This is a genomic window from Janthinobacterium sp. JC611 (genome assembly GCF_018682595.1).
Taxonomy (GTDB): Bacteria; Pseudomonadota; Gammaproteobacteria; order Burkholderiales; family Burkholderiaceae_D; genus Janthinobacterium.
Genome location: NZ_JAFLJN010000003.1, coordinates 1 through 227,185 on the forward strand (window position 1 = coordinate 1; position 227,185 = coordinate 227,185).

Here is a 227,185-nt window from a genome sequence, read left to right on the forward strand (position 1 = left end):
CCCACCCTGCCCGCCGCGCCCGACGGCGCCGGCGCGGCGTCGCTGCCGCTGCCGCTGCGCATTCTGCTGGTGGAAGACAACGCGATCAACCAGGAAATCGCGCTGGCCATGCTGGAAGACAGCGGCTGCGCGGCCACGCCGGCCGACAACGGGCGGCGCGCGCTGGCCCTGTGGGAACGCCAGCCGTTCGACGTAATCCTGATGGATTGCCAGATGCCGGAAATGGACGGCTTCGAAGCGACCCGGCGCCTGCGCCGCATGGAAGCCCAGCAAGGCCGTGCCCGCACGCCCATCATCGCCCTGACGGCCAACGCCATCCTGGGCGACCGCGAACTGTGCCTGGACGCGGGCATGGACGATTACCTCGCCAAGCCGTACACGCGCTCCGCCCTGCTGGCCGCGCTGGCCCGCTGGCGCGCGACGCCCGCCGTAGCGGCGGGCGCGCAGACGCCGGTGACGGCGGCGCAACCGCTACCGGCGGTGGCTGGCGGCGACATCCTCGACGCCGCCGCCCTGCAAAACCTGCGCGCCATGCGCCGTCCCGGCCGTCCCGACGTGCTGGGACGCATCATCGACCTGTTCTACAAAGACGCCCCGCGCCTGGTGGGCCTGCTGGAAGTGGCCGCCGAGGCCAGCGACGCCGCGGCCCTGCAACTGGCGGCGCACACGTTCAAGTCCAGCTGCGCCAACGTGGGCGCGCTGGGCTTGTCGGCCACCTGCCGTGAAATCGAACACTACGCGCGCGGCAACGACGTCGGCGGCGCCCTGCGCCATATCCGCGACATCCAGCAAGAACTCGACCGTGTCCTCGCCGCCCTGGCTATTGAGAAGGAAGCCATATGAATACCGCACTACCCCCGCAAGCACTGGTCCTCGTGGTCGATGACGACGCCATGACGCGCTTTCTGGTGACGGAAGCGCTGGAACCGGAAGGTTTCCGCATCGAGGAAGCGGCCAGCGGCCTGGAAGCGCTGGCCGCCTTCCAGCGCCGCGTGCCCGACCTGATCCTGCTCGACGTCGCCATGCCCGGCATGAGCGGCTTCGAATGCTGCGCCCTGCTGCGCCGGCTGCCACGCGGCGCGCACGTGCCCATCGTCGTACTCACCGGCAACGATGACGACGACTCCATCAAGCAGGCGCTGGACGCGGGCGCCAGCGACTTTATTTCCAAGCCGATGCAATGGCGCTTGCTGGCGCACCGGCTGCGTTACCTGCTGCGGGCCAGCAGCGCGCTCACCGAGTTGAGCCGCATCCAGGAAAGCCTCAGCCACGCGCAGGCGCTGGCCCGCCTCGGCAACTGGGAATACCGGGTCGGCGCCGGCGAGGGCTACTGGTCGCCGGAACTGTCGCGCATCCTGGGCCTGGAAGCCGATGCCGGCCCCGCCAGCTTCGAGCGCCTGCTGCAATGCCTGCCGGAGGACCAGCGGCCCCTGCTGCTCGAAGCCTTCATGGAACTGCATGCCAGCGGTACCGGCTTCGGCCTGGAACACAAGGTGTTGCGGCCGGACGGCGGCGAGTGCATCGTCTTCCACCAGGCCGTCGCCGTGCGCGAAGGCCAGCAAGTGCTGCTGATGCGCGGTACCGTGCAAGACATCACGGAGCGCAAGCTGCAGCAACGGCGCATCGAGTACCTGGCCAACCACGATGCGCTGACGGACTTGCCCAACCGCCAGTTGCTGAACGACCGCATCGGGCAAGCCATCGCCCATGCCCGCCGCACCCGTTTGCACCTGGCCACCCTGATGCTGGACCTCGACCGTTTCAAGTTCGTCAACGACAGTTACGGCCACCCGGTGGGCGATGCGCTGCTGCAGGAGGTGGCCCGCCGGCTGAAGGTGGCGGTGCGCGAGGGCGATACCGTGGCCCGCCAGGGCGGCGACGAGTTCGTCATCCTGCTGACCGACCTGCCCGACCTCGCAACGACCGAACAGATCGTGCAAAAAGTGCTGGCGGCCTTCATCGGCCCCTTCGTGCTGGGGGAGCATACCTTGCACGTCAGCACCAGCATCGGCGCCAGCGTGTTTCCCTCCGACGGCGACAGCGGCGACATGCTGCTCAAGACGGCCGATGCGGCCCTCTACAGCGCCAAGGACAAGGGCCGCAACGGCTACCAGTTCTACAACCACAAGATGGGCGTGCTGGTGGAAGAGCGGGCCGAAATCGAACATGCGCTGCACCAGGCGCTGGCGCTGGGCGAACTGGAATTGCATTACCAGCCCAAGGTAGACCTCACCAGCGGCAAAATCTACGGCCTGGAAGCGCTGCTGCGCTGGCGCCGCGACGGCATCGGGATGGTGCCGCCGGAGCGCTTCATCCCGCTGGCCGAGGAAACGGGCATGATCGTGGCCATCGGCGAATGGGTGCTGCGCACGGCCTGCGCGCAACTGGGCGTCTGGCACGCCTACGGCTTTACGCACCTGACGATGGCGGTCAACGTGTCGGCGCGCCAGTTCCGCCAGGTCGACATGCCGCAGCTGGTGCGCGAAGTGCTGGCCGACAGCGGCGTGCCGGCCGATTGCCTGGAACTGGAGCTGACGGAAAGCGTGCTGATGCAAAACCGCGAGCACGTGGTGGGGGCGCTGGAACAGTTGAAGGAAATCGGCGTCACCTTGTCGCTGGACGACTTCGGCACCGGCTATTCCAGCCTGTCCTACCTCAAGCAGTTCCCCATCGACGTCGTGAAGATCGATCAATCGTTCATCCGCGACGTGACCGACAGCGTCGATGGCGCGTCGCTGACGCGCTCCATCATCGCCATGGCCAAGTCCTTGCACCTGACCACGGTGGCCGAGGGGGTGGAAACGGAGGGGCAATTGGCATTTCTCAATACCAACTGCTGCGACGCCATGCAAGGCTATTACTTCAGCCGCCCCCTGCCCGGCGCCGAGATGGATCTGATGCTGCATGCCGGCACGCATTTGCCGCCCGAAAGCTGCCACGCCGAGGCGCCGCAGCGCGTGCTGCTGCTGGTCGATGACGAGGAGCATATCCTGTCGGCCCTGCGCCGCTCGCTGCGCAAGGAGGGTTACCAGATACTCAGCACCAGCAAGCCGCAGGAAGCGCTGGAACTGGTGGCCGCCCATGCGGTGGGCGTGATTCTCACGGATGCCCGCATGCCGGGCATGTCCGGCAACGAGCTCTTGCGCCGCATCAAGGGCATCTATCCGGAAATCGTGCGCGTGATGCTGTCCGGCTATCCTGAATTGCATTCGGTCACGGCGGCCATCAACGAAGGCTCCGTCTACAAATTCATCACCAAGCCCTGGGACGAGACCTTGCTGAAAGACCATTTGCGCGAAGCCTTCCAGCGCTTCGAATCGGGCGTGCAACGGCCACCGCTCGGTCCCCATAGCGTCGAGATCGGCAACCGCGCCGCGTAGGCGCCCATGCCCGCTCGCCGGAATGCAGGCACGGCTCAAGGACTTGCTGACGCTGGCGCGCCAGTTGTAGCGCCTTACCAGTAGCCAAGCACCTTCCACCAGAGCGTGCCGACGACGGCAAAGGTCAGCAGTTCCAGCACGCACATGATGAAGCCGACCCGCCACCAATTGCCCATCGTCACGAAGCCGCTGCCGAAGATGATGGGCGAGGTGCCCGTCGCATAGTGGGTCAGGGTCATCATGATGGCCGAGCCGGCCGTCATCATCAGCATGAACGGCACGTGGTATGCGGCCGGGATCAGGTGCAAGCCCACCGTCAGGAAGGCCAGCAGCATGGCGCTGATGTGGGCCGTCGTGCTGGCGAAGAAGTAATGCGAGAAGACGAACACCAGCACCAGGACGGCGGCGATCGGCAGCCAGTCCATGCCGCTGGCGACGATGGCCGCCTTCATGCCGGCCGAGAACCAGGCGATCACGCCCGTCTTGTTCAACTGCTCGGCCATCATGACGAGCGCGCCGAACCACACGAGGGTGTCCCAGGCGCTCTTTTCCGACAGCACGTCGTCCCAGTCGATGGTGCCTGTAATGATCAGCACGAACAAGCCGACAAAGGCGACGACCGTCGCATCGAGCGAAAACGCGGGCCCGAACAGCATGGCCGGCACGTTCGCCCACAACAATAACAGCAAGGCGAAGGTGCCCAGCATGACTTTTTCCGACGGCGACAGCGGGCCCATGCTTTTCAGCTCCGCCTTGGCGTAGGTGACGGCGTCCGGCGTGGCCTTCAGTTCCGGCGGCGACAGCCAGTAGATCATCAAGGGCATCAGCAGCAGGCAAACCAGGCCCGGCAGCAGCATGCACAGGGCCCAGGTGGTCCACGTCAGGTGGAAACTCTGGCCGCTGGCCTTGGCCACGAAGTCGACCACCAGCGGATTGGGCGCCGTGGCCGTCAGGAACATGGCCGAGGTGATCGGGTTGGCGTGGTAATTGACGAGGGCCAGGTAGGTGCCCACCTTCTTTTCCGTGCCCTTGGCCGGGTCCGAATCGAAGGCGTTGGCGATCGATTTCATGACGGGATGGACGATGCCGCCGCCGCGTGCCGTGTTACTAGGCGTAAATGGCGCCAGCACCAGTTCGCAAATCGCCAGGCCATAGCCGATGCCCATGGTGCGCTTGCCCAGCAGCGAGATGAACAGCAGGCCGATGCGGCTGCCCAGCCCCGTCTTCTTCAGGCCGCGCGAAATCAGGATCGCCACGACGATCAGCCAGATCAATGGATTCGAGAAACTGCTGAGCGCATCCGTGATGGCGCCCTTGGACGAGGTCGACGTCACTTGCGACAAGGACACGATGACGATGGCCATCATCGCCATCACGCCGATCGGCATGACTTTCAAAATGATCGCCAGGATGGTGGTGAGGAAAATCGCCACCAGGCCCCAGGCCTTGGGCGTCAAGCCGTCCGGCGCCGGCAGCAATAGCATGCTCACCAGCAAGGCCGTGCAGATCAGGGCGGGGACGAGGCGGAATGGGACGGCTTCCTTGAAATGCAGGAACAGGTCGCGCACGGTTTTATACATCATGATTTCCTTCTCGGATGGGATAGTTCTTTTTAGCAACATCATACAAGCTCATGCGCAAGTACCCTGCTCCATTACGCCTGCGCGCGCCGGCAAATTTCTGAATCGTTGACTTGCGCGATATCAGAGCGGCGGAAAATATTGACGGCGAGTGACAATAGGTGACTTTTTTATTAATTTTTCTCTGTATCTTTTCCGCTAGCCGCCGCCAGATATGCCACCAGGATTGCCAACCTTTGAGGGGACACTTGATGAATCGCACGGAACAGTACTCCATCCACCCATCCATCGGCATTGCCCGCGTGGGCAACAGCCATGATTCGTTCTACCTGGCGCCGGAAACGATAGGCGGGCTGCCCATCGAAGCGGATGGCAACAACGATCCGCTGCTGGTCGATGGCAAGCCGGTCCGCGTTGCCCAATTCAAGGATGCGGCCGGTCGCGTGCGGCGCCAGGCAGCCAGTTTCAAGATTTACAAGTCCGACCCGGCCCGCCCCGGCGCAAAGACCCTGGTCGACATGCAAGACCCGAGCATTGCCCGCATCGAGTGGACAGTGCACGTGGCAAACAAGAAGGCGGCCTGGTGGAACTTCATCCCCCTGCTGGGCGACTTGATGTTTGGCCCCTACAACAGCTATGAAACCTGGGAAAATACGCCGCCGGCCTGGAAGCTGACGCCCACGTCCTGGACCAATCTGCGCAACGGCGACGTCACGGGCGCGGCGGCACGGCAAGCACTGATCGTCGATCCGGGCCCGCGCACGCTGGACGCGCCGCTGGGCATAGCCCATTTCGACAAGAATGGCGCCGGTGCTTATAAGCATGTTTCCTTCCCCGACCCGCAAGCCATCACGCAAGGTTATCCGGTGCGCACCCTGGGCGAGATGCGCACGGATACCCGCGGCAACCTGCTGGTGATCGGCGCCTATGGCCGCGCCGGCGGCTCCGAGAGCATCACGGGCTTTGGCGGCGGCGATACGTGGAATGACGATGTGGGCGACGGCCCCGTCAGCGCGACCATCCACTTCAAGGATGGCAGCGCGCCCGTGGTACTGAAAGCATGGGTGGTCATCGGCTCGCCGAAGTTCGCGCCCGAGCTGGTGAATATTTCCACCTGGGATGATGTCGTGGCCGACATGGCCATCAAATACAAGAACGCGCTGCCCGAAGCCTACGACACGGCCCGCTGGAGCGGCAGCGATGGCTGGAACCCCGACTATGTCGTCAATTACGCGCAGGACATTCAGCCATTCCTTGCCAGGATAGGCGATTACCAGTGGGTGGCGACGGTGCCGTCGATGACGGCCTTCATCCGCCCTGCCTTCGACGTGGCCGATGCGTCGGAAGCGAACCGGCCGCAGCGCGAAAAATTCCTCAGCTACTTCAGGAAGCCGTCGGCCATCCGGCCCGGCACGCCGGAACAGGTGCCGGGATTCACGGGCGGCCAGGGCGGACAATTGTTCAGCGCGGCCACCACGGACAACCCCGGCGCGGGCATTCCCCTGGTGCCCTTGAATTCGGGCAGCAATTCCGTGCGCAACAACGTCATCAGCAAGTTTTCGGTACTGACGGATACGCAATACTTTGCCTTACAGCAATGGGCAGCCGGCAAATTCTCCCCCACCGCGCCAGGCCTCGCGCTGCCGGGCATCGACCCGCTCGATCACGCCACCATCGGCAATTGCGTCGGCGAACCGATGTGCCCCGGCATCGAGGTGACGTGGAGCGTGCGCAATCCCGTCATCTATGAAAAACCGTACGCCATCCTGCACCGCGTGGATGCCGACTACGAGAAGAACGGCCTGTCGGCCGGCCGCGACGAGTGCGAACCGCTGGACTGGAACGATCCGACCGTCGGCAGCGGCTGCGAGCCGGGCGACCTGACCAAGCGCATGGCCATCCCGTGGCAGGCGGACTTCTACGACTGCTCCGTGCAGATGATCAACTTCGACAATCCGGACCTGGTCAAGAATCCCGATACGCTCATTCCCGTGCCGCCCACCTACTACGCCTACTGGTGGCCGCCGCAAAGCCCGTGGAACGTGATCAACGGCGCCACCACCAAGGAAGAACAGGCGCTCGCCGGCGTGCCGGCCGGCATGCAGGTGATGTACAGCCGCGGCATGAACAGTTTTTCGCAGATGATCAGCTCCTGGCATTACCTGGGTTTCATCGTGAACCAGAACCAGGATGCCGAGTCGGGCCGCCAGTACCCGTACTTTGTCGAGAAGGAGCGCAATCACGCCAGGTTCGTCGCTGCCAGCGTCGGGGTCGGCAATGTCAGCAGCTTCGTCACGGGCGACGACGCCAACTACCTGCCCGCGTGGTTCCTCAAGGATGAGGACCCGCAGACGGCGCCCGAAAAGGCATCGCAGCTGTTTGCCAGCGGCGGCGCGCAAGTGGCCCTGCACGACACGCCGAAGAAAATCATGCCGGCCAACCGGCGCAGGTTTTCCCATTGAGCATGTCTTCATCGCGCGACTACGACGTCGTCATTGTCGGCGGCGGCGCCGCCGGCACTGCCGCCGCCCTGACCCTGGCGCGGTACACGGGCTTGCGCGTCGCCTTGCTGGAAAAGCAGCTGTTCGACGATTACCGGGCCGGTGAAACGGTATCGTCGTCCATCTTTTCCATGCTGGACTTTCTCGGCGTGGGCCGCGACTTGCTGGACGGCGCCCAGCTGCCCGCGTTTTCCCACGCGGCCGCCTGGGGCAGCGCCGAGCTGATGTCGCGCGACGCCGTGTTCAGCAGCCACGGCCACGGCTTGCACCTGGACCGCAGGCAATATGACGCCATCCTGCTGGAGCAGGCGCGGCAGGCGGGCGTGGCATTGTGGCGCCCGGCGCAACTCGTGCAGCTTGCGCAGCCCGGACACGGCGAGCCGTGGCGCTTGCGCGTGGCGGCCGACGGCCAGGACGTGGCGCTGACGGCCCGCTACCTGATCGATTGCAGCGGCAAGCAGGCGGCCATCGTGCGCCAGCGCAAGCGCCCCATTCACACGGAAGACTCGCTGGTGGCGCTGTACACCTATTATCAGCTGCAAGAGCCGCAATTCCTGCCGCACCGCACCCTGGTGGAAACGACGCAACATGGCTGGTATTACGCCGCGCCCCTGCCCGGCGACCGCGTGGCGCTGGCCTTCATCACGGATGCCGACATCCTCAAGCGCCTGCGGCTGAAGGAAGCGGCGCCGTGGCGCGAGGCCGGCATGGGCACCTTGCACGTGCGCGATATCGTGGCGCGCCTGAGCGCGCCGGACGCCGTGCGCCACTACGCCATCCACAGCCGGGTGGCGTCGCTGCCCGCCGACGAGAACTGGACGGCGGCGGGCGATGCGGCCGCCTGCTTCGACCCGATCTCCTCGCTGGGCATCGGCCAGGCCATGGCGTCGGGCATCCATGCGGCGCGGGTGGCGGAAGCCTTCCTGGCGGGCGAGCACGGCATGGCGTCGGGCTACCGGCGCAGCGTCTTCGCCGCGTTCGAAACCTATCTGCAGATGCGGCGCGGCTTCTACGGCGCCGAACAGCGCTGGCCGGAGGCGCCATTCTGGCAGCGCCGGGCCGGCCGGCAAGGCGCCGCCGGCGACGTCCGGGCCTAGCGCCGTCGCCGCCGCAAACCCGGGGCGCGCATGCCCCGGGCCCCATCCCGCCGCCCCCGGCGGAAAACTGAGCCAGGTCAAGAGACCGCATGCCCACAGCCTGTTTCCGGGCAAATTCCAGCCCGAAATTGTCAACCGCACTATAATGTCGGCACCGCGTGCGGCAGCATTGGCGGCGATAGACGGTAACAATTTCATGTGCGGGCCGGTACAATAGCGTCTGGGCCTACACAGGGTTTCACTTTTGCCAGCAGTTGCCAGCAACTAACCATTTTTTTGACCAGCCAACAAACACTATGAGTTCGATGAATGAAGAGCGCGTATTAAGCGTGCACCACTGGACGGATACCCTGTTCTCCTTTACCACCACGCGCGACCCGTCGCTGCGTTTTTCGAATGGCCATTTCACCATGATCGGCCTGCGCGTCGATGGCAAGCCCTTGCTGCGTGCCTACAGTATCGCCAGCGCCAATTATGAAGACCACCTGGAATTTTTCAGCATCAAGGTGCCGGGCGGCCCCCTGACGTCGCGTTTGCAACACTTGCAAGTGGGCGACACCGTCATCGTCGGCCGCAAGCCGACGGGCACCCTGGTATCCGACTACCTGCTGCCGGGCAAGCGCCTGTACATGCTGTCGACGGGCACCGGCCTGGCGCCTTTCCTCAGCATCGTGCGCGATCCCGACATCTACGAGCGCTTCGACCAGCTGATCCTCGTGCACGGCGTGCGCCAGGTCGATGAGCTGGCCTACCGCGAGCTGCTGGAAGAGCACCTGCCGCAGCACGAATTCCTCGGTGAAATGGTCAGCGACAAGCTGCGCTACTACCCGACCGTGACGCGCGAAGACTTCCGCAACATGGGCCGCATCACGGCACTGATCGAGAACGGCAAGCTGGCCGAGGACCTGGGCTTGCCAGAACTGAATCCGGCCGAAGACCGCGTCATGATCTGCGGCAGCTCGGACATGCTGCGTGACCTGAAGGACATGCTGGAAGCGCGTGGCTTCAAGGAAGGCAATACCTCGACGCCTGGCGACTTCGTGGTCGAGCGCGCGTTCGCCGAGAAGTAATCCCCGCGTTATCCGCGGCACCCCAGGGGCCCTGCCCCGCCGCGCTCCGCGGCGGCGCCGGGCCTTTTTCATGGGCGCGACGGATTCAGCGGGCCAGCGCCGCGCCGCGCTGGTACTGCAAGCCATTCATGAAGCGCCGCACGGGCGTGAAGGCGCTGCTGAGAATATCGTCCTGCGCCGCGTAATAAGGCGTTTCGATCTTCAGCAAGCCCAGCACGGTCGCATCGAGCTTGTCCGTCTGGTACGGCCGGCTTTCCAGCGCGGCGCGCGCGGCCGCCGATTGCGCTGTTTCCCGGTTACTCCAGATCAGCATGGGAATTTCATAACCGCTCTTGTCCGAGGCGGAATGGCCCGCGTGATTGCGGCTGTAGCCCACTTCCTGCCCATGGTCGGAGACGAACAGCAAGGAGGCGGCGCGGTCCGTCTTGGCCTGCTCCGCCATGCCGATCAGGGTGCCCAGCACGTAATCGCCATAGCGGATGGCGTTGTCATACTCGTCGCGCTGGTTGCGTATCCAGCTGGAGCGGCCCTGACTGGCCATCTGCGCGCTGACGGCATCGTGCGCACGGTCGAAATGCGCAAAGCGGCTGGGATAGCGCATGTCATAGCTGGGATGGGCGCCCAGCAAGTGCACGACGATGAGTTTTTTCGGCGCAGAGTCACGCAACGCGTGGGCGAACGGCTGGAACAGGTTGCCGTCAAAATTGTTTTCCCCGCGCCCGGTGCCGTAGTTGATGAAGTCGCTTTCATCGGCCTCGCCCGCCAGCAGGCCGATCCAGCCATCGTTGCGCGTCTGATTCGACACCCAGAACGTCTTGTAGCCGGCCGCCTCGGCCAGCATCAGCAGATTCGGCTTGCCCATCCACGCATCGGGGTTGCCGATGTCGGCGGGCGTGAGCATCGTCATCATCGACTCGACCGTGCTGGCGGCGGGAGAAATCACGTCATTGAACACCAGCAGCTTGGCCCGCATGGCGTCGAGCTGGGGTGTGGTGGCGCGCGGATAGCCGTACAGCGACATCGAGGCGCGGTTGGTGCTCTCGCCGATCACCAGGATGACGGTGCGGGCATCCTCGCCCGCGTAGCGCACGTTCCAGTCGCGCGGCGCGGCCATGGCCGCCGTCAGCGCATGCTGCATCGATTGCATCGCCTCCAGTTGCGCGCTGTACTGCTGGTAGCGCAGCGGCCAGAACAGGGCCGGATTTTCGCGCCGCATGGTGGTGTTGACGTGCAGCAGCACAAGAAACACGGCCATGCCGGCGGCAAAGCACTTTTGCGGCAGGCCCGGCGCCGCAACGTGGCGCGCCGCCTGCCAGCGCAGCAGCTGGCGGTCGGCCAGCAGCACCGCCGCCGTCACGAGCACGAACCAGCCGGCCGCTTGCGCCAGGGCGGCGCTGTTGTGCAGGAAAAACTCGCCCGTTTCGGCTTGATCCGTCGCAAACATGGCCTGCAAAACCGCATTCGGATTCGGCCGCATGCCAAAATAGCCACGCAAAAACCCTTTGATGGCGGCGTCCAGATAAAACACGGGCACGACGACTCGCAGCAGTACGGTGACCGCGCCGGCCCGGCAACGCCACGCATGCAGCATGCCGCCCACGCCCAGCAGGAAGGCCGCCAGCAAGACACTCAATTTCAGGCATTCGTTCGCGCTGAGTTGATCGAAGAGGAAGAACAGCAGCAAGCCAGCAACGCTGAGCAGGACACGGCAAAACAGAATCAGCATGGAGGCGATGGCTAGTAAACGTTGAACGGGCACAAGTCCGCGCGGACGGGCCAGCGATTGTAGCGCAGCCTGTTGCATCTTGTGCCATCATTTCTCGTGCACTCCTGACAGAAATTGTCAGTGCTTCTTGTTATGCTTTCGGCACCAGCAGGCCAGCCAGCCTGTACTCTTATTCATATCTCCACTTGCGACAGGACTTTTCATGACACGTGCCATCACCATTCTGACCGAGAACTTTGCCGATTGGGAAACCGCCCTGATCAATTCCACGGCGCGCCTGTACTACGGCTTTTACACGCAGTTCGCCACGCCGGGCGGCTTGCCCGTCACCTCGTCCGGCGGCATGCAGGTCACGCCGCAACTGGCGCTGGAAGAGATTGTGCTCGATGACCTCGATTTGTTGATGGTGTGCGGCGGCAGCCACTGGCAAAGCGGCAAGGCGCCCGAGCTGGGCCCGCTGCTGCGCGCCGCGCGCGACAAGGGCGTGGTGCTGGCCGGCATTTGCGACGGCACGCGCGTGCTGGCGCAGTCCGGCGTGCTCGACACCGTGCGCCACACGTCCAATGGCGCCGACAACCTGCTCGACACCGGCTATGCGGGCGCCGCCCTGTACCAGGACGTGCCCTGGGCCGTGGCCGACCAGCGCGTCATCACGGCGCCCGGCACGGCGCCCGTCTCATTTACGGCAGAAGTCTTGCGCGCCCTGGGCATAGACGACGAGAACCTGGCCGCCTACCTGGCCATGCACGGCGCCGAGCACGGCAAGGCCGTGCTGGCGGCCTGATTGGCGCCCAGCGCGCGCAGCCGCTCGGTGGCGTGCGTGTTGCCCGGGTCCAGTTCCAGCGAACGGCGGTAATGCGTGAGGGCGTACGCCTTCGCGCCGTCCTCGTCGTACGCTTCGTACGCTTCGGCCAGGCTGTCATGGCCATTCGCCCCTTGCGGATACAGTTGCACGCCCAGCTGGAAGACGGCGATCGCCTGTTTCGGTTGCTGCCGGCCCAGCAGGCGGTAGCCCCAGGCATTCAAGTCGTCTTCCGTGGGCGCGGACAAGCCATGCTGGCGCCGGATGGCCGCCAGCTTCTGCTCCAGCCCGTCGAAACCGCTGCTGGCCGCCTGCTTGCGCAGCAGGTGCGCGGCATACGCGCCGCCGCGCTGCTGGCGCAAGGCGGGAAGGTAGAAGCCGGCGACGCTGTCGATCAGCTGTTCCGGCTGGCCACCGGCCAGGTTGCTGAGGATAATGACGGCCAGATCGTCGTTCGGATACACATAAAAGGCCGAGCGGCCGCCGCCGATACCGGCCACGGCGCGGTGCGCATCGCGGCCGATGGCGGGCCAGCCCAGCGCCCACGCCCCCGGCTTGCCGTCATTCAAGCTGGTCGGCTGCCACAGCCGTTCCACGCTGGCGGGCGCCAGCAGGCGGCCCGACTGCAGCGCGATGAGCCAGCTGGCCAGTTCGCCCGCATTGCTGTTGATGCCGGCCCCGGCGCGCATGAACACGGGGAAATCCTCGATCACGTTGCGGTAACCGTTGCCGCCCCGGTTCAGCACGTAAGAACTGGCCTTGTCGGCGACCACGTCCTTCGCATCGCCAAAGCCGCTGTGCGGCATGCGGGCCACGTCGAACTGCCGGCGCTGCACGAAGGAGACGAAAGCCTGGCCGCCTTGACGCTCGATCAATTGCGCCAGCAACACGTAATTGGTCTGGTTATAGCGGTAGCGCTCGCCTGGCGCCGCTTCCACGGGCAGCGCCTGCACGGCTTGCCACGCCGCGTCGGCGTCGTCCGGTTGTGGCCCCACCAGCTTGCCGCTGCGCTGCTCCAGCACGTCGGGCAAGCCCGAGGTATGGTTGAGCAACTGCGTCACCGTCACGGCTTGCCAGGCGACAGGCAAGCCCTTCAGATACTGGCCGATGGGCGCACCCAGGTCGATCTTGCCCTCTTGCACCAGTTGCATCACTGCCACGCCCGCAAACGCCTTCGTTGCCGAATTGATGGAAAACAGGCTGGCATCCGTCACCGGCACCTGGTATTGCAGGCTGGCCAGGCCGAAGTTGCGCTTCAACACGACCTTACCACCCTGAATCACCGCCAGTTGCAGCCCGGGAATCTGGCGCTCCTGCATTTCGCTGCGCACGAAGGCGGCAATGTCGCTCTGGACCTGGCTTTGCTGCTGAGCGGCAGGCAAGGCGCTGGCGCCCATGGCGGCTGCCGGAAACGCCGCGGCAAGCGCCAGGGCCAGGGCGGCGGATGAAAAATGAACACGCATCGTACGGCTCTCTCTCGTAATCTGGGTCATGCTGGGCAAACGGGCCTGCCGTGCTGGCGGGGCCCGGACGACAAAGCGCCGCATGTCCGGCCATGCCGGACATGCGGCGCATGGTGGCCCTGATGGGGCCACTATTGCAACATAGCACTATTGCAAATAAATGTATATACGCGCAGCCAGCCGCTTGCCTACGTCAGGGCGCCCTCCCCCTGCGGCCTGGGCGCCGGTTCGGGATCCAGCGCGCCCAGCAGCGGTGGCAGCACGCAGCGCTGCAGCATGGCGCGGTGCGCCAGCGCGCGTTCCAGCAGCGCATGCGTTTCCTGGCGCAGCCGGTCGACCAGGGGATCGCGCCCGACGTCATCCTCCTCGCGCCCGGCACGCGCCGCCAGCGTGGCGCGCAAGCGTGCGCGCGCCGCATCGGCGCTGGCCTGGCCCGCTTGCAGCATGGCGGCTACTGGCGGACTGAACTGATTACCTTGCGCACCGCTCGCCAGGCTGGCCTGGCTGGCCAGATAGGCGGACAGGCGGCCCGACGTCCAGATCAGACTCAGCGTTTCAGACATGGCCGTCTCGGCCAGGCCCGCCAGCGCCATGAACTGGATCAGACGCGCCACGCTGCCATCGAGCGCCGCCAGTTCCGCTTTCGCATCGGCCGCGATGCGGCCGTTGTACTGCGCGATCCAGCGCTGCTGCACGGGCTGCATGGCACGCTGTATCTGCACCAGCAAGCTATTGCCGATGATCAACAACTGGCTGTCGACCACCTGCCCCGCCACCAGGCGCAGCTGGGCTACCGGCTGGCGCGCGCCGCGGAAGGACACCCACAGCGTGACTTGACCCGCGTCGCTGGTCAGCGACAGGTCGGCCACGCGCAAGGCGTGGGCCACGGCCAGCACGCGCTGCAGCTTGACGGCGCGCCAGCCCAGGCTCGGGCTGGTCAGGAAGCGCGACAGGCTCCCCAGGTGGCTGGCGCGCTCGGCCAACTGCGTTGCCGCAATACTCTCCACTTCCAGCTCCGTCAGATCGAGCACGGGAACGGCGTCGAACATCAAGCCATGCAGCAAGACGGCGTCGCCCAGCCGGCCCGGCGGCAGCCGCCATTCCTGGCTGCCCTGCACGGGAATGATGGCGCGGCAGCGGGCCGCGAGGCTGGCCAGCGCCTGCACGTAGTCATCGATCAAGGCATCGAGAAACGGTTGATTGTCGGCAAAGTCGCTGAGAAATCCGTGCAGCGTTTCCGAAGGCGCCACGATCAGTTCATCCAGGTCGGCAATCATGCCCTGCGGATGATCGGAAAACTGCATCAGCCGTTCGGACACCCAGAGCAAGCGGTTGGCCACCGTCTTGCCATAGGCGGCGGAAAAGTACACGCGCTGGCTGGCCTCCTCCGCCCCCGTACTGCGGCGCACATAAAAGTCATGGCAATCGCCGATGCGGTTGATGCTCGCCTGTCCCGCCTGGCGCGTCGCCACGCCGGCCGGCAGCGGCCAGGTTTGCAGCCAGCTGCTGTCGAGCGTGTCTTCGAGCCTGCGGCGCGACAAGCCCATCAGCTTGTTGCGCACGCCATTCACCAGGCGGTTGCGGTAGTCGGCCAGGCGCACGGGGTCGTCTGCCAGACGCGGGCCGTCGTCCGCCGCCGTCGGCGCATGCAGGCTTTCCGTCTCGGCATTGGCGATGGCGATGTCCATCGTCGCATAGTCATCCATCAGGCTGACGGTCATCATTTCTTGCAGGTAATGCAAGTCGCTGCCCAGCCTATCCTCGATCAGGTCGAAACGGCGCTCGACGCTGTCGAAGCCCCGCTGCATGGCCAGCAGCAGCTGGCCCGTGGCTTGCCGCGTCTCGGCGCGGCCGGCCGCGAAACCTTCGTCCATCTGCGCCGACAGTTCCGCCATCTGGCGCCCCAGTTCGCGGCCCAGGCCGTCGATCTTGTCTTCGATGCCGTCCAGGCGGTTGTAGATACCGGCCTGCATCGACGCCAGTTGCTGCGACATGGCGGCCAGGCTTTCCTGCAAGGCCTTGCCCACCTCTTCGATCTGCTTGCTCAAGGCCTTGTACATTTCTTCCATCGGGTCGGGCGGCGGACCGAAGATGGCGCACTGCACGATATTGAACGCGGCCATGCCGATGGAAAACATCATCGAGATGCTGCCACCCGTGCCGATCGACCCGAGTCCCTGCATGGCGCGCATCTGTTTCCAGCCATAGGCGATGGTGGCCACGGCGATGCCGATCTGCACGACGCGGTTGGCCCACGTCAATATGGTCTTGGCCACTTCGGCAAACTTGCCCGAAATCACGCCCTTGTCTTGCAGCCAGTCGAGTGCCGAGGCGCCGTAGTGGGCGATGCTGTCGGCCAGCAGCGCATAATCCTGCATCTTGCTGATCTTGCGCTGGGCCGCCTCCAGCTGTCCCTTGAGCTTGGCCTGCTGCTCCAGCTGGCGCAGGCGCTGCGGGTCCATGTCGCGCTTGCGACGCAGGCTGTCGACTTCGCCGATCGCCTTGCTGCGCGCGGCCACCGCCTCCTTTTCCACGCCGTCGAGCCGCGCATGCTCGTGTTCGAGCGCGTCGTCATACAGGTCGTCGGGCAAGCGCTGGTCTTCGCTCATGCCTGCGGGCAACTTGACGTCGATACCGGCCTTGCGCAGCTCGGCTGCCGACATGCTGAACGGCTTGTTCTCCAGGTCCCTGACCAGCTCGCGGCGCGCCCGCGTATTGCTCAGAGTCGCATCGGCCTGCGCCGCGTGGCGGGTCAGTTCGTCGATGCGCGCCGTGTACGGGCTTTTCAGCAGGCGCTCATCCTCCTGCGCCTGCAGCTTGCTGTCGACCAGCATATTGTTTTGCCACGTCTGCACCATGAATTTCATCTGCGTGGCGCGCACGCTCTGTTCCAGGCGCCGCCGCCGGCTTGCTTCCTCGTCGATGTCGGGCACGGCCGACGTGTCGGCCGCATCGAGCACGCGGCGCACGGGGGCATTGCTGCTGCGCGCGGGTAGCGGCGTGACGGCCTCCGTCTGTTCCGGCAGCGCCGTGGGGTCCTGCGCCAGATATGGCGGATCTTCCGCCCAGCTGAACCACTGTTGCGCATAGGCGTTCACGTCGCCTTGCGGTATCCACGGCGCGGGCGCGCGCAGGGCCAGCAATGCAGCTGCGGCGGGCACGGCCAGGGCGGCGCCCTGCTGCGTCGTGCAAGACCACAGCAGCAATTGCTGCATGGCCAGGCCGGCCATGGCCGGGCCGCCGGAAAATTCACCCAGGGCCGTGTACGGGTCCTGCACCGCCGCCAGGTCGGACGCGACCAGCCGGCCCGCGTCCAGTTCCTGCTGGTGATACGCGCGCACGGCCGCCCCCATGCCGCCGATCAGCGCATCGGCAGCCGCGCCCATGGGCGCGGCCATCCACGGCGCCATGTCCAGCAAGGCCGTCACCGCGTTCGGCAAGGCCCGTTCGGCAAGATCGGTGCGCAGCACTGGATCGTCCCAGCCGTTCGGCGTCAGGGCGTCGCGCCCGGCCTGCATCAGCATGCGATAGTGGGCCGGCGCGCGCTGGGCCAGGGTCGCCTGCGGTTCACCGGCGGGCGCCGGCCAGCCCAGCTCCACCAGCGCGGCGTAATGCAGCAGCGCCTGCTCGTAGACGGCCGGTTCGCTGACGACGCGGTAGGCGTCCGGGCGCTTGGGCCGCGCGGCGGCGGCCACCAGCTGGCGGCATTCCTGGCGGCGCCACGGCCGCACCTTGTCCGCCGCCGTCCAGATGGCGTCGATGGCGGCGATGAAGGCGTCGGGGTCGGCATGGCGCTGGCCCAGCAACTGCGCCAGCACCTGCCGTAAATCCTCGCCCACGCCCTCGGCCTGCTTGCAATCGTCGGCCCGGGCGCCGTCGGGCACCAGTAAATGCATCAGGCAGGTGTCGCCCTCCCCGCGCGCCGCCGCCAGCAAGGCCTCGTCGATGGCGTAATCCTGCACCAGGTGCTGCACTTGCCGCGCCGTTTCCGGCAGCACGGGCGCCAGCGCCGTGGCGATCAGGGTGGCGATGCGCGGATTGTCGCTCAGGAAGGCCGCCGTCGCGGGCGCGATCGGTGCGCCCGCCAGCGGCAGGTTGGGCAACAGGTAGGGCGTGCTGGCCAGCAGTTCCGGCGGCAGCAAGGCGGCCAGCACGGGTTCGTTCAGCAAGGCGCTCGTGCGCTCGGCGTTGCCGCCGCTCCACAAGGGCGCGCCGGCCGCGGTCAACTGGGGCAAAATGGCGCAGTGCTGCGCGCGCAAGGCCGTTTCGACGAGGCTCTCCTGCGCGCCGCTGGCCGCATCGGCGGCCTGCAGCTCGGGCGGCGCGCCTTCCGCCAGCGCTTGCGCCATGCCGGCCTGGTTGCCGGCGGCGGCCAGATGATGCAGCCAGGAACGGCCATCGTCCGCATCGCGCCAATTCCAGCTGGGCTGGAGGACGGCCTGCGCGCGGGGCCAGCCGCGCGCCGCCAGGTAGCGCAGTTCGCGGCCCTTGGCGATCACCACGTCGCCATTGTCCAGCACGGCGGCCGCGTCGGCCGAGCGGCTTGAACTGAGGCGCTGCAGCATCACGTAGCCGGTGCCGCGCCGGCCCCAGAACATGTAGGCGCCGTCGCTAATGCTGAGAAAGCCGCCCTGCGGCAGCGGCAGCAGCGCGCGTCCGGCTTGCTCGCCGTCGCTGAGCGCGGCCCAGGTGGCCGCCTGCGGCCGTTCCGGCTGCAGCGCCGCCGGGCCATAGGCCTGATAATTGCCATTTGCCGTCAGGGCCGCCACGGCGCCGTCGGACAAGGCGCTCAAGAAGGCGATGGCGCCCCAGTCTTCCTTGCCGGAACGGGGCACGGCCGCCTGCAAGGCCAGCTTGCCGCCATCGATCTTCCACAAGGCCACCGATGGCAGCTCGGCGCTGCGCGCGCCGCCGCTCAGCAGCAAGCCGCCTGGCAGCGCGACGAGCGCGCTGGCCGCCAGCGCCATGGGCGGCGACACCTGCCATGCCTGCTCGCGCAGGGCCGGTGCGGTGACGGTGCGCAGCGCCGCGCCATCGAAGTACAGCGCCTGTTCGCCCCAGCCGGCCAGCAAGCTGCCCGCCTGCGGCGCCAGCCCGGCGGCGATGCGCTGCACCGGCGCCGGGTCGTCTTGCGCATCGATGCGCGCCAGGTCGCCATTTTGCTGCAATGCAAGCAGGCGGCCCGAAGGTAGCGCCAGCAGCGCAACCGCGGGCGCGGCCAGATGCCAGACGGCACGGGCTTCCCACTCCCACGGCGCAACGCCGCGGTTGGGCGCCATGATCTGCACCGCGCCGTCCGCCAGGGCCAGCGCCAGACGGCCGCCCGGCAGGGCCGCCATGGCCAGCACCGCGGCGCTCACCGCCATGTCGCGGCTTTCCAGCGGCGCGCCATAGTCGCGTCCCACGTTCCACAGGGGACGGGCGGGCAGCGCCGCGCCTTCCCTGGCCGCGCGCCGGTACAGGCTGGAATCGGGCAAGGCCAGCAGTTCAGGCTGCGCGGGCGGGCGTTCCTGGCGCAATTCGTCGCCGATGGCGCGCAGCACGGAGCGCGGATCGCTGGCCGGCAAGTCGCCCGACAAGTCCCAGGCCATGACGCCGCCCAGCGATTCCGTCTTGGCATAGCGGATCTTCTCGCGTATCGACGCGGGATCGTCATACGTCACGGAAATGGCTGGCATGCCATCGCGCGCCGGCACGTACAGGTAAGGCGCGCGCGCCTTCGGATGCAGGCCGGGCGCCACGAAATTGGGAAACTTGTCGGAACGGCTGCCCAGCTTCATCTGGCTGGCGATATGGCTGTACAGATAGGTGCCGGGCTGATCGGCGAACTGTCCCTCGGCGGGGCCGTCCGTGCGGCAATTGATGCCCAGGCGCGCGCCGGGATCGCGCTGGCCGCCCGCCTCCGGCACCACGTTCACGCCGCGCCCATAGATGGGCAGGCCCAGCGACAGCTGCTGGCGCGTAAAGCACAGGCGGTCGGCATAGCCGAGCATGGTGGCGAGCGTCTCGCGCACGCCACTCGGCTGTTCTCCCGCGCCCGCGTCGGACGCGGGCAGCATGGGCGCGTTGAAATCCGAATAGGCGAGCCAGGGACCGCCGTAGTCGTAGGTCATCATGTGGATGGTGTCGACCAGGCGTCCGATGGGGCGCCAGTAGCTGTCTGTGCCGGACGGCAATTCCCCGCTATCGATCACGCGGATCTTGGCCGCCGCGGCCGGCGAGGCGATGCCCAGGTAAATCTTGCGCCGCTCCGGATTCAAGCTGGCATTGGCCTCGGCGGCGCGCAGCGCCTCGAGGATGCGCACGTAGGCGGGCCCGTCGTCCTTGCCCGGATACTCCCAGTCGATCTCGATACCGTCAAAGCCCATCAGCACCACGGTGTGCACCATAGCGTTGGCAAAGCGCCGGGCTTTGTCCTGATCCCCGCCTATCATGGCGAACAGTTCCGCGGCAGGCTGAATCTTCTGCTGCAGCGCAGCGGCCAGCGCCAACTGGATGCGCACGCTGTCTGCCGGCGCATAGGCGGCGCGCGCGCCGGTGCCGTACGTCTCACTGCCGACCGCGCGCATGACATTTTCCCAGCGGCCATCGATGAAGGCGGGCAGGAAGCCCATCATCCAGGCAAAGCGGGTGGGCGTCGCGCAGGCCGGCATCACGCTGTCATTCACCTTCAGCGGCGCCCACAGGCGATAGTACATCTCGGCCCCTGCCAGCCCGTTCTTGACGCGGTACACGCTGAGCACGGCATCCTGGTTGAACGGCCCGGCGCGCGACGCCAATTCCTGCATCTCGGACAGGGTGGCGCAGTCGCACACCTCAAATTCCATCACTTTGGGCCAGCCGCCGACGATCAGGTGCACTTTCAGGTCGGGATTGAGCTGTTTCATGAATTGCAGCGACGACAGCTGCCAGTCGTCGCCCCATTGGTCGGAACTGGCGGGCGTGCCGTCCGGGTTGATGGTGAACATGCCATACGACAACTCGTTGATGTTCTGGAACGGCACGTCGCGGATGAAGACGTCGCGCTGGTAGCCGAAATAGTTCGCGTAATAGCCTAGCGAGCGGCGCGAGAAGGCGGCAGCCGTCACGAGGCTGCGGCAGGACTGGTCGATCACGCGGCTGCGCTTGTCGCCCATGCTGGCCTGCAGCAGATCGAGCGGCACGTCCAGCCAGTCGCTGCCGCCGTCTAACTGGACGCGGATCGATGGCAGGCGCGTCAGGCCATGCAGCGAGGAACGGCAGACCAGGTATTTGAAACTGCTGACGTACGACAAGTCGCGGCCCAGGTTGGCCGGGATGACGGCCGGCTTGCGCGGGTACTTGACCTGATACACATATTCCGGCTTGCAGCCAAGTGCAAGCTCGACCTGCTCGTACTGGCCGACGCTGACGACCGCCATCATGCCGCTCTCGCCGCCGCAGATGGCGCGCGAGTACTGTGCCGCGTGCGCCTCCGACGCCGCGAGCGCCCCCCAAGGCGCGAAGTAGACATCCGTGGCGGCCAGCGCCTGATCGGCGAACGAGCCCTCATGCTTTTGCATCTCCTCCAGGAAAATCTCTTCCTTTCGTTGTTGCCGGTCCTTCTCTTCCACCTTTTCCTCGTCGACAATGGCATCGAGGCCCTTGTGGCCCACAGCCGTGCCGATGGCAATATTCAGGGTGATTTCCAGGCTGGAAATGTAGATATCCTGCTCGCTGGCGTTCAGCAACACGATGGTATCGACCCCGTTGCGCTTGTGGAACTGCCATTTCAATCCGTATTCCGCAGTAGACTTTTTCATCTCGGCTCCGTGTCCAGGGAGATTAAGGAAATGAGAGTCTAGTCCAGAAGAAATATTTATAACTGAGCAAAACTTACATGGACAGCCTAGCCCTCCTCCGTCCAGACATCCTCATAGCCTTCCCGGTCGAGGATGAACCTGGCGCCGCTGGGCAAGGCCAGGTAATCTAGCACTTGCGGCAACATCTCGTGCAGGTGTTCGGCATGCAGGGGCTGGTAAAAGTCCGGGGCGTCGTCGTGCTCGCCGCAATGGATGAACCAGCTGATGGTGCCGTTGTCCGGCAGCACGATGCGCGTGCCGTAGATCGGTGACTGCGCCAGGCTGCCGATGGCCAGGGCCACCATGGGCTCGGGCGCCTGGGCGGGCAAGCCGAATTTGTCGCAGATGCGCCGCTGTGTTTCGCTGATGCGTTCAGTCATGGTGTTTTCAGGATCCGATGTAGTGGTAATGCAGGCGCGGCGCGCCGTCGTGGCCGGATATTTCCAGGTGCAGGATCGCCTCGCCAGGCTTGCCATCGGCCAGCAGCAGGCATTCCAGGCCCAGCGCTCCGGCGTCGGTGGCATACACGTCGACGGCCGGTCGGCCGCCCTTGCCCGGCACAAAGGCCTGCGCCAGCGGCGCCAGGGACAATACCTGGTGCGCCGCAAAATAGCTGTCGAGCATTTCGATGGCCTCCCCGGCCACGGCCGGCGACAAGGCCCAGTCGCGTTGCAGCGCAACAGGATCGCGCCGGTCCAGCGTTTGCACGAAGGCCGCGGCCAGCGCATGCGCCTGTTGCCGCAAGCTGTCGGTGACTGCCAATTCCATACGGTGACTCCTGCCTTGTCGATTCAACAGGCGCCATTATAGTGCGTGGCCGCGGGCAATGGCGATCCGCTTGCCACCAATAATCAAGCAAGGTGCCATCATTTAAATCGGCAATCTTCATTTATCGCACTGCAATAATAGGAGCGACCTGCGTGATATTTGGTGAGTATTGTGTTCAGATAATCGAGAATGCCATTCAATTCAAGTTGACGCCTATTTATTCCAGCGCTAATATCGAATGGCCATATACCATGGCATACAGCGCAAGCAGTACTTAACCATCACAAGAGGATAGTACAATGCAAAATCAAACCAAATTGTTCGCATTCAAACTGGCTGAAAAAAAGGTACAAAAACAGGAGGCGCCCGCCACCGCATGGAAAGTGCGCGACGGCGTCGCCGTTGCCGGCTGCACCGCGGTCGGCAGCGACGACCAGTATCGCGACTCTTCGCGCCTCAAGCCGAACGACAGCGGCCAGTATTGCTAATCTTCGCCGCATCATAAAGCCCCGCCCGCGGGGCTGCCATTTACTCCCTGATATTCACACTGGCGCCAATGGCGGCGCGGCTTTTCTGCGCGCAATGAATAACTTCATTTCATCAACGTCAATTGGCGATTCCATTTTTAAATAAGAAATTATTCAAGCAAATCGGAATACAACCATTAACCGAGGATATTTTCATGTGCGAGAAAGAGGAAACCAAGCTGTTCGCATTCAAACTGGCGGAAAAGAAAGTACAGGAAAAGCCAGCGCGTCCTGCGCCCTGGAAGGTGCGCGACGGCGTCGCTGTGGCCGGCTGCACGGCTGTCGACAGCGAAGAGCAATACCGCTATTCGCGTATCGGTTCGAGTGACGGTGGAGCGTTCTGCTGATACGTTCGTCAACTGAAAGCCTTGCCATGGCAAGGCTTTTTCATCAGTCTTTTCATCTTCCCTTGCCGCAGGCCCCATCCATGCACAAAAAGGTTTTGATTATCAGCCATAGCGGCGACCTGCACGCCGACCTGGTCGAATCCATCCTCGCCGCCCGCGGCCATGCCCCCTTCCGCATCGATCTCGACGCCTTTCCTCGCGATTACCAGCTGTCCCAGCAACTGCAGGACGGCCGCGCCAGCGCCCGCCTGCGCCACTTGCCAGATGGAGACTGGCTTGACTTGCAGCAAGTGGGCGCCGTCTGGCTGCGCAAGCCGGCCGACTATGCCTACGCCAGCGCCGAGCTGTCCCCACAGGAGCGCGCCTATGCCCAGCTGGAAACGGAGCAAGCCATCTTCAGCGTGCTGTACGGACTCGATTGCTACTGGCTCAGCCATCCGCTGGCCTTGCGTGGCGCCCAATGGAAAGGCGAACAGCTTGCACGGGCCGCGCGCATGGGCTTTCGCGTGCCCGCCACCGTGATTACGAACGTGCCCGGCGACGTGCGCGCCTTCCGCGCCGCCATCAAAGGACCCATCATTTTCAAGAGCATGTCCACGCCCAGCCTGGCCGCCGAAGCGGTCGAGGATGCCGACAGGATCAGCGCCGGCATCGGCACCACCATCGTCGACGAGGCCATGCTGGACAGCCTGGACGCCGTCGCCGAACTGAGCTGCCAGTTCCAGGAATATATCGCCAAGCAATACGAACTGCGGATCACCGTGATCGGCAAGCGCCTGTTCGCCGCGCGCCTGTATTCCCAGGACGATGCCCGCACGGCCGTCGATTCGCGCGACATGTCAGCCCCCATCCGCTATGAAGCAGCCACCTTGCCGGCAGACGTACACCAGCGCTGCCTCGCTTTCGTGCACAGCTATGGCCTCGAATATGGCGCGCTGGACCTGATCGTCACGCCCGAGGGCGAATATGTTTTCCTGGAAAACAATCCTGTGGGTCAATTCTTGTACGTACAACAACTGGTGCCCGCCCTGCCCCTGCTGGAAAGCGTGGCCGATACCCTGATTGAAGGAGCGCTATGCCGCAACCAGACCTGAGCGTGATTTCCCTCCATCTGCGCGAACTGGAGCAGGCGCGCGACAGCCGAGCCATCGTCCTGGCCGCCTCACACCTGGACATGGAGCTGCTGCCCGCCTTGTACGAGCTGTGCCAGGGCCTCGGCCCCGTGGCGCGTCTCGACGTGGTGCTGCACGGACGCGGCGGCATCGTCAATGCGGCGCGCCGCATCGCCCTTCTGCTGCGCCAGCATGCGCGCCACCTGAGTTTTATCGTGCCCTTCCACTGCGAATCGGCCGCCACCCTGCTGGCCCTGGGCGCGGATGAGATCGTCGCCGGCGACCTTGCTCTGTTCTCGCCCATCGACCCGCAGCTCGACGGCGTTGATGGCGGCGCCATTTCCAGCCTCGACATCAAGGTGTTCGGCGACATGGCGCAGCAGTGGTTCGGCGTGGATGCGGCCGAAGCGCGCCAGCAATCGCTGTCCCTGTTGTGCGGCAGCATCTTTCCCCCTTCCCTGACGGCCTTTTACCGCACCACCCTGGAACTGGAGCAGATCGGCGAGGAGTTGCTGGCCTGGCAATTGCCAGACGCGACACCCGAGGCGCGGCGCGCCATCGTCACCCGACTGGTGACTGGCTATCACTCGCATAACTATGCCTTGACGCGCGAAGAGCTGGCGCAGCTGGGCTTGAACATGGCGCGCGACGCCCACGCCGAACGGCTGGGTTGGGTCATTTCGACGCAATTGCAGGCCAGCATAGGCGGCGCCCTGCGCAACGCGCCGGACGAGCCGTGGAACGATGCCCTGCTGGCCACGCGCGACGGTGTGCAACTGCGGCGCCAGCGTCCGGGCGGCTACGCGCCCGTGTGGGGCACACAATGCTGACCCCGCTTTTGGGCCCGTCCTTGGCCGCCTTACTGGCCGATACCGCGCGCTACTGCATCGCCTTGCTGCTGCTGGCGGCCAGCGTGGGCAAGCTGCGCGGCTACAGCGACTTTCGCGGCAACCTGGCCACCTCGTTCGGCGTGCCGCCCGCCGCCGCCAGCCTGGCCGCGCCGGCCCTGGTGATGGCTGAATTACTGCTTTCCGGCTGGCTGCTGGCGGGCGGTATCCACATACCCATGCTGCTGTCGCTCTTGCTGTTGACTACCCTCACCGCCATCCTGGCCTGGCGGTATTTCACGCACAGCGTGGTGCGCTGCAGCTGCTTCGGCGAAGCGGCGCGGCCCGTGTCGCGGTACGACTTGCTGCGCAACATGCTGGTGGTCGGCATCAACGGCGCTTACTTTGCGCTGGAGCAAGAAACGACCTTGCCCGTCGCCGGCACGGCATTGGCAGCCGGACTGGCGGCCATCGTCTGCGTGGCCACGATTTCCCTGCACGACATCGCCACCCTGGCCAAGGCCTACTGATGGATGCCACCACCTTGCAATGGGTACTGGCGGCCCTGGCGTTTGCCCTCGCCGGCAATATCTGGCTCAGCCTGGCCGTGCTGCGCGCCAGCCGCCGCGAACGCATCGCGCCCACGGCACTGGAGCCGGGCCAGCCCCTGCCGGCCGTGTACGCCCGTCCGCTGGCTGGCGGCGCTCGTTTCCAGCCGGGCGCCAGCGGCCAGGCGGCCGTGCTGCTGTTCCTGGCCAGCCGCTGCCCGAAATGCGAGGAAAAGCTGGCAGGCATCGAACGGCTGCTGCCGCTGGCGCGCGACGCTGGCCTGGCCCTGTGGCTGCTCAGCGAAGAGCCGGCCCGCCGGCTGCTCGCCTTCTTGCCAGGCAAGCAGTTGCGGGCGGCCACAGCGCGACTTGCGCTGCGCGACTACCGGCGCGTGAATCCTCTGATGAGCTCGCCATCTTATGTCTTTGTCAATTACCAGGGGCAAGTTGAAGCAGCCGGCCTGATCGGCGACGACGACTGGCTGGCCCTCGTGGGACAATTGCACGCCGAACCGTCGCAGGAGCGCGCCGCATGAGCCATCTGAACGTCGGCCCCCACCTGGAACGGCTGCGCCTGCTGTATCCCGTGCGCTGGCGCATCGCCGCCGGCTTGCTGTGCATGGCACTCACTGTGGGCGCGCAGCTGGCCTTTCCGCAAGCCATCGCGTATTTCATCGACAACGTGGCGGCACTGACGCGGCGCGGCGTCACGCCGGGCATGGCCGCCGCCATGCTGGGCTTCAGCCTGCTGTATGCGCTGGCCTCGGCCGCGCGCTTCTACCTGCTGCAATCGGGCGGCCACATCATCGTCATGGGGGTGCGCCGGCGCCTGTTCGACGTGGTGATCAACCAGCCCATCGCTTTTTTCGACAAGCACCATGGCGGCGAGCTGAACAGCAGGCTCACCTCGGACGTGTCGGCCCTGCATGAAAGCCTGACCATCGGCGCGGCCAATGCCCTGCGCTCGCTGTGCGTCTTTTTGGGCGGCATCGCCATGCTGTTGCAGCTGTCGCCCATGCTGAGCCTGCCGCTGGCCCTGTTCATACCCGTCAGCCTGTATCTCGGTAAATTATCAGGCAGCAATTACCGGCTGCGCGCGCGGGCCATTTCGACCACCCTGGCCGCCAGCGGCAAGGTGGCGCAGGAATACTTTGCCCATGCGCGCCTGGTGCAGGCGTTCAACCAGCAAGGCGGCGCCATGACCCGCTACGCGCAAGCCATGCGGCAACTGCTGGGCGTATCGCTGGCCGGCACGCGGCTGCTGGCCGTGTTCCAGGGCGCGCAGGGCTTGCTGGCCTTCGTGGCCCTGCTGACCACGCTGTGCTTCGGCGCCCACCTGATCGGCCAGGGCCGCCTGAGCGTGGGCGAGCTGACGGCCTTCGTCATCTATGCCAGCATGGTGACGGACACCGCCGGCTCCATCAGCGAATTCTGGAACACGTGGATGCGCACCATGGGCTCGACCGATCGCATCTTCGAGATCCTGCGCAGCCACCGTCCCGTGTCCGAGGCGGCGCCGCAGCCGCCGCTGGCTGGCCATATCGCGCTGCGCGACGTGCGTTTTTCGTATCCCGAGCGCACGCAGGTCACGGCCCTCGACGGCGTCAGCCTTTCCATACGCGCGGGCGAAAAAATCGCCCTCGTCGGCGCCTCGGGCGCGGGCAAGTCCACCATCGCCAGCCTGGTGCTCGGCCACTATCAGATTGACGCGGGCAGTCTGCAATTCGACGGCGTCGATGCGCACGTGCTGGGCGTGACCCAGCTGCGCCGCCAGATGGCCGTGGTGGAACAGGAACCGGCCCTGTTTTCAGGCAGCATCGCCGACAATATCGCCTTTGCCGTGCCGGACCGCCAGGTGACGCGCGACGAGATGCTGGCGGCGGCGTGCCTGGCGCACGCCCACGATTTCATCACGGCCTTTCCGGACGGCTACGAGACCCTGGTGGGCGAACGGGGCGTGCAATTGTCCGGTGGGCAAAAGCAGCGCATCGCGATTGCCCGCGCCATCCTGCGCGCGCCGAAAATCCTCATCCTGGATGAAGCCACCAGCGCGCTCGACGCCGCCAGCGAACAGCAGGTGCAGCAAGCCCTCGATACCCTGATGCAAGGACGCACCACCATCATCATCGCCCACCGTTTTTCCACCATCGTCAAAGCGGACCGCATCATCGTCATGGACAAAGGCAGGATATGCCAGCAAGGCACGCACGCCGAACTGCTGCGCGCGGGCGGCCAGTATGCGCGGTTGATGCAGCAGCAACTGTCGCAATTCCAGCAGTTGCATGCTAGCGCGGCAACGCTGTAAAGTAAGACACGATGAAAAAAACCTACCATGGCAGTTGCCACTGCGGCGCCGTGCGCTTCGCGGCCGAGATCGATCTGGCGGCGCCCAGCCTGCGCTGCAACTGTTCCTACTGCCTGAAGATTCGCTGCTGGGCCAGCCTGGTGCCGCCCTCGGCCTTCCGCCTGCTGGCCGGCGAGGCGGACTTGAGCGAGTACCGTTTCGGCGCCGGCCGCGAGCGCCACTATTTTTGCCGTCATTGCGGCGTGCGGCCGTTCGGCCACGGCGATTCCGCCCGCAGCGGTCCGTTTGTCGGCATCGGCGTCAGCTGTCTCGACGATGCCTCGATCGCCGAACTGGCCCAGGCGCCCATCACCTTTGTCGACGGCAGGCATGACGAGTGGGACACGCCGCCGCAGGAAACGCGGCATCTGTAACTCATGCAATGTGGAAATGGTTGTCATCCGCCGCGGAGTTTTCCTACGTGGCGACAGGTGGTGCCCCGATGGTTACAGCCGACGCAGGCAGGGAGAATGGTTGCAACGGTGCTGCATGGCGCCGGAGCTCGGGCAGGAACATCCGTGATGCCAATTGTGGCCGGATGACGACGCAGACTAACCATAGGGGGGTGACCATGACTTCCAACAGCAACGACAAGACCGGCCGCCAATCGGGCAGCCAGCAGGCGGACAAACAGTCCGGCAGCCGCCAATCGTCGGGCGGCACCCAGGGTGGCACGCACGAGCAGCATGTCGAGGCAGGCCGCCAGAGCCACAAGAATGACGGCGACAGGCAATCGGGCTCGCAGCAGTCTGGCCAACAATCGGGGCAGCAATCGGGTTCCGGCTCCGGCATGCGGGGCGGCACGCATGAGCAGCACGTGGAAGCGGGACGTCAAAGCCACAAGAATGATGACAAGTCCTGATTACCGGCCGTGTGATTCCCGGTAACCCAGCCGGTAATCCACGGCAGCATGGACCCGTCATTGCGCGCCCCGCATGACCAGGGCGCGCGAAAGGCCGTTGTCTGGATCGGCATTCTGGGCGATAATGTGGGCCATGAACGATACCACTACCTTACCCCCATTGCCCGATCGCCTGTCGATCGACCCGAGCAGCCCTTACCACGTCGCAGCCGTGTTCGAGAACGACGTCGGCATCCGCTTCAACGACAAGGAACGCCTTGACGTGGAAGAATATTGCATCAGCGAACGCTGGATCAAGGTCGCTTCGACCAAGTCCCTGGACCGCCGCGGCCGTCCGCTGCAGATCAAGCTGAAGGGCAAAGTCGAAGCGTTTTACCGCTAAGCAACACCTGCAGTGCTCATCGAGGCCGATCTTCATCGGCCTTTTTTACGTCTGCAGGCACGAGTCCGTCTTCATTGCCGCTCAAGCCGGCGGCTGGAAGGCGCAGAAACCCGGCCACTGCTCGCGGCTGTCGCACACTTTCAGGCACCCTTTATCATCCTTGAAGGTGGCGACGACCTTGATGGGGAAGCCGTATTTCGGCGTGGTGGCCAGGAAGGCGGACGGGCAGCTTTGCTCGTTGCTGAAGCGGAAGGTGATTTCTTCGCGGCGGCCCTTGCGTTCAAAGCTCAGCATGAAGGTTTCATTGCTGTTCCACTGCGCCTTGCCCGGCACGCGGAAGCGGTAGCGCGGGCTGCCCGGCTGCTGGCCATCGAGTTTCTGGCCAAACACGCGGCTGCTGGCCGTGGCCGTTTCCACCTTGGCGATCGGATACGGCACGGCAAACATGTAGGTGCCCGCGAAGCCCTGGTCGAAGCCCAGGCCCTTCTGGTAAAACGGCACGACGATATGCGGCGCGCCCGCGTATTGCACGCTGTTGCGGGCCGTCACGCGCGACGTCAGCTGGTCATCGGGTTCTTTGCCAAAGACCACGTCCAGTTCCAGCAACGCTTGTTGCCTGTCGATCTCTTGCGCCAGATAATCCTGGGCGAATATTTCCCCGTGCACGCAGCCGGCCAGCAAGGAGGCGGCCAGGCAGCCGGCGATCAGTTTAGGGGGTGTCATGGCTGTTTTCCTTCCGGCGGCGTGGAACTGAGACCCAGGCCCGTCACTTGCCAGCCATTCTTGCCTTGTTTCCATTGAAATTGCTGGCCGAACCAGGCCAGTTCCAGTTCGCGCCGGATGCGGTGCGAATCCGTGCGGCCCTGGCGCGCCTTGATGGCGATACCGGCCTGCGTCCTGGCGGCATCCTCGAGTGGCTTGAACCAGCGCTGATACGTGTCGGGCGGCAAGGTCACGGCGCCGGCGATGCCATCGTCGCGCGTGGCGACGACAATCCCCACCTTCGTCAGCGCATTCGTCAGATAAGCGGCGCGGCGGTTGTCGGGCGAGATGGAGACCAGCATGGCTTGCGGATAGTCGCCGCTGACGCTGCCCGGCACGTCATACCACAGCAGTTCGCCCGTGTCCGTATCGAGCGCGCGGCCGTCGCGGGCAAACAGCAGTATTTCGCTGCGGCCCGGCTGCGGCACGCCCCATTCGGGGTCGCGTTCCGTGCGCACCATGTCGTCGCGCCGCAAAGGACTGACGGGGCGCATCAGCGGTTCGCCGTTCTGCACGCCGATCAATATCGTGCCCTGGCCCGTATAGCCCTTGGTGAACGCCAGCAGCATGGGCTGGCCTTCGCGCCTGGCCTTCAGGGGCCGCACTTCCACCACTTCGCGCGCGCCGCCGGGCCAATAGCCGTGCTGGCGGAAAGACAAGGTGACGAGCGGGTCGTGGCGGTCGCGCGTGACGACGAAGTCGCCGTATTGCCGCATCACCGGCACGTATGGCGATTGCGCCCGCGCGGCGGGCAAGATGGCGGCAAGCAAGCCGGCGGCGGTCGCCAGGCGGCATAAAGTGAGGGACAGCATGGCATCCTGAGGGAGTCGCACCAGGCGAAGGATGAGCATGATAGCCGATTCCCCCTCAGCAACACTGTCCGTTAGGAAACATCAACGGCGCTGGATTTCGATCAGCTCGATCTCGAACAGCTTCGGCCACAGTTTGCCCGTGACAAACAAGCGCTTGCCGCGCGCATCCCAGGCGATGCCGTTGAGCACGGCGTCGGGATTGGCCGTGCCCCGCTGGGCGGGCGGCAACAAGCCCGTCAGGTCGATCCAGCCGACAACCTTGCCGCTGGCCGGGTCGATGCGGGCGATCACGTCCGCGCCCCACACATTGGCAAACAATTCCCCGTCCACCATTTCCAGCTCGTTCAGGCGCTCGATGGGGCGGCCTTCCGCCTTCACCTCGACACGGCGCACTTCCATCAGGGTTTTCGGATTGAGCACGCGAATGGCGGCACTACCGTCGCTCATGTAGACGAATTGGCCGTCGCTGGCCAGGCCCCAGCCTTCGCCCGGGTAGCTGAATTTGCGCTTGAGCTTGAAGGTTTTCTGGTCAAACACATAGCCGGTCTGCGACATCCACGTCAAACCCAGGATGTCATCGCCCACGTCCGTGATGCCTTCGCCGAACACGCTCTTGTCCAGCATGGTTTTCTGTAAGACTTTACCGGTCGCCAGTTCCACCTTGCGCAAGGAAGACTGGCCATTCTGGCCCGTGCTTTCATACAAATGGCCGTCCTTGAACAGCAGTCCCTGGGTGAAGGCCTGGGGGTCGTGCGGATAGGTATTCTTGACAAAGTATCCATACACGGGAATGGCGGCCTGGGCGTAACCCATTTCGCTCATCAGGCCCATGGTGCATAGCAATCCCAGCAGCAGCGAGCCTGCCGCGCGCTTGAGTCTGACTTTTCCGGTGTTCTTCATATGCTTGACGGTGGTTGGCGAGCGCCTATTGTAATCGCCCGGGCTGCGCCATGCGCGCCCTGACGAGCTCCAGCCACGCGCGCGCGGCGAACGACAGCCGTCCTCCGCGCCGCCAGGCCAGCATCAAATTCCACTCCACGGGCGGGCCGGTCAGGGGAATGACGGCAAACTGCGACGGTTCCAGGGTGTCGCAATACATCTTCGGCAGCAGGCAAATGCCCACGCCCAGCCGCACCAGCGACGCGATGAAATCCCACTGGCCGCTGCGGCCCGTGATGCGCGGCGCGAAACCGGCCCGCTGGCAGGCGTCGAGCACGATATCGTTCAGGGCGAAGGTGGCGCCATAGAAGATGAAGGGACTGTCGGCCAGCTCGGCCAGGGCCACGGCAGCGCGTCCCTGCCACGGCGAGCCGGGCGCCGCCAGCAAGCACAGGGGCGAGCGCACGAGCGGCAGCGCCTCGAAATCCTGCCAGGTGGCCGCATTGCCCGGATAGTCGAGCATGGTGCCCAGTTCCACCGTGCCCGTGCGCAAGTCGCGCTCGATCGCTTGCGTGCCGCTCTCGTACATCTTCAGCTCGATGCCCGGATAGCGCTGGTGGTACTCGGCCAGCCATGGCGCCAGCGTGGAATGCGTTTGCGGCGACACGCCGACGCGCAGCTCGCCCCGTTCCAGCTGCTGGAGGTCGCGCAATTCCACCTTCAGTTCCGCGTGCAAGGCCAGCAGTTCATGCGCGCGCGACAGCACCACCTTGCCCGCGTCCGTCAGGGTAAAGCGCTTGCCCGCGCGGTCCAGCAAGGCCAGGTCCAGCGACTGTTCCAGTTGCTGGATCATCTTGCTGACGGTGGGCTGCGTCACATGCAGCCTGGCGGCCGCGCGCGTAAAACTGTTCTGCTCGACCACTTCGACGAAGTAGCGCAGGGAGCGGATATCCATGATGCATTCCAATATCGAATGATAATCATGAGTTTAAGTCATTTTATCTTTCGATGTGGGCTCACTACAATGAAAACCTCCCCCTGCCGTTTGAAAGCCCGCCGTGAAAGCCTTGCACTGTTCCACCGCCGCCCCGCCCTCCATCCCTGCCTGGCGCCAGCCCGCGCAGACCGTGTGGCAAGTGGGCGTGCTGATCGCCGCCTGGTGGCTGGCCGATGAAGCCGCTTCCGCCCTGCACCTGCCGTTTTCCGGCGGCGTCGTCGGCCTGTTCGTGCTGGTGGCCCTGCTGCTGGCGGGCTGGGTGCGTCCCGCCGCCATCGAACTGGGCGCGAACTGGCTGCTGGCCAACATGCTGCTGTTTTTTATCCCGCTCGTCGTCTCCGTGGTGCAATTTACGCAGCTGCTGAAGTCGCAAGGGCTGATGCTGTTCGTGAATATCGGCCTGGGCTTTGCCAGCGTGATGCTGGCCACGGCCTTCACCGTGGAATGGGTGTGCCGCCATGAGCGCAAGCTGCGCCTGCAAACACTGCGGCGCCAGCGCGCAGCCAGGGAGCAGGCATGAGCACCCTGCTCCTGTCCCTGCTGTTCTTGCTGCTGACCCTGGTCCTGTTCTACGCCAACCAGGCCGTGCACCGCCGCCATCCGCACTTCCTGCTCACGCCCGCCATCTGCACCTCGGCGATATTGATCGTCATCGTGCAGGCCACCTCGACGCCGTTCGCCACGTATTTCGGCGAGACGCGCTGGCTGCCATGGCTGCTGGGCCCGGCCACCATTGCGTTTGCGCTGCCCATCTTCCAGGAGCGCAAGCTGATCCGCAAGCACTGGCTGGCCCTGTCGCTGGGCAGCTGCGCCGGCATCGTGGCTTCGGTGGCCGCCACCCTGCTGCTGGACAGCGTGCTTGGCGTGCATGGCGACATGGCGCGCAGCCTGCTGGCCCGTTCCGTATCGACGCCGTTCGCGCTGGAAGCGTCGCGCCACATGGGCGGCTCGGCCCAGCTGACGGGCATCTTCGTCGTCATGACTGGCTTGTTCGGTCTGATGCTGGGCAAGCCGCTCTTGAAACTGCTGCCCTTGCGCATGCGCATCGCCCGCGGCGCCCCGTATGGCGCGGCCGCGCACGGCTTCGGCCTGTCCGTGGCGCGCCGCGTGGGCACGGAAGAAGGCGCCGTGGCCAGCCTGACGATGATATTCTCGGGCGTCGTGACGGTGCTGCTGGCGCCGCTGCTGGGCAGATTGTTGGGCTAACGGTCCACGGGGAAGGCCTTTATCGGGGATAATACGCCTTTCCCTATTCCAAGCAGCCGCGCCACGATGAAATACCCCGCAGTCCTTCCCTTCAGCGACATCCTGCCGCGCCTGCATGAATTCGATGCCATCATCGACGTGCGCAGCCCGTCCGAGTTCGCGGAAGACCATTTGCCGGGCGCCGTCAACCTGCCCGTGCTGGACGACGAGCAGCGCGTACGCGTCGGCACCCTATATAAACAGACCAGCGCCTTCGAGGCAAAGAAGCTGGGCGCGGCGCTGGTGGCCAAGAACATCGCGCGACATATCGAAGACGGTTTCCTCGGCCACCCGCAACACTGGAAACCGCTCGTCTACTGCTGGCGCGGCGGCAACCGCAGCGGCGCCATGGCGCACATCCTGGCGCGCATCGGCTGGCCCGTCACCCAGCTCGAAGGCGGCTACAAGGATTACCGGCGCCACGTGAACGCCGAACTGGCCACCCTGCCCCAGCGCTTCGACTTCATCAACGTGCTGTGCGGTCCCACGGGCAGCGGCAAGAGCCGTTTGCTGCAGGTGCTGGACCGCCAGGGCGCGCAAGTGATCGACCTGGAAGACCTGGCGGCCCACCGCGGCTCCGTGCTGGGCGGCTTGCCGGACGCGGACCAGCCGTCGCAAAAAGCGTTTGAAAGCGCGCTGTGGCAGCAACTGCGCACCTTCGACCCGGCGCTGCCCGTCTTCATCGAATCCGAAAGCAAGAAAGTGGGCCGGCTGCGCGTGCCCGACGCCCTGATGGAAAAGATGCGCGCGGCCACTTGCACCGACGTGCGTCTGGACCTCGGGGAGCGCGTGCAATTGCTGATGCAGGACTATGCGCATTTCGTCGGCGATCCGGCACGCCTGAATACGCAGCTGGCCCTGTTGACGCAGCTGCATGGCAAGGAGAAAATCGCCCACTGGCAGCAACTGGCCACGTCTGGCCGCATGGCCGAGCTGGTGGAACAGTTGCTGGTGCAGCATTACGATCCCGTCTACCGGCAATCGATCGCCCGCAACTTCAGCCGCTATGCCCAGGCGACGCCGCTGGTGCTGCCCGACATTTCAGAACATGCCTTTGAGCAAGCCGCGCGCGCATTATGTGCTATCGTCGGCGAACCCCGTGCCGCCAGCGCCGCGTAAGCGCCGGCGCAGCTTTTAATGACCTTTTTGAGCAGGATGACGACCATGTCCGATAGCGCAGCAACACCCAATACACCCATCCGCTTGACCGAATTTGCCCATGGCGGCGGCTGCGGCTGCAAGATCGCGCCCGGCGTGCTGGCCGACATCTTGAAGGGCAGCGGCGGCTTTCCCCTGCCGAAGGAATTGCTGGTTGGCATAGAAACCTCGGATGACGCGGCCGTCTACCAGCTCAACGATGAGCAGGCGCTGATCGCCACGACGGATTTCTTCATGCCCATCGTCGACGACCCGTTCGACTTCGGCCGCATCGCCGCCACCAACGCCATTTCCGACGTGTACGCCATGGGCGGCACGCCCATCATGGCGCTGGCCCTGGTCGGCATGCCGATCAACAAGCTGCCCGTGGAAACCATCGGCCTCATCTTGAAAGGCGGCGAAACCATCTGCGCCCAGGCCGGTATCCCCATCGCGGGCGGCCACACCATCGATTCCGTCGAACCGATCTATGGCCTGGTCGTGCTGGGCCTGGTGCACCCGTCGCAAGTGAAACGCAACGCGGGTGCGCGCGCCGGCGATAAACTGGTGTTGGGCAAGCCGATCGGCGTGGGCATCCTGTCGGCCGCGCTGAAAAAGAATGCGCTGGACGCGGATGGCTATGCCTCGCTGATCGCCAACACCACCAAATTGAATACCCCGGGCAAGAAACTGGCCCTGCTGGAAGGCGTGCACGCGCTGACGGACGTGACGGGCTTCGGCTTGCTCGGTCACACCCTGGAACTGGCGCGCGGCGCCAGGTTGCAGGCGCGCATCGCCATGGACGATGTGCCGCTGCTGCCGCAAGTGCAGCAACTGGCGCAGAATGGCAACATCACGGGTGCTTCCGGTCGCAACTGGCAGGGTTACGGCGCGCAAGTGGCGCTGTCCGACAGCCTGAGCGCCATCGACAAGGCGATCCTGACGGACCCGCAAACGGCCGGCCCCCTGCTGGTGGCCTGTGCGCCGGAAGCCGTCGAGCAAGTGCTGGCGATTTTCCGCGCCGAAGGCTTTGGCGACGCCGTCGTCATCGGCGAGATGCAGGATGGCAGTACCGGGATTTCCGTCATTTAATTCGTAACATTCAGAAAAGGTAAAAACATGAGCAACTTCTCCAAGTTCCCCGCCATCCTGGCCACCGTCGCCGCCACCCTGGCCATCCACAGCGGCCTGGCGCAGGCGCAGCAAGTATTGCGCGTGTCGGCCATCCCCGACGAAGCGCCGACGGAATTGCAGCGCAAGTTCAAGCCGCTGGGCAGCTACCTGGAGAAAAAGCTGGGCATGAAGGTGGAATTTACGCCCGTCACCGATTATGCGGCGTCCGTGGAAGGCTTGATCAATCACAAGCTCGACATGGTCTGGTTCGGCGGCTTTACCTTCGTGCAAGCGAACGTGCGCAGCGGCGGCAAGATCGTGCCGCTGGTGCAGCGCGAGGAAGACACGAAGTTCCGCTCGGTTTTTGTGACCACCAGCAAGGACATCAATCAATTGTCCGACCTGAAAGGCAAGAATTTCACGTTCGGCTCGGAATCGTCGACCTCCGGCCACTTGATGCCGCGTTACTACTTGCTGGCCGCCAAGATCAATCCGGACACGGACATGAAGCGCATCGCGTTTTCCGGTGCGCATGACGCCACCGTGGCGGCCGTGGCCGGCGGCAAGGTCGATGCGGGCACCTTGAACATTTCCGTGTGGGAAAAACTGGTGGAAGCGAAAAAAGTCGATCCCGCCAAGGTGCGCGTGTTCTACACGACGCCCGGCTACTACGATTACAACTGGAGCGTGCGCGCCGACATGAACCCCGTCGTGCGCAAGAAGCTGACGGACGCCTTCCTGGCGCTCGACGCATCCACGCCGGAAGGCAAGGAAATCCTCGAGTTGCAGCGCGCCACGAAGTTCATCCCCACCAAGGCCGAGAACTACAAGGATATCGAAGCGGCTGCGCGCGATGCCAAGTTGTTGAAGTAACTGCTGAAACTTGCCGGATGGCGTACTGCGGACGCATCCGGCACACTCCCCCACACCGAAACATCGCATGACATTCCAACTTCACAAGGTCAGCGTCCACCACGCGGGCGCCGCCGGCAATGCGCTGGCCCTGCGCGAGCTGGACCTGGACGTGGCCCAGGGCGAGCAGATCGCCCTGATCGGCCCTTCCGGCGCCGGCAAGACCAGCCTGCTGCACACCTTGGCCTGCGCGCTGCGCCCCGAGTCCGGCAGCTTGACCATCCTCGGCACGTCCCCCTGGCAACTAGCCAGCCGTGAACGCCACGCCTTGCGCGCGCGCCTGTTTCTCGCACCCCAGACGCCGCCCCTGCCGCCGCGCCAGCGCGTCGTCAACGCCGTGTTGGCGGGCCGGCTGCCGCAATGGAGCTTGTGGACGGCCCTCCGTTCGCTGCTGGCGCCCGTCGATCCGCGCGCCGCGTGGGAAGCCTTGGGCAAATTCAACCTGCAGGATAAACTGTATGCGCGGGTCGACCGCCTGTCCGGCGGCGAACGCCAGCGCTGCGGCATGGCCCGCGCACTGGTGTCGAATGCGCAAGTATTTCTCGTCGACGAGCCGCTCTCCGCACTCGACCCCACGCTCGCCTTGCAGACGATCCACGTGCTGCAGGCCGAAGCGACGGCGCGCAACGCCACCCTGATCTGCAGCCTGCACCAGGTGGAAATCGCGCGCGCCAGCTTTACGCGCATCGTCGCCCTGCGCGACGGCCAGGTCGTCTTCGACTTGCCTGCTAGCAAGGTCAGCGACGCCATGATAGAGCAGCTGTACCGCAACAAGGCCGATACGGCGCCGCAGTTCGAGGCCGTGGAGACGCAGCTGGACGCCGCGAGGCCCCTTTGCTGACGAGCACCACCATGCCGCGCGATCCCGCCTGGCGCGGCCGCCTGACCATCACGGCCGTGGTGCTGCTCGTGCTGTGGCCGATGCTGGTGCAGGCCGAGTTCAAGCCGTGGATCTTATGGGATGCGCAAAGCCTGGCGGCCACCTGGCAATTCCTGGCCAGCTTCGTGCCGCCCGCCCATTCGCTGGAATTCCTGCAACTGGTGGCCATTTCCAGCTGGGAAACCATTGCCATGGCCACGGCCGGCATGGCGCTGGCCATGCTGGGCGCCATCCCCTTGACCCTGCTGGTGACGGAGCGCCTGTCGATCTCGCGCATCGGCTCCGGCAAAGTGTCGCCCCTGGCCGCCAGCGTGCGCCATGCCGTGCGCGCCTTGCTGGTGCTGCTGCGCAGCGTGCCGGAACTGGTCTGGGCCTTGTTATTGGTGCGCATCGTCGGGCTGGGACCGACGGCGGGCGTGATCGCCATCGCCCTCACCTATTGCGGCATGCTGGGCAAGGTGTATGCGGAAATCCTCGAATCGTCGGACGCGTCGGCCTGCAACGCCCTGCTGCACAACGGCAGCGGCCGCCTGAAAGCCCTGCTGTACGGCGCCTTGCCCGAATCGGCCGCCGAACTCGTGTCGTACACGATCTACCGCTGGGAATGCGCGATCCGCGGCTCCGTCGTCATGGGCTTTGTCGGCGCGGGCGGCCTGGGCCAGCGCATGGATGAATCGATGAAGATGATGGCGGGCAATGAACTGGCCACCATGCTGATGGTCTTCGTGCTGCTGGTGGCGGGCGCCGACGCCGTCTCCGCCATGCTGCGCCGGAGGCTGGCATGAAGGGCGACACGGCCATGCTGCCCGTTTCCCCTCGCGTGCGCTGGTCCACCTGGGCCCTGCTGGCCGGGCTGTTGCTGCTGGTCGTCGCCAGCTTCGTCACGCTGCCCCTGAAATGGGGCGAGTTCTTCAGCGCCGACGCCGTGCGCACCACCGCCGACTTCCTGCACGGCTTCGCCCCGCCGGAGCTGTCCAGCCCCTTCCTCATGAAAGTGGGCGTGGCCACCTTCGAGACCTTGGCCATGTCGGCCATCGGCACGGTCATCGCGGCCGTCCTGGGCGCGCTGCTGGCCCTGCCCGCCAGCGGGCGCTTCGGCAACGTGGCGCGCAATACGACGCGCGGCGTCTTGAACGTGTTGCGCTCCATTCCCGAACTGGTGTGGGCCTCGATTTTGCTGATCGCCGCCGGCCTGGGCCCGTTCGCGGGCACCCTGGCGCTGGCCTTGCACACGGTGGGCGTGCTGGGCCGCTTGTTTGCCGATGCCTTCGAGAATTGCCCGCCCTTGCCGGCGGCGACCTTGCGCATCAACGGCGCGCGCCCCGCCGTGGCCTTCCTGTACGCGACCATGCCGCAATGCAGCCCGCAAATGATGTCCTACACGCTGTACCGCTGGGAAAACAATATCCGCGCCGCCGCCATCCTCGGCGTCGTCGGCGCGGGTGGCCTGGGGCAGATGCTGAAATACCATCTGTCGCTGTTCCAGATGCAGAACGCCGCCACCGTCATCGTCGCCATGTTGCTGATGGTGGCCGCCGTGGACGGCCTCAGCTACCTGCTGCGCCGCGCCATGACCCGTTAATTGTCACTTTTCACAAGGATTGCCCATGTCAGGCTGGTGGACCATTATCTCGACAGAAACGCAGGCAGCATCACCGTGCATCCGCAGCGCATCGCCGCGTGCGCGCCGGAACAACCATTGACCATCGAAGTGTGGGACCAGTCATGACGCAAGCGTTGATCATTCGCAAGGAAACCGCAGCCGACATCGATGCCATCGACCGGGTCACGCGCGACGCCTTTCTGCATGCGGAACACACGGAACATACGGAACAGTTCATCGTCAAGGCCTTGCGCGACGCGGGCGCCCTGAGCGTGTCGCTGGTGGCCGAACTGGAAGGCGCCATCATCGGCCATGTGGCCGCCTCGCCCGTCAGCATCAGCGACGGCACGCCGCGCTGGTATGGGCTGGGTCCCGTTTCCGTTGCCCCTGGTCATCAGCAACAGGGCGTGGGCAGGCAGCTCATCGGGCGATTGCTGGACGACTTGCGCCAGCTGGGCGCGGCTGGCTGCGTGGTGCTGGGCAACCCTGCGTATTACGGGCGTTTCGGCTTCCGCGCGGACGCTGCCTTGGTCCTGCCCGGCGTGCCGGCCGAGTATTTCCAGGCGCTGCGCCTGGCGGGGCCATCAGCAACTGGCACCGTGCACTACCACCGCGCATTTGAAGCCAAAAACTAGGCAAAGTTTTACCCGCATACAACACTGCGGCAGATACGGTACCGGCCAGGCAGCGATGCTGTTAATATTGCCAAATACTTAAATGACTGGCGCCATCCCATGGACAAGCGCCACGCCATTCAAGCATGAAGGACGTATTTCCCGCTTATGCGGCCACCCTTGCATGGAATTGCCGGCACCATGAAAAAATTGTTTTTTGGTATCACCACCGCCTGCTGCGGGCTGTTCAGCAACGCCAGCGCCGCCCCCGTCGAAGACTTTATCGGCACCTGGAAACTGGCACGCACCACCGTGCCGAACTATATCGTCATCAAGCACGATGGCGAGCGGCTCGTGGCCCTGCGCTACTCGCGCAATGTCCTCACCAGCAAGATCGTCGAACGGCGCTTTCCCGCCAGCTATGCGAACGGCGACGTGACCATCGCCGCGGGCGAGACCGTCATCGAAGCGCGCAGCGTGAACGACGTGGCGACCGTCACGATGCTGGCGGAAGCGTACAAGAAGATTTCCTCGTCCACGGACGCGCCCACCAGTTAAGGAATGTCGCAGATTTGAAGAATATTACTGTCCGCAGCACCGACGACGCCGACTGGCCGGCCCTGAAAGCCACGCGCCTGGCCGCCCTGCTCGACGCCCCCACGGCCTTCGGCGCCAGCCATGCCAGCGCGGCCGCTTTTTCCGACACCGACTGGCAGCAGCGCGCCATCAGCACGCCGCAGCGCACGTTTTTCCTTGCCTTCGATGGAGAGCAGCCGATCGGCCTGGCCGCGCAAGTGGTGGCCGCCGATGGTGTATGCCACCTGATCGCCATGTGGGTACATCCCGAATATCGGGGCCTGGATGTGGCGCGCAAGCTCGTCGGTGCCGTGAAACAATGCGCCGTCGACAACGGCCATCCTCGGCTGGTGCTCGACGTGGCGCCGGAGAACACCCGCGCGGCCGCGTTTTACCAGAAACAGGGCTTTGTCTTTTTACCGGAATGGGAAGCGCTGGAAAGCCATCCGCATATCCAGGTGCAGAAGATGGAATGGCGGGCGGCGGCATTGAGGTAAATACAGAGGCGCATAGTGTAGAAAAACAGCGGTTTCAAGCATTCCATTTATCCCGATGGACATCCTGTCCAAAAAACCTGCCCGCATCTGTGTTTTTTTCTACACTCACGTTTTCACTGATGAGTAGAAAGATAGCATATGCGTGCAATCCAAAAAGCTGGTCTTCTGCTGTGTTTATACGGCGCCGCGGTACAAGCTTACGCGGATACCGATCAAGCCGTGGAACCATCCAGGCAGGATGCGGCGGCGTCCGTCAATGTCAAAGGCATCCGCGATCCGGATTGGAAGCCCTACAGCGCCATGCTCAAGGGCGTCAAACGCTTCGAGGAAAAGCACGGCCTGGCGCCCGGCGCCGAATTACGCTTCATCCTGGAGCCGCGCCGTGCCGATGTCGACATGCACGCCATCGCGCTCAGGCTGGAAAGCGACGAGGCGGGTATGGCGATACCGCTGGGAGAGCGCAATATCTTCACCCTGCCCGTCGAACAGGGTCCGCTGTATGACAAGGCCGAGCTGACCGTGAACCGCAAGGCGGGGTCGGTCAGGTGGATACCCTACGTCAGGAGCACGGCCACCAGCGACACGCTGCGCCGCCTGGGCGACCTGCGGCTGGCGTGCGAGGTCCATTGGGCCATCGACAAGGAAACCCTGCCTTTCGCCATGCGCACGGCGATGAGCGCCATGGGCGGGCCGTGCAATTTCGTGTCGCACAAGGGCACCTACAGCTTTGCCGAAGCGCGGCGCATCACGGCCGCGACGATCAGTTTTAATGGCAAAAGCGCGCCCGTGCCCTTCAGCGGCGCATCGTTCACGCCGCCGCTGCGGGAGCAGGACTGGAGCGACGACAGCGTGGTCGAACTGACGTTCGACAATGATTAGCCTGGCCGCCACGAAAAGATACGGGCATCATATTGAAAATGAGAAGCATCATATTCTTTGCAATCGTGATCGGCATCATGTCGCCTTCATTCGCCCGGACTGGCAAGACGGCCAATTGCGGTATCGACGATATCGAACAATGCATGGCATCGGACGGCGCATCGTTGGTTCGCGCCATCCAAAAAGAGTTGCCTGATGTATTACAAATGCCATCCGACGGCAAAGTTCCGGCATTCACGACAGTTGAAGTCAATTCAGCGGCATCCGAAACAGCGCTGTCCATGGCATTGGCGCGCGCGTGGAAACGAAGCTTTATAGAAAAAGGGGTGGATAACGCAAAGGGCGCGCTACTGGCCTGCCAGCGCGAGACTTCGCTGCTGCTGACCGTGCCATTTATGCGCAGCGAAGGCCAGCAGGCACACTGCTTCAGATTTTAAGGCCGTGCACCTTGCATCCACTGTCCTGACATAGCGCGGCGACGACGCTTTCCCATTCGTTCGCCACCAGCCAGGTCAACAATTTCAGCAGTTATTTCACCCGCTGCTTTTCCAGCTTGCGCGCCAGCGTGCGCCGGTGCATGCCCAGGCGACGTGCCGTTTCCGAGATATTGAAATCCGTCTCGGCCAGCATTTCGTGGATGCGTTCCCATTCCAGGGTCTTGATGTTGGTGGCGCGGTTCGTCAGTTCGATGTCCGCGTTGCCGGCCACGTGGCCGAAGGCCGCTTCGATGTCGTCCGTGTTCGACGGCTTGGCCAGGTACTGGCAGGCGCCCAGCTTGATCGCTTCGACGGCCGTGCCGATGCTGGCGTAGCCCGTCAGCACGACGATCAGCATCTCCGGGTCGTGCTGGTGCAGCATCTGCACGCAGGCCAGGCCCGACGTGTTGCCGTTGAGCTTTAAGTCGACGACGGCATAGTCGGGGCAATGCTGTTCCAGCAAGGCGCTCGCCTCGTCGAAATTGGTGGCCAGGATGACCTGGTAGCCGCGCCGCTCGAACGAGCGGCCCAGGGTGCGGGCAAACGCGGCGTCGTCTTCCACGATCAGTAACAGACGTTCATCCTGCATGGTGGTCGCTTTCTCTTTCCAGTTTGATGGCCGCCAGCGGCAAGGCCAGGTGCACCACCGCCCCGCCCTGCACCCTGTTGCGCGCCGTCACCGTACCGCCCAGGGTACGCGCGACATTCACCACCAGGAACAGTCCAAGTCCGCCGCCGGGTTTGCCCTTGCTGCTTTGATACGGCTTGCCCAGGTGCGTCAGCATCGACGGCTCGAAGCCGGGGCCCGCATCGGTGATGACCAGGTGCAAGGCGTCCGCTTCGCGCGTCGCTTCGAAGCGCAGCCAGTCGGGCGACGCTTCCAGCGCATTGTCGAGCACATTGCAAATCGTTTGTTTCAGGGTCGAATCGAAGACGACGGGAACGTCGTGCTCGATGCGGTTATCGTACTCGAAACCCTGGATCGGGCGGCTGACGCGCCACTCGTCGACAAGGTCGTTGAGGAAGGTATTGATCGTCGTTTTCACCGACGATTCGCCGCGCGCCTCGCCCGCCGACAGCAGGATGCCGCTGACGATGCTCTTGCAGCGCTGCAACTGCGCCTGCATTTCCGTGATTTCTTCCAGTAATTCGCTGTTCTTGCTCAGTTCCGGCATGCGGCGCCAGTCGCCGAGGATGACGGAGAGCGTGGCCAGCGGCGTGCCCAGCTCGTGCGCGGCGCCCGAGGCAAGCAAGCCCATGCGGACGATGTGCTCCTCTTCCGCCGCGCGCTGGCGCAAGTCGGCCACCTTGGCGTCGCCGGCGCGCTGGTTGCGGTTGATGCGCGTAATAAAGACCACCAGCAAGGCGGCGTTCAGGATGAAACAGATCAGCAAGCCTTGCACGTACAGGCTGGAAAAGCCCCGCTCGGGGTCGATCGGCAGGATCAAGGGGCCGGGCAGCACGGCCAGGCCGGCCAGGCACAGGCTGGTGATGGCCACCATGATCCACGTCGACCACACTTCCAGCAGCACGGCGCTGAGAATGACTTGCAGCAGATACAGGAAGGCGAACGGGTTGCTGATGCCGCCGCTCAGGTACAGCTGGGCCGTCAGTACGGTGACGTCGACCAGCAGGGCGAGGAACAGCGCCGTGTTGGAGACGGGCTGGCGCTCGTGCCAGCGCAGCAGGCTGGCCAAATTAAAAGCGATGAGGCAGGACAGCACTTCGAGCATGTAGGGCACGGGCAAGGCGATGCCCAGTCCCACGCCGACGCCGAAGATGGTGCTGATCTGGCCGATGACGGCCAGCCAGCGCAACTGGATCAGCAGCTTCATGTTCTGGTGGCCGGCCGGGTGTTCCATCTCGGCCGCCACCGCACCGCGCTCCAGCACTTCGCGGTTGGGCAGGATCTCAATCCTGCCCGGCATGGTCGCTTTCTTGCGTATTGTTGGCCGCGGCGCGGCGCGCGCGGCGCTTGTGGTCCTGGCGCACGATCCACCAACTGATGCCGGCCACCATCAAGGCCAGCGCGAACCACGTCAAGGCGTACACGAGGTGGTTGTTGTGGAAGGAAATCACGGTCAGGCCGCCGACGGGGGCGTCGCTGGCCGTTTCCGACTTTGCCTTCGCATCGACGAAGTATGGCGCCACGTTGGTGAGCATGTGCGAGGCGCCGATGGCGGCCACGTCGCGCGAATACCAGTGCTGCGTGGCGGGACTGTTTTCGCGCAGGAAACCGCCGCCCGTCTCGCTGATGCGCAGCAAGCCGTCGACCTCGACGATGCCGGCCGGCGTGCCGGCGGCGATGCCTGCGCGTTTCGGCACGAAGCCGCGGTTGACCAGCACCGTGCTGCCATCGGCCAGGCGCAATGGCGTCACCAGCCAATAACCGCTGCCCAGTGCCGTCGTTGCTTGCACCAGGGTATTGAAAATGGGGAGATACGTACCGGAGAGTCGCACGTGGCGGTATTCATCCGTTTGAGGCGTCATGCTGGCCCAGGCTGCGGGTCCAGGTGCGTCCGTTGCGGGCGCATGTACGCGTTGTTCGACGCGCTCGATCAGGTCAAGCTTCCAGAACAGGCGCTTGACTTGCCAGGTGCCCAGGGCACAGAAACCGGCAAACAAGATCCCCGCCAGCAAGGCCAGTGCAATTTTTGAATAATGCACAGCCATGCCGCGTGGGCCTGGCGCGGCATCTTGCGATGCGGCGCCAGGGGCGCGCCCGGTGTTGCTTGGGCGCGTATTACTCATCATGGAGCCGTTTTCACATGCATGTACTCAGGCATCAGGTCCGGCATCATGTTGTGGTTCATGTGGTACATGACCCACAGGGAACCGGCCATGGCGATGCCCACGATCATGATCGTGAAGATCAGCGCCATCATGTTCCAGCCGCCCTCGGACTTGGTGTTCATGTGCAGGAAGTACACCATGTGTACCACCACTTGAACCGCCGCGAACGCCAGCAGGACCAGGCCCATGGTGCCCGAGTTGGTGATGGCTTTCGTCATCACCAGCCAGAAAGGAATGGCCGTCAGGATCACCGACAGGATGAAGCCGATGGCGTAGCTTTTCAGGCTGCCATGGTCGTGATGGTCATGGTGGTGGCTATCGCCGTGTGTGTGGTGGTCGCTCATGGCAGCACTCCCATCAGGTAGACAAAGGTGAAGACGCCGATCCAGATGACGTCCAGGAAGTGCCAGAACAGCGACAGGCACATCATGCGACGGCCGTTTTCCGGGGTCAGGCCATGCTTGTTCAACTGGAACATCAAGGTCACGAGCCAGATCACGCCGAACGTCACGTGCAAGCCGTGGGTGCCGACCAGGGCGAAGAACGACGACAGGAACGCGCTGCGCTGCGGACCGGCGCCTTCGTGGATCAGATGAATGAATTCATACATTTCCAGCGACAGGAAGGCCAGGCCGAACAGGCCCGTGATGCCCAGCCAGACCAGGGTGCTGCGCAATTGCTTGCGCTGCATGGCCAGCATGGCGAAGCCGTAGGTGATCGACGACAGCAGCAGCATGGCCGTGTTGACGGCCACCAGCGGCAGGTCGAACAGCGCGGCGCCCGTCGGGCCGTCCGCGTAGCTGCGGCCGACCACGGCGTACGTGGCGAACAGACAGGCGAAGATCAGGCAATCGCTCATCAGGTAGAGCCAGAAACCCAGCAAGCTGCCGTTTTCCGGGTGGTGCTCGCGCACAAAGTAGCTGCGCGTGCTTGGTGCGGCGCCAGCGGCGCCGGTGTTATGGGCGATGGTATCAGACATGGCTGCTCAGCAATTTAGTATAAGCGTCTTCGGTACGGACCACTTCTTCCGCAGGAATGTAGTAATCGCGCTTGTAGTTAAAGGTATGGACGATGATGGTAATCATCATGATCACGAAGCCAACGCTGGCGACGAGCCACATTTGCCAGATCAGGCCAAAACCGACCAGTGCGGACAGTGCGGCGATCACGAAACCGGCCCAGGTGTTCTTCGGCATGTGGATCTTCGTGAAACCGGACGTCGGACGCTGGTAACCGTGTTTCTTCATGTCGGTCCATGCATCGAGTTCGTGCACTTGCGGCGTGAAGGCGAAATTATAGTCTGGCGGTGGCGACGACGTTGCCCACTCCAGCGTACGGCCGCCCCATGGGTCGCCGGTCACGTCGCGCAGGGCGTGACGGTTGCGGAAACTCACGTAGAACTGCATCAGCAGCGAGCCGATGCCCAGCGCGATCGAGACGGCGCCAAACCAGGCGATGATGGTCCAGATTTGCAGGGATGGATCTTCAAAGTGGTTGACACGACGGGTCACGCCCATCAGGCCCAGCACGTACAGCGGCATGAAGGCCAGGTAGAAGCCGACGAACCAGAACCAGAACGAGCACTTGCCCCAGAACGTGTCGAGCTTGTAACCGAAGGCTTTCGGGAACCAGTAGTTGATTGCAGCAAACACACCAAAGACCACGCCGCCGATAATCACGTTATGGAAGTGGGCGATCAGGAACAGGCTGTTGTGCAGCACGAAGTCCGCCGGTGGCACGGCCAGCAATACGCCGGTCATGCCGCCGATGGTGAAGGTGACCATGAAACCGATCGTCCACAGCATCGGCAACTCAAAACGGATACGGCCGCGGTACATGGTAAACAGCCAGTTGAAGATCTTCGCGCCCGTTGGGATCGAAATGATCATCGTCGTGATGCCGAAGAAGGAGTTGACGCTGGCGCCCGAACCCATGGTGAAGAAGTGATGCAGCCATACCAGGTACGACAGGATCATGATGACGCAGGTGGCGTACACCATCGAGGCGTAGCCGAACAGGCGCTTGCTGCTGAAGGTGGCGACGACTTCCGAGAACACGCCGAACAGCGGCAGGATCAGGATGTAGACCTCAGGGTGGCCCCAGATCCAGATCAGGTTGACGTACATCATGGCGTTGCCGCCCAGTTCCGTCGTGAAGAAGTTAAAGCCGGCGACGCGGTCCAGCGACAGCATGGCCAATACAGCCGTCAGCACCGGGAAGGCGGCGACGATCAGAATGTTGGTGCACAGTGCGGTCCAGGTGAAGACCGGCATTTTCATCCAGGTCATGCCAGGCGCGCGCATCTTGACGATGGTGGCGATCAGGTTGACACCAGACAATAGCGTCCCGACCCCGGCAATCTGCAGGGACCAGATGTAATAGTCTACCCCCACATCCGGACTGCCGACGATGCCCGACAGCGGTGGATACGCCAGCCAGCCCGTGCGGGCGAATTCGCCGACGAACAGCGAAGCCATGACCAGGACGGCGCCCATGGTCGTCATCCAGAAGCTGAAGTTGTTGAGGAAAGGGAAAGCCACGTCGCGCGCGCCGATTTGCAGCGGCACCACGTAGTTCATCAGACCCGTCACGAAAGGCATCGCGACGAAGAAGATCATGATCACGCCGTGGGCGGTGAAGATCTGGTCGTAGTGATGCGGTGGCAGGAAGCCGGCATTGTCGCCAAAGGCGATCGCCTGCTGGGTACGCATCATGAGCGCGTCGGCAAAGCCGCGCAACAGCATGACGAGGCCCAGGATCATGTACATGATACCGATTTTTTTATGGTCGATACTGGTGATCCAGTCGCGCCACAGGGTACCCCAGACGCGGAAATATGTCAGTGCCGCAACGAGTGCGATACCGCCCAGGGCAACCATGGCAAAGGTCACCAGCAGGATAGGTTCGTGAAATGGAATTGCATCCCAAGTCAGACGGCCGAATATAAGCTTCGTCAGATCAATATGGTCTAGCATTGTTACTCTCAGAGAAAAAAGGGAGGCGCCAGGCAAACGGCGCCAGTATCTGCAGCGCAATGCGCTGCGGGATTCATGCAGTCGTTACTTGGCTTGAACGCCCTTTTCAACTACTGCATCGCTAGCGACTACTGGCGTGACAAGCGCTACCGGGTTATTTGCCGTCGTCAATTTGTATGGCTGGACCGGCGTCACGCACAGGGCGTCGGACACGATGGTGCGATTCAGAATTGCCTTGTACAGATCGTTAGGTACGGCGCTGTAGCGGCGCACCGGGTCGCGTTCGCTAGGCTGCGCCAGCGACAGGTAGTCGTCGCGGTTCAGCGCGCCGCCACCGGCACGTGCCGATTCCACCCATTTGTCGAAGTCCGCATCATCGACGCCGTGGAACTTGAAGCGCATGCCCGAGAAACCGGCACCGCTGTAGTTGGCGGAGAAGCCATTGTAGACACCAGGCTTGTTGATGACGGCATTCAACTGTGTTTCCATGCCCGGCATGGCATAGATCTGACCTGCCAGTGCGGGGATGAAGAACGAGTTCATGACGGACGACGCGGTGATCTTGAAGCGGATCGGACGATCGACGGGCGCATACAGTTCATTCACGGAAGCGATGCCTTGCTCCGGGTAGATGAACAGCCACTTCCAGTCCAGCGCCACGACTTCGACGACCATCGGTTTGTGGCTGGCAGGAATCGGGCGGTTGGCGTCGATACGGCTCAATGGGCGGTACGGATCGAGGGTGTGGGTGCTGATCCAGGTCAGCAGGCCCAGCACGATGATGATCAACAGGGGCGCGCCCCAGATGATCAGCTCGAGGCGAGTCGAGTGGTCCCAGTCCGGCTCGTATTTGGCCGCGGTGTTGTTTTTTCTATAGCGCCATGCGAAAAGCAGGGTCAGGGCGATTACCGGAACGATAATCAACAGCATCAGCAATGTCGAGATGACAATCAGATTGCCTTGCTGAACTGCGATGTCACCGGACGGATTCAGTACCACCGTATTGCAACCAGCCAACAATGCGAGAGGTAAAAGAAGCAGTCCGCGACGAACTTTTAATGAAAACATACAGGAAAGTCCAGTACAGGGGATGAAGATATGGTACTGTATTCTCACTGGAGCGCGTTGGCAATTGGACGTTTTGTCCTACCCCTTGCTCGGACTTTCACTCGGTGGTTGCGGAGTTTTCCTACAGCTATCTATTGAATAGTCCTACTCCGGGCGTGAGACACCCGGGGTAAGTTACGCGTTGGCCGAACTCGAAACTATATTGGAGACGATCATCATGTCCAGCACGCGCATACACAGCGGGGACGTACCCGCCGACTTTTCCCCCCATTCCCTGCGCGACGCACGCGGGGCCGGCACGGTCGAATCGCATATCGACCCCGGTGAGATCGCCATCGGCGTGATCATCGGCCGCGCTTCCGAATATTTTGACTTCTTTGTGTACGCCATCGCCTCGGTGCTGGTGTTTCCGCGCGTCTTCTTCCCGTTTGAAGAACGCCTGGAGGGCACATTATATGCGTTCCTGATCTTTTCATTCGCCTTCATCGCCCGTCCGTTCGGCACCGTGCTCTTCATGGAGATCCAGCGCCGCATGGGACGCAGCGCCAAGCTGACCTTCGCCCTCTTCCTGCTGGGCGTGTCGACGGCCGGCATCGCCTTCCTGCCGACCTACGCGCACCTGGGCTTTGCCGCCATCATCTGGCTGTCCGTGCTGCGCATCGGCCAGGGCGTGGCCCTGGGCGGTTCATGGGATGGCTTGCCATCGCTGCTGGCCCTGAACGCACCGGAAAACAAGCGCGGCTGGTATGCCATGCTGGGCCAGCTGGGCGCGCCCACCGGTTTCCTGATCGCCGCCGGCCTGTTCTGGTTCATGCTGACCACCCTGACGGATGAAGACTTCCTCGACTGGGGCTGGCGCTATCCTTTCTATGTGGCCTTCGCCATCAACGTGGTGGCCCTGTTCGCCCGTTTGCGCCTGGTGTCGACGAATGAATATGCGCGCCTGCTCGACGAACGCGAACTGCAGCCCGTGAGCGTGTTCGAGATGAGCCGCGGCCAGGGCCGCAACGTGCTGATCGGCGCGCTGGCCGCGCTGGCCAGCTACGCGCTGTTCCACCTGGTCACCGTGTTCCCGCTGTCGTGGATTTCCGTCTACCAGACGCGTTCCGCGCCGGACTTCCTGCAAATCCAGATGCTGGGCGCCGTGCTGGCCGCCGTCGGCGTGGTGATTTCCGGCGTGCTGGCCGATAAAGTGGGCCGCCGCACCACCCTGGGCGTGCTGGCCGTGCTGATCGCCATCTTCAGCGCCTTCGTGCCAACCCTGATGGGCGGCGGCAACTTTGGCCAGGACGTCTTCATCCTCGTCGGCTTCAGCCTGCTGGGCCTGTCCTATGGCCAGGCAGCCGGCGCCGTGACGGCCAACTTCCCTGCCCGCTTCCGCTACACGGGCGCGGCGTTGACGTCCGACCTGGCCTGGCTGGTGGGCGCCGGCTTCGCGCCGCTGGTGGCGCTGGGCCTGTCAGCCAACTTCGGCCTCGCCTATGTCAGCTTCTACCTGCTGTCGGGCGCCGTCGCCTCGCTGGCCGCCCTGAGCCTGAACCGGGCGCTGGAAATCCGCGACTGACATATATGTATACAGCGTAGCGCGCAGCACTGAAAAAACGCCGGCACCGTCCGGCGTTTTTTCATGTCAGGGCTTTGCTACCGGCCCGGTTCACTGTATCGCCAGTTGCCGCCCGCCCGTGCCCTCCTTCTTCGGCAAGTCCAGCAGCAGCACGCCGTTTTCATAACGCGCATGCGCGCCGGCCTCGTCCACATCGTGCGGCAGCACGAAGCTGCGGTATTGCTGGCCGTACTCGCGCTCGCTGCGCACGACCTTGCCGCCGCCGTCGCGCGTCACTCTCTCATCCTTGAGTTCGGCACTGATGGAGACGCGGTTGCCATCGATGGACACCTTGATATCGTCTTTATTGACGCCTGGAATGTCCGCCTGGACCTGATAGGCTTGCTCGGTCTCGGCAATGTCGAGGCGCATGCGTGACGCGCTGCCCTCGCGCAGACGCACGGCGGGCAAGAAGAAGTCGCGCATCATGTCTTCCATGTCGCTGAAGGGGTCGAACCGCCCCAAGGGGTTGAGCGCATCGCGCTGTATCAAATGATTGGCCATGATGTCCTCCTGCATGGGTTGATTTGTACAGGGTAAGCATCGCCAAGGATGCCACCACCTCTTACATTTTAGGATGGCAACAACCAAACTTTTTGACCTGTCTCAATTGTGGTCGGCTTGACTTTTTTCTTTACTGTCATCTGTGCGCTACCGCGCTTTACACGGGCTGATGCGTCGGCAATTGAGCACAAGGCTGTTATGCTAGCGCACGCCATGCTTAAGCAACAGCAAACTTGCATTTCAACTAAAATTGATTTTTTCGCGACAGCCTCACACGGACATAATGAATACCAAGACCCCGATCGACTCCTTCAGCTTTCGCCGCATCCTCGCCCGTAATGTGACTTTGCCGCTGGTCATCGGGGTCGTCACGGCTCTCGTGTTCGTCGCCCTGATCGCCTATCTGCTCTCGGCCCTGCGCTCGGTCGAGCATTCCGAACGGGTGATCGGCAATGCGAACGAGGTCATGAAGTTGTCGGTGGACCTGGAAACGGGCATGCGCGGTTACTTGCTGACGGGCGACGAAACGTTCCTGGCGCCGTATAAATCGGGCAAGGCGAAGATCGCCGTCGAAATGAATACGCTGCTCGAACTGGTGTCGGACAGCCCCATCCAGGTGGACCGGCTGCGCCGCATCCGCGCCCTGCAAAACCAGTGGCTGGAATACGCGGAAAGCGTGATCGGCCAGCGCCGCAGCAACCAGGAATTCCTCGCGCGCGTGCGCCAGGGCGAAGGCAAGCTGGAATTTGACGAAATCCGCCGTGAATTCCTCGCTTTCCTGTCCATGGAACAGCGGTTGCGCCAGGAACGGGCCGACACGGCCGAAAGCCGCACCATGCTGGCCGTGGTGGTATTCCTCATCCTCAGCCTGGGATCGTCGGGCCTGCTCGCCTACCTGGGACGGCGTGAACTGCTGCGCCTGTCCGACATCTACAACGATGCGCTCGAACAGCGCGGCAAGGATAACGACGTGCTGCAGGAGCAAGCCTGGCTGCGCACGGGACAGACGGAACTGGCGGCCCACACGAGCGGCCAGCTGGGCCTGCCGCAACTGGGACGCCACGTGCTGGACTTCCTGGCGCACCGCCTCGACGTGGCCGTCGCCACCCTGTACGTCGTCGACGAGGATGGCAGCCTGCGCCGCACCGCCGTGTATGGTTTCAGCGAGCAGGGCGTGAAGGACAAGCAAGTGTTCAAGCTGGGCGAAGGCCTGGTGGGCGAGACGGCGCGCGAAAAGCGGCTCAAGCATGTGCAGCAAGTGCCCGAGCATTACCTGACCGTGACGTCGAGCCTGGGCCGCGGCGCGCCGCTGGAACTGGTCTTGACACCCGTCCACAACGAAGGCGTCGTCAACGGCGTCATCGAACTGGGCTTTACGCATCCCGTCAGCGCCCGCGCCAAGGAATGGCTGAACCTGATTGCGGCGAATGTCGGCACCTCGCTGGAAGCGGCCCTGTACCGCCAGCGCCTGCAAAACGTGCTGGAGGAAACCCAGCAATTGAATGAAGAGCTGGAAGTGCAGCAGGAAGAGCTGCGCACGGCCAATGAAGAGCTGGGCGAGCAGTCGCGCGTGCTGGAACAGTCGCAAGCCCACCTGGAAGAGCAAAAGGCGGCGCTGGAGCAGTCGAACGAACAGCTGGCCGTGCAAGCGCTGTCGCTGGACCAGAAGAACATGGCCATCGTCCAGGCGCACGCCCAGCTGGAAGCCCGCGCCGAAGAGCTGCAGCGGGCCAGCCGTTATAAATCCGAATTCCTCGCGAACATGTCGCATGAACTGCGCACGCCGCTGAACAGCTCGCTCATCCTGTCGAAGCTGCTGTCGGACAACACCAGCGGCAATCTGACGCCGGAGCAGGTGACGTTTGCGCAAACGATTTATTCGGCCGGCAACGATTTACTGACCCTCATTAACGATATCCTCGACATTTCCAAGGTCGAGGCGGGCAAGCTGGAATTGACGCCGGACGCCGTGCCCTTCGACGAACTGCTCAGCAGCATGAAGATGCTGTTCGGCGCCCAGGCGCAGCAAAAGAAACTCGTCTTTGACGTCAAGGTGGCGCCGGACGCCCCGCCATCCTTCGTCAGCGACCGCCAGCGCCTGGAACAAATCCTGAAAAACCTGCTGTCGAACGCCATCAAATTCACCGACACGGGCACGGTGTCACTGCACGTGAGCACGGATGCGGCCGGCCAGGTGCGCTTCCAGGTGCAGGATACGGGCATCGGCGTCTCCGCCGACCAGCAGCACAAGATTTTCGACGCCTTCCACCAGGCCGACGGCACCACCAGCCGCCGCTATGGCGGCACGGGCCTGGGCCTGTCGATTTCGCGCGACCTGGCCGCCTTGCTGGGCGGCAGCATCGAGCTGGCCAGCACGCCGGGCCAGGGCAGCACGTTCACCCTGGTGCTGCCGCCCGTCATGCCGGAACGCGCGGTGGAAGCGGCGCCGGCGCCGGCTGCCGCGCCGCAAGCGCCTGCCGCCGCCGCGTCCAAGGCGGCGCCCGCCGCCAAGCCCGTGCCGCTGCCCACCTTCCAGGATGACAGGAATAACGTGCCGGCCGTCAAGACCGGCCAGCGTTCCGTGCTGGTGATCGAAGATGAACCGTCGTTTGCCGGCATCCTGTTCGACCTCGCGCATGAAATGCAATACCGCTGCCTGGTGGCGCATGGCGCCGACGAAGGCTTGCGCCTGGCGCAAGAATTCCTGCCCGACGCCATCCTGCTCGACATGGGCTTGCCGGACCGCCCGGGCTTGCTGGTCTTGCAACAGCTCAAGGAAAACCCGCTGACGCGCCACATTCCCGTGCACATCGTGTCCGGCAATGACCAGATCCAGGAAGCCATGCAGCTGGGCGCCGTCGGCTACGCCACCAAGCCGCGCACGCGCGAGCAGCTGAAGGAAGTGTTCCGCAAGCTCGAATCGAAATTCACGCAGCAGATGAAGCGCATCCTGCTGGTCGAGGACGACGAACGCCAGCGCGAAAGCGTGGTCCACCTGATCAGCGATGAAGACGTGGAAATCACGGCCGTGGCGCTGGGCGAACAGGCGCTGGAATTGCTCAAGACGCAGATTTTCGACTGCATGATCATCGACTTGAAGCTGCCCGATATCCAGGGCAACGAATTGCTCGAACGCATGGAACATGAGGAGCTGTGCTCGTTCCCGCCCGTCATCGTCTACACGGGCCGCAACCTGAGCCGCGAGGAAGAAGCGGACCTGATGAAGTATTCGCGCTCGATCATCATCAAGGGCGCCCGCTCGCCCGAACGCCTGCTCGACGAAGTGACCCTGTTCCTGCACAAGGTGGAGTCGGAACTGTCGAGCGAGCGCCAGGGCATGCTGCAGCAGGTGCGCAGCCGCGAGCGCGTGTTTGAAGGGCGCAAGATTTTGCTGGTGGACGACGACGTGCGCAATATCTTTGCGCTGACGAATGCGCTGGAACAGAAAGGCGTGGTGGTGGAAATCGGCCGCAACGGTTTCGAAGCCATCAGCAAGCTCAACAGCGTGGACGATATCGACCTGGTGTTGATGGATGTGATGATGCCGGGCATGGATGGCCTGGAAGCGACGCGGTTGATCCGCGCCGATGGCCGCTACAACAAGCTGCCCATCATCGCCATCACGGCCAAGGCCATGAAGAATGACCAGGAAGAATGCCTGCAGGCGGGCGCGTCCGATTACCTGGCCAAGCCGATCGAACTCGACCGTTTGTATTCGCTGCTGCGCGTGTGGATGCCGAAGATGGAACGCATGTGATGACACGCCATGCCCGGGAGCGGCACTGATGTCTCAGCGCACCACGGACGCGCAACTGCATGCGCTGATGGAGGCGATCTGTCAGCGCTACAGCTATGATTTTCGCGACTATTCCCTACCCTCGCAGCGGCGCCGCCTGCATCAGGCGCTGGAGCGCCTGCATTGCGCCGACCTGCCCGCCTTGCAGCAACTGGTGCTGGACGACCCGGTGGCGTTTGGCAAGCTGCTGCAGATTTTGACCGTGCCGGTAACGCAAATGTTCCGCGATCCGGCGTTTTTCCGCACCTTGCGCGAACAGGTGGTGCCCGTGCTGAAAACCTATCCGTCGCCGACGATCTGGGTGGCCGGCTGCTGCACGGGAGAAGAGGCGCTGTCGCTGGCCATCGTGCTGCACGAGGAAGGCTTGCTCGAACGCAGCACGATTTACTCCACCGACATCAATCCGCAAGCGCTGGCCACGGCCGCGCGCGGCGTGTATCCGCTGCACCGCATGGCCGACTATGGCGCCAATTACCTGGCCGCGGGCGGCCTGGGCCAGCTGGCCGACTATTACACGGTCGAGCATGCCACGGCGCGCTTCCAGCAACGCTTGCTCGACAGGATCAACTTTGCCGACCACAGCCTGTCCACGGACAGCGTCTTTATCGAAACGCAATTGATTTGTTGCCGTAACGTATTGATTTACTTCAATAAAACCTTGCAGGAGCGGGCCCTGGGCCTGTTCCACGACTCGCTGTGCCACCGGGGTTTCCTGGGCCTGGGCAGCAAGGAAAGCACGCATTTCACGCGCTTTGCCGCCGACTTCGAACCCTTGCCGGGTCCCGAAAAGCTCTACCGCAAGCGTGCGCCGTCGCACGCCGCTTCCCATTACGCTGGACGGCACATGCCAGGAATGAAACATGATGAATGAAACAAGCACCAAACTCTTGATCGTCGACGACTTGCCCGAGAACTTGCGCGCGCTCAATGCGCTGATCCGCGAGAGCGACCGCAGCGTCTACCAGGCCTCCTCGGGCGAAGAAGCGCTGGCCCTGCTGCTGGAACACGATTTCGCGCTGGCCATCCTCGACGTGCAAATGCCGGAAATGGATGGCTTTGAACTGGCGCAATTGATGCGCGGCACGGAAAAGACGCGCCACATCCCCATCGTCTTCGTCACGGCGGCCGGCAAGGAAATGAATTTCGCCTTCCAGGGCTATGAAAGCGGCGCCGTCGACTTCCTGCACAAGCCGCTCGACATCAATGCCGTGCAAAGCAAGGTCAATGTCTTTGTCGCCCTGCACCAGCAGCGCAGCGAAACGCGGCGCCAGGTGCAGGCGCTCGAACACAGCCGCCAGCAGCAGGAAGCGTTATTGAAAGAATTGCGCGCCACCCAGGCCGAATTGCAGCGCTCGCTGCGCCTGCGCGACGAATTCATGTCCATGGTGGCGCACGAGCTGCGCACGCCCTTGAACACGCTGTTCCTGGAAACGCAGATGCGCACCGTCAACCTGGAGCGAGGCAACCTGGCCGCCTTCGAGCCTGAGAAACTGGGCAAGATGGTGGCGCGCGACGGGCGGCAAATCCGCAGCATGGTGCGCCTGATCGACGACATGCTCGACGTCTCGCGCATCACCAGCGGCAAGCTGTCGATCCGCCGCGAAGCCGTCGACCTGACCAGCCTGGTACGCCGCGTGGCAGACGATCTGGGCCCGTATGCGGCCACCACGGGCAGCGTGCTGGAAGTGATGGCCTTCGAGCCCATCCAGGGTTACTGGGATGCCTTCCGCGTCGAGCAGATCGTCGTCAACCTGATCAGCAATGCCGTGCGCTACGGCCAGGGCCAGCCCGTGGAAATCAGCCTGGCGCACACGCAGAACAGCGCCGTCATCGAAGTGCGCGACCATGGCATCGGTATCAATGCGCGCGACCAGGAACGCATCTTCGACGCCTTCGAGCGCGTCATGCACCAGGACCGCACGGGCGGCCTGGGCCTTGGCCTGTTCATCACCAAGCAGCTGGTGGACGCGCACGGCGGCGCCATCACCCTGCAAAGCCAGCCCGGCAGCGGCGCCCTGTTCAGCGTCACCCTGCCGTTGGCCGGCAGCTGAGGCTCCCATGACCAGCACAGCCGCCCCCCGCAGCCAGGCCGGCGCCAGCGGCGTGGCCTTCCTGCTGCAACTGGAACGCCGGCTGCGCCTGCTGCAAGACACGGGCGAGATTCTCGCCTTGTCGGCGCAATTGCTGGGACAGCGCCTGGGCGCCCAGCAAGTGGCCTGCTTTGATATCGACCAGGCCCTGCAATGCCCCACCCTGCAGCATGCGTGGAGCGATGGCCTGGCGCCCGGCGCGGCCGGCGAATATTTCCTCGGCGATTATGCCGCCCGCCTGGCCGATGCGCTGGCCGCCGGCCAGGCGCTCGCTGTCAGCGACGTGGCGAGCGACCCGCGCACGGCCATGCCGGCCGCGCTGGCCACGTTTGCGCGCCTGGGCATCCGTGCCTTCCTGAACATTCCCATCGCCAAGGAGGGCCGGCTGGCGGCCCTGTTCGTCGTGCACAGCAGCGCGGCGCGCCTGTGGCATGCGGACGAGATCGAACTGGCCGTGCAAGTGTCGGAGCGGGTCTGGTCGACCATCTTGCGGGCCCAGGCGGAATCGCGCTTGCGCGCCCTCAGTGCCAGCATGGAGACGCAAGTGGCCGAGCGCACGCGCGAGTTCGGCCGCACGTGGAACGTCAGCCCCGATTTGCTGGGCGTGCTCAACCTCGACGGCTATTTCGAGCACTCGAACCCCGCCTGGCAAGCCACCCTGGGCTGGTCGGAGGAGGAAATCCGCACGACGAAATTTTTTGAACTGATCCACCCGGACGACTTGCCGCGCACCCATGCGGCCTGGGAAGCGGCCAACCAGGGCCAGCCGGCGCTGCGCTTCGAGAACCGCTATCGCCACAAGCTGGGCGGCTGGCACTGGCTGTCGTGGGTGGCCGTGCCCGAGGGCGAGAAGGTGTATTGCAGCGCGCGCGACATCACGGTGGAAAAGAAGCTGGAAGCCGAGCTGGCCGCGCGCAACAGCGAACGCGAGCGGCTGTGGCGCAGCGCGCAAGACTTGATGGTGGCCATCGATGCCGAAGGCTGCTTTGCCGCCGTCAACCCGGCCTCGGCAGCCATCCTCGGCTGGCTGCCCGAGGAAATGCTGGGCCGCAGCCTGTTCGACTTCGTGCTGCCCGAGGATGCCGCCGCCACGCGCCTGGCCCTGGCAAAGGTGACGCAGGAAGCCATGCCCAGCTTTGAAAACCGCTACCGGCACCGCGAAGGCGGCCACCGCTGGCTGTCGTGGGTGGCAGCGATCGAAGGTGACCTGATTTTCGCCACCGGACGCCACGTCACTGTGGAAAAAGAGGCGCAACACACCTTGCGCAACATGCAGGAATCCTTGCGCCATAGCGAAATGGCGCTGCTGCAATCGCAAAAACTCGAAGCGCTGGGCAAGCTGACGGGCGGCGTGGCCCACGATTTCAATAACGTGCTGCAAATTATCTCCGGCAACCTGCAGTTGCTGCAGCTGGGCCTGGACGGCGACCCGCAGGCCGCCAAGCGCATCGCCAGCGCCTCGGCCGCCGTGGAACGGGGCGCCAAGCTGTCGGCCCAGCTGTTGGCCTTTGCACGGCGCCAGCCGTTGAAACCGCTGGTGACGGACCTGGCGCAACTGCTGCGTTCGACGGAAGAGCTGCTGCGGCGCGCCACCGGCGAAACCATCGAAACGCGTCTGCTGCTGGCCGACGATTGCTGGCGCGCCCTGGTCGACCCGCACCAGCTGGAAAACGTCATCCTCAACCTGGCCATCAACGCGCGCGACGCCATGGATGGCCAGGGCCAGCTGACCATCGAATTGAGCAACAGCGTGCTGGACAGCGACTATGCGGCGCGCCATGCGGACGTGGCGCCCGGCGATTACGTGCAACTGGCCGTGTCGGACACGGGCACGGGCATTCCCGCCGACTTGCTGGACAAGATTTTCGAACCGTTCTTCACGACGAAAGGCGAAGGCACGGGCCTGGGCCTGTCCATGGCGTACGGCTTCCTGCGCCAGAGCGGCGGCCACCTGACCGTGGACAGTCTGCCGGGCCATGGCAGCACCTTCCGCATCTACCTGCCGCGCTCGCTCGAAGCGGAAACGGAACTGCCGCTGCAGCTGAGCGGCCCCGTGCTGGGCGGCAAGGAAACCATCCTCGTGGTGGAAGACGACGTGCAGGTGCAGACGACGGTGGTGGACATGTTGCGCGGCCTCGGCTATGGCGTGCTGCGCGCCGGCGAGGGCGAAAGCGCGCTGGCCATCATCGGCAGCGGCGTGCCCATCGACCTGCTGTTTACGGATGTGGTCATGCCGGGCAAGGTGGCCAGCACGGAACTGGCGCGCCGGGCCCGCGTGCTGTTGCCGCAGCTGGCAGTGTTGTTTACCTCGGGCTACACGCAGGACGCCATCATGCGGGGCGGCCGCCTGGAGCCGGGCGTGGAATTATTGAGCAAACCGTACCGACGCGAAGACCTGGCGCGGCGCATCCGCCACCTGCTGGCCAATCGCCGTCACGTGACGGCCCTGCACCAGTACCGCGCGCAACTGGCGCCGCAGCCGCCCGCGCCGCCGGGGGCGCGATCCATCCTGCTGGTGGAAGACCATGCCGACGCGCGCGCCATGACGAGCGAACTGCTGGCCATGCTGGGACACACGGTGCTATCCGTGGGCACGGCCGAGGAAGCCTTGTCCCTGCTGGGCACGCCGGGACTGGAACTGTTGCTGACCGATATCAGCCTGCCGCGCATGTCGGGCGCCGAGCTGGCCGAACTGGCGGCGCGCGACCATCCGCGGCTGGAAGTGGTGTTTACCACCGGCCACGCGCCCGCCAATTCCGGCGTGCTGGACCCGCAGGCGCGCTTCCTGGTGAAACCATTTACCGTCGAGCAACTGCAGCAAGCCTTGCTGGCGCCAGGCTAGCAAGCTAGTAAACGTCGAGCTGGCGCGCCTTCAGTGCGCTGGCCAGCTCTTCCAGGCCAAACGGCTTGCGCAGGAAGCGCGCGCTGGCGTCCTGCATCAGGCTGGCGCCCCAGTCGTGCCCGGAAGCAAACACCACGTCCAGCCGCGGCCAGTGCGCGCGCGCATGGCGCGCCAGTTCCAGGCCGGACATGGTGGGCAGGCTGATGTCCGTCACCAGCACGTCCAGGCCCGGCATGGCCAGCAGCGGCATGGCCGCTTCCGCGCTGGCCACGCCGTGCACGGTGTGCCCCAGCATATTGAGCATTTCGGTCGTCATTTCGCGCGCATCGTCATTGTCTTCCACCAGCAAGATGCGCCGCCCGGAAGGGTCGGGCGCGCCCACCAGGCGGCGGTCGGCCAGCACGTGGCGGATGCGCCGCGCCAGGTCTTCGCGCTGGTAGGGTTTGCTGAGCAACTCCACGCCCGGGTCCAGCCGCCCGCCCTGCATGATGGCGTTGTGCGTGTAGCCCGAGGTAAACAACACGGCCAGCTCCGGCAGCAGCAGCCGGGCCTGCCGCGCCAGCTCCTTGCTGCTGACGGGCCCCGGCATGACGACGTCCGTAAACAGCAGGTCGATGGCCACGCCCGTGCCCAGCAGGGCCAGCGCCGCGGCGCCGTCGTCCGCATGCAGCACGTCGTAACCGAGGCCGCGCAGCATGTCGACCACCGTATGCTGCACGGGCGCATCGTCTTCCACCACGAGGATGGTCTCGCTGCCGCCCAGCACGGGGCCCGTCAGGCCCGGTGGCGGCTCGGCCAGTTTTTCCAGCGAACGGGGCAAATAAATCTTGAAAGTCGTGCCGGCGCCCGGCGCGCTGTGCACCTTGATGTGGCCCGCGCTCTGGCGGATGAAGCCGTAGGCCATGGACAGGCCCAGGCCCGTGCCCTCGCCTTCGCGCTTGGTGGTGAAGAAGGGCTCGAAGATCTGGTCGATCACGTCGCGCTCCATGCCGTGGCCCGTGTCGGTGATGGTCAGCAGCACGTATTGCCCCTCCAGCACGTCGGCATGCAGGCTGGCGTAGTCGGCGTCGAGCGTGACGTTGCTCAAGGTAAAAGTGAGGCGCCCGCCCTTCTCCATCGCATCGCGCGCATTGATGGCCATGTTCAGCAGTACGTTTTCCATCTGGTTCGGGTCGACCAGCGTATGCCACAAGCCTTCGCTGATGAAGGTTTCCTCGGCAATCGCCTCGCCCAGGGCGCGGCGGATCAGGTCGTGCATGCGGCGCAACAAGCGCCCCAGGTCCGTCACGAGCGGTTTCAACGGCTGGCGCCGCGCAAAGGCCAGCAGTTGCGACGACAGCTTGGCGCCCCGTTCGACGGCCGAGGCGGCAGAATCGAGGCGCCTGGCCGCCTGCGGATTGTCGGCCACCGTCAGCTTCAGCAACTGCAAATTGCCCGAGATAATTTGCAGCACGTTATTGAAGTCGTGGGCCACGCCGCCCGTCAGCTTGCCGATCGATTCCAGCTTCTGCGCCTGCAATAAAGCCTGCTCGCTGCGCACCAGCGCCAGGCGCGCCTCCTTTTCATCGGTGACGTCGCGGCCGATGGCGTGGATCAGCTTTTGCGCCGGCACGGCCGTCCAGGAAATCCAGCGGTAGCCGCCATCGCGGCGCCGGTAGCGGTTTTCCATGCGCAAGGTGGGCGCGCCATGGGCCAGGCGCGACAAGTCCTTCAAGGCGGCCATGCGGTCGTCGGGATGCACGAGGCTGATGAAATCCATGCCCAGCGACTCGATTTCCGGGCGCTCGAGGATCTTGCTCCAGGCGGGATTGACGGCGATGATCATGCCGGCCAGGTCAGCCACCAGCATGATGTCGGTCGACAGCCGCCACATGCGGTCGCGGTCGGCCGTGCGGTTGGCCATTTCCACTTCCAGCGAGGAATTCAGGTAAGCCATCTTTTCCAGCACGTTCTTCTGTTCCTGCACGTCCGTATTCGTGCCCACCCAGCGCAGCACCGTGCCCGCTTCGTCGAACAGGGGCAAGGCGCGCGCCAGGAACCAGCGGTAGGCGCCGTCGCTGGCGCGGCGCATGCGGAACTCGTGCTCGTAGGCGCTGGCGGTGGCGACGGCCCGTTCCCAGCTTTTTTGCGTGGCCTGCACGTCGTCCGGATGCACGCAGTGGCGAAAGCCGCTGGCCACCAGCGACTTCAGCGATTGTCCCGTGTATTCGCAGACCTGCTCGTTGACCCAGTAAGTGGCGCCGCTGCCATGCGCCAGCCAGGCCTGGTTCGGCATGGTGGAAGCGAGCGAACGGAACTGCGCTTCGCTGTCGAGCAAGGCGTTGCGCGCCTGCCAGTGTTCATCGATATCCTCGCACGAGCCGTACCATTTCGCGGGTTGGCCGCGCTCGTCTTGCCGGCAATACGCGCGCGAACGCATCCAGCGGTACTGACCGTCTTGCCGGCGCACGCGCATTTCTTGGTCGAAAGGCTGGCCGCTGCCCACCGCTTCGCTCCAGGCCGCCAAGGACTGGGGGATATCCTCGGGGTGGATGGCGTCCAGCCAGCTGGTGCCCAGGCCGCTGCCCCCCGTCCATTCGCGCCAGCGCTGCGCCACGTAATCGAGCTTGCCGTCGACGTCGGCCGTCCACAGCACTTGCGTATTGAGTTCGATGGCGTAATGAAAATGTTCGCGGCTGTCGTGCAGCGCCCGTTCCAGCTGGCCCCGCTCGATGACGTGCGCGGCCACGCGCGCGGCCAGCGCCAGCAGTTCGATCTCCGGTTGCGTGGGATGGCATGTCGCCTGGAAAAACAGGCCCAGCACGCCCAGGATATGCCCCTTGGCGCCGAAGACGGGGGCGACCCAGCAGGCACGGTAGCCGTGCAGCATGGCTTCCTTGCGTCCCGCGCTCCAGTGCACGTCGCGCGTGATGTCGCCGCAATACACGGGCGCGCCGGAAAAGGCGGCCGTGCCGAACGGGGACGGCTGTTCGCCGCCGTGCCGCAGGGCCAGGCACAGGTCTTGCGGCAGGCTGGGCGCGGACAAGCCGCAAAAGCGGTCGGCTTCGTCGATGAGCACGAGGCAGGCATGCGCGCCGCCCTCGGCCAGGTCTTGCAGCGCCAGCAACAGGTGTTCCAGTGCATGGGCCAGGTCGGCGCCTGCCGCGATGCTGCCCAGCGCACCATGCTCGGCGTCCAGCAAGGAAAGGATGTTGTTTGCGTGCACCGTGTCGATATGGGGAAAACTGATGCCCGAAATATACCATGGGGCAACCCTCTTGCAGGAGGAAAACAGTCCACGACTTGATCTCCGCGGCCGCGCTGCCCTATGCTAAAGTGTTGCTCTATTCTCAAGCGAAAGCAACGATGCCCACGTCCCTGCCATCTTCCCTGATCGCCACCGCCCTGCTCGCCTCCGTGCAAGGCGCCGTCGCCGCCCCCATGAGCCTGGAAGACTACCTGGCCCTGAACGGCCCGCCGCCCACGGCGCAGATCGCATACGGCCCCGCGCCATCGCAATACGCGCAGCTGTTCCGGCCCGAAGGCAGCGGACCGTTCCCCGTCGTCGTGCTCGTGCATGGCGGCTGCTGGACGGTGGCCTTCGGCGGCATCAGGCAAATGCGCAACGTGGCCGGCGCCCTGGTGGCGCAAGGCATCGCCGTGTGGAATGTGGAATACCGGCGCGTGGACGAGCCGCGCGGCGGCTATCCGGGCACGTATGAGGACATGCACGCGGCGCTGGACAGCCTGCGGCAGCACGCGCCCCAGTACCAGATCGACACGCGTCGCATCGTCGCCATGGGCCACTCGGCCGGCGGCCAGCTGGCGCAATGGATCGCCGGCAGGGAAAAGCTGCCGAAGACCAGCCCCCTGTACCGCGACCAGTTCCTGCCAGTCAAAAACATCATCAGCCTGGGCGGCCTGGCCGACCTGCGCCATGAAAAGGAGTTGATCAAGACCAGCTGCGAGCGCGACATCGCCCAACTGGCAGGCAGCGCCAGCACCGAGCGCCCCGACATCTACAGCGACACCAACGCCGCCGACCTCATCCCCAACGGCAGCCGCACCGTCCTGATCACAGGCGAGCTCGATACCATCTCCCCACCCAGAGTCGCGCACGACTATGCGGCCAAGGCAATCAAAGCCGGCGACCATGCGGAAGTGCTGATTTTGCCTGGCGCCAGTCATTATGACGAGATTGCGGCGACGTCGAATGCTTGGGGGATGATTTTGCCGGTGGTGCGGGGGATGCTGGGGATGGAGGCGGAATGAAGCGCGCCATCGCCGGCAATCCTTTCCGGCCAGTCGCATAGCGCTTGAACAGTCACCAAATTTTTTTGTTTGAATGTATTGGAAAATGCCTTACAATTATTTAAATGGAAACAATATGTATATATCTTTCCCTCCAGCAAAAATAGAATAGAATATGCTATCGGGCGGCCTCAGAATCGAGGATCATTTTCCATTTATCCTCAGGCATTAAGTCACCTCGATTTAACAGCTGATACATAGGAGTTGACCACACCTTGATATGACGGTTTGTAACAGCCCATTTTCCGCCATGCTCACTGAAATAATATAAAAATATGGCAACTACCAAACGTTCACAAAACAAATGCAAAAAATGCGGGTATACATGGTACCCACGAGGGAAAAGTATTTCACTGAAATGTCCGTCATGCGGTAGTTCCGAGGTGGGATTTACTGGCGGCGGAATAGGTATAATCGCGTTAATCGTTGTTGGGGCTGCAATTTTCAGCGGAAACAAAAAAGAAACAACCACACAAGAGCCTCCAACGCCGCCAGCCTCTATGGAAGTGCTGGCGCCGCTTGAGCGCCAAAATGTCCAGTTAGAGCCGGCTTCAGAACAGGCGGTGGTATCAGAAAGCGCTAGTAACGTTCCTGTCTATTCTGATTCCGAGAAAGCTGATGAAAAGACAGAAACGCCACCTGCCGCCAGCGAATGCGCAACCGACAATAACAATATGCCTGTTGATTGCTCAACTGCTGAATGTGCCAATAGCGCGTCGACGCAGCTCAAGTGCCAATCACAACGTGCACCTAAAAACGAACTGTACTAATTGTCTGGAGATGGGTGAATACGTTGCATAACCCAGTCGCATCTGCTCTGCGCTCTTCCCTTCGCTACGCTGCGGACCGATAGCTGTCATACCTAAACGTAAAGCACCCGCTCACAAGATTAGGCCCGCCCCCTCAAACCAGGCTCCCCGGGCCCAGCGGGCCTGAAAAATGGCCAGGGCAAGGCGCGCGGGCGAAGACAGTACGATGAGTACGGCGAGCCCAAGCAACGCAGCCATGGGCATTTTCTCAGGCCCGCGACTCCGGCCCGCTGTTCTTAAATATTACTGAACACGCGCCAGGTACTGCGCCAGCTGGGCGAAGGTAGCCTTGAATCCCTCCTTCATCGACTCATGCCCTTCCACAAAAGTCCGATGCTGCTCATCCGTCGCCTTGTGCGGCGTCGAGCGCAAGGTCATCGTCGTCTTGCCGTTTTCCTCGGTAAGGGTCATCGTATTGAACGATTCCAGCGGCCAAGTGGCGCTGACCGGGTGCTGCACGGCATTGCCCTGTTTGTCCGCAAACGACAGGATGGACACGATGCGTTCCGGCGCTTCGATCGCCTGATAGGTGAACTTGCCCCACATCTCATAGCCATTGTCGGCGCGCATGCCGTAGTGGAAAACGCCGCCCGGCTGCAAATCCAGCGCCAGCACGCTCAATTCGAAACCAACCGGGCCCCACCACTGGGCCAGGCGCTCCGGTTCCACCCACGATTGAAATACCAGCTCGCGCGGCGCGTCGAAAGTTTGCGTGATGACAAAGTCGCTGCTGTCGCGGTGCTGGCCGTCCTGCTTCTGTTCTGCGGTGCTCATGCGCTCTCCCTGTGTTGGTGGACTGGCCCTTAATGTACCAGCGGCGCCGATAAACGGGAAGGCCTGTACGCCTGTCAAAGGGGCATGCTAGAATATTCGTTCGAGACCTAACTATTAGACGACTTACCTTATGACTTCTATCGAAGAGCGCTTTTCCGCCGCGCTCCACAAGACGGCGCGCGGCTGGCGCCATGCCATCGACCGCCGCCTGAAAGACCTGGACCTGGGGCAAGCAAGCTGGATGTGCATCGCCATGATCGCCAAATCGCCGCAGCCGCCCTCGCAAAGCGAGCTGGCGCACCAGCTGGGCGTGGAAAACCCCACCATGGTGTCGATGCTGGACCGGCTCGTGAAATCGGGCTTCGTGCAGCGCCAGCCGTCGGAGACCGACCGCAGGGTCAAGCTGGTGGTGCTGACCGAGGCGGGCATGCGCGTGTATGACACCGTGCGCAAGGAAGCGGATGGCTACCGCAAGGAGCTACTGCAAGGCATCGACCCGGCGCAACTGCTGGCCGCCACCGAGTTGCTGGAAACGCTGCAGCGCACGACGGAAATCGGCGGCACGGACCAGGGTGGATGCGCCTGATGCGTTCCGCCTCCGCCAGTGCTGCAGCGGCCCTGCCCGCTTCCGAGGACCCCAGCCTGAACCGGCGCATGATCACGATCTCGATCATGCTCGCCACCATCATCCAGGCCCTCGACGGCACCATCGCCAACGTCGCCCTGCCCCACATGCAGGGCAGCCTGTCCGCCTCGCAAGACCAGATCACCTGGGTGCTGACCTCCTTCATCGTCGCCGCCGCCATCGCCACGCCCCTGACGGGCTGGCTGTGCGACCGCTACGGCCAGAAGAACACCTTTCTCGTCTCCGTGGCCGGCTTTACCATCGCTTCCGTGCTGTGCGGCCTGTCCGGCACCCTGTCCGAGATCGTCGCCGCCCGTCTGCTGCAGGGCGTGTTCGGCGCGGCCCTCGTGCCGCTGTCGCAGGCCGTGCTGCTCGACATCAATCCGCGCGAAAAGCACGGCTCGGCCATGGCCATCTGGGGCATGGGCGTGATGATCGGCCCCATCCTGGGACCGACCCTGGGCGGCTGGCTGACGGACAGCTATAGCTGGCGCTGGGTCTTCTTCATCAACATCCCCATCGGCGCCATGGCTTTCTATGGTATCTGGCGCTACATCCGCAAGGACCCGCCCAACCGCCGCATGACCTTCGACATGTTCGGCTTTGCCACCCTGAGCCTGTCGATCGGCGCGCTGCAGATGCTGCTGGACCGGGGCGAACAGAACGATTGGTTTTCTTCCACGGAAACGTGGATCGAAGCCATCGTGCTGACCATGAGCTTGTGTTACTTCATCGCCCACACGGCCTTGCGCCCGGCCGGCAAGTCCTTCCTCGACTACCGGCTGCTGAAAAACTCGAACTATGTGAGCGGCTTGTTGTTCATCTTCATCGTCGGCATGGTGCTGTTCGCCACCCGCGCGCTGACGCCATCGATGCTGCAAGGCTTGATGAACTATCCGGCGGCCATCGCCGGCCTGGTGACGGCGCCCAGCGGGCTGGGCACGATGCTGGCCATGCTGATCGTCGGCAAGCTGACGGGCAAGATCGATACGCGCATCCTGCTGGGCGTGGGCTTTTCCATTACCGCGTTCTCGCTGTGGCAAATGGCCAATTTCACGCTGGACCTGGTGCCGAAGACGGTCGTGTGGAACGGCATCATCCAGGGCATCGGCCTGGGCCTCGTCTTCGTGCCCCTGAGCGCGGCCACGTTTGCCACCCTGTCGCCGCAGATGCGGGCGGAAGGCACGGCCATTTACAGCCTGGTGCGCAATATCGGCAGCAGCATCGGCATCGCCCTCGTGCAGACCTTGTTGGTGCGCAATACGCAGATCGCCCATGCCTCCCTGACGGAACACATCCATATCGCCAACCCGGCCTTGCATGACCCTGCCATCGCCAGTGTCTACAACCTGGGCACCGGCACGGGCATGGCGGCGCTGAATGGCGAAATCACGCGGCAGGCGTCGATGATCGCCTACCTCGACGACTTCTGGCTGATGATGTGGCTGACCATCCTCGTCTTGCCGCTTTTGCTCCTGATCAAACCACCGAAAAAGAATGCGCCCGTCGTCGTCGACCACGCGGCCATGGAATAACCCTCATGCACACACCGATAAAACTCTCCCTGCGCGTATTGGCGCTCAGTTTGTCCCTGGCCGGCTGCGCCAGCATCCCGCCCGACACGCAACGGCTGCCGCAGCAAGACCTGGCCACCGTGCAACTGGCGGCCGACATCCACCTGGCCAGCGAAGGCTGGCCCGCCGCCCAGTGGTGGCGCCAGTTCCAGGACGCCCAGCTGGACCAGCTGATCGGGCAGGCGCTGGCCGCCAGCCCGAACCTGGACGTGGCGAATGCCCGCATCGGCTCGGCCCTGTCCGCGTTCGATGCGCAGCACGCGCAGCGCGGCGCCACGCTGGACCTGGGCGCGAATGCCAACCGCCAGCGCTATTCGGGCAATGGCCTGATGCCCGCCCCCATCGGCGGCAATTATTACAATGAGGTCACCGTGGGCGTGCAAGCCCATTACGACCTGGACTGGTGGGGCAGGCACAAGGCGCAGATCGCCGCCAGCCTGGGCGAAGTCAACGCGCGCCGCGCCGAGTATGCGATGGCGGAACAGATGCTGGCCGCCGAGATCGCCCGCCATTACTTCAGCATGCAAAATGGCTGGGCCCGCATGGACAACCTGCATGCGCTGGTCAAACTGCAGCAGCTGCTGGTGCTGGACAAGGAAAAGCGCATCGCCAACGGCCTGGGCGTCAGCGACGACCATCTGTCCGCGCAAACGCGCTTGAGCCTGCTGCAGCAACAAATTGCCCTGCTGGAAACGCAGATCGTCACGGAACGCGAAGCCTTGCGCGCCCTGCTCGGGGCGGATGGCGCTGCCTTGGCCGGCCTGCAGCCGAGGCAAGCCCAGCCGCTGCCGCACGCCCTGCCCGGCAAGCTGGGCCTGGAATTGCTGGCGCGCCGGCCCGATTTGCAGGCGGCGCGCTGGCGGGTCGAGGCGGCCATGAGCAAGATCGAGGCGGCGCAGGCATCGTTCTATCCCGATATCGACCTGGGGGCCTCGTTCGGCCTCGATGCGATCAAGCTGGGCCGGCTGCTGCAGTCCGGCAGCCGCACCCTGTTCATCGGCCCGGCCCTGTCGCTGCCCCTGTTCGACAGCGGCCGCCTGCAGGCGCAGCTTGGCGGCGCGCGCAGCGAACGCAACGAATTGATCGCCGACTACAACCAGCACGTCTTCCATGTCGTGCGCGACGTGGCGCAGGCCGGCGCGACAGTGCAAGGCGTGGAAAACCAGCTGCGCCTGCAAGAGGAAAACCTGCACGCCAGCCAGGCGCAGCTGCGCAACGCGAATGCGCGGCTCAAGCAAGGCCTGGCCGACCGCGCCACGCAACTGAACGCGGAAATGACCGTGCGCGGCCAGGTCGACCTGGGCTTGCAGTTGCAACACCAGCGCCAGGACGCGGAAATCAGCCTGAGCGTGGCGCTGGGCGGCGGCTACCGGGGCAGCAGCGATTTCGCCGCCGCGACGACACAACAATAACCATCGATTACGGAATACATCATGAGCAACGACACCACCACAACCAGCAATGACACCCCCGGCAAGCGCAAGGCCGTCCTGATCGCCATCACGGCCGCCTTTGTCGTGGCCAGCGGCGCCTGGGCCGCCTATTATCAACTGGTGCTGTCCAGGGAAGAGGTGACGGACAACGCCTATGTGGGCGGCAACCTGGTCACCCTGTCGGCGCAAGTGACGGGCAATGTCGACGCCATCCGCGCCGACGAGACGCAGATGGTGAAAGCGGGCGCGCCGCTGATCACCCTGAACGCCATCGATGCGGACCTGGCCTTGAGCCAGGCGCAGGCGCGGCTGGGCAACGTCGTGCGCCAGGAGCGCGAACGCTATGCCAGCGTGGCGCAGTACGACGCCGTCATCGAGCAGCGCCGCCTGGCCCTGGCCACGGCGCAGGGCAACCTGGCGCGCCGCGCGCCGCTGGCGGCGGATCAGACGATCTCGGGCGAAGACCTGGTCCATGCGAAACAGGCCGTCAATGACGCGAAAGCGGCCTTGACGGTGGCGCAGCGCCAGGCCGAGTCGGCCAAATCGGGCGTGGCCGGCGTGCACCTGGCCGGCCATCCGGCCGTGCTGTCGGCCCGGGGCGACGTGTTGCAGGCGTGGCTGGCCGTGCGCCGCAACGCCGTGGTGGCGCCCGTTTCCGGCTATGTGGCCAAGCGCAGCGTGCAGCTGGGCACGCACGTGACGCCGGGCACGCCCTTGATGTCCATCGTGCCGCTGGACCAGCTATGGGTCGATGCGAACTTCAAGGAATCCGAATTGCGCAATATCCGCGTAGGCCAGGCGGCCACCATCGAAACGGATTTGTATGGCAACAAGGTGGTGTACCACGGCAAGGTGCTGGGCATGTCGGCCGGCACGGGCAGCGCGTTTTCCCTGCTGCCGGCGCAAAACGCCACGGGCAACTGGATCAAGGTGGTGCAGCGCGTGCCCGTGCGCATCACGCTGGACCCAAAGGAGCTGGCCGCCCACCCGCTGCGCATCGGCCTGTCGACCACGGTGACGGTGGACACCAGCCATGGCGAAGGGGCAACCCTGGACCAGCCGCTGGTGGCCAGCACGGTCTACACGACGCAGGCGCTGAACCAGCCCGTGGATGAGGCGGAAAAGATGGCGGACGCCATCATTGCGCAGAATTTACTCCACTGACGCCTACTTCACCTTCCCCGCCGCCACCTGGTCCAGGATATGCTTGGGCACGGCCGCATAGTGCTTGAATTCCATCGTGTAGGTGGCGCGGCCCTGGGTCAGCGAACGCAAGGTCGTCGAGTAACCGAACATTTCCGCCAGCGGCACCAGGGCCTTGACGATGCGGCCCGCGCCGCCGGGGATGTCGTCGACGCCCTGCACCATGCCGCGGCGGGCCGTCAGGTCGCCCATGACGTTGCCCATGAACTCTTCCGGTGTTTCCGCCTCCACCTGCATCATCGGTTCCAGCAGCACGGCATGGGCCTTGCGCATGCCCTCCTTGAAGGCGATGGAGCCGGCCATGCGAAACGCGTTTTCGTTCGAATCGACGTCGTGGTAGGAGCCAAAGGTCAGCGTCGCTCTGACGTCGACGACCGGATAGCCGGCCAGCACGCCCGACTTCAAGGTTTCGGCGATGCCCTTGTCGACGGCGGGGATGAATTCGCGCGGCACCACGCCGCCCTTGATGGCGTCGACGAACTGGTAACCGGTGCCTGGCGGCAAGGGTTCCAGCTTGAGCACCACGTGGCCGTACTGGCCCCGTCCGCCCGACTGCTTGACGAACTTGCCCTCGACGTCTTCCACTGCGCGCGTGATGGTTTCGCGGTAGGCCACCTGCGGCTTGCCGACATTGGCTTCCACGCCGAATTCGCGCCGCATGCGGTCGACCAGAATTTCCAGGTGCAATTCCCCCATGCCCGACATGATGGTCTGGCCCGATTCCTCGTCCGTATGCACCTTGAACGACGGGTCTTCCTGCGCCAGGCGGTTTAGGGCGATGCCCATCTTTTCCTGGTCCTGCTTGGTCTTCGGTTCCACGGCCTGGGAAATCACGGGTTCCGGGAAGATCATCTTTTCCAGCACGATGACGTGATCGATGGCGCACAGGGTGTCGCCCGTGGTGACGGCTTTCAGGCCCACGGCGGCGGCGATGTCGCCCGCATACACTTCCTTGATTTCCTTGCGCTCGTTCGCATGCATCTGCAGGATGCGCCCCAGCCGCTCGCGCGCGCTCTTGGTGGGGTTGTAGACCATGTCGCCTGAATTGACCACGCCCGAATACACGCGGAAGAAGGTCAGCTGCCCCACGAACGGGTCCGTCATGATCTTGAAAGCGAGGGCCGAAAAATGCTCGTCGTCCGCCGGGTGGCGCTCCACCTCGTTGTCGTGCTCGTCATGTCCCATGATGGGCGGCACTTCCATCGGCGACGGCAGGTATTCGATGACGGCGTCCAGCATGGCCTGCACGCCCTTGTTCTTGAAGGCGCTGCCGCACAGCATGGGCACGATTTCATTGCGGATGGTGCGCGCGCGCAAGGCCTGTTTCAGCTCCGCTTCCGTGAACGTGTCGCCATTCAGGTAGCGTTCCGTCATCTCGGCCGTGGCCTCGGCCGCATGCTCGACCAGGTGCTCGTGCCATTCCTGCGCCTGCGCCAGCAAGCTGGCGGGAATCTCGCCATAGCTGAACTGCACGCCCTGGCTGGCGTCGTCCCAGGTGATGGCGCGCATTTTCAGCAGGTCGATGACGCCCGTGAAATGCTCTTCGGCGCCGATCGGCAGCTGGATGGGCACGGCCACGCCTTTCAGGCGCTCGGCGATCTGCTGGCGCACGCGCAGGAAGTCCGCCCCCACGCGGTCCATCTTGTTGATGAAGGCGATGCGCGGCACATGGTATTTGTTGGCTTGCCGCCAGACGGTCTCGGACTGTGGCTGCACGCCGCCGACGGCGTCGTAGACCATCACGGCGCCGTCGAGCACGCGCATCGAACGCTCGACTTCAATCGTGAAATCCACGTGACCGGGCGTATCGATGATGTTGATGCGGTGTTCGGGGAAGTTGCCTGCCATGCCTTTCCAGAAGGCCGTGGTGGCGGCCGAGGTGATGGTGATGCCCCGTTCCTGCTCCTGCTCCATCCAGTCCATGGTGGCGGCGCCATTGTGCACTTCGCCGATCTTGTGATTGACCCCCGTATAAAACAGGATGCGCTCGGTGGTGGTGGTCTTGCCGGCGTCGATATGGGCGCTGATGCCGATGTTGCGGTAGCGCTCGATAGGTGTTTTGCGGGTCATCACAATCTCCATGGCTAGCCCGGCGCGCCACTGTCTGCACCGGTTTTCCAGTGTAGCAGACATCGATTTGAGCGGCACGGGCGACCGGTTTTTACCATGCATACAACACCGACCTTCGCGCGCACGGTAGGCGCACAGGGTAAATGGCGGATTCAGCTATACTTTCTTATCAATTAATTCAACAAAGATTAATCAAAATCAAGACGCCCCCGGGATCTCCGGGGTACGCACCGGACGATATCCCCTCACATTTTATGACGACCCCACTAAAAAAAATAATCCTCTCTTCCTTGCTGGCATCGCCGGCGCTGGCCATGGCCGGTGAACTGGAACAGCAGATGCAGCGTTGCGCCGTGCTCGGTGACGCCAGCGCCCGCCTGGGCTGCTTCGACACCCTGGCCAAGGCGGCGGAAAAGGCCACCATCGCGGCCGGCGGCGATCCCGCCACGGCGGCCGTGGCCCTGGCGGCGGCCGCCGAGGTCGCCCCACTCACGTTTGTCGGCCCGCCCGGCGTGGCCACGCCGGAGGCCGTCAACGCCGCCATTCCCGCCATAGCGCAGGCGGGCGCGGCGCCGCCGGAAGCGCCGATTTCGCGCACGCAGCAGTCGTGGGAACTCAACGATGCCTCGAAGCGGGGCCTGTTCAACTTCCGCCCGCACCGCGACACCTATCTGTTGCTGGCCAATTACAGCGACGCATCGAACGACGAACCGTTCCAGGATTTCACGCCGGCCGGCATCAAGAGCCAGCACGTGGAATTGACGTTCCAGCTGAGCTTCAAGATGAAGCTGCTGGAAGACATCGCCGGCACGCCCATCGACATGTGGTTCGGCTACACGCAGCAAAGTTTCTGGCAGGCGTATAACCGCAAGGCATCGAGCCCGTTCCGCGAAACCAATTACCAGCCGGAACTGATGCTGATCTTGCCGATCAACAAAAATTTCGCGGGCGTGGAGTTCAATTACCTGAACCTGGGCCTGGTGCACCAGTCGAATGGCCAGACCTCGACCCTGTCGCGCAGCTGGAACCGCGTGTATGCGGAACTGGGCATGGAAAAGGACAACCTGGCCGTCACGGCCCGCGTGTGGCATCGTCTCGACAACAGCGCGGTCGATAATGACAATATCGACATCGTCGATTACCTGGGGCATGGCGACTTGCGCGTGAGCTACCGCAACAAGGGTCACGAGTATGCCGTGACGGCCCGCCGTAATTTCAGCAAGAAGCATGGCTCCATGCAGGCAAGCTGGGCTTTCCCCTTGAAGGCCAACCTGAAAGGCTATCTGCAACTGTTCTCCGGCTATGGCCAGAGCTTGATCGACTACAATTATTCGCAGAAATCGATCGGCGCCGGTTTCATGGTCGACCTGTAAGCGGCACGGTCCGACAAACAAAAATGGCGCCGAGGGCGCCATTTTTATGGGAAAACCAGTTTAGCGCCGCCCGCCGCCCAGCACGCGGGCCGGCAGCATGACGATGGCGCGCAGTAATTCAAACACACCTTCCACGCCGATGCCGATCAGGCGGAATGGCAGCAACAGCAGCCAGGCCAGCGGATACAGCACGAGGGCCAGCAGGGCCAGGGGCCAGCACACCAGCAAGAGCAGCAACCACAGCACGAATCCCAGCATCGCGTCCCCCTCGAATGAAATGTGCGGAGCAAGCCGCGCTTGCCCCGCTACCGTGACGGCACTATAGTAAAGCGCAGCGGCGGCGGCAACGGCCATGCGATGAACTGCATGCTGCGCGGATGAACGGTGCAAAAACGGGAATGAACGGGGGCTTATTGACCGACGCAAATCACTTTCGTGATGTATTCATGCGCGTTCGGCTTCTTGTTGGCGGCCCATTTGATGGCCTGGTTGGCATCTTCGATGGTCATGACGGTGGCCTTGTCCTTCGACTTGATGAAGGACACGCCTTCAAACACGCCCTCCTTGCTGCGCATTACCTTGGCAAACACGGGCGGCCTGGTCTCGCCATCGCTGATTTTGTTCTGTTGCACGAGGTAACGCTGATCGATCTGTTCCATGATAGTAAAGCTGTCCAATGGGTAAAGGACGAAATATACCCTGAATGGACAAACGCCGCAGGAGGAAATGGCTGCGGCGTTGCCTTTACATTAATGATGCTTACGCATACACGGCGTTCTGCGTCACCGGCTGCAGATTGACATCATAGATGACTTGCGCGCGGATCGACGCTTCCAGCGAGGGAATCGAGCCGCCGGCGCGGTACTGGAAGCTCACTTGCAGCACGTCGCCCGCCTTCACGGCCAGCGGCGTGGCCAGCGGCAAACACATGTAGTGGTTCAGCCAGTCGATCGTGGTCGAACGCTCGGGCACGACGGCCAGGATGTTCTTGGTGACGAAACGCAAGGCGTTCAGGGTGCCGCTGCGCTCGACGACGAACTTGCCGTCGAAGCCGAAGACGGTGTCCGTCGGCTGGCTGAAGTCGATGATGCTGTAGACGGATGGCGGCGCCAGTTCCTGCACGCCCGGATGAATGGCCGTGGTTTCCTGGAATTGCACGATGGGCGCATAAAAGCCCTCGAAATCGTATTCCTGCTGCATCGGCTGCACGGCCATGATGACGGCCTCGGGCAGGAAGATGGGCAGCGGGCCGCCAAAACGGGCCAGGTAGCGGCGCTTGAACGATTCGATCACTTCCACCTGCTTTTCGCGCAGCATGCCCACATGAATCATTTCGCAAATGACCACATCGACGGGCTCGGGCGGCAGGTATTCGAAGGCGTCCGCGTGGACGACCTCGACTTTTTCACCGTTGGGATTGAGCGCCAGCATCTTGCGCGCTTCCTTGACCATGTCCGGGTTGAACTCCACGCACCAGACCTTGTCGGCGCGCGCGGCCGCAAACCACGACAGCACGCCCGTGCCGCCGCCCAGCTCCAGCACCTTCATGCCGGGTTTTACCGCGTAATCGATCGCCGACTTGAACCCGTGCATGCGGTTCTGGTCCATCAACATATTGTGGTGGTAATGGACGGGGATAAATTGCCCCAGGTAACAACTCTCGATTTCTCGTTCATTCAGCATGTCTGTCCTCTTGGAGTCTGGCTCCGATGGCCGATCGGTTTTGTCATTCCAGAAAGCAGTGATATCGCACGGGCTGCGCGAGGGGCGGCGACAATACAGCCGGCGCCTGACGGTGGTGGGAAGGCCCATGCGAGGTATCTCCTGATTAATGCGACACAATCATTATCGTTAATCGGCAGGGAGAACAAAGGGCTGAGGTGAGAGGCAATTCCATGCCAGTTTCAGCGCTGGCATGGAAAGTATTGCAATTAAAGAATTATTTTCGGGCTGCGCGCGCCTTTTGCGCCGCCTCGATGATCGCGACCACGCCGGGCTTGTCGCCCGCCTGGGCAAATTGCACGGCCGTCCAGCCATGGTCGCTCTTCAGGCTGGCGTCCGCGCCCCAGGACAGCAGCAGCTTGACGGCGCCTTCCTGCCCTTCGCGGGCGGCAAACATCAGCGGCGTGATGTTGGCGGGCGCGCGCGCATCGACCATGGCGTCGCGGTCGAGCAGAATTTTCATGATGGGCAAGTCGCCAGCCGAGGCCGCATAGTGCAGCGCCGTCCAGCCGCTCTGGTTGACCTTCGCGCCCTTGGCCAGCAAGGCGTTCACGGCGTCCTGCTTGTGCTTGTAGGCGGCCATCATCAGCGCCGTGTTGCCATTGGCCGAACGGGCTTCGATGTCGATGCCGGGCGTATCGAGCAGCACCTGGAACACCCGGTCCGCATCGTCGCGCAGGGCCAGCACGAGGGGAATGTCGCCGCGCTGCGCATCGGGCTGGTTCGGATTCATGCCTTCCGCCAGCATGCTGCGCACGCCGCTGGCGTTGTTGACGGACACGGCGCGGAAGAAGGCGTCCGGTTCCGGCGCCGCCTGGCTGGCCGTGGCGCAGCACAGCAGCATCGCCAGCGCGAGTTTTTTCATCATGTATGACCTCAAGAAGTTATGGCAACTGATTGAATAACTTGAAGAAATTATCCGTCGTCTGCTGCGCCACCTGGGCCAGGGGGATGCCTTTCAGGGTCGACAGGTATTCCGCCACGTGGGCCACGTAGCCGGGCTCGTTCATGCGGCCGCGGAACGGCACCGGCGCCAGATACGGCGAATCCGTCTCGATCAGGATGCGCTCGAGCGGCACTTCCAGGGCCACGGCTTGCAAGTCTTTCGCGCTCTTGAACGTGACGATGCCGGAAAAGGAAATATAGAAACCCATGTCGATGGCGGCGCGCGCCACTTCCAGCGATTCCGTAAAGCAATGCATGACGCCGGCCACGCCGCCATCGGACACGCCCGCGCCCTCTTCGCGCATGATGCGTATGGTGTCTGCACTGGCCGCTCTTGTGTGAATAATCAAGGGCTTGCGCGTGATTCTTGAAGCTTTGATGTGAGTGCGGAAACGCTCGCGCTGCCACTCGAGGTCGCCCGTCAGACGGAAATAGTCGAGGCCCGTCTCGCCGATGGCGATGATCTTCGGATGGTCGGCCAGACGGACCAGGTCGTCCACGGACGGTTCAGGCGTGTCCTCGTAATCGGGATGCACGCCGACGGACGCGAAAATATGCGGATACTGCTCGGCCAGGGCCAGCACTTGTGGAAAGTCCGGCAAGTCGACGGACACGCACAAGGCATGGGTCACCTTGTTCTCGGCCATCTTGGCGAGGATCTCGGGCATGCGAGCAGCCAGCTCGGGGAAATTGATATGGCAATGGGAATCGATATACATAAGGCGGATTGTACCGGAGGGAGCGGAATCTGGCAGGGGGAAGAAGGAAATGGAGCATTGGCACGAGTGCCGGCTGAGAGGCAATATCTATTCGTCCCACCTGACCTGATGGACTGCCCCCTTTGCTGCGCCAAACAACAGCCCCTGTCATCGGAACAAGACATTCGTCGAAAAAATTTCCCATAAAAAATGTTTTCCAATTTAGAACTATTTATGGCAACATCGACTCGCTATCTCCCATAAATCCACATACTCCGACATACCGAAATCAATTGACCGGCATCGCAACACCATGCCGTGCCGGTACTCATAAAAAGGGAATACGTATGCGTCATACTTTTTTTTTGGTCGCGATCTTGGCCAGTGGTGCAGCACATGCCGATTGGGTTCCCGTCTTAAGAGGGAATAACAACGTCGTGACTGTCAGTTACAACGGCGGCTCGGCATCGTATCAGGAAAGTGCCGCCAACTATGATGGCCGGCTGTCGCCATTCATCGGCGAGATGCGCAGTATCCGCACAGGGCTGGAAAACAAGCTCAACAGCGTGGTTGGCGCCACCGTTGCAGAAAAAGGCATCACATTCCGAGGCGGCAGCCTCAGCGGCAACCTGCATGCAAACATCCAGCCTGCGGCGCCTAACACCCTATTAATGAGCATTGATGGCATCAGTTACGAAGCGCGCAGCACCTATTCCGGGAAAAGATGGGGTATTCTCACCTTCGATTGCACCAATACATTTTCTGCCAAAAACATTTCGCTGACAGGGCAATACGGTGCGAACGACGGCGTGCTACTGCCGTCTGTGGGCCTCAATTCGAATGTAAACTCCTCTACCGATTGCGATTCCAACCTGGGCTGGATACTTCCTATCGTGGGAGATTTGCTGGTCAACAAGGTGACCGGCATACTCGATAGCCGCCTAGAGGACGGCGTGCGCAGTGCCATGAACGAAGTCAAGGACAAGCTGCTGTATATGCCGGATCCGGCATGGGGCATAGGCATGCTGCGCCTGGTACCTAATACAATGCAGATAACGGCGCCCGATGGCAGGACCTTCAATATCGGCCAGATCGTCGCCAACAATCTGCCCTATTTGCTGGGCAATAGCCAGATCGACCTGCAATTCGGACTTGGCATGAATCCCAAAACGGTTCCTGGCACCAGTGCGCCGCAAATCACGAAGTTTGATGAAAACGTCGTGACGCTTTCCGTTACCTCACCTTCGATCAGCTTCTCCGTCAGATTGAGCCAACAGGCATACGTCGACTGGAAATGGAAATGCCCTGTCAATTCGCCACCTGGCGGCTGCCGCGAACCTTAAATCTATCCGGCAAGCGCCTGACGGTAGTGCGCTGTTTCCTTGGCATGGCCTGCGGCTGACTACTGCCCCTGCGGCGGCTGCCACAGCTCGACCTTGTTGCCCTCGGGATCGATGACCCAGCCGAACTGGCCATATTCGGAGTCCGGTGCCTTCTCCAGCACGGTGCAGCCTTCGTCGCGCAAGGCTTGCAGCAGCGCGTCGAGGTCGTCGACGCGGTAGTTGATCATGAAGGAGGCCTTGCCGGGCGCGAATTGCTCGCTGTCCTTGGCCGCGACGGACCAGATGGTGGTGCCGCCAGCGGGCTTGCCGTCGGCGTCCGTCCAGGCGAAGGCGGCGCCGCCCCACGGCTGCACGTCCAGGCCCAGGTGGCGCTGATACCAGGCGCGCAGCGCGGCCGGGTCTTGCGCGTGGAAAAAGATGCCGCCGATGCCAGTGACCCGTTTCATGCACGCCTCCGTTGCCGTCGAGTGCCTTGACTGTAACACCGGGGGCTGGGCGTGGCAAATGGACATGGCGCGCCAGGAAAAAAACCAGCAAGCGGGCGCAGTGCCATACCGCAGCTGCACGCGCGCTTGCGGCCAAGTCATTCCAGGCGGGCCAAGAACCGCACAATCCGGATTAACTTGATATCGCAAATCATTGATTTTATTGGCAACTTGAAGCGTAGTCGAGCAGCATGTCCTCGAGGAACAGCTTGGGCGACAAGGGGTGTTCGGCTATCGCGCGGCGTTCGTTGGCGGCCTTGATGGCGGCCATCAGACGGCTCACGTTGATGCGTCCTGCCAAGGCTTCCAGTTCGCGCCGGTGGCGCGGGTAATAGCGGATGGTGCCGGACAATTTGACGGAAAACACGTCGTATAGCCAGCGCTGCAAGGAAGCGACCAGCGGCGCCAGCGGCGCCTTCTGCAATTTATCCGCCGCTTTCAGGGCCGCTTCCACGCCCGGGTTGGCCAGCACCTGCAGCAACTGTTCCGTTTCCTCGCGGCCACCCGATTCGGACTGGGCCAGCGCGGCCAGCGGCGCGCCGCCCTGCTCGCGCAGCCAGCTGTCCGCATCGTTCAAGCCTTGTTGCTTGAGCCACGTCAAGGCTTGCTCATGGCTGGGCATGGGCAAGGCAAATTTCCTGCAGCGCGACAATATCGTCGGCAGCAGGCGGTCCAGGCTGTTCGATGCCAGCAGGAACAAAGTGCCAGGCGGCGGCTCTTCCAGGGTTTTCAGCAAGGCATTTGACGCGGGCGTGTTCAACGCCTCGGCCGGGTACAGCACCACCACGCGCAAGCCTTGACGGTGCGTGGAAATGTTCATGAAGTCGGCCAGGTTGCGGATCTGCTCGATCTTGATGTCTTTCGACGGCGTCTTGGTCTTGGCGCTTTTCTTCGCGCCTTCGCCCTCTTCGCCGTCATCGGCCACCTCGTCTTCCAGCGCTTCCGGACGGACCCGGCGGTAATCGGGATGGTTGCCCTGGCTAAACCAGCCGCACGAGGCGCACGTGCCACAGGCATGGCCGTCGGCGCGCACGTTTTCGCACAGCAAGGCTTGCGCGAAATGCTCGATGAAGTCGGCCTTGCCGATGCCTTGCGCGCCATGGAACAGGATGGCGTGCGGCATGCGCGGGCGCAAGGCTTGCAATTGCTGCCAGGCGTCCTGTTGCCACGGATAGAGAGAACTTGTCATGTCTTCTTCTTTTAAATCAGCACGTTATAACGCTTTTCTCAAGTAAAATATCAAGTAGCTGCGCGAGCTGTACTTGAATATCGGCAATGCTTTGCGTGGAATCGATGATGCGGAAACGGCCCGGGAACTGCGCCGCGCGGCGCAGGTACTCGTTGCGCGTGGCGGCAAAGAAATCCGATCGCTCCTGCTCGAACTTGTCGAGCGCACGCGTGGCGTCCAGGCGGGCCCGGGCGACGTCCAGCGGCACGTCGAACAGGAATGTCAGGTCCGGCTGCAAGTGCGGATGCACCCACGCTTCCAGCGCTTCCATCTTGCGCAAGTCCATGCCGCGCCCGCCGCCCTGGTAGGCGAAGCTGGCATCGGTGAAACGGTCGGAAATGACCCACTCGCCACGCTCGAGCGCGGGCGCGATGACTTGCGCGATGTGTTCGCGGCGGCTGGCGAACATCAGCAAGGCTTCCGTTTCCAGGTGCATTTTTTCATGCAGCAGCAGTTCGCGCAGTTTTTCGCCCAGGCTGGTGCCGCCCGGTTCGCGCGACGAGACGAGGGTCACGCCGCGCTGCCGCAGGTAGTCGGTGACAAAGCCGATATGCGTCGACTTGCCCGCGCCATCGATGCCTTCGAAGGTGATGAAGCGGGGTTGATGGTGTTGTGTCATGAAACTTCTTACTTAAGTAGGTGAAATTAGCAGGTGAAATTAGCAGGAGAAATTACCGCTGGTACTGGTTCACGGCGCGGTTATGGTCGGGCAAGTTGGCCGAGAACTGGCTGGTGCCGTCGCCGCGCGCGACGAAATACAGCGCCTGCGTGCGCGCCGGCGCCAGCGCCGCCGTCAGCGATTGCGCGCCAGCCAAGGCGATCGGCGTGGGCGGCAAGCCGCCGCGCGTGTAGGTATTGTACGGGGTGTCCGCTTCCAGGTCGCGTTTGCGGATCTTGCCCTGGTAGCTGTCGCCCATGCCATAGATCACGGTCGGGTCCGTCTGCAGCAGCATGCCCGTCTTCAGGCGGTTGACGAACACGCCGGCGATCATGGCGCGCTCGGACTTTTGCCCCGTTTCCTTTTCCACGATGGAGGCCATGATCAGCGCCTCGTACGGGTTTTTATACGGCAAGGCCGGATCGCGCTTATCCCACGCTTCGGACAGGCGGCCGATCATGGCCGCGTGCGCCTGCTTGAAAATCTGCATTTCGCTGGCGCCCTTGGCGAACAGATAGGTGTCCGGGAAGAACAAGCCTTCCGGCAACACATATTCCGGGCTGATCTTCGCCATCAGTTCCTTGTCGGACAGGCCCACGGTGTCGTGCTTGAGGCCGGGATGGCTAGCCATGGCCATGCGCATCTGCCTGAAGGTCCAGCCTTCGATGATGGTCAGCGACTCTTGCGCGAACTCGCCGCGTGCCAGCTGCGTGATCAGGCGCTGCGGCGTGGTGCCCGGCTTCAACTCGTAGGAACCGGCCTTGATCTTCGAGGTCTTGCCTTCGATGCGCGCCAGCATGTTGAACAGGATGGGCACGATGGGCACGCCCGCGTCCGCGATCTGCTGGCCGGCCGCATGCGCGCCGCTGCCCGGCGCGATCGTAAACGGAATCGCTTCTCCGTCCGTAGTGATGGGCTGCTGCGCCCAGTACACAAAAGTACCGCCGACGCCGATGGCGGCGATGACCGAGCTGACTACAAGTTTTTTAAAGAAAGCCATTGTTCCGATTCTTGTGATGCGGGCGCTGATGGCCAACGTCCGCTTGTTATGATCGTTCATTTGTGAAGCAAGTGCGCGCAAAGCGGCGCCAACACTGGCAATCTTGCCGCAGCCGACGCGATCTGCGCGACATCACTATAATGAACCCGTAATGATAATGCTTAATCGCTGATCTAATGGAAATTATGAATAACTGGAATCAATTTTTAACCGCACAAGGCGCCCGCCCCGTCGCCACCGATGGCGCGCCTGACAGCACCGCCCCCATCGCCGCCGCCCCTATCGCCGACTTCGGCCAGTCCCTGACAGTGTCCCAACTGCAAGAAGGTTTTGTCGCGGCCATCACGGACCAGGGCTTGATCGGCCTGGACGGCGACGAGGCAGCCAGTTTCCTGCACGGCCAGCTGACCAACGACGTGGAACACCTGAACCAGGAGCAAGTGCGCCTGGCCGGCTACTGCACGCCGAAAGGCCGGCTGCTGGCCAGTTTCCTGATGTGGCGCAACGCCACCACCATTTATCTGCAATTGCCGCGCGCCATACAGCCGGCCATCCAGAAGCGCTTGCAGATGTTCGTGCTGCGCGCCAAGGCCAAGCTGCACGATGCATCGCTTGATGAAGCCAAGCAGGTCATCCTGGGCCTGGGCGGCAAGCACGCCAGCGCGGCCCTGTGCGCCTGGTTCCCCGCCCTGCCCGCCACGCCCTTCAGCAAGGTCGAGCACGCTTCCGGCACCCTGCTGCGCGTGGCCGATGCGTTCGGCAGCGCCCGCTATGAATGGCTGACCTCGGCCGCCACGGCGCGCGACGCGTGGCAGCGATTGACCGAGCAGCTGGCCAAGGGCGGCAACGACGCCTGGCAATTGTCGGAGATCCACGCGGGCATCCCGCAGATCACGGCCGCCACGCAAGAGCAATTCGTGCCGCAAATGGTCAATTTTGAATTGCTGGGCGGCGTCAATTTCAAGAAAGGCTGCTATCCGGGCCAGGAAATCGTCGCGCGCAGCCAGTATTTGGGCAAGCTCAAGCGCCGCACCACCCTGGTCAGCATCGCTGACGCCAGCGTCGCCGCCGGTGGCGAACTGTACACCGTCAGCGATCCGGACCAGCCTTGCGGCATGGTCGTCAACGCGGCGCCCAACGGCAGCGGCGGCGTCGACGCGCTCGCTGAAATGAAGCTGGGGGCGATCGAAGAAGGTTCAAGCGCCGCCGGCGCCGTGCGCTACGGTTCGGCGCAGGGCGCTCACGTGCAGTTCCTGCCCATGCCTTACGTGCTCGACGCACTCGACTTGTGAGAATGCCATGAAAGATTTGTACATTTATTATCAGGTCAAGCAAGAGCACGCCCAGGCACTGGAAGCCAGGGTCCGTGCCATGCAGGCGAAACTGGCGGCCGCCTCCGGCGTGGCGCCGCAACTGAAGCGCCGCCCTGACGCCAAGGATGGCTTGCAGACGTGGATGGAAATCTATCCCGTCGTCGGCGAAGGTTTTGCCGAACTGCTGGCCGGTACCGCCGACGAGGCGGGCTTGCTGGCCATGACGGCCGGCGCGCGCCATACGGAAGTGTTCATGGATTTGCCTCCATGTGCCTGATCGTTTTTGCCTGGAAAGTCAATCCGCACATCCCGCTGATTGCCGCCGCCAACCGCGACGAATTCTATGAACGCGCCAGCGCCCCCGCCGGGACTTGGCCCGAGCACCCGCAAGTGTATGCGGGCCGCGACCTGCAGGCGGGCGGCAGCTGGATGGGCATCACGCAAGCCGGCAGCGGCAGCTCGCGCTTTGCCGCCATCACGAATATCCGCAGCCCGCAAGACCGCAAGCCGGACGCCCCCTCGCGCGGCGCCCTGGTGGCCGACTACCTGGCCGGCAATATGTCGCCGCAAGACTACATCGCGCAAATCCGCCCCGGCTGCAAGGCCTACAACGGTTTTAACCTGGTGCTGGGCGACGCCGACACGCTGATCTGGTTTTCCAACCGCGGCGATGGCGATGCGCGCAATGGCCAGCCATTGGAACCGGGCATCTACGGCCTGTCGAACGCCCTGCTGGACGCGCCGTGGCCGAAGGTCTTGAAGACCAAGGCCCAGTTCGCCAGCCTGCTGTGCCAGGGCGCGCCCGATGAAGCGTATTTCGACATGCTGGCCGACACCACGCGCGCGCCCGACTTCCGCTTGCCGGACACGGGCGTGCCACTCGACCTCGAGCGCGTGCTGTCCGCCGTCTGCATCGAAACGCCGGGCTACGGCACGCGCACCTCCACCGTCGTGAAACTGTTCCCGGACTCGCCCGGCGAACTGCATGAGCTGGTGATACAGTAGGTCGGGATAACGGAGCGCCGAGGCGCGCGGTGCGCAACTTGACAATACCGTAATACGCTAACGACACCTCCAATCGGTTTAGCGCGCTTTTGGCCCGCTAATCCGACTTGGGGCGAATAGGAAAAATGGGGAAATCAGACGCTAAGAGGCTCGAAACTCAATCGTCGACTTGGCCGAGACTCCTTCAATTGCCGCAGTCAGTGGTGTGGCATGGCCAGGACAAGTCCAGCGATATCATCGTTCCTCCCTCGTATGCCACACGCGCAAAACGAAGATCCTTGATCCCACAATCTCGTAGCGCATTTCGTAGTGGCCAATGAGGATGCGCCGGACCTCGCCCGGCTCGAACTCTTCAAGCTTCTGGCCAATTCGAGGATTCGCCACCAGGCCGGCTGCGGCGGTCGTCAACGCTTTGATGACCCGCGCCGCCGCCGCTTTGTTCACGGCAGCCAGGAACTCGTGCAGGCGAACCAGGTCGGACAACGCTTTGCTGCTCCACTGCAACTGCATTAGGGCAGCGCCGGCGCCGGCAGCGGGTTATCGGTGCCGAGGCTGTCAGCCCACGCCTGCACCGCTTGGTGGCCGATGACGTGGCCCGCCTTGACGTCGGCCATTGCCTCTCGCGTCAGGCGGCTGCGCTCCTCTTCCTGCTCAACCCAGGCGCTGAGCGCCTGCTTGACGACCCAACCCCGCGAGCGCTCCAGGCGCGCAGCCAACATGTCGACCTTGTCGGCCAGCGGCAGCGGTACGTGTGCAGTGAGCACTTTAGTTTCGCTCTGTGCCATCTCGGGTGTCCTCGTAGTCTTTTATCTCAACTTCATCATCCCATAGCAAAAAATATGTGTCAATCGCGTTAAATCATCAGTAATCAGAGTGATTTAATGGACAGACCCATTGAAATAATGCGATTTTAATAATTAAAATCACTCAAATAGAGCTTCGCTATACCGCTGCGCTACCCAGGCTATGCGCTGGCCAGCGACACCGTGCTACCGGAATCCGTGTTGCACTGGATTGCCAAACAAATGCGTAGCGCCGCTGCTGCCTGAGCAGAACAAGCCGCACCAAAAACCTCATTCCATCCATGCGCACAAAAAAGAAAGCGCTTGCGCAAGCGCTTTCTTTTGTTTACGATGGATGCAAACGCGGCAACAAAGCCGTGCATCAAACACATAAAAACAAAAAAATACCATCAGGAGACACCATGGCCACCATGGAAGATGTAGCGCGCGCGGCGGATGTATCGCTGTCGACCGTTTCTCACGTACTCAACGGCACCCGCAAGGTCAGCCCGAAAACCGTCGCCGCCGTCAACGCGGCCATGCAGCAGATCGGCTATGTGCCGAACATGCTGGCCCGCGCGCTGGCCGGCTCGTCGTCGGGCACCATCGGCGTGGCCATTTCCGCCTTCACCAATCATTACTTCAGCGAAACCGTGCGCGCCATCGAGGCGGCCTGCACGCGCCATGGCTTAATGATGCTGTTTTCCGATACGCATGACGACCCGGAGCAGGAATTGAAAGTGGTGCAGAACCTGCACCAGCGCAGGGTCGACGGCATCGTGCTGGCGCCGTCCGGCGATCCGCACAACCGCGCGCTCGACTATTTAAGCAGCAACAAGATCGCTTCCGTGCTGGTCGACCGCATGTCGCCGCAGCCGTTCGACCAGGTGGGCGTGGAAAACAGCGAGGCGACGGCGCAGCTGGTCAGCCATCTGATCACGGTCCACGGCCACCGCCGCATCGGCTTCATCGCGGGCGCACCGGGCCTGTCCACGACGGACGAGCGTATCGCAGGCTATCGCCTGGCCTTGCAGCGCGCCGGCATCGCCTTCGATGCGGACTTGCAGCGCTCGGGCGACTCCAACCTGGAACGCAGCGGCGCGGCCACGCGCGAACTGCTGGCCCTGCCCGCCGCACGGCGTCCCACGGCCATCGTCGCCGGCAATAACCTGATGACCATCGGCACCATGCACGCCTTGCGCGATGCGCACATTGCGGTACCTCAAGACGTCGCCCTGGCCGGCTTCGATGATTTCGACTGGGCCGATTATTTCAGCCCCCGCCTGACCGTGATGGCGCAGCCGCTTGAAGAGCTGGGCGCCATGGCCGTCGACCTCTTGATCGACCGCATCGCCAATCCGGGCCGCGCCCAGCATGTGCAGCGCCTGTCGCCGACCCTGCGCGTGCGCAACTCCTGCGGCTGCCCCTGACTTTTTACTCTAAATAATATGCATCCAGCGATTTCCCTCGGTATCGACCTCGGTACCTCCGAACTGAAAACCGTGCTGATGGACAGCGCAGGCGCCGTGCGCGGCCAGGCGTCCGTGCGCATCGCAACCAGCCGCCCGCAAGCGGGCTGGTCCGAACAGTCGCCGCAGGACTGGTGGGCCGCCTGCGTCACCGCCCTGGCGCAGCTGCGCGCCGGCTGGCCGCAAGACTATGCGCGCATCGTTTGCATCGGCCTGTCCGGCCAGATGCATGGCGCCGTGCTGCTCGACGCCAACGATCAGCTCATCCGTCCCGCCATCCTGTGGAACGATGCGCGCGCCGAGGCCGAAGCGGCCGCCCTGGCGCGCGACTATCCCGCGTATGCGGACGTGACGGGCAGCCTGCCCATGGCGGGCCTGACGGCGCCGAAACTGCTGTGGCTGCAAACGCACGAGCCCGACGCCTTCGCCGCCATCGCCTGCCTGCTGTCGCCCAAGGATTATCTGCGCCTGCGCTTGACGGGGATCAAACTGACGGACATGTCCGACGCGGCCGGCACCCTGTGGCTGGACGAAGCCCGGCGCGCCTGGTTCGCGCCCATGGTCACGGCCTGCGGCTTGCGCCTCGATCAATTGCCGGCGCTGGCCGAAGGCGATGCCGCCACGGGCACCGTGCCGGACGCCATCGCCGACCAGCTGGGATTGCCCGAGAACGTGGTGGTGGCGGGCGGCGGTGGCGACAATCCCGTCTCGGCCGTGGGCATCGGCGCCGTCAACGGCGGCGACAGTTTTATTTCGCTGGGCACCAGCGCCGCCATCGTCAGCGTGACCGAAGCGCCGCTGGGCAACCCGGCCGGCGGCGTGCACAGCTTTTGCCACGCCCTGCCCGGCCGCTGGTACGCGATGGGCGCGATCCTGTCGGGCGCCAGCTGCGTGCGCTGGGCGACTAGCGTGCTGGGCTTGCCCGACGAGGCGGCCCTGCTGGCGCTGGTGGAAAACGCCGTGCCGCTCGATTCCCCCATCGCGCCATCCGCGCCGCTGTTCCTGCCCTACCTGTCGGGCGAGCGCACGCCGCACAACGACCCGCAAGTGCGCGGCGCCTTTTTGCAACTGGGCCACGACAGCACGCCGGCCCAGCTTGGCTATGCCGTGCTCGAAGGCGTGGCCTTCGCCTTGCGCGACGCCATGGCGGCCGTCACCTCGACGGGTGCCGTCGTTCCGCACTGCATGCTGGTGGGCGGCGGCGCGCGCAGCCAGTACTGGGCGCAGCTGCTGGCCAATGTGCTGGGACGCGAGATGCGCACCCTGCACAACAGCGAACTGTCGGCCAGCCTGGGCGCGGCCAAGCTGGGCTTTGCCGCCATCGGCCAGCGCCAGCTGCTGTCCACCGGCTTGCCCATCAAAAACACTTTCCTGCCCGATGCCGCGCACAGCGCAGCCTTGAGCCTGCGTTACGGTCGCTACCGTAGCCTGTTTCCCGCCGTGCAAGCCTTGCACCAACTCAGCAAAGGATAAGCAGCAATGACGCAACTGAATCAACTGCAACAATTGAAGCAAACCAGCACCGTCGTCGCCGACACGGGCGACTTCTTGCAACTGGCCCGCTTCGCTCCACAAGACGCCACCACCAACCCGTCGCTGATTTTAAAGGCCGTGCTGCAGCCCGAATACGAGCCCTTGCTGGAAAGCACGGTCGCCGCGCACAAGACCGCCAGCCTGGACGATATCGTCGACCAGGTGCTGGTGCGCTTCGGCCTGGAAATCCTGAAGGTTGTGCCGGGCCGCGTGTCGACGGAAGTCGATGCCCGCCTGAGCTTTGACCGCGCCGCCACCGTCGCCCGCGGGCGCCGTTTGATCGCCCTGTACGAGCAAGCCGGCGTGGCCCGCGAGCGCGTGCTGATCAAGGTCGCCGCCACCTGGGAAGGCATCCAGGCGGCGCGCGAACTGGAAGCGGAAGGCATCTTTTGCAACCTGACCCTGCTGTTCGCGTTTTGCCAGGCCGTCGCCTGCGCGGACGCGAAGGTGCGCCTGATTTCGCCGTTCGTGGGCCGCATCTACGACTGGCACAAGAAGTCGCAGGGCGCGGCATGGGACGAAGCGGCGCGCAGCCTGTCCAACGATCCAGGTGTGCAGTCGGTCACGCGCATCTTCAATTACTACAAACAACATGGCATCGCCACCCAAGTGATGGGCGCCAGCTTCCGCAACGTGGGCCAGATCACGGCCCTGTCCGGCTGCGACTTGCTGACCATCAGCCCGGACCTGCTGGCCAGGCTGGAAGCGGCGGATGCGTCTTTCGAGCGCGCGCTGGGCGGCGACCTGGGCGCGGCGCAGCCGGCCGTCACGTATGACGAGGCGGCTTTCCGCTATGCGCTGAACGACGATGCGATGGCGACCGAAAAGCTGGCCGAAGGCATCCGCGGCTTCGCCGTCGATGCAGGCAAGCTGGACGCCATGATCGAGAAATTGCGTACTAACTAAGTTTTCACCCGTAGCACTGTTCGTTTTTACAATAAAAACCCTTGGAGATCCTCATGAAAAAAGTCATTACCGCCTCCCTGCTGCTGTCCGCCGCCTGCGGCGCCTTCGCCGCCGACAAACCGCTCAAATCGATCGGCGTGAGCGTGGGCGACCTGGCCAACCCGTTTTTCGTCGCCATTGGCCGCGGCGCGGAAGAAAGCGCGAAAAAGCTGGGCGGCCCTGGCGTGAAGGTCACGACGGTGTCCAGCAAGTATGACCTGAACACCCAGGTCGACCAGATCGAGAACTTTATCGCCAACAAGACTGACATCATCATCCTGAATGCCGTCGATTCCAAGGGCATCGCACCGGCCATCAAGAAAGCGCGCAATGCGGGCGTCGTCGTGATCGCCGTCGACGTGGGCGCCGTGGGTGCTTCGGCCACCGTGATGTCCGACAACACCATGGCCGGCGACGTCTCGTGCGCCTACCTGGCCAAGCAGATCGGCGGCAAGGGCAATGTCGTGATCCTGAACGGCCCACCCGTAACGTCCGTGATCGACCGCGTCAACGGCTGCAAGAAGACCCTGGCCGCGTTCAAGGATATCAAGATCCTGTCCGACAACCAGAACGCGGGCGGCAGCCGCGACGGCGGCATGACCGTGATGTCGAACTTGCTGACGGCCCATCCGAAGATCGACGGCGTGTTCGCCATCAACGATCCGACCGGCATCGGCGCCGAACTGGCCATCAAGCAATCGAAGCGTACGGACGTAAAACTGATCACGGCCGTCGATGGCGCGCCCGATGGCCAGAACGCCCTGAAAAACAAGGCTGGCCTGTTTGCCGCCACCTCGGCGCAAAATCCGTACCGCATGGCCACGGACGCCGTGCAGATGGGCTACGACATCATGAACGGCCGCACGCCGAAACAGACCATGGTGCTGTTGCCGACCCCGGCCATCACCAAGGAAAACGTGGCCACCTACACGGGCTGGGTACGGAACTGATCTGCCTGACCTGAACCACGTGGCGCCGCCGGCCAGTTGGCAGGCGGCGCCAGTTTCACCAGCAAGGAAGGACAGTCATGAGCGACGAAATTATTTTTGAAATGCGCGGCATCGAGAAGCGCTTTGGCGCCACGCGCGCGCTGCGCGGCGTGCACCTGACGGTGCGCAGCGGCGAAATCCATGCCGTGATGGGCGAAAATGGCGCCGGCAAGAGCACCCTGATGAAAATCCTCTCCGGTGTGTACACGCCGGACGCGGGCGAGATCATCCTCGACGGCAAGCCGATCAAGATACGCAACCCGGGCGAGGCACGCGCGCTGGGCATCAACCTGATCTATCAGGAATTGAGCGTGGCCAAGAACATGACGGTGGCGCAGAACGTCTTCATGGGCAGCGAGCCGCAAGGACCGTTCTGGACCGTCAAGGCCGGCGAAATGCGCGCGCGCACCAACGCCATCCTGGCCGACCTCGGTTCCCGCTTCGACGCCGACACCATGGTGTCCACGCTGTCGATCGCCGAGCAGCAACAGGTGGAAATCGCCCGCGCCCTCGTGCATGAAAGCCGCATCCTGATCATGGACGAGCCCACCGCTGCCCTGTCCGACCGGGAAACCGAACAATTGTTCCGCATCATCGAAGAACAGCGCGACAAGGGCCTGGCCGTGCTGTACATCAGCCACCGCATGGCCGAGGTGGAGCGCCTGGCGCGCCGCATCACGGTGCTGCGCGACGGCGCCTATGTGGGCGAACTGGGCAAGGATGAGCTGGATCAAAAGAAAGTCGTGCAAATGATGGTGGGCCGTCCCGCCGACGATTTTTATGCGCACCAGCGGCGCAGCACGCGGGGCGCCGAGCGCTTGCGCGTGGAAAACGTGGGCGGCGGCAAGGTCAAGCCCGCCTCGTTCAGCCTGCATGCGGGCGAAGTCACGGGCCTGGCCGGCCTCGTCGGCGCGGGCCGCACGGAACTGGCGCGGCTGATCTTTGGCGCCGACAAGAAAGCATCGGGGCAAGTGTGGCTCGACGGCCAGGAAGTGCATATCCACCGCCCGCTGGCGGCGATCCGCCACGGCATCGGCTACCTGCCCGAGGACCGCAAGAGCCTGGGCTTGTTCATGCAACTGTCGGCCATGGAAAACATGTCGATGAACATACTATCCAAGCATGCGACGGCGGGCGTCGTCAACCGCGGCGCCCTGACGCAGCTCACGCGCGAGGCGATCAGCAACCTCAACGTGAAAGTGTCGGGGCCGGACGGCATCGTCGGCGGACTCTCCGGCGGCAACCAGCAGAAGGTCTTGCTGGCGCGCTGGCTGGCCATCGCGCCCAAGGTCCTCATCCTCGACGAACCGACGCGGGGCGTGGACGTGGGCGCGAAGAGCGAAATCTACAAAATCATCCACCAGCTGGCGGACGCCGGCACGGCCGTGCTGTGCATTTCCAGCGAACTGGCCGAGCTGGTCGGCATCTGCGACCGCGTGATGGTGATGTGCGAGGGACGGATGACGGGCGAAGTGACGGGCGACGACATCACGCAGGAAAACATCCTCGCCTATGCGACCCAGCTGGAAGCGGCATAAAAACACCTGCCAAAACCTACTGCGCGTCGCGGGTTGCGGTTTCCGATGCTCACTGTGCATTCGCACAGTTCCGCGTCTCAACCACAACCCACATCCGCTCGCTACGGTTTTGTCAGGCGTTTTAAGAATACGTCTTAAATAATCATTCAGGAGACTCATGATGACAACTAGCACCACCCGCGGCGCCGCGCGCGCCGGCGAACCCTTCAATGCCTCGAACCTGATGCGCCGCCTGGGCATGCTGCCCGTGCTGGTCGTGCTGTACCTGGCCATGTACGGCCTGACCGTGTATTTCTCGGCCGACGGCACGTCGACCTTCATGAGCAGCAATAACACCATGAACATCTTCCGCCAGGTGTCGATCAATATCGTGCTGGCGTCCGGCATGACCTTCGTCATTCTCACCAGCGGCATCGATCTGTCCGTCGGTTCCGTGCTGGCCGTCTCGGCCGTTGCGGGCATGCTGATGTCGCTCTCGGCGCAGTTCGCCGGCTTTTCGATCCCCGCCTTCCTCATCGTCGGCCTGCTGCTGGGCGCACTGAACGGCGTGCTGGTCGCCCTCGTCGGCCTGAACCCCTTCGTCGTGACCCTGGGCACCATGACGGCGTTGCGCGGCGCCGCCTACCTGCTGGCCGACGGCACCAGCGTGCTGAACACGGAAATCCCCAGCTTCGAATGGATGGGCAACGGCAGCTTCCTGGCCGTGCCCTGGCTGATCTGGCTGGCGGCGGCCGTCGTGCTGCTGACCTGGTTCATCCTGCGCAAGACGACCCTGGGCCTGCACATCTACGCCGTCGGCGGCAATATCCAGGCGGCCCGCTTGACGGGGATCAAGGTCGGCCTCGTGCTGATGTTTGTCTACACGATCAGCGGCCTGTTCGCGGGTTTGGGCGGCGCCATGTCGGCCAGCCGCCTGTACGCGGCCAACGGCAACTGGGGCACGGGCTACGAACTGGACGCCATCGCGGCCGTCGTGCTCGGCGGCACCAGCCTGATGGGCGGCGTGGGCTCCGTCTGGGGCACCGTCATCGGCGCCCTGATCATCGGCGTGATGAACAATGGCTTGACGATTCTGGGCCTGTCGTCGTTCTGGCAATATGTGGCCAAGGGCGTCGTGATCGTGCTAGCCGTGATCCTGGATAAATGGCGCCAGTCGCACGCGCAGAATTAAAATCCGGGGTCAGACCCTCAACACCGCTAACGCAAAGCTCTGCGCCAACGTTATCGGGGGTCTGCCCCCAGCAGTTAAAACTGCAAGCGCATCTCCACATGCGCAATCCCCGCCTCTTCAAATTGTTCCCCCTGCTGCACGAAACCGTGGCGTGCATAGAATGGCGCGGCCACGGTTTGCGCGTTCAAGACCACGGCGGCATCGCCCCGTGCGCGGGCTTTCTCCATCAACAATTGCAGGATGGCGCCGCCCACACCCGTGCCGCGGCCCGGCTGGCGTACGGCCATGCGGCCGATGTGGCCGTCTGGCAAGAGCCGGCCCGTGCCGATGGCGTTGCCGGCATCGTCATAGGCGACGGCGTGCAGGCAGACGGCGTCCATGTCGTCGAGTTCGATCTCGGCCGGCACTTTCTGTTCATCGACGAAGACTTCAAAACGGATGGCGGTGGCGTCCTGGCCCAGGGTGGCCCAGTCGCCGAGGCGGATGGTGTGCTTGGTCATGGTAGACAGTAATAAAAGACAGGCCGTTATTGTCGCACGACCTGCCTTTGCACAGAGAGATCAGCTGAGCTTGACCAGCTGCTTGCCGAGGTTACGGCCTTTCAACAGGCCAATAAACGCTTCCGGCGCGCTGGCCAGGCCCTCCGCCACGGATTCGCGGAATGTCAGCTTGCCCGTTGCCACCAGGCTACCCAGTTCCGCCAGCCCTTGCGGCCAGAAGTCCGGCTGTTCCGAGACGATGAAGCCGCGCACGGTGAGGCGGTTGGTGAGGATGAAGCGGGCATTCTCGAGCGGCGTCGGTTCGCCGTTGTAGCCGGCGATCCAGCCGCACACGGCCACGCGTCCGAACGCGTTGGTGCGCGCCAGCGCCGCGTCGAACACGGCGCCGCCCACGTTTTCAAAGATGGCGTCGATGCCGTCCGGCGTGGCCGCTTCCAGGTCGGACGCCAGCTTGCCCGCCTTGTAATCGACGCAGGCGTCGAAACCCAGTTCCTTGACGACGTACGCGCATTTCTCCGCGCCGCCGGCGATGCCGACGACCCGGCAGCCTTTCAATTTCGCCAACTGCCCCACGACGCTGCCCACGGCGCCGCTGGCGGCCGACACGACGACCGTTTCGCCCGCTTTCGGCGCCATGATCTGGTTCAAGCCATACCACGCCGTCATGCCCGGCATGCCGACGGCGCCCAGGTAAGCGGACGCAGGGATATGCGTCGTATCGACCTTGCGCAGCATGCTGCCGTCGGACACGGCCACTTCCGTCCAGCCCAACGTTCCCACCACCGTGTCGCCCACGGCGAACTTCGGATGCTTCGATTCGAGCACCACGCCCACCGTGCCGCCGATCATGGTTTCATCGAGCGCCTGTGGCGCCGCATAGCTCTTGTTCGTGCTCATGCGCCCGCGCATGTAGGGGTCGAGCGACAGGTACTGATTACGCACCAGCAATTGACCATCCTGGATGGCGGGAATCTCAGCCGTTTCCAAACGGAAGTGTTCCGGCTGCACTTCAGCCGTGGGGCGCGAGGCGAGGACGATGCGTTGGTAGGTGGTCATGAATGCTCCTGTCAATAAAGTTAATAGCTAACATTGATATTCACGACACCGAACAAAACCGTAGCGAGCGGAAGGGAGAGGTGGCCGAGAAGCGCAACCGTACTGTAGTACGGTGAGCATCGCAGGCCACCTATACCGACGCGCAGTAGGTTTGGTTCGGTGTCACTACACTTCATAATCCATGCATTGCCGCGCTTCCCGCACGGCGCCGAAGAACGGCTTGATTTTCACGTGCTCGGGATGGTTCTGGTAGGCGTCGAGCGCTTCCCTGCTGGCGAATTCGCTGTACAGGACGATGTCGTAGGTCGCTTCCAGGCCCGGCTGGGCCACGGCCGCCTCGAATGCCAGGATGCCGGGCACGAGGTCGGCACAGGCATCGAGCAGGGCCTTCAGTTTCAAGGCATTGGTGGCGCGGTCGGCACCTTCGGCGTGGTCCTTGAGTTTCCAGAAAACGATGTGCTTGATCATGGCGGCAGGCTGGTTGTTTATCAATGAAGCATTACTGTAACCGCTATCGCTCCGCTCTGCAGGAACAGCGGACGGAAGGCAAGCGGGCGGCCCTGGAAGCCGCCCGCTGACTGGCTTTGATCCAGATTACAGCACCTCGAACAGGCCGGCCGCACCCTGCCCGCCGCCGATGCACATGGTGACGACCACGTATTTGACGCCACGGCGCTTGCCTTCGATCAAGGCGTGGCCCGTCAGGCGCGCGCCCGAGACGCCATAAGGGTGGCCGACGGCGATGGCGCCGCCGTTGACGTTCAGGCGGTCCATGGGGATGCCCAGGGTGTCGGCGCAGTACAGCACTTGCACGGCGAACGCTTCATTGAGTTCCCACAGGCCGATGTCGGCCACCGTCAGGCCCGCCTTTTTCAGCAGTTTCGGGATGGCAAATACGGGGCCGATGCCCATTTCATCGGGTTCGCAGCCGGCCACGGCAAAGCCGCGGAAGATGCCCAGCGGCTGCAAGCCTTTCGCTTCGGCCACTTTGGCATTCATGACGATGGCCATCGAAGCGCCGTCGGAAAACTGGCTGGCATTGCCGGCGCTGATGACGCCGCCAGGAATGGCCGGGCGGATCTTCGCCACGCCGTCATACGTCGTGTCGGCGCGAATGCCCTCGTCGGCGGCTATCGTCACTTCGCGCGAGACCAGCATGCCGCTGGCCTTGTCGGCCACGCCCATGATGGTGGTCATCGGCACGATTTCCGCGTCGAACAGGCCGGCCGCCTGGGCCGCGGCGGCGCGCTGCTGGCTTTGCGCGCCATAGGCATCCTGGCGCTCGCGCGAAATCCGGTAGCGCTTGGCCACGGTCTCGGCCGTCTGCAGCATGGGCCAGTACACTTCCGGCTTGTGCTGCTGCAGCCAGACGTCGCGATACATATGCGTATTCATTTCATTCTGCACGCAGGAAATCGATTCCACGCCGCCCGCCGCATAGATGTCGCCTTCGCCCGCGATGATGCGCTGCGCCGCCAGGGCGATCGCTTGCAGACCCGACGAGCAGAAGCGGTTGACGGTCATGCCAGCCGTGGTGACGGGGCAGCCCCCGCGCAAGGCCACCTGGCGCGCGATATTGCCGCCCGTGGCGCCCTCGGGAAAGGCGCAGCCGACCAGCACGTCTTCCACTTCTTCCGCCTCGATGCGCGCGCGCTCGACGGCGGCCGCCAGCACATGGCCGCCCAGGGTGGCGCCATGCGTCATGTTGAACGCGCCCTTCCAGGACTTGGCCAGGCCCGTGCGGGCGGTCGATACGATGACGGCTTCATTCATGCTGTGTCTCCTTGTGGGAATGTTATATGGTCAATGATGGGGTCAATGATGGTATCTGCGGAATCAGAATAGCACATTTAAGTACGGTCGTTCGCAAAGTTGCGATGACCGTCATTTTTGTAAGCTTGGTGTAAGTTTCAAGCAAGCATGACGTAAGGTTCGGAGAACACACTCGCCCCAAGCTGTTGCAAGAATGGTCAAAAAGACCTCGGCAGCAGTTCACTATAAAACATAGGGAGACTCACCATGGCATCAACATCCGGCTCGGCCGACGTGCGGAAAGTATCCACCAAGGGAACGCCGATTACGCCCGAGGAACGCAAGGTCATCTTTGCGTCATCCTTGGGCACGGTCTTTGAATGGTACGATTTTTATCTGTACGGCTCGCTCGCTTCCATCATCGCCAAGCAATTCTTCATCGGCGACCCCACCACCACCTTCATTTTCGCGCTGCTGGCCTTTGCCGCCGGCTTCATCGTGCGTCCATTCGGCGCGCTGGTCTTCGGCCGCCTGGGCGACATGATCGGCCGCAAATACACCTTCCTGATCACCATCCTGATCATGGGCGGCTCCACCTTCATCGTCGGCTTGCTGCCGGGCCACGCCTCCATCGGCATCGCCGCACCGATCATCCTCGTCATCCTGCGCATCCTGCAAGGCCTGGCGCTGGGCGGCGAGTACGGCGGCGCCGCCACCTATGTGGCCGAGCACGCGCCTGAAGGCAAGCGCGGCGCATTCACGGCGTGGATACAGACGACGGCCACCCTGGGCTTCTTCCTGTCGCTGATGGTCATCCTGGGCACCCGCCTGGCGACCGGCGAGAAGGATTTCGAGGCATGGGGCTGGCGCATTCCCTTCCTCGTCTCCGTCATCCTGCTGGGTATTTCCGTGTGGATCCGCCTGGCCATGAATGAATCGCCGGCATTCGCCAAGATGAAGGCTGAGGGCAAGACCTCGAAAGCCCCGCTGACGGAAGCGTTTGGCAAATGGAAAAACCTGAAGATCGTCATCCTGGCCCTGATCGGCCTGACCGCCGGCCAGGCCGTCGTGTGGTACACGGGCCAGTTCTACGCCCTGTTCTTCATGATCCAGACCCTGAAGGTGGACCTGGCGACGGCCAACGTGCTCGTCGCCATCGCCCTGCTGCTGGCCACGCCGTTCTTCCTCTTCTTCGGCGGCCTGTCCGACCGCATCGGCCGCAAGTACATCATCCTCGGCGGCTGCCTGATCGCCGCGGCCACCTACTTCCCGATCTTCAACGGCCTGACCCACTTCGCCAACCCGCAGCTGGAAGCAGCACTGAAGAACTCGCCGGTGGTGGTGGTGGCCGATCCCGCTTCCTGCCACTTCCAGTTCAACATGACGGGTACCAAGAAGTTCCCATCGTCGTGCGACATCGCCACCGGCTTCCTGTCGAACAGCTCGGTGAACTACACGAAGGAAGACGCGCCGGCCGGCTCAATCGCCAAGGTGCGCATCGGCACGAAGGAATTTAGCTCGTTCAACGCCGTCATGACGGCCGATGGCCTGAACTTCGACGCGGACAGCAAGGCTCACGAAGCGGCGCTGAAGAAAGAACTGGGCGCCGGCATCAAGGAAGCCGGCTATCCTGCGAAAGCCGATCCGGAGCAGATCAACAAACCGATGGTCGTCTTGCTGCTGTTCATCCTGGTGCTGTATGTAACCATGGTGTATGGCCCGATCGCCGCCATGCTGGTGGAAATGTTCCCGACGCGCATACGCTACACCTCGATGTCCCTGCCCTACCATATCGGTAACGGCTGGTTCGGTGGCTTGCTGCCGACCACGGCCTTCGCGCTGGTGGCCTTCAAGGGCGACATTTATTATGGCCTGTGGTATCCGATCGTCGTCGCCCTGGCGACTGTCGTGATCGGCACCCTGTTCGTCAAGGAAACGAAGGATAACAATATCTACGCCGACGATTAATCTGCGGCACACCCCGGTCGCAAGGCCGGGGCTGCAAAGCAAAACGCCGCTGACTCGTCAGCGGCGTTTTTTTATGCGGCGCAGGCGACGGACTTACTTCTCGCTCTTGCCCTTTTTGAGCTGGTCGCGCTGCTGCACGTACTCCTGGTAGCTGGTCTGGTTGCGCTTGCGGCAGGCATTGCGGTCGTCAAAATTATTGAGGCTGTTGCAATATTCGCCGATCTTGTCCCGGTTCGCGTCATACAGTACTTCGCAGCCAGTGATGGCCAGCAAGAAGGGAACGATCAGATATTTCATTGCTACTCTCATGGATAAGGACGGATTGCGCGAAAAAAACACCAGATTACCCGCTGGATAAGCGGGCGGCTTTATCTTAACGCGATCTTGCCGGAAAGTACAAGCGCTCGGTATTACTTAATGGAAAGGATACCCGGCACAACGACCTGATCTGCGCCCGCCCCCTCGTTCAACAGCGGATTGCCGGCCGCAAACGCCGCCAGGTGTTCGAGCAAGACGCGCACGCGGGCCGGCAGGTAGCGCCGCTGCGTCCACACGGCATACACGTGGCGCGGCTGCGGCATCCACTCGGGCAGCACGCGCACGAGACTGCCCCGGGCCACTTCGTCGCGGCACTGCAGCAGCGGACACAGCAAAATACCGATGCCCGCGTCGGCCATTTCCACGGCCAGGCGCATCTCATTGACGCGCAGGCGCGCCTGCGGTTCGATCGCCATGTCGGCGCCGTCGCCGGGCCGCCGCAAGCGCCACGAGCGCAGCGGTTCGGCGACGATCAGCTCGTGCTTTTCCAGTTCCTGCAAGTCGCGCGGCACGCCGGCGCGCGCCAGGTAGGCGGGCGCGGCCACCATCACCAGCGACGCGCTGCCCAGGCGCCGCTGCATCAGCGAGGAATCGTCGAGCGCGCCCACGCGGATGGCCAGGTCGGCGCCGCTGCCGACCAGGTCTTGCAGCAGGTTCGACAGTTCCAGCTCCAGGCGGATGTCCGGGTACTTCTGCATGAAACTGACCCAGGCCGGCGTCAGCAAGCCGCTGGCGAAGTTCACGGGCGCCAGCACGCGGATGCTGCCCGAGACGGCCGACAGGCTGGCGTCGAGCTGCTGCGTCGCTTGCCGCAGCGCGTGCACGAGGGGCCGGCACTGCTCGTAGTATTGCCAGCCTTCCGCCGTCGGCTGCAGGCGGCGCGCGCTGCGGTTGAGCAAGCGGTAGCCAAGCTGGCTTTCCAGCTTTTGCAGCCGGCGCGTGACGGTGGCGGCGGGCAAATCCTCCTTGACGGCAGCCGCATGCAGGCTGCCCGCCTCGACAATGGAGACAAACAAGGCTAAATCATCGAGCATGATTGCATTTTCGGAATTTGAAATTAAAAATATGGCTCTAGTATAGATTGCCGCAAGTCGTTACGCTGTCTATTCTTACCATTTTGAAAGTGCCCCATGTCCGAAGCCCTGCGCTTGCGCTGCGTATTTGCCTTCCTGATGTCGCTGGTCATGACCTTGCTGATGAGCGCCTGGGTCACCTGGCTCAATATCGGCCTGCAGGCCGACTTCCTGCCCCGCTGGCGCCATGCCTTCTTCGCCGCCTGGCCCGTGGCCTTCTGCGCCGTGATGCTGTTCGCACCCCGCGTGCAGCTGCTCAGCCGCGGCATCGTGGCCCGACTCGCCGGCCGTCCTTGACCGCCAGTTGGCCGCCGGCAGTGTCACTCGGTCACTCCCGCCCACGACCGCCGTGATCCGGGCTATGCTATGGCCTTCCTTGTTTTCACGGCAAAATGCCCATGCTCGATCATGTCTCCCTCACCGTCAGCGACCTGGCACGCGCCGAACGCTTCTATGACGCCATCTTCGCCGCGCTGGACGTGCCCAAGGTGGGCAGCGACCATGCCAACGCGTGGATAGGCTATGGCGAGCGCAGCGATGCGGAACATCCCGAACGCAGCTATTTCTCCGTGCGCCTGGGCCCGCAACCCGACGACGCGCCGCGCCGCCATTGCTGCTTCAAGGCCCCCTCGCGCGCGGCCGTGGAAGCGTTCTGGCGCGCGGGGCTGGCGCATGGCGGCATCGACCTGGGCGCGCCCGGCCTGCGCCACTATCACGCCAGCTATTACGCGGCCTTTCTGTTCGATCCGGACGGCAACCGCATCGAAGCCGTCTGCCATCGCGCAGACGCCGGCTGACAGGACGGGAAATCTTGCTCTGTTCGGCATTTCCACTTCGTGACGATTTGCCTATAATGGCTGCCAAGCCATACCGGTCCCCGGTCCGTGCACCAAGAAGGAGTTTCATGCATCATCTATTCGACGCACGCCCCGCGCGCACCATGCTCCTCTCCAGCGCCGGCTTGCTGCTGGCCGGCTGTTTTTCCGGCTGCTCCCTGTTGCCGTCCTCGCCAGCCACGCCAGGCGTACCGGCCACGGCCGCCCTGCCCGACGCCAGCATCGCCTACACCGTGAGCGGCCAGGGCGGCTTGCCCGTGGTCTTCCAGTCGGCCATGGGCGACGGCAAGGATGTGTGGGCCAAGGTGGTGCCCGAAGTGGCCAGGCAGCACCGCGTGCTCGTCTACGACCGTCCCGGCTACGGCGACAGCAAAAAAACCACCACGCCGCGCGACCCCTGCACCATCGCCGCCCAGCAACGCGCCCTGCTGGCGCAAGCGGGCTTGACGCCGCCGTACGTGCTGGTCGGCCACGGCTTGGGCGGGCTGTACCAGTATGTGTATGCGAGGCTGTACCCGCAGGACGTGGCCGGCCTGGTCTTGCTCGATCCCACGCACCCGCAGCAATGGAACCGCCTGCAGACGGACGCGTCCACCTACGCCATGCTCGTCAAGACGCGGCGTAAACTCATGTTCAACAGCGCGGAATCGGCCGAATTCGATGCCCAGACACAATGCCTGCAGCATGTGGACATGGCCAGCCCGCTGCGCGTGCCCGCCATGCTGCTGGTGCGCGACAAGTTCGGCATCGAGGAAATGGGCTCGTTTGAAAACGTGGTGCGGGCCCAGGAAAAGGATTGGCAACGCCTGTCCGGCGCGCCAGCCATCGAGCGCATCACGGGCGCCGGCTACTACATCCAGAAGGACAACCCCGTCATCGTCAACGAGGCGGTCAAGATGGTGGCGAAGAAGAAATAAAAAAAGGGCAGAGAAATCTGCCCTTTGTCATTCAACAGCCCAACATCAACTATTGAAACCCTTGCCCTCGCCCGCCAGTTTCACCAGCAACGGCGCCGGCGTCCACGCTTCGCCGTGGCGGCCCTTGGCGTAGCCGTTGATGCTGTCGAGCACGTTCGGCAAGCCGACCGTGTCCGCGTAGAACATGGGGCCGCCACGGAACAGGGGGAAGCCGTAGCCCGTCAGGTACACCATGTCGATGTCCGATGCGCGCAGGGCGATGCCTTCTTCGAGGATGCGCGCGCCTTCGTTGACCAGCGCATACACGAGGCGTTCGACGATTTCCTGGTCGCCGATCTTGCGCCGAGCCACGCCGATGTCGGCGGAGTGCTGGACTATCATGGCGTTGACCTGTTCCGACGGATACGCCTTGCGGTCGCCCGGCTTGTAGTCATACCAGCCGGCGCCCGTCTTCTGGCCGTAACGCCCCAGTTCGCACAGCAGATCCGCCGTCTTCGAATACGTCACTTCCGGCTTTTCCACATGGCGGCGCTTGCGGATGGCCCAGCCGATGTCGTTGCCGGCCAGGTCGCCCATGCGGAACGGGCCCATGGCGAAACCGAATTTTTCGACCGCCTTGTCTACCTGTTCCGGCAGGCAACCTTCTTCCAGCAGGAAGCCGGCCTGGCGGCTGTACTGCTCGATCATGCGGTTGCCGATGAAACCGTCGCACACGCCCGAGACGACGCCCGTCTTCTTCAGCTTTTTCGACAGCGCCAGCGCGGTGGCCAGCACGTCCTTGCCCGTCTGCTTGCCACGGACGATTTCCAGCAGTTTCATGACGTTCGCCGGGCTGAAGAAATGCGTGCCGATCACGTCTTGCGGGCGCCGGGTGAACGCGGCGATCTTGTCCAGGTCCAGTGTCGACGTGTTCGAGGCGAGGATGGCGCCCGGCTTCATGACGGCGTCGAGCTGTTTGAACACGGCTTCCTTGACGCCCAGTTCCTCGAAGACGGCTTCGATGACGATATCGGCCTGGGCGATGTCCGCATACGCCAAGGTGCCGGAAACAAGCGCGATGCGCTGCTCGGCCTTCTCTTGCGTCAACTTGCCCTTTTTGACCGTGTTTTCATAATTCTTGCGGATCGTGGCCAGGCCCTTGTCCAGCGCTTCCTGCCGCGTTTCCAGCAGGGTCACGGGAATGCCCGCGTTGGCGAAGTTCATGGCGATGCCGCCGCCCATGGTGCCGGCGCCGACGATGGCCGCGCTGGCGATGCCGCGCACGGGCGTGTCGGACGGCACGTCGGGCACCTTGCTGGCGACCCGTTCGGCGAAGAAGGCATGGCGCAGGGCTTTCGATTCCGGCGACTGCACCAGCTGCATGAACAGTTCACGCTCGTACTTCAAGCCATCGTCGAATTGCATCGTCACGGCGGCCGCCACGGCATCGACGCATTTCAGCGGTGCGGGGAACGGGCCGGACATGGCTTTGACCGTATTGCGCGAAAACTGCAAAAACGCTTCGTGGTTCGGGTAGTCGACCTTGCGCTCGCGCACCTTCGGCAGCGGGCGCACGTCGGCCACTTTCGTGGCGAAAGCGACGGCGGCGGCCAGCAAGTCGGCGCCGGGTGCGATGACTTCATCGAACAGGGCCGTGCCGGCCAGTTTTTCGGACGCCACGGGCGTGCCGGAGACAATCATGTTGAGGGCCATTTCCAGGCCCAGCACACGCGGCAGGCGCTGCGTGCCGCCCGCGCCCGGCAAGATGCCGAGCTTGACTTCAGGCAAGGCCATCTGCGCGCCCGGCGCGGCCACGCGGTAGTTGCAGCCCAGCGCCAGCTCCAGGCCGCCGCCCATGCAGACGCTGTGGATGGCCGCCACCACGGGCTTGGTCGATTGCTCGACGACATTGATCAGGGTGTGCAGGGTCGGTTCCGTGAGCGCCTTGGGCGAATTGAATTCCTTGATGTCGGCGCCGCCCGAAAAGGCCTTGCCGGCGCCCGTGATGACGATGGCTTTCACGGCTGGGTCCGCCAGCGCCTGACGGATGCCGGCCACGGCGGCAGTGCGCGTCGCCAGGCCCAGGCCATTGACGGGCGGATTACTCAGGGTAATGACGGCGACGGCGCCGTTCACTTGATATTCAGCACTCATGTCTCTTCCTTATTGGTGTATAGGTTTTTGCTTGGCGATGAGGTGGTTGCAAGGGATGAGGCTGCACTATACCGCATAAAAGAACGCTCGTATTATTTTTGTCGGGTATACCCGGGCGCCAGCATGGTACGCCATGGTACAACATCGTTTAGGAAAAGATTCTGCTGCAAGCTGCCCGCACCAGTAGAAGCTATCACTTGCATATTCATTTAAATAATAAAACAACAATAATAATAACGGCGTTTTCTGATGCGAAGGCATGCGTTTGTTATATGCCGGCACGGGCCAATTGCGACAGTTCCTACATTATTTATTCCCGCCCCTTGTTTTTCGCCAGATGCTGAGGAATAATAAAATTGTTGATTCAAATCAATATTCTACAATTTATCCACTATAAGGCACACCGCAGGGCAAGCAATCGCGGCCGTTCATCGCGCATATTCTCACCGATTATCACCCGATGGCGACCGAGGCAATAACATCGCTGCCTTATATGGATAGCAGAAAAAATAATAACAGCAGCCTTATCGCTCCCCTTCCTCTTCTCACACCGAAGGAAATATGATGGACGCAGCCAGCCATGTCAGCCACTCCCAGGATCTGGACTTACAAGCGATAAATACTGCACTGAACCGTGTCCAGGCCGTCATCGAGTTTGAACTCGACGGCACCATCCTGCATGCGAATGACAATTTCCTGCGCGTCCTCGGGTATAGCCTGGCCGAGGTACAAGGCAAGCACCATGCCATCTTCTGCGACCCCGAATATGTGAAAACGGCCGACTACGCCGACTTCTGGGCCAGGCTGGGCCGTGGCGAGTTCGACCAGGGCGAATACAAGCGCCGCGCCAGGGATGGTCGCGAAGTGTGGATCAACGCTTCCTACAACCCCATCCTCGACGCGGATGGCAAGCCGTATAAAGTCATCAAGTTTGCCACCGACATCACCGCCAGCAAGCGCCGCAATGCCGATTACGAAGGCAAGATCGACGCCATCAGCAAGGCCCAGGCCGTGATCGAGTTCCGCCTCGACGGCACCATCCTCGACGCCAACGACAATTTCCTCAAGTCCGTCGGCTATACGCTCGACGAGATCAAGGGCAAGCACCACCGCATGTTTTGCCTGCCCGACTACGCCAACAGCGACGAGTACGCGCAGTTCTGGCACAAGCTGGGGCAAGGCCAGTTCGACGCGGGCGAATACAAGCGCGTGACCAAGGATGGCCGCGAAATCTGGCTCAACGCCACCTATAATCCCATCTTCGACGCGGAAGGCCGGCCCTTCAAGGTGGTCAAGTTCGCCAGCGACATCACGGCCCTGAAAAAGCGCAATGCCGAGTACGAAGGCAAGGTCAGCGCCATCGGCAAGGCGCAGGCGGTGATCGAATTCGACATGCAGGGCAATGTGCTCGATGCGAACGACAATTTCCTCGCCGTCATGGACTATGACTTGAGCGACATCCAGGGCGAGCACCACCGCATGTTCTGCGAGCCCGAATATGCGGGCAGCGCCGAGTACAAGAAATTCTGGCAAAAGCTCAACCGGGGCGAATTCGACGCTGGCCGCTACAAGCGCCTGGGCAACCATGGCAAGGTGGTGTGGATACAAGCCACCTACAACCCCATCCTGGACCTGAACGGCAAGCCGTACAAGGTGGTCAAGTTCGCCATCGACATCACGGACCAGGTGAACCTGGAAAACAGCATCCAGTCCAAGGCCGCCAACGACAGCCGCAAGGTCAATGCCCTGCTCGACTCGGTGGCGCGCACGGCGCAAGGCGACCTGACCTGCAAGATCGTGCCCGAGGGCGACGAGCCGATCGACCTGTTGGCGGGCGGCATCAGCAAGATGATCGGCGACTTGCGCGGCGTGATCGGCAACGTGGTGTCGGCCGCCAACGGCTTTGCCGACGCCTCGCACGCGATCGCCGAACGGGCCACGGGCGTAGCCGTGGGCACGCAGGCGCTGGGCGCCACGGTGGAAGAAATGAACGCGTCCATCGACGGCTTGACGTTCTCCATCAATTCCATCGCGGAAAATACCTCGAATGCCGATTCCCTGGCGAAAGCCACGCAGCAGGAAGCGGAAGCGGGCGCGCGCGCCGTCGCCAAGTCGATCGAGGCGATGGACTTGATCAATCGCTCGTCGGAAGACATCGGCGAAATCGTCAAGGTCATCAGCGAAATCGCCAACCAGACGAATATGCTGGCCTTCAATGCGGCCATCGAGGCGGCGCGCGCGGGCGAGCACGGCCTGGGCTTTTCCGTCGTCGCCGACGAGGTGCGCAAGCTGGCCGAGCGCTCCTCGCAAGCGACCAAGGAAATCTCCAAGCTGATCAACGAGTCCGTCAAGCGCGTCTCGACGGGCAGCGAAATCTCTCGCCAGGCCAGCGACGCCTTCGACAAGATCGTCTCGGGGGTGGCGAAGACCACCTTGGCGATCTCCGATATCTCGAAGGCGGCCAACGAGCAGCTGCTGACAGCGCGCGAAGTATCGACGGCCATCCAGTACATCGCCGAGGAAACGGAAAAGTCGGCCGCCAACTGCGACAGCATCGCCCGCTCGACGGATGGCTTGAACGAGCGCGCCGGCAGCCTGAACCAGACTGTCTCCGGCTTCGTGGTGTAGGCCATGAGCCATGCGGCCGCCTTGACGCCCGAGGTGCTGACGACCCTGATCGCGCTGGTGCGCGAGCATACGGGCATCGCCATGACGGCGCGCAAGAGCGTGCTGCTGGAACGGCGCTTGCAGCCACGGCTGCGGGCGCTGTCCCTGCACAGCTACCAGGCCTACCTGGAGCGCGTGGCCAGCGACCGCGACGAGGTGGCCCATTTCATCGACCTGGTGACCACCAACGACACCCTGTTCTTCCGCACGCCGTCCATCTGGGACTACTTCCGCGACCGCTACCTGCCCGCCTGGGCCCGCGCCCATCCTGACGGCTGCCTGTCCATCTGGTCGGCGGCCGCCGCCAGCGGCGAGGAACTGTATTCGATCGCCATGCTGTGCGAGCAATTCAAGCTGCAAGCGCCCGCGTTCCGCTACCAGATCCTGGCCAGCGACATTTCGCAGCAGATCCTGGGCGCCGCGCGGGCCGGCCAGTACAGCGGACGCTCCGTCGAGCGCATCCGCCTGTCGCACCCGGACTTGCTGCGCAAATATTTCACGCCGTCGCCGTATGGCGTCAAGGTCAACGACGAACTGCGCCAGCACGTCAGCTTTGCCCGGCACAACCTGCTCGACGCGCTGCGCCCGGCGCGGCAATTCGACCTGGTCTTCCTGCGCAACGTGCTCATTTATTTCGACGCCGAGCACCAGGAAACCGTGCTGCGCCAGGCGCGCCTGAGCCTCAAGGATGAAGGCAGGCTGATCCTGGGCGAATCGGAAAGCATCGCGCGCCTCGGTACCGGCTACCAATTCGAGTTTCCCATGATTTATAAGGCGGGACTGGCATGATCCACACGCACACTGCGGCCGATGCGCCGCCGCTGCACCTGGTTGGCATGGGCCAACTTAGCGTGGGCACGCATGGCGAGCAGCTGCAAGCCTTGCTTGGCTCCTGCATCGGCATCGGCTTTCTCTGGAAGAACGGTCCCTGCTGCGGCCTGGCCCACTGCCTGCTGCCGGAAGCGCCCGGCGCCGACCACGCCCCCGGCATCCCGAATGCACGCTATGTCAGCCAGGCCGTGCCCTCGCTGCTGCGCCTGATGGGCGTGCGCCAGGCCGATTACGCCGACATCGAAGTGGTGCTGGCGGGCGGCGCCAGCATGTTTGGCCCCGCAAATGGCCATGGGCGCCTGCAAGTGGGCCGGCAAAACGCGGCAGCGGCGCAAAAATACCTGGACCAGTGCGGCTTGCACGTCAGCTTTTGCGCGCTGGGCGGCCGCCACGGGCGCCAGTTGCTGATCGATTGCGCCAGGCACAGCTATGCCGTCACCGATGTGGTGGCGCCACCCGAATTGATTCCACGCAAGGAAGGCCTCTATGGATATGCATGAAGAAGGCGCCAGGGACACGGCCACCGAACTGTTCGGCTCCTTCCACCTGGGCGACGATGAATTCGCCCTGCCCGCCAGTTGCATCCGCGAAGTGGTCAACTATCCCGCCAAAGTCACCGCCCTGCCCCTGTCGCCCGCGTATCTGGAAGGCATGTTCACCTTGCGCGGCAGCGTCATTCCTGTGGTCAACCTGGGACGCTTGTTCCGCACCGATGCGCCGCGCGCCGTGGCCACGGACAAGATCGCCATCCTCGACTTCCAGCAAGTACTGATCGGCATCGTCTTCCAGGACACGGGCGAAATCCTGCGCGTGCCCGCCAGCGCCCGCAGCGCCCTGCACTATGCGGCCGGCGCCAGCCACGCCGTCATCGCCGGCACGGTCTTGCTCGATGGCGGCGCGCGCCTGCTGCAGGTGCTCGACCCGCAGGCCCTGCTGCGCATCGAAAATGTGCCCCACGTGCTGGCCCTGCAGGCGACTGGCGCCAGGCTGAACACGGCCCGTTACCATGCGCAAAGCGAACGCCGGCAGTGCGTCAGCTTCCATGCCGCCGGCGCCACGTTTGCCTTCGAAATGCTGGCCATCCAGGAAATCATCCGGGTGCCGGAACTGCACAGTTCCCTGCTGAACAGCGAACTGTGCCTGGGACGCATGCATTTCCGCGGCAGCCAGGTGGCCGTCGTCGACTTCGGCGCCCTGCTGCAGGCGGCCGGGTCCGGCAAGCAGGCCACCGGCGAGCAGCGCGTCATCGTCGTGCGCCTCGATGACACGAGCGTGGGCTTCCTCGTCGACTCCGTCGACAGCATCGTGCATTTCTTTGGCGACGAGGTATTGCCGATTCCGCTGCTGAGCAAGGCGCGCGCCTCCATGTTTGCCGGCTGCATCACGAAAGAAGGCCTGGGCGACATCATTTTCCTCGACCACAAGGGCATCCTGTCGCAGGCGGAGATCGTCGAGATGCGCGACGGCCACCAGCGCCTGTATCCCAGCGATACGGAAACGGCCGGCGCCGCCACGCACAAGGCGCAGCGCCGCGTCTACATCACGTTTACGGTGGAAACCCGCTTCGCCGTGGAAATCGGACAAGTGCGCGAAATCATCGATTTCAGCGGCGCCATCACCACGCCGCCGGGCATGCCGGCCTGCATGCGCGGCATGCTGAATTTACGCCAGCAAATGATCAGCATCATCGACTTGCGCCAGCTGTACGCCATGCCGCCCTTGCCGGACGCCAGCGCGGGCAAGATCCTGATCGTGGAACGGGGTGACGAGCGCTACGGCTTCCTCGTCGACCACGTCGATAACATCATGACGATTTCCGACAGCCAGCGCTTTGCGGCGCCGCAAATCATCCGCACGGGCACGCACGACGACTTGCGCAGCGAAATGGATGAAATGATCGATATCGGCACGGAGGCGCAGCGCCAGACCCTGTCCGTCTTCCAGTGCGACCATCTGCTGGAAAAGCTGGGCTCGGCGCTGCCGCAGGCGGCCTAGCCTTATTTACATCCCAGGCAGCTGGTGGCCCTTGAACTGCTCGCGCAGCTTGTTCTTCTGGATCTTGCCCGTCGCGCCCATGGGCAAGGCGTCGATGAACAGCACGTCGTCCGGCGTCCACCACTTGGCGATCTTGCCCTCGAAGAACTGCAGCAAGGCGTCGCGCGTGACCGCCATGCCGGGACGCAGCACCACGACCAGCACGGGGCGCTCGTCCCATTTCGGGTGGAATACGCCGATGCAGGCCGCCTGCAGCACGGCCGGGTGGGCCATTGCCAGGTTTTCCAGGTCGATGGTGCCGATCCACTCGCCGCCCGACTTGATCACGTCCTTGCTGCGGTCCGTGATCTGCATGTAGCCATCGGCATCGATGGTGGCCACGTCGCCCGTGGGGAACCAGCCATCCTGCAGCGCTTCGCCGCCCTCGTTCTTGTAATACGAGGAAATGATCCACGGCCCTTTCACCAGCAGATGGCCGTAGGCGACGCCATCCCACGGCAACTCCTTGCCCTCGTCGTCGACGATCTTCATGTCCACGCCGTAGATGGCATGGCCCTGCTTTTGCAGGATCTTGCGCTGCTCGTCCTTCGGCAAGTCCAGGTGCTTGGTCTGCAAGCCGCCGGCCGTGCCCAGCGGCGACATTTCCGTCATGCCCCAGGCGTGGATGACCTCGATGTCGAACTGGTCGATCAGGGTATCCATCATGGCCGGCGGGCACGCGGCGCCGCCGATCACCGTGCGGCGGAAGGTGGAAAACCGCAAGTTGTTCTGCAAGGCGTGGTTCAGCAGGCCCAGCCAGACGGTGGGCACGCCGGCCGAGAACGTCACTTTTTCCGCCTCGAACAAGTCGTACAGCGACTTGCCGTCCAGCGCCGCGCCAGGGAACACCATGCGCGCGCCGGACAGGGGCACGGAGTACGGCAAACCCCAGGCGTTCACGTGGAACATGGGCACGACGGGCAGCACGGTGTCCGAAGCGCGCACGTTCAAGGCGCTGGGCATGGCCGACGCATACGCGTGCAGCACGGTCGAGCGGTGCGAATACAGGGCGCCCTTGGGGTTGCCCGTCGTGCCCGACGTGTAGCACAGGGTGGCGGCCGCATTTTCATCGAACAGGGGCCAGGCGTAATCGTCGGAATGCGTGGCGATCAAGTCTTCATAGCACAGCAGGTCGGGGATGCCGCTGCTGGCGGGCATGCGCTCGCGCTCGCACATCAGGACGAAATGGCGCACGAAGGTGCAGTCGGTGGCGATTTTCTCCACCACGGGCAGGAAGGTCAGATCGAACAGCAAGACCTGATCTTCCGCATGATTCGAGATGTAGGCGATCTGGTCGGGAAACAGGCGCGGATTGATGGTGTGCAGCACGGCCCCCGAGCCGGACACGGCATAGTAGGCTTCCAGGTGGCGGTAGCCATTCCAGGCCAGGGTGGCGACCCGGTCGCCCATGCCCACCCCCAGGCCATGCAAGGCGTTCGCCAGGCGCCGCGCGCGCTGGTGGCAATCGCGGTAGGTGTAGCGGTGCATATCGCCTTCCACGCGCCGCGAAATGATTTCGCTGCCCCCATAATGCCGCGCTGCAAACTCAATAATGCTGGAAATCAGCAGGGGCTGATTCATCATCTGGCCCATCACTGGGCTCAAGGGGAATGCCGACATCGTGTCTCCTGGTTGGGATGCTCGGTGATTGTTGGAATTGACAGACTTTCCTTAGTCTCGTACGGTCGTGCGGAAATCGTCAACGCATTTCGATATTGCATTGCAGCATGGAATTTTTGATTCCGTTTTTTAAGCTCCCGGCCCTGCGCCACGCGCCTGGTCGCCGTGCGGTAAAATCGCATTCCAGGCTGGCGCACCTTGCCGGTCCATTTTTTGAATGGAATTGCCATCACCGCTCATACCTTACCACTGGATAACGCCTTCGCGGCCTTGCCGCCCGCGTTCTATACGCGCTTGATGCCCACGCCCCTGCCCGCCCCGTATTTCGTGGCCGCCAGCGCGCCGGCAGCGAGCCTGGTCGGCCTCGATGCCGCGCGCCTGGCGCAAGCCGATTACGTGGCGCTGCTGAGCGGCAATACGGTCGCCGAGCGTTCGCAACCGCTGTCGGCCGTGTATTCGGGCCACCAGTTCGGCGTCTGGGCCGGCCAGCTTGGCGATGGCCGCGCCATCTTGCTGGGCGATATCGCCACCGAACACGGCCCGATGGAGCTGCAGCTGAAAGGCGCCGGCGCCACGCCGTATTCGCGCATGGGCGACGGGCGCGCCGTGCTGCGCTCATCCATCCGCGAATTCCTCTGCTCGGAAGCCATGGCGGCGCTGGGCATTCCCACCTCGCGCGCGCTGTCCATCATGGGTTCGCAACAAGGCATCATGCGCGAAACGGTGGAGACGGCCGCCGTGGTGACGCGCATGGCGCCCACTTTCGTGCGCTTCGGCTCGTTCGAACACTGGTTTTACCGCAAGAAGCCGGATGAGCTGAAAATCCTGGCCGATTACGTCATCGACGGCTTTTATCCCCAATTGCGCGCCGCATCCAATCCCTATCAAGCCTTGCTGGCCGAAGTGTGCGTGCGCACGGCGCACATGATCGCGCAGTGGCAAGCCGTGGGCTTCATGCATGGCGTGATGAACACGGACAATATGTCCATCCTGGGCCTGACGCTCGATTACGGCCCCTTCGGCTTCATGGAAGCGTTCGACGCCGAGCACATCTGCAACCATACGGACCAGCAAGGCCGCTATTCCTATGCCAACCAGCCCCAGGTGGGCCACTGGAACTGCTATGCGCTGGGCCAGGCCCTGCTGCCGCTGATCGGCGAAGTGGAGCAGGCGCAGGCGGCGCTGGACGGCTACCAGAGCGCGTTTGCGGAAAGGATGAATGCCTTGCTGCGCGCCAAGCTGGGCTTGCAAACGAACGAGGACGACGACACGGCCCTGTTCGACGGCATGTTTGCGCTGATGCAAGCCAATCACGTGGATTTCACCAATTTCTTCCGCGCCCTGTCTACACTGCAAGTGGCCGCGCCGGAACGCGACACGGCGCTGCGCGACATGTTCATCGACCGCCCCGCCTTCGATGCGTGGGCGGCACAATACCGCGCGCGCCTGCTGCTGGAAAACAGCATCGATGCCGAGCGCCAGGCGGCGATGAACCGGGTCAACCCGAAATACGTGCTGCGCAACTATCTGGCGCAAGTGGCCATCGAAAAAGCCCGGCAGCAGGACTACACGGAAGTGGCGACATTGCTGGATGTTTTGCAAAAGCCATTTGACGAACAGCCCGAACACCAGCACTATGCGGCCCTGCCGCCCGACTGGGCCAGCCACCTTGAAGTCAGCTGCTCATCCTAAGGAGTCATTATGACCACCAATAAAGTCAAGAAAACCGACGCCGAATGGCGCGCCATGCTCGACTCGATGCAATACGAAGTGACGCGCCACGCGGCCACGGAACGGGCCTTCACGGGCAAGTTCTGGGACCACCATGAACACGGCATCTACACTTGCGTCTGCTGCAACACGCCCTTGTTCGCCTCGGACACGAAGTTCGATTCGGGCTGCGGCTGGCCCAGCTATTTCCAGGCGCTCGACCCGGCGAATGTCACGGAAATCGTCGACCGCAGCCACGGCATGCTGCGCACGGAAATCGTCTGCGCCGTCTGCGACGCCCACCTGGGCCACGTCTTCCCGGACGGCCCGCCGCCGACCGGCTTGCGCTATTGCATCAATTCGGCCTCGCTGCGCTTCGACCCGCAGCCTTGATGCTGGCAATGGCTTGGGCCTTGCTCCTAAGCCATTCCTAAGATGATTTTAATAAGACCAGTGTAAAGTCTCGCCATGAAATTTCTATTCGACCTCTTCCCCCTGATCGCCTTCTTCGCCGCCTTTAAACTGGGCGGCATGTATGAAGCGGCCACGCACGATTTCGTGCAGCAATATTTGTCCGGCTTCGTCTCAGGCGGCCTGATCAAGGCCGACCAGGCGCCGTGGATACTCGCCACCCTCGTCGGCATCGTCGCCACGGCTTGCCAGGTCAGCTATCTGCTGCTGCGCGGGCGCAAGGTGGACGGCATGCTGTGGTTGTCGCTGTTCATCTTTGTCGTGTTCGGCGGCGCCAGCATCTACCTGCATGACGATTTCTTCCTGAAGTGGAAGCCGACCCTGATCTACTGGCTGTCCGGCCTGGCCCTCTTGATCGCCCATGTGGGCTTCAAGAAAAACCTGATCCGCAAGACCATGGAAGCGCAAGTACAATTGCCGGACGCCGTCTGGAACCAGCTGCTTGCCGCATGGATCATCTTCTTTGGCGCCATCGGCGCGCTGAACCTGTTCGTCGCCTTCGTGCTGTACAAGGGCGACATGGCCGCCTGGGTCAGCTTCAAGGCGTTTGGCGCGACGGGCATTTTCTTTGCCTTCATCGTGGCGCAAACCCTGTTCCTCGCCAAACATATCAAGGAAGACGCATGATGAGCACCACCACCGAAAACACCGCGCCGGAAACGCGCATGCAGCGCATTCGTACCCGCCTGGAAACAGCCCTTTCCCCTCTGGAATGCGTGCTGGAAGACGACTCGGCGCGCCACCGGGGCCATGCGGGCGCCGCCTCGGGCGGAGGCCATTACAATCTGCGCATTATTTCTAGCCAATTTGAGGGGCTCAGGCTCGTCATGCGCCATCGACTGGTGTATGATTCCGTGCACGATATGATGCATAATGAGATACATGCATTGGCGATTGTGGCATTGGCGCCGTCCGAGGCAGCATAAGGATGGCGTTTTTGGCGTACCCGAGCCATGTTATAGATTTCTTTCCATGCGTTTTTTACGAAACTTTCCCTAACAGGATTTAATAATGACTTTTAAGCCAGCCCGCTTGCTGATCGCACTACTCGCCGTTGTCGCGGTACCTGTTTTTGCGCAAAATGTTGCCGTTGTTAATGGCAAGCCTATCCCATCGTCGCGCGTTGATGCAGTCGTCAAGCAAGTCGTCGCCCAAGGCCAGCAACCGGATTCGCCGCAACTGCGCGAAATGATCAAGAAAGACTTGATCGGCCGTGAAGTGCTGATGCAAGAAGCGGAAAACAAAGGTTTCGGTAAAGATGCAGCCGTCAAGCAGCAAATCGAGAACGCACGCCAGGCCATCGTCATCAACGCCCTGGTCGGCGACTACCTGAAAAAGAATCCCGTCAACGACGCGGAAATCAAGGCGGAATACGACCGCTTCGTGGCCCAGACCGGCGACAAGGAATACCACGTGCGCCACATCCTGGTGGCCACCGAAGCGGAAGCGAAAGACATCATCGCCAAGCTGAAAGGCGGCGCCAAGTTCGAAGACCTGGCCAAGCAATCGAAAGATGCCGGTTCGGCCGACAACGGCGGCGACCTGGACTGGGCAGCGCCATCGTCCTTCCCGAAAGTGTTCTCCGACGCCTTCGTGAAACTGCAAAAAGGCCAGGTCACCGACACCCCGGTGCAAACGCCTAACGGTTTCCACGTGATCAAGCTGGACGACACCCGCGCGGCAAAACTGCCGACCCTGGAAGAAGTCAAGCCACAGATCGCCGAAGCGCTGCAGCAAAAGAAACTGCAAGCGTATCAGGAAGAAATGATCAAAAAAGCGAAAGTTCAGTAAGAACCGACCTCCCCGGCGCCCTTTTCGGCGCCGGTCGTGTATTCTGCGCCTGAATGCGCACTGCACGGCAGACGCAAACTTTTTGTATATCTATTAGGAATGAACATGATTTTGAAGCCAGCCCGCCTGATCTTAGCCCTGGTCGCCGTCGTCGCGATCCCTGCGTTCGCGCAAAACGTGGCCACCGTGAATGGCAAGGCCATCCCATCGTCGCGCGTCGACCAGGTCGTCAAGCAAGTCGTCGCCCAGGGCAAGCAAGCCGATTCGCCGCAACTGCGCGAAGCCATCAAGAAAGACCTGATCGGCCGCGAAGTGCTGATCCAGGAAGCCGACAAGCAAGGCTACGGCACGCGTCCGGAAGTCAAGTCGCAGATCGACAATGCCCGTCAAAGCATCATCATCAACGCCCTGCTGGCCGACTACGTCAAGAAAAACCCTGTCAAGGACGCTGAAATCAAGGCCGAGTACGACAAGTTCAAGGCGCAGGCGGGCGACAAGGAATACCATGCACGCCACATCCTGGTGGCCACCGAAGCGGAAGCGAAAGACATCATCGCCAAGCTGAAAGGCGGCGCCAAGTTCGAAGAACTGGCGAAAGTATCGAAAGACGGTTCGGCAGCCAATGGCGGCGACCTGGACTGGGCTAGCCCAGCTTCGTACGTGAAGCCATTCTCCGACGCCATGGTGGCCCTGAAACCAGGCCAGGTCACGCAAACGCCAGTGCAATCGCAATTCGGCTTCCACGTGATCAAGCTGGAAGAAACCCGTCCGACGAAGTTGCCGGCACTGGAAGAAGTCAAGGGCCAGGTGGCCGAGTCGCTGCAACAGAAGAAACTCGCCGCCTACCGCGATGAACTGATGAAGAAAGCCAAAATCCAGTAAAAACGCCTGATATAAGCTACTGCGCGTCGCGCTTTGCGGCCTGCGATGCTCACCGTACTATCCGTACGGTTGCGCGTCTCGGCCACAAATCGCTGCCGCTCGCTACGCTTCTATCAGCCGTTTGGATGGCTGGACAAGAGCGCTCTTCGGGGCGCTTTTTTTACGCCTGAAAAAAGCGAGTTGCGATGGATTTACATGCAGAACTGAAAGCCGCCCTGGAAGCCGTTGCCGACCCCAGCCGCGCGGCGCCCATGCAAGCCTATATGCGCGACCAGTTCGTGTTCCTGGGCGTGGCGGCGCCGCAGCGGCGCCTGGCCGCCAAGGCCTTGCTGGCCGGCCTGAAGGGCATCGGCGCCGACGCCTTGCTGGAACACGCGCAACGGCTGTGGCAACAGCCGCAGCGCGAATACCAGCACGTGGCGCTCGACATGCTGGCCCTGCACCGGCGCCAGCTGGGTATCGTACACATTCCCGCCCTGCTGGCACTGGCGCGCCAGCGGTCCTGGTGGGACAGCGTGGACGGCATGGCGGGCATCGTCGGCGAGGTGCTGCAGGCGGAACACCAGCGCGGCGGCGACGGCCATGCGCACATGGATGGGGCCCTGCGCCATGCGGACTTCTGGCTGCGCCGCATCGCCATGCTGCATCAGCTGGGCTGGCGCGCCGACACGGATGCCGCCTGGCTATTCGAGGCGGCCCTGGCGCTGGCCCACGAAGACGCGTTTTTCATCCGCAAGGCCATCGGCTGGGCCTTGCGCGATTATGCGCGCCACGCGCCCGAGGCCGTGACGGCGTTTGCCGAAGCGCACCGCCAGCAGCTTTCTCCCCTCACCCGCCGCGAAGCGCTGAAGCACCAGCCACGCTGAAGGCCGAGCCGCCCAGCAGGCGCAGCGCCGCATCGATGCGCGGCGCGGCATCCCAGGCCGGCACGGGCGACAGCAAGCCCAGCGCCATCTGCCGCAGCGGCTCGGCGATCACCATGGACAGCAGCAGGCCGGCCACCTCCCGCCCATCCTGCAGCAGCAGATGGCCGCGCGCCGCCTGGCGAGCCAGCCATTCGGCCAGCAGGGCCGTGCCCCGCTCGATGCCGTTGCGCTGATACACGGCCAGCAAGTCCGCGCGCGCGGGAAACTCCGTGCACAGCAGGCGGAACAAGCCGACGGCGTCGGCCGTCAGCACGCGCGCCGCCATCGTCTGCAAGATCTCTTTCAACAAGGGCAGTACTTCGCCAGGCGCGGCCGCATCGTGCGCCATGGCCGGCAGGAAAGCATCCGTCCAGCCGCGCACCACCAGGGCAACCAGTTCCTCGCGGTTGGCCGCGTACTGATACAGCGACTTCTTGGCCATGCCCGCATGGCGCGCCACCGCTTCCATGGTCGTGGCCGCATAACCTTCGTGCAGCAACAGCCAGGTGGCCGCCTGCACGGCCGCGTCGCGCGCTTCCTCGGGCGCGCGCGCCGGACGGCCCCGCCCGCGCAAGGCCTTGCTCTCTTCTTCCTGCATGCCATCTCCAAGCTTCATCGATGGTCAATTCTACACCGAAACACATTTAGGAAACGCGACACGTTTCTTTAATATATAATTGGCTCACCTCAACACAGGAGAACGACATGACGAGCTACACGCATACTGAATTCCCATGGAGCATCACCGGTACGGGCGACTTGCTCGACCCGTTTCCCCTGCACCTGGAAACGGGCATCACGCGACTGGAAAATGGCTGCCTGCTGGTAGCGGCGCGCACGGAACTGCACGGCTGCAGCGGGCGCATGCTGGACTGGTGGTTTACATTCTTCGAGACGACGCAGCACATCAAGTGGTGGCACCCGCACGATCACGTGGCCCATCACGGCTGGAACAGCGCGTGGAAAAAGGGAGAGCGCTACTACGGCGCCTCGATCGAGGCGGTGGAGTCCCTGGGCGACATTCCGCCCGTGAAAGCCAAGCTGAAGTTCCATGATCCGAAAGACGTGTTTGATGCGGCGCAACTGCGCCACGCACAGGACAGCGGCGCCTTGTCGGCCGCCGTCTGCGCGCGCATCGGTTTTGGCGATTACGTCGTGCTCGACCCGCAGGGCGATCCGCTCGATGGCGAAATGCTGCACCTGGCGCGCGACACGCCCACGGGCTGCGTGCTGCGCAGCCGCTTCCTGCTGGGGCGCAACAGCCTCAACCCCGTGCGCGACGTGCCCGACGTGCTGGGCCTGAATTTGCTGCGCCATTGCTACAGCGAATTTACCTATCTGTCGCGTTTCCTGCCCTCGCTGTACTACGGCGAGCACGCCAACGGAGAGCAAGCGCCGCTGCCGTGGTAAAGCGCCGCATCACAGCCGCTTGTGCATGCGCGCCAGCGGCAGCTTGATGTCATCAGGCAAGTCCAGATGAAACTCTTCGGTCACGGCAAAGCCGCTGGCCAGGTACAGCGGCACGCCGGGCAAGGTGGCGGCCAGTTCCAGCGCACTGAAACCGGCGGCCAGCGCCTGGCGCTCGCAATGGCGCATCAGCATGCTGCCCAGTCCCTGGCGCGCGGCGCCGGGCTCCACAAAGAAGGCGCGGATGCGGCCCGGCTGGCTGGCCGCATCGAGCAGCGGGTCCGCTCCGCTCTTGGCGCGGTCGGCGCCATACAGCGTGGCGCGCCGGCTCCAGCCGCCGCAGGCCAGCATGGCGCCATCGCGTTCGATGACGAAATACGTCCGGTCGGCAACCAGTTGCGTATCGACGCCGAACACGTGGCGCGTCACGGCCTGCGCCTGCTGCGGCGTGTAAAAGCCCGCGCTGAGCTGCACGCCGGAGCGGGCGATCAGCGCATTCATGGCCGGCACGTCGGCCTCCAGCGCCACGCGCAAGCGCGTCAGCGGGCCAAAGCTGAACCAGGCACGGCTGATGCGTCCCTGGGCCACTTCATACGTCGCCACCAGTTCCTGTGCCGACACGCCGTCGTCCGTGTCGCCATGCACGATTTCATGGTCGATCACCAGCTGGCCGCAGGCGATGCGGTTGAGCAACTGCGCCCGCGGTGTGCTGGCGGCGAAGCGGGCCGTGAAACGGGCGCCGATCTGCGCGCCACCCGTGGCCAGCAAGGTATCGGGATGCTGGAATTGCTGTGCGTCATCGGCATAGATGGCCACTAGGGCGGGCACGTCGTGGGCATTGTAGGCGTCCAGCTGGGCCTGCACCACCGCCGTGGGCGAAATGCGTGTATCGTTGACAAGCGCCATGCGTGCACCTGTTGTGATGTGGTTGGAAAGTTGCAAAGGGTAACATTGTCGCCCCTGTCGCGGTACAGTTTGCTGCGATAATATCAAGATTCGTCAGAAGATTGCGTGCCGGTCTATCTGGAGACCTCATCTATCAATCGCACAATCGCAGCAGGAGTAAAGATCATGAAATGGGAAGGCAATCGCGAAAGCGACAATGTGGAAGACCGCCGTGGCGAAGACGGTGGCGGCGGCAGCTTTGGTTTTGGCGGGCGCTCGATCGGCATCGGCACCATCGTCATCGCCCTGGTCGGCTCGTATGTGCTGGGCGTCAATCCCCTGACCTTGCTCAATCTGCTCAGCGGCGGTGGCGGCCAGATCAGCACCCAGCAAAGCCAGTCGCCCGCGCGCCAGCCGCCCGAATCGGACGACATGGCCCGCTTCGTGAAAACCGTGCTGGCCGATACGGAAGACACGTGGGGCGCCCTGTTCAAGGCCGAAGGCGGCAGCTATGTGAAACCCAAGCTGGTGCTGTTCTCCGGCAGCACGCCGACGGCCTGCGGCACGGGCCAGAGCGCCAGCGGGCCCTTCTATTGCCCCGGCGACCAGAAGGTCTACCTGGATCTCGATTTCTTCAATCTGATGCAGCAGCGCTTCAAGGTCTCGGGCGAATTTGCCGAAGCCTATGTGATCGCGCATGAGGTGGGCCACCACGTGCAGAACTTGCTGGGCTTGTCCGAGAAGGTCGACCAGGCGCGCCGCACGCAATCGGAACGCCAGGCCAACGCCATGTCCGTGCGCCTGGAATTGCAGGCCGACTGCTTTGCCGGCGTGTGGGCGTATCACGCCAATCAGGATCGCAAGATCCTCGAACAAGGCGACGTGGAAGCGGCCCTGAAGGCGGCCACGGCCATCGGCGACGATGCGCTGCAACGCCAGTCGCAAGGCCATGTCGTGCCCGATTCGTTCACGCATGGCACCTCGGAACAGCGCGTGCGCTGGTTCAGCAAAGGCATCGAGAGCGGCCAGATTTCCCAGTGCAACACCTTCGAGGCGCGCCAGCTGTAGGCCCATGCAGTCCCGCGGCGGCACAGTGCGGGCCGTCCAGGCGCCTTACTCCAAGTCGATGCGCCCGTACTGCCCGTGCGCCTCGTCATCCGGTCCCGCCGCATAGAACAGGGTATTGACGGGTTGCTTATTGAGGCCATTGCCGAAGGCAATGCCCCACAAGCCATCGATCACCAGCGGCGCGCCATCGGCCTTGCGCAGTGCGCCCCACGCCTCGCCCGTATCGGGGTCATAGGCATGGATCTTGCCATCGCCAAAATTCCCTATCAATAGCATATTGCTGGCCGTGCCGAAATCGGCCGGCGCCAGCGCCATACCCCAGGGCGCATTCAGCGCGCCGCCGCTCACCAGTCGCTTGATCAGCTTGCCGCCGCTGCCATACACATTGACGATGCCCAGGCCCGCGCCCGCCTGTTCATCGTCGCCGCTGGCCTCGCGCATGGCATACGCCACATAGATACGCTGGCCGATGGCCTGGATGCCGAAAGGCGCATAACCGGCCGGCAAGCCGGGGTCGCTGAACGCGCCAGACCAGCTGACCCTGGCGAAGCTGGCGTCGAAGACGTCGACGCGCCCATTGTGGAAATCGGCCGCATACAGGTAATTGGCGCCGCCATAAGTGCCGATCGCCAGGCCCTTGTAGACGCTGCCGCCGGCGCCGCCATCGAACACGACCAGGGCCGTCGTCGGGTTCACCGTCGGCGACCAGGCCGCAATGCTGCCGCTTTCGCTGGCGAAGATGAAGGGGCTGGCCGCCGTCACGCCGTTCTGGCTCAGCTTGAAGTCCTGCGTGCCGTTAAAGACGATGCCGGTCGGCCCCGCCGGCGTGCTGACCACCAGCGATTGCGGCACGCCGTTGCCATCGTACAAGGTGGACTTCGCCGTGCCATTCGCCACCACCCAGGCGAAGCCGCGCGGATTGAAGGCCACGCCCCAGGCGTTGACGAGGTTGGGATCGGTGTGCGCGGCCGGCAGCGCCGCCGTATCGGACACGAGGCTGGTCGCCACATATGTGCTCAGCATCGGCGGCTTGTGGTGGTGATGGCCGCCGCAGGCAAACAGGATGATGGCCAGCACCGCCGCGAGGCAGGCGCAAACAATCCGGTTGGTGGCATGGGTTTTCATGGCGTTCCCCTTCTGCGTGATGGGCACAGTTGCACTGCCTGTCATCAGGGTATAGCCGGGCCGGGCCGGACGCTTGCGGCGCGTCAAACGCCGGCAAGATAGGCAGCCTCAGGGCACGCCGACGTCGTAGCGCCGGCCCAGCCGTTTCAGTTCGCCCGTCTCGACCAGGCCATTCAACTCCTGGTCGAACTGCAGGCGCAGCTTGTCGAAGGCGGGCGAGCGGGGAAAGGCGAAATAGCCGTTTTGTATGTCGATGACTTTGGGTAAAGGTTTCACCTGGCGGGCATAACCGAGACGGGCGATCACGGGGTCGGTATTGCGGCGGTTGCTGACGAACACGTCGACGTGATTGTGCACCAGCATCTTCAAGCCATTTTCCACATTGTTGGCCACGCTGACCTGCAAGCCGGGCCGCACGCGCTCCCACTCCGCGCCATAGGCCCAGCCATTGAGCAGCACCACCCTGCGGTTCTTCAACACCGCGTAGTCGCCATCCCAGCCGAAACTGGCGTCCTGGCGCGTATAAAACACCATTTGGTCCTGGTAGAACGGCTTATCGGAAAACGCCATGCTGGCGATACGCTCGGGCGTCTTGTAGGGGCCGATCAAGATATCGGCCTGGCCCTGCACCAGCATGGCTTGCGCGCGCGCCCACGGCACCATGCGAAAACGCACGGTATGCCCCGTGCGCGCCGCCATCAGGCGCAGCAGTTCCGCGCCCAGGCCGGCATATTCACCGCTGTCCTGGTATTCGAACACGCGCTCGAACTGCGCACCCACGGCCAGCAGCTCGCGCGCCTGCAGTGGCGCGGCAAATGCCGGCCACAGCAGCGCCAAGGCCAGCAAGCGCCGCCCTGCTCCCCGCATCAGCCGACGATGCGCAAGGAGTAATCGGTGGCCCGCACATCCTTGGTCAGGCTGCCGATCGAGATGCGGTCCACGCCCGTTTCGGCAATCGCCCGCACGGTATCGACATTGATGCCGCCGGATGCTTCGAGCAAGGCGCGGCCGTTGGTGAGGGCCACTGCTTCGCGCAGCATGTCGTTGCTGAAGTTATCGAGCAAGACGGAGACGGCGCCCGCGTCCAGCGCTTCCTGCAATTGCGCCAGGGTTTCCACCTCGATCTGCACGGGCACGCCCGCGTCGAGGTTGCGCGCGTTTTCCAGGGCCTGGCTGACGCCGCCCGCGGCCGCGATATGGTTTTCCTTGATCAGGATGCCATCGTACAGGGCCAGGCGCTGGTTCTTGCCGCCGCCCACGCGCACCGCATACTTTTGCGCCAGGCGCAGGCCAGGCAAGGTCTTGCGCGTATCTAAAATGGACGCCTTGGTGCCGGCGACCACATCGACATAACGGCGCGTGGCCGTGGCGACCGCCGACAGCAGTTGCAGGAAATTGAGGGCGCTGCGCTCGGCCGTGAGCAAGGCCCGCGCCGGCGCTTCGATCGTGCAGACGACGCTGTCGGCCATCATCATGTCGCCTTCGGCGTAATGCCAAACGATGTCGATGCCGCGGTCCAGGCTTTTCATGATGCCTTCGAACCATGGCGCACCGCACAGCACGGCCGCTTCGCGCACGATGACTCTGGCCGTGACGATGTGGTCGGGCGGCACCAGCTCGCCCGTCAGGTCGCACTGGCCCACGTCTTCCAGCAAGGCGGCCAGCAAATTGCCTTCAAAGGCGCGCGCCAGGGCCGGATCGAAAGGAGCGAAAGAATTAACGAGGGTACTCATGCTGGACCGATTCCTTGGAACAATGTGGTTTCTTTTGCCAGGTCCGCGCCCGGCTTGAGGCCCGCCTTCTTGGCGGCGGCGAAGTCGAGCATGCGATTGATCGAGCGCACGGCCAGCTGGCCGACGGCGGGATCGACGTGGATTTCGTTGTGCATGTTTTCCAGCGTCTGCGCCAGGTTCAGCAAGCCATTCATGGCCATCCACGGGCAGTGCGCGCAGCTCTTGCAGGTGGCGCTGTTGCCGGCCGTGGGCGCTTCGATGAAGCGCTTGCCCGGCGCGGCCGCGCGCATCTTGTGCAGGATGCCGTTGTCGGTGGCGACAATAAACGTGTCCGTGTCCATGGTTTGCGCTGCCGCAATCATTTGCGACGTGGAACCGACCATGTCGGCCAGCGCCACCACGTTGGCGGGCGACTCCGGATGCACGAGCACCTTGGCTTGCGGATACTCTTCCTTGAGCAAATCGAGTTCGATGCCCTTGAACTCGTCGTGCACGAGGCAGCTGCCCTGCCACAGCAGCATGTCGGCGCCCGTTTCCTTCTGGATATACGAACCCAGGTGTTTATCGGGCGCCCAGAGGATTTTCTTGCCCTGCGCATGCAGGTGGGCAACGATGTCGAGACCGATGGACGACGTCACCATCCAGTCCGCGCGCGCCTTGACGGCCGCGCTGGTGTTGGCGTAGACGACGACGGTGCGGTCCGGATGGGCGTCGCAAAAGGCCGTGAATTCGTCCACCGGGCAGCCCAGGTCGAGCGAGCAAGTCGCGTCGAGGTCCGGCATCAGCACGGTTTTCTCGGGACTGAGGATCTTCGCCGTTTCACCCATGAAGCGCACGCCGGCCACGACCAGGGTCTTGGCCGGATGGTCGCGCCCGAAGCGGGCCATTTCCAGGGAATCGGAGACGCAGCCGCCCGTGGCTTCCGCCAGGTCTTGCAGGTCGGCATCAACGTAATAGTGGGCAACGAGCACGGCTTCGCGCTCGATCAGCAGGCGCTTGATGCGCGTGATCAGTTCGGCTTTCTCGGCCGGGGAAGGCGTCGCTGGCGTGCGTGCCCAGGCGTGGGCAGTGCAGCTGGCTCCGTCTTGTGGGTGTTCGTACTCGACGGATTTGATGGCTAAAGTTTGCATGGCTGTGTCAAACAAAAACGGGATAGACCGGCACGATTGCAATGAAGCAGGTGCGCCGGAACGAAAGGACCGCGGCGCGTCGGTGTGGTGCTGCCGGATGGGCGGCTGGCGCGCCCTCCGGCATCTTGCCTCAGAGTTTAGTCAATACCCTGGCTCTTCAGGTAGTCTTCGTAGTTGCCGCGGTAATCGACCACTTCATTTTCCTTGATCTCGATGATGCGGTTGGCCAGCGAGGAGACGAATTCGCGGTCATGCGACACAAAGATCAGGGTGCCCGCGTATTTTTCCAGCGCGATGTTCAACGATTCGATCGATTCCATGTCCATGTGGTTGGTCGGCTCATCGAGCATCAGCACGTTGTGGCGGCCCAGCATCAGCTTGCCGTACATCATGCGGCCCTTCTCGCCGCCGGACAGCACCTTGACGGCCTTCTTGACGTCGTCGCCGCCGAACAGCAGGCGGCCCAGGATGGAACGCACGGCCTGGTCGTCGTCGCCCTCTTTCGTCCACTGGCCGATCCAGTCGGTCAGGTTCGTGTCCTTGGCGAAATCTTCCGTCGGGTCTTGCGGCATGTAGCCCACGTTGGCGTTTTCCGCCCACTTCACGCGGCCCTGGTCCGGCTGCAGGCCGGCAATGTCGCCCGCGATGCAGCGCAGCATGGTGGTCTTGCCGGCGCCGTTGGCGCCGATGATGGCGATGCGCTCGCCTGCCTCGACCATGATGCTGAAGTTCTTGAACAGCTGGCGGTCGAAGCCTTTCGAGATGTTCTCGACTTCCACGGCCAGGCGGTGCAACTTCTTTTCGCCGTCGAAACGCACGAACGGATAGGCGCGCGACGATGGCTTGATGTCGTCGACCTTGATCTTTTCGATCTGCTTGGCGCGCGACGTCGCCTGGCGCGCCTTGGATTTGTTGGCGGCGAAGCGGCGCACGAATTCCTGCAGCTCGGCAACCTTGTCTTTCGCTTTCGCGTTGTTGGCCAGCTGCTGGTTGCGCGCCTGGGTCGAGGCGAACATGTATTCGTCGTAGTTGCCTGGATAAATCTTCAGGGTGCCGTAGTCCATGTCGGCCACGTGGGTGCACACCTGGTTCAGGAAGTGGCGATCATGGGAAATGATGATCATGGTGGAGTTGCGCTCGTTGAGCACGTCTTCCAGCCAGCGGATCGTGTTGATGTCCAGGTTATTCGTCGGTTCGTCGAGCAGCAGGATGTCCGGGTTCGAGAACAGCGCCTGCGCCAGCAGCACGCGCAACTTCCAGCCTGGCGAGACATTGCTCATCGGGCCTTGATGCAGGTCGATGGCGACACCGGCGCCCAGCAGCAGTTCGCCGGCGCGCGATTCGGCCGTGTAGCCGTCGTATTCGGACACTTTGCCTTCCAGCTCGGCGGCCTTCATGTAGTCTTCGTCCGTCGCTTCCAGGTTCGCGTAGATCGCGTCGCGTTCCTGCATCGCGGCCCACATTTCCGTGTGGCCCATCATGACCACGTCGAGCACGCGCATGTCTTCAAACGCGAATTGGTCCTGGCGCAGCTTGCCCAGGCGCTCGTTGGTATCGAGCATGACGTTGCCGCCCGACGGGTCCAGATCGCCGCCCAGGATCTTCATGAACGTCGACTTGCCGCAGCCGTTCGCGCCGATCAAGCCATAGCGGTTGCCGTCGCCGAACTTGACGGAGATATTCTCAAACAATGGCTTGGCGCCAAACTGCATCGTAATGTTAGCGGTAGAGAGCATTAGTATTTAGGTCTTTATCCAGTGAAAACAGGTAGTTAGGTACTTTTCTCCCATTATACAGCACCCACCCCCATCGCTCTATAGCGACCAGGCTAAACAGCCGCTGAGCGCAGGCAGGAAGCAACATGGTGCGTCGCGCCGATGTCTGGCATTTCCATCAAACAACACCACTAGCCGCTGGCGCAACATTGCCCGAAAAAAAACATAGTAAATAATCTATGTTTCGTTACAATCAACTCGTCCCATTTAACGAGTGTGTATCATCACGAAAGGTAATAAGCATGAAATTGTTTTCTGGCTACCCTTATTTATTGATCAGCATTTCCGCATTATCGCTGGCTGGCTGCGCGGCTCCCGAACCCGCTGCGGCCGACGGCGCGCCCAAACTTGCCGCCGTCAAATGCAAATCCGGCTCCACCGCCTCGCTCGGCACATGGATCGCCAAGAATTGCGGCAGCGGCTCGGATGCAAAAAACATTGATACCAAGGAATTCCTCGAGTCCCTGCAGACACCGGGGTCAATTCCAGGCAAGCCATAATCCCGGGCTCGCTCCCCTCAGGCTGGCGCACAGGCGCACCGCCGTCGCCAGGCCGGATATGGCAAGCGCATCACTTGCGACCCGATAGCGCCGTGCAACACGACCGGGTCTGCAAGACACGCCATCAGGCACCGCGCCGCCAGGCGCGCGGTAAAATAGTGCGACACGCACGTCCAGTACTACTCACCTCACAGGCATCACTTGAAAAAAATCACCATCGCCGCCACTGCGGCCGTCATCGCCGTCGCTGTCACCGCCTACGCGTCGCCGTACTATGCCTTGCATCAGATCAAGATCGCGCTGGCCGAGCGCAATGCCGAGGCCTTGGCCGCGCACGTGGACTTCCCCGCCCTGCGCGCCAGCGTCAAGACGCAACTGGAAACGAGCATGGCGCGCAGCATCGAGGCGACCGCCGGCAGCGGCAATCCGCTGGCCGCGCTGGGCCAGTCGATCGCCAGCGCCATGCTGGGCAAGATGGTCGACACCATGGTCTCGCCCGCCGGCGTGGTGGCGCTGGTCAACAAGAGCGCCGTCGGCCCGCAGGCGGATGCCGACGCGAGTGCGGATGCGCCCGCCGAGGGAGCGCGCAAGAAGGCCGACTATTCCGCAAGCTATGCCGGCCTGAACACCTTCGTCGTGCGGGCCAAGGACGGCAATGCGCAGGAAGGCGCGCTGGTCCTGCTGCGCCATGGCGTGTGGGGCTGGAAACTGAGTTCGATCGAGATCGCGTCGGCGATGGCAGCACGCTGATAGTAGCGCGCATGCGCAAGCAATCTGATACACAATGCGCGTCATTCGCTAACAGATTGCAGGAGACTTCATGCCGACATACACAGCCTCAGCGGTGGCCATGACACTCGCCCTGGCCTGCGCCGCGCCATCCGCGCAGGCCTCCGGCGGGACCGCCGCCGAGCGCAGCCACTCCGTTGCCGCGCGCATGCAGGCGGAAACGTCCAGCGCCGCCGATCCCGACGCCCCCGCGCCGCTGCCCGTGCCCAGCGACATCTCGCTGGCCGAACTGGAACGCCGCCTGGCGCTGGGCCAGGCGCAGGCCGCCGACAAACACCATACCAGCGCGCTCGATCCGGCCACGCTGACGGCCCTGGCGCGGCAGATGGGTTGCCGCGATATTGTCGGCGTGCAGCCGTTCGGCTACCCACTGGATCGGGCGCAGCCCACCGTCCTGAGCGGCGCCCACCTGCTGGCCCGCTGCCCAGAGCGTGCCTACGTGACGATCACGGCCATGTCGATGGCGGGCAAGACGGGCAAACGCGCCAGCGTGTCGCCGCAAGCGTTCAGCCAGACGGTCGATGGCAGGCCCGCGCGGCGCCTGTATTACAAGGCGCCCAGCGGGCGCCAGAAGGAAAGCCTGACCCTCATCGACGGCAGTTATGCCTATGCGTTTGAATACTGGTCGCTCGATGACAGCCAGCAGAGCGGCATGGTCGGCATGCGCAGGATGGAAACATTGACATTGCCGCCATGAAACGGGCGCGGACAGGAAAAATACTGTATATTTATACAGTCAATCACTCTCACCCTGTCAGCATGCCAGCATATCCGCACAACGACTCGCCCTACACCATCCGCGTCAGCGCCACGATTGACGCGGAAGTCGAGCAAACCATCCTCGAGGGCTTGAATGCCTACAACGATGCCATTACCGGCTATAGCGACAGGCAGGTATTGAGCGTGGTCGTGCGCGACCGCGACAGCCAGCGCGTGCTGGGCGGCGCCATGGGCCGGACCTCGCTGGGCCTGCTGTTTCTCGATTTGTTTTATTTGCCTGCGGCCATGCGCGGCTTGGGCCTGGGCAGCCAGATACTGGCGCAGTTCGAGGCAGAGGGACGCCGGCGCGGCTGCGCCTCGGCAGTGCTGTACACCCTCAGTTTCCAGGCGCCCGAATTTTACGAGCGGCGCGGCTGGCGCCGCTTCGGCGACATCGCCTGCAGTCCCGAAGGGACGAGCCGCATATTCATGAGCAAGACCCTGTAGGCTGCAGGCGACAACTGTTTACATGCCCAGCGACTTGAGCAGGTCGGCGTTGTCGTCGTCTTCCGCTTCCGCCGCGGGCGCCGGGGCGGCGTCCCGTTCGCGGTTCGCATATGCCGTATCCATCAGCGAGTCGGCATCGACTTCGCGCGAATCGAAATCATGCAACTTGATGAACTCGGTACGGTCGATCGCCAATTCCAGGTAGAAAATATTGTTCTTTTCCGTATAGAAAGTGACGCGGCGCATTTCCGGACGATCCAGCGGCGTGTCGACGCTGAGCATCACCTGCTTGTTCAGCACCAGCATCTTCGGCTGGCTCTGGGTGATATTCGTTTGCAATTCGCGCCGCACCTTGCCCGTGAAGTCGCCCACGATCTGGTTCATCAGCTCGCCCATGATGTTCGACACTTCGTCCGACGTGTAGAAGCTGGCCAGCTCCGACTTCGGCATACCCATATGCAACATGTAGCGCTCGTAGATTTCCATCGCCGTATCGGCGGCAAAATTGAGCACGACCAGGCCCGTGAAACCGCCATCGAACATCACGAAGCAACCGATGTCCGGCTTCAGGCCGGTCTTGGTGATGCGCTGCACCATGCCCGAATAATTGACCTTGCTTTGCGTTGCCACGTTGAGCACCCGAACCACCGAGTTGCACAAACTCATCAACAAATCTTCTGTACCGTACACAACATCCTTTTCTGCATCCATGAGCAACCTCTCCTACTATTTTAAAGATGACAGCACTGTTCCCTGCCCGCCGCGAGCCGAAACACAACGTTTCGCTCAGCTGGCGGACGACTTCACCTTTGCATGCCTGACCTTGCGTGGCAGCGCGCGCGGCGTTCCCGCCGGCACGCACCGCCCTCTTACCTTTTTCTGTATAGAAATAAGTATCATGCGCAGAATACCCAGATGTAACATTTCCGTCCAGCCATACCTGCATTTACTTGACGATCTGTGCGGAAATACAAAAGCGGCGCCGTTGCGTGCGGCGTGCCGCGGCCGCATGTTTTATACTGCGGCGCGCAATTAGCGCAAGGACAATATGAATGGAGAGGCAAAAAACGATGGACACACTGCAAGAACAGGCGACGGCGGAAATGATGGCGGCAGTGCAAGCATGGTTTGCCGAGCGCCTGCGGCGCACCGACCTGGAAGAAGCCGCCAACCGGACCACCTTGCAGATGGGTATCTTCAATGATTTCTTGCTCGACTATAAACCCGGACGCACTACGGCCGATGACTTCCAGCTGACTGATACCGATGAGTTCACACCGAGGACGCCATCACGCCTCGATGCAGCCGTTGTGCGCGACACCATCGCGCCCCAGCTCGCTGCCATGGTGCAGGCGAAGCTGGAGGAACTGGCCGACACGCCCCTGATCGACTACCGCTTCAGCTTTCGCGGCAAGTTCCAGACGGCACAGGGCAAGCTGCACCTGACCCTGATCGACCATGTCAACGAAGGCAAGCGCCAGGCCTTGCTCGCGCGCATACACACCTACATCACGCAAAAACTCGAGCGCGGCAGCAGGCCGACAAAAAAGCTGGAAACCTTCTTCCTGACGCGCCACCTGCTCGATCCCTATCTGTTCCCGCAGCCTGATATCGCCTGGACGATCGCGCAATTCGAGCGCATCGAACAACTGAACAAGTCGCGGCCGCAAGCGCTGGCCGAACACCGCGGCGACATCATCCGGGCCGTGTCGGCCTGGGCGGAAAAACAGTTCCTGCCGCAGTTCTACGACGTGCAAACATCAAGCTACCGCGGCACGGAGTACAGCTTGAAAGCGGGCGCGGCGCCCGATGCGCAAGCGCTGGCGCCTATCGACCTGCTGCTGTACGGCGCCGTCATGATATTGCGCCACGAACCGAGCTACGCCAAGTCGACAGGCCTGAAATTCCTGGAAATCGCGCGCGAACTGGGCAGCGAACGGGCCGTGCGCATGCTCAAGGAAGGCAGCGGCACCTTCCCCGATGCCGATATCCACGTGAAAAATGCGCTGCTGGAATGCCGCGCCAACGACGTGTTTGCCACCATCAGCATCACGATTGCCCGGGAAGAAGCCGACGCGTATGCGCAGGCGCTGGCCTTCATCACGCATTTGCTGAACAATGGTTTTCCGAAAAGCTACCAGATCAAGCTCAAATCCAAGGTGAAGACCTATTTGCCGGTCAAGGGACTGGCGAAATCCGACACGCACCGCTTCTTTGCCAACGCCCTCGCCTGGCCTGCCCTGCAGCCGCAGCTGGAAGCGTATGCGCGCGCCGCCATCGAAGAGTTCGAATTCTATGCCGACACGGAAGGCGAAAAGAATTGCATGCCGGGCAGCTATGCCGTGTTTGGCCTGGGCTTGCTCGATGCACGCTATTTCCCCCTGGTACAGCATTACATGGCCAACGTCGACGAGGAACACCAGTGCGTGCAAGACCAGTTCACGGCCGCGTTTGCCGAACGACATGGCGTGACCACGGCGTCCATTCCCGTGCTGGCAACCTGCCTGCGCGCGTGCACGGATAACGCCAAAGTGAAAATCCAGGCGGAACTGGAGGACGTTGAGAAACTGGAGCTGTTCCATCAGCAACTGCAGGGCCTGGAAGGCTATCTGGTCGAGCACATGCTGTATCCGATCTGGGGCAAGCTGGAAAAGCTGGCGGCCCTGGCGCGCAAGGCGCAAGGCCGGCGCAGGGAGCTGCTGCTGGCCCTGCTGGCAGCGGCCAGCAAGGCCGACGCCTAATGTGCGCAACGTTATGACTTTCACCATATATAATGCGCGGCGCCAGAGTTGCCTTGAGGCATCTTTTGGCGCCTGACATTGAATCGTGGAGAAAATACATGCATCAAGCACAACAAACATCGCGCACCGCCCTGCTGGCAGCAAGCTTTGCCGCCACCTTGGCGCTGGCCCAGCCCGCCATCGCCGCAGAGACCGCCGCCGTGGAACTGGCGCCGCTGGACGTGGCCAACCTGTACATCAAGACCATCATCAACCAGGATGAAGCCAGCGTCGCCAAACTCAACGCCTACCTGCGCCCCACCCGCCTGGCGGGCCACCAGAGCGCCGAATACGCGTCGTACAGCGACTTGAAGGAGGCGAACGCCCAGTTTCCAGCGGAAACCGGCAAGCTGATCGCCGACATGTTCCCGGCTGCCATGCGCGCGGCCGTGACGCCGGCCGCCGAACTGCTGGCGGCGAACGTCATCGCCGCCAAGAACGGCGCCGCATGCCAGGCCACCAAGGCGGACCCGGTGACGGTGGAAAACGGCATGCAGACGGCCGCCGTCAGCTTCGAATGCCAGGTCGTCAAGGTACCGGTGGCGTGGGCGCCTGCCGCCCAGCAACTGGCGAAGAGCGGCTGCAAGGTCGAGCAATGCAAGGCCGGCCTGCAAAAGATCGCCGCAACCTACACGAGCTCGCCGAAACAGACATGGCGCGCCGTGTTTGCCGTCAGCCGCGAAAAGAATTCGGAAGCCTGGCGCAACGATTTCGCGCGCGAAACCTTCGATGAAATCTGGGAATACCTGTAATCCTCGCCTCGTTTAGAATGGCTGGATGAACAAAGTCACTCCGGTACCGCAGCCCGCAGGCCTGGCCTTGCTGCGCCTGCTCGCCCCCGACCATATGGAGGTCACGTTGGGCGCGCAAGTGCTGGCTCAGGACTTGCCTGCCCTGCACGGCAAGCAATTGCTAGCGCTGCTGCGCCGGCTGCGCGCCGCCCAGTCCAACCAGCAGCACTATGCGGGCGCCAGCCCAGCGCAGGCCGAACAGCTGTTCGGCGCCGCCATCGCCGCCGTCAAGGCGGAGCTGGCCACGCGCCCGCACATCCCCAACAAGCAGGAAGCGAAGGCCCTGCGCCAGGCGGCGGCCAAGAAGCGCTGAACGGGCCTGCGGTGCGCGGGCGGGCACGGCCCACCTTCTATAATCGGTGACGATACATTGTTTCCCGCACTGAAAGGATTCCCCATGCTCACGTCACTCTCCCGCCATGTCGTCGGCAGCGCCCTGCTGGCCTTGTCCAGCCTGGCGACCGCGCAGGCCGTCCATGCCCAAGCGACAGGCCCCATCGACGCGCGCGCCGTGTGGCAGGAACGCTCGCTGTCGGCCTGCCGCAGCGAAGAGTCGTCCACCGCGCCCGACGTCTGCCTGCTGCGCACCATGCAGCGCAGCGGCGCCCGCCCGCAAGCCATCGCCGCCGCCACCATGCTCGTCAAGGCGAACAAGGCCGGTTTCATTTCCGCCTGGCGCCCGCTGGGCAAGGCGGCCCTGGCCACCGTCACCTATCCGTTTCGCGCCAACACGAATGAAGGCAGCTTGCTGATCGGCAGCGATGGCGCCGCCATCGACGTCGACGAGGACGCCGTGCGCGAGGAAGACCGCGCCACGCCCGCCTGGCGCGCGTTTACGGCAGCCCATCCGGACGCCGTGCCGTTCGCGCCCGCCGACTTCATCGGCAGCACGGCCACCGGCGATGGCGGCCAGAGTGTGCTGTTTTCCACGCCCCTGAAAAGCTGCCATGCCTGCGCCGACGATGGCGCCCTGCTGGTCGCCTACACGATCGACAAGGCCGGTATCGTGCGCGGGCGAAAACTCTTGACGATCAAGTAAGGCTGCATCAAAGACAAGAAAGATGAGATAGAATTGCTCGATGGCATGTCTATACGAGTACATGCCATCGATCCAACTTACTTATCACAGGAAACCATGCGCCGCTCTTGCCTTGCTCTGCACCTCACCGCCGCCCTGCTGCTGTCCAGCCCCCTCCATCTCGCCACTGCCGCGCCCTCCAGCGCGGCAACGCCGCTCGTCATCGGCGAAAGCTTCATCATCGATTCGCGGGCGCTGCAGGAAAAGCGCCACATCAACGTGTACATGGCGCGCGCCTGGGATACCCCGCCCGACGCAGCGCTGCCCGTGCTGTACATGCCCGACGGCGGCGTGGCCGAAGACTTTTTACACGTGGCCGGCTTGCTGCAAGTGTCGGTGGCGAATGGCACGATGCGTCCCTTCATGCTGGTCGGCATGCAAAACACGCAGCGCCGGCGCGATTTGACGGGGCCGACCGAAAATGCGCAAGACCGCAAGATCGCCCCCGTGGTGGGCGGCTCGCAAGCCTACCGGGGCTTCATCCGCGATGAGCTGATGCCGGAAGTCAAACGCCGCTACCGCACGACGGGCGAGACGGCCATCGTCGGCGAATCGCTGGCCGGCCTGTTCGTGGTGGAAACCTATCTGCTGGAACCGCAGCTGTTCGACCATTACCTGGCGTTCGACCCCAGCCTGTGGTGGAACCATGGCGCCCTGCCGCGCGAGGCGGCGGCCCTGCTGACCAAGGGCAAGCCAGGCAAGCGCGACCTGTACCTGGCGTCCAGCAGCGAAGCGGGCATCGCCGTGGAAGTGCAGCGCCTGGCCGACGTGCTGGAAAAACAGGCGCCGCCCGGCTTGCAATGGCATGTGGAAAAAATGCCGGCCGAAACCCATGGCACGATCTATCATCCGGCCGCATTGAAGGCTTTCCGCGCCGTCTTCAAGCCGGCCACGCCGCCGCAATAAGCGGGACGGTTACGGCGCCGGCAGCGCCTGCGCCATCTGTTCGCGCAGCCAGTGCAGCAAGGTGGTGCGGCGCGCGTCGCCGTCGAAGGGCAGCGGCGACAGCAGGAAATAGCCGCTGCCGTCGCGCCGGAAGCCGAAGGGCGCGACCAGGCGCCCGCTGTCGAGGTCTTCCCGCGCCATGAAAACGGAGCCGATGGCCACGCCGAGGCCGGCGCAGGCGGCTTGCAGGCTCAGATAGAAGTGCTCGTAGGTCTGGCTGTCGCCCTGGCCGCCGCCAGCGTGCGCGCCGGCCGCGCGCCAGTGCTCCCAGGCGGCCGGGCGCGACGCCGTGTGCAGCAGGCGCTGCGCGGACAGGTCCAGCCGGCCTCGCCGCAGCAGGGCCGGCGCGCACACGGGCGCGATCCATTCATCGCACACCTGTTCCGCATGCAAGCCCGCATCCCACAGAAAGTCGTTGCGGCGCAACGCCACGTCCACGGCGTCGCGCTGGAACGCCACCGGCCCGCCCGAGGCGAACAGGTGCAGCTGCACCTCGGGATGGCGCCGGTAAAAGTCGCCCAGGCGCGGAATCAGCCATTTCATGGCGATGGTCGGCTCGCACGACACCACCAGCGGCCCCTGGCGCACCGGCTGGCGCACGGCCTCGAGGGCGGCGTCGAGCCGCTCGAACGCCAGCTGCACGGCATCGCGCAGCTGCGCGCCCGCGAGCGTGAGGAACACGCCACGGTTGCGGCGTTCGAACAGGGCCGTGCCCAGCGACGTTTCCAGCAGGCGGATTTGCCGGCTGACCGCCCCGTGCGTGACGTGCAGCTCGTCAGCGGCCTGGACGAAACTGCCCAGCCTGGCCGCAGCCTCGAAGAAGCGCAAGGTGCCGAGCGCCGCCTGCCTAGTCATGATCTGTCATTTTTTCTCACACATATCCGCAAGATATCATCGTTATTCATCCCCCGCCATTATAGGGATAATTTGTCTTCCGGCAGCCCGCATGCGCGCCGTACCCTTGCCGCACAGGCGAGAAATCGTCACCGATTGCCATGCGGGCGCCACCACCGTCCAAGGAAGACACATGATTGCATTGCTTGCCGTTGCCCTGATTACCCTGCTGGCCTCCATCGTCCCCGGCCCCGATTTCGCGATGGTCACGCGCGCCAGCTATCTGCATGGCCGCCGCGCCGGCCTGCTGGCCGCGCTCGGCATCGCGCTGGGCGTGCAGGTGCACGTGTGCTATACGATGTTTGGCGTCGCGCTGCTCATCGCCGGTTCGCCTGCCATATTTACGGCGATCAAGCTGGCCGGCGCCCTCTACCTGGCCGTGATCGGCTGGAAAACCTGGGCCAACCGCGCCGGACTCGTCATCGACCTGCATGGCGGCGCCCCCGTGCCCCAGCGGCAAATTTTGCTCAACGGCTTTCTGACCAACGCCCTGAACCCAAAAACGACCCTGTTTGTCATCAGCACCTATACCCAGGTGGTGCAGCCCGGCACGCTTTTGACCATCCAGTTCGGCTACGGGCTGTGCATGTCCGCCATCCACCTGCTCTGGTTTGCCCTGGTCGCCCTCTTTTTCTCCCAAGCACGCTTTCGCTCCCGCCTGCTCAGGCAGCAGCGCACCATCGACCGGCTGATCGGCGCGATCCTGATGGCGCTGGGCGTCGTGCTCGCCAGCGCCAACATGGACAAACTGTAATCTGGCGCGGGGCGTGCCCGCCGCAGCTGGCGGGTAAAATCGGCCACCTTCTTCCCCCGCCGAGTACCGATATCCATGAGTTTTTTGCAACTACTTATTCTTTCCATCGTCCAGGGCTTCGCCGAACTGCTGCCCGTCTCCAGCTCCGCCCACGTCATCATGGCGGAAAAACTGATGGGCCTCGATCCCACCTCGCCGGAGCTGACCATGCTGCTGGTGATGCTGCACACGGGCACCATGTTCGCCGTCATCGTGTATTTCTGGAAATCCTGGCGCGCCACGTATTTCAGTTCGGCCAGCGCCTTCCGCAGCAATGTCCTGCTGCTCGCGGCCGCCACGGCCCTGACGGGCCTCGTCGGCTTCGGCTTGCTGAAGGGCATTACGCACGTCATGAGCAAGGATGCCCCCGGCTTTGAAATCGAACACCTGTTCGGTAACGCAAAACTGATGGCGGCCGCCCTGGCCGCCGCCGGCGTGCTGATCATCGCCTCGTCGCGGCTGCAGGCGCGCCAGCATGGCACCTTGTCCATCGGCAAGGCGATGGTGATCGGCGCCGTACAGGGCCTGTGCCTGCCCTTCCGCGGCTTTTCCCGCTCGGGCGCCACCATTTCAACGGGCATCGCCATGGGCGTGCCGCAGCGCCGCGCCGAGGAATTCAGCTTCGCCCTGGCCGTCGTGCTGACGCCCGCCGTGCTGGTCAAGGAAGGCTGGCGCTTCTATCAGGCCGCGGCAAATGGCAGCCTCGACCATCTGGAGCACGGCAGCAGCCTGCTGCACCTGCTGGGACCCAGCCTGCTGGGCATGCTGCTGTCCTTCCTGGCCGGCTTGCTGGCCCTGCGCTGGCTGTCGCGCTGGCTGGAACAGGGGCGCTGGCATTTCTTTGGCGCGTATTGCCTGGCCGCTTCCTTGGTGGTGCTGTACCTGGGGTAAAATCGCCGGGTTTATAGTTTGTAACTATCCATCCCAGCCAGGTTCCCCAGAAAGCCAACGATGAATTTCGCCGCCACCGCCGCCCTCTCGCTTGCCATGTCCACCGATGCCTTCGCGGCCGCCGTGGGCAAGGGCGCCGCCCTGCACAAGCCGCAATGGCGCGAGGCGCTGCGCACGGGCCTGATCTTTGGCGTCATCGAAGCCATCACGCCCATCATCGGCTGGGCCCTGGGCAGCGTGGCAGCGCCCTACGTGGAAGCGTGGGATCACTGGATCGCGTTCAGCCTGCTGGGCATCATCGGCTTGCTGATGATACGCAACGCCCTGGGCGACGCCGACGAGGACGAAGCGCCGGCGCAATCGCACTCGTTCTGGGTGCTGGCCGTGACCGGCCTGGCCACCAGCATCGACGCCATGGTGGTCGGCGCGGGCCTGGCCTTGCTGGGCGCTAATATTGTCGTGACGGCGGCCGCCATCGGCTTTTCCACCTTCGTCATGGTGACCTTGGGCGTGATGCTGGGCCGCGTGCTGGGCACGGTGGCGGGCCGGCGCGCCGAGCTGGTCGGTGGTCTGGTACTGATCGTCATCGGCTGCGTGATCCTGTACGAACATCTCGGCCACCCGGCCTGAAGACGGGGCCGCCAGGAGGCGCGCACGGCTCAGGCAGCGGCATGGCTGGCGGCGCGCTTTGTGCTACATTCAATGCTCTGCATTCCTGTCTCGCAAGGTGACCATCATGGAAACTCTGGAGCTGCTTTTTGCCTCGCTGGTGCGCGAAACGGCTGAATCGATACGAGACCGCCACATTCCCTTCGCCATCAAGCACGACGAGCGCGCCTATTATGAATGGATGGATGCGCATCCGATCCATGGCTATATCCAGGAGGCGTACCGCGAGATCGAGGAAACGGCCCAGCAAATCCGCGCCATTCGCGCTGGGTGATGGCGCTTGCCGCAAGCTACTGCGCGGGGCGCTTTGCGGCTGGCGATGCTCACCGTACTAGAGTACGGTTGCGCTTCTCAGCCACAAATCACCGCCGCTCGCTACGCTTGCGCCAAGCGTCGATACGCTAGGTGAACGCTTTCAGCGAACGTATTGATCCATATCAAACACTCTGCTGTTCCTATCGAATTGATGGCCCGATGCCGTGACAATGGAATGGGAGGCGGGAGACATGGAACAGGATCAAAAACACCAGATCAGGGGTTACGAATTTCATGTGACGGGGGCGCTGGAGAAGGATGGGCGCTACCGGGGCATGATCTTGATCAGCAGGCGCGGCGATACCTTGCAGGTGTACGCCAAGCCCGTGCTGATTGAAACGCCGAGCAGTTTCAAATCCGTGCATGCGGCCTTGATCGAGGCGTCGGCGTATGCCCAGGAACTCATCTATAACGGCGCCATCAAGGCGCTGCTGCCGGCCGACGCGCCACTGGCGGGCACGCAGGCGCCACGGCCTCCGGATTTCGTCGGCAATTGATGTTGACAAGCCCAGGCAGCCACCCGGGGTGGCGCGTATAATGACGCGCTTTCCCGGATGAACATTCAGAACCATGGAATTTGTGAATTTACCGCTGCTCTTCCTGGTCGGCTGCGCGCTGATCGCCCTGCTGGCCAAGAAAAATGGCTACTCGTGGTACCTGTTCTTCTTCGCGATTGCCGTGCCCGCTCCCCTGTTGCTGCTGGCCTTGCCCCATGTGCTGGGCGTGGAGATCGCTTCCCTGACCTCCGTACGCCTCGGCGCCGCCCTGCTGCTGCCGTTCGCAGGCTTGCTGCTGGCCCTGCGGCGCAAGCGCTGACACCGTCGCGCCAAGGCCGTCAGCGTAGCGGCATGCCATCGGCCAAACGCCAGCCGACGGACAGCGCCAGTTGCTGCGCCTCTTTTTCATTGCTGCAATCGTCATAATCGCAAGTGTCCGCGTACGCGCCGCACGCCTGGTTCTGGCTGACATACGAGCCGACCCAGCGGCCATCGCGGCGCTGGCTGGCCGTGGCGCTGATGGTAAAACCTTTGTGGATGGTGGGATTGTCAAAAGACATAATTCCTCCTATATCAAGATAGCGTCAGGAACCTGACTGGCCTCCACTGTGCGCCGCCTGCCGCCCGCAGTCTGTACGTTTGATCACACACAGGAAGCGCGCACGCGCAGGCCCGCGTGGCGCCAGGCGATCGGGTATGATTTCAGCATGTGTGGACGATTCGATCAAAATGACACGGCGCGCGTGCTGGCGTCGTCCTTCGGCTGGACCGACGCGGTGTTCGACAGCGAGGCCGAGCCGCACCTGAACGTCGCGCCCGGCACTTACCGGCCCATCTTGCACATCGAGGATGGCGTGCACCGGGTCGATGATGTCTTCTGGGGCTACCGCCCCGCCTGGGCCGCGCAAGCCGTGCCCGCCCCCGGCAAGAAAAAAATCCCCATCGCCATCAATGCCCGCCTGGAAAAACTGGCTGGCGCCTACTGGAAGCCCTTGCTGCGCGCGGGGCGCGGCATCGTCTGTGTTTCCGGCTGGTATGAGTGGACGGGAGAGAAAGGCAGCAAGCAGCCATGGCATATCCACCGCAAGGACCGTGAGCCACTGTTCCTGCTGGCGCTGGCCCAGTTCGGTCCCTACAAGTTCAACCGCGAAGAAGCCGGTTTCGTGCTGGTGACGGCCGACAGCCTGGGCGGCATGGTCGATATCCACGACCGCCGCCCCGTGGCCGTCAGCCGGGAAGACGCGCGCCGCTGGCTCGACCCCGCGCTCACTGCCGAGCAAGCGCTGCACCTGGCGCGCACCTGCATGCTCGACGTGGACCTGTTCGAATGGCATGCCGTCGACAATCCCCTGGTGCCGTCCGCCAAGCCGAAAGCGGCGCCACCGGCCGCGGCGCAAAGCACCTTCGACTGGGATACGGATTAAGGCAGGCGCGCCAGCCGGCGCCACAGCGCTTCCATGGGCCCCTGCCTGAAACGGCGCAGCCAGTAACGGCTCAATAGCACCTGCGCCGCCATGATCACGAGCGCCAGGCCCAGCATTTCGGCCGGACGCAAGGTGGCGCCCCAGCCCAGGCCCGGCCCCTGCAGCAGCCAGGTGCCGATCAGCGATTGCAGCAGATAATTGCTCAGCGCCATGCGTCCCACAGGCGCCAGCCATGCGCCCAGCCAGCGCAGCAGGAAGGGGCCGGCCAGCATCAGCGCGGCCACATAGCCGGCCGCCAGCACGGGGCCGCCGGCGAACAGGCCCACCTCGAACAGCGCCGTGTCGAACACGGTTTGATACGGATCGGCCACTTGCCACGCGATGGCGCCCGCCGCCAGCAGGTTGAACGGCAAGCCCGCGCCCAGTCCCACGGCACGCACGCGGCGCCACAGGACCAAGTGACGGTGCGGCCGCGTCAGCCAACCGCAGCGCACGGACAAGATGCCCAGCAAAAACAGCACGATGATATGCGGCAGCATGACGGCGGCATACAGCAAGGAGACGAGGAAATCGTTGGCGCGCAGCCTGGCGACGGCCCATGCGCCACCTTGCGTGTAGATGGCGTGGCGGTCCGCAAAGGCTTGCAGCTCGCGCGCGATATCCGGCGCGCTGCCCTGTTGGCTTCCGGGAATCAGCAAGCACATGAACAGCAAAAAACAGCCTGCCACCAGCCAGGCGCGGTTGCGCACGCGGCTCAGCCTGGCCGATGCCAAGGGCAGGACCAGCATGCCGGCGACGGCATACGAGGTCAGCACGTCGCCGCTCCAGATCAGAAAGCCATGCAGCAGGCCGAAGGTCAGCAGCCAGCGCAGCCGGCGCCGGTAGGCCGCTTGCGCCTGCTCCCAGCTGCCCAGCTGGCGCCGCAGCGAACGTGTCTGCAAGGCAAAGCCGGCGCCGAACAGAAAGGCGAAGATGGGGTAAAACTTGAATTGCGCCAGCGCCGCCACGCCAAAAATGACGAGCTGGTCGAGCACAGGCGGCTGCGCCGGCAAGGTGCCATAGCGCAGGGACAGGCTGCCCCAGGCAAAGCTCCAGATATTCACCAGCAGGATGCCAAACACGGCGATGCCGCGCAGCACGTCGAGCTGCGGCAACCTGCCGGGCTTGGCGTGCATGGAGTCCAAGGCGGCGTTCAGGGGCGCGCCAGGGTCGGGTAATCGCTCACCTGCAGGCTGAAGCCGGACGCATCCGATTGCAGCCGCGCGTGGCCGCCGAAGGGCAAGGTGACGCGGCGGCGGATGTGGCCAAATTCCAGCCCCGTCAGCACGGGCACGGGCACGGGCAGGCGCTGGCGCACATAGGCCAGCATGGCGTCGAAATCGTAGCCCTTGTCCATCGGGCTCAATTTATAGGCGGAAAAGTCACCGAGCACCACAGCCTGCTGGCGCTGGAGCACGCCCGCGTGCAGCAATTGCAGCAGCATGCGCTCGACCCGGTACGGGTGTTCGTTGACGTCTTCCAGGAACAAGATGCCGCCGTCGACCTGCGGGAAATACGGCGTGCCGAGCAGATGCACGAGCATGGCCAGGTTGCCGCCCCATAATTTACCCGTCACCTCGACCTGCGGATTGCCAGCGGACGCGCCCGTGACCGTGTGCGTGGGGCCTGCCAGGCACGACCACAACTGATCGAGCGTAAATTGCTCGGGCTCGTCGCGGGTGAAATCGTCGCAGAGCATGGGGCCGGCGAAGCTGGCGCGGCCCGTTTTCGCCAGCAAGCCCATGTGAAAGGCCGTGAAATCGCTGTAGCCGACAAACAATTTGCGGCTGGCGGCCATGCGGTCGAAATCGATGTCAGGCAGGATGCGGCTGATGCCGTAACTGCCACGCAAGGCGATCACCACCTGCACGTCCGGGTCGGCGGCGGCCGCGTTCAGCTGCGCCAGGCGGCCCCCATCCGTGCCGCCGAAGCGCTGGAAGGTGTGCTCGGGGTCGTAGTAATTGTGGACGGTGGCGCCTTGCGCCTGCAAGCGGGCGATGCCGCGCGCCAGCGCCGCTTCGTCGGGCGCACAACCGCCCGGCGCGACGATGGCGATGCCAATCTCAGGTGTCTTCAACATATGTCCGCACGTAAACAAGAATGGGCGCACCTAGGCTGGCTGGGAGCGCATCTGGGGCGCCATCTTACCTTGCAGATGCACATCGATCAAGGCGAGCAGGCGCTCGATCAGCTGCGGCGGCATGTCGTGCCCCATGCCTTCGATCACTTCGAGCCGGGCGCCGGGAATCAGCGCCGCCGTATCGATGCCGCAGGCGACGGGGATCAGGGGGTCGGCCGCGCCATGGATCACCAGCGCCGGGCAGCTAATGCTCGGCAACAAGGCCGTGCGCTCGCCCGAGGCGGCAATGGCCACCATTTGCCGCGCCACGCCTTCCGGGCAACTGCCCCGCTCCAGGGCCGCCTCGATGCGCTGGTACAGCAGTTTTTCCGACACGGGATAGGCGGGACTGCCGATGACGCGCACGGTGGCCGCCATGTGCGCCATCAGTTCGGCGCGGCTGGCATTGCGTTTCGGACGTTGCAGCAAGGCGTTGCGCGCGGCCCGCGTGGGACCGGGCAAGCCGCGCCGGCCGCTGCTCGACATGATGGAGGTCAGGCTGAGCACCTGCTGCGGCGCACGCGCCGCCATCACTTGCGCGATCATGCCGCCCATCGACACGCCAATCACGTGCGCCTGGGCAATGCGCAAGGCGGCCAGCAAGCCCAGCGCGTCGTCCGCCATGTCGGTGAGGGTGTAGGAAGTTTTCAGGGGCCAGCCGACGAGGTTTTTCACGTAGGCCAGCGGCAGATACGGCTTGCCCGCCAGCGCCATCTTGCTCGACAGGCCGCTGTCGCGGTTGTCGAAACGCAGCACCCGGAAACCTTGCTCGACGATGCCTTCGACGAAGTCCGCCGGCCAGGCGATCAGTTGCATGCCCAGGCCCATGACCAGCAGCACGCACGGATCGTTGGGGTCGCCGTGGCTTTCATAAGCTATGTTGAGGCCGTTCGCCATGATGGTTGCCATGATTGCCTCTCTTCCAGGAACCAGCACGCAGGCACGATCGCTGCGGCCTTGGAGTCAGCATACCACTATTGTGATCTTGCCATCACGACTCATGCGAAAGTCCAACTCAAGTGTTGCCGCGCCGGTACGCCGGGCGGCAACGGTGCGGCTATTTACTTGGCTTTAGGCAAGGAATCAGCCAGGTCGACCCAGCTTTGCGGCTGCGGCTTGCCCCGTTCGCGCACGCCGAAGAAGGAGACCACTTGCGTGCCGTCATTGTCGAAGAACTCGACGGACGTCACGCCGCCGCGCTTGACGACCCAACCGCTGCGCAGGGCCGTGTCGCGGATGTGCAGGTTGAATTCCGGGTCCAGCACGTTGAAGAAACCGCCGGCGGCCATGGTTTTTTCGATCTTGCCGCTATAGATCTGCGTCACGCCTTCATTGCCCAGGAACACCATGATGGCGACCTTGTCCTTCGCCGCGTTTTCCAGCAGGGTGCGCAGCGCTTGCGGCGTCACGCGCTCGACCACGCCGGCCGGCGCCAGGCGCAGCGCCTGTTCCCGCGACAGGTGGAATTCGCGCATGATTTGCGCGAACTGGTGCACGTCCGTCATGTCTTTCCAGGCGAGCTGGAATTCCTTGACGTCGATCTCGGCATCGGGCTTTTCCGCCGCTTTCGGCGCCACGGCCAGCACGTTCAGTTCCGCGCTTTGCTGCGGCATGCGGAAGCTGTCCACCAATTTGTCATAGACGGCCACGCCCGGCTCGTTGCGCAGGTAGATCTTGTGCACGGCCGTGCCGTTGGCGTCGAAAAATTGCAGGCTGCGCGTCGGCTTGCCATCGCGGCCCGCTTGCTCCACGGCAAATGCGTATTTCCAGTTTTCAAAGTGGAAGCGCAGGTCGATCTGGCCGCCCAGGTAGCCGCCGGCAATATTGCGCTGGCGCGCTTGCGTTTCCGGGTCGTTGGCGTCGGCCTGCCCGGATTTATCGCCCGCCTGCTTGAACTTGCTGGCCGTGCCCGTCGTTTCGATGACGCCGTTTTCATTGCGCGTGATCGCTTGTACGATGCCCAGGTCCAGCGCGGCGCGCATGATCTCGCGCGGCTGATTGCCGTCGGCCTGCAGGCGCGTGACGCCCTTGCCGAGATTGGTTGCCAGCAATTGCGCTTCGGATACGCCCAGCGCGCGCGCCGCGTCGCGGATCTGCAGCTTCGGCTGCTCCGTGCGCAGGGCGGACCAGCGTTCCGCCAGGGTGGCTGGGGCCGCGTATGCGTTTGCGATCAGCAGGCTGCCTAGCAGGGATAGAACAAGTTTGGATAACTTCATAGAAAGACCATTCAATCAAACATGGAAAAAAGAGGGGCAAACACCCCTCCCCGGTGAAATTCAGAAGTGCACGCTGAGGCTGGCGGCAACGTTGCGGCCCGGCTTGGCGTAGCGCTCGATCTCGGCGCGGCTGGCGGCCGTCGTGCCGGCCGCCAGGCTGCGCGCGGCGGCGTAATCCCAGTACTTGCGATCCGTCAAGTTGTACACGCCGACGACGATCTTGGCGTTCTTGTGCACGTTCCAGTAGGTCGACAAGTCGAAGATGGTGTACGACGGTACGGTAAACAGGGGCCCCGCATCGCCGATCAGCAGGTTTTCCGGCGCCTGCTTGGCACCCGCATGCACGGCCGTCAGCGCCAGGCCGAACAGCTGGTTCGCATGGTCGTAGCCCACGGTCAAGGCCGACTTGGCCGGCGCCACCGAGTTCAGGCCGCCGCTCTCGCCCGTCCGGGTATTGAAGGAGCGGCCCTTGGCCACGCCCGTGGCCAGGTCCACGTGATATCCCTGCATGGCCGGCGCCCAGGCGCCCAGTTCCGCGCGCAGGGTCAGCTCGGCGCCCCAGGTGCGGGCATTGCCGATATTTTCGGGACGGAACAAGCCGCGCGTGATGGTCGGGAAGTTCACCGGGTCATCCTTTTGCATCACATAGTCGACCATGTCCGTGTATTCCGTCTGGTACGCGGAAGCGTGCATGCTCAAGCCCTTGACGACGTCGCCCTTCAAGCCTAGTTCATACGCCTGGCTGGTTTCCTTGCGCAAGTTGGCGTTGCCCAGTACGGCATAACCCTGCCCCGTGCCCGTATAGCTGAACGAATCGTAGGTGCCCGTGCGCTCGGCCGCCGTCGGCAGGCGCGTGCCGCGCGTGAAGGTGGCGTAGGCGCTCATCTGCGGAAGCACTTCCACGGACAGGCTCAGGCTGGGTGTGAAATAGGTGTCGCTCTCGGTACGCACTTCCTTGGCCGCGTTCGGCACGGCGATCGCATAGGTTTGCAGGTTTTTCGGCGTGTTCTTGCGGTAGTCGGCACGCAGGCCCGGCGTCAGCACGGCTTGCTTGCCGGCCAGGTTGAAACTGAGATCGTCGCGCACGTACAGGGCCAGCCTGCTCGTGTCCATGTCGGCCATGCGGTTCTTGTTGGTGATCTGATGCTGGCCCGTGGCCACGATGACACGGTCTTCGCGCCACGGACGGCGCGTTTTCAGCTGCTCCAGCTGCACGCCGTACAGCAGCACGTTGTCCGCATTGAGTTGCTTGAACGCTTCCGACGTCACGCCGATGCTGTCGTTCTTGAAGCTGGTGTCGATGGCGCGCCGGGCCGGGCTGCCGAAGGTGTAGACACCTTGTGTCTTGTCATCGGTTTTGGCATTCTGCAGATACACTTTCGACGTCAGGCGGTCGAACAGGGCGAAATCCTTGAGCACCACGTCGTGGCCCAGGCTGACGCGTGTGCGCTCGGTGGTGGAATCCTGCTGCACGCCGGTCGGGTAATACGCGCTGACCTTGCTGCGCAGATCGCGCTTGTTCTTGCGCTCGAACATGTCGACCGTCAAGTCCAGCTTTTGTTCGCCTGGCAGGGTCCACACCAGCTTGGACAGCAAGGCGTTCGAATGCCAGTCATCGGGATTGGGCGGCGTGCTGCCGCGGCTGCCCGTCTGCTCGCCATCGCGGTGCACGTACACGGCCAGGCCTTGCAGCATGCCACCCATCCTGGCGGCGCCCGTCAGGGTATGCGCATTGCTGCGGTCGGCCGTGGCGCGGCCGTATTTATACGCCACGTAATGGTCCACTCCTTCGCCCAGGTAATCCTCGGGCGACTTGGTGATGAAGGCCACGCCGCCGCCCAGGCCGGGATTGGCGCCGCTGACGGCCGTCGTGCCCGAATCGATGCGCACTTCGCGGAAGGTCTCCGGGTCGAAGTAATCGCGGCCCGTGCCGAAGGCGTTGAGGGTATTGCCATCGGGCTTGGGCGCCGCGTCTGGCAGCGCAATGCCGTCGAGTTCCAGGCTGACCCGGTTGCCTTCCAGGCCGCGGATGTTGTAGCCCGTATTGCCCGAACCATCCCATACGCTACCGCTGCCCGAGGCCGCCGCTGGCGCGCTGATCAGGGGCAGATAGCGCACGATGCCGCCCATCTCGGTGACGTTGCGGCGTTCCAGGTCGTCGGCCGTGACGACGGTCCTGGTGCCGGCGCGGCGCTCCTCATCCTGCTTGGCGTTGACGACAATTGCAGGGAAGACAGGCAGCCTGGCCGGTTCCCGCGCCGCCGTGCCCGCATTGATGGCGGCCGTTTGCGCGACAGCCGGCAGCAAAGGTGCGGCGAACAGGCCCAGCAAAGCGGCGCGCAGCACCAGGTTGTGGCGGCGGACAGGCAGGTGAGCTGGGGATACGACGGGTGCAGCGGTGCGCTGCGTAAGCACAGTAGTCATGATGATCCGGTTTAAGAGTAAAGGCTGGCTCTTGAACCCGGATCGATAACGATAGTGTTAACGATATAGAAGGAAAGTTTGCTGGCGAAAACAATACTGTAACACGAATCATTCTCATTTGAGAATGACGAAGTGGTCTAGACAGATGCTATTTCACAACAATTATGGAAAATGCCAGCCGGGAGGGCTGGCAGGGCTGCCTGGCGTGGCGTCAGGCCGGCGGATGGGCCAGCTTGCGCGCTTCGGCCTGGGCGCGGCGGCGTTCGGCAAAAAAACGCTTGAGGAAAGCGCCGCATTCGTCGGCCAGCACGCCGCCCGCGATGGCCGTCTGGTGGTTCAGCGCCGGCTGCTCGAACAGGTTCAGCACGGAACCGCAGGCGCCCGTCTTCGGATCGCCGGCGCCGTACACGACGCGCGCCAGGCGCGCATGCAGCATGGCGCCCGAGCACATCACGCACGGTTCCAGGGTCACGTACAGTTCGCAGCCGGGCAAGCGGTAGTTGCCCAACTTTTCGGCGGCCGCGCGCAAGGCCATCACTTCCGCGTGCGCCGTCGGGTCGTGGCGGCCGATGGGCTGGTTGTAGCCGACGGCAATCACTTCCCCATCCTTGACGACGACGGCGCCGACGGGCACCTCGCCCAGGTCCCACGCGTGCTGGGCCTGCTCCAGGGCCAGCTGCATGTAGCGCGCGTCCTGCGCGCCGGCGTGCGTTTCAGTCATCGGTGACTTCTGCCCAGCAATTCGGCGTTTCATGCAGCACCAGCTTATGCAGGTGCAAGCCCGTGCCGAAATGGTCGGTGAAGGCCGCTTTCAGGATGTCGAAGGCGATGCGCGCCAGGTTTTCCACGGTCGGGATGCGGTCGATGACGACGGTTTTATGGTCGGGCAAGCTGGCCAGGAAGTCGCGCACGGCCGTATCTTTTTCATAGACGAGGAAGGCGTGGTCCCAGACGTCGACCAGGTGCTGCTTGGCCAGGGTTTTCACGTCGGAAAAGTCCATGATCATGCCATTGTCGGAATTGCCTTCCGCTTCGATGACCTTGCCGACCAGGGTGATTTCCACCGTGTAGCGGTGGCCGTGCAGGTTGCGGCACTGGCTTTTGTGGTCGGGAATGCGGTGGCCCGCGTCGAATTCGAGCTTGCGTGTGATAGTCAGCATGGGATGTATTAAGGTATTTGCAGGAGTTTATGGGTTTGCAGGCTCAGCTTCCACTTCGGGTTGCTTTTGCACGTCTCGATGGCCAGCTTCATGTTGTGCGCGGCCAGGGGGCCATCCATCGCCTGCACGAAGAAGTTGTCGAAATCGAGTCCTTCGTAGGCGGCCAAGTCTTGCTGGAACTGGGGGATGACGACCTTGATTTCATTGCCTTTGTGGACGACCAGCGTCGACCCCATCTTCGGGCTGACGCAGATCCAGTCCACGCCGGCCGGCACGGGCAAGGTGCCGTTGGTTTCGATGGCGATGGTAAAGCCCACCGCGTGCATGGCGTCGATCAGCGCCGTGTCCAGCTGCAGCAGCGGCTCGCCGCCCGTAAACACCACGTATTTGCTGGCGGCATAGCTGGCCGGCCACAGGCTGTCGATCAGCGCGGCCAGTTCCCGGGGCGTCTTGAACTTGCCGCCCAGTTCGCCGTCCGTGCCGACGAAATCCGTGTCGCAGAACTGGCACACGGCCGTGGCGCGGTCGCTTTCGCGGCCCGTCCACAGATTGCAGCCGGAAAAGCGGCAAAACACGGCAGGACGGCCCGCGTGCGCACCTTCGCCCTGCAGGGTGTAAAAAATCTCTTTGATGCTATAAGTCACTGTATTTCCTAAGAGCTGGCTGGCGACATCGCGCAGGGCGCACGCACAGGCGCCGGCGCACAGCGCCGTCACCGCAAAAGCCGATTGACAACCCTCTATTATATGCCGCCGCGACACTTCCCGTGCAAATGCCGTGCCCGCCACCTGCCGCGGTGCCATCCGGGGGCAAGAAAGCGACACTGGCAGACTTAACTGCGCAGCTTTTGCGTTTAGACAATATAAATAACCCAAAGTTAATATATTTTCTGTAAGAACATTGCCTGTTGGAAAATATTTAGGGAGCGAGAACATGATGCTACGCTGGCTACGCCCGCCATACCGCCTGAGCATTCTGGCTTGCCTGGCGGCTGGCACACTCGCTTCCCTGCACGCCGGCCATGCCGCCGGACCGGCGGCCCCGGCAGGCGCGCCCTCCTCCCTGACGGCGGCCTGCGCCGTCCTGCTCGGTGCGCTGGTGCTGCTGCTATGGCGCCAGCACCGCCTGGCACAGCGCCTGCAGGCGCTGGAACAGTTGCGCGAGGACGCCGAGCAGGCGCGCCTGGCCAACGGGCAGCGCAAGGCGCGCGAACAGGAACGCCTGCGCATCGGGCGCGACATCCACGACGACCTGGGCCAGCATCTGCTGACCCTGAAGATCGACCTGGCCATGCTGCGGACCAGCACGCATGGCGCCACGCCCTTGCTGGCGCGGCAACTGGCCATGATGGCGCGCAATGTCGACCTCAGCATCGCGGCGCTGCGCAGCGTTATCCACGACCTGCGCCCACCCGCCCTCGACGCCGGCCTGCAAGCGGCATGCGAGGGCTTGCTGACGGACTTCCAGCGCAACACCGGCATCGCCTGCCACTGCGATTACCGGCTCGACGCCGCCGCCGGCAACGCGCATGGCCCCCTGCTGTATCACGTGCTGCAGGAAGCGCTGGCGAACATTGCCCGCCATGCGCACGCCACGCATGTCCACCTATGCCTGCAGCAAGCGGGCGCCAGCGTGGCCTGCCGCATCAGCGACGACGGCGTCGGATTGCCGGGCTCGCCACCGCGTCTCGGTTGCGGGCTGTCGGGCATGCATGAGCGCGTGGCCGCCGCCGGCGGCAGCCTGCACATCGACAGCCACAGCGGCGCCGGCACCACCTTGCGCCTGTCGCTGCCACTGGCCGCCTGCGAGGAAGCGCCCTTGGTGCATCACTGATAGTTTTGCGCAATAAATATTGCTCAATATCAACGCCTTCCGCTCCGCTGCGCTGCATCATGGCCAACGAGCCAGCCCCATTCACCCCAAGAAGGATGCTTACATGCCGGATAGCCATGTACATGCCAGCGTATCGCCCTGCGATGAAGCTCAGGGTTTCGCCGTCAAGATGATGGAATTGCTGGTGGTGCCCACCTTTGTCCTCGACGTGCATGGCCAGGTGATGATCTGGAACCGCGCCTGCGAGCAGCTGACGGGCGTGCCGGCCGCTGAAGTGCTGCGCACGCGCGAGCCGGGACGCTGCTTTTACAACGACGAGCGCCCCACCCTGGCCGACCTGGTGCTGGCCGGGCGCGGCGGCGACATGCGCACCCTGCATGCCCAGCAGCAATATCGCAGCAGCACGGGCAGCAATCTGTGCGCGGAAAATTGGTGCGACATGCCGCGCACGGGGCGGCGGCGCTACCTGGCCGTCGATGCCAGCCCCATCTATGGCAATCACGGCGAGCTGATCGCCGTGGTCGAAACCCTGCGCGACATGACGGACGAAAAGCGCGCCCAGGTGGAGCTGGAACGCCTGGCCACGCGCGACGGCTTGACGGGCCTGGCAAACCGGCGCTGCTTCGACGACACCGTCCTTGCCGAATGGCAGCGTGCCCAGCGCCAGAGCCAGCCGCTGTCGCTGCTGATGGTCGACGTGGACAATTTCAAGGAGTACAACGACAGCCACGGCCACCAGGGCGGCGACCTGTGCCTGCGCAAGGTGGCCGGCGCCGTGGCCAGCGAGATGCGCACGAACGACCTGGTGGCCCGCTATGGCGGCGAGGAATTTGCCGTGATCCTGCCGAATCAGTCGCTCAAGGGCGCGGCCATCGTGGCCGAACGCATCCGCCAGCGCGTGGAGCGGTTGCAACTGCCGCGCAAGCGTCCCGACGGCGCCTGCGTCACCGTCAGCATCGGCGCCGCCACGGCCCTGCCCGGTCCAGGCACGGAACTGGGACAACTGATCCACACGGCCGACTGCGCCCTGTACCGCGCCAAGCACCTGGGACGCAACCGCATCAGCCTGCCGGAAACGACGCTGACGTAGGCGACCAGGAAGCACGACCAAATTTGGTGTATATTTAGTCCTATCACAGTTTTTCGCATTCGGAGCCGCCATGGACCTCAAGGAACGCATCAAGCCGATTTCCTATCTCAAGGCCAATACGACGGACATCGTCAACAGCTTTGACGCGGGCCAGGACGAACCCATCATCATCACGCAAAATGGCGAAGCGAAGATGGTCGTGCTATCCATGCATGCGTATCAGGAAGGCAAGCGGCAAGCGCGGCAGATGCAGGAGCAGCATGCATTCATGAAGCTGATCGCCATGGGCAACCAGGACATCGCGCGCGGCGACGTGGTGTCCGAGGAAGACTTCCTGGCCAACCTCGATCACGACTGACATGGCGCGCATCGTCGTGCTGAAAAGCGCGCAAGCCGATTTCAATGCACTGCGCAGCGACTTCAAGGCACGCCACACGGCGGCCGCCCACGCGCAGTTCCTCCTGGCTTTCCGGCAATTATTTGCTGACCTGAAGACCTTTCCCGACAGCGGCACGCACGTCGAGGCCGCCCGCGAAGTTGGCATGGATGTGCGGCAACGCCTGTGCGCGGAGATCCGCGTCGTCTACCACCATGACCGCGCGCACGACACCGTGTACATCCGCATGTTCCTGCCGACCCGGCGCGACTTTCTGACCCATCTCACCACGCGCATCCTGCGGCCCGACTTGTAGCCCCTATGCAGGGCGGCACGAATATTCTATGCTGCGGCGTTGCACTTTCCACATTCCCAAAAAAGAAGGAGCCCTCGTGTCAAGAATCATGCCCGTGTTGTTACCCGCTTTCGCCCTGGCCCTGTCGGCCATGGCCTCGTCGAACCTGGGCGCCGCGCCCGTCAAACCGGCCGCCGCCCACAGCGCGGCCGCCAGCAAGGCCGATCTGCTGCCATTCAAGGCGACGGAAAAGACCTTGCCCAACGGCTTGAAAATCATCATCGTGCCGACCGGCTTCCCGAACCTGGTCTCACTGCAGATTCCCGTGCAGACGGGTTCGCGCAATGAAGTCGAGCCGGGCAAGTCCGGCTTCGCGCATTTCTTCGAACACATGATGTTCCGCGGCACCAAGGCGTATCCGCCCGAGAAATACCAGGAAGTCATCACCCGCGCCGGCGCGCGCCAGAACGCGTATACGAGCGACGACCTGACCAATTACCACACGACCTTCGCCAAGCAGGACCTGGAAACCGTGCTGAAGGTGGAAGCGGACCGCTTCCAGCACCTCGACTATGCGGAAGACGCGTTCAAGACGGAATCGCGGGCCGTGCTGGGCGAATACAACAAGAACAGCGCCAATCCCGTCTCGAAACTGTTCGAAGTGATGCGCGACAGCGCCTACACGACGCATACCTACAAGCATACGACGATGGGTTTTATCCAGGACATCGAAGACATGCCGAACCAGTACGCGTATTCGAAGCTCTTCTTCGACCGCTGGTACCGCCCCGAACGCACCACCATCATCATCGCCGGCGACGTCGAGCCGCAGCAAGCCATCGCGCTGGTGGAAAAATACTGGAGCGGCTGGCAGCGCGGCAAGCAGCAGGCGGCCGTGCCGGCGGAACCCGCGCCACATGGCCCCGTCTACAAGCACGTGGCCTGGCCCACGCCGACCCTGCCATGGGTGGCCGTGGGCTTCCACGCGCCCGCGTTTTCCGTGAAAGACAAAGACCAGGCCGCCCTGGCAACGTTGCTCTCGCTGTCGTTCGGCCGCACCTCGCCGCTATATAAACGCCTGGTGCAGAACGAGCAGAAGGTCGACCAGCTGTTCGACATGACGCCGGACCGGGTCGACCCGACCCTGGCCGTGATCGGTGCGCGCGTGAAAAACATCGACGACGCCGTCTACGTGCGCGACGCCATCCTGAAGACCGTGGCCCAGTTGCGCGACACGCCGGTGAGCGAGAAAGACCTGGCGGACGCCAAGTCGGCGGAAAAATACGGCTTGATCCGCTCGCTCGACAACACGGAGCAGATCGCCGGCACCCTGGCGTCCTTCGTGCATTTCGACCGCTCGTATGCCACCATCAACCAGTACTACCGCCTGATCGACACGCTCACGCCGGCCGACCTGCAGGCGGCCGCGCGCAAATACCTGACGGACGACGGCCTGGTGGTGACCACCCTGTCGCATCAGCCGATGGCTGCCGCCATCGCCGCCACGCCGACACTGGCCAGCCTGCTGCCGGCCGCCTCGGACACGAAGTTCGACGTGCTGGTGCAACAGTCGGCGCTGCCGCAGATCCGCTACAAGCTGCTGTTCATGGCCGGTTCCGCGCAAGACCCGCAAGGCAAGGAAGGCCTGGCCGCGCTGACGGCATCCATGGTGGCGTCCGGCGGTTCGTCCGAGCGCAAGATCGACGAAGTCAACGCCGCCCTGTTCCCGCTGGCCGGCAGTTTTTCCCAGCAGACGGACAAGGAAATGACGACGTTTACGGGCTCCATCCACAAGGATAACTGGACCCAGTTCAACGCCATCGCCCTGCCCCTGCTGCTCTCGCCGGGTTTTCGCGAAGACGACTTCCGCCGCCTGAAGGATGCGCAAAAGAACGCGCTGCTGCTGGACTTGAAGGACAATAACGAAGAGGAATTCGCCAAGGAACGCCTGCAAACCAATGTGTATGCGGGCACGCCGTATGGCCACCCCGTGCTGGGCACGGTGGCCGGCATCGACGCCATCACGCTCGATGACGTAAGACAGTTCTGGAAGAGCGCGTATGCGCAAGGCGCCGTCAAGGTCGGCATTTCCGGCGACGTGTCCGACGCCATGACGGCCTCGCTGACGCAGGCACTAGGCAAGCTGCCGGCCGGCCCCGGCTTGCCGGCCACGGTGAAACCCGCGGGCCGCAAGGCGCAGGGCCTGGAAGTGGAAATCCTCGAGAAAAACACGCGCGCCACGGCGATTTCCTTCGGCCTGCCGCTGGACGTGACGCGCACGCACCCGGACTTCCCCGCCCTGTGGCTGGCGAAGACCTGGCTGGGCGAGCACCGCGCCTCGAATTCCTACCTGTACCAGCGCATCCGTGAAATCCGCGGCATGAACTATGGCGATTACGCGTACATCGAAGCCTTCCCGCGCGGCATGTATCAGTTCTTCCCGAACCCGAACCTGGGCCGCAAGGCGCAGCTGTTCGAAATCTGGATCCGCCCCGTGGCGCCGGACAACGCCCACTTCGCGCTGCGCGTGGCCCTGACGGAATTGGGCAAGCTCATCGACAACGGCCTGACGCAGGACGACTTCGCCACCACGCGCGACTACCTGATGAAGAACGTCTTCGTCATGACCTCGACGCAGGACCAGCAACTCGGTTATGCGCTCGACTCGCAATGGTATGGCACGCCGGAGTTCACCAAGCTGATGCGTGATGGCCTGGCCAAGCTGACGGTGCAAGACGTCAACCGCGCCATCAGACAGCATCTGTCGGCGAAGAACCTGTCCGTGGTGATCGTCGCCAAAGATGCGGCCGGCTTGAAGGAAAAACTCGTCAGCGACGCGTTTTCTCCCATCAAGTACGACGGCAACAAGCCGCAGGCGCTGCTCGACGAGGACAAGGTCATCGGCGCGATGCAGCTGAACATCAAGCCGGAGGCCGTCACCGTGACGCCGGCGGCGCAGGCGTTCGCCAGGTGAAGGCGCCAACCGGCGCCCCAGCAAGGGGCGCCAATAAGCGCACCAATTAATAACAGACGCACCAAGTAAATACAGGAAGAGCCGCCAGCATAATGCTGGCGGCTTTTTTTATGCACTGAAATAAGGCATCCGAAAAGCCGCGGCGATTATCTCGCCCCATTAAATGGCGCTATGCACCATTATCGATACTCATCGCACCGGCTAAATACCACGGCGCATATGGATATTACAAATATAAATCCCGAAAACACGCCCTGAAAGACGGCAAGAGCAGGCAGTCGCAGCAAGGCGGAGCAAGTCAGTAATTTATATCATACAAAACAACGACTTAAGAATATTCTCATGAATTTTAAATATTGCATATTTAGCACCTTACATCTATCCATTAACACACATTCCTTTCAATGGCAGCATATTTTAATTAAATATGTAAGCGCGAAAATATTCTATATAAACTGTTGTGTCAGCGTGACAATGTTGCAAAAAGGCATGGCGCAATTTTCATGAAAATGTTTTTATAAAGGTCTAGGCAAAACTGTTTATACGGTTCTGCAATAAAAATCGCTGAAGCGATCCACTAGACCGGGAAAGCCGCACATCGCACAACGATGGTCGGCCATGTGTTCAGTAGTTGAAATTCGATGGAGAATATTTTGCTTAAAAAAATAGTCTTGAAACAAAGCGTTATCGCTGTCGCACTCACCTTGTCTTCCTCCCAGCTGGTCTACGCACAGCTCTCGCCGCAGGAGCCGGCCCTGCAGAAAATCCTCGTGACGGGATCGAACCTGAAACGGGCCGACAAGGAGGGCACCTCCCCTGTCGATGTGATTACCGCCAAGGACATCAAGGACAGCGGCGCATCGACCGTTGCCGAACTGATGAAACTGGTGCCATCCATGGGCACGGACACCAACCAGGACCAGGGCAGCGGCACGGGCTTTGCCAGAGGCGTCGCCACCGCCTCGCTGCGCGGCCTGGGATCGAGCTCCACCCTGATCCTGCTGAACGGCCGGCGCATGACGCCATCCGCTTACGCCGACCCGAACAACGGCAACTCCACCCTGTATGACTTGAACAGCATCCCGCTGTCCGCCCTGGACCGCGTGGAAATCCTCAAGGATGGCGCCTCGGCCGTCTACGGCTCGGACGCCATCGGCGGCGTCATCAACTTCATCACGAAATCGAATTATCGTGGCGGCCAGATCGCCGGCAACGCGGGCGCCAACGACGATGGATTGTTCCGCCGCAAGAACGTCAATGGCTTCTTCGGCACGGGCGACCTGGACGCCGATGGCTACAACGTCTTCGTCGCCGCCGACTTCTCGCAACGCGACCGCGTGGCGCGCCGCGACGTCAAGGACATCGCCTACTCGACCTACCAGGACTTGAACGGCCGCTTCCGCTCCAACTACTCGAGTTCCATCTCGAAGTATGCGGCGGTGTACCGCGAATCGGCGCCAGGTTCACGCAACTTCGGCGTCACCCAGGCAACCGCCCCGCAGCGCCTGACGTTCAACCTCGGCTGCGATGCGTCGCAACAGATCACGGGCGGGGTCAAGGATGGCCTGCTGCCAACGAGCGTGCTGATCGGCCGTACGTTCTGTAACTATGACGCCGATCAATTCCTCGAAGGCCAGGGCGACGGCCGCGATGCCAGCGTGCTGAGCCGCGGCACCTTGAAGCTCAGCAATGCCATCACCGGCTATGCCGAAGCGGCTTACACGCGCTCCGCGCGCTCGTACACGGGGTCGCCGGCCACCATCGGCACGACCTCCGTCACCAACTACATGGCAACGGGCCTGGCCGATCCCTTTCAGGTCATCCTGCCGATTGGCCATCCGGACAACCCGCTGACAAATGCCCGCGCATCGGTCGCCTACCGCTTTGAAAACCTGCGCGGCGGCTCGGAAACGGTCAACCAGAACACGCGCCTGCTGACGGGCCTGCAAGGCGACCACTTCGGCTGGAGCTGGGATACGGGCCTGCTGTGGAACCGCTCGAAGCGCGATGAAACGCAATATGGCCGCCTGTACCTGCCCACCTTGCGCAAGCTCAATACCGGCACCTCGCTGGCACAGCTGGCCGCCGACCCCACCATCGGCTACGATACGCAAAGCACGGGCGTGGCGGAAATCTTCCAGTTCGATGGCAAGGCCAGCACGGAATTCGGCAAGCTGGGCGGCGGGGCCGTGGGCCTGGCCGTCGGTTTCGAGCTGCGCCGTGAAAAAATCCGCATCGATCCTGACCCGGTGGTCGCCGCCGGCCAGATCTACGGCACGGCCAACACCATCATCGACGGCCAGCGCGACGTCAAGTCGGCCTTCGTCGAGCTGCGCACGCCGTTCACCAGGAGTTTCGAGATGGATTTTGCCGGCCGGGTAGACAAATATCCGGGCATCAAGACCAACTTCGTGCCGAAAGTGGGCGCCAAGTGGACCGCCACCGATACGCTGGCCTTCCGCGGCACGTATGCCGAAGGCTTCCGCGCACCGGCGCTGTCGCAAGTGACGCCAGGCGGCGCGCAATTCTTCCTGTCCGGCGTGTGGGATCCGAAACGCTGCCAGGAAGATGAAAGCACCCCGCGTCCGGGCGGCGTGACGGCCGACTGCAGCAAATCGATTTCCGGCGTCGGCGGCGCCAATCCAGACTTGAAGCCGGAAACGTCGAAAAGCTACTCGCTGGGCCTGATCTACTCGCCCACCTCCGACATCGACCTGGTCGTCGACGTGTACCGCGTGCGCAAGGAAAAGGAAGTGGCGCTGGGCACGGCCAGCGAAGCGCTGAAGAACGAAGACCGCGAACCGCAAAACGTCGTGCGCGACCAGAACCCGAGCAGCTTCCTCACCGATGCCAATGGCAATCCGATCCCGGGTACCGGCACTTTGCTGTCGGTCAAGACGCCATGGTCCAACCAGGGGTCGACCGAACTGCGCGGCGTCGACTTTGAAGCGCGCCTGCGTAACAAGCTCGGCGAATGGGGTTCGCTCAGCAGCGCCTTGCGCGGCACCTACGTCTACAGCTACAAGCTGGAGCAGCACGAAGGCGATACGGTCAGCAATGTGACCGGCACGCGCCCGGGTCTGTACGACTGGCAATTGTCCACCGGCACCGACATGCCGAAGGTCAAGGCTTCGCTGACCACCAACTGGACTCGCGGCGACCATAGCGTCAACGCCTCGCTGAACTTCGTTGGCAGCGTATCGCTCAAGCGCAACCGCGACGGCGCCGAGATCTACGACCAGCCTTTCTGCTACTACGGCACGAAGAAGCCCACCGATGCGGCGCCGGATCGCAATACCACGATCCCTGGCTACGAAGCGGCCTTCCCGGACTGCAAAGTGGCCAGCTGGACCACCGTGGGCCTCGGCTATACGTATACCGGCTTCAAGAACCTGAGCCTGGGCATCAACATCCAGAATCTGTTCGACCGCGCCGCGCCGTATGACCCGGGCTACCCGGCAGCCGGCTACAACGAAGGCTTGCATAACGCCTATGGCCGTTATTTCACCTTCAATGCGCGCTATACGTTTTAATTAAACGCAAGCAAGCAACGAACGCCTCCTTCGGGAGGCGTTTGCTTTTGACCGCTATTCGAAGGGATTGGCCACCGACGTCACCTCGGGCGGCGGCAACTGGTCGGGCAATGCCTGCTTTTCCAGCTGCGCCACCACGTCGGCCAGCAGTTTTTGCAGCTGTTTCGCCAGGACCAGGCCCGGCTTGTCCAGGGTCAGGTCGATGTCGCCGCTGATGCTGACGCGGTCGATGCGGTTTTCGATGGTCAGGTTGCCGATTTCCAGCACATCGCTTTCATTGGCGTACGGGATGAATTTCTTTGCGCACATGGGATTTCCTTTTTGATGTCTTATTTCCTGGACTTGCTATTGACCTTCGGCAAACTCAGCATGCGCAGCTTTTGCTGCCGCGTCAGCGACGGTAACAGATCGATGCCTATCCTGTCTTCCAGTTGCGCAATGCTCAGCACTTCATACTGTTTGGTGTCGGCGTTTTCAATGAAGTAGGCGGCGCCGGCGCGCTGGCGCGGGCTGTACACGGCCTTGTACAGATGGCTGGGCACGATCACTCTTCCCACCTTGCGCAGGTTGCCGCCAATGAACGCCGGCCCCGTGATCACGTACAGGTCGCCCTCTTTCTTCGCCATCTTGCGCACGGCGCCCTCGATGCCGGCCCACACATAGCGGTTGTTGCGCGCGTCTTGCGGCACCATGTTGGCCAGGGTAAAGCTGTCGTGCTGGCTCTGGCGGTCCGGCATGTCGCCGTTGGGCGCCATGTGGCCACGGTCAAAGCCGCTGCGCGCATAATCGGCCAGTTCCGCGCGCTGGGCGGCGGGCAGCTTGCGTTCGGCATGGAAGGAATTTTCACGCGACAAGTCCTGTGCCGCTTCCAGATTGTTCGCCGTCAAATGTTCTGCCGACCACAGCGGCGTACGCGTGATCCCCGAATGCATCACGCCAAACACGTTGTAGCACAGCTCCCTGGTTGCCACGTCCAGTTTGGGATTCGTGATTTCCGGCTTGCGGCCATCGACATAATGGGCGGGACAGGCATCGGCATGCGCCAGGTTCGCGGCAAAGGCGGAAGCCAGCAAGCCGCACGCCAGGGTCAGCCTGGCGATCGATCGTTGAATCATATTTCCCTAGTTGGAATCTTTGCAGGCCAGCATTCTAGCGGACGCCGGCGCTCGCCACAAACCCGCACAAAGCTGGCGTGCGCGGCGGCGGACGGGCGTGCAGGCGATCCTGCGCAGAGCTGGCGCAAATAAAGGCCAACAGGCTGCGCACGGCCGTTCATTTCTGCTAAGATTGCCTTGATTCGTTCGCATCGACCATTCAAGATTTGGAGAGCATATGATCAAAAAAACCCTGCTGCTGATCGTCGTCGTCGTCGCCGCCATCCTCGGCTATGCCACCACCAAACCCGACACTTTCAGTGTCCAGCGCGAGATCACCGTCAAGGCCCCGCCCGAGAAAATCGCCGGCCTGATCACGGACTTCCGTTACTGGGCCGCCTGGTCGCCGTGGGAAAAGCTCGATCCGGCCATGCGCCGCACGTTTACGGGGCCGGCCAATGGCCTGGGCGCCCAATATGCATGGCAAGGCAATGACAAGGTGGGCGCCGGCCGCATGGAAATCACGGAAGCGGCCCAGCCCGAACGCACCGTCATCAAGCTGGACTTCCTCAAGCCGTTCGAAAGCCATAACACCACCACGTTTACCATGACGCCCGAAGGCGACGGCACCAAGGTGAACTGGACCATGACGGGCCCCAGCCCTTACGTCAGCAAGGTCATGACGGTGTTTGTCAGCATGGACAGGATGATCGGCAAGGATTTTGAAAAAGGCTTGAACAACCTGAAGACGGCGGCGGAGCGCTAAGCTGGGCCGCGCAAGCAGAAACAGGGCCCTTGCGGCCCTGTTTCAGTTAGTGCCCGCTTAGAACTGCTCGATCCAGGCCGCCAGGTGATCCGGCGTGAGTGCCGGTTCAGCCTGCACCACCTTGCCTTGCAAACCCATTTCTGTTTTACTCAGCTGCAGGGACCAGCCGCGCCGCGCCAGCCACAGCAGGGTGGCCAGCCAGAACGAGTGGATGGGCGAGACGGGCGTCGTGGTCGGCGTTTCCAGGAATTCCGTCAGCAGGCGGCCATCGAGGAACAGCGCCGTGCCGCCCTGGCTTTGCAGTGCCGCGCCAAACACGGGCAGCAGCATGTCGATCGCCTGTTCCACGCCACGCCCCGGATGCTCGCGCTCGAGCGTGTCGAGCTGCTGGCGCACGGCGGCGGCGAAAGCCGTGCCGCGGAAGGCTTCCGAACTGACCAGGTCGGCATAATCCATCAACAGCCAGTCCGGCTCGGGCGGCGTGACGCCGGCCGTCAAGGCCGCCGACAAATACGCTTCCACGGGCAGCTGCTGCTCCGGACCGGCCAGGCTGGCGCACAGGGCGTACAGGGTGCCGATGCGGTTGGCGACGGCTTGCCGCTGGCGCACCATCAGCTTTTCACGCAGCAGCTGGGCGTGTTCATTGCGCAGCCGCGCCAGTTCCAGCGCCTGCTTCAATTCCATGCGCAACGCCGCGATATCCCACGGCTTCTGGATGTAGCGGTGGATCTGTCCCTGGTTGACGGCTTCCACCGTGTGCTCCAGCTCGGAATACGCGGTGGTCAGGATGCGCACGATATGCGGATGGCGGTCCCAGGCATAGGACAGCAACTCGTTGCCGTAGGCGCCGGGCATGCGCTGGTCCGATACCAGCACGGCGATGCGGTCGGCCTGCTCGTCGAGGATGCGCTTGCCCTCCTCGACCGACGTGGCCGTCAGTACGTCGGCCAGCGGCGCGATGGCGCGCTGGAAGTATTTGAGGGCGTTGGCCTCGTCGTCGACATAGAGTATCGTCGGCAAGCCTTGCGCCGACTCACGCTGAGCCGGTAAACGCAGATTGGCGTCAATCATGCTCGTTCCTTATATGTACTGGAAAATTCAGGGTTACCGTGCTGGAACTGCCAAACTCGGTGGCGATATCGAGGTTGCCGCCGAACGACTGCATCATGCGGTGGCAAAACACCATGCCCCAGCCCTTGCCTTCGCCGCCGCTGGCACTGACGGGGTCGATCAACAGCTGCTCGACGATCTCGGGGGCGATGCCGGCGCCGTTGTCGCGCACCGCGATGCGGCCGGCATCGATGCGGATCCCGATCGCCGGATGGGCTTGCTCGCCGGCCGAACGCAGGGCATTCGCCAGCACGGACGATAAAATCAGCGCGACGCAATTGGGCGACTCGGCAATGGAGAAATCGTCGCCCACGTCGACCGTGATGGCGGCGCGCTGGGCCGTGCTCAAGGGATAGCTGTCGAGCAAGGCGGCCAGCAACTGGTGGGCGCTGCCGGCGCGGCGTCCGCCCTGCATGCCGGGCCCGGCGCTGGCCAGGCGCACCGTGTCGACAAAGCTGGCCAGGACCGACAGGCAATAGCGCGCATTATCGTGCATCAAGGCGGCCGCTTCGCCGATCTCGGCCTGCGGCGCGGCGTCCGCCTGCGCGCGCCGCGCGATACCGCGCGCAAAATTGGCGATGGCCGCCAGCGGCGTGTTCAATTCATGCGCGAGGAAGGCCAGCGATTCCTCCATCGCCACCAGGCCCTGGCGGCGCGCGGCGCGCTCGCGTCCCGTCTGCACGGCCAGCTGCAGCGCCGTTTGCATGGCGGCCAGGTCGAGCGGCTTTTCCAGCAGGCGGAACAAGGTGCCGCCGTTGATCAGTTCGAGCAGCACGTCCTTGTCCGCGTACGCGGTGACGAGCATGCAGACGATGTGCGGATAGCGCTGCGCCACTTCCTGCAGCAACTCGCTGCCCAGGCGGTCCGGCATGCGGTAATCGGTGACGAGCACGTCGATCTGGGCGGCCTCGCCCTCCAGCAAGGCCAGCGCCGCATCGACGCTCTGCGCCGTCAGCACGCGGTAGCGCTGGCCGACGGCGCGCTCGAAATACTTGCAGGCGAGCGCCTCGTCGTCCACGTACAGCACGCTGGCGCGGCTATCGTTGTCCATGCTAGCGGCCCTCCCAATCGGAACGCTGCAAGTCGAAATTCATGCTGGCCCATTCGCCCAGCTCGCTTTCGGCCGTGAGGGTGCCGCCGTGGCGCTCGATCACGCCATAGCTGATGCTCAGGCCCAGGCCCAGGCCCTGCCCCACTTCGCGCGTGGTGAAGAACGGCTCGAACACGCGCGCCAGGTTTTCCGGGGCGATGCCGGGACCATTGTCGCGCACGCTGATGCGCAGGCGGTCGTCATCCCAGTGGGCCGTGATGCGGATCTCGAACGGCGGCGCATTGCCCTTGCGCATGGACAGCACGGCATTGCCCAGCAAGTTGATCAGCACGCCCACGATGGCCGCCTCGTCGCCGCGCACCAGGGTGTCGACCGGCAAGTCGTGGCTGATGCTGACATTCTTCGTTTCATGCCCGACCAGGCGAATGGCCGCCTCGAGCGCGCTGCGGAACTGGAAATGCCCCGTTTCCAGCTGGTTGCCGCTCTTGCGGTAGGCAAAGGTCTTCAAGTCCGAGACGATGTGCTGCACGCGCAGCATGCCCTGCTTGGCGTCGGCCAGGCATTCGCTGACCAGCGCGCTTTGCTTGGCGGCCGGGTCTTCGATCGCCACCTCGATCGCCATCATGCAGAAGTTTACGGGATTGTTCACTTCATGCAGCATGCCGGCGGCCAGGGTGCCGATGGCGGCCATTTTCTCTTGCTGCAACATCTGGCCCTTGATATCGGCCAGGCTTTTATTCGTCTCCTCCAGCTGCGTGTTCTTTTGCGCCACTTCCGCCTTCAGCTGGAACAGCATGAAACGGGCTCGCTCATTGAAATAGGTAAACACGGCGCTGATGCTGGCGGACATGATGAGGAACAAGCAGTTGACGACAAACGTGCCCGGCAAGTCGAAGCCGCCCGCATGCCAGGCGCAGGCGCCCACGTACAGCAGGCAGGAGATGGCGCCGAAAACCATGTTTTGCCACAAGCCGAAGGCCAGCACGATGCCCGACGAATAAATGGCCAGGGTCATGCCCACATAATAGATCGAAGTGGCGCCTTCCGTGACGGCGATCATCCAGGCGATCATGATTTGCGGCAGGATCAGCCACACGAACGTCAGCCCCTGGATGCGCTCTTGCGCCCAGCGCGTGCGCATGGCCAGCACGACGCAAAAGATCAGCACCGACACGACGATGCGCGCGCTGGTGAACGCCGACTGCTTGTCCGGATACAGGGCCGAATCGAGGCCCATGCCCAGCAGGATCAGCACGATGCCCGTGTAGGCCCCGCCGCGGCTGAATTCCAGGCGGAAGTCGCGCAAAACGGCCGTGTAGCCGGCGTGCAGGCCTGGCGTATCCATCAGGGAATGCTCACTTCCGCAAACACATTCACGCCCGTGGCGTCGACATAGATCAAGGGATCGATCGCGTGCTCGGGCAGCAAGGCCGACAAACCCGCTTCATCGCGATAGATCAAATGCCACTCCAGCAAATGCTCCATGCCGAACTTGCCGGGATTATTCACGTGCACATTCGTCACCAGCAGGCGCCCGCCGGGTCCCACGCGCGAGGCGAAATGCATCAGCAGGCGCGCGCACACCTTGTCGGACAGGTAGTCGAACAGGCCGGCGCAATACACGGCGTCGAAACTGCCGGGCAAGCCCGTGACGCCCGCGCCATGGCGGCGCTTGAGCAGGTTGTGCACGGAGTCATGCACATAATCGATCTCGACCACGCGCCCCGTGCGCTGCATGATGGTGGTCAGGCGCGCGCGCGTCCAGTCCAGGGTCTCGCTGCTGAAGTCGACCAGTTCGAACGCCAGCCACTGCGCATCGGCGCACGTTTCCAGAAAACGCTGCACCTCGATGGCGGGGCCGCAGCCCACGTTGAGCACTTTGTACACGCGCCCCGCCGCGCGCGCCGCGGCCGCCTTTTGCGACAGGAATTCCGTCAGGATATCGATGCGGTTGCGGTGCGCCGTCGCCACGGCCGCCTGCAGGAAGGCCGCATTGACGATCTGAAAATAGGTGCTCGGCCCCTGGCGCGGATCGTCCAGCAGCTGGTTGACCATCTGGTAATCGCCCGCGTAACCGAGCGGTTTGGTGAACGTGCGGAAGACGAACGGCGCGCGCAGGATCAGCGGATGCAGCGCCGCCTGGGCGAAGGCGCGGTGCGCCGGCGCCCGCTCTTCCTCGACGAGGGACGCCTCCATCTCGAGCTGGCGCAAGTAAAGCTGGGTTTGCTCCATCAGCGGCATCGCCAGCTCATCGAAGATATCGGGGCGCAGGCGGCCGTTTTCCTTCGGCAGCGAGTCCGACAAGTCGACCTGCTCGACCCAGCGCGCCACCTCCGACAGGAAGGCGCGCATTTCATTGACGACGATCTGGTAATCGCGGCGGATACGGAAGCGCTCGCCCCAGCCCGCGACAAAGGCGCTGGACTCTTTCGCCACGGCGCCCTTGACCACCACCACGTCGCTCAGCTCGCGCCACTCGTCGATCAGGGTCACGGAAACGATGGCGGTCAGGCCCGTGTTGACGCTGCTGATGACGACGGCCTTGCCCACGTAGGCGTTCTTCGCCCCCATGCGCACCGTCACGTCATTGAGCACCTCGCTGACCTGCACAATCGAGTATGGATTGTAGATTTCCATGACCAGCGAATTGCGCTGCAAGTTGAAAATCGTGCCGCGCACCGCCTCACCCTGGGTGTTGCGGAAACTGACGACTGGATCGATCTGCGATTGTGAATACACGATTGAGCATTATCAAGTTGCCCGGTTTCCGGCGCACCACGTTGGGCACGCCAATTTCCAGGCGGGGTTAAGGCACGGCACACCGGTCGTCTGCCGCCGGCCCGCCATCGGAATGGCGGCGTCGCGGCGTCGCGTGACGCCATGCCGGAGCGCCTCGAAGCGTGTCTGTTCGCTCTCTGGTCGAGTGTACTATGGATGTAGCAGAACGGGCAATTGTTCCCTCAGGAACGACTGTCCGTGGCGCTGGCGCGCAACGCCGCGTGCGGAACGTCTTCAACCAGCAACAAACAAGGCCAGCGCGTGACGCAATAACTGCGGCGTTTGCCCCGTCCAGCGCTTGAACGAGCGGCGGAAGTTGGTGGCATCATGAAAGCCAAGGTAGGCGGCCACGGCGTCGTTGTCGTAGCCATGCGCCTGGAACAGGTAAATCGCCTTGTGCGCGCGCACCTGGTCCAGCTCGGCCTGGAAATGCGTGCCATGGCGCGCCAGGTGGCGTTTCAAGGTGGCGGGACTGACGCCGAACTCCTGCGCCGTGCGCTCCAGCGTGGGCGCGCGGCGGATGTTCGCCAGCAGGTAATCGTACAGCGCGCCGAGCAGGCTGGCGGCGGGCACGGGCGCCATGGCGGCCGCGCGCAAGGCCAGCGCGGCCGCCGTGGCATTGCCGCGCGGCCAGGGTTTATCCAGCCAGCCGGAATCGATGAGCATGGCGTCGACCTGGCAATCGAAACGCAGGGATTGCCCCAGGTGCACCTCGTGCTGCTCCACATGGCGGGGCCGCGCGCGGTTGAAGCAAAAGCGCCACGGCAACGACTCTCCCGCCAGCCAGCGGCACATGGCCGCCAGCGCCGTCATGTGCATTTCCACCAGAAACGGCAACTGGCTGGGCGCGCCGAACGCAGCCACCCAATACAACACGTGCATGTCGCCCGCCTCGCGCAGCCGCGGCTGCAGCAGCGGGCACAGCAAGGTATGGAATTCGCACAGGATGGTCAAGGCCTGGCGCAGATTCTGCGCCTGCAGCAAGGCGTGGCTGGCCGCGCCGTAATGGCCGGGCAGCATTTGCTGGCCCAGCATGAAGCTGGTGTCGGCGCTGTCCAGGCCACGCGCCACGTTGGCCAGCAATTGCAGGTATTGCGCGGCGCTGACCTGGCTTTCCGCGGACGGCAGCGCGCCGCCATCGAGGCCCGTGCCCTTCAGCAGCGGCGCCGTGGCCAGTTCCCGGCTGCGCGCGTAATCGAGCACCAGCGCCGGCTGGTGATGGGCCGCGATGCTGGGGTCGCCCTGCTGGTTCAGCGGCATCAGGCAGGCGCGGCGGAACTGATCCCGGCACCGGGGCGCGGCGTTTCCACGGCCCGGCTCAGCTCGGCCAACACCACTTCCGGCACGCCATCGGTCAGCGCGCACGCATGCCGCAGGCTCAGGCGGATTTCGCGGTTGTCGTTGGCGTGGTGGCGCATCTGCCCCACCATGGCGCACAGGTGGCGCGCCTTCACGGCCGCATCTTCGCGCGACACGCCCGGCATCAGCACGGCGAAGCGGTCGCCCGCATAGCGGCACAGCAAATCGTCATTGCGCAGGTTCAATAGCAGCATGTGGCCCACGGCTTGCAGCACGCGGTCGCCTTCGCGGTGGCCGTATTCGCGGTTAATCAGGTGAAAACTGTCGATGTCGAGCAAGACCAGCGCGCAATCGAGGTCGGGCCGCCGCTCCTGCTCCAGGCGCATCTGCGTGCGCAGGTAGCTGGCGTCGGCCAGCTGCGTGATGCGGTCGAAGGCGCGGTGGTCGCGGAACAGGCGTTCGCGCTTTTGCAGGTGTTCGTTCAGGCGGAACTGTTCCTGGCGCCAGTAATACATGCCGATCGTCAGCAGCAGCATGCCAAACGGAATCAGGCCTTCCAGCCAGTTATCCCACACGGCGCGCTTGTCGACGGCAAAGAATTCGTCCAGGCAATCGGCCCAGGAACCGAGCATGATGGCGCACAGGCCGCCCGCGATCAAACTCGTCACCCGTCCGCGCGGACGGCTGCTGAGGGTAAACAGGAACCAGATGCCCGCCATGACGGCCGTGCCGCCTTCGCAGACGATATCCATCCACTTCCAGACGGCAAACGGTTTGGGGTGCCCCAGTGTGGCGTACAGGAAGAAGAACAGGGGCAAGGCCAGCGCGGCGGCGATCAGGCTGTTACGGTGCAACGGCAGCATGTGGGAAACCTTTAAAAGTGGTGCTGTCGCCACGATAGCGCCCGCCCATGACGGCACGATGACATGCGCCACGCCCGTGCGGCAGGTGCAAACGGCTCACCATTGCCTATGCGGCCAATGCGAATCCGGCAAGCCCTTGCCCATGCGCCTGGCGCTGGCAGGTCATTTCAGCTCAGCTCGGGTCATTTCCGGCCGGAATGCGTTCACAGAGCGTTGTTTTCACAGTGGCAAGCCCGACCCTGTCACGCAACCGTCATATTTGCTGCCTAGAATCCGCCCGGTTCCTTCCTCCCTCACCGAGCTTTTCATGAAAACCATGCACACTTCGTTCCCCTCCCCGCTGCGCCTGACGGCCCTGGCCGTCGGCGTCATGGCCGTCTTCAGCGGTCACAGCAACGCGCAAGCGCAAGATGCGGATGGCCAGCCGGCCGCCACCGTGGTCGTCAGCGGCCAGCGCGCCAGCCTGCGCAACGCCATCGCGGCGCAAGAGAAAGCCGACAACATCATCAGCGTCATCAGCAGCGACGACATCGGCGGCTTGCCCGATAAAAACGCGGCCGAGGCGCTGGCCCGCTTGCCGGGCGTGTCGGTGCAACGCGACCAGGGCGAAGGCCGCTACATCACGGTGCGCGGCCTGGGTCCGGACCTGAACGCCGTCACCATCAACGGCGCGCTGGTGCCGTCGCCGGAAGCGGGCCGCCGCGCCGTGGCGCTCGACATCCTGCCTGCCGGCCTGATCCGCACGCTGGAAGTCTCGAAAACCTTGCTGCCGGAAATGGATGCCAACTCGCTGGGCGCCACCGTCGAAGTCAAATCGCTGTCCGCCTTCGACTTGCCGGGCAAGCTGCTGTCGGCCAACGTGGGCGCCAGCCATGACGAAAAGACGGGCAAGACCAGCCCCAGCGGCGGCGCCCTGTGGGCCCAGCGCTTCCTCGACGGCAAGCTGGGCGTGGCCGCCGGCCTGAGCGCGGAAAAGCGTTCGTTCGGCTCCGATGACGTGGAAACAGGTGGTTCCTGGAGCAAGGGGAAATTGTCTGGCCTGGAATTGCGCGACTACCTGCCCGTGCGCAAGCGCGGCGCCCTGGCCGTCAACCTCGACTACCGCCCGGAAGCGGGCAACAGCTGGTTCCTGCGCTCCTTCCTCAGCGAATTTTCCGACAATGAAGTGCGCGACCGCCTGACCATCAGCAATATCGCGGGCGGCAGCCTGGCCGAAGACCAGACGGCCAGCGCGCGCGCCGAGCGCCGCATCCGCCAGCGCAAGTACACGCAGCAAGTGCGCTCCCTGGTCCTGGGCACGCAGCAGAAATCGGGCGACTGGACGCTGGACGTGAAAGGCGGCCTGAGCCGCGCCACGGAAGACACGCCGGAATCCCTGAACGACGGCCGTTTCCGCGGCCTCAGCAATTTCGCCGGCATCCGTTTCACGGATACGCAGGAACCCAAGCTGAGCGGCCCCGCCGCGCTGTACGACCCGGCCAGCTATGCGCTCAACGCCATCACCCTGCAACAGCGCTACTCGAAGGACAATGAACGCCACGCGCGCATCGACCTGGCGCGCAAGTTCGACATCGCCACCCTGAAATTCGGCGCCAAGGTCAGCCGCCGCGAAAAAACCAATGACACGGATCAATGGGCGTACAACAGCAGCAAGACGTCGAGCGGCAATTACTGGGGCGCCGGCTCCACCTCGATGAGCAACTTCGTGCAGGGCCACAATCTCGACTATGACCTGGGCAACATCGGCGTGGCGCTGGACCCTGCCCTCATCCGCGCCCGCGTGGCCGGCCTGGACCGCGGCAAAGCGCGCCTGGCCACCGAGTCCATCATCAACGACTACCGCATGCATGAAGACATCAACGCGATGTATGTGCAAAACAGCTATGACTTCGACGCCTGGCACATCCTCGGCGGCGTGCGCGCCGAGCGCACCAGCTTTGAAGCGGCCGGCTCGCAGGTGGACAGCACCGGCATTGCCACGGCCTTGACGCGCGAACGGTCATACACCAACTGGCTGCCGAACCTGCAAGCCCGCTATGACCTGGACCGGCATACCAGCGTGCGGGCCGCCTGGACGCAAGCCGTGGTGCGCGCCAATTTCAGCCAGTTGGCGCCCGGCATCAGCCTGGCCAGCAACACGGAAGCCGTGATCGGCAACCCGGACTTGAAACCGCTGAAGGCGAACAACCTCGACCTGGGCATCGAAAGAGTGCTGGGCAATGACGGCGTGATGTCCGCCTACGGCTTTTACAAGGACATCAAGAATTTCACCTACACGACCAACCTGGCCGGCACGGGATCGTGGACGGGCTACACGACGGCGACGTCGTATGCGAACGGCGACGCGGCCAAAGTAAAAGGCATCGAACTGGCCTACATGCAGCCGCTGCGCATGCTGCCGGCGCCGTTCAATCGTTTCCTCGTCGGCGTGAACGGCACCCTGAGCACGTCGAGCGCGCAAATCGGCCGCTTCGACAAGGCGACGAACAAACAGATGCACCGCGACATCCGCCTGCCGGGCCAGTCGAACCAGGTGATGAACTTGATGCTGGGCTATGAAACGGGCCCGGTCAGCGCCCGCCTGGCCCTCAACTACAAGTCGCCGTACCTGCTGGAAATGGGCAACGACATCCTCGATCAAAGCCAGGACCGCATCGTCGACAGCCAGAAGCAGCTCGATTTCTCGCTGTCGTACCAGATCAACAAGCAGTTCCAGCTGGTCTTTGAAGCGGCAAACCTGAACAACGAAAAATACTATGTCTACCAGGGCACGCAGCAATACAACGTGCAGAACGAACAATACAGCCGCACCTTCAAAGTGAGCCTGAAAGCCAGCGCCTTCTGATGATGATTTCCACTGACATGAAAAAAAACGTACTCTGCGGCGCCTTGCTGGCCGCCTTCTGCGCCACCGGCGCCGTCTTCGCCGCCCCCGCCAACGCTTTGCCTTCCTTCACGCAGGAAGCGGAAGAACTGGCGCGCCTGCCCGGCGGCGGCTGGCTGACCCTGGACAAGCATGGTCTGCGCCTGTTCAATGCCGCCGGCCAGGAGCAGGACCGCATCGCCGTGCGCGCCAAGCAGCTCGACACGCGCAGCGATGGCAATCAGGTGCTGGCCGTCTTCCTGGAAGCGGACACGCAGCGCCCCCTGCCCGTCTCCGTCGACGTGCAAGCCGGCAAGCTCCACCGTCTGGCGCCGTTTCCCGTGCCGACGTTTTCCGTGGAAGCGTCGTGTTTGTACCGCGACGCCCAGCAGCTCGCCCATCTGTTCTTGATCGGCAAGGATGGGCAAGCGGAACAGTGGGTGATGCAGGGCGAGCAGCGCCGCCTGGTGCGCAAGCTGGCCTTGCCGCCGCACGCGAAACATTGCCGGGTCGACGATGGCGCCCAGCGCCTGCTGGTGAGCGAAGCCAACATGGGCGTGTGGGCGTATGACGCCGAGTCCGAAGGCATGGGCAAGCGCGAAGTGGTGGCCCTGCGCAAGCCATATGGCCAGCTGGACGGCGGCGCCGGCGCGCTGGCCGTGCTGCCGGGCGGCGTGGCCGTGCTCGACGGCAAGGCGGACAAGCTGCACCTGTACACCCATCAGGGAAGTAAATGGACGGCGCAGCCAGCCCAGGCCGTCGTCTTGAACGTGCGCAAGGGTGACAGCCAGCTGGCGCTGGACAAGGAGTCGCTACTGCTGCGCGGCAAGAACGGCTGGCAAGCGCGACCCTTGAAATGGACGGGCAAGGCGGAAATGCAGTCCCCTGTCGCCATCATCGCCCCGCAAGCGCAGACGGAACCGATGGCGCGCCAGGGCGACGCGGCCGACGATCCGGCTATCTGGCTATCCAGCAACCCCGCCGACGCGCGCATCCTGGGCACCAACAAGAAGCAAGGCTTATTGGTCTACGACCTGCAAGGCAAGCAGACCCAGCTGCTTGAAGTGGGACGCCTGAACAACGTCGACGTGCGGCAGCACATCCAGTTCGGCGGCAGCAAGGTCGACCTGGCCGTGGCCACCCAGCGCGACGACAACAGCATGATGCTGTTCACCATCAATGCCGATGGCGTGGTGGCCGAAGCGGGCCGCTTCCCGACCGGTCTGAAAAGCATCTACGGCATGTGCTTGTACCAGCCGGCCAGCGGCGGCGTGCAAGCGTTCATCAACGACAAGGACGGCACTTTCCAGCAATACAGCATCGGCCTGGCAGGCAACAAGTTCAGCGCCACCCTCTTGCGCAGCTTCAAGGTCGCCACCCAACCGGAAGGCTGCGTGGCCGACGACGCCAACGCCCGCTTGTTCCTGGGCGAGGAAACGCGCGGCGTGTGGACCACCTCGGCCGACGCCGCCAAGCCGGACGCGCTCGCCATGGTCTTGCCCGTGGGCGCGCACCTGAGCGCCGACGTGGAAGGCATGGCCATCTACCGCCAGCCGGGGGGCGCGCCCAACACCGGCTACCTGATCGTTTCCAGCCAGGGCGACAGCAGCTACGTGGTGCTCGACGCGCAAGCGCCGTACAAGGTGCGCGGCCGCTTCAAGGTGGGCTTCAATTTGCCCGCCGGCATCGACGGCACCTCGGAAACGGACGGCCTCGACGTCACCTCCGCCAACCTGGGCGGCGCGTACGCGCAAGGCATGCTGGTGATCCAGGACGGCTACAAGCGCTTGCCGGACGGACCGCAGAACTTCAAGTATGTGGCGTGGGAGGATGTGGCGAAGGCGTTGAAGCTGGAGTAAGTTAGCCACAACAGGGGGCGGCCTTCCCTGGCCGCGTTGACACCGGGCGAGAGTGTCGCCTTTACCGGCCAGTCAGCCGGAGAGTATAAGTAAAAGCAGTGCAGGACATCCATGCCATGCATGGATGTCCTGCTGCGCTCACGTGCCCCGATGTTTGGCTATGGCGATATCCAATGGTACTTTTCCAGCACGCGGTCATGCTTGTCCAGCGTCACGGACCACGCTTCCATCCCTAATGTCAGGCGATTCTCGTACCACAAGCGTACCACGCAGGGTTCCTGGCATGGCGTCGAGGCATAGCGTTCGAAAAGCTTGCCCTGAAGCTCCACATGCGATGGCATGCCGAGTTCAGCGATCACGGCTTCCCGCGCAGCGCCCGGCTGGATCATGGCGTAACCTTTTTCCTTGTTGTGGGAGATCACATGACATGCCGTGACGTACCAGACGGGACTGAGGAAGAGCAGCCACAACACGGTTTTTTTAAGTGATATTTTCATTTTCAGGCCTCATCTTCCATTAAATCTGCTCAATGCACTATCCAGGCCAGATGGAATGGCGCTACCCTTTCCCATGTAATAGGTCATCGCGCCTGGCAAGTTCTGCACATCTCGCGCCGTTCCACCAGGAAATGGAACTCCATTTGTCGCAATGCCTGCCGCATTCAAAATCTGATTCGTCCTGACCGCGCAATTTTCCAGCAAACCGATATTCTGCAGATTCGGGTTATTCCTGATAAAGGCCGCTGCCCGCGCATCCTGCTCGGGTGTTGTGGGAATGATGGTGATCTGCTGATTTCGCAACTGGCTCTGGCTGGAAAGATAAGCAGCCACGGAACTTCCCAGGGGAGTGGCATTGCCATAGCTGGCCATGCCAAAGCCCTGTACCGCCGCACCAACATGGCCGAACACATTAGGACTGTAATTGCGAACACCGCCAGTGATGATCATGATATCCAGACCCTGGGGATCCACATTGCTCAACGGATTAGCTTCCACATAGGCATACGTGTTGCTCCCGCCTTGCAGGCCTGTCGGGTCGCTCTGCAAATAGCGTCCCAGGGTAGCGTCATAGTAGCGATTCCAGTTGTACCAGAAGCCCGACTCGCTATCGAAGTACTGTCCTGGAAAACCGACATGCATGCCGCCTATCAGGTCCACTGCCACGCTGCGGTCAAAAGCGGCATTCGCGGCGCGCCAGACGACATTGCCGCCGGCATTCGTCAGTACTTCCGGACGGCCCAAATGATCGTTATGGCTGGCGTAGAACTGGCCGGCGCGAGAAATTCCCAGCAATTCGCCATCAAGCCAGACATAGCTGGTCGTTTGCGCACCGGCTTCTGCCAGCAAGGCCCCGTCAGGTCCATATATGGCATGCGTCACCTCGCCATTCACGTTTTTCTGCGCGCGCTGGTTCAAGGCGTTGCTGCGATAGTCCGCCTGCAGCACGCCATTGATGGAGACGCCTTGCATGCGGTTAAACGCATCGTAGTCGTAGCCTCTACTGCCATCATGGCGCGACTCGCCTGTGACATTCCCCAGCGCATCGTAACTGAAATGACGAAATTGGCCATTTCCGCTCCATTGCGCGAGGCGATTGCTATCGCTATGGGAAATCAGGCGGTAGTCAGCGCCCTGGCGAGCATGCCCGGTGCGATTACCCGCAACATCCCAGGCAAAACCCTGGGGATCGCTGTGGCGCGTCACCGTGCTGACGCGCTCGCCGTCGTCGTAGTCGATCGTTTGCGTCAGCTCCGAATTGACGTGATCGCTCATACCGATAATCGTATCGACATTGCTGTAGCGGTAATCGACGTGCTGGACACCGCCATACAGCTGCGTCAGCCGGCCATCGGCATCGACCGTCACGGTGCGTGGCAGGTTGTTGCCGAAGCGCCAGGCATAACGCAGACCGCTGACAGGCAGGTACAGGAAGGAATCGGCGATGGTGCTCCATTCGCCCCGGCCCTGGCTCATGAGTGCGGATACGCGACCTGCCGCATCGTACCAATAATTGAGCAGCAATCCCGTGGGATAACGCATGCTCGCCAGGCGCCCTGCCGCGTCATAGGTCCAGTCGGTACGGTACACGGCGCCGAAAATGCTATTGGTCTGAGAGATGATTTTTCCCGCTGCATTGTAGCCATAGCTGGTCTGGCCGGTCGCATCCTGGAAACGCGACAGGCGGCCCTTGCCGTAGGCACCCTCGTCGTAAATGAAACGCTCGCTTACCCCGCCGCTGCTGCGCACCGTCTTGCGGCCCAGACTGTCCCAGCCATATTGAACCGACGTGCCATCCGCGCGGGTCTCGCTTGCCAGTCGTCCTGCGCTGTCATAGTCATAAGTGCTTGTGCCGGTATCGGGACTGTCCATGCGGATGACCTGGCCAAAACCATTGTAGGAAAAGCGGGTCTGCAAGGGCCGCGCATCGGTAAACGCCGCCAGATTGCCCTCCGCGTCGTACTCGCGCACGGTCACGCCGCCATCCGGCGCAGTGCTCCTGAGTACACGGTTGGCGGCATCATAGGCATGTGTCGTGGTGCGGCCAGCCGCATCCACGGTGCTGACAAGATTACCATTGTTGTCGTAACGCTTGTCGATGCGCTGGCCCTGATTGCCCACCTGCGCATAAGGCCGGCCAAGGGTATCGAACTCGGTCATACTGCTGGCTTCGCCAACAGTCACCGCCCTCGGCACGCCACCTTGCACATCGGCGCTGTGCAAGGCGGCGCTGGCGCGCAGGCTGTTGCCTTCCACATCCATCGCCAGATGCTGGAACTCGCCCAGTGCATTGCCGACATGGTCGAGACGACCCGCCGCGTTATAGCGATAGCGCGCCATGCTGCCATCGGGATAGCTGATCGAACTGATCTGGGTGCCCTGATGATAGGTATAGGCAGTGACACGGCTACCGTCCTCGGTCGCACTGAGAACCCGCCCCATCGCATCATGCACATACACCGTCGCCACGCCATTGGCGTCGATGTGACGCCGCGCGCGGCCCATGCCATCGTATCCGGACCACGTTTCCTTGTGTCCTAGCGGATTCATCAGCGCTGTCAGGTTGCCGCGCCTATCGTAGGTATACGTGGTGACGGCTAGCCCATCGGGCAAGGCCTGCATCACCTTGCGCGTCGCCACCGTGCCGGCCGGATGGAAAGTGTACGCAAAATACAGTTTCTTTTGCTTGCCCGTCTTCAGATCATCCCATATTTCGCTTTCCACCTTGCCGGCCGCCGCTGCTTGGCGGTAGTAGGTAAAACTGACGCGCTGGTAAGGCATGTCCTGTGCGCCACGATATTCGGTCTGGACGATCTCATTGCCCACCCACGCATGCGTCAGAGTCTGTGCAGCGGCGCTGTCGGCAGCCGTCGTGACCGCCAGCAAACGGCCTTCAGTGTCGTAGCGATAACGCGTCTGATTGCCATTCCAGTCCAGGGAAGAGTCAATATTGCCCTTGTCGTCGTATACGGTACTCGATGCAGCCGAAGCGCAATTGGCCGTATCGGCGCGCGAAATCGCCTTGGGCTGCCATTCGGTGCCGATCTTGGAAAACTGATAGGTGGTGGCCTGCCGACGCGCGTCCGTGACGGTCGTCTGCTGCGCGCCATACACGAACGATTCTCGCTCTTCGCCGCCAATCAAGCCGCTTTCGCTGACGCGGCCATCATCGTCATAGCTATAGCGGCTGTACCGTTCACCATTCAGGCTAATACCGGTCAACAAGACGGGATTTACCGCTTCATAGTGATATTCGCGCACTTCCTGCTTGCTTGCGGTAGTCGGCGCGCGCACCTTGCTCAACATGCCATGGGGATTGTATTCGTATTGCCAATCATTACCTGCGGGATCGCGCACCCTGTTTACCCGTCCATTGCTGCCCCATGAAAACTGAATCAATTGGCCGCTGCTATTGCTGACGCTGGCGAGCTTCCTCGAATTGGCAGGGTATTGAAAATCCAGCCGCACGCCCGCCGCATCGACGATGGAACTGACAAGGCCATTGCTGGTGTAAGTATAAGTACTGCCATTTTTTTGCAGTATCCAACCTGTGCCTGTTGAAAAGACCAGATCACCATATTGCATGGCTTTGCTGGAAACATAGGAATAGGAAGTCCCCGCCAATGCCTGTGCGGGCAGTGTATCGCCGCCAGCATAGCTATAGCGCGTCCTGCGGCCGCCCGGTTCCGTCACGACGGCGAAACGGGGAACGCACTGGCCGGGATTTTCCTTTCCGCAGCCCGCCACCCTCAATCTCGGCATATCCAGATTGGATAGCCATTGCGCGCCAAACAGTGTGCCTACCGCATGTCGGCTGCGATACGTGCGCGTAAGGCCCAGTCCATACAAACCCAGCGACTGGAAATCCGACTCTGGCTTGATTTTTTCGCCTGTGGCAATCAGAACGGGTCTGGCAGTCAGTGCGCCACAGCGATCCATGTCCCCGTTGTCGCCCTGCCCAGGCCCGGCACTGCCGGAACCTCCGTTTCCATTAGGCGAATCGAATATAAAGGAACAATCACTGAAGCCAAGCTCAAAACATTGTTCATATAAATCACGGTCACGGTATTCGTGAACATTTACTGTTGGAATTTGTGCAAATGAAAAACTGCTGGAAAATAATAGGAAAAATGAAAAGCACGTCGACAAAAATATTTTCAACATAAAAATTGATTGGATTTTGTATTTTGCTAAGAATACCTCTTTAAAATTTTATCATTTTAAAAATACTCCGGCTAACCTCAGAATACTAGCATGAATTTACATTTTGGAAACACATGAATTCATCGGCCTTCTGCCAACGACGCGTTCTTATTGAGACTGGTATTTAGCCAGGCGGCTGGAAAATTCGCCCACCTGTGAACGACATCTCGAAGAGTCGTTGAGCAGCAACGCAAACTTTACAGTTCTGCCAGCGACTATCCCGTAAAATACCGCCCCATGACCTCCCCTGCCTCGACCTCCCCTATCCCAGACAGCATCCTGCTCCCTTCCCTGGCCGTACTGGGAGGGCAGATTTCCGTCAATCTGGGGGCGGCGATTGCGAAGAATCTGTTTCCCGTCATTGGCGTGGAAGGGATTACGGCGTATCGCGTGGGGTTTTCGGCGCTGATCCTGCTGGCGATTTTCCGGCCCTGGCGCTACCGCCTGACGCGCAAGGATGTGCTCAATTTACTGGTCTATGGTTCCGTGCTGGGGTTGATGAACTTGCTGATTTACCGGGCGTTTGCGCTGATACCGATCGGCATCGCGGTGGCCATCGAGGTGACGGGGCCGCTGGCCGTGGCCATGCTGTCGTCGCGGCGACCGCGCGATTTGCTGGCCGTGGCGTGCGCCGTGTTTGGCTTGTATCTGCTGCTGCCGCTGCAAGGCAGTCCGGGCAGTCTGGACCCCGTCGGCGTGGCGTATGCGCTGGGCGCGGCGCTGTGCTGGGCGCTGTACATCATCTTCGGCAAGCGCGCATCGACCTTGCAGGGTGGCCAAGCCGTGGCCTGGGGCATGACGGTGGCGGCCATGGTGACGGTGCCCATCGGCGTCGCGTATTCGGGCACGGCCCTGCTGGCGCCATCGATTGCCTTGATGGGCCTGGCCATTGCCATGCTGTCCAGCGCGCTGCCGTATTCGCTGGAAATCTTTGCCCTGCGCCGCTTGCCGCAAGGCGTGTTCGGCATGTTCAGCAGCGCGGCGCCGGCCGTCAGCGCGCTGGCCGCCATGGCCGTGCTGGGAGAACGGCTGAGCCTGACCCAGTGGCTGGCCATCGCCTGCATCGTGTTTGCGTCGGCCATGGCGGCGCTGGGCGCACAGGGCGGCAAGCGCTAGCGCCATTCAGCCCATCCTGTAGCGCTGCCTGCCGCACTTCCTTCATTCACAGTTACATGGCATGGCTGCGCGGCTGACGGGCAGGTTTTGATGCCCGGCTGTAAAATGCGTCATTGTTTGCCATATTGTGCACTTCCGCCTCACCGATGACATACCCCATTCTTTTTCGCTGGTTCTCCGCTCTGGCCGCCGCAGCCTTGCTGCTGGCGCCAGTCGCCGCCGTACAGGCAGCCGCTCCTGCCCCCCTCACGGGCAATGCCGAAGCGGGCAAGGCCGCGTTTCGCAAATGCGCCTCCTGCCACCAGGTGGGGCCATCGGCGCGCGGCGGCTTCGGCCCCAAGCTGACGGGCGTGATCGGGCGCAAAGCCGGCTCCACCACCGACTATAAATACTCGGCGGCCATGAAAAACGCGAATATCATCTGGACCGAGCAAAACCTGGCCAGCTTCCTGAAGGCGCCCAGCGATTTCATTCCCGGCAATAACATGCGCTTCTGGGGCATCGGCAACGCGCAGCAAGTGGCCGATCTGCTGGCCTACCTGCGCACGCAATAAGCAACGCAAGATCACGCCTGCAGCGCTTGCAGCACGCCCTTGCGCTTCTTGTGCGCCACTTCATAGGCGTGCAGACGCTGGCGCTGGGCATCGGACAGTCCGCCCAGCCTGTCGCGAATCTGCGCCACCGTCAAATGCTGGTAGCCGGCGATGGGCAAGTCTGATGCTGGTGCATCCGAGGCCGGGCTGCTGGCCTTTTTCCGCTCTGGCGCCGCCCGCGTCTCCCCCGCCTGCGCCCTTTGCTTGTTCACGATGCGGGCAGCGACCTCTTCCTCGCGGCCCGGATAGCGCCCTTCCTGCTTGAACTCTTTTTCCAGCTGCTTGAATTCACGCTCGCGCCTGGGACTGGCACCGACAGGCATATGCTTCTCCTAGGACTTGGCCGGCAGCTTGCGCACGCACAGATAGATGGAATACAGCGCCGCCAGCCCCACCAGCACATACACGCCGCGCGACGCCGTCGACATGGCGCCGAGGATGCGGGCCACGATATCGATATCGAACAAGCCCACCAGCGCCCAGTTCAAGCCGCCCACGATCAGCAGGATCATCGAGATCCAGTCCACCACGTTCAGGCGCTTGGCCGTCATTTCCTCGTTTGCCGCACCGTCCGATCCTGCCTGGATATTCGCCATCTCAGCCTCCTGTAAGAAGAAAGAACCCGCGCCGGGTCTGTGCAAGGAACAGTGTAGGCGCGGCATGCGCACATGCCAGTCGGACGATGCCGGGTATCGAGGTAGGACGGCTCTGTAATACGGCGGGTGATTTTATCTGGCAACAAGCCGGGTCGCCGTTGCCAAACAGGCAGCGACTAATTCCAATATAGAAATATTTATAGATTACTTAGTACCGCGCTGCTACACTCATTTCACCCCGGCAACTTCAGGGGACAAGCGCCACGCCATGCCGCCGGCATGGAAGACGGCCACCATGGGACAACAGCTGAGGGGACATGAATATTTCTAACATACGCATCGGTGTGCGCCTGACCACAGGCTTTTTGCTCACTTCGCTTTTACTGGCCGTGGTGGTGGCCATCAGCACGTGGCAGTTGTCCACCGTGAGCGGGGAAATCGATAGCAGCGTGAACCAGCGCTATGCGCGCATCGCGCAGTTGCAAGCGACGCGCAACAGCGCGCAAGAACAGCCTGTCCTGCGCGAGCTCGACCTGCAGATCGCCACGCAATCGGCGCAGATGCGCGCAGCTGCCGAGGCGGCCATGGCACGCGCGCACGATACCAGCGTGCTGATCATCGCGCTGGGCCTGGTCGGCGGCGTGTTGAGCCTGGCCACGGCCTGGTTCATCAGCAGCGGCATCGTGCGGCCCTTGCGGCATGCCGTCAAGGTGGCCCGCAAGGTGGCTGGCGGCGACTTGAGCGAGCATATCCGCGTCGATTCCCGTGATGAAGTGGGGCAATTGCTGCAAGCCCTGAAAGACATGAATGCCAGCTTGATCACGATCGTGGGCGAGGTGCGCGGCGGCACGCACGACATCGCGGGCGCCTCGGGCGACATCGCCGCCGGCAACCTGGACTTGTCGCAGCGCACGCAGGCGCAAGCGAGCTCGCTGGAACGCACGGCCGCCTCGATGGACGAGCTGACTGGCACCGTCAAGCAAAATGCCGATAACGCACGGCAAGCCAATCAGCTGGCGCAATCGGCCGCCGCCGTGGCCGGCAAAGGGGGCACGGTGGTGGCGCAAGTGGTCGATACCATGAGTTCGATCAACGCGTCGTCGAAAAAGATCGTCGACATCATCGGCGTCATCGACGCCATCGCCTTCCAGACGAATATCCTGGCCTTGAATGCGGCCGTGGAAGCGGCGCGGGCCGGCGAACAAGGGCGCGGCTTTGCCGTCGTGGCCGCTGAAGTCCGTACCCTGGCGCAACGCTCGGCGGGAGCGGCGCGGGAAATCAAGCAGCTGATCGGCGACTCCGTCGAGCGGGTCGACGCGGGCGCGCGCCTGGTCGACACGGCCGGCGCCACCATGCGCGAAATCGTCGCCAGCGTGCACCGGGTAACGGACATCATGGGCGAAATCAGCGTGGCCAGCGGCGAGCAATTGTCCGGCATCGAACAAGTCAATGCCGCCATCGTGCAGATGGAGCAGGTGACGCAGCAAAACGCGGCGCTGGTGGAGCAGGCATCGACGGCGGCGGCCGGCATGCAGCAGCGCGCCACGCTGCTGTCGGAGACGGTGGGCATCTTCAAGCTGAGCCGCGACCACGCCCAGGCGGCGCACGGCATCAGCCTGGTGGCCGCGCCGGCCAGCCGCGTCGTCACCGCGTCCGCAAACATCCGTGCCGCAAGTGTTAGAGCGCGGCTGAAAGCCTGAGTTCCCCCGTCATGCAGTCGCCATCGTTGCTTGTTATAGCTGCTTGTACATGATAGTGGTGGCGTCCAGCCGGTCGCCGGCCGGTGCCAGCGCATAGCCGGGGATGCTGCCCGCCACCGCGTAGCCGAGCGACGCGTACAACGGTTCGGCGTGGTCGCCGCTGCGCGTATCCAGGGTCAGCAGGCTGCGCGGCAAGCGGCGCGCCTGCGCTTCCAGCGCCTGCATCAGCTGGCGCGCGAGACCGCGCCGGCGGAAAGCGGGCGCGACCAGCAGCTTGCGCACTTCGGCCCGGTGCGCCTGGTTGGGATTGGTATCCCAGTCCAGCTGCACGGCGCCCGCCACCCTCCCCTCCACCTCGGCCACCAGCAGCAGGCGCACGCCGCGCGTGACGGCCGGCAAGACGTTATCCATCCAGAAGGCCTGGCTGGCCGCCGTGTCGAACGGCAAGATAAAACCGATGCTGGCGCCGTCATGCACGCAGTCTTGCAGCAAGGCGCCCAGCTCCGGCAAGCGATCACGTATATCGGTGGATGAAAAATGGCGTAGCGATGCGGACATGGCGACCTCAGACAAGAAAGAGAAAATAGCGGGCGCCGCTATCCGGCGGCGTCGTGAAGGCACTGGCGCCATGCAACTGGTAGCGCAGGCAGTCGCCGGCTTCCAAGTCGTGCGCGCGGCCGTCGACGGTCACGTTCAGCTTGCCTTGCTGCAGCAACAGATGGTGTTCCATGCCGGGCCGGGGCGAGGCCGCGTAGGCGATCGTCACGCCAGCGCCCAACTCGCATTCGAGCGCTTCGCCCGCCAGCGCGCGTGAGGGGGGCGAGACGGAACGGCGGACAAAGCCGGTGTCCGGGTCGCTCCACACGCTTTGCTGGGCCCGCCGCAGCAGCGGTGGAAAATCGTCCTCGACCATGCGCAGCAGGCGCGACATGGCCAGGCCATACGCGGCGCACAGCTTGCCCAGCACGTTTGTTGTCGGGCTGACTTCGCCATTTTCCAGGCGAGACAATGTCGCGCGGCTGACCTGGCTGGCGCTGGCCAGCTGGTCCAGCGACCAGCCCCGCTCCACGCGCAACTGTTTCAGGCGCGCCGCCAGACGCTGTTCCGTATCGTTCTCTGCGAGTGTCAAATTTTCCATATATGGGAATTTATTCCTTATATGGAAAGCAGTCAAGCAGTTTGCGCGCTATCCTGCCATGCGCGACGCGTGGCGGCACAGCTCCAGGAAACCCGTCAAACGGGGCGAGAGTATCTTTTTGGACTGGCGGATCAGGTAAAAGTTGCGCGCCAATGGCGGCAGCATGGTTTCCAGTTCCACCAATTGCCCGCTGGCCAGCAGATCGGCCACGACGACGCGCGACAGGCAGGCGATGCCCAGCCCGGCCGCCGCGCCATACTTGATGGCTTCCGAGTTGCTGAATTCGCCCGCGGCGCGCAGATAGTGCAGATACGGCACCAAGGCTTGCTCCACGGCTTCGCGCGTGCCCGAGCCCGCTTCGCGCAGCAGCCAGCCCGCCTGATTCAATTCCGCAAAACTGAGCAAATGGCGCAGCTGCGCCAGCGGGTGCGTGGGCGCGGCCACGATCAGCATCTGGTCCGTCAGCCACGGCTCCACCAGCAAACCCGCCTCGTGGCACGGCCCTTCGATCAGGCCGATATCGACGCGGAATTCGGCCACGGCGGCGGCGATGTCGGCCGTGTTGGCAATCGTCACTTGCGGAATGCTGCGCCCGTACTGCTGCGCCGCCTGCGCGAGGATCTGCGGCAACAGATAGATGCCTATCGTCGTGCTGGCGCCGATTTGCAGGCTGACGGGCACGGACGGGTCGGCGCCGGCGAACTGGCGCTCGATGCTGGCGGCCCCGTCGCGCATCTGCCGCGCCTGCGGCAACAGCAGGCGGCCATTGTCGTTGAGCAGCAACCGCTTGCCCACCCGGTCGAACAGTTGCGCACCGAGCAAGGTTTCCAGTTCATTCAGGGCCGCGCTGGTGGCCGATTGCGACAGCGCGATCAACTCGCCGGCCGCGCTGGTGCTGCCGGTGTCCGCCACGGCGAGAAAAATCTGCAGTTGTCGCAAAGTCAAAGCCATCTCATCTACCTATTGAATTGGTTAAACATACAAAAACAATCCGTTTTACCATTTAATCGGCGAACTGTACAGTCATGCCATACGAACACAGAACCATGGAGTACGGCATGTCTTCCCTCTCAACGACGAATACAAACAGTGTCAGCGACCGCTACGGCCGATTGCTGCCCGGCCTGCTGCTGAGCGGCGCCATCGCCTGGGGCGCCATCGCGCTGGGCAAGCTGGAATGGATGCAAAGCCACGGCATGAGCGCCCTGACCCTGGCCATCATGCTGGGCATTGTGCTGGGCAACAGCGTGTATGGCCGCCTGGCGCCTACCTGCGGCGCGGGCGTGGCGTTTTCCAAGCAGACATTGTTACGACTCGGCATCATCCTCTACGGCTTTCGCCTGACGTTCCAGGATATCGGCCAGGTGGGCCTGGCCGGCATCGCCATCGACGCGCTGGTGCTGGCGTCCACGTTCGGACTGGCCATGCTCCTCGGCACCACAGTGTTCAAGCTGGAACGCAACAGCGCCATCCTGATCGGCGCAGGCAGCTCGATTTGCGGCGCGGCGGCCGTGATGGCGACGGAACCCGTCGTCAAGGGGCGCAGCGAAGACGTCACCGTGGCCGTCTCCACCGTCGTGGTGTTCGGCACCATCGCCATCTTTTTGTACCCCTTGCTGTACCGCTGGAACCTGGGCTGGCAGGTGCTGGGCGCCACGCCCACGGCCTTCGGCGTGTATATCGGCTCGACCGTGCATGAAGTGGCGCAAGTGGTGGCGGCCGGCAAGTCGATCGGACAGGAAGCGGCGAATGCGGCCGTGATCGCCAAGATGGTGCGCGTGATGATGCTGGCGCCCTTCCTCGTCATCCTGTCAGCGGTGCTGGCGCGCGGCAATGCCAGGGCCGGCAGCGGCGACGGCAAGGCGGCCAAGCTGGCCATTCCCTGGTTCGCCTTCATCTTTATCGGCGTCGTCGCCTTCAATTCGCTGGGCCTGCTGCCAGCCAGCATGGTGGCCACCATTACCGATATCGACACGGCGCTGCTGGCCATGGCCATGGCGGCCCTGGGCTTGACGACGCATATGTCGGCCATCCGCCGCGCCGGCATCAAGCCCCTGCTGCTGGCCGGCCTGCTGTTCTGCTGGCTGATCGCCGGTGGCGCCGCCATCAACCATGTGGTCGCCAGTCTGTTTGCATGATGTCAAGCCGGGGCCGCCGACGCGGGAGCCGAAAACTTCGTACAATAAGGGTGTGTTGACTCTCCATCCGGCTTCGGCCCCATCCAGGAACATCCATGCATCTCTCGAACTGGCTGCTTTTCTGCAGCGTCGCCCTGCTCGTCACGTTTTCTCCCGGCCCGGCCGTCTTGCTGGCCATCTCGAACGCCATCGCCGTCGGCCCGCGCCGCGCCATGATCAGCAGCATGGGCAATGGTTTTGGCTTGTTCATCATTTCCGGCGTGGCCATGGCCGGCATGGGCGTCGTGCTGGCGACCTCGGCCACGGCCTTCATGCTGCTGAAACTGGCTGGCGCCCTGTATCTGGTATTCCTGGGCGTCAAGCAATGGCGCAGCAAGACCAGCGTCGTGGCCGCTGCCCCCATGGTACAAGGCGCGGCCAATCCGAATTCGTTCTGGAAACTCTTCCGCCAGGGCTTGACGGTGGCGCTGACCAATCCCAAGGCCATCCTGTTCTTTTCGGCCCTGTTCCCGCAATTCATCACGCCGGGCGAACCGGTGGCGATCCAGTTCACCGTGCTGACGACTTCGTTTGTTGCCTGCGCCATGCTGGCGCACTTGTTTTACGCCAACCTGGCGCGCCTGCTGAAAACCCAGCTGGCCACGCCGGGCCGCGCCAGGCTGTTCAACCGCATCTGCGGTGGCGCCTTCGTCTTACTGGGCCTGAGCCTGCTGCGCCTGCGCAGCAAGGCCGCGTAATTCACTACGGCACTAAGAACGCCTCGATGCTGGCCGCCAGGGCCAGCGGCGTTTCATTCATCGGATAGTGTCCCGCATTGCCCAGCACCTCCAGCCGGGCTTGCGGGTACCACGCCAGATAGGTGCGGCGCATCAGGGCCGCGTCGAAGCGCGGGTCGTGTTCGCCCACCAGCGCCAGCAACGGCAGTTCCACGCGCGCCGCCTTGATTTCTTCACTGAAATCCGTCCCGCTCCACGCGAGGAAGTAGCGTGCAAACGCGGCCCGATCCGCACTTTCCCACGAATATTGCGCCTTCCAGTCCAGCCAGGCGGCCGGCAGGCGCCCGCCCGTGCTGCGGTCGATGATGGCGCGCCGCGCCTGCACATTGCCGCTGGCGTCGAGAAACAGCGCGCGCGCCGCCGCGTCGAACGCCACGCCGCAACTGGGCACGGGCGCCACGGCCACCAGCTTGCGCAGGCGCGTGGGCGCCAGCAAGGCCAGCCGTTCCAGCGCCATGCTGCCCATCGAGTGGCCCACCACGCTGAAGGTGGCAAAGCCCAGCGCATCGGCCAGGGCCAGCGCGTCGCGGGCGACCTCGTCCATCGAATACTGCCCCGCCGCGCCGCGCATGCCGCCATAGCCGCGGCTATCCATGAAGACATAGCTGAAGGTGCCGCCATCGAGGGCAAGCTCCATGGGCGCGAACGCATGCGCGTCGCCAAACCAGCCGTGCAGGACGATGACGGCGTGCGGGCCATGGCCCACGCGATGATAGGTATTGTGCATACACACTCCAGAAAAAGAGTGCATGGTACGCGGCCGGCAGGCGGCCCGCCTTCGATGCCAGGTCAAATACTGTAGAGTATGGGCCATGGATGATTTTTATACGGAAGTGCCGCGCCCGCTGATCGCCACTGCGCGCGACCATGCGCCCGATCAGCTGTTCCCCAGCCATCGCCATGCGCGGGGCCAGTTCGCGTATGCGGCGCGCGGGGTCATCAGCGTGCACACGCCGCAAGGCAACTGGCTGGTGCCGCCACAGCGCGCCTGCTGGGTACCGGCCCAGCTCGCCCACGGCATGCGCATGCATGGCGCCGTCACCATGCACAACGTGTTTATCGATGCGCCCGCCATCATCGGGATGGGCTTGCCGTCCCACTGCCAGGTGCTGGATGCCTCGCCATTGCTGCGCCAGCTGCTGGCCGAGGCCGTGACCGTGGAGGCCTTGTACGTGGAACAATCGCGCGCTGGACGATTGATGGCCCTGCTGCTCGACGAGATCGCCGCGGCCCGCCCCCTGCCCTTGAGCGCACCCCTGCCGCAGGAACCCCGGCTGGCGCGGCTGTGCATGGACATGCTGCGGCAACCGAGCCTGGACAGCAGCCTGGACGCGATGGCGGCGCAGGCCGGCATGAGCCGGCGCACCTTTACGCGGCAATTTCGCGCCCAGACGGGACTGGCCTTTGCCCAATGGCGCCAGCAGGCATGTTTGCTGGCAGCCATCACGCGCCTGGCCGAAGGGCAAGCCGTCACCCGGGTCGCGCTCGACCTCGGCTATGCCAGCCCCAGCGCTTTCACGGCCGCCTTCCGCCGCGTGCTGGGCCAGGCGCCCAGCGACTATCTGGAGCGCGCCACATAGAAGAAGCGAGACCGACGCAGAAAATTTCTACATGGCTGAGCTGAACTCGCTGTCTCGGCGATGGACTAAGCAACATGGCAAGCAAGAAAGCTTCCATTGCTGCATTAATAAATCATCAAGATAGACATAAATATTCCCGCAGGAGAATATTTTATGGATTTTTAACATATGATCCCGGCATATCCCCATTAGCGCCCAGCATGAACATACTTAATGAAATACTGGATTTCCTGGGCCTGATGACTATCGGGCATCACACCACCGTATTAACACAGGAAAAAGAGGAGCAGGCGGCGCGGCGTTCACAGATGCAGAGAGCCATTGAACGCGCGCATGACACGGCTTTGGCCGAAGGCAAGGCTGTGGCCTATCAGCATGGCTTTGAAGCAGGACGAGCGTATGAAGCTGACACCCAAGCGAAGACACTGGCGGCAGAGAACGAGCACCAGGCACAACTCCAACGCCAAGCGGAGGAGGCGCGCAAAAACTGGCTGGTGAGCGGCATGCCCCTCGGCTTTACACCGCGTATCTGCCGTGAATTCAAAACGGAGGTGACTGCGCGCTTCCCGCATCCGCCCACAGCGGACCAGTGGAAGATGATCCTGGCCGACGACCCTGCCACCTACGTCATTGCCGGTGCTGGCTCCGGCAAGTCCACATCGCTGGTCTTGCGCGTGATCGCGCTCAACCTTTACTTGGGCATCGACCGCAACCAGCTCTCCGTGTTCACCTTCACCAAGGCGTCTCGCTTCGATTTCATCGAAAAGCTACAGGCGAGTCTGTCAAAATGGCAAATTCAGTTGTCGGTACAGGAGGCAAAGCGCATGGTGCGTACCTTCCATTCCATGGTGCTGACGATGGCACGTGAAAGCATGGCGGTACGTCCCAAAGTGCTTGAGTTGCTGGATCGGGAGAAAAAGGGCGAAGTCGACGCACTCGATGTTGAAAACATGCTGGAACTGGCGGAATCGGACGACCTGCAAGACGAGAGCGACGGTGAGGATGCCTCCCCCGCTATGCTGACCGAGGAGTCGGACGATACGCCAACGCTTGACGACCTGCTCGGCATCGCCTACGAACGGGCCTTCAATCGAGATCAAGTTTTTTACACTCTGGCGATCCAGCTTTACAAACTCAGCCTGACCCAGGCTCGCCAGCCGACCGATGGCAAAACGCAAAGCAACATCAAGTGGATCAACGATATCGACCAGAGGATGACAGCCGCCCTTGAACACGCCTGGCGCCACGACATCGCTCCCGGCATCTGGCCTCTGGACGGTATCAATGCTGGAATCGCCGCCATCGACGTATCGTCGCAGATAAACAAGCCCTTCTGGGTGAATGGCTACGTGCCGCAAATCGGCGCCTACATTATTCTGGGCGGGGCCGAATTTTATGCCGGGGCGAGCTACAACAGCATTCCTTCCGCCCCCGCGATCTACACCAAACGCAAAGTGCTGGCGGGTATCAGCGACAAGCCCTTGCTCTGGATTGACACACTTGATCAATTACAGGAGCTGAAAATCCAGCTGAGCTGGCTTGCGGCACATGCGGAAAGACGAGCCGACAAACTTACGTTCCAGATGATCGCACCAGGTGACTTCAAGAGAAAGCCGATTACCAAGTGTTTTCATGGCATGGCGCAGTTTGTGGAAAATCTGGGCTTGCCGGTAACTGCTACGCTCTCCAGCGTCATCGCCAGCCAGCAAAACAAGCTTGGCGGCGATGCCGTGTTCATGCAGGCCACAGCCCGTTTCTGGCCCTATTTCGAAGCCGTGCTGAAAGAGCGCGGTATCTGCTCATTCAATCAGCTCTTTGCGCACTATTCCGAAGATCATCCAGAAAATTTTGCTGCGGTGCCACTGCGCGTGCTCGGCGCCATGCGACATCTGATGGTGGATGAGTTCCAAGATGTATCACCACAAATTGTAAAATGGATTAGAGGTTGCCAACGAGAACTAGTCAGACGTGACATGGCTGGCTCCCTCACCTGCGTCGGTGACGACTGGCAATCAATCTATGGCTGGCGTGGCAGTTCACCAGACTTCTTCGTCCAGTTCAAACAACACTTCCCTGCCGCCAAGCATGGCAAAGTCATACTGAAAGAAAATTTCCGCAGCAGCGACTACCTGATCCGCTGCGCCGAGTCGGTGCTGGTCGGCGTGCCTGGCATGGAGCCGAAAACCTGCGTGGCCGAGGGAAAATGGGCCAATGCCAACCTTCCGGTACAGATTCATGGCGTGAAAGGCGAGCTGCCATTTGAGGTAATCCGACAATATATCGGCATGGAAGTTGCGCGCACCGAAGCCTGCGAGGAGCGCCCCATGCTGGTATTGTCACGCGAGAAAAGACACCTAGAAAAGTTCAAAAGGGTGTCACGCCGCGATTGGGGCAAGGCAGTCAAGTTCATGACCTTCCATGGCGCCAAGGGATTGGAAGCACAATCCGTCGTATTGCTCGGCGATTGCCACTACACCGGTTCCACGCCATCGAAAAATTTCTTGTACGAAAAAGCAGGCCTGGGCAGCTATGACGATGCGCAGCGAGCGGAAGCGCGCCGACTGGCTTATGTCGGCATCACGCGGGCAATGGAAAAGTGTCGCTGGTTCGCCGTCAGGAAAGACCATGGCGCGATCGCCAGCCTGCCTGCTTCCCAGCCCTATGTCACATTTGCCACTATCGATACCAAGCAGGCCAACACTGTCTGAACGTATCGAAGGACAGGCCGGTAGGCTAGGCTGCAATCATGGCGGCGATGCGCCGGTCCATCGCCTGCGCCAGTTTCTGCACATGGTAGCCGTCGACGAACCCATGGTGGGCCTGCGCGGAAAACGGGATGCGCATGCGGCCGTCAGCCTGCGCGGGGCCGAACTTGCCCCAGGTAAAGGTCGGGATATCGGCGTCGCGGTGGCGGTGGATCGGGTGTTCGATGGCCGCCAGTTCCAGCCATGGCAGGCAGGTGATGAAGACATTGTTGCGCTGCTCGCGCTCCGTCTCGCCCTCGCCTATGTTGATCAGCGCGGAACTGCTTTCGGCGAGGCGCTTCGCTGCCAGGCTGCGTTCGATGAACAAGTCCAACTGGTCCGTCATGGTGAAACGCGTGTAGTTGAGGTTGTCATCGCCATTGATGACGGTGTACGAGGCGGGAAAATCGTCGATCCTGATCACTTCGCCCTGGTAGATGCGATACATGAAATTATCGATCTCCCTGACCGTGTTCAGCAGGCAGAACAGGAAGAAGTGGAATACGGGGATGTGCCGTTCCTTGCACCAGGGCCGGAAGTCCGGCACGTCGAGCTGGAAGTTGATGTTGACGAGGGGATTGTCAAACGCCCGGAACAAGTCATAGCGGTCGCGCCGCTTTTCAAAATTTTTCATGCGGCGAGTGTAGACGATGGGGGGACTGGCGGGCAAGTCATGCCTTATCGGCAGCGTTGTCCCGCAACATCTCCCGGGCCAGCTCGGCCACGCCCTCCTCCAGCTCGGCAACCGTTGGCGCCAGGGCGAAGCGCGTCAACTCCCCACTCAGGGCCGCAGCCAGCTCCCGTGAATGGCGCACGATACCCTGCAATACAAAGTACTTCCATTGTTCATCATTACCGGCCAGCACCGTTTTGATATAGGGGGCAAGGCGCGGACCGATGCCTGCCAGATACGGCAAGAGCACGCCGGCCACCGGCCAATTGACGTCTTGCACCCATTCCAGGATCTGCGGCATGGCTGGACGGATTTCCTCCCAGCTCAATGCGATCAGGGCTTGCGCGTTGCGCATATCGTGTTTATCGCGCGGCAATGGCAGAATCATGCGGGGCGTCCTGTCATGCGGCGCCGCCGTGCGCCAGGCCCCGCTGCACCTTCCACGCCAGCGGCAAGGTCAGCAGCAATACGGCCGCCAGCGCCAGCAAGGCCGTGGGCACGCTCGTATGGTCGCCCAGCGCGCCGAACAGCACGGGCGACAGCGCTCCGCCGCCGATGCTGCCCGTGTAGAACAGGGCGAACGCGTGCTCGCGCTTGCCGGGCTCGGCCAGTTCCGGCACCGCGCCGTACAGCACGGACGAGGTGCCGTTGAGCGCCAGTCCCAGCAATGGCAGCATGGCCATGACGCCGGCCAGCGGCAGCCACAGGGCCGCGACGATGAGCATGGACGTCATCGATTCCGTCAGCCACACGGTCTTCATCATGCCGATGCGCGCGCCCAGGTAGCCGCACAGCAGCTTGCCAAAGGCGCCGCCCACGAACAGCAGGGATAGCGCCACGCCGATGCCGGCCGTGCCCGCGCCCTTGCTTTTCAGCAGGAATGGCAGGAAAGTCAAAAAGCCCATGCGCACGGCGCTGTCCAGGGTGCCCGTGGCCAGCAGCGCGCGAAAGCTGCCCTTCGCGCCGCTGCCCGTGATCGTCTTGCCCGCTTTTTTCTGGCTGGCCTGCAGCTCGCCCGGCTTGGGCAGCAGCCACCACAGCAAGCCGGCCGCCGCCAGGCCCAGCAAGCCCAGCAGCGAGACGCTCGCTTGCCAGCTGCAGACCAGCAACAGCAAGCCCACCAGCGCGGGTATCAGGGTCTTGCCGATGTCGCCGGCAAAGTTGTAGTGCGACAGCGCCTCCTTGACGCCGCCGCCCGCCTCGTGCGTGTCGGTGACGATGGACGAGGCCAGCGGATGCTGCGTGCTGGCGCCCAGGCCGCCCAGCAGCAAGGCGATCAGCAGCACGGCCAGGCCGCCCGCCTGCCCGGCGATCAGGTAAGCGACGCCGGCCAGCGCCGTGCCGCCCACGAGCAGGCGCTCGCGGCCCCAGCGTTTCGCCATGCGGCTGGCCAGCAGCTGGAAGCCGGCCATCATGCCCGAGTAGGAACCGCGCAACAGGCCCACCATGGCGTAACTGATGGCAAACTGCGCCTGCCAGATGGGCAGGAGCACATAGATGACGTCCGTCAAGCCGTCATGCACGGCATGCGCGCCGCAGGCGGCGAACAGCGAGCGGCGGCGGATCGATTTGTCGGAGGGAGTGACTGCGGGGGACAGCGTGGTGACGGAGGGGTCGGTCATGGTTCTGCAAGCGGGAAAAACGCGAGGCAGCCAGCTTACACCAATTGGCAACGTCGCATCTTAATGTGTGACAAGAATAATATGATTGCAAGCTTCAGCGTGCGCAGGCGCCGGACAAGCGCAAACAAGCGCAAGCCCGGCCCGACGCCCCCGCCTCGACGGCGCCGGGTTTCCCCCTTACTTGGCCATCGCATCCTTGGCCATGCCATCCTTCTTCATGTCATCCTTCTTCATGCCGTCTTTTGCCATGGCATCCTTCGCCATGCCATCCTTGGCCATGTGATCCTTCTTCATGTGTTTCTTCGCCATCGGCTTGTGCATGCCGTCCTGGCCCATCGCATCCTTGTGCATGGCATCCTTGTGCATGGCATCGGCCGAGGCGTCCTTGGCCATGGCGTCTTTCTTCATGGCGTCCTGGGCGAAAGCGGCGCCCTGCATGAGGATGGCGGAAGCGAGGATCGCGGCGACGGTGGTGATGGTGGTGATCGTGGTTTTCATGATATGTCCTTGTCTCTAGGTTGGTTGGGCAAGTGCCCGGTGTGAAAGCGACTGCGGTGCTGCAGGGTGCTGCTTGCTGATAAATAGATAAATAATAGGAAGGCCGGGAGGTGGTCAGGGCCAGGCGCATTGCCGCAGGCAGTACGATTAGTACGACAAGGCAATGCAACGCCGCACTGGCCGCCTCTCCGGCCATCCTAGGAGCCGCCGAACCAGTTGTAGCCTTGGTTCTCCCAATACCCTCCCGGATACGTGTTCGTGACGAACATGGCCTGGATGTGCTTGGGATTCTTGTAGCCCAGCTTGGTCGGCATGCGCAACTTCATCGGGTAGCCGTACTTGGGCGGCAATGGCTGGCCGTCGTAGGTCAAGGCCATGATGGTTTGCGGATGCAGGGCCGTGGCCATGTCGATGCTCGTAAAATAATCGTCGGCGCACTGGAAGCCGATGTATTTGGCCGTCGTGTCGGCGCCGATGCGCTTGAGGAAATGCGAAAACGGTACGCCGCCCCACTTGCCGATGGCGCTCCAGCCTTCCACGCAGATGTGGCGCGTGACCTGCGTTTCCTGCGGCAGGGCGCGCAGCTGCGGCAAGCTCCATGGTTTCTTGTCGGCGATCAGGCCGCTCAATTCCAGGCGCCAGGCGTCGCCATCGACCTCTTCCACCTCGTCCTCGCCGTAGTACGCGTTGAACGGGAACGGCCGCGTGATCATGGAATCCGGGTAGGTCGGCGCCAGTTTATGCGGGTCGAACAGCCAGCCCTGCACCCGGTCGTTGAAGCGCGAGACGGCCGCCAGCGCCGTCTCGATGCCGGACGGGTCGTTGACGTTGCAACCGGTCAGCAGGGACAGGCCGCCCAGGGTCAGGCTGCGCTGCAGGAACAGCCGGCGCGATGGCTGGCGGATCTGGCGCAAGGCGTCGGCCAGCATGGCCTGGCCCTCTTCTTGCACAATGATGGTTTTTTTCATGATGGTTTCCTTTAACGTCCCCGCAGCATGGCGACCAGGGTGCGCGGCACCAGCGCCACCATCAGCAGGTGCACGCCGACAAAGCCCGTCAGCAGCGCCATGGCGATGAAGTGGACTCGGCGCGCGCACTCATAGCCGCCGATCAGCTCGCGCAGCAGGGGAAACTGCACGGATTTCCACAGCACCAGGCCGGACAGCACCAGCACGATGCAGTCGAACATGACGAACAGATAGGCGGCGCGCTGCACCATGTTGTAATGGCGCGGGTCCGCATGGGCCAGCTTGCCCTTCAGCGCGGCGACGAAATCGGCCAGCAGCGCGCGTGGCGAGAGGGGAAAGAACTGGCGCCGCAGCCGCCCCGTGACGATATTAATGATCAGATACAGCAAGCCATTGGCCACCAGCAGCCACATGGCGGCGAAATGCCATTGCAGGGCGCCGCCCAGCCAGCCGCCCAGGGTCAGCGCGCGCGGCAGTTCGAACGGGAAGAATGGCGCCGCGTTGTAGATGCGCCAGCCGCTGGCCGCCAGCACCACCACGGCCACGGCATTGAGCCAGTGCGTCAGGCGCAGCCAGGCGGGGTGGATCACGCTCGCTTGTGCGTTCATCACATCGCTCCCTTCGCGCAGGATGCCGTGCTGACGGCTTGCAGGATGGCGCTACTGTCGGCCCGCTGCACGAAGGCCACCACTTGCAGCTGCTCCGGGCGCCAGCTGGCGGGCAGTTGCACTTCGCGGCGCAGCCGGGCACGGCCCTGCGCCAGCGCAACTGGCCCCAGCCACAGGCGCACGGCCGCATCGTGGCGCAGGGTGGCGCCCCGGTTTTCGCCGCGCAGCACGGTCGAGACGATGCCGCTTTCGCTGATGGCCACGTACAGCTGGCCGCCCGTCCGCCCATCCAGCGCGCTGGCATTGGCTTCAAGCACCAGTTTGCCTCCCGGCGCCGGCGTGGCGGACAGGCCGATGTTGACGGGCGCGGCGGTCGCGTTGATGCGGCGGATGGCGGCCGGCAGCTGCGTATCCCAGCCGCGCAATTCCGTGCCGCCGACGAAAAACTGCGGCGTGTAGGCCACGTGACGCGGCTGATGGCGCAGCAACTCGGCCTGGCGAGAGTCAAATTGCGCCTGCGCCAGCGGGTCCGTCCAGCCGATCTGGTCCCAGTACGTGACGTGCAGGGCCAACGGCACGACCAGGCTGGCCGCGCCCGCCTCCTTGCGCAAGGCGTTCAGGCGCCGGTCGGCGGGCGGGCAGCTGGAGCAGCCTTCGCTGCTGTACAGCTCCACCAGCGCCGCCGTCCGCGGCCCGCTTTGCACGGCGCAGCGCTGGCCGGCGGCCAGTTGCGCGTATGCGGGTGCCGTCGCGGCCCACACGCAGAGCGGAACGAGGCTGGCGGCAAGGCGGTGCTTGATATGCATGATGACTACCCGTTATAGTGAATGAAGAAACGTGCTTGCCTGTCAATTCGCCGCGCTGGCCGGATTGGTTACAGCTGCCGGCAAAATTAGTGATATTTATTTTTTTCAACGCCTGTCACCAAAGGCCCGCATGCAACGAATACCTGTCAGTGAACACCTGCATGGCACGGAATTACGGCTGCATGGCTTGATGCTGCGCGGGCTTAATGGCGATGCGGCGGCGTACCGCAGTTTTTTGCAGGCAAGCAGTGCGCACTTGCGCGCGTTTTTCCGGCGCCGCCTGCAACGCTGGCCGGACGAGGTGGAAGACCTGGTGCAGGAGTGTTTGCTGGCCATCCACAACCAGCGTCTGACGTATGACACGGGCGTGCCGCTGACATCGTGGATCCATGCGATCGCGCGCTACAAATTGATCGACTGGCTGCGCCGGCATGGGCGGCGCGAGGCGCAGCACTTGCCGTACGACGAAGAAGATAGCGCGCAGGAACTGTTTTCCAGCGCCGATGCCGAAGCGGCCGAGGCCAGCCGCGACCTGGGCAAGCTGCTGGCCACCTTGCCGGCGCAGCAGCGCGACGCCATCGTGCATACCAAGCTCGACGGCTGGTCCGTGCGCGACACGGCGGCCGCCATGGGTATTTCGGAAGCCAGCGTCAAAGTGGCCGTGCATCGCGGCTTGAAGGCGCTGGCGGCCAATTTGAGGATAGAAGGAAGCACATCATGAAAACCGATGACTTGATCGCCATGCTGGCCAACGGCCCCGACGTGGCCGCCGCGCCGCCCCCGGGCGTCCGCTGGCGCGCCGCAGGCACCCTGGGCGCCGGCCTGCTGGCCAGCGTGGCGCTGATGACCATGTTGCTGGGCGTGCGCCCCAACCTGGAACAGCTGGCCCTGCTGCCCGACTTCTGGATCAAGGTCGGCTTTGTCGTGTGCCTGTCGCTGGCGGCCTGGCAAGTCAGCCGTCGCCTGTGCGTGCCGGGCGCCGCCACGCGCGCCCTGCCCCTGCTCATCGCCATGCCGCTGCTGCTGATGTGGGCGCTGGGCGCCATCATCCTGCAGGAAGCCCCGCCAGGGCAGCGCGCCGAACTGTTCTGGGGCGCGACCTGGCGCAGCTGCCCTTTGCTGATCGCCATGCTGTCCCTGCCCATCCTGGCCGCCGTGCTGCGCCTGATGCGCCAGCTGGCGCCGACCCGCTTGCGCCTGGCGGGCGCGGCCGCCGGCTTTGCCGCCGGCGCCTTGGCGGCCCTAGTGTATTGCCTGCACTGCCCCGAGCTGGCGGCCAGCTTCGTCGGCTTCTGGTACGTGCTGGGCATGCTGGTGCCGGCCGCCATCGGCGCGGCCATCGGCCCCACAGTGCTGGCCTGGTGAGCGGCCGGCAAGGTGACATGAGCACTTTGACAAAGAGTTGAATCCGTTTTTTTCTCCCTGTCGTATAAGTCAGGCAGCCTGCAGTTTCTTGGACTGGTCTGTCAACGCCAACAACAATCGGGAGAATCGAAATGTCTTTGTCACGCTCGAAAACCGCACTGGGCGCCGCACTGCTGGGCAACCTGCTCGCCTTATCCTTACCTTTGGTCATCGCGCCAGCGGCCCATGCCTCCAGCCACCGCGAAGCGCCGTTCATCACGCAAAACCCGAAAGTCGACGCCACCGACTTTTACATGTTCCGCAGCTATGAGGCGGGCCGCGGCGCCTACACCACCCTGGTGGCCGACTACATTCCCCTGCAAGACGCCTACGGCGGCCCGAACTACTTCGCCATGGACCCGAACGCCCTGTATGAAATCCATATCGACAACAATGGCGACGGCAAGGAAGACCTCACCTTCCAGTTCCGCTTCACCAACACCATCAAGGATGGGCAGTTCACCGTGGGCGGCAAGAAGGTGTCGATTCCGCTGGTGATCAACGGCGGCGCCATCGATTCCGTCAACCCGGCCGGCCTGAACGTGCGCGAAACCTACAGCGTGACGGTGGTGCGGGGCGACCGCCGCACGGGCACGCGCAGCGCCGTCACCAACGCCAGCGGCGGCGGCACGACCTTCGACAAACCCGTCGACTACATCGGCACCAAGTCCATCCCCAACTATGCCGCGTATGCCGCGCAGCACGTCTATGCGGTCAACATCCCCGGCTGCGGCACGCCGGCGCGCATGTTCGTCGGCCAGCGCAAGGACCCGTTCGTCGTGAACCTGGGCGAAACGTTCGACTTGATCAACATTAAGGCGCCCGCCACGGAATTTGCCGCGAATGCGGAATCGGCCGCCAAGGATGACCTGGCGCGCAAGAACGTCACGGCCATCGAGATGGAAGTGCCGACCGCCTGCCTGACGGCCGGCAGCGACCCCGTCATCGGCGGCTGGACCACGGCCAGCCTGCGCCAGGGCCGCTTGCTCAATCCGGCGCCGGGCAGCGCCATTCCCGCATCGAAGGAAGGCGGCGCGTGGGTGCAGGTGTCGCGCCTGGGCATGCCCCTGGTGAATGAAGTGGTGATCGGCCTGAAGGACAAGGACCGCTTCAATGCCAGCAAACCGTCGGGCGACGCGCAATTCGCCGACTACGTGAAAAATCCCACCGTGCCCGCCCTGGTGGAAGTGCTGTTCGGCTCGGCAGGCGCCAAGGCGCCCACCAACTTCCCGCGCAACGACCTGGTGGCCGCCTTTTTGACGGGCATCAAGGGCGTCAACCAACCAGCGACGGTGGTCGCCTCTGAAATGCTGCGCCTGAATACGTCGATCGCCCCCACCGCCGTCGGCGCGCAAAAGCGCCTGGGCGTGATCGACGGCGATAACGCGGGCTTCCCGAACGGCCGCCGCCCCGGCGACGACGTGGTCGACGTGGTGCTGCGCGTGGCCATGGGCAAGCTGTGCACCCTGAACATCGGCTGCGCCCCGGCCGACGCGCCCGCCGGCGGCCTGCACTTCACGGACGGCGCCTTCCTCGATGAAACCGCATTCACGGCAGGTTTCCCCTACCTGAAAACACCCGTGGCCGGTTCGCCGCAACTGTAAGCCAACCAGGAGAATGCGATGAAAAAGCTCTATGTAGTCAGCGCCCTGGCGCTTGCCTCCCTGCTGGCCGGCTGCGGTGGCGGTGGCAGCAGCCACGGCGGCGATAACGGCAACGGCGGCACCACGCCGCCGCCCGTGGTCCTGCTCGATGCCTTCTACGCCGCCGTCAGCGACGTCATCACGACCACCAGCGATGACAAGGATGGCGTGGCCATCGACGCCATCATGGCGACGTCTCCGGAAAATACGGAGCCGGTGCCGCTGTAACGCGCAGTCACCAAGTGCGGGCGCCGGAGACAGCGTTCTCCGGCGCCCCGCCCTTGCCACCCTACTCCGACGTCGATGGCAGCCACGATGAAAACACCAATTTCCCTGCTGTGCGCCTGCCTGCCCTTGCTGGCAGGAGCCGCGCCCTACACGCCGAAAGATGGCGGTGCCGTCATCGAGCAGCTGCCGCGCCGCGCCGACGCCACGCAGCTCGCCCTGCGCGGCCTGCGCCAGCGGCTCGACGCCACGCCGCGCGACCTGGCCCTGGCCAGCGACCTGGCGCAGCGCTACATCGCGCTGGCGCGCAGCGAAACGGACCCGCGCTACCTCGGCTACGCGCAAGCGGCGCTGGCGCCCTGGTGGCGGCAGGCGGCGCCGCCCGTCCCCGTGCGGCTGCTGCGCGCCACCATCCTGCAAAGCACCCACCATTTCGGCCCCGCCCTGCAGGACCTTGACGCCGTCATCGCGCAGCAGCCGCAAAATGCCCAGGCCTGGCTGACGCGCGCCACCGTGCTCACCGTGCAGGGCGACTATGCGCAAGCGACAGCGGCCTGCGCCAGGCTGTCCGCCCTGACGACGCAGCTCGTCACCGTCACCTGCCTTGCCAGTATCGCCAGCGTCACGGGCCGCGCCGCCAGCAGCGAGCGCCTGCTGGAACTGACCCTGCAAAGGAGCGCCGGCGCGACGCCCGAACTCGACAGCTGGGCCGCAACCCTGCTGGCGGAAACGGCCGCGCGGCGCGGCGAGAACGCCATCGCCGAAGCGCGCTACCGGCAGGCGCTGGCGCGGCAGCCGCGCGACAGCTATCTGCTGGGCGCCTATGCGGATTTCCTGCTCGACCAGCGGCGCCCGCAGGAAGTCGTCAAATTGCTCAAAGACCAGCAGCGCATCGACGCCCTGCTGCTGCGCTACGCGCTGGCCCTGCAAGCGCTGCCCGGCCAGCAGACGGCCTTGCTGGCGGCGAAAGCGGAACTGGCGGCCCGCTTCAACGCGGCCATGCTACGGGGCGACACCGTGCACCAGCGAGAACAGGCCCGTTTCGCCCTGTTCCTGCAGCAGGATATTCCCGCCGCCGTGCAACTGGCGCAGCAGAACTGGGCCGTCCAGAAGGAAGTGCCCGACATGCGCATCCTGCTCGAAGCGGCCCTGGCCGCGCGCAACTATGCGACGGCACAGCCCGTGCTGGCCTGGATCGCGGCCAACGGCGTGGAAGACGTGGCCCTGCAGCGCCTCGTCAGGCAGCTGGGGCCGCAGGAGGGGCAGAAAATCAGTACCGCGAAGAAAGCAGGTGTCCTGTGAGGTGTCCTGTGAATCGTTGCCTTGTCATCCTGCTGCTGTGCGCCTGGCTGGCTCCCGCGCAAGCGCACAAGCCCAGCGACAGCTATCTGAGCCTGGCCGTGCATGGCCAGCAAATCGAAGGGCAATGGGATATCGCCCTGCGCGACCTCGATTTCGCCATCGGCCTCGATGGCAACGGCGACGGCGCCCTGACGTGGGACGAGATCCGCGCGCGCCACGATGCCATCGCCGCCTACGCGCTGTCGCGCCTGCAAGTGGCCAGCGACCGGGGCGCCTGCCCCTTGCAAGCGGCCCGGCAGCTGATCGACAGCCACACGGACGGCGCCTACAACGTGCTGCGCTTTCGCGCCGACTGCCCGGATGGCGCCGCGCCAGCCAGTCTGAGCATTGGCTACACCCTGTTCGCCGACCTCGATCCACAGCACAAGGGACTGTTGAAACTCACCAGCGATGGCAACACGCAAACGGCCATCTTCGACCCGGACCGCCCGCGCCAGACGCTGTCGCTGGCCGCGCCCGACCGCCTGGCGCAGTTCGGCGCCTACGTCAAACACGGCGTCTGGCATATCTGGATCGGCTACGACCATATTTTGTTTTTGCTGTCGCTGCTGCTGCCGGCCGTGCTGCTGCCAGGCTTGCGCGAGCAGCAGCAGGGATTGAAAGCGGCGTTCCATGACGTGCTGAAGGTCGTCACGGCATTTACGCTCGCCCATTCCATCACCTTGAGCCTGGCCAGCCTGTCGCTCGTGTCCCTGCCGTCGCGCTGGGTCGAGTCGGCCATCGCCGCTTCCGTGATCCTCGCCGCGCTGAACAACCTGCTGCCCCTGTTCCGTGGCAAGCGCCCCGTGGCGGCCTTCGCCTTCGGCCTGATCCACGGCTTCGGTTTTGCCAGCGTGCTGCGCGACCTGGGCTTGCCCCAGGGCTCGCTGCTGGCCAGCCTGCTGGGCTTCAACGTGGGCGTGGAGCTGGGACAGCTAGCCATCGTCGCCGCCTTCCTGCCCCTGGCCTGGCTGCTGCGCAAGACCTGGTTCTACCGCCAGGTGCTGACCGTCGGTTCGCTGGCCATCGCGCTGGTGGCGGCCGTGTGGCTCGTCGAACGGCTAGCCGACATCAAGCTGATCAGTGCATGAGCGCTTGCCGATTCAAGGGAAGCCGATAAATCCTGCCGGCACGGCCTGCGTCAACCACACGCCATTGGCCGACACGTAAAACACGTGGCCCTGCGCCTGCATGGCGGCCGCATCCACCGTCAGCACGACGGGCTTGCCATGCCGCGCGCCGACGGCCACGGCCGTTTCGCGATTGCTGGACAGGTGCACGTGCTTGCGCGCTCCCGGCAGCAAGCCGCCGGCACGGATCGCGTCGACAAAGCGGCTGGCCGTGCCGTGGTACAGCATGGCGGGCGGCGTGGCGGGCGGCAGGTCGATATCGACGGCGGCCAGCGAATGGCCCTGGTTGGCGCGGATGCGCATGCCGTCGTCGCTGATGGCGTAGCGCGTCTTGCTGTCGCGCGCCACCACGTCATCCAATTGTTCACGGGAAAGGCGGCGGCCATGCCGGGCCGATTGCGCCAGCAGCTGGCCGATATCGGCCCAGCCTTGGGGATCGAGCGCAAGGCCGATTTTCTCGGGGGCGTGGCGCAATATGAGGGAAAGGAATTTGCTGGTATGTACTAAGTGATCTGTCATGCCCTAGTCTACCGTTATCAGAACGCGTGTGACAAGGTCAGGCGTACGGAACGGGGTTCGACCGGATGAAAATGCCGGTCGTTCACCCCTTCCGTGGCCTCGCCGGGCAGGCGCGAAGCATAGTAATAATCGATGTCGCTGGCCCGCTTGTTGAACAGGTTGAAGACGTCGAGCGACAGCCGCGTCCTGCGGTTGAGCTGATACGCGAGGCGCGCATACGCCAGGGTGGTCGAGGCGGAGCGCACGCTATTGTCTTCGATCAAGGGCCGGGGGCCGAAGTAGCGCAATTGAAAAGCGCCCGACCACGCACCCCGGTCCGTCACGGTCACGCCGAACGACGCCACCTTGTCGATGGCGCCCGGGATATGCTTGCCGGCGGGATCGTCTTGCGTGTAGCGCGCGCGCGAAGCGGCCAGGTCCAGGTCGAACAGCAGCCACGGCGCGGCAATATAATGGTTGTTCCACTCGATGCCGTGGCGGCGGCTGGCGCGGCTCGCTTGCGTCTCCCCCGCGTCGCCCACGAACAGCAATTCCGAGGCGACGTCGAGACGCCACAGGGCCAGCGAGCTTTGCAGGCCCGGCAGCCATTCCGTGCGCGCGCCCAGCTCCATGCCCTTGGTCGGCACGAGCGGCGTGACGGGCGTGGACGGCGTGCCGTCCGGCAAGCGCGTCTGCGTCGTGCCGCGCGCATCGTTGCTGTGGAATCCCTTGCCATAATTGACAAAAAACTCCCACTTGCTCCATGGCCCCAGGATCAAGGACAGCTTGGGCGACACCAGGTGATCGTTCGCCGCGCCGCTGTTGCCGGCTATGCTGCTGTTCACATTGAAACGGTAGGCGTCGTAGCGCACGCCCGCCACCGAGCGCAGCCACGGCAACCATTGCACGGTGTTTTCGCCATACAGGCCGACGCTGGCCTCGCGCACCCTGTCTTCGCGCACCGTACTCTGCCGTACCCGATCCACCGTGTTGTACAGGCCCACGGGCGACAGGCGGTCATAGCGGGCCTGCATGCCCAGCTTGTTGCGCAGGGGAAGACCGAACAACTGCGTGCTCCAGCTTTCGCTGGCGTTCACGCCCGCCAGCGTGCGCCGCTCGCTTTGCTGGAACTGGTCGCCGGTGGCCGGATTGGCCAGCAAATACGTGAAATCGCTGTTGAGTTCCAGCTGCGAGCGGATCAGGTAGGCGTCAAGCTCGAACAAGCGGTTCTCCGTGCGCTTGCGCATGGCGTACGACAGGCTGGTGCGCGAGGTGTCGCCGCCGTCGCTGGGCGCCAGCGAGCCGAAGCGGCCAATCTGGCCCGACGCCACGGCGCGCAGCGGCACCTGGTCGGTGGCGTTCCAGCTATTGTGATAGGCCATGGCCGTCACGCTGAAGCCGTCATTGGCCGTGCCCTGGCTGTAGCGCAGCACGCCGCTATATTTACGCACGCGCTCCGGCACGTCCCAGGGACCGTTGTTGCGCTGTGTTTCCAGCCCGTACAGCAAGGTGCCCGGCCCGGCCGCGACGGAATCGGCCACGACGCCGCGCAGATAACCGTGCTGGCCGATGGACACGCTGGCCTGGCCTTGCGGCAATTTGTCGGCCAGGCGGATGCGCGCGCTGCCTGCCGAGGCAAAATCGCCTTCGCCGGTGAAATACGGCCCCTTCTTGTAGTCGATGCGCTGCACCAGCTCGGGAATGAGGAAGTTGAGGTCAGAATAGCCTTGCCCATGGGCATGCGTGCGCATGTTGACGGGCATGCCATCCACATACGTGGCGAAATCCGTGCCATGGTCGAGGTTAAATCCGCGCAAGAAATACTGGTTGGCCTTGCCGTCGCCGCTGTGCTGAGTGACGATCAGCCCCGGCACGAATTCCAGCAATTCGCCCGTCCGCAAGGCGGGCCGGTTGACGATCAGTTCGCTGGTGATGACGCCCTGGCTGGCCGCATCCGACGTGCCGACGGCGTTGTCGTAGTGGCCCGTCACGCGCACGGTGCGCGCCGCGTCATCGACGGTGGCGGCGGCCCCTTCCTGCGCTTGCGCCGCCTGGCAACCCATGCTCAACATGACCAGCGCACAAGCCGCACTCTGTTTGCGTTTTCTCAATCGCATCGCGTCTCCAGTTTTTATGATGTCAGTACAGGCTCCTACGGACCATATACGCGACAGGCTGGCAGTCTGGATTCAGCTTTTTCAAGGAACGACCGTGGACCTGAATGACAGCGCCAGCAAGGCAAGCACCAATGTCGCCGCCGTGCGCAAGAAAGATGCGCTGCCGTACATCTTGCTGTTCATCCTGCTGGCGGGGCTGCTGGCCGTGCTGGCCGGCGCCCTGCTGCCGCCCTACTATCACGCCGTGCCGGCCCTGCTGTGGAGCCTGGGCTTTTGCGTCAGCGGCATGCTGCTGGGCTTTTTGTTCGGCATACCGCGCAGCCTGCCATCGGGCACCGTCAACGCGGCGCCGCCCGACGAGCGGAGCAATGGCAAGGGGCGTACCACGGACGAGCCGCCCCCGCCAAGCGCCGACGCGGCGGCCGGCAACGCCAGCAATACCCTGTTCCTGGGCACGCCCACGCCCATGGAAATCAATTCGAATCTGGTGGAAGTGTCGGACTGGCTGACGAAAATCATCGTCGGCGTGGGTTTGATCGAGCTCAAAAGCCTGCCCGGCAGCGCGCGCAGCATGGCCGCCTTCGTCGCGCCCAGCCTGGCCACCGACACGCCCACGGCCATGGCCATCGTGGGCGGCATCATGCTGTTCTTTTCCGTGCATGGGTTTTTGATCGGCTACCTGCTCACGCGCATTTACCTGTCCATCATGATCAAGCGCGCCGACAGCCTCGTCAAAAATGAATCCGTGCGCCTGGAAAGCGGCAAGGAAATCGAAGTGACGGAACTGAGCCGCTTGCAGCAAAAGTCGCTCGACGACATGCAGGAAGCCGTAACGCAGCTGCTGCTGGCCCATCCGCCGGACGGGGGCGCGGCAGTCACGGCCCTGGCCGGCATGCCGGCGGAGAAAAGGCCCGCCACCCCGGTGCTGTGGCTGGATGACCATCCACGCAACAATACCTTGCTGGTGGAACAGATGGAACGGGAAAACATCAAGGTGGACCAGGCGATCTCGACGCGGCAGGCGCTGGCCATGCTGCAGCAGAAGCCCTATGCACTGCTCATCACGGACATGGCACGGGTGGAAAACCGCCGGCGCATCAAGGATGCGGGCGTGCGCACGGTGCGCGACGTGCGCCAGGCGCAGCCCACGCTGCCCATCATCGTCTATTGCAGCAAAGATACGCTGGCAAGTTACGGCACGGAAGCGGAGGCGGCGGGCGCGCGTTTCATCACCACCTCCGGCACCAGCCTGCTGGCGGCCGTCAACAAGCTATTGCACGAAGGGCGCGGGGATGGCGGTCAGTCCTTCGTATCGTAAGGGTAGCTGCCCACATAATGGAGCGAACTGCGCTGCGGGTGCGCCAGCCGGTTCGGCGCGAACACGCACACGCCCGTGTCGGCCAGCACGCCCTGCGCATCCGCACAGGCTTGCGCCAGCCAGCTGCCGGCATACGACACGCCGTCCAGCAGCTGCGCCAGCGGCACGGGCGCCGGCAACAGCGCGCTTTCAACACAGGCAGGCTCGTACCGGGTGAGACCCGTTTCCAGGAAGAATGGCGACGGCACGGCGTCGCCATCGTCCGTGTACGCGGGAGCCACATAGGCCTGCAGCGCTTCCCAGCCGGGAAAGCGGCCGCTGCAGGCAAACACGTGGACGATGGGCACGCTGCCGGACACGCTTACAGCTTCTCCATCTTTTGCCGCACGGCCGGCGCCGTCGAAGCCGTCGGCGCCAGTTCCAGATAGGTTTTATAGGCGGCCTTGGCCTTGGCGGCATCGCCAGCCTTGGCATAGGCGTCGCCCAGGTTCAAATAGGCGATGGCGCGCGACGGATCCATCTTGACCGTGTTTTCAAACCAGCGGGCCGCTTCGCGGTATTTTTCCTGCTTGTAGAAGACAAAACCCAGATTGTTGGCGGCCAGCGCGAAATCGGGGCGCAATTTCAGCGCTTCCGTAAATTGCGCTTCCGCCGCCGCATATTGTTTCTCCTTGTACAGCTGCAAGCCGCGGTCGTTGGCCCGCTGCGCCAGCTGGCGCGTGGAGGTCGGCACGGCGCCCGGCGTGACGATCTTCTGCTCGCCGCCCTGCAAGTCCTTCACCGTCACGCTGGCGGCCGCCGGCTTGGCGTCGAGCTTGCTGTTCAGGGCGATGGCTTCCGTCGACAGCTGCGTCGTGTTCGGGCTGAGGAATTCCGTCTCGCCCGGTAATTCGAAGACGAAATCGCCCCCTTCCGAGCCCGGCAGGCTGCCGAATGCGGGCGTCTGGTTCGACACGCTGGAGACGGCCGGCGCCACGTAGGCCGCCAGTTCCGTGGCCGTGATCAAGCCGTCGCCGTTCAAGTCGCCCTTGCCAGCCAGGCCTTGCAGCAGGGTCCACGTGAAGACGGAGTGGCCGTTCGGTCCGCCATCGGCCACCAGCTGGTCGCCGCCGCCGGCCGTGAGCATTTGCCGTCCGATGCGCTTGGCGTTGTCGCGCAAAAACGAACTGGAACCGGCGCCGCGCGTCAGGCCCAGGCCGCTGTAGCAGGCATCCATGACGAAGAACGCGTGCTTGGCCGTCAGCGATTCCGCGATATTCTGGATTTCCGTCATCGGAATCGCATCGGTGGCGAACTGCGCCGGGTCGGAATCGACGGGCACGATGTAGCCGAGGTCGCGCCCGGAACTGAGCTTGCGCGTGGCGCCGTGGCCGGCGAAGAAAACGAAGATGCGGTCATTCTTTTGCACGCCGCCATGGGCCAGCTTGTCGTGGAAGGCGGCCAGGATATTGTTGCGCGTCGCCTCGCCATTCTTCAGGGTCACGACACGCTCGGGCGCGAAGGCGAATTTCTCGATCAGCGTCTCGCGGATGCCTTGCGCATCGCGCACCGCATATTGCAACTTTGGCCACTTCGCATAATCGTCGATGCCGATCACGACGGCCCAGGAATTGGCGTAGCCCGTGGTGACGGGCACTTTTTCCGGCGCGGGGGCCGTGCTTTTCGCCACCTGGAAGCTGGTGCCATCCCAGCCCGCGAATTGATAGCCTTCGGCGATCAGCTTGTCGAGCACGGCCGGCAAGGCTTTCACCGTGCGCTCATGGATGTCGTGGAAGAGCACGATGCCGCGTCCCGCCTTGTCGACGGAGGCCAGCACGCGGTTCGTGATCGAGCTGGGCACGGGATCGGCCCAGTCCAGCGAATCGATATTCCACATCACGGATTTCAAATGCGCATCGGCCAGCGCGGCCATGCCTTCACTGTTGCGCGCGCCATACGGGAAGCGGAACAGCGCGGCCCGCTCGGGGCTGATGGCCTTTAACAGAGTATCGGTGCCGAGGATTTCGCCTTTCAGCTTGTCGCCCGTCTGTTTCGACAATTGCGCGTGGCTGAAACTGTGGTTGCCCACGGCATAGCCCTCTTTCATCAGCTTGCGGCTCACTTCCGCGCCCGCGCCCAGCTTGGCGTGGCCTTCCGCGTCGAGCGAACCGAGGTTGCGGCCCACGTTGAAGAACACGGCCGGCACGCCATACTGTTTCAGGATGGCGCTGATCTCTTCCGTGTAGCGGCGGTGCGGGCCGTCGTCGAAGGTCAGCACGATGGTTTTCTTCGGCAAGCCGAGGCCGAAGATTTCCGCCTCGTCCTTCTTGGGGACGGGCTTGGCGTCGGGCACGGAGCCAGCCGGAGGTGTCGCATACGGCACGACGATGCCGTTTTCCTTCAAGATCTGTTCGCGGCTGTAGAGCTTTTTCAGCTGCGCCACGTAATCGTCCCACCGTTCGCGCTTGAGTTCGATGGCGCGCTGGCCCAGGTTGCCGAAGATTTGCCGGATTTCCTTCTCGTAATTGCGCTCGATCTCGCCGAGCGCATCGAGGTCTTCCGAAATGCGCTTGTGCAGCTTGATGGCCGGCAGGGACGAGTCTTTCGCCACGTCGGCCAGCATGCTTTGCAGCAGCTCGCGGAAGGCCAGGCGGTCCGCGTCGTACAGGCCGGGATCGGATTCGATATACGTCAACAGGCTGTCGAGCGCTTCGAAGCGGCCCGGATTGGTGGGCGCCGTCAGCTGGTCGAGCGCCGCATCGAGCCTGGCGATGCGTTCCTGGTTGTCATGGAACAAGGCCTGCCCCACTTTACGGGCTTCGTCGCGCGCCCCCTCGGGCAAGCTTTGCTCGTCGGCCAGCAACACGATAATCTTGCGGAAATTGCCCAGCAAGTCGCGGAACTGGGCGGCCACGGCGGCCGTGTCGACGCTCGCCTGGGGTGCGGCGGCCGGACTGCCCGAGGACGGGGCGCCCGGCGCGGCGGTGACGGCGGGACGGGTGTAGGTATAAATGCCGGCCCCGGCGGCGAGTGCCACGACGACGGTGGCGGCGATCTTGATCGGCTTGGAAGTCACAGGCTTGTCATTCCCTTCACATACTATGCATAGAATTCAGATGGCGCGGCTGCGCACGATGCATAATTGTAAAGCACGCTTGGCAGTTGCTCGGTCCGCACGCTGAATTTCGGCAATAATATCGCTGAACACCTCCTTAGATCGCTAAAACGGAAAAGACGATGCACAAGAAACTCTGCGCAGCCGCGCTCATGCTGGGCGTGGCCCTGATGCTGCTGCAACTGCGCGCGCATGCGGGCGATGGCGTGGCGACGCTGGTCGGGCACGTGTGCCTGCCGCATTGAGCAATTGCGCTGGCCGTCTGGTCAATCAGGGTCCGGGTCGAAACGCTTGCGCAAGCCTTGCCAGCACTCAAAATAATCGGTTTGCAGCAGGCCGCCATCGAGCGCGAACGGCGTGGGCTTGAGGATGGTGCGCGTCTCGAACATGAAGGCCATGGTGTCGCCCACCTTCACGGGCGCGGACGTGTCGCCGTGCGACGCCTTGTCGAAGGTCTGCGCATCGGGACCGTGGCCGGACATGCAGTTGTGCAGGCTGGCGCCACCCGGCACGAAGCCGGCCGCCTTGGCGTCGTACACGCCGTGGATCAGGCCCATGAATTCGCTGGCCACGTTGCGGTGGAACCACGGCGGGCGGAACGTGTGTTCGGCCGCCAGCCAGCGCGGCGGGAAGATGGCGAAGTCGATGGCGCCGAACAGGGGATTGTCGCCGGGCGCCTGCAGCACGAGGAAGATCGACGGGTCGGGATGGTCGTAGCTGATCGAGCCGATGGTGTTGAAGCGGCGTAAATCGTATTTGTACGGCGCGTAGTTGCCATGCCAGGCCACCACGTCCAGCGGAGAGTGGTCGAGGGTCGTGCGCCACAGGTGGCCGCCGAACTTGGCCACCAGTTCGCACTCGCCGTTGATGTCTTCGTAGGCCGCGTGCGGCGTGAGGAAATCGCGGCTGTTGGCCAGGCCGTTCGAGCCGATCGGCCCCATGTCTGGCAGGCGGAAGGCCGTGCCGAAGTTTTCGCACACATAGCCGCGCGCCGCCCCATCGGGCAGGGTCACGCGGAAGCGCACGCCGCGGGGAATCACGGCGATCTCCTGCGGTTCCAGCTCGATCAAGCCCAGTTCCGTGGCGATCGCCAGCCGGCCCTCCTGCGGCACCACCAGCAATTCGCCATCGGCCGAATAGAAGAAACGCCGCATGGAACGGTTAGAAGCATACACGTGGATGGCGCAGCCGCTCATCGCTTCGGCGCTGCCATTGCCCGCCATCGTCTGCCAGCCGTCGATGAAATCCACCGGCGTGGCGCCGTCGGGCAGCGGCAGCGGGTCCCAGCGCAGCTGGTTCGGCGGCGTGGGGGGCATGGCGTGGAAATCGCTGACGATGCGCGTGTTGGCAAGCACAGTGAATGGCGGATGCTGGCTGGCGGGCCGGATGCGGTACAGCCAAGAACGCCGGTTCTGCGCGCGCGGCGCCGTGAAGGCCGTGCCCGACAATTGTTCCGCATACAGGCCCAGCGGCGCCTGCTGCGGCGAATTCTGCCCCTGCGGCAAGGCGCCGGCGATGGCTTCCGTGGCAAATTCGTTGCCGAAGCCGCTTTGGTAGCCGGCGCCTATCATGCGCGCTCCGCCAGGCCGTCGGCTGCGTCGCGCAGCAAGCCCTGCACCACCTCGGCCTTGCCGATGGCGCCCATGGCCAGCAAGGCGAAGCGGGCCAGGAACAAGGGCGAACGCTGTTCGCCCAGGCCGCCCATGGCGTGGCACAGCTCGGTGTATAGATTATCGAGTTCGATGTCGCTCATATTGTCTCCTTGTTACTGTGATTGGGCGATGCCGGCCGCCGCCAGCGCTGCCGCCACCTGCCCCGCCTGCACTTGCCGCCAGCGTCCCAGCACGTGGCCATCGGGGCGCACGAGGTAAAACGTGCCGGGCTGCGCGTCGAACAGCGAGCTTACCTGCGCCGTGTGGTCCCAGGCGCACTCTTGCGCCCCGCTGCGGGCGATGGCCACGGTCGTCAACGGCAACACGTCGCCCAGCGCCAGCAGTTCGGCCGGCACGCGGCCATCCTCGCTGAAGTACAGTCCCGTGAAATGGCCATCGGCGCGCTTCAGCAGATCGGTAATATACCCCGCTTTTTGCCCGCCGTCGTGCGGCAGCGCCAGCGGGCATTCCGGCAAGACCGTGCCCGGCGCGGGGCCGGCGGCAAACGTGTCGAGGTCGGGCGCATTCAGGGCCGACTGCGCATACGCGATGGCGCTCGTCTGGCGCGGGTTGATCAGCGAGCGCACGTGGGCATGCTTGCCCGCCAGGCCCAGCACGGCCGTGCGCATCAGCTCGAAGGCGAAGGTGGGCGGCGCCATGAATTCCGTGCTTTTGGTGCCGTGGCGCAGGTTTTCATGGGCCGCATACACGCGCTCGTCCGAATAGCTGTCGAGCAAGGCATGCGGCGCCCGGCCCTTGACGACGTAGGCCAATTTCCAGGCCAGGTTGTCCGCGTCGTCGATGCCGGAATTGGCTCCGCGCACGCCGAAAATGGGCACCAGGTGGGCCGCGTCGCCGGCGAACAGCACGGGGCCATGCCGGTATGTGTCCAGGGTCAGGGCATTCGCCTTGTAGATGGTGATCCATACGGGATGCCACGGCGCCGTCTCGCCCATCATGGCCAGCAGGCTGTCCACGCGCGGCGCCACGTTTTCAAGCAGCACGGCCGCCTGCGCATCCTCGTCGTCGCGCAACTGATAGTCGATGCGCCAGATATCGTCGGGCTGCTTGTGCACCAGCACGGTCGAGCCGGGATTCGACGGCGGGTCGAAATACGCGAGGCGCTCCGTCGGGCGCTCGCTCTTCAGGTGGATGTCGACGATGACATAGCGCCCTTCATAGCTGGTGCCCCGCAGTTTCAGGCCCAGCGCCTCGCGCACGGCGCTGCGCCCGCCATCGGCCGCCACCAGCCAGTCCGTCTCGATCTGGTAGCTTGCATCGGGCGTGGCCACGGTGACGGTGGCGCCGTCGGCGCGCCGCTCCACGCCGGTCACCCGCGTTTGCCAGCGGATATCGATCAGCTCGGGCTGGCGTTCGGCCGCGTCGAGCAGGAATTGCTCGATATGGTATTGCGCCAGGTTGACCATGGGCGGCAGCTTCTGGTTCGCGTCTTGCGGCATCGTGAAGTGCAGCACGTCCTCGTCGCGGTAAAAGCTGCGTCCGCCCGCCCAGGGCAAGCCCTTGGCCAGGAAACCGTCAAGCGCGCCCAGGCGTTCGATGATTTCCAGGCTGCGCCGCGAAATGCAGATGGCGCGGCTGCCCGTGCAGACGCCATCGTCCGCTTCGATCAGCACGCAGCGCACGCCATGGCGCGCCAGGCCCAGGGCCGTGGCCAGGCCCACGGGGCCGCCGCCGACGATGAGGACCGGCACGTGCTGGGTGCCGGCGCCAACCGCTTTGCCCGGCGGATACACCTTCGGCACATGGGGATAGGGGTGAAACGTGTCGCTCATGATGGTTTCCTCTTCAAGAATGTGTTTTACCGGTGCGCGCGATGGGCAGGCTCAGCACGATGGCCGCGCCCGCCACCAGCAGCACGCTGGCGTACAGCAAGCCCGTGGCAAAGCTGTGCGTGATATCCTTCAGCCAGCCCACGACGACGGGGTTCAGGGCCGAGCCGATATTGCCCGTGGCATTGATGACGGCGATGCCGATGGCGCGCGCGCCCAGGCTCAATGCCCGGTCCGGTGTCGTCCAGAAGACGGACATGGCCGTGTAGGCGCCCGTCGAGGCCATGCACACGCCCAGCAATTGCACGACGGGATTGCTGGCATAGGCCGTGAAGAGCCAGCCGGCGGCCGACAGCAGCATGGGCCAGACGATGTGCCAGCGGCGTTCCTGCAGCCGGTCCGAGCGGCGCCCCCAGGTAATCATGCCGATCACGGTGCACACTTGCGGTATGGCCGCCAGCAGACCGATTTGCGTGTTGCTGGCGTTGCTGTTGAAACTTTTCACGATCAGCGGCGTCCACACGGCCACCATCGCCAGGGTATTGACCAGGCAAAAATAGGCGACGCCGAATTTCAATACCGTGGGCGACAGCATTTCCGCCAGCACCGAGGTTTTCTGCCGCGGCGCGCCGTGCGCTGCGGCAGGCTTGTGCTCGGCCGCCAGCATGCGCGCCAGCACCTGCCGCTCCAGCTTGCCCAGCCAGTTCGCCTTCTCGGGCGAGTCATCCAGGTAGCCGTACACGGCCAGGCCCAGCAGGACGGAAGGCATGCCTTCAAGCAAGAACAGCCATTGCCAGCCTTTCAAGCCCCAGTGGCCGTCCAAGCCCAGGATCAGGCCCGACAGGGCCGAACCGATGGCGGCCGTGACCGGCATGGCGATCATGAACAGGGCATTGGCCCGCGCCCGGTAAGCGCTGGGAAACCAGTAGGTCAGGTACAGCAGCATGCCGGGCAGGAAACCCGCCTCCGTCACGCCAACGAGAAAGCGCAGCGCGTACAGGCTGGCCGGGCCGCTGGCGAACAGGGTCGCCGTCGAGGCCAGGCCCCAGGCGATCATCATGCTGCCGATCCAGCGGCGCGCGCCGATGCGGGCCAGCACGATGTTGCTGGGGATGCTGCAGGCGATGTAGGCGATGTAAAACAGGGTGGTGGCAAAGCCGAACTGGGTGCCGGACAGGCCCAGGTCTTGCATCATGGTCAGGCCGGCGAAGCCGATATTGATGCGATCGAGAAAGGAAAACACGAACAGCAGGAACAAAAAACCCAGCAAATGGCGCGATACCTTGCGCATCACCTGCTGTTCCAGTCGGAGGGTGGCCGCGTCAGGAACGGGCGCGGTAGTGGCGGGCATGGCGGGGGGAACCGCCTGGGTGATGGTCATGCTGGTCTCCATAAGGTGTCGCCCTCCCCTTGTTATTGTTCTTGGGTGAGAGCGGCCGGGTGATCCCGGCTTGCAACACAGTATGCAGACGACTATGCCGATGGTTGTCCCCATTTTGGGGACAACCATCGGCCACAAGGACTAGCCAGCGCGCTTAACCGCGTTTCTTGATAGGCACGTTATCGATTTTCTGGTTGCCATAGCTGAAGGAACCGTGGCCGCTCCAGTTATTATCGGTGACAAAGGTGGCGTCGAATTTGGCCAGGTAGCTGCCGATGGCCGGTGGCGGCACGGAAACGACATACTCGCCGCTCAGGCTAAAGACGCGCGTGGCGCCGCCGACGCCCAGACCGTGCACGGGGCCGCTGACGGGGCGAATCACCACGCGGCCATGCGGCGGGGCGATCGATTGCGTGATCAGTGCTTCGCCGCTGACGGAACCATCGTCAGGATTGTAAAACAGAGCCAGATTCAGGATCGGTGCGCCAGGCAAGCCAAGATTGCCTGCGATCAGAAACACGTGCTCTACCGCATTCAGTTCAGATGAGGACACAATGGACTCCTTCGGAAATGATTTCTGAGCCATCAAGACAGAGATCGCGGGACGCGACAGGCATAGGCTGTCAGCCTTGCCGATGGCCGTTTTGCTTTGGCGCATCAACACTCTGCAGATAGCATAGTCAATATTTTGCTAGCAATATGCTCACATTATTGCCTTGAATTCAGGAAATTTTATGCAGCCCCTGGCATGCCCCTACCGCTAGCATTTATCCAGCCTATGCCCCTAGACATAGCGCAAACAATTGTCGCTGGCTGGAAATGCCCAGGCGCTTGTAGGCGCGCTTCTGGTACGTGATCACGCTGGATGGCTGCACGCCCATGGTCTCGGCGATTTCGACGGCCGTGAGGCCTTCGAGCACGCAACGCAACACGTCCAGTTCGCGCTTGCTCAAGGCGGGGCAATGCTGGCGCAGCCTTGCGAGCATCATCGGCGCGACGCCTTGCGTGGCCTGGCCATTCAAGCTGTAGTGGTGCTTGACGGCATGGGCAAACAACGGTGACAGGGTTTCGATGCCCGCCACCTCGCCGGGCAGGAACTTGCCCTGGCTGCTGTCGCGGTAGAAATTGACGGACAGCCAGATATCGCCGGCCGGCTGCACCAGCAAGGATAGCCGGTCCGAGACATTCGGTTTTTGATAGCAGGCGGCGCGGTAGCCGGGATGGTCGATCTCGTCGCTGGCCTGCTGGTGCAGCACGATGGCGGGATCAAGTTTCCGCCCCGGCGCCGGAGCGATCACGCGCTGGTTGCCATCGAGCGCGTAATAGTGGCGCGCGTAGCTCTCGGCAATGTCTTGCAGAAAACGGCCGCCGCGCCGGTCGGCCACGGCGACGGTGCGGGGCCGGTTGCCAAATTCATAGGCAAAGATCGTGCACTGGGCGATGGGCGCGACCGTGCTGACCGTCTTCAGGATGGCCCCGGCGACGGCGTTCACGTCCGCATGGCCGATGGCCGCCATCAACTCCAGGGTACGCCCGAAGTCCAGCTGCCCTTCCGCCTGCCGCCGCTCGACGCGCCAGTAACGCATGCCAGCTCCCCTCTGCCGCTTCGCTTACTGCGCGCGCTGCGGCAAGACCCAGTCCGGCCGGATGTAATGGCAGGTATAGCCGTGCGGCAAGCGCTGCAGATAATCCTGGTGCTCCGCTTCCGCTTCCCAGAACGGGCCGGCCGGCGCCACTTCCGTCACCACCTTGCCGGGCCACAGGCCGGAGGCGTCGACATCGCGTATCGTGTCTTCGGCCACCTGCCGTTGTTCTTCGCTGGTGTAAAAGATGGCCGAACGGTAGCTCGTGCCACGGTCGTTGCCCTGCCGGTTTTCCGTGCTGGGGTCGTGGATCTGGAAGAAGAATTCCAGGATCTTGCGGTAGCTGATGGTGCTCGGGTCGAAAATGATCTCGATGGCTTCCGCGTGCGTGCCGTGGTTGCGGTAGGTGGCATTGGCCACATCGCCGCCGCTGTAGCCCACGCGCGTGGCAATCACGCCCGGATAACGGCGCAGCAAGTCTTGTACGCCCCAGAAGCAGCCGCCCGCCAGGATTGCGGTTTCCTTGTCTTGTGCCATGGTCTCTTTCCCGTTGTAGTCAGAAGCAGCTATCTTACTCTGTCGCGCGACTTTCTTCAGCGGGCCAGCAAGCGTTTGAGCTGCGCCGCCTGATAGGCGCCGATGGCGTCGTTGAACAGGCAGCGGATCAAGGGGTCGTCGACGATGTCGGCCTCCACCAGTGCGGCCCGCGCCTCGGCGTCGAACGGGCCATCGTTGATGCGCATGTACATCGACGTCAGCGATTCACCGAGCACCAGCGCCGCATGGCATTTCACCAGCGGCACTTCAGTGGTCCAGCCCGGCGCCTCGCCCGTGTCGGGCACGAGGTCGATCAAGTCGCCATGCGTGCGGTAATGCAGGACCGTGGCCGCGCCGTCCTGGCCGTACAGCGACAAGCGCCACAGGCGCGGCGCCTGGAAATAGCTGTCCTCGGGCAGCTCCATGGCGCGGTAGCGTTCGAGCAAACCGTCCTGGCAAAAATCGAGCACCAGCGCCGTGTCAGCCGCATTCAAGGGCGCGAAACGGCGCGCGATGTCCGCCGTGGCGGGTGCAAGCGCCTCGGGACGGTAGTCGAAATCGACGTCTTGCGGGCCCACGGGAACGACCCACGGCAGCGGCGCGGCCGGCGTCATGCCGTGCGCGTCGAGCAGCACGGCCGTGGACGGGTCGAGGCGGAAGATGTGCGCGTCCGGCAGCGCGGCGCCCATTTCATCGGCAAAGCGGCGGTAGGTGATCGGGAACATCGCGTGGTTGTACCAGGACCAGTCCTCCTGCACGAACTGGCAGGAACTGGGCACGAGGTAACGGGGCGCCAGCGCGCGCAGCTGCGGCACCCAGTCGTCGGGAAGTTCGACCGGGCCAGGCTGCGCCTGCGACGGCGCGATGACGGCGATCTCGCGCATGGTCTGGAATGGCCACAGCACCATGTCCCATGGCGCGAACGCGGCCAGCTGCGCCAATGTCTCGGGGCCAATCCACGAATCGACGACATTGAGCACGTTGAGGCCATCGGCGCGCACCTGGAACAGCGAGTCGACATCGTCGTCGAGCGCGCGGCGCGGAATCACCTCGATGGCGCCCACCCGCACGGGCACGTCGACCTGCAGCTTCTCGACGCGGGTAAAACCAAGCGCGCGCAGCATCGCGAACAGCTCGTCGAAGACGCAGTACAGGTAAATGGGCGTGGCGCGGTCCAGCGCGTCGAGGCTGTCGAGCGAACAGTGGTCGTCGTGGAAGTGCGAGATGAAGACGGCATCCCAGCGCAGCCGGCGCACGGCGTCGAGGTCGAAGCGCACGGCTGGAAACGCGTGGCAGTTGCGGCTGAACGGGTTTTCGACGATGGGATCGAAGGCGATGGCCGTGCCTTCGCATTCGAAGACATAGCCGGCGTGCAGGATGCGGGAGATTTTCAGGGGCATGGATAAGCTAGATAAACCCAACGGCGGAAATACCGCAAATTCCGGGGTCAGACCCGCCGGGTCTGACCCCAGCTCTTGCTTTGGGGGTGAAAACAAGCACTAACTTGATGGGAAATGTTTAATACGGATTATTCAGCACATCCATCGCGAAATACGTGAAGATCATGTCCGCGCCCGCGCGCTTGATGGCGCCCAGGGTTTCCTGCACCACGCGGCGCTCGTCGATGGCGCCCGCCTGCGCGGCGAACTTGATCATCGCGTACTCGCCGCTGACCTGGTAGGCGCCGATCGGCAAACGCGTCACTTCGCGCAGGTCGCGGATGATGTCCAGGTAGGCGCCGGCCGGTTTCACCATCAGCGCGTCGGCGCCTTCGGCTTCGTCGATCAAGGACTCGCGCACGGCTTCGCGGCGGTTCATCGGGTCCATCTGGTAGGTCTTGCGGTCGCCCTTCAGGGTGCTGCCGGCCGCGTCGCGGAACGGGCCATACAGGCCGGAGGCGAACTTGGTCGAATACGCCATCACGGGCGTGTCGTGGAAACCGGCCGCGTCCAGCGCGCCGCGGATCGCCGCTACCTGGCCATCCATGGCGGCCGACGGGGCGATGATGTCGGCGCCCGCCTGGGCCGCGATGACGGCCTGCTTGCCCAGGTTGAGCACCGTGCTGTCGTTGTCGACCGTGTCGCCATGCAGGATGCCGCAATGGCCGTGGTCCGTGTATTCGCAGAAGCAGGTGTCGGACATGACCACCATTTCCGGCACGGCGTCCTTGATGATGCGCGACATGCGCGCCACCAGGCCGTCCGGGTTCAGGGTGTCGGTGCCGTGGCTGTCCTTGTGGTGCGAAATGCCGAAGGTCATGACGGAGCGCAGGCCGGCGCGCGCGTAGCGCTCGATTTCCTGCGCCAGCTTCGCTTCGGGAATGCGGCGCACGCCGGGCATGGACTTGATGTCGATGAAATCGCTGGAACCTTCGTCGACGAAGATCGGCAGAACCAGGTCGCGCGGATTGATCTCGGTTTCGCGGAACAGCTCGCGCAGTTGCGGGGTCGCGCGCAGGCGGCGCATGCGCGAAGTGGGGAATTGTGCTGGCATGGGGTGACTGGCTTCAGGTTAACAACGCCGATCAGTATACGCCGATCGCGCCGCTTGCGCCGGGCCGGCCGGCAAAAAAGCCGCGCAGGTCAAGAAACACCGCCCCGCGCCTTCATTGCGCGTGCAGCAGGGCCGCCACTTGCCAGCGCATGTCGGCAGCCAGTTGCACCAGCATGGCGCCGCGGCGGCGCGCGTCCGCCCGTTTTTTCGACGGCACCAGCTCCAGGTCCGGCATCCGGCAAGGGCCGCATGGCAGGCGGAAATCGCCGTCGCCGGTGGGCAGCGCATGCAGTTCGCGCCACGCCAGGTCGTAGTCGCACGAGATGTGCCGGCGCCGGCGCCAGTTCAGGGCGATGCGGTTGGCGTTGCTGACCAGGTCCAGGTGGACGCAGCCGAAGAAGTCGCCCAGGTCGCGCAAGGCGGCCACCATCAGGTTTTTCGGCCGGCAGCCGTGCAGCGCCCGCGTAGCCTCTTTCACCGCCTGCGCGCCGGCGGACGAGCGCAAGCCCTGCAAGGCGCCCAGCTGGACGACGCTGCCGCCAGCCTGGGGACGGAACAGAAAACTGGCCAGATACAGCGGCACGCCGTCGCGCGTCAGGCGCAGGCACAGTTCCCCCTCGCGGTGGCTGTCGTGGATGGCCGTCAGTTGCAGGCGGTAGGTGGCGCCATCCCTGCCCTCGATGGCGGCCAGCACCAATGCGCGCCGCGCCGCGTATTCCACCAGCGGCCGCGCGCCCGCCTGCCACAGGAAGCGGTAATGCCCGCACAGCAGGTCCACCCTCGCGGCGCAGCCCAGCCGGCGGCTGGCGTAGGGCCGATAGATCTTGTAGCGCAGGCTGGGGTGGACTTGCGCCAGCGCCGCCAATCCCGGCGTGGCGGCGATGTAGGCTTGCCAGCGCGCGCGCTGCACGGGAAACACGAGCGCGCCCAGGACGGCCTTGATGCGGTGGCCATGCTGGCGCAGTGCCGGCTGCTGCGGCGCGGCGTTGTCGCCGGCGGCGGTAAAAGTATGCATGAAACGGCTCTACTGAACGGGACGCGGCGACGGCCGCAGGCGGCCCGGCGCAAGGCGGCTGCACGCTGGCAGCCGCTCAACACCGGGTAGAGCGGATGATAGGGGGAGGCGAAAACGAAGGGGGTTACAAGTTGGTAATGTGCCGATATGCCACTGGCGCTGGCGACCTAGCGCGGCAGCCGCAATCGCAGGCGCAGGCCCGGCGCGGCATCCTCGATCTCCAGGCTGCCCCCATGCAGGGCCGCGATGGCGGCCACGATGGACAGTCCCAGGCCATTGCCGGGCAGATGGCGGCTCTTGTCGAGCCGGTAGAAGCGCTGCGTCAGCTTCGGCAATTCTTCCTTTGGTACGCCGGGGCCGTTGTCGCGCACGGCCAGCCAGCTGCCGTGCTCATCGCTGCCGGCCGACACTTCCACCGTGGCGCCCCGCCCCGCGTACTTGATGGCGTTGTCGACCAGGCTGGCCAGGGCGCTGCCCAGCAGGTTGCGGTCGCCGCGCGCCGGCACGCCCTCGCCATACATCTGCACCAGCAGCACACCCTGCTCGTCGGCCGTCGCTTCGTACATTTCCACGATGTCGGCGCCGATCTGCAGCAGGTCGAGGTCGTCGAAATTCTCCGGGCGCATGCCCGATTCGGCCGCCGCGATCTGCAGCAGCTTGTCGAACACGCGCGTCAGGTCGTCGATGTCGTCGATGGCCGCCTGCGCCGCGCTCTCGTAGCCGGCCACGCCCTGCTGCTGGCGCAAGGCGCCATCGAGCTTGTTGCGGATGCGGCCCAGCGGCGTGCGCAGGTCGTGCGCGATGGCGTTCGACACGTGGCGCACGCCTTCCATCAGGTGTTCGATGCGGTCGAGCATGCGGTTGATGTCGCGGCTCAGCAAGCCGAATTCATCCTCGCTGGAGACGGGAATGCGCCGGCTCAGGTCTCCCGCCTCGATCTCGCCCGCCGTGCGCCGGATCTGCCCGATGCGCGCTTCGAGCTGGCGGCGGAACAGCCACGCGCCCGCCACCACCAGCAGGATGGCCACCCCGCCGCCATAGGCCAGCGAACGCAGCACCAGGGTGCGGATCGACTTGCCCTCTTCCATGTCGCGCCCGACGAACAGGCGCGCGCCGCCCGCCAGGTCGCGGATCAGCATGCGCGCGGGCACCCGGCGTCCTTCGCGCGTGACGTCGCGGTGCAGCAAGCGGCCCACGGGACTGCCCGCATCGGGCCACGACGACAGGTTGCCCGCCACGCGGCGACCATCCGCGTCCACCAGCAGGAAAATCTCCGTGTCGCTGTCGGTGCGGTCAGTGAGCAGATGGGCGATTTCCGCCGTCGTGCGGCTGCTGCCCCCCTGCTGGTACAGCGCGGCGAGGCGCTCCGAGAGCAGGGACAGCTTGCGGTCCACGCTGCGATCGAGCACGCCGATGGTGCCGAAATAGAACACGGCGCAGACGATGCTGATCGAGACGACCACCAGCACGCCATAGCCGAGCGCCAGGCGGGCCGCGATCGAGCGGTGCAGCTTACGCACCGTCGAGCACGCCCAAGGTGTAGCCGACGCCGCGCACCGTATGGATCAGCGGCGGCGAAAATTCCTTGTCCACCTTGGTGCGCAAGCGGCTCACCTGCACGTCGATGACGTTGGTCTGCGGGTCGAAATGGTAGTCCCACACGGCTTCGAGCAGCATGGCGCGCGTAACGGACTGGCCCTGGTGGCGCATCAGGTATTCCAGCAGGCGAAATTCGCGCGGCTGCAGGGCGATTTGCCGGTTGGCGCGCGTCACGCGCATGGTGCGCATGTCGAGCACCAGGTCGGCCACCTGCAGCTGCGTCGCTTCGGGCACCGGCGCGGCGCGCCGCAGCAGCGCCTCGATGCGCGCCAGCAGTTCGGCGATGGCGAACGGTTTTGACAGATAATCGTCGCCGCCGCTGCGCAGGCCGCGCACGCGCTCGTCGACGCTGGACAGGGCCGACAGCACCAGCACGGGCGTGTTGCGGCCCATGCCGCGCAGGCGCGCGACGATGGCCAGGCCGTCGATCTCGCCGGGCAGCAGGCGGTCGAGCACCAGCGCATCCCAGTCTTCGCCGCAGGCCAGGCGCATGCCGTCGATGCCATTATCGCAGGCGGTGACGTCGTGGCCCGCCTCGCGCAGGCCGGCGCAGATATAGCGGGAAGTTTCAGCTTCGTCTTCGATGACCAGGCAGCGCACGGGAGTTCCTTGTAAAAATCGGGACAGCAAATAGGCGCAGCATACGCCAGGCGCGCGTTGCTTGCCAGTCCCGTTGCGTGCGGCGAACGATGGCAGGGTCGGGTACAATACAGCCTCGACAATGTTTGGCCGCGTCCGCGCGCGCATGTGCGCATGGTTTTTTCAGTGCATGTTTTCGGCGCCTTCCGGATTGCCGCGGCCTGCATGGACACCACTGCCACTAACGAACATCAGGCACGCCTGGCGCGCGCCACAAACCAATACAGCCATGAAATCGACCCACTCTCTCGCACTGGCGCTGGCCATCGCATGCGGCAGCGCCGCCGCCGCAGACACCAAGCAAAGCATGCTGTTCGACGAAATCCCCATCGGCAGCTGGAGCACTTCCGCCGAACTGGGCGCCATCACCACCTCGGGCAACACGGTCGGCACTTCCGTCACGGGCAAGATCGACGCGCGCCAGGAACTCGATGACTGGAGCAACCAGTACATCTTCAGCGGCTACTTCAAGGAAGACGAAACGACCAACGACGACGGCGAGAAGGTGCGCGAACGCTCGGCCGAACGCTTTTCCGCCTCCGCCAAGGCCGCCTACAAGCTGATGGCCGACCATGAAAAACTGTTCGTGCTGGCCTCGCACGTGAACGACAAGTTCGGCGCCTACACCAAGTACTCGACCCTGGCCGTCGGTCATGGCTCGCGCTGGTACCAGTCGAGCGACAAGAGCGTCGACGTGGAAATCGGTCCTGGCTATTTCAGCGGCACCAATGATGCGGGCGAATCGGAACACGGCCTGACGGTGCGCGGCGCGGCCGCCATGAAGTGGAAGATCAGCCAGTCGGCGATGTTCACCCAGACGGTCAGCGTGGAACGTGGCACCTCGAACACCCACTCGATCGCCGAAACGGCCCTCAGCACGAAAATCAACGGCACCATGCAGATGAAGGCCGCCTTCAGCGCCCGCAACGACACGCGCGTACCGGACGACAAGAAGAACACGGATACGCAAACCTCGCTGACCCTGGTCTACTCGTTCTGAGATGCCGGCGATGCTGATGCGGCGCCTGCGCGTATGCACCCTCCTGTGCGCCGCGGCGCTGCTGGGCGGCTGCGCCGCCGTCACCGTCAGCGCCATCTCGCCGGCCGATTACCTGCAGCAGCGGCGCGGCGACATCCTCACCACGGGGAAACTGAGCGCCGCAGCCAGCGAGGTGCTGCGCATCATCGGCAGCGACATCGCCGCCTGCGAAGCCAATACGGGCAACTGCCGCGCCGACCTGGCACGCTCCGAACTGCTCAGCGACGAGCAACGCCTGGCGACCCTCTCCGAACTATGGCTGGAAAGCGCCCTGGCGGAGGAAAAACAGGGCGGCCACCCGAGCGCCGAACGGCTGGCCGCGTGGCTCGAATCGGCGCGCTATGCGTATGCCTACCTGTTCTACACGACGCGCACGCCGGGCCAGCGCGCCTTCGAGGAACGCCAGACGCAAATCCGCGACTACTATAACTACGCCGTGCAAAAGGCCGTCGGCAACCTGTTCCGCCACCGCGGCGAGTACCGTCCCGATGGCCATGTGATCCGCGTCGCCGGCTGGCAGATCGACAGCGAATTGTCGGCCCTGCGCCTGCCCGAGGACGGCACCCTGCCCGAGGAACTGCTGCCGGCCACCTCGCTGTCGTTTTCCGGCCTGCGCAATGTGTACCGGCGCGACGGCTTCGGCGCCGACCTGGTCGCCGTCATGCCCAAGCCGCAGGCGTCGAAAGACGCGTATGTGCCGTACCAGGAAACCCGCTTCCCCGTCGTCACGGCGCTGATCCGCTTCGACGGCAACAGCCTGCAGGAAGTGCTGGCCACGCAGCAGCTGCTGGTGATGCTGGTCGACCCGACGCGCACCGAATCGACGCGCATGGCGGGCCAGGAACTGCCCGTGGCGGCCAATTTCACGGCCGGCTATGGGCTGTGGCTGGCCCGTTCCGGCTTCGGCGTGCAGGCGCTGCGCACCCTGTTCGGCCGCGCCGACGGCATTTCGCGCCCGCAGGTGCACCTGATGCAGCCCTACGACCCGAACAAGCGCACCATCGTCATGCTGCACGGCCTGGCCAGCAGCCCGGAAGCGTGGATCAACGTGGCAAATGAACTGATGGGCGACGAGCAGCTGCGCCGCCGCTACCAGATCTGGCAGGTGTACTACCCGAGCAATGCGCCGCTGGCGGCCAACAACGCCGCCATCCGCCAGGCGCTGAACGCGACCCTGGCCCATTTCGACCCTGCGGCCAAGGCCGACGCCGCGAACGACATGGTGTTGATCGGCCACAGCATGGGCGGCGTGCTGGCGCGCCTGATGGTGTCCGACGCCAGCAACACCCTGCTCGACGCCATCACGGAAGAATACAATTTGAAGGGCAAGAAGGCGGAAAAGGTGCGCGCCGGCCTGGCGCCCTACCTGAATTTCACGGCCATGCCGCAGGTGAACCGCGCCATCTTCATCGCCGCGCCCCACCGCGGCACCTCGTTCGCCAACCACAAGGTGGCGCGCTGGATCGCCAACCTCGTCACCTTGCCCATCGCCATGCTCGATCAATTGTCGGACGCGGCCGGCAGCCTGGCGCAGCTCGACACGGGCAGCAGCGAGCCGCTGCGCATCCCCAACAGCATCGATAACCTCAGCGACAAGGACCCGTTCGTGCGCCTGGTGGCCGACCTGCCGATCAGCCCGAAAGTGCGCTACTACTCCATCATGGGCAACGACACGCCGGACCTGCCCCTGGCGGACTCCAGCGATGGCGTGGTGCCCTACGCCAGCGCCCACCTCGACGGCGCGCAGTCGGAAAAAGTCATCCCGTCCTGGCACAGCGTGCAGGAAAGCCCGCAGGCGATCCTGGAGATACGGCGGATCTTGCGGTTGCCTGACAACTTGCCCTGATACGCTTGGCATTATTTCCGCGTGGATTATCGCTGAATAAGAAAGTTACGCCACATGATAAAGTTGCGAAACATGAGAATTTCGTATACGATGTTCTTTACCAGGCTACTGCAAAGGAATCATCATGACAGTGCATCTGCATCACGATACGCTGGCGCCCGACCGTCAGGCATTAACAGATAGTGACCTTCGGGTGGTGGAACAATTCTCGCAGCTAGTAGCCGCACAGCTCGACATACTGGTACAAGGGCCCGAGCGCCAGCGCCTGATCGACGTGACCACGCGCGCGCTCCATCAAGCGCGCACCTTGCTGGGCGCCCCGCCGCCGCTCACGCCGCTCCAGCTTCCCGTGTCAAAACTCAAGGTTTCAGAGGTCATTGGTCAGGGATGGGTGGAACTGTCGCAGGCCTCCCTGTATCGCGCCGTGGAAAGCCTGCGGTTTTATTGCGTGACGCCCAAGGGACGCAGTATCGGCAAGGAATTTCCGGCATGGCAATTTGTGCAGCCCGTGCCGGAACTGATCGCGCCCGTGCTGGCCATCCTGGCCGGCCAGCCGAGTAGTGAAATCCATGCCTTCTGGATCAGCAGCACAGACGAACTCAACGAACTATCGCCAGCGGAGATGCTTGCAGGCAAATCGTTTGAAACGCGGTCCGCAGTGCATCCCAGCCAGCAGGCGCTGCTGAATCAGCCAGCAAACGAGAGATTACGCAAGGTGCTTGCGTTGGCGAAGTGGCAGCATAGGGGGATGGCTGACATCGTAGGTTAACATGCAACACGGACAGACAACGTCCCACGTCCCGCCAGACATGGCCGCACGCCTGCCGGCATGGACATCGCTGCGCACTGAATTATTAAGCAATATCGTCGCCATTCAATCGGGCCAGACCCTGGTGCGCGCGGCGTGGAACCAGGCGTCCATATGGCCCGCGAGGGTTGAACGCACGTACCGCTTCGGTCCGCCCGCCGAGCTGGCCAATGCGCACGGCTTCCCCTATCACTGGATATATATTGCGGACGATGCCGACACGGCGGCCTGGGAAGCCCAGCTTTGCCGTAATGATGCCACGCGTCCGGGCACCTTCTACATCGCGCACAATGCGCAACAAGCGCTGATCGCGACGCTGTCATTCAGCGTGCCACTGCGACTGCTCGACCTGACGGGCCTGGCCGCCAGCCGGCTTGGCATTTATGATCAATTGCGCAGCCCCGATCACGGCTGGTGCCAATGGCTGGGCTGGCAGCTCGATCAGATCATTGCGCAGGAGGCATGCGCGATTCACGGCTTCATCTACCCGTCGCGCCGCCAGCCCGGCAAGCTGGCCTACGCCATATCCTCGCGCCACATGGCGAGCTTGGGCCAGGCCATGGCGTGCTCACAGCGGGCATTCGGCGACAGCCCTGCCTATGCACGCTTGCTGGCCGACCGCCTGCGCGCGGCCCCCCCCCTGACCTGCAGCGTCTACACCGGCTCGCGCCACTTGTCCTTGATCTCCAGCATGGCCGGCAAGTGCTCGATGAACAGCGCCAGCAGGTCCGGGTCGAAGTGCGTGCCGCTGTCGCGCCGCATGGTGGCGATGGCGTCCGGCACCGTCCAGGCGGGCTTGTAGGGGCGCTCGCTGGTGAGGGCGTCGAAGACGTCGGCGATGGCGACGATGCGGCCTTCATGCGGAATTTCCTCGCCCTTCAAACCTTGCGGATAGCCGCTGCCATCCCATTTCTCGTGGTGCGTGAGGGCGATGGTGCGCGCCATTTTCAAGAGGCCGCCCGCGTGCTCGCCGATGATGGCCGCGCCGATTTCCGCGTGGCGGCGCATGACTTGCCATTCGTCCGCATCGAGCTTGCCCGGCTTTTGCAGGATGGCGTCGGGGATGCCGATCTTGCCCACGTCGTGCATGGGGGCCGCATTCAATAAATCTTCCGCCCTGCCCGCGCTGTAGCCGGCCGCCAGCGCCAGCTGGCGCGCGTAATAGCTCATGCGGATGACGTGCATGCCCGTTTCGTTATCCTTGTATTCGGCCGCCTGGCCCAGGGTCTGGATCACCTGCAGGCGCGAGCGGCGCAATTCCTCGGCGTCCACCAGCGACAGATGCGTGCGCACGCGGGCGCGCACGATGGGCGGGCTGACGGGTTTCGTGATGTAATCGACGGCGCCCGCGTCAAAACCGTCCGCCTCGTCCTTCACGTCGCACAGGGCGGTGACGAAAATGACGGGGATGGGCGCGGTGGCCGGCATGGCCTTCAGTTGACGACACACCTCATACCCCGTCATGGCGGGCATCATGATGTCGAGCAGGATCAGTTCGACGGGATTGCTGCGCGCCAGTTCCAGCGCCTTCTCGCCATCCTTGGCATACAGCAGGCGGTAATCGTCCTGCAGGATCTGGCGCAGCACCTGCAGGTTCGTCGCTTCGTCGTCGACCAGCAGCAGGATCGGTTTGTCTTCGTGTAAGGTCATGCTTAGCCCAATATCAGGAAAGGTCGGCAGGCGCTGGCGCTTCCAGCCACGCCAGCAGCTGGCGCAGCACGCCCGCGGCGCGCGTAAATTCAAAGTCGTCGATGGCGCTGGCCAGCGCCTGCAGCTTCTGCTGCTGGCCGTGCGACGCCAGCATGGCGGCGATCTGCGCCATCAAGGCGTCGTCGAGCTGCCCGCCTTCCAGGCTGGCGATGGCTTGCCGCAGCAAGACGCCAAGGGCGGAGGCATCGAGGGGTGCGCCGGCGGCAGGCGCCTGCATGGCGTCAGCCGGCATCCCCACCTCTTCCAGTTCGCCGGCCAGCGCCATGAAGGCGGCCGCCAGCTGCACCAGCAATTGCGTCGCCGGCAACTGGCGCGCGATCGCCTGCTCGATGCGTCCCAGCAGGCTTTCGACCTGCACCAGGCACAGGTTGCCCGCCGCGCCCTTGATACGGTGCAGCAGATGGCCCGCCACGCTGCCGCCGCCCCGTTCCAGCTCGGCCGCCAGCATGGCGGCGCAATCGCCGTTGGCCTGCACGAAGCGCGCGATGGCGCGCTGCAAGGCTTCGCGTCCGCCCCACAGGGCGATGCCGCGCTGCCAGTCGACCTGGCCGGACGCCGCGCGCGCCGCCGCACCGGACGCCGGCGGCGGCATGGCCACGGCGATATCGAGCAGGCGGGCGATTTCCGCTGTCAGCTTGTGCATCTCCAGCGGCTTCGAGGCAAAGCCGTTCATGCCGGCCGTCTGCGCGGCGCGCCGGTCCTGTTCCAGCACGCTGGCCGTCAGGGCGATGATGGGCGTCGCCTTCAAGCCCTGTTCGCGCTCGTGCACGCGGATCAGGCGCGTCGCTTCCAGGCCATCCATGCGCGGCATCTGCACGTCCATCAGGACGATGTCGAAGCTGCCCTTGCTGAACTCGCGCACGGCGCTCTCGCCATCGCTGGCGGCGATCACCTGATGGCCGGCAGCGCCCAGGCTGATCAAGAGCAGCTCCACGTTCTGCGGCACGTCGTCGGCCGCCAGGATGCGCAGCGGCGGCAAGGCCACGACGGGCTGCTCGCTGCGGCGCGCCACGGCCTTGCCCGGCGCCAGCGGCAGCAGCACGTGGAACACGCTGCCCACGCCCAGGGTGCTTTCCACCGTGATGGTGCCCCCCATCAGTTCGACCAGCTGCAGCGAAATCGTCGTGCCCAGACCCGTGCCGCCAAAGCGGCGGCTCATCGAGGAATCGGCTTGCGTGAATGGCGCGAAGATTTTATCGAGCCGGTCGGCCGGGATGCCGATGCCCGTGTCGTGCACGGCGATATGCACCTGCTCGCCCCGCATGCCGACGGCCACGCGCACATGGCCCACTTCCGTGAACTTGACGGCATTACCGATCAGATTCGTCAGCACCTGCTGCACCCGGCGCGCGTCGCCCAGGAAGAACTGGCCCATGCCGGGATCGATGTCGACGTGCAGCACCAGGTCGCGCGCATGCGCCGTGATGCGCAGCGACGCGGCCACGTGGTCGACCAGGTCGGGCAGGGAAAAGTCCACCAGTTCCAGCTCGGTGGCGCCTTTTTCCAGCTTGGCCGTGTCGAGGATGTCGTTGAGCAGTTCGAGCAGAGAGCGGGCGGACTGGCGCACCGTGCCCAGGTGACGGCGCTGCAGGCTGTCCAGGGCGGTGCCCAGCAGCACTTCCGTAAAGCCGATGATGGCGTTCATCGGCGTGCGGATTTCATGGCTCATGTTGGCCAGGAAGCTGGTCTTCGATTCGGCGGCCAGCTCGGCGCGGTCTTTCGCCGCGCGCAGGCTTTCCTGCATGGCGCGCCGTTCGCTCACGTCGGTGGCCAGCTTGACCACCTTGAACGGCTTGCCGTCCGTGTTGAAGATCGGGTTGTACGAGGCGTGTATCCACACTTCCCGCCCCTGCCTGTCGATGCGCTTGTACTCGCCGGTATTGAATTCACCCTGCGCCAGGTGCTGCCAGAAGGCGCAGTAGTCCGGCGAGGTGACATAAGCCGGTTCGCAAAAGATGCTGTGATGCAGGCCCAGCACGTCCTCGAGGCGGTAGCCGATCAGGTCGAGGAAGTTCTCGTTGGCCGCCAGGATGCGTCCCTGCAGGTCGAACTCCGCCACGGCCGTCGCGCGCGAGATGGCCGTCACCTTGCCTTCATATTCGGCGTTGCGCAATTCGCTTTCCGTGATGTCGAGGATGACGCCGTCGATCCAGCGCACCACGCCGTCGTTATCGAGCACGGGGCCGCTGCTTTCGCGCACCCAGCGTTCGCGCCCGTCGCGGTGGAGCATGCGGTAGACGTTCTCGAAGTCGCGCTTCTCGCCCGCCGCCTGCACGCAGGTGTCGTTGACGCGCTGGCGGTCGTCCGGGTGCACAAGGTCGAACAGCCTGACCCGCCCTTCGGCGAAGTCCTGCGGCATCCAGCCCGTCAGGTTGAAAACGGCGTCGCTGATGAAGATCATCTTCCATTCGGGCGCGAAGCTGCAGTGGAAGGACACGCCGGGGATGTTGCGGATCAGGGTGCGGTACTGGCGTTCGCTGTCCTTCAGCGCCTGCTCCATGCTGCGCGACGAGCGCATGTCCGTGACAAACGCCACGAACAGGGGCTGGCCCGGCGTGTCGATCTTGCCGATCGCCACGCGCATGGGCAGCACGGCGCCGTCCTTGTGGCAGCCATCGAGTTCGCGGCCGCTGTCGAGGATGCGCGAGGCGCCCGTTTCCAGGTAGTCGCGCAGATAGCCTTCGTACTGGGCCGCATCGGACGGCTGCAGCAGCACGCTGGCGTCGCGCCCCACGATCTCCGCTTCGCGCCAGCCAAACAGCTTTTCCGCGGCGGGATTGAAGGAGCGCACCTTGCCCTGGCCATCGATGGTGATCAGGCCATCGGCCGCCGTATCGACGATGGCGCGCAGGCGCGATTCGCTGGCGCTGGCATGGCGCAGCAGCTGGCGGTAGCGCAGCAAGCCGTTCGCGGCGGCGACAAACACCGTCAGGGTGACGGTGATCAGCGCCACGGCCAGGGCCACGAACGAGGCTTGCACCG

General features: G+C 63.6%; 210 protein-coding genes (1 of these 210 cut by a window edge). 111 read left to right on the forward strand and 99 right to left on the reverse strand.

The window, feature by feature from the left end:
- On the forward strand, positions 1-843 hold an 843-nt coding region (locus J0O65_RS02915; protein ID WP_215403972.1), incomplete at its 5' end, for a response regulator.
- Positions 840-3,380 carry an EAL domain-containing protein gene (locus tag J0O65_RS02920; RefSeq protein ID WP_251373344.1) on the forward strand — a complete coding sequence of 847 codons (2,541 nt, stop codon included), beginning with the start codon at positions 840-842 and terminating at the stop codon, positions 3,378-3,380. The genes J0O65_RS02915 and J0O65_RS02920, both read left to right, overlap by 4 nt.
- A 74-nt stretch (positions 3,381-3,454) precedes the next feature.
- On the opposite strand, the gene J0O65_RS02925 is transcribed toward J0O65_RS02920, so the two are convergent.
- A complete protein-coding gene (locus tag J0O65_RS02925; RefSeq protein WP_215404816.1) occupies positions 3,455-4,960 on the reverse strand; it encodes a DASS family sodium-coupled anion symporter in 1,506 nt (501 codons plus the stop codon).
- A 251-nt stretch (positions 4,961-5,211) separates the two neighbouring features.
- Between J0O65_RS02925 and lodA the strand changes: the two genes are divergently transcribed.
- The 3 genes from lodA (at position 5,212) to J0O65_RS02940 (ending at position 9,628) form a co-directional block, all read left to right on the forward strand.
- On the forward strand, positions 5,212-7,422 hold the full coding sequence (gene lodA / locus J0O65_RS02930; protein ID WP_215403981.1) for a CTQ-dependent lysine 6-oxidase LodA: 2,211 nt from the start codon (positions 5,212-5,214) through the stop codon (positions 7,420-7,422).
- Between the two features lie 2 nt (positions 7,423-7,424).
- The gene (locus J0O65_RS02935) at positions 7,425-8,558 is read left to right on the forward strand and encodes an FAD-dependent oxidoreductase (protein ID WP_251373457.1); all 1,134 of its coding nucleotides are present in this window, start codon (positions 7,425-7,427) and stop codon (positions 8,556-8,558) included.
- 296 nt (positions 8,559-8,854) lie between these two features.
- On the forward strand, positions 8,855-9,628 hold the full coding sequence (locus J0O65_RS02940; RefSeq protein ID WP_215403985.1) for a ferredoxin--NADP reductase: 774 nt from the start codon (positions 8,855-8,857) through the stop codon (positions 9,626-9,628).
- An 85-nt stretch (positions 9,629-9,713) separates the two neighbouring features.
- Here J0O65_RS02940 and J0O65_RS02945 read toward each other — a convergent pair whose 3' ends face one another.
- Entirely contained in the window at positions 9,714-11,354 is a 1,641-nt protein-coding gene (locus tag J0O65_RS02945; RefSeq protein WP_215403987.1) for a phosphoethanolamine transferase, read from the reverse strand.
- Between the two features lie 202 nt (positions 11,355-11,556).
- Between J0O65_RS02945 and J0O65_RS02950 the strand changes: the two genes are divergently transcribed.
- On the forward strand, positions 11,557-12,138 hold the full coding sequence (locus tag J0O65_RS02950) for a type 1 glutamine amidotransferase family protein (protein WP_215403988.1): 582 nt from the start codon (positions 11,557-11,559) through the stop codon (positions 12,136-12,138).
- Here J0O65_RS02950 and J0O65_RS02955 read toward each other — a convergent pair.
- The 4 genes from J0O65_RS02955 to J0O65_RS02970 form a co-directional block, all read right to left on the reverse strand.
- Entirely contained in the window at positions 12,087-13,619 is a 1,533-nt protein-coding gene (locus J0O65_RS02955) for a serine hydrolase domain-containing protein (protein ID WP_215403989.1), read from the reverse strand. The two genes, J0O65_RS02950 and J0O65_RS02955, sit on opposite strands and share 52 nt — an antisense overlap.
- A gap of 188 nt (positions 13,620-13,807) precedes the next feature.
- Positions 13,808-21,400 carry a glycoside hydrolase family 18 protein gene (locus tag J0O65_RS02960; protein WP_215403990.1) on the reverse strand — a complete coding sequence of 2,531 codons (7,593 nt, stop codon included), beginning with the start codon at positions 21,398-21,400 and terminating at the stop codon, positions 13,808-13,810.
- Between the two features lie 86 nt (positions 21,401-21,486).
- The gene (locus tag J0O65_RS02965) at positions 21,487-21,819 is read right to left on the reverse strand and encodes an immunity protein Imm33 domain-containing protein (protein WP_215403991.1); all 333 of its coding nucleotides are present in this window, start codon (positions 21,817-21,819) and stop codon (positions 21,487-21,489) included.
- A gap of 7 nt (positions 21,820-21,826) precedes the next feature.
- On the reverse strand, positions 21,827-22,207 hold the full coding sequence (locus tag J0O65_RS02970; protein WP_215403992.1) for a hypothetical protein: 381 nt from the start codon (positions 22,205-22,207) through the stop codon (positions 21,827-21,829).
- Positions 22,208-22,506: 299 nt separating this feature from the next.
- Here J0O65_RS02970 and J0O65_RS02975 point away from each other — a divergent pair, with 299 nt between their 5' ends.
- The 10 genes from J0O65_RS02975 (at position 22,507) to J0O65_RS03020 (ending at position 29,156) form a co-directional block, all read left to right on the forward strand.
- Positions 22,507-22,695 (forward strand): hypothetical protein, encoded by a 189-nt coding sequence (locus J0O65_RS02975; RefSeq protein WP_215403993.1) that lies wholly within the window; start codon positions 22,507-22,509, stop codon positions 22,693-22,695.
- 122 nt (positions 22,696-22,817) lie between these two features.
- Positions 22,818-23,081, forward strand: coding sequence for a hypothetical protein (locus J0O65_RS02980; protein ID WP_251373347.1), 264 nt, complete (start codon positions 22,818-22,820; stop codon positions 23,079-23,081).
- Between the two features lie 80 nt (positions 23,082-23,161).
- Positions 23,162-24,175: an ATP-grasp domain-containing protein gene (locus J0O65_RS02985; RefSeq protein ID WP_215403994.1), complete on the forward strand. Its 1,014-nt coding sequence runs from the start codon at positions 23,162-23,164 to the stop codon at positions 24,173-24,175.
- Positions 24,157-25,023, forward strand: coding sequence for an SDH family Clp fold serine proteinase (locus tag J0O65_RS02990; protein ID WP_215403995.1), 867 nt, complete (start codon positions 24,157-24,159; stop codon positions 25,021-25,023). Before J0O65_RS02985 ends, J0O65_RS02990 begins: the two co-directional genes overlap by 19 nt.
- Positions 25,017-25,550: a MauE/DoxX family redox-associated membrane protein gene (locus J0O65_RS02995; protein WP_215403996.1), complete on the forward strand. Its 534-nt coding sequence runs from the start codon at positions 25,017-25,019 to the stop codon at positions 25,548-25,550. Before J0O65_RS02990 ends, J0O65_RS02995 begins: the two co-directional genes overlap by 7 nt.
- A complete protein-coding gene (locus J0O65_RS03000) occupies positions 25,550-26,104 on the forward strand; it encodes a hypothetical protein (protein WP_215403998.1) in 555 nt (184 codons plus the stop codon). The genes J0O65_RS02995 and J0O65_RS03000 overlap by 1 nt, the downstream gene beginning before the upstream one ends.
- Entirely contained in the window at positions 26,101-27,873 is a 1,773-nt protein-coding gene (locus J0O65_RS03005; protein ID WP_215404000.1) for an ABC transporter ATP-binding protein, read from the forward strand. The genes J0O65_RS03000 and J0O65_RS03005 overlap by 4 nt, the downstream gene beginning before the upstream one ends.
- A gap of 11 nt (positions 27,874-27,884) precedes the next feature.
- Complete coding sequence (locus J0O65_RS03010) at positions 27,885-28,286, forward strand: GFA family protein (protein ID WP_215404002.1); 402 nt, start codon at positions 27,885-27,887, stop codon at positions 28,284-28,286.
- Between the two features lie 197 nt (positions 28,287-28,483).
- Positions 28,484-28,774 carry a hypothetical protein gene (locus J0O65_RS03015; RefSeq protein WP_215404004.1) on the forward strand — a complete coding sequence of 97 codons (291 nt, stop codon included), beginning with the start codon at positions 28,484-28,486 and terminating at the stop codon, positions 28,772-28,774.
- Positions 28,775-28,907: 133 nt separating this feature from the next.
- Positions 28,908-29,156, forward strand: coding sequence for a DUF3297 family protein (locus tag J0O65_RS03020; RefSeq protein WP_010398340.1), 249 nt, complete (start codon positions 28,908-28,910; stop codon positions 29,154-29,156).
- An 81-nt stretch (positions 29,157-29,237) separates the two neighbouring features.
- Here J0O65_RS03020 and J0O65_RS03025 read toward each other — a convergent pair whose 3' ends face one another.
- The 4 genes from J0O65_RS03025 to J0O65_RS03040 form a co-directional block, all read right to left on the reverse strand.
- Positions 29,238-29,879, reverse strand: coding sequence for a hypothetical protein (locus tag J0O65_RS03025; RefSeq protein ID WP_215404006.1), 642 nt, complete (start codon positions 29,877-29,879; stop codon positions 29,238-29,240).
- Complete coding sequence (locus tag J0O65_RS03030; RefSeq protein ID WP_215404008.1) at positions 29,876-30,730, reverse strand: hypothetical protein; 855 nt, start codon at positions 30,728-30,730, stop codon at positions 29,876-29,878. The genes J0O65_RS03025 and J0O65_RS03030 overlap by 4 nt, the downstream gene beginning before the upstream one ends.
- A gap of 81 nt (positions 30,731-30,811) precedes the next feature.
- Positions 30,812-31,630 carry a glutaminyl-peptide cyclotransferase gene (locus J0O65_RS03035; RefSeq protein WP_215404010.1) on the reverse strand — a complete coding sequence of 273 codons (819 nt, stop codon included), beginning with the start codon at positions 31,628-31,630 and terminating at the stop codon, positions 30,812-30,814.
- Positions 31,631-31,655: 25 nt separating this feature from the next.
- Complete coding sequence (locus J0O65_RS03040; protein ID WP_215404012.1) at positions 31,656-32,564, reverse strand: LysR family transcriptional regulator; 909 nt, start codon at positions 32,562-32,564, stop codon at positions 31,656-31,658.
- A gap of 103 nt (positions 32,565-32,667) precedes the next feature.
- On the opposite strand from J0O65_RS03040, the gene J0O65_RS03045 reads away from it, so the two are divergent.
- From J0O65_RS03045 to J0O65_RS03105, 13 genes are all read left to right on the forward strand, one after another.
- Entirely contained in the window at positions 32,668-33,126 is a 459-nt protein-coding gene (locus J0O65_RS03045; RefSeq protein ID WP_215404014.1) for a CidA/LrgA family protein, read from the forward strand.
- Positions 33,123-33,812: an LrgB family protein gene (locus J0O65_RS03050; protein ID WP_215404016.1), complete on the forward strand. Its 690-nt coding sequence runs from the start codon at positions 33,123-33,125 to the stop codon at positions 33,810-33,812. The genes J0O65_RS03045 and J0O65_RS03050 overlap by 4 nt, the downstream gene beginning before the upstream one ends.
- A gap of 66 nt (positions 33,813-33,878) precedes the next feature.
- Complete coding sequence (mnmH, locus tag J0O65_RS03055) at positions 33,879-34,970, forward strand: tRNA 2-selenouridine(34) synthase MnmH (protein WP_215404018.1); 1,092 nt, start codon at positions 33,879-33,881, stop codon at positions 34,968-34,970.
- Between the two features lie 45 nt (positions 34,971-35,015).
- The gene (gene selD, locus J0O65_RS03060; protein ID WP_215404020.1) at positions 35,016-36,080 is read left to right on the forward strand and encodes a selenide, water dikinase SelD; all 1,065 of its coding nucleotides are present in this window, start codon (positions 35,016-35,018) and stop codon (positions 36,078-36,080) included.
- A 27-nt stretch (positions 36,081-36,107) separates the two neighbouring features.
- Entirely contained in the window at positions 36,108-36,974 is an 867-nt protein-coding gene (locus J0O65_RS03065; RefSeq protein WP_215404022.1) for a putative selenate ABC transporter substrate-binding protein, read from the forward strand.
- Positions 36,975-37,041: 67 nt separating this feature from the next.
- Entirely contained in the window at positions 37,042-37,854 is an 813-nt protein-coding gene (locus J0O65_RS03070; protein WP_215404024.1) for a phosphonate ABC transporter ATP-binding protein, read from the forward strand.
- Between the two features lie 11 nt (positions 37,855-37,865).
- Positions 37,866-38,678, forward strand: coding sequence for a PhnE/PtxC family ABC transporter permease (locus tag J0O65_RS03075; protein WP_215404026.1), 813 nt, complete (start codon positions 37,866-37,868; stop codon positions 38,676-38,678).
- Positions 38,675-39,475, forward strand: coding sequence for a phosphonate ABC transporter, permease protein PhnE (gene phnE, locus J0O65_RS03080; RefSeq protein ID WP_215404028.1), 801 nt, complete (start codon positions 38,675-38,677; stop codon positions 39,473-39,475). Before J0O65_RS03075 ends, phnE begins: the two co-directional genes overlap by 4 nt.
- Before the next feature lie 143 nt (positions 39,476-39,618).
- Entirely contained in the window at positions 39,619-40,131 is a 513-nt protein-coding gene (locus tag J0O65_RS03085) for a GNAT family N-acetyltransferase (protein ID WP_215404030.1), read from the forward strand.
- A 180-nt stretch (positions 40,132-40,311) separates the two neighbouring features.
- Positions 40,312-40,668, forward strand: a complete 357-nt coding sequence (locus J0O65_RS03090; protein WP_215404032.1) for a hypothetical protein — start codon at positions 40,312-40,314, stop codon at positions 40,666-40,668.
- Between the two features lie 14 nt (positions 40,669-40,682).
- A complete protein-coding gene (locus tag J0O65_RS03095) occupies positions 40,683-41,183 on the forward strand; it encodes a GNAT family N-acetyltransferase (RefSeq protein WP_215404034.1) in 501 nt (166 codons plus the stop codon).
- Between the two features lie 219 nt (positions 41,184-41,402).
- The gene (locus J0O65_RS03100; RefSeq protein WP_215404036.1) at positions 41,403-42,062 is read left to right on the forward strand and encodes a hypothetical protein; all 660 of its coding nucleotides are present in this window, start codon (positions 41,403-41,405) and stop codon (positions 42,060-42,062) included.
- 38 nt (positions 42,063-42,100) lie between these two features.
- The gene (locus J0O65_RS03105; RefSeq protein WP_215404038.1) at positions 42,101-42,499 is read left to right on the forward strand and encodes a hypothetical protein; all 399 of its coding nucleotides are present in this window, start codon (positions 42,101-42,103) and stop codon (positions 42,497-42,499) included.
- 91 nt (positions 42,500-42,590) lie between these two features.
- Here the strand turns inward: J0O65_RS03105 and J0O65_RS03110 are convergent, their stop codons facing one another.
- The 7 genes from J0O65_RS03110 to cyoA form a co-directional block, all read right to left on the reverse strand.
- On the reverse strand, positions 42,591-43,127 hold the full coding sequence (locus J0O65_RS03110; RefSeq protein ID WP_076568590.1) for a response regulator transcription factor: 537 nt from the start codon (positions 43,125-43,127) through the stop codon (positions 42,591-42,593).
- Positions 43,117-44,466, reverse strand: coding sequence for an ATP-binding protein (locus J0O65_RS03115; protein ID WP_215404040.1), 1,350 nt, complete (start codon positions 44,464-44,466; stop codon positions 43,117-43,119). Before J0O65_RS03115 ends, J0O65_RS03110 begins: the two co-directional genes overlap by 11 nt.
- The gene (locus J0O65_RS03120; RefSeq protein WP_215404042.1) at positions 44,450-45,292 is read right to left on the reverse strand and encodes an SURF1 family protein; all 843 of its coding nucleotides are present in this window, start codon (positions 45,290-45,292) and stop codon (positions 44,450-44,452) included. Before J0O65_RS03120 ends, J0O65_RS03115 begins: the two co-directional genes overlap by 17 nt.
- Complete coding sequence (gene cyoD, locus J0O65_RS03125; protein ID WP_215404044.1) at positions 45,289-45,675, reverse strand: cytochrome o ubiquinol oxidase subunit IV; 387 nt, start codon at positions 45,673-45,675, stop codon at positions 45,289-45,291. The genes J0O65_RS03120 and cyoD overlap by 4 nt, the downstream gene beginning before the upstream one ends.
- Positions 45,672-46,310 (reverse strand): cytochrome o ubiquinol oxidase subunit III, encoded by a 639-nt coding sequence (cyoC, locus tag J0O65_RS03130; RefSeq protein WP_034788486.1) that lies wholly within the window; start codon positions 46,308-46,310, stop codon positions 45,672-45,674. Before cyoC ends, cyoD begins: the two co-directional genes overlap by 4 nt.
- Positions 46,303-48,306, reverse strand: coding sequence for a cytochrome o ubiquinol oxidase subunit I (cyoB, locus tag J0O65_RS03135; RefSeq protein WP_215404046.1), 2,004 nt, complete (start codon positions 48,304-48,306; stop codon positions 46,303-46,305). The genes cyoC and cyoB overlap by 8 nt, the downstream gene beginning before the upstream one ends.
- Positions 48,307-48,390: 84 nt before the next feature.
- Positions 48,391-49,374: a ubiquinol oxidase subunit II gene (gene cyoA, locus J0O65_RS03140; protein WP_251373352.1), complete on the reverse strand. Its 984-nt coding sequence runs from the start codon at positions 49,372-49,374 to the stop codon at positions 48,391-48,393.
- A 217-nt stretch (positions 49,375-49,591) separates the two neighbouring features.
- Between cyoA and J0O65_RS03145 the strand changes: the two genes are divergently transcribed.
- Positions 49,592-50,938: an MFS transporter gene (locus J0O65_RS03145; protein WP_215404048.1), complete on the forward strand. Its 1,347-nt coding sequence runs from the start codon at positions 49,592-49,594 to the stop codon at positions 50,936-50,938.
- Between the two features lie 90 nt (positions 50,939-51,028).
- Here J0O65_RS03145 and J0O65_RS03150 read toward each other — a convergent pair whose 3' ends face one another.
- Positions 51,029-51,481, reverse strand: a complete 453-nt coding sequence (locus J0O65_RS03150; protein WP_215404051.1) for an Hsp20/alpha crystallin family protein — start codon at positions 51,479-51,481, stop codon at positions 51,029-51,031.
- Positions 51,482-51,764: 283 nt separating this feature from the next.
- On the opposite strand from J0O65_RS03150, the gene J0O65_RS03155 reads away from it, so the two are divergent.
- From J0O65_RS03155 to J0O65_RS03170, 4 genes are read left to right on the forward strand one after another with little or no spacing between them, the layout of a single operon-like run.
- Entirely contained in the window at positions 51,765-55,238 is a 3,474-nt protein-coding gene (locus tag J0O65_RS03155) for a response regulator (protein ID WP_215404053.1), read from the forward strand.
- Positions 55,239-55,266: 28 nt separating this feature from the next.
- On the forward strand, positions 55,267-56,148 hold the full coding sequence (locus tag J0O65_RS03160) for a CheR family methyltransferase (protein WP_215404061.1): 882 nt from the start codon (positions 55,267-55,269) through the stop codon (positions 56,146-56,148).
- Positions 56,138-57,328, forward strand: coding sequence for a hybrid sensor histidine kinase/response regulator (locus J0O65_RS03165; RefSeq protein ID WP_251373355.1), 1,191 nt, complete (start codon positions 56,138-56,140; stop codon positions 57,326-57,328). The genes J0O65_RS03160 and J0O65_RS03165 overlap by 11 nt, the downstream gene beginning before the upstream one ends.
- 7 nt (positions 57,329-57,335) lie before the next feature.
- Positions 57,336-60,209: a PAS domain S-box protein gene (locus J0O65_RS03170; protein WP_215404063.1), complete on the forward strand. Its 2,874-nt coding sequence runs from the start codon at positions 57,336-57,338 to the stop codon at positions 60,207-60,209.
- Positions 60,210-60,213: 4 nt separating this feature from the next.
- On the opposite strand, the gene J0O65_RS03175 is transcribed toward J0O65_RS03170, so the two are convergent.
- On the reverse strand, positions 60,214-63,414 hold the full coding sequence (locus J0O65_RS03175; protein ID WP_353056149.1) for a PAS domain-containing protein: 3,201 nt from the start codon (positions 63,412-63,414) through the stop codon (positions 60,214-60,216).
- A 140-nt stretch (positions 63,415-63,554) separates the two neighbouring features.
- Between J0O65_RS03175 and J0O65_RS03180 the strand changes: the two genes are divergently transcribed.
- The gene (locus J0O65_RS03180) at positions 63,555-64,460 is read left to right on the forward strand and encodes an alpha/beta hydrolase (protein ID WP_215404065.1); all 906 of its coding nucleotides are present in this window, start codon (positions 63,555-63,557) and stop codon (positions 64,458-64,460) included.
- A gap of 314 nt (positions 64,461-64,774) precedes the next feature.
- Positions 64,775-65,269: a hypothetical protein gene (locus J0O65_RS03185; protein ID WP_215404067.1), complete on the forward strand. Its 495-nt coding sequence runs from the start codon at positions 64,775-64,777 to the stop codon at positions 65,267-65,269.
- Between the two features lie 282 nt (positions 65,270-65,551).
- Here J0O65_RS03185 and J0O65_RS03190 read toward each other — a convergent pair whose 3' ends face one another.
- Positions 65,552-66,082, reverse strand: a complete 531-nt coding sequence (locus J0O65_RS03190) for an SRPBCC family protein (protein WP_215404070.1) — start codon at positions 66,080-66,082, stop codon at positions 65,552-65,554.
- 130 nt (positions 66,083-66,212) lie between these two features.
- Here J0O65_RS03190 and J0O65_RS03195 point away from each other — a divergent pair, with 130 nt between their 5' ends.
- Genes J0O65_RS03195 through J0O65_RS03210 form a run of 4 tightly spaced genes read left to right on the forward strand, consistent with a single transcriptional unit; the run spans position 66,213 to position 70,878 of the window.
- On the forward strand, positions 66,213-66,668 hold the full coding sequence (locus tag J0O65_RS03195; protein ID WP_215404072.1) for a MarR family winged helix-turn-helix transcriptional regulator: 456 nt from the start codon (positions 66,213-66,215) through the stop codon (positions 66,666-66,668).
- On the forward strand, positions 66,668-68,242 hold the full coding sequence (locus J0O65_RS03200) for a DHA2 family efflux MFS transporter permease subunit (protein WP_215404074.1): 1,575 nt from the start codon (positions 66,668-66,670) through the stop codon (positions 68,240-68,242). The genes J0O65_RS03195 and J0O65_RS03200 overlap by 1 nt, the downstream gene beginning before the upstream one ends.
- Positions 68,243-68,247: 5 nt before the next feature.
- Complete coding sequence (locus J0O65_RS03205; protein ID WP_215404076.1) at positions 68,248-69,693, forward strand: efflux transporter outer membrane subunit; 1,446 nt, start codon at positions 68,248-68,250, stop codon at positions 69,691-69,693.
- A gap of 21 nt (positions 69,694-69,714) precedes the next feature.
- Positions 69,715-70,878: an HlyD family secretion protein gene (locus J0O65_RS03210; RefSeq protein WP_215404078.1), complete on the forward strand. Its 1,164-nt coding sequence runs from the start codon at positions 69,715-69,717 to the stop codon at positions 70,876-70,878.
- A 3-nt stretch (positions 70,879-70,881) separates the two neighbouring features.
- Here the strand turns inward: J0O65_RS03210 and fusA are convergent, their stop codons facing one another.
- Entirely contained in the window at positions 70,882-72,987 is a 2,106-nt protein-coding gene (fusA, locus tag J0O65_RS03215) for an elongation factor G (protein ID WP_215404080.1), read from the reverse strand.
- Between the two features lie 254 nt (positions 72,988-73,241).
- Between fusA and J0O65_RS03220 the strand changes: the two genes are divergently transcribed.
- On the forward strand, positions 73,242-74,360 hold the full coding sequence (locus J0O65_RS03220; RefSeq protein WP_502793534.1) for a phospholipase A: 1,119 nt from the start codon (positions 73,242-73,244) through the stop codon (positions 74,358-74,360).
- Positions 74,361-74,420: 60 nt separating this feature from the next.
- On the opposite strand, the gene J0O65_RS03225 is transcribed toward J0O65_RS03220, so the two are convergent.
- The 5 genes from J0O65_RS03225 to J0O65_RS03245 form a co-directional block, all read right to left on the reverse strand.
- Positions 74,421-74,618 carry a hypothetical protein gene (locus tag J0O65_RS03225; protein ID WP_034784591.1) on the reverse strand — a complete coding sequence of 66 codons (198 nt, stop codon included), beginning with the start codon at positions 74,616-74,618 and terminating at the stop codon, positions 74,421-74,423.
- Positions 74,619-74,770: 152 nt separating this feature from the next.
- Complete coding sequence (locus J0O65_RS03230; RefSeq protein ID WP_215404082.1) at positions 74,771-75,019, reverse strand: hypothetical protein; 249 nt, start codon at positions 75,017-75,019, stop codon at positions 74,771-74,773.
- Positions 75,020-75,119: 100 nt separating this feature from the next.
- The gene (locus tag J0O65_RS03235; RefSeq protein WP_215404084.1) at positions 75,120-76,043 is read right to left on the reverse strand and encodes a class I SAM-dependent methyltransferase; all 924 of its coding nucleotides are present in this window, start codon (positions 76,041-76,043) and stop codon (positions 75,120-75,122) included.
- Positions 76,044-76,299: 256 nt separating this feature from the next.
- Positions 76,300-76,950, reverse strand: a complete 651-nt coding sequence (locus J0O65_RS03240) for an ankyrin repeat domain-containing protein (RefSeq protein WP_215404086.1) — start codon at positions 76,948-76,950, stop codon at positions 76,300-76,302.
- A gap of 16 nt (positions 76,951-76,966) precedes the next feature.
- Positions 76,967-77,746, reverse strand: a complete 780-nt coding sequence (locus J0O65_RS03245) for a TatD family hydrolase (RefSeq protein ID WP_215404088.1) — start codon at positions 77,744-77,746, stop codon at positions 76,967-76,969.
- A gap of 326 nt (positions 77,747-78,072) precedes the next feature.
- Here J0O65_RS03245 and J0O65_RS03250 point away from each other — a divergent pair, with 326 nt between their 5' ends.
- Complete coding sequence (locus tag J0O65_RS03250) at positions 78,073-79,068, forward strand: hypothetical protein (RefSeq protein WP_215404090.1); 996 nt, start codon at positions 78,073-78,075, stop codon at positions 79,066-79,068.
- A 59-nt stretch (positions 79,069-79,127) separates the two neighbouring features.
- Here J0O65_RS03250 and J0O65_RS03255 read toward each other — a convergent pair whose 3' ends face one another.
- The 4 genes from J0O65_RS03255 to mltG all read right to left on the reverse strand — a co-directional run bounded on the left by J0O65_RS03255 (position 79,128) and on the right by mltG (position 82,439).
- A complete protein-coding gene (locus J0O65_RS03255) occupies positions 79,128-79,514 on the reverse strand; it encodes a VOC family protein (protein ID WP_215404092.1) in 387 nt (128 codons plus the stop codon).
- 199 nt (positions 79,515-79,713) lie between these two features.
- Positions 79,714-80,742 (reverse strand): DNA polymerase III subunit delta', encoded by a 1,029-nt coding sequence (locus tag J0O65_RS03260; RefSeq protein WP_215404093.1) that lies wholly within the window; start codon positions 80,740-80,742, stop codon positions 79,714-79,716.
- 16 nt (positions 80,743-80,758) lie between these two features.
- Entirely contained in the window at positions 80,759-81,400 is a 642-nt protein-coding gene (tmk, locus tag J0O65_RS03265; protein WP_215404096.1) for a dTMP kinase, read from the reverse strand.
- A gap of 52 nt (positions 81,401-81,452) precedes the next feature.
- Positions 81,453-82,439 carry an endolytic transglycosylase MltG gene (gene mltG, locus J0O65_RS03270; protein WP_215404105.1) on the reverse strand — a complete coding sequence of 329 codons (987 nt, stop codon included), beginning with the start codon at positions 82,437-82,439 and terminating at the stop codon, positions 81,453-81,455.
- Positions 82,440-82,615: 176 nt separating this feature from the next.
- Here mltG and ygfZ point away from each other — a divergent pair, with 176 nt between their 5' ends.
- Genes ygfZ through J0O65_RS03285 form a run of 3 tightly spaced genes read left to right on the forward strand, consistent with a single transcriptional unit; the run spans position 82,616 to position 84,757 of the window.
- A complete protein-coding gene (gene ygfZ, locus J0O65_RS03275; protein WP_215404107.1) occupies positions 82,616-83,731 on the forward strand; it encodes a CAF17-like 4Fe-4S cluster assembly/insertion protein YgfZ in 1,116 nt (371 codons plus the stop codon).
- 7 nt (positions 83,732-83,738) lie between these two features.
- Complete coding sequence (locus J0O65_RS03280; protein WP_215404109.1) at positions 83,739-84,029, forward strand: DUF4936 family protein; 291 nt, start codon at positions 83,739-83,741, stop codon at positions 84,027-84,029.
- Positions 84,020-84,757, forward strand: a complete 738-nt coding sequence (locus J0O65_RS03285; protein WP_215404111.1) for an NRDE family protein — start codon at positions 84,020-84,022, stop codon at positions 84,755-84,757. Before J0O65_RS03280 ends, J0O65_RS03285 begins: the two co-directional genes overlap by 10 nt.
- 234 nt (positions 84,758-84,991) lie before the next feature.
- Here J0O65_RS03285 and J0O65_RS03290 read toward each other — a convergent pair whose 3' ends face one another.
- Together J0O65_RS03290 and J0O65_RS03295 are read right to left on the reverse strand one after the other, a co-directional pair.
- Complete coding sequence (locus tag J0O65_RS03290) at positions 84,992-85,267, reverse strand: type II toxin-antitoxin system RelE/ParE family toxin (protein WP_215404113.1); 276 nt, start codon at positions 85,265-85,267, stop codon at positions 84,992-84,994.
- On the reverse strand, positions 85,267-85,542 hold the full coding sequence (locus J0O65_RS03295; protein WP_215404115.1) for a CopG family ribbon-helix-helix protein: 276 nt from the start codon (positions 85,540-85,542) through the stop codon (positions 85,267-85,269). Before J0O65_RS03295 ends, J0O65_RS03290 begins: the two co-directional genes overlap by 1 nt.
- A gap of 419 nt (positions 85,543-85,961) precedes the next feature.
- Here J0O65_RS03295 and J0O65_RS03300 point away from each other — a divergent pair, with 419 nt between their 5' ends.
- From J0O65_RS03300 to J0O65_RS03325, 6 genes are all read left to right on the forward strand, one after another.
- Complete coding sequence (locus J0O65_RS03300) at positions 85,962-86,969, forward strand: LacI family DNA-binding transcriptional regulator (RefSeq protein ID WP_215404117.1); 1,008 nt, start codon at positions 85,962-85,964, stop codon at positions 86,967-86,969.
- Between the two features lie 30 nt (positions 86,970-86,999).
- Positions 87,000-88,481 carry a xylulokinase gene (gene xylB, locus J0O65_RS03305; protein ID WP_215404827.1) on the forward strand — a complete coding sequence of 494 codons (1,482 nt, stop codon included), beginning with the start codon at positions 87,000-87,002 and terminating at the stop codon, positions 88,479-88,481.
- 15 nt (positions 88,482-88,496) lie between these two features.
- Positions 88,497-89,447: a transaldolase gene (tal, locus tag J0O65_RS03310; protein ID WP_285896776.1), complete on the forward strand. Its 951-nt coding sequence runs from the start codon at positions 88,497-88,499 to the stop codon at positions 89,445-89,447.
- A gap of 53 nt (positions 89,448-89,500) precedes the next feature.
- On the forward strand, positions 89,501-90,436 hold the full coding sequence (locus tag J0O65_RS03315) for an ABC transporter substrate-binding protein (RefSeq protein ID WP_215404121.1): 936 nt from the start codon (positions 89,501-89,503) through the stop codon (positions 90,434-90,436).
- Positions 90,437-90,513: 77 nt separating this feature from the next.
- Positions 90,514-92,013, forward strand: a complete 1,500-nt coding sequence (locus J0O65_RS03320) for a sugar ABC transporter ATP-binding protein (RefSeq protein WP_215404123.1) — start codon at positions 90,514-90,516, stop codon at positions 92,011-92,013.
- Between the two features lie 160 nt (positions 92,014-92,173).
- On the forward strand, positions 92,174-93,184 hold the full coding sequence (locus J0O65_RS03325) for an ABC transporter permease subunit (protein ID WP_215404828.1): 1,011 nt from the start codon (positions 92,174-92,176) through the stop codon (positions 93,182-93,184).
- Positions 93,185-93,258: 74 nt separating this feature from the next.
- Here the strand turns inward: J0O65_RS03325 and J0O65_RS03330 are convergent, their stop codons facing one another.
- From J0O65_RS03330 to J0O65_RS03345, 4 genes are all read right to left on the reverse strand, one after another.
- Positions 93,259-93,684, reverse strand: a complete 426-nt coding sequence (locus J0O65_RS03330) for a GNAT family N-acetyltransferase (RefSeq protein ID WP_215404125.1) — start codon at positions 93,682-93,684, stop codon at positions 93,259-93,261.
- A gap of 60 nt (positions 93,685-93,744) precedes the next feature.
- A complete protein-coding gene (locus J0O65_RS03335; protein ID WP_215404127.1) occupies positions 93,745-94,740 on the reverse strand; it encodes an NADP-dependent oxidoreductase in 996 nt (331 codons plus the stop codon).
- 165 nt (positions 94,741-94,905) lie between these two features.
- Positions 94,906-95,208, reverse strand: a complete 303-nt coding sequence (locus J0O65_RS03340; protein ID WP_215404129.1) for a Dabb family protein — start codon at positions 95,206-95,208, stop codon at positions 94,906-94,908.
- A 126-nt stretch (positions 95,209-95,334) separates the two neighbouring features.
- Positions 95,335-96,513 carry an acetyl-CoA C-acyltransferase gene (locus J0O65_RS03345; protein ID WP_215404130.1) on the reverse strand — a complete coding sequence of 393 codons (1,179 nt, stop codon included), beginning with the start codon at positions 96,511-96,513 and terminating at the stop codon, positions 95,335-95,337.
- 246 nt (positions 96,514-96,759) lie between these two features.
- On the opposite strand from J0O65_RS03345, the gene J0O65_RS03350 reads away from it, so the two are divergent.
- A complete protein-coding gene (locus J0O65_RS03350; RefSeq protein WP_215404131.1) occupies positions 96,760-98,460 on the forward strand; it encodes an MFS transporter in 1,701 nt (566 codons plus the stop codon).
- Positions 98,461-98,553: 93 nt separating this feature from the next.
- On the opposite strand, the gene J0O65_RS03355 is transcribed toward J0O65_RS03350, so the two are convergent.
- Positions 98,554-98,757: a hypothetical protein gene (locus tag J0O65_RS03355; RefSeq protein WP_070218363.1), complete on the reverse strand. Its 204-nt coding sequence runs from the start codon at positions 98,755-98,757 to the stop codon at positions 98,554-98,556.
- Between the two features lie 113 nt (positions 98,758-98,870).
- Positions 98,871-99,812 (reverse strand): LysR family transcriptional regulator, encoded by a 942-nt coding sequence (locus tag J0O65_RS03360; RefSeq protein ID WP_215404132.1) that lies wholly within the window; start codon positions 99,810-99,812, stop codon positions 98,871-98,873.
- A 96-nt stretch (positions 99,813-99,908) separates the two neighbouring features.
- Between J0O65_RS03360 and J0O65_RS03365 the strand changes: the two genes are divergently transcribed.
- From J0O65_RS03365 to J0O65_RS03375, 3 genes are all read left to right on the forward strand, one after another.
- Positions 99,909-100,148, forward strand: a complete 240-nt coding sequence (locus J0O65_RS03365; RefSeq protein WP_215404133.1) for a DUF2798 domain-containing protein — start codon at positions 99,909-99,911, stop codon at positions 100,146-100,148.
- A gap of 95 nt (positions 100,149-100,243) precedes the next feature.
- Positions 100,244-100,648: a VOC family protein gene (locus J0O65_RS03370; RefSeq protein WP_215404134.1), complete on the forward strand. Its 405-nt coding sequence runs from the start codon at positions 100,244-100,246 to the stop codon at positions 100,646-100,648.
- Positions 100,649-100,755: 107 nt separating this feature from the next.
- Positions 100,756-101,604, forward strand: coding sequence for an alpha/beta fold hydrolase (locus J0O65_RS03375; protein WP_215404135.1), 849 nt, complete (start codon positions 100,756-100,758; stop codon positions 101,602-101,604).
- A gap of 45 nt (positions 101,605-101,649) precedes the next feature.
- On the opposite strand, the gene J0O65_RS03380 is transcribed toward J0O65_RS03375, so the two are convergent.
- Positions 101,650-103,737 (reverse strand): 3-hydroxyacyl-CoA dehydrogenase NAD-binding domain-containing protein, encoded by a 2,088-nt coding sequence (locus J0O65_RS03380; RefSeq protein WP_215404136.1) that lies wholly within the window; start codon positions 103,735-103,737, stop codon positions 101,650-101,652.
- Positions 103,738-104,301: 564 nt separating this feature from the next.
- Between J0O65_RS03380 and J0O65_RS03385 the strand changes: the two genes are divergently transcribed.
- The 4 genes from J0O65_RS03385 to J0O65_RS03400 are packed head-to-tail and all read left to right on the forward strand — an operon-like array spanning position 104,302 to position 109,230.
- The gene (locus J0O65_RS03385) at positions 104,302-106,365 is read left to right on the forward strand and encodes a methyl-accepting chemotaxis protein (protein ID WP_251373363.1); all 2,064 of its coding nucleotides are present in this window, start codon (positions 104,302-104,304) and stop codon (positions 106,363-106,365) included.
- A 3-nt stretch (positions 106,366-106,368) separates the two neighbouring features.
- The gene (locus J0O65_RS03390; protein WP_215404146.1) at positions 106,369-107,193 is read left to right on the forward strand and encodes a CheR family methyltransferase; all 825 of its coding nucleotides are present in this window, start codon (positions 106,369-106,371) and stop codon (positions 107,191-107,193) included.
- The gene (locus tag J0O65_RS03395) at positions 107,190-107,735 is read left to right on the forward strand and encodes a chemotaxis protein CheD (RefSeq protein WP_215404147.1); all 546 of its coding nucleotides are present in this window, start codon (positions 107,190-107,192) and stop codon (positions 107,733-107,735) included. Before J0O65_RS03390 ends, J0O65_RS03395 begins: the two co-directional genes overlap by 4 nt.
- Positions 107,722-109,230: a chemotaxis protein CheW gene (locus J0O65_RS03400; RefSeq protein WP_251373366.1), complete on the forward strand. Its 1,509-nt coding sequence runs from the start codon at positions 107,722-107,724 to the stop codon at positions 109,228-109,230. Before J0O65_RS03395 ends, J0O65_RS03400 begins: the two co-directional genes overlap by 14 nt.
- A gap of 6 nt (positions 109,231-109,236) precedes the next feature.
- Here J0O65_RS03400 and J0O65_RS03405 read toward each other — a convergent pair whose 3' ends face one another.
- On the reverse strand, positions 109,237-110,889 hold the full coding sequence (locus J0O65_RS03405; RefSeq protein WP_251373368.1) for a 3-(methylthio)propionyl-CoA ligase: 1,653 nt from the start codon (positions 110,887-110,889) through the stop codon (positions 109,237-109,239).
- Between the two features lie 297 nt (positions 110,890-111,186).
- Here J0O65_RS03405 and J0O65_RS03410 point away from each other — a divergent pair, with 297 nt between their 5' ends.
- The 7 genes from J0O65_RS03410 (at position 111,187) to J0O65_RS03440 (ending at position 116,609) form a co-directional block, all read left to right on the forward strand.
- Positions 111,187-112,581, forward strand: coding sequence for a protein adenylyltransferase SelO (locus J0O65_RS03410; RefSeq protein WP_251373371.1), 1,395 nt, complete (start codon positions 111,187-111,189; stop codon positions 112,579-112,581).
- Positions 112,582-112,590: 9 nt separating this feature from the next.
- Positions 112,591-112,992, forward strand: a complete 402-nt coding sequence (gene msrB / locus J0O65_RS03415; RefSeq protein WP_034784618.1) for a peptide-methionine (R)-S-oxide reductase MsrB — start codon at positions 112,591-112,593, stop codon at positions 112,990-112,992.
- A gap of 75 nt (positions 112,993-113,067) precedes the next feature.
- Complete coding sequence (locus J0O65_RS03420; protein ID WP_046682773.1) at positions 113,068-113,697, forward strand: septation protein A; 630 nt, start codon at positions 113,068-113,070, stop codon at positions 113,695-113,697.
- Positions 113,694-113,996 (forward strand): BolA family protein, encoded by a 303-nt coding sequence (locus tag J0O65_RS03425; RefSeq protein ID WP_251373373.1) that lies wholly within the window; start codon positions 113,694-113,696, stop codon positions 113,994-113,996. The genes J0O65_RS03420 and J0O65_RS03425 overlap by 4 nt, the downstream gene beginning before the upstream one ends.
- An 85-nt stretch (positions 113,997-114,081) precedes the next feature.
- Complete coding sequence (locus J0O65_RS03430; RefSeq protein ID WP_077404793.1) at positions 114,082-114,861, forward strand: peptidylprolyl isomerase; 780 nt, start codon at positions 114,082-114,084, stop codon at positions 114,859-114,861.
- Between the two features lie 105 nt (positions 114,862-114,966).
- Positions 114,967-115,743, forward strand: coding sequence for a peptidylprolyl isomerase (locus J0O65_RS03435; protein WP_034756072.1), 777 nt, complete (start codon positions 114,967-114,969; stop codon positions 115,741-115,743).
- Between the two features lie 185 nt (positions 115,744-115,928).
- Complete coding sequence (locus tag J0O65_RS03440) at positions 115,929-116,609, forward strand: DNA alkylation repair protein (RefSeq protein WP_215404148.1); 681 nt, start codon at positions 115,929-115,931, stop codon at positions 116,607-116,609.
- Here the strand turns inward: J0O65_RS03440 and J0O65_RS03445 are convergent.
- Positions 116,572-117,246: a TetR/AcrR family transcriptional regulator gene (locus J0O65_RS03445; protein WP_215404149.1), complete on the reverse strand. Its 675-nt coding sequence runs from the start codon at positions 117,244-117,246 to the stop codon at positions 116,572-116,574. The two genes, J0O65_RS03440 and J0O65_RS03445, sit on opposite strands and share 38 nt — an antisense overlap.
- Positions 117,247-117,353: 107 nt before the next feature.
- Between J0O65_RS03445 and J0O65_RS03450 the strand changes: the two genes are divergently transcribed.
- Complete coding sequence (locus J0O65_RS03450) at positions 117,354-118,058, forward strand: DAPG hydrolase family protein (protein ID WP_215404151.1); 705 nt, start codon at positions 117,354-117,356, stop codon at positions 118,056-118,058.
- A 9-nt stretch (positions 118,059-118,067) separates the two neighbouring features.
- Here J0O65_RS03450 and J0O65_RS27795 read toward each other — a convergent pair whose 3' ends face one another.
- Positions 118,068-118,961 carry a GNAT family N-acetyltransferase gene (locus tag J0O65_RS27795; protein ID WP_251373376.1) on the reverse strand — a complete coding sequence of 298 codons (894 nt, stop codon included), beginning with the start codon at positions 118,959-118,961 and terminating at the stop codon, positions 118,068-118,070.
- A gap of 165 nt (positions 118,962-119,126) precedes the next feature.
- On the opposite strand from J0O65_RS27795, the gene ypfJ reads away from it, so the two are divergent.
- Entirely contained in the window at positions 119,127-120,008 is an 882-nt protein-coding gene (ypfJ, locus tag J0O65_RS03465) for a KPN_02809 family neutral zinc metallopeptidase (protein WP_215404159.1), read from the forward strand.
- A 45-nt stretch (positions 120,009-120,053) separates the two neighbouring features.
- Here ypfJ and J0O65_RS03470 read toward each other — a convergent pair whose 3' ends face one another.
- The 5 genes from J0O65_RS03470 to J0O65_RS03490 form a co-directional block, all read right to left on the reverse strand.
- A complete protein-coding gene (locus J0O65_RS03470; protein WP_215404161.1) occupies positions 120,054-121,133 on the reverse strand; it encodes a TIGR03118 family protein in 1,080 nt (359 codons plus the stop codon).
- A gap of 108 nt (positions 121,134-121,241) precedes the next feature.
- Positions 121,242-121,979, reverse strand: coding sequence for a substrate-binding periplasmic protein (locus J0O65_RS03475; protein WP_251373378.1), 738 nt, complete (start codon positions 121,977-121,979; stop codon positions 121,242-121,244).
- Between the two features lie 20 nt (positions 121,980-121,999).
- A complete protein-coding gene (gene nadC, locus J0O65_RS03480; RefSeq protein ID WP_215404165.1) occupies positions 122,000-122,866 on the reverse strand; it encodes a carboxylating nicotinate-nucleotide diphosphorylase in 867 nt (288 codons plus the stop codon).
- Positions 122,863-123,996, reverse strand: coding sequence for a quinolinate synthase NadA (nadA, locus tag J0O65_RS03485; RefSeq protein WP_070218383.1), 1,134 nt, complete (start codon positions 123,994-123,996; stop codon positions 122,863-122,865). Before nadA ends, nadC begins: the two co-directional genes overlap by 4 nt.
- A 137-nt stretch (positions 123,997-124,133) precedes the next feature.
- Complete coding sequence (locus J0O65_RS03490) at positions 124,134-125,732, reverse strand: ABC-F family ATPase (RefSeq protein ID WP_215404167.1); 1,599 nt, start codon at positions 125,730-125,732, stop codon at positions 124,134-124,136.
- 281 nt (positions 125,733-126,013) lie between these two features.
- Between J0O65_RS03490 and J0O65_RS03495 the strand changes: the two genes are divergently transcribed.
- The 4 genes from J0O65_RS03495 to J0O65_RS03510 all read left to right on the forward strand — a co-directional run bounded on the left by J0O65_RS03495 (position 126,014) and on the right by J0O65_RS03510 (position 128,266).
- Positions 126,014-126,271 carry a hypothetical protein gene (locus J0O65_RS03495; RefSeq protein ID WP_215404169.1) on the forward strand — a complete coding sequence of 86 codons (258 nt, stop codon included), beginning with the start codon at positions 126,014-126,016 and terminating at the stop codon, positions 126,269-126,271.
- A gap of 201 nt (positions 126,272-126,472) precedes the next feature.
- The gene (locus tag J0O65_RS03500) at positions 126,473-127,021 is read left to right on the forward strand and encodes a DUF2939 domain-containing protein (RefSeq protein ID WP_215404171.1); all 549 of its coding nucleotides are present in this window, start codon (positions 126,473-126,475) and stop codon (positions 127,019-127,021) included.
- A gap of 70 nt (positions 127,022-127,091) precedes the next feature.
- A complete protein-coding gene (locus J0O65_RS03505) occupies positions 127,092-127,757 on the forward strand; it encodes a hypothetical protein (RefSeq protein WP_215404173.1) in 666 nt (221 codons plus the stop codon).
- 62 nt (positions 127,758-127,819) lie between these two features.
- On the forward strand, positions 127,820-128,266 hold the full coding sequence (locus tag J0O65_RS03510; protein ID WP_215404175.1) for a GNAT family N-acetyltransferase: 447 nt from the start codon (positions 127,820-127,822) through the stop codon (positions 128,264-128,266).
- A gap of 18 nt (positions 128,267-128,284) precedes the next feature.
- Here J0O65_RS03510 and J0O65_RS03515 read toward each other — a convergent pair whose 3' ends face one another.
- Positions 128,285-128,977, reverse strand: a complete 693-nt coding sequence (locus J0O65_RS03515; protein WP_215404177.1) for a DUF3334 family protein — start codon at positions 128,975-128,977, stop codon at positions 128,285-128,287.
- A gap of 359 nt (positions 128,978-129,336) precedes the next feature.
- Between J0O65_RS03515 and J0O65_RS03520 the strand changes: the two genes are divergently transcribed.
- The 5 genes from J0O65_RS03520 (at position 129,337) to J0O65_RS03540 (ending at position 133,821) form a co-directional block, all read left to right on the forward strand.
- Complete coding sequence (locus J0O65_RS03520) at positions 129,337-131,007, forward strand: DUF6138 family protein (RefSeq protein WP_215404179.1); 1,671 nt, start codon at positions 129,337-129,339, stop codon at positions 131,005-131,007.
- A 98-nt stretch (positions 131,008-131,105) separates the two neighbouring features.
- Positions 131,106-131,798 (forward strand): hypothetical protein, encoded by a 693-nt coding sequence (locus J0O65_RS03525; RefSeq protein ID WP_215404181.1) that lies wholly within the window; start codon positions 131,106-131,108, stop codon positions 131,796-131,798.
- A gap of 25 nt (positions 131,799-131,823) precedes the next feature.
- The gene (locus tag J0O65_RS03530) at positions 131,824-132,150 is read left to right on the forward strand and encodes a hypothetical protein (RefSeq protein WP_215404183.1); all 327 of its coding nucleotides are present in this window, start codon (positions 131,824-131,826) and stop codon (positions 132,148-132,150) included.
- An 84-nt stretch (positions 132,151-132,234) separates the two neighbouring features.
- A complete protein-coding gene (locus J0O65_RS03535; RefSeq protein ID WP_215404185.1) occupies positions 132,235-132,876 on the forward strand; it encodes a hypothetical protein in 642 nt (213 codons plus the stop codon).
- A 96-nt stretch (positions 132,877-132,972) separates the two neighbouring features.
- Positions 132,973-133,821, forward strand: a complete 849-nt coding sequence (locus J0O65_RS03540) for an alpha/beta hydrolase (protein ID WP_215404186.1) — start codon at positions 132,973-132,975, stop codon at positions 133,819-133,821.
- Positions 133,822-133,830: 9 nt separating this feature from the next.
- Here the strand turns inward: J0O65_RS03540 and J0O65_RS03545 are convergent, their stop codons facing one another.
- Positions 133,831-134,715, reverse strand: coding sequence for a LysR substrate-binding domain-containing protein (locus J0O65_RS03545; RefSeq protein WP_215404188.1), 885 nt, complete (start codon positions 134,713-134,715; stop codon positions 133,831-133,833).
- A gap of 172 nt (positions 134,716-134,887) precedes the next feature.
- On the opposite strand from J0O65_RS03545, the gene J0O65_RS03550 reads away from it, so the two are divergent.
- From J0O65_RS03550 to J0O65_RS03575, 6 genes are all read left to right on the forward strand, one after another.
- Complete coding sequence (locus tag J0O65_RS03550; protein ID WP_215404190.1) at positions 134,888-135,508, forward strand: LysE family translocator; 621 nt, start codon at positions 134,888-134,890, stop codon at positions 135,506-135,508.
- Between the two features lie 75 nt (positions 135,509-135,583).
- Positions 135,584-136,438: an undecaprenyl-diphosphate phosphatase gene (locus J0O65_RS03555; RefSeq protein ID WP_215404192.1), complete on the forward strand. Its 855-nt coding sequence runs from the start codon at positions 135,584-135,586 to the stop codon at positions 136,436-136,438.
- A gap of 60 nt (positions 136,439-136,498) precedes the next feature.
- Complete coding sequence (mntP, locus tag J0O65_RS03560) at positions 136,499-137,068, forward strand: manganese efflux pump MntP (protein ID WP_215404194.1); 570 nt, start codon at positions 136,499-136,501, stop codon at positions 137,066-137,068.
- Between the two features lie 106 nt (positions 137,069-137,174).
- Positions 137,175-137,381: a hypothetical protein gene (locus J0O65_RS03565; protein WP_215404196.1), complete on the forward strand. Its 207-nt coding sequence runs from the start codon at positions 137,175-137,177 to the stop codon at positions 137,379-137,381.
- A 232-nt stretch (positions 137,382-137,613) separates the two neighbouring features.
- Positions 137,614-137,919 (forward strand): hypothetical protein, encoded by a 306-nt coding sequence (locus J0O65_RS03570; RefSeq protein WP_215404198.1) that lies wholly within the window; start codon positions 137,614-137,616, stop codon positions 137,917-137,919.
- A 73-nt stretch (positions 137,920-137,992) separates the two neighbouring features.
- Complete coding sequence (locus J0O65_RS03575; RefSeq protein WP_215404200.1) at positions 137,993-138,238, forward strand: hypothetical protein; 246 nt, start codon at positions 137,993-137,995, stop codon at positions 138,236-138,238.
- Between the two features lie 19 nt (positions 138,239-138,257).
- Here J0O65_RS03575 and J0O65_RS03580 read toward each other — a convergent pair whose 3' ends face one another.
- Positions 138,258-138,479: a hypothetical protein gene (locus J0O65_RS03580; protein ID WP_215404202.1), complete on the reverse strand. Its 222-nt coding sequence runs from the start codon at positions 138,477-138,479 to the stop codon at positions 138,258-138,260.
- A gap of 147 nt (positions 138,480-138,626) precedes the next feature.
- Here J0O65_RS03580 and J0O65_RS03585 point away from each other — a divergent pair, with 147 nt between their 5' ends.
- On the forward strand, positions 138,627-139,343 hold the full coding sequence (locus J0O65_RS03585; protein WP_215404204.1) for an SOS response-associated peptidase: 717 nt from the start codon (positions 138,627-138,629) through the stop codon (positions 139,341-139,343).
- On the opposite strand, the gene J0O65_RS03590 is transcribed toward J0O65_RS03585, so the two are convergent.
- The 8 genes from J0O65_RS03590 to queE form a co-directional block, all read right to left on the reverse strand.
- On the reverse strand, positions 139,340-140,518 hold the full coding sequence (locus J0O65_RS03590) for a DUF418 domain-containing protein (protein ID WP_215404206.1): 1,179 nt from the start codon (positions 140,516-140,518) through the stop codon (positions 139,340-139,342). The two genes, J0O65_RS03585 and J0O65_RS03590, sit on opposite strands and share 4 nt — an antisense overlap.
- A gap of 17 nt (positions 140,519-140,535) precedes the next feature.
- A complete protein-coding gene (gene ldcA, locus J0O65_RS03595) occupies positions 140,536-141,459 on the reverse strand; it encodes a muramoyltetrapeptide carboxypeptidase (protein ID WP_215404842.1) in 924 nt (307 codons plus the stop codon).
- A 33-nt stretch (positions 141,460-141,492) separates the two neighbouring features.
- A complete protein-coding gene (locus J0O65_RS03600) occupies positions 141,493-142,410 on the reverse strand; it encodes an alpha/beta fold hydrolase (protein ID WP_215404208.1) in 918 nt (305 codons plus the stop codon).
- A 152-nt stretch (positions 142,411-142,562) separates the two neighbouring features.
- Positions 142,563-143,717 carry a hemin-degrading factor gene (locus tag J0O65_RS03605; RefSeq protein WP_215404210.1) on the reverse strand — a complete coding sequence of 385 codons (1,155 nt, stop codon included), beginning with the start codon at positions 143,715-143,717 and terminating at the stop codon, positions 142,563-142,565.
- 60 nt (positions 143,718-143,777) lie between these two features.
- The gene (locus J0O65_RS03610; RefSeq protein ID WP_215404212.1) at positions 143,778-146,141 is read right to left on the reverse strand and encodes a TonB-dependent hemoglobin/transferrin/lactoferrin family receptor; all 2,364 of its coding nucleotides are present in this window, start codon (positions 146,139-146,141) and stop codon (positions 143,778-143,780) included.
- 211 nt (positions 146,142-146,352) lie between these two features.
- Positions 146,353-146,862 carry a tRNA adenosine(34) deaminase TadA gene (gene tadA / locus J0O65_RS03615; protein WP_215404214.1) on the reverse strand — a complete coding sequence of 170 codons (510 nt, stop codon included), beginning with the start codon at positions 146,860-146,862 and terminating at the stop codon, positions 146,353-146,355.
- Entirely contained in the window at positions 146,855-147,301 is a 447-nt protein-coding gene (queD, locus tag J0O65_RS03620) for a 6-carboxytetrahydropterin synthase QueD (protein WP_034755997.1), read from the reverse strand. The genes tadA and queD overlap by 8 nt, the downstream gene beginning before the upstream one ends.
- Positions 147,302-147,309: 8 nt before the next feature.
- Positions 147,310-147,945 carry a 7-carboxy-7-deazaguanine synthase gene (queE, locus tag J0O65_RS03625; protein WP_215404216.1) on the reverse strand — a complete coding sequence of 212 codons (636 nt, stop codon included), beginning with the start codon at positions 147,943-147,945 and terminating at the stop codon, positions 147,310-147,312.
- Positions 147,946-148,234: 289 nt separating this feature from the next.
- On the opposite strand from queE, the gene J0O65_RS03630 reads away from it, so the two are divergent.
- The 6 genes from J0O65_RS03630 (at position 148,235) to J0O65_RS03655 (ending at position 157,402) form a co-directional block, all read left to right on the forward strand.
- The gene (locus tag J0O65_RS03630; protein ID WP_215404218.1) at positions 148,235-149,134 is read left to right on the forward strand and encodes a sensor histidine kinase; all 900 of its coding nucleotides are present in this window, start codon (positions 148,235-148,237) and stop codon (positions 149,132-149,134) included.
- A gap of 103 nt (positions 149,135-149,237) precedes the next feature.
- The gene (locus J0O65_RS03635) at positions 149,238-150,224 is read left to right on the forward strand and encodes a sensor domain-containing diguanylate cyclase (protein WP_215404220.1); all 987 of its coding nucleotides are present in this window, start codon (positions 149,238-149,240) and stop codon (positions 150,222-150,224) included.
- Positions 150,225-150,294: 70 nt separating this feature from the next.
- Entirely contained in the window at positions 150,295-150,582 is a 288-nt protein-coding gene (locus J0O65_RS03640; RefSeq protein WP_215404222.1) for a type II toxin-antitoxin system Phd/YefM family antitoxin, read from the forward strand.
- A 1-nt stretch (position 150,583) separates the two neighbouring features.
- Positions 150,584-150,916, forward strand: a complete 333-nt coding sequence (locus J0O65_RS03645; protein WP_215404223.1) for a type II toxin-antitoxin system RelE/ParE family toxin — start codon at positions 150,584-150,586, stop codon at positions 150,914-150,916.
- A gap of 76 nt (positions 150,917-150,992) precedes the next feature.
- Entirely contained in the window at positions 150,993-153,869 is a 2,877-nt protein-coding gene (locus tag J0O65_RS03650; RefSeq protein WP_215404224.1) for a M16 family metallopeptidase, read from the forward strand.
- A 671-nt stretch (positions 153,870-154,540) separates the two neighbouring features.
- Positions 154,541-157,402, forward strand: a complete 2,862-nt coding sequence (locus tag J0O65_RS03655; protein WP_215404225.1) for a TonB-dependent receptor plug domain-containing protein — start codon at positions 154,541-154,543, stop codon at positions 157,400-157,402.
- A 54-nt stretch (positions 157,403-157,456) separates the two neighbouring features.
- On the opposite strand, the gene J0O65_RS03660 is transcribed toward J0O65_RS03655, so the two are convergent.
- A complete protein-coding gene (locus J0O65_RS03660; RefSeq protein ID WP_215404226.1) occupies positions 157,457-157,711 on the reverse strand; it encodes a nucleotidyltransferase family protein in 255 nt (84 codons plus the stop codon).
- Positions 157,712-157,731: 20 nt separating this feature from the next.
- Complete coding sequence (locus tag J0O65_RS03665) at positions 157,732-158,517, reverse strand: DNA/RNA non-specific endonuclease (RefSeq protein WP_215404227.1); 786 nt, start codon at positions 158,515-158,517, stop codon at positions 157,732-157,734.
- A 217-nt stretch (positions 158,518-158,734) separates the two neighbouring features.
- On the opposite strand from J0O65_RS03665, the gene J0O65_RS03670 reads away from it, so the two are divergent.
- Positions 158,735-159,262 (forward strand): SRPBCC family protein, encoded by a 528-nt coding sequence (locus tag J0O65_RS03670; protein WP_215404228.1) that lies wholly within the window; start codon positions 158,735-158,737, stop codon positions 159,260-159,262.
- Positions 159,263-159,319: 57 nt separating this feature from the next.
- Here J0O65_RS03670 and J0O65_RS03675 read toward each other — a convergent pair whose 3' ends face one another.
- The 6 genes from J0O65_RS03675 to J0O65_RS03700 all read right to left on the reverse strand — a co-directional run bounded on the left by J0O65_RS03675 (position 159,320) and on the right by J0O65_RS03700 (position 166,363).
- Positions 159,320-160,333 carry a response regulator gene (locus J0O65_RS03675; RefSeq protein ID WP_215404230.1) on the reverse strand — a complete coding sequence of 338 codons (1,014 nt, stop codon included), beginning with the start codon at positions 160,331-160,333 and terminating at the stop codon, positions 159,320-159,322.
- The gene (locus tag J0O65_RS03680; protein ID WP_215404232.1) at positions 160,326-161,423 is read right to left on the reverse strand and encodes a hybrid sensor histidine kinase/response regulator; all 1,098 of its coding nucleotides are present in this window, start codon (positions 161,421-161,423) and stop codon (positions 160,326-160,328) included. Before J0O65_RS03680 ends, J0O65_RS03675 begins: the two co-directional genes overlap by 8 nt.
- 1 nt (position 161,424) lies before the next feature.
- Positions 161,425-162,768, reverse strand: a complete 1,344-nt coding sequence (locus tag J0O65_RS03685; RefSeq protein WP_215404234.1) for a sensor histidine kinase — start codon at positions 162,766-162,768, stop codon at positions 161,425-161,427.
- Complete coding sequence (locus tag J0O65_RS03690) at positions 162,768-164,162, reverse strand: class I SAM-dependent methyltransferase (protein ID WP_215404236.1); 1,395 nt, start codon at positions 164,160-164,162, stop codon at positions 162,768-162,770. The genes J0O65_RS03685 and J0O65_RS03690 overlap by 1 nt, the downstream gene beginning before the upstream one ends.
- A gap of 273 nt (positions 164,163-164,435) precedes the next feature.
- The gene (locus J0O65_RS03695; protein WP_251373382.1) at positions 164,436-165,461 is read right to left on the reverse strand and encodes an AraC family transcriptional regulator; all 1,026 of its coding nucleotides are present in this window, start codon (positions 165,459-165,461) and stop codon (positions 164,436-164,438) included.
- Positions 165,461-166,363, reverse strand: a complete 903-nt coding sequence (locus tag J0O65_RS03700; RefSeq protein WP_215404238.1) for a GGDEF domain-containing protein — start codon at positions 166,361-166,363, stop codon at positions 165,461-165,463. Before J0O65_RS03700 ends, J0O65_RS03695 begins: the two co-directional genes overlap by 1 nt.
- 307 nt (positions 166,364-166,670) lie before the next feature.
- Here J0O65_RS03700 and J0O65_RS03705 point away from each other — a divergent pair, with 307 nt between their 5' ends.
- Complete coding sequence (locus J0O65_RS03705) at positions 166,671-169,208, forward strand: TonB-dependent receptor (protein WP_215404240.1); 2,538 nt, start codon at positions 166,671-166,673, stop codon at positions 169,206-169,208.
- Entirely contained in the window at positions 169,208-171,085 is a 1,878-nt protein-coding gene (locus J0O65_RS03710; protein ID WP_251373385.1) for a phytase, read from the forward strand. The genes J0O65_RS03705 and J0O65_RS03710 overlap by 1 nt, the downstream gene beginning before the upstream one ends.
- A gap of 158 nt (positions 171,086-171,243) precedes the next feature.
- On the opposite strand, the gene J0O65_RS03715 is transcribed toward J0O65_RS03710, so the two are convergent.
- Complete coding sequence (locus J0O65_RS03715; RefSeq protein WP_215404242.1) at positions 171,244-171,582, reverse strand: hypothetical protein; 339 nt, start codon at positions 171,580-171,582, stop codon at positions 171,244-171,246.
- Between the two features lie 9 nt (positions 171,583-171,591).
- Positions 171,592-175,746 carry an RHS repeat-associated core domain-containing protein gene (locus tag J0O65_RS03720; RefSeq protein WP_215404244.1) on the reverse strand — a complete coding sequence of 1,385 codons (4,155 nt, stop codon included), beginning with the start codon at positions 175,744-175,746 and terminating at the stop codon, positions 171,592-171,594.
- A 276-nt stretch (positions 175,747-176,022) separates the two neighbouring features.
- Here J0O65_RS03720 and J0O65_RS03725 point away from each other — a divergent pair, with 276 nt between their 5' ends.
- On the forward strand, positions 176,023-176,901 hold the full coding sequence (locus J0O65_RS03725) for an EamA family transporter (RefSeq protein ID WP_215404247.1): 879 nt from the start codon (positions 176,023-176,025) through the stop codon (positions 176,899-176,901).
- 146 nt (positions 176,902-177,047) lie between these two features.
- Positions 177,048-177,455 carry a c-type cytochrome gene (locus J0O65_RS03730; RefSeq protein WP_215404250.1) on the forward strand — a complete coding sequence of 136 codons (408 nt, stop codon included), beginning with the start codon at positions 177,048-177,050 and terminating at the stop codon, positions 177,453-177,455.
- An 11-nt stretch (positions 177,456-177,466) separates the two neighbouring features.
- On the opposite strand, the gene J0O65_RS03735 is transcribed toward J0O65_RS03730, so the two are convergent.
- Complete coding sequence (locus tag J0O65_RS03735; RefSeq protein WP_215404252.1) at positions 177,467-177,817, reverse strand: hypothetical protein; 351 nt, start codon at positions 177,815-177,817, stop codon at positions 177,467-177,469.
- 9 nt (positions 177,818-177,826) lie between these two features.
- A complete protein-coding gene (locus J0O65_RS03740; RefSeq protein WP_215404253.1) occupies positions 177,827-178,090 on the reverse strand; it encodes a DUF378 domain-containing protein in 264 nt (87 codons plus the stop codon).
- Positions 178,091-178,407: 317 nt separating this feature from the next.
- Between J0O65_RS03740 and J0O65_RS03745 the strand changes: the two genes are divergently transcribed.
- Positions 178,408-179,790 (forward strand): methyl-accepting chemotaxis protein, encoded by a 1,383-nt coding sequence (locus J0O65_RS03745; RefSeq protein WP_215404255.1) that lies wholly within the window; start codon positions 178,408-178,410, stop codon positions 179,788-179,790.
- Positions 179,791-179,823: 33 nt separating this feature from the next.
- Here the strand turns inward: J0O65_RS03745 and J0O65_RS03750 are convergent, their stop codons facing one another.
- The 3 genes from J0O65_RS03750 to J0O65_RS03760 are packed head-to-tail and all read right to left on the reverse strand — an operon-like array spanning position 179,824 to position 181,879.
- The gene (locus J0O65_RS03750; RefSeq protein WP_215404257.1) at positions 179,824-180,348 is read right to left on the reverse strand and encodes a GNAT family N-acetyltransferase; all 525 of its coding nucleotides are present in this window, start codon (positions 180,346-180,348) and stop codon (positions 179,824-179,826) included.
- Between the two features lie 7 nt (positions 180,349-180,355).
- The gene (locus J0O65_RS03755; protein ID WP_215404259.1) at positions 180,356-180,928 is read right to left on the reverse strand and encodes a helix-turn-helix domain-containing protein; all 573 of its coding nucleotides are present in this window, start codon (positions 180,926-180,928) and stop codon (positions 180,356-180,358) included.
- Between the two features lie 48 nt (positions 180,929-180,976).
- Complete coding sequence (locus J0O65_RS03760; protein ID WP_215404261.1) at positions 180,977-181,879, reverse strand: LysR family transcriptional regulator; 903 nt, start codon at positions 181,877-181,879, stop codon at positions 180,977-180,979.
- Between the two features lie 107 nt (positions 181,880-181,986).
- On the opposite strand from J0O65_RS03760, the gene J0O65_RS03765 reads away from it, so the two are divergent.
- Together J0O65_RS03765 and J0O65_RS03770 are read left to right on the forward strand one after the other, a co-directional pair.
- The gene (locus J0O65_RS03765; RefSeq protein ID WP_251373388.1) at positions 181,987-183,066 is read left to right on the forward strand and encodes a YeiH family protein; all 1,080 of its coding nucleotides are present in this window, start codon (positions 181,987-181,989) and stop codon (positions 183,064-183,066) included.
- A 95-nt stretch (positions 183,067-183,161) separates the two neighbouring features.
- Complete coding sequence (locus tag J0O65_RS03770; protein WP_215404265.1) at positions 183,162-183,803, forward strand: LysE family translocator; 642 nt, start codon at positions 183,162-183,164, stop codon at positions 183,801-183,803.
- 4 nt (positions 183,804-183,807) lie between these two features.
- Here the strand turns inward: J0O65_RS03770 and J0O65_RS03775 are convergent, their stop codons facing one another.
- Positions 183,808-184,569 (reverse strand): alpha/beta fold hydrolase, encoded by a 762-nt coding sequence (locus J0O65_RS03775; RefSeq protein WP_215404267.1) that lies wholly within the window; start codon positions 184,567-184,569, stop codon positions 183,808-183,810.
- Positions 184,570-184,654: 85 nt separating this feature from the next.
- Between J0O65_RS03775 and J0O65_RS03780 the strand changes: the two genes are divergently transcribed.
- Together J0O65_RS03780 and J0O65_RS03785 are read left to right on the forward strand one after the other, a co-directional pair.
- On the forward strand, positions 184,655-185,422 hold the full coding sequence (locus tag J0O65_RS03780; protein ID WP_215404269.1) for an AraC family transcriptional regulator: 768 nt from the start codon (positions 184,655-184,657) through the stop codon (positions 185,420-185,422).
- A gap of 74 nt (positions 185,423-185,496) precedes the next feature.
- A complete protein-coding gene (locus tag J0O65_RS03785; protein ID WP_215404271.1) occupies positions 185,497-188,130 on the forward strand; it encodes a UvrD-helicase domain-containing protein in 2,634 nt (877 codons plus the stop codon).
- Positions 188,131-188,155: 25 nt separating this feature from the next.
- Here J0O65_RS03785 and J0O65_RS03790 read toward each other — a convergent pair whose 3' ends face one another.
- From J0O65_RS03790 to J0O65_RS03820, 7 genes are all read right to left on the reverse strand, one after another.
- Positions 188,156-188,800: a CatA-like O-acetyltransferase gene (locus tag J0O65_RS03790; protein ID WP_215404273.1), complete on the reverse strand. Its 645-nt coding sequence runs from the start codon at positions 188,798-188,800 to the stop codon at positions 188,156-188,158.
- 37 nt (positions 188,801-188,837) lie between these two features.
- Positions 188,838-189,227, reverse strand: coding sequence for a DUF5071 domain-containing protein (locus J0O65_RS03795; RefSeq protein WP_215404275.1), 390 nt, complete (start codon positions 189,225-189,227; stop codon positions 188,838-188,840).
- A 13-nt stretch (positions 189,228-189,240) separates the two neighbouring features.
- Positions 189,241-190,461, reverse strand: coding sequence for an MFS transporter (locus J0O65_RS03800; protein ID WP_215404276.1), 1,221 nt, complete (start codon positions 190,459-190,461; stop codon positions 189,241-189,243).
- A 177-nt stretch (positions 190,462-190,638) separates the two neighbouring features.
- Positions 190,639-190,959 carry a pentapeptide MXKDX repeat protein gene (locus J0O65_RS03805; RefSeq protein WP_215404277.1) on the reverse strand — a complete coding sequence of 107 codons (321 nt, stop codon included), beginning with the start codon at positions 190,957-190,959 and terminating at the stop codon, positions 190,639-190,641.
- Positions 190,960-191,156: 197 nt separating this feature from the next.
- A complete protein-coding gene (locus J0O65_RS03810; protein WP_502793539.1) occupies positions 191,157-191,888 on the reverse strand; it encodes a molybdopterin-dependent oxidoreductase in 732 nt (243 codons plus the stop codon).
- A gap of 50 nt (positions 191,889-191,938) precedes the next feature.
- On the reverse strand, positions 191,939-192,535 hold the full coding sequence (locus J0O65_RS03815; RefSeq protein WP_215404283.1) for a cytochrome b/b6 domain-containing protein: 597 nt from the start codon (positions 192,533-192,535) through the stop codon (positions 191,939-191,941).
- On the reverse strand, positions 192,535-193,341 hold the full coding sequence (locus tag J0O65_RS03820; RefSeq protein WP_215404285.1) for a DUF1223 domain-containing protein: 807 nt from the start codon (positions 193,339-193,341) through the stop codon (positions 192,535-192,537). The genes J0O65_RS03815 and J0O65_RS03820 overlap by 1 nt, the downstream gene beginning before the upstream one ends.
- A gap of 130 nt (positions 193,342-193,471) precedes the next feature.
- Between J0O65_RS03820 and J0O65_RS03825 the strand changes: the two genes are divergently transcribed.
- The 6 genes from J0O65_RS03825 (at position 193,472) to J0O65_RS03850 (ending at position 199,045) form a co-directional block, all read left to right on the forward strand.
- A complete protein-coding gene (locus tag J0O65_RS03825; protein WP_215404287.1) occupies positions 193,472-194,062 on the forward strand; it encodes a sigma-70 family RNA polymerase sigma factor in 591 nt (196 codons plus the stop codon).
- A complete protein-coding gene (locus J0O65_RS03830; RefSeq protein WP_215404289.1) occupies positions 194,059-194,706 on the forward strand; it encodes an NrsF family protein in 648 nt (215 codons plus the stop codon). The genes J0O65_RS03825 and J0O65_RS03830 overlap by 4 nt, the downstream gene beginning before the upstream one ends.
- A gap of 131 nt (positions 194,707-194,837) precedes the next feature.
- On the forward strand, positions 194,838-196,349 hold the full coding sequence (locus tag J0O65_RS03835; RefSeq protein ID WP_215404291.1) for a DUF4331 domain-containing protein: 1,512 nt from the start codon (positions 194,838-194,840) through the stop codon (positions 196,347-196,349).
- A gap of 18 nt (positions 196,350-196,367) precedes the next feature.
- Entirely contained in the window at positions 196,368-196,616 is a 249-nt protein-coding gene (locus tag J0O65_RS03840; RefSeq protein ID WP_215404293.1) for a hypothetical protein, read from the forward strand.
- 87 nt (positions 196,617-196,703) lie between these two features.
- Positions 196,704-197,915: a tetratricopeptide repeat protein gene (locus J0O65_RS03845; RefSeq protein WP_215404295.1), complete on the forward strand. Its 1,212-nt coding sequence runs from the start codon at positions 196,704-196,706 to the stop codon at positions 197,913-197,915.
- An 8-nt stretch (positions 197,916-197,923) separates the two neighbouring features.
- Positions 197,924-199,045: a HupE/UreJ family protein gene (locus J0O65_RS03850; RefSeq protein ID WP_215404297.1), complete on the forward strand. Its 1,122-nt coding sequence runs from the start codon at positions 197,924-197,926 to the stop codon at positions 199,043-199,045.
- A gap of 12 nt (positions 199,046-199,057) precedes the next feature.
- Here the strand turns inward: J0O65_RS03850 and J0O65_RS03855 are convergent, their stop codons facing one another.
- Positions 199,058-199,603, reverse strand: a complete 546-nt coding sequence (locus J0O65_RS03855) for an RNA 2'-phosphotransferase (RefSeq protein ID WP_215404299.1) — start codon at positions 199,601-199,603, stop codon at positions 199,058-199,060.
- A 17-nt stretch (positions 199,604-199,620) separates the two neighbouring features.
- Entirely contained in the window at positions 199,621-201,654 is a 2,034-nt protein-coding gene (locus J0O65_RS03860) for a TonB-dependent receptor (protein WP_251373391.1), read from the reverse strand.
- Between the two features lie 139 nt (positions 201,655-201,793).
- On the opposite strand from J0O65_RS03860, the gene J0O65_RS03865 reads away from it, so the two are divergent.
- A complete protein-coding gene (locus J0O65_RS03865) occupies positions 201,794-203,017 on the forward strand; it encodes a response regulator (RefSeq protein ID WP_215404303.1) in 1,224 nt (407 codons plus the stop codon).
- On the opposite strand, the gene J0O65_RS03870 is transcribed toward J0O65_RS03865, so the two are convergent.
- A complete protein-coding gene (locus J0O65_RS03870; RefSeq protein ID WP_215404305.1) occupies positions 202,999-203,376 on the reverse strand; it encodes an immunity 22 family protein in 378 nt (125 codons plus the stop codon). The two genes, J0O65_RS03865 and J0O65_RS03870, sit on opposite strands and share 19 nt — an antisense overlap.
- 2 nt (positions 203,377-203,378) lie before the next feature.
- Complete coding sequence (locus tag J0O65_RS03875; RefSeq protein WP_215404307.1) at positions 203,379-206,072, reverse strand: polysaccharide deacetylase family protein; 2,694 nt, start codon at positions 206,070-206,072, stop codon at positions 203,379-203,381.
- Between the two features lie 161 nt (positions 206,073-206,233).
- Here J0O65_RS03875 and J0O65_RS28100 point away from each other — a divergent pair, with 161 nt between their 5' ends.
- Positions 206,234-206,356, forward strand: a complete 123-nt coding sequence (locus J0O65_RS28100) for a hypothetical protein (protein ID WP_285896774.1) — start codon at positions 206,234-206,236, stop codon at positions 206,354-206,356.
- A 21-nt stretch (positions 206,357-206,377) separates the two neighbouring features.
- On the opposite strand, the gene hmgA is transcribed toward J0O65_RS28100, so the two are convergent.
- The 12 genes from hmgA to J0O65_RS03935 form a co-directional block, all read right to left on the reverse strand.
- The gene (hmgA, locus tag J0O65_RS03880) at positions 206,378-207,682 is read right to left on the reverse strand and encodes a homogentisate 1,2-dioxygenase (protein WP_215404309.1); all 1,305 of its coding nucleotides are present in this window, start codon (positions 207,680-207,682) and stop codon (positions 206,378-206,380) included.
- A complete protein-coding gene (locus tag J0O65_RS03885) occupies positions 207,679-207,864 on the reverse strand; it encodes a hypothetical protein (protein WP_215404311.1) in 186 nt (61 codons plus the stop codon). The genes hmgA and J0O65_RS03885 overlap by 4 nt, the downstream gene beginning before the upstream one ends.
- A gap of 12 nt (positions 207,865-207,876) precedes the next feature.
- Positions 207,877-209,556, reverse strand: coding sequence for an FAD-dependent oxidoreductase (locus J0O65_RS03890; RefSeq protein WP_215404313.1), 1,680 nt, complete (start codon positions 209,554-209,556; stop codon positions 207,877-207,879).
- Positions 209,557-209,569: 13 nt separating this feature from the next.
- Entirely contained in the window at positions 209,570-210,934 is a 1,365-nt protein-coding gene (locus J0O65_RS03895; RefSeq protein ID WP_251373395.1) for an MFS transporter, read from the reverse strand.
- 154 nt (positions 210,935-211,088) lie between these two features.
- Positions 211,089-211,487, reverse strand: a complete 399-nt coding sequence (locus J0O65_RS03900; protein WP_215404315.1) for a DUF1842 domain-containing protein — start codon at positions 211,485-211,487, stop codon at positions 211,089-211,091.
- Between the two features lie 223 nt (positions 211,488-211,710).
- Positions 211,711-212,520, reverse strand: a complete 810-nt coding sequence (locus J0O65_RS03905) for a helix-turn-helix domain-containing protein (protein ID WP_215404317.1) — start codon at positions 212,518-212,520, stop codon at positions 211,711-211,713.
- A gap of 24 nt (positions 212,521-212,544) precedes the next feature.
- Positions 212,545-213,054 carry a peptide-methionine (S)-S-oxide reductase MsrA gene (gene msrA, locus J0O65_RS03910; protein ID WP_215404319.1) on the reverse strand — a complete coding sequence of 170 codons (510 nt, stop codon included), beginning with the start codon at positions 213,052-213,054 and terminating at the stop codon, positions 212,545-212,547.
- A gap of 56 nt (positions 213,055-213,110) precedes the next feature.
- Complete coding sequence (locus J0O65_RS03915; protein WP_215404321.1) at positions 213,111-214,454, reverse strand: MBL fold metallo-hydrolase; 1,344 nt, start codon at positions 214,452-214,454, stop codon at positions 213,111-213,113.
- 118 nt (positions 214,455-214,572) lie between these two features.
- Entirely contained in the window at positions 214,573-215,547 is a 975-nt protein-coding gene (gene hemB, locus J0O65_RS03920) for a porphobilinogen synthase (protein ID WP_215404323.1), read from the reverse strand.
- Positions 215,548-215,659: 112 nt separating this feature from the next.
- Positions 215,660-216,562, reverse strand: coding sequence for a VirK/YbjX family protein (locus J0O65_RS03925; RefSeq protein WP_215404325.1), 903 nt, complete (start codon positions 216,560-216,562; stop codon positions 215,660-215,662).
- A gap of 167 nt (positions 216,563-216,729) precedes the next feature.
- A complete protein-coding gene (locus J0O65_RS03930) occupies positions 216,730-218,082 on the reverse strand; it encodes a sensor histidine kinase (protein WP_215404327.1) in 1,353 nt (450 codons plus the stop codon).
- Positions 218,075-218,761, reverse strand: a complete 687-nt coding sequence (locus J0O65_RS03935; protein WP_152253375.1) for a winged helix-turn-helix domain-containing protein — start codon at positions 218,759-218,761, stop codon at positions 218,075-218,077. Before J0O65_RS03935 ends, J0O65_RS03930 begins: the two co-directional genes overlap by 8 nt.
- 268 nt (positions 218,762-219,029) lie before the next feature.
- On the opposite strand from J0O65_RS03935, the gene J0O65_RS03940 reads away from it, so the two are divergent.
- The 3 genes from J0O65_RS03940 to J0O65_RS27800 all read left to right on the forward strand — a co-directional run bounded on the left by J0O65_RS03940 (position 219,030) and on the right by J0O65_RS27800 (position 222,454).
- The gene (locus J0O65_RS03940) at positions 219,030-219,800 is read left to right on the forward strand and encodes a DUF481 domain-containing protein (protein ID WP_152253376.1); all 771 of its coding nucleotides are present in this window, start codon (positions 219,030-219,032) and stop codon (positions 219,798-219,800) included.
- 16 nt (positions 219,801-219,816) lie between these two features.
- Positions 219,817-221,685 (forward strand): esterase/lipase family protein, encoded by a 1,869-nt coding sequence (locus tag J0O65_RS03945; protein WP_215404329.1) that lies wholly within the window; start codon positions 219,817-219,819, stop codon positions 221,683-221,685.
- A 124-nt stretch (positions 221,686-221,809) separates the two neighbouring features.
- The gene (locus tag J0O65_RS27800) at positions 221,810-222,454 is read left to right on the forward strand and encodes a hypothetical protein (RefSeq protein ID WP_251373398.1); all 645 of its coding nucleotides are present in this window, start codon (positions 221,810-221,812) and stop codon (positions 222,452-222,454) included.
- Positions 222,455-223,147: 693 nt separating this feature from the next.
- Here the strand turns inward: J0O65_RS27800 and J0O65_RS03955 are convergent.
- Entirely contained in the window at positions 223,148-224,143 is a 996-nt protein-coding gene (locus J0O65_RS03955) for a response regulator (protein WP_215404331.1), read from the reverse strand.
- Positions 224,144-224,156: 13 nt separating this feature from the next.
- Positions 224,157-227,185: the 3' portion of a PAS domain S-box protein gene (locus tag J0O65_RS03960; RefSeq protein WP_215404332.1), read on the reverse strand. It continues 679 nt past the right edge of the window; 3,029 of the gene's 3,708 nt are visible here — the last part of the coding sequence; its start codon lies beyond the right edge, outside the window; it ends in the stop codon at positions 224,157-224,159.

Excerpts from the sequence above, each read along its gene's own strand:
- J0O65_RS02945 (WP_215403987.1), bottom strand. The coding sequence starts at position 11,354 with ATGCTGATTCTGTTTTGCCGTGTCCTGCTCAGCGTTGCTGGCTTGCTG.
- J0O65_RS03645 (WP_215404223.1), top strand. The coding sequence starts at position 150,584 with ATGGCGCGCATCGTCGTGCTGAAAAGCGCGCAAGCCGATTTCAATGCA.
- J0O65_RS03150 (WP_215404051.1), bottom strand. The coding sequence starts at position 51,481 with ATGGCCAATCATTTGATACAGCGCGATGCGCTCAACCCCTTGGGGCGG.
- J0O65_RS03005 (WP_215404000.1), top strand. The coding sequence starts at position 26,101 with ATGAGCCATCTGAACGTCGGCCCCCACCTGGAACGGCTGCGCCTGCTG.
- tmk (WP_215404096.1), bottom strand. The coding sequence starts at position 81,400 with ATGACACAACACCATCAACCCCGCTTCATCACCTTCGAAGGCATCGAT.
- J0O65_RS03490 (WP_215404167.1), bottom strand. The coding sequence starts at position 125,732 with ATGCTCTCTACCGCTAACATTACGATGCAGTTTGGCGCCAAGCCATTG.
- J0O65_RS03420 (WP_046682773.1), top strand. The coding sequence starts at position 113,068 with ATGAAATTTCTATTCGACCTCTTCCCCCTGATCGCCTTCTTCGCCGCC.
- J0O65_RS03835 (WP_215404291.1), top strand. The coding sequence starts at position 194,838 with ATGTCTTTGTCACGCTCGAAAACCGCACTGGGCGCCGCACTGCTGGGC.
- J0O65_RS03435 (WP_034756072.1), top strand. The coding sequence starts at position 114,967 with ATGATTTTGAAGCCAGCCCGCCTGATCTTAGCCCTGGTCGCCGTCGTC.
- cyoB (WP_215404046.1), bottom strand. The coding sequence starts at position 48,306 with ATGCTAGACCATATTGATCTGACGAAGCTTATATTCGGCCGTCTGACT.
- J0O65_RS02990 (WP_215403995.1), top strand. The coding sequence starts at position 24,157 with ATGCCGCAACCAGACCTGAGCGTGATTTCCCTCCATCTGCGCGAACTG.
- J0O65_RS03400 (WP_251373366.1), top strand. The coding sequence starts at position 107,722 with ATGGATATGCATGAAGAAGGCGCCAGGGACACGGCCACCGAACTGTTC.
- J0O65_RS03240 (WP_215404086.1), bottom strand. The coding sequence starts at position 76,950 with ATGATGAAAAAACTCGCGCTGGCGATGCTGCTGTGCTGCGCCACGGCC.
- J0O65_RS03445 (WP_215404149.1), bottom strand. The coding sequence starts at position 117,246 with ATGCAGGAAGAAGAGAGCAAGGCCTTGCGCGGGCGGGGCCGTCCGGCG.
- J0O65_RS03520 (WP_215404179.1), top strand. The coding sequence starts at position 129,337 with ATGGACACACTGCAAGAACAGGCGACGGCGGAAATGATGGCGGCAGTG.
- J0O65_RS03450 (WP_215404151.1), top strand. The coding sequence starts at position 117,354 with ATGACGAGCTACACGCATACTGAATTCCCATGGAGCATCACCGGTACG.
- J0O65_RS03695 (WP_251373382.1), bottom strand. The coding sequence starts at position 165,461 with ATGCCGCTGAACCAGCAGGGCGACCCCAGCATCGCGGCCCATCACCAG.
- J0O65_RS03770 (WP_215404265.1), top strand. The coding sequence starts at position 183,162 with ATGCATCTCTCGAACTGGCTGCTTTTCTGCAGCGTCGCCCTGCTCGTC.
- J0O65_RS03160 (WP_215404061.1), top strand. The coding sequence starts at position 55,267 with ATGTCTCAGCGCACCACGGACGCGCAACTGCATGCGCTGATGGAGGCG.
- J0O65_RS03580 (WP_215404202.1), bottom strand. The coding sequence starts at position 138,479 with ATGTCTTTTGACAATCCCACCATCCACAAAGGTTTTACCATCAGCGCC.
- J0O65_RS03840 (WP_215404293.1), top strand. The coding sequence starts at position 196,368 with ATGAAAAAGCTCTATGTAGTCAGCGCCCTGGCGCTTGCCTCCCTGCTG.
- J0O65_RS03610 (WP_215404212.1), bottom strand. The coding sequence starts at position 146,141 with ATGACTACTGTGCTTACGCAGCGCACCGCTGCACCCGTCGTATCCCCA.
- J0O65_RS03325 (WP_215404828.1), top strand. The coding sequence starts at position 92,174 with ATGACAACTAGCACCACCCGCGGCGCCGCGCGCGCCGGCGAACCCTTC.
- J0O65_RS03525 (WP_215404181.1), top strand. The coding sequence starts at position 131,106 with ATGCATCAAGCACAACAAACATCGCGCACCGCCCTGCTGGCAGCAAGC.
- J0O65_RS03510 (WP_215404175.1), top strand. The coding sequence starts at position 127,820 with ATGCCAGCATATCCGCACAACGACTCGCCCTACACCATCCGCGTCAGC.
- J0O65_RS03710 (WP_251373385.1), top strand. The coding sequence starts at position 169,208 with ATGATGATTTCCACTGACATGAAAAAAAACGTACTCTGCGGCGCCTTG.
- lodA (WP_215403981.1), top strand. The coding sequence starts at position 5,212 with ATGAATCGCACGGAACAGTACTCCATCCACCCATCCATCGGCATTGCC.
- J0O65_RS03090 (WP_215404032.1), top strand. The coding sequence starts at position 40,312 with ATGAAAAAATTGTTTTTTGGTATCACCACCGCCTGCTGCGGGCTGTTC.
- J0O65_RS03585 (WP_215404204.1), top strand. The coding sequence starts at position 138,627 with ATGTGTGGACGATTCGATCAAAATGACACGGCGCGCGTGCTGGCGTCG.
- J0O65_RS03285 (WP_215404111.1), top strand. The coding sequence starts at position 84,020 with ATGTGCCTGATCGTTTTTGCCTGGAAAGTCAATCCGCACATCCCGCTG.
- J0O65_RS02995 (WP_215403996.1), top strand. The coding sequence starts at position 25,017 with ATGCTGACCCCGCTTTTGGGCCCGTCCTTGGCCGCCTTACTGGCCGAT.
- J0O65_RS03190 (WP_215404070.1), bottom strand. The coding sequence starts at position 66,082 with ATGAGCACCGCAGAACAGAAGCAGGACGGCCAGCACCGCGACAGCAGC.
- J0O65_RS03830 (WP_215404289.1), top strand. The coding sequence starts at position 194,059 with ATGAAAACCGATGACTTGATCGCCATGCTGGCCAACGGCCCCGACGTG.
- J0O65_RS03705 (WP_215404240.1), top strand. The coding sequence starts at position 166,671 with ATGAAAACCATGCACACTTCGTTCCCCTCCCCGCTGCGCCTGACGGCC.
- J0O65_RS03065 (WP_215404022.1), top strand. The coding sequence starts at position 36,108 with ATGAGCAACTTCTCCAAGTTCCCCGCCATCCTGGCCACCGTCGCCGCC.
- J0O65_RS03825 (WP_215404287.1), top strand. The coding sequence starts at position 193,472 with ATGCAACGAATACCTGTCAGTGAACACCTGCATGGCACGGAATTACGG.
- J0O65_RS03785 (WP_215404271.1), top strand. The coding sequence starts at position 185,497 with ATGGCAAGCAAGAAAGCTTCCATTGCTGCATTAATAAATCATCAAGAT.
- J0O65_RS02940 (WP_215403985.1), top strand. The coding sequence starts at position 8,855 with ATGAGTTCGATGAATGAAGAGCGCGTATTAAGCGTGCACCACTGGACG.
- ygfZ (WP_215404107.1), top strand. The coding sequence starts at position 82,616 with ATGGAAATTATGAATAACTGGAATCAATTTTTAACCGCACAAGGCGCC.
- J0O65_RS03545 (WP_215404188.1), bottom strand. The coding sequence starts at position 134,715 with ATGACTAGGCAGGCGGCGCTCGGCACCTTGCGCTTCTTCGAGGCTGCG.
- J0O65_RS03740 (WP_215404253.1), bottom strand. The coding sequence starts at position 178,090 with ATGGCGAATATCCAGGCAGGATCGGACGGTGCGGCAAACGAGGAAATG.
- phnE (WP_215404028.1), top strand. The coding sequence starts at position 38,675 with ATGAAGGGCGACACGGCCATGCTGCCCGTTTCCCCTCGCGTGCGCTGG.
- J0O65_RS03575 (WP_215404200.1), top strand. The coding sequence starts at position 137,993 with ATGGAATTTGTGAATTTACCGCTGCTCTTCCTGGTCGGCTGCGCGCTG.
- J0O65_RS03760 (WP_215404261.1), bottom strand. The coding sequence starts at position 181,879 with ATGGCTTTGACTTTGCGACAACTGCAGATTTTTCTCGCCGTGGCGGAC.
- J0O65_RS03815 (WP_215404283.1), bottom strand. The coding sequence starts at position 192,535 with ATGAACGCACAAGCGAGCGTGATCCACCCCGCCTGGCTGCGCCTGACG.
- J0O65_RS02975 (WP_215403993.1), top strand. The coding sequence starts at position 22,507 with ATGCAAAATCAAACCAAATTGTTCGCATTCAAACTGGCTGAAAAAAAG.
- nadC (WP_215404165.1), bottom strand. The coding sequence starts at position 122,866 with ATGAGTACCCTCGTTAATTCTTTCGCTCCTTTCGATCCGGCCCTGGCG.
- J0O65_RS03745 (WP_215404255.1), top strand. The coding sequence starts at position 178,408 with ATGAATATTTCTAACATACGCATCGGTGTGCGCCTGACCACAGGCTTT.
- J0O65_RS03530 (WP_215404183.1), top strand. The coding sequence starts at position 131,824 with ATGAACAAAGTCACTCCGGTACCGCAGCCCGCAGGCCTGGCCTTGCTG.
- J0O65_RS03565 (WP_215404196.1), top strand. The coding sequence starts at position 137,175 with ATGGAAACTCTGGAGCTGCTTTTTGCCTCGCTGGTGCGCGAAACGGCT.
- J0O65_RS03730 (WP_215404250.1), top strand. The coding sequence starts at position 177,048 with ATGACATACCCCATTCTTTTTCGCTGGTTCTCCGCTCTGGCCGCCGCA.
- J0O65_RS03775 (WP_215404267.1), bottom strand. The coding sequence starts at position 184,569 with ATGCACAATACCTATCATCGCGTGGGCCATGGCCCGCACGCCGTCATC.
- J0O65_RS03765 (WP_251373388.1), top strand. The coding sequence starts at position 181,987 with ATGTCTTCCCTCTCAACGACGAATACAAACAGTGTCAGCGACCGCTAC.
- J0O65_RS03170 (WP_215404063.1), top strand. The coding sequence starts at position 57,336 with ATGACCAGCACAGCCGCCCCCCGCAGCCAGGCCGGCGCCAGCGGCGTG.
- queD (WP_034755997.1), bottom strand. The coding sequence starts at position 147,301 with ATGCTGACTATCACACGCAAGCTCGAATTCGACGCGGGCCACCGCATT.
- J0O65_RS02985 (WP_215403994.1), top strand. The coding sequence starts at position 23,162 with ATGCACAAAAAGGTTTTGATTATCAGCCATAGCGGCGACCTGCACGCC.
- J0O65_RS03895 (WP_251373395.1), bottom strand. The coding sequence starts at position 210,934 with ATGACCATCACCCAGGCGGTTCCCCCCGCCATGCCCGCCACTACCGCG.
- J0O65_RS03145 (WP_215404048.1), top strand. The coding sequence starts at position 49,592 with ATGTCCAGCACGCGCATACACAGCGGGGACGTACCCGCCGACTTTTCC.
- J0O65_RS03350 (WP_215404131.1), top strand. The coding sequence starts at position 96,760 with ATGGCATCAACATCCGGCTCGGCCGACGTGCGGAAAGTATCCACCAAG.
- J0O65_RS03260 (WP_215404093.1), bottom strand. The coding sequence starts at position 80,742 with ATGACAAGTTCTCTCTATCCGTGGCAACAGGACGCCTGGCAGCAATTG.
- J0O65_RS03780 (WP_215404269.1), top strand. The coding sequence starts at position 184,655 with ATGGATGATTTTTATACGGAAGTGCCGCGCCCGCTGATCGCCACTGCG.
- ypfJ (WP_215404159.1), top strand. The coding sequence starts at position 119,127 with ATGAAATGGGAAGGCAATCGCGAAAGCGACAATGTGGAAGACCGCCGT.
- J0O65_RS03360 (WP_215404132.1), bottom strand. The coding sequence starts at position 99,812 with ATGCTCGATGATTTAGCCTTGTTTGTCTCCATTGTCGAGGCGGGCAGC.
- J0O65_RS03395 (WP_215404147.1), top strand. The coding sequence starts at position 107,190 with ATGATCCACACGCACACTGCGGCCGATGCGCCGCCGCTGCACCTGGTT.
- J0O65_RS03390 (WP_215404146.1), top strand. The coding sequence starts at position 106,369 with ATGAGCCATGCGGCCGCCTTGACGCCCGAGGTGCTGACGACCCTGATC.
- J0O65_RS27795 (WP_251373376.1), bottom strand. The coding sequence starts at position 118,961 with ATGGCGCTTGTCAACGATACACGCATTTCGCCCACGGCGGTGGTGCAG.
- J0O65_RS03120 (WP_215404042.1), bottom strand. The coding sequence starts at position 45,292 with ATGATGAGTAATACGCGCCCAAGCAACACCGGGCGCGCCCCTGGCGCC.
- J0O65_RS02920 (WP_251373344.1), top strand. The coding sequence starts at position 840 with ATGAATACCGCACTACCCCCGCAAGCACTGGTCCTCGTGGTCGATGAC.
- J0O65_RS03860 (WP_251373391.1), bottom strand. The coding sequence starts at position 201,654 with ATGTTGAGCATGGGTTGCCAGGCGGCGCAAGCGCAGGAAGGGGCCGCC.
- J0O65_RS03365 (WP_215404133.1), top strand. The coding sequence starts at position 99,909 with ATGTCCGAAGCCCTGCGCTTGCGCTGCGTATTTGCCTTCCTGATGTCG.
- J0O65_RS03340 (WP_215404129.1), bottom strand. The coding sequence starts at position 95,208 with ATGATCAAGCACATCGTTTTCTGGAAACTCAAGGACCACGCCGAAGGT.
- J0O65_RS03715 (WP_215404242.1), bottom strand. The coding sequence starts at position 171,582 with ATGAAAATATCACTTAAAAAAACCGTGTTGTGGCTGCTCTTCCTCAGT.
- J0O65_RS03540 (WP_215404186.1), top strand. The coding sequence starts at position 132,973 with ATGCGCCGCTCTTGCCTTGCTCTGCACCTCACCGCCGCCCTGCTGCTG.
- J0O65_RS03430 (WP_077404793.1), top strand. The coding sequence starts at position 114,082 with ATGACTTTTAAGCCAGCCCGCTTGCTGATCGCACTACTCGCCGTTGTC.
- fusA (WP_215404080.1), bottom strand. The coding sequence starts at position 72,987 with ATGACCCGCAAAACACCTATCGAGCGCTACCGCAACATCGGCATCAGC.
- J0O65_RS03000 (WP_215403998.1), top strand. The coding sequence starts at position 25,550 with ATGGATGCCACCACCTTGCAATGGGTACTGGCGGCCCTGGCGTTTGCC.
- tadA (WP_215404214.1), bottom strand. The coding sequence starts at position 146,862 with ATGACTGAAACGCACGCCGGCGCGCAGGACGCGCGCTACATGCAGCTG.
- J0O65_RS03075 (WP_215404026.1), top strand. The coding sequence starts at position 37,866 with ATGCCGCGCGATCCCGCCTGGCGCGGCCGCCTGACCATCACGGCCGTG.
- J0O65_RS03720 (WP_215404244.1), bottom strand. The coding sequence starts at position 175,746 with ATGTTGAAAATATTTTTGTCGACGTGCTTTTCATTTTTCCTATTATTT.
- J0O65_RS03185 (WP_215404067.1), top strand. The coding sequence starts at position 64,775 with ATGGCAACTACCAAACGTTCACAAAACAAATGCAAAAAATGCGGGTAT.
- J0O65_RS28100 (WP_285896774.1), top strand. The coding sequence starts at position 206,234 with ATGCACAAGAAACTCTGCGCAGCCGCGCTCATGCTGGGCGTGGCCCTG.
- J0O65_RS03750 (WP_215404257.1), bottom strand. The coding sequence starts at position 180,348 with ATGTCCGCATCGCTACGCCATTTTTCATCCACCGATATACGTGATCGC.
- J0O65_RS03255 (WP_215404092.1), bottom strand. The coding sequence starts at position 79,514 with ATGAAACGGGTCACTGGCATCGGCGGCATCTTTTTCCACGCGCAAGAC.
- J0O65_RS03375 (WP_215404135.1), top strand. The coding sequence starts at position 100,756 with ATGCATCATCTATTCGACGCACGCCCCGCGCGCACCATGCTCCTCTCC.
- J0O65_RS03410 (WP_251373371.1), top strand. The coding sequence starts at position 111,187 with ATGCCCACGCCCCTGCCCGCCCCGTATTTCGTGGCCGCCAGCGCGCCG.
- J0O65_RS03245 (WP_215404088.1), bottom strand. The coding sequence starts at position 77,746 with ATGTATATCGATTCCCATTGCCATATCAATTTCCCCGAGCTGGCTGCT.
- J0O65_RS03300 (WP_215404117.1), top strand. The coding sequence starts at position 85,962 with ATGGCCACCATGGAAGATGTAGCGCGCGCGGCGGATGTATCGCTGTCG.
- J0O65_RS03290 (WP_215404113.1), bottom strand. The coding sequence starts at position 85,267 with ATGCAGTTGCAGTGGAGCAGCAAAGCGTTGTCCGACCTGGTTCGCCTG.
- J0O65_RS03670 (WP_215404228.1), top strand. The coding sequence starts at position 158,735 with ATGATCAAAAAAACCCTGCTGCTGATCGTCGTCGTCGTCGCCGCCATC.
- J0O65_RS03085 (WP_215404030.1), top strand. The coding sequence starts at position 39,619 with ATGACGCAAGCGTTGATCATTCGCAAGGAAACCGCAGCCGACATCGAT.
- J0O65_RS03440 (WP_215404148.1), top strand. The coding sequence starts at position 115,929 with ATGGATTTACATGCAGAACTGAAAGCCGCCCTGGAAGCCGTTGCCGAC.
- mnmH (WP_215404018.1), top strand. The coding sequence starts at position 33,879 with ATGAAATACCCCGCAGTCCTTCCCTTCAGCGACATCCTGCCGCGCCTG.
- J0O65_RS03180 (WP_215404065.1), top strand. The coding sequence starts at position 63,555 with ATGCCCACGTCCCTGCCATCTTCCCTGATCGCCACCGCCCTGCTCGCC.
- J0O65_RS03550 (WP_215404190.1), top strand. The coding sequence starts at position 134,888 with ATGATTGCATTGCTTGCCGTTGCCCTGATTACCCTGCTGGCCTCCATC.
- J0O65_RS03165 (WP_251373355.1), top strand. The coding sequence starts at position 56,138 with ATGATGAATGAAACAAGCACCAAACTCTTGATCGTCGACGACTTGCCC.
- J0O65_RS03405 (WP_251373368.1), bottom strand. The coding sequence starts at position 110,889 with ATGTCGGCATTCCCCTTGAGCCCAGTGATGGGCCAGATGATGAATCAG.
- J0O65_RS03010 (WP_215404002.1), top strand. The coding sequence starts at position 27,885 with ATGAAAAAAACCTACCATGGCAGTTGCCACTGCGGCGCCGTGCGCTTC.
- J0O65_RS03640 (WP_215404222.1), top strand. The coding sequence starts at position 150,295 with ATGGACCTCAAGGAACGCATCAAGCCGATTTCCTATCTCAAGGCCAAT.
- J0O65_RS03335 (WP_215404127.1), bottom strand. The coding sequence starts at position 94,740 with ATGACCACCTACCAACGCATCGTCCTCGCCTCGCGCCCCACGGCTGAA.
- J0O65_RS03800 (WP_215404276.1), bottom strand. The coding sequence starts at position 190,461 with ATGACCGACCCCTCCGTCACCACGCTGTCCCCCGCAGTCACTCCCTCC.
- cyoC (WP_034788486.1), bottom strand. The coding sequence starts at position 46,310 with ATGTCTGATACCATCGCCCATAACACCGGCGCCGCTGGCGCCGCACCA.
- hemB (WP_215404323.1), bottom strand. The coding sequence starts at position 215,547 with ATGCCAGCACAATTCCCCACTTCGCGCATGCGCCGCCTGCGCGCGACC.
- J0O65_RS03210 (WP_215404078.1), top strand. The coding sequence starts at position 69,715 with ATGAGCAACGACACCACCACAACCAGCAATGACACCCCCGGCAAGCGC.
- J0O65_RS03200 (WP_215404074.1), top strand. The coding sequence starts at position 66,668 with ATGCGTTCCGCCTCCGCCAGTGCTGCAGCGGCCCTGCCCGCTTCCGAG.
- J0O65_RS03025 (WP_215404006.1), bottom strand. The coding sequence starts at position 29,879 with ATGACACCCCCTAAACTGATCGCCGGCTGCCTGGCCGCCTCCTTGCTG.
- J0O65_RS03385 (WP_251373363.1), top strand. The coding sequence starts at position 104,302 with ATGGACGCAGCCAGCCATGTCAGCCACTCCCAGGATCTGGACTTACAA.
- J0O65_RS03050 (WP_215404016.1), top strand. The coding sequence starts at position 33,123 with ATGAGCACCCTGCTCCTGTCCCTGCTGTTCTTGCTGCTGACCCTGGTC.
- J0O65_RS03115 (WP_215404040.1), bottom strand. The coding sequence starts at position 44,466 with ATGCCGGGCAGGATTGAGATCCTGCCCAACCGCGAAGTGCTGGAGCGC.
- hmgA (WP_215404309.1), bottom strand. The coding sequence starts at position 207,682 with ATGATAGGCGCCGGCTACCAAAGCGGCTTCGGCAACGAATTTGCCACG.
- J0O65_RS03665 (WP_215404227.1), bottom strand. The coding sequence starts at position 158,517 with ATGATTCAACGATCGATCGCCAGGCTGACCCTGGCGTGCGGCTTGCTG.
- J0O65_RS03845 (WP_215404295.1), top strand. The coding sequence starts at position 196,704 with ATGAAAACACCAATTTCCCTGCTGTGCGCCTGCCTGCCCTTGCTGGCA.
- J0O65_RS03470 (WP_215404161.1), bottom strand. The coding sequence starts at position 121,133 with ATGAAAACCCATGCCACCAACCGGATTGTTTGCGCCTGCCTCGCGGCG.
- J0O65_RS03020 (WP_010398340.1), top strand. The coding sequence starts at position 28,908 with ATGAACGATACCACTACCTTACCCCCATTGCCCGATCGCCTGTCGATC.
- J0O65_RS03570 (WP_215404198.1), top strand. The coding sequence starts at position 137,614 with ATGGAACAGGATCAAAAACACCAGATCAGGGGTTACGAATTTCATGTG.
- selD (WP_215404020.1), top strand. The coding sequence starts at position 35,016 with ATGTCCGATAGCGCAGCAACACCCAATACACCCATCCGCTTGACCGAA.
- J0O65_RS03250 (WP_215404090.1), top strand. The coding sequence starts at position 78,073 with ATGCGTCATACTTTTTTTTTGGTCGCGATCTTGGCCAGTGGTGCAGCA.
- J0O65_RS03590 (WP_215404206.1), bottom strand. The coding sequence starts at position 140,518 with ATGCACGCCAAGCCCGGCAGGTTGCCGCAGCTCGACGTGCTGCGCGGC.
- J0O65_RS03205 (WP_215404076.1), top strand. The coding sequence starts at position 68,248 with ATGCACACACCGATAAAACTCTCCCTGCGCGTATTGGCGCTCAGTTTG.
- J0O65_RS03700 (WP_215404238.1), bottom strand. The coding sequence starts at position 166,363 with ATGCTGCCGTTGCACCGTAACAGCCTGATCGCCGCCGCGCTGGCCTTG.
- J0O65_RS03320 (WP_215404123.1), top strand. The coding sequence starts at position 90,514 with ATGAGCGACGAAATTATTTTTGAAATGCGCGGCATCGAGAAGCGCTTT.
- J0O65_RS03940 (WP_152253376.1), top strand. The coding sequence starts at position 219,030 with ATGAAATCGACCCACTCTCTCGCACTGGCGCTGGCCATCGCATGCGGC.
- J0O65_RS03855 (WP_215404299.1), bottom strand. The coding sequence starts at position 199,603 with ATGACAGATCACTTAGTACATACCAGCAAATTCCTTTCCCTCATATTG.
- J0O65_RS03630 (WP_215404218.1), top strand. The coding sequence starts at position 148,235 with ATGATGCTACGCTGGCTACGCCCGCCATACCGCCTGAGCATTCTGGCT.
- J0O65_RS03725 (WP_215404247.1), top strand. The coding sequence starts at position 176,023 with ATGACCTCCCCTGCCTCGACCTCCCCTATCCCAGACAGCATCCTGCTC.
- J0O65_RS03330 (WP_215404125.1), bottom strand. The coding sequence starts at position 93,684 with ATGACCAAGCACACCATCCGCCTCGGCGACTGGGCCACCCTGGGCCAG.
- J0O65_RS03155 (WP_215404053.1), top strand. The coding sequence starts at position 51,765 with ATGAATACCAAGACCCCGATCGACTCCTTCAGCTTTCGCCGCATCCTC.
- J0O65_RS03315 (WP_215404121.1), top strand. The coding sequence starts at position 89,501 with ATGAAAAAAGTCATTACCGCCTCCCTGCTGCTGTCCGCCGCCTGCGGC.
- J0O65_RS03015 (WP_215404004.1), top strand. The coding sequence starts at position 28,484 with ATGACTTCCAACAGCAACGACAAGACCGGCCGCCAATCGGGCAGCCAG.
- J0O65_RS03035 (WP_215404010.1), bottom strand. The coding sequence starts at position 31,630 with ATGAAGAACACCGGAAAAGTCAGACTCAAGCGCGCGGCAGGCTCGCTG.
- J0O65_RS03105 (WP_215404038.1), top strand. The coding sequence starts at position 42,101 with ATGAGAAGCATCATATTCTTTGCAATCGTGATCGGCATCATGTCGCCT.
- J0O65_RS03795 (WP_215404275.1), bottom strand. The coding sequence starts at position 189,227 with ATGATTCTGCCATTGCCGCGCGATAAACACGATATGCGCAACGCGCAA.
- J0O65_RS02950 (WP_215403988.1), top strand. The coding sequence starts at position 11,557 with ATGACACGTGCCATCACCATTCTGACCGAGAACTTTGCCGATTGGGAA.
- J0O65_RS03505 (WP_215404173.1), top strand. The coding sequence starts at position 127,092 with ATGCCGACATACACAGCCTCAGCGGTGGCCATGACACTCGCCCTGGCC.
- J0O65_RS03235 (WP_215404084.1), bottom strand. The coding sequence starts at position 76,043 with ATGCTGAATGAACGAGAAATCGAGAGTTGTTACCTGGGGCAATTTATC.
- J0O65_RS03535 (WP_215404185.1), top strand. The coding sequence starts at position 132,235 with ATGCTCACGTCACTCTCCCGCCATGTCGTCGGCAGCGCCCTGCTGGCC.
- J0O65_RS03495 (WP_215404169.1), top strand. The coding sequence starts at position 126,014 with ATGAAATTGTTTTCTGGCTACCCTTATTTATTGATCAGCATTTCCGCA.
- J0O65_RS03945 (WP_215404329.1), top strand. The coding sequence starts at position 219,817 with ATGCGGCGCCTGCGCGTATGCACCCTCCTGTGCGCCGCGGCGCTGCTG.
- J0O65_RS03810 (WP_502793539.1), bottom strand. The coding sequence starts at position 191,888 with ATGCTGGCCGACGCCTTGCGCCAGATCCGCCAGCCATCGCGCCGGCTG.
- J0O65_RS03425 (WP_251373373.1), top strand. The coding sequence starts at position 113,694 with ATGATGAGCACCACCACCGAAAACACCGCGCCGGAAACGCGCATGCAG.
- J0O65_RS03355 (WP_070218363.1), bottom strand. The coding sequence starts at position 98,757 with ATGAAATATCTGATCGTTCCCTTCTTGCTGGCCATCACTGGCTGCGAA.
- J0O65_RS03905 (WP_215404317.1), bottom strand. The coding sequence starts at position 212,520 with ATGCGTTACTGGCGCGTCGAGCGGCGGCAGGCGGAAGGGCAGCTGGAC.
- J0O65_RS03675 (WP_215404230.1), bottom strand. The coding sequence starts at position 160,333 with ATGATTGACGCCAATCTGCGTTTACCGGCTCAGCGTGAGTCGGCGCAA.
- J0O65_RS03380 (WP_215404136.1), bottom strand. The coding sequence starts at position 103,737 with ATGAGTGCTGAATATCAAGTGAACGGCGCCGTCGCCGTCATTACCCTG.
- J0O65_RS03030 (WP_215404008.1), bottom strand. The coding sequence starts at position 30,730 with ATGCTGTCCCTCACTTTATGCCGCCTGGCGACCGCCGCCGGCTTGCTT.
- J0O65_RS03370 (WP_215404134.1), top strand. The coding sequence starts at position 100,244 with ATGCCCATGCTCGATCATGTCTCCCTCACCGTCAGCGACCTGGCACGC.
- J0O65_RS02935 (WP_251373457.1), top strand. The coding sequence starts at position 7,425 with ATGTCTTCATCGCGCGACTACGACGTCGTCATTGTCGGCGGCGGCGCC.
- J0O65_RS03345 (WP_215404130.1), bottom strand. The coding sequence starts at position 96,513 with ATGAATGAAGCCGTCATCGTATCGACCGCCCGCACGGGCCTGGCCAAG.
- mntP (WP_215404194.1), top strand. The coding sequence starts at position 136,499 with ATGAATTTCGCCGCCACCGCCGCCCTCTCGCTTGCCATGTCCACCGAT.
- J0O65_RS02955 (WP_215403989.1), bottom strand. The coding sequence starts at position 13,619 with ATGCGTGTTCATTTTTCATCCGCCGCCCTGGCCCTGGCGCTTGCCGCG.
- cyoD (WP_215404044.1), bottom strand. The coding sequence starts at position 45,675 with ATGAGCGACCACCACACACACGGCGATAGCCACCACCATGACCATCAC.
- J0O65_RS03515 (WP_215404177.1), bottom strand. The coding sequence starts at position 128,977 with ATGGATGCAGAAAAGGATGTTGTGTACGGTACAGAAGATTTGTTGATG.
- J0O65_RS03635 (WP_215404220.1), top strand. The coding sequence starts at position 149,238 with ATGCCGGATAGCCATGTACATGCCAGCGTATCGCCCTGCGATGAAGCT.
- mltG (WP_215404105.1), bottom strand. The coding sequence starts at position 82,439 with ATGGCTTTCTTTAAAAAACTTGTAGTCAGCTCGGTCATCGCCGCCATC.
- J0O65_RS03555 (WP_215404192.1), top strand. The coding sequence starts at position 135,584 with ATGAGTTTTTTGCAACTACTTATTCTTTCCATCGTCCAGGGCTTCGCC.
- J0O65_RS03195 (WP_215404072.1), top strand. The coding sequence starts at position 66,213 with ATGACTTCTATCGAAGAGCGCTTTTCCGCCGCGCTCCACAAGACGGCG.
- J0O65_RS03600 (WP_215404208.1), bottom strand. The coding sequence starts at position 142,410 with ATGGCAACCATCATGGCGAACGGCCTCAACATAGCTTATGAAAGCCAC.
- J0O65_RS03220 (WP_502793534.1), top strand. The coding sequence starts at position 73,242 with ATGACGACCCCACTAAAAAAAATAATCCTCTCTTCCTTGCTGGCATCG.
- J0O65_RS03890 (WP_215404313.1), bottom strand. The coding sequence starts at position 209,556 with ATGAGCGACACGTTTCACCCCTATCCCCATGTGCCGAAGGTGTATCCG.
- J0O65_RS03955 (WP_215404331.1), bottom strand. The coding sequence starts at position 224,143 with ATGACCTTACACGAAGACAAACCGATCCTGCTGCTGGTCGACGACGAA.
- J0O65_RS27800 (WP_251373398.1), top strand. The coding sequence starts at position 221,810 with ATGACAGTGCATCTGCATCACGATACGCTGGCGCCCGACCGTCAGGCA.
- J0O65_RS03790 (WP_215404273.1), bottom strand. The coding sequence starts at position 188,800 with ATGAAAAATTTTGAAAAGCGGCGCGACCGCTATGACTTGTTCCGGGCG.
- nadA (WP_070218383.1), bottom strand. The coding sequence starts at position 123,996 with ATGCAAACTTTAGCCATCAAATCCGTCGAGTACGAACACCCACAAGAC.
- J0O65_RS03280 (WP_215404109.1), top strand. The coding sequence starts at position 83,739 with ATGAAAGATTTGTACATTTATTATCAGGTCAAGCAAGAGCACGCCCAG.
- J0O65_RS03735 (WP_215404252.1), bottom strand. The coding sequence starts at position 177,817 with ATGCCTGTCGGTGCCAGTCCCAGGCGCGAGCGTGAATTCAAGCAGCTG.
- J0O65_RS02960 (WP_215403990.1), bottom strand. The coding sequence starts at position 21,400 with ATGAAAAAGTCTACTGCGGAATACGGATTGAAATGGCAGTTCCACAAG.
- msrB (WP_034784618.1), top strand. The coding sequence starts at position 112,591 with ATGACCACCAATAAAGTCAAGAAAACCGACGCCGAATGGCGCGCCATG.
- J0O65_RS03925 (WP_215404325.1), bottom strand. The coding sequence starts at position 216,562 with ATGCATACTTTTACCGCCGCCGGCGACAACGCCGCGCCGCAGCAGCCG.
- msrA (WP_215404319.1), bottom strand. The coding sequence starts at position 213,054 with ATGGCACAAGACAAGGAAACCGCAATCCTGGCGGGCGGCTGCTTCTGG.
- J0O65_RS03230 (WP_215404082.1), bottom strand. The coding sequence starts at position 75,019 with ATGGAACAGATCGATCAGCGTTACCTCGTGCAACAGAACAAAATCAGC.
- J0O65_RS03885 (WP_215404311.1), bottom strand. The coding sequence starts at position 207,864 with ATGAGCGACATCGAACTCGATAATCTATACACCGAGCTGTGCCACGCC.
- J0O65_RS03820 (WP_215404285.1), bottom strand. The coding sequence starts at position 193,341 with ATGCATATCAAGCACCGCCTTGCCGCCAGCCTCGTTCCGCTCTGCGTG.
- cyoA (WP_251373352.1), bottom strand. The coding sequence starts at position 49,374 with ATGTTTTCATTAAAAGTTCGTCGCGGACTGCTTCTTTTACCTCTCGCA.
- J0O65_RS02965 (WP_215403991.1), bottom strand. The coding sequence starts at position 21,819 with ATGACTGAACGCATCAGCGAAACACAGCGGCGCATCTGCGACAAATTC.
- J0O65_RS02925 (WP_215404816.1), bottom strand. The coding sequence starts at position 4,960 with ATGTATAAAACCGTGCGCGACCTGTTCCTGCATTTCAAGGAAGCCGTC.
- J0O65_RS03040 (WP_215404012.1), bottom strand. The coding sequence starts at position 32,564 with ATGGATATCCGCTCCCTGCGCTACTTCGTCGAAGTGGTCGAGCAGAAC.
- J0O65_RS03685 (WP_215404234.1), bottom strand. The coding sequence starts at position 162,768 with ATGGATACGCCAGGCCTGCACGCCGGCTACACGGCCGTTTTGCGCGAC.
- J0O65_RS03605 (WP_215404210.1), bottom strand. The coding sequence starts at position 143,717 with ATGAAGTTATCCAAACTTGTTCTATCCCTGCTAGGCAGCCTGCTGATC.
- J0O65_RS03680 (WP_215404232.1), bottom strand. The coding sequence starts at position 161,423 with ATGGACAACGATAGCCGCGCCAGCGTGCTGTACGTGGACGACGAGGCG.
- J0O65_RS03225 (WP_034784591.1), bottom strand. The coding sequence starts at position 74,618 with ATGCTGGGATTCGTGCTGTGGTTGCTGCTCTTGCTGGTGTGCTGGCCC.
- J0O65_RS03660 (WP_215404226.1), bottom strand. The coding sequence starts at position 157,711 with ATGTGCGCAAAGAAATTCATCCCGTACGCCAATGAAAGCGATGTGCTG.
- J0O65_RS03110 (WP_076568590.1), bottom strand. The coding sequence starts at position 43,127 with ATGCAGGATGAACGTCTGTTACTGATCGTGGAAGACGACGCCGCGTTT.
- J0O65_RS02970 (WP_215403992.1), bottom strand. The coding sequence starts at position 22,207 with ATGGAATTGGCAGTCACCGACAGCTTGCGGCAACAGGCGCATGCGCTG.
- J0O65_RS03915 (WP_215404321.1), bottom strand. The coding sequence starts at position 214,454 with ATGCCCCTGAAAATCTCCCGCATCCTGCACGCCGGCTATGTCTTCGAA.
- J0O65_RS03070 (WP_215404024.1), top strand. The coding sequence starts at position 37,042 with ATGACATTCCAACTTCACAAGGTCAGCGTCCACCACGCGGGCGCCGCC.
- J0O65_RS03295 (WP_215404115.1), bottom strand. The coding sequence starts at position 85,542 with ATGGCACAGAGCGAAACTAAAGTGCTCACTGCACACGTACCGCTGCCG.
- J0O65_RS03805 (WP_215404277.1), bottom strand. The coding sequence starts at position 190,959 with ATGAAAACCACGATCACCACCATCACCACCGTCGCCGCGATCCTCGCT.
- J0O65_RS03755 (WP_215404259.1), bottom strand. The coding sequence starts at position 180,928 with ATGGAAAATTTGACACTCGCAGAGAACGATACGGAACAGCGTCTGGCG.